The following is a 202,849-nucleotide window of genomic DNA, read 5'->3' on the forward strand; positions in this document are numbered from 1 at the left end:
CCGCCTGCCCGAACGTTTTCTTTCCGAATCACACGTTTCCTTGGGCAGTCGGATCATACTTCGCCTGACTCTTGGATCATACGACAGAACGATCCTTCACCTGTATCTGGAGTATGGCCTGACGCAGGCCGGGGCTCTCCATCTCATGAGTCCGGTTCTTGTGGAAACCCTCGTCGATCACGCGGCGGGAAACCTCCGGGTTCTCAACAATAATATTGCGGCGGAACTCTTGCTCAGCGGTTTGGCAATATCAATGAAAGTCCCAGAGGCTCGGTGAAACGGAGGCGGGTTCTGCTTAGGAGCAACCCGCCAAGGGATAGCCGGATGGGCGATGAATAGTCGTCGTAAAAAAGGGGGATCCATAGTTCGGGCTGCCTCTGTTTATTCCATCGGTCGCGCTAACGCTATAGCTGGCATAGAAACCTTTAATTGACTTCGTGTCCTACCCATAAAACTTCGCCAATCATGCTGAAGTTTCCTGTGTCAACGATGTATGGTGGATAAAGTAGCGAATTTTCACTTGTCACAATTAATGCAGTTCCTTGGAGCGATAGCCTTTTAACCTTGACAGTATGATTTTCACGAAACGCATATGCTTTACCATCAACAATGTCGGTGATGTTATTTTTTGATAAATTAACCAGGACAACATCTCCATTATATAAAAATGGTTTCATTGAATTACCTATGACCTCAAATAGTGCCATTTGATCAGGATTTCCATACTTCATCAGGAAGTTTTTGTGGAACATCATGTCTGATTCAACAAGGTCTGTATCTGGAAAAGAACCTTGATCGACTGGTAGCTGTGCTGCAAATTTGGGAACAGAAATAAAATTTGCTGTGTTCTGTGGAATTGCATAACCAGGTCGATTTGTTTTGGTGCCTGATAATTTTGAGGACGAAGTGGCGTCACTAATTGATTCGGAAAGTTCTTGTTTTGTAGAATTCACAAACGGTGGATAAAATTGCTCGGGAGAACCCCCTCTGAGTATCCATTGACCAAGCTCTAACAGCTTTTCATAATTCCAACCAAGTTGATCTGCAATCCTTCTTCGCGTAGCTTCACTTCCTTGTCTTCTTCCTTTTATATAATTATTCAGGGTAGTTGGTCCAATATTGAGCTTTTTGGCTATCGCGTTTTGCTTTATTCCCTTGGTGGATAAGATATGCATGGTTGCGATGCTGAAAATTTCGATTATGTCAGATTTGTTATTTTCCATTTGCACATTATACACATTCTGCTAATAAAAATAAACAACCAATATGAATATTTTTATTTACATTATATCCACAATATGTGTATATATGCCTCTATACCTTATTATTTGTACAATATATGTGGATTAATTGGTTTGATGTTTACGTTGTGTGGAATATTTTTGGCATGTCCCCGCATGATAAGTGATCTGCGGCTGGGGCGACGATTGCTTTCGAAAACAAAGGCTAAAGATTTGTCACTAAAAATACAAATACCGTTTGAGACGTTAGCGTTATCAACTGGAGAGTCACTTTATCAACGGCTTGCACAAGCATATTTGAAGTCGCATTACACCCAGAGCGAGGATGAAGCATGAATGGAATACCCGGAGTGCAGCAGTATCTTGGGAGTGGAAAACGAGTGGTGCTAAAGCTGATGTCTGATGGGATGCCACGAATAAAAATTAATAGCCAGACAGTTTTGTTTCGATCCTCGAAGGATGATGAGTTTTTAAATAAATATAAAGAGATACCGGATCCTAAGTTGATCGATCGGTTGATGGAACTCAGGTAGTCGAAATGTGTTCTGTTAACTCAAATAATCAGAACATCTGGCCACTGGCACAGTCCTGGGTGAGTTCCAACCGGGTGTTGATATGGTGCATCGCCGCACCATATTATCGGTATATGTCGTGCGATTCACGTGATTTGGCGGCAGAGGCCCAACTTGCCGTGTATCAGGTCATCTCGGTCTTAATCGATCAGAACAAGGATCTGTCCCTCACGAGCCGATATTTCCGTATTGTCTTTCGTACCAGATGTATCCAATTAGCAGCCGGTGTTGCCTTGGTAAACGAACAAGCGGCAACAGTGGCTTTTCAAAAAGAACAATCTCCTGACCTACATCGATCTTCTGAGCTGGATGAGGCCGTCATATCCGAGGCATTGTCGGCATTAACAGGTCGACAACGATTGGTTTCTCTGTGGATCCTTTCTCAGCCAAGACCAGTCAACTTTAACATGATTGCCAATCATTTTGGCATTCATATCCAATCGGCCAGGAGAATTTTATCTCATGCTATCAAAAGAATAGAGGGCTATGGAAATCAAAGAATATGCGAAGACCTCTAAAATTCCGTTGAAAACACTCCAGTGGATGAAAAGGTCAAAAAAAATCGGCGATCCTCTCCAGGATAACGATGTGATCGGTTTGCAATTGCTGGAAAACCTTTGGGGATTGCATGAATTTCTGAGACCGCAGTTGCGTCAGAAAAACATAAAATATCGCAAAGCACTCATCGAGACCTGTGATCTGGAAACAAAATGGGAACGCTATGCGTTTTCAAGGTTCATGAACCTGCAGCCGGATAAACGTCTTTTTATGAAAAATCTGATTGCGGAAATTGAATTAACCTTCCGGTTTAAGATGTCAAATTTTGACCATAGAAAACTGTACCGGGTACGAAAAAGAGTCCATAGAGCCAAAGAAAGACAAGTGCAAAAAAAGCTCAGTGAACAGAAAAATGAGGGCATGAAAATGTCCAATAACGACCTCGAAAAAAGCGTATCAGCAAGTGCAAAACGACCATGAGAAAAGTGCGACAAAACATAATCTAAGAAAAAGAAACGGTAGTTTCTTTGATGCGACAGAAATGATGATTCAAGCCAGAAAACAAATTCCAAAAAACATCCTCATTGCAGGAGTGTTTTTCCTGTTCATCAGTTCGATTTGTAGTCCAGTCAGTGGTCCGAACTATGTTCCGATCAGTAGTCTTTTTTGTCGTTCGGCTTGGGGGCTTGACATCCGGCAGGATTTTTTCAGCTACTCACCTGCCATAAATACATCAGTACAAATTCCCACCCATCAAACCTTCATCATTGCCGGGCGACGATCTTTTAATCCTGAATATCCTGAACCGAAAAGCCGTCCGTTCCCCGTGGTCTATTTCGATCTGGGCAGCGCACGGTTATCCCGGGATGCCGGCAACAAGCTGCTGATGGATTTGCGAAAATGCTGTGCCGCCTCTCCTCTGCATCTCACCGGCTATACCTGTTCGATTGGAAGTGAAAAGCAGAATCTGCAACTGTCCAGGAATCGAGCCGAGGCGGTTGCTGCCATGCTTCGAAGAAATGGTTTCAAGGTGGCTTCGGTAAAAGGAGAAGGGGAAGGAAAGGGGCTCATTGACGGAAACACCCCGGAAAGCAACAGAAGGGTAGAGATAAAACCAACAAAAAACTAAACAGCACAACCTCGTGCAACAACACAACAAAAGGAAAAGTGATCATGAAAAAAGTAACTCTTTTTTCCATCTTAACCGTTTTACTGCTCCAGGCAGTCAATGGTTTGGCCATGACAACCCCGGCGGCAGGTTCGTTTGCCTATGACCTGTACGATATAGCCGTAACGCAGATTTTGCTTGGCCCGATTGGATTTGTCGCTGGGGTTGCCTCGATGGCATTTGCTGCCATCCTTGCCATCCGGCAGATGATTCTTCCGGCGGCGGGCGTTGTCCTTGGGGGTGCATTCCTGCTTTCCGCTGATACCGTTGTGCAGTCTATCGGCGCAGTAATCATGTAACGATGGAATAATAGCCATGGTCGCCAGAAAGTTTCCGCAATATCTGTCTAAACCTTTTCAAGTACTGTGGTTTGAAGTCGACGAGCTGGTCTTGTTCCTCTTCTTTCTCACCCTGGCATTGCTCTACGGCAAGTTAATGTGGCTGATCTTCCTGGTCTTTCAATATTCCTACACCAAAACCAAACGCTCTCAGCCACGGGGATTCTTGAAGCATGTCCTGTATGTCTTTGGCCTGATCAAGATGAACAACTATCCCGACTATTTTCAGCAGGAGTTTCACGAGTGAAAGCAGATATCTTCGTACAAAAATCCAGTAATTTATTCGTTGAAAACCGACTGCTCAAGTTTGCTGTCGGAGTAATGGCCGTCGCCGTCTGCTGCAACTCTCTCATGGTGTATCGGGCGGTAAAATATCAACGTGTCGTGCTGATTCCACCCGCCATGACCGGCACGATAGAGTTTGTCCAGGGCAAGCCCACCGAGACGTACATCAAGGATATGAGCAGAAAGATAGTCAACCTGGCAACGACCTACTCCCCAGCCACGGCAAGAGGGCAGTTTGATGATCTGCTCTCTTTGTACACGGCTGAAGCCTACCCCGAAGCCTCAAAAAGCTGGTACTCCCTGGCGGGTCGTATTGAAGAATCCCAGGTCAGTTCGACATTTTACCTGGAGAAAATAACTCTGGGCGAAGGCAGGATCGAAATGTTCGGCAATCTCGCCCAGTTCGCCGGCGACACAAAACTGGAAAAGGCAGCCAAAACCTATGTGGTCGCCTATCGCATCCGTGATGGCCGCTTTGAGATCAGCGAGTTCAAGGAGAAGAATCCCCGAGCGGATATCGCCGAACGAAAAGCCGAAGCGGAAAGGGAAGCGACGCTGCAGAAAAGGGCGGAGGAAAAAATAAAGATGGAGAGGCAAGTGGAGATGGAAAGGAAATGAAGAAAATCTTACGCATAAGCCTGTGCATGTTCCTGGCTGGATCCTCGGTGCAAGCAGAAGAAGCACCGTTTCTACCGGCTGATCTGCAAAACCAGGCCACTGTTCTTCCACAAGCCGAGCAGTCAACGCCTATAAATGAGCCCAAACCCCTAAAACCCTCGACTATGACCCCTGACCCTTTTGATAACCCCACGTCAGTCAACTTCATTACTCCTGAAATGCCGACCAGTGTGCAGCTGTCCAATCGTGACATCAACCGGATTGTCTGTTCCGGGCCGATGAGTGATTTGATTTTCTCGGAAGAAAAGGGCCTCACCGGTCATTTCTCCGGCAATAATGCCTTCATTAAATTCAAGGCCGAGGAGGTAGGCGGGGGGCTCACCTATGCCGAGACGCCCAGTGAGCTCTTTATTGTCTGCAATGGCGCTGTTTATACCCTGATTGTCGAACCTCGGGAAATCTCATCGGTCACCCTGCAGCTGGCCGCACCGGCAAAGGATGTTTTAAAAAAGAATATCGACCAATACAAAAACATGCCCTTGGAAAAACAGGTCCTGCAGATCATCAGGGAAGGGTATGAAGGCGGTTATCCATCCAGCTACAGGGTGTCAAATGCACATACCCTGGTTCCCCTTTGTGATGATCTCAGCGTCAACCTGATGCAGACGGTGGATGTGGAAGGGGTAGGGCTACGGTTAAAGCAATTCAAGGTGGCCTCCACAAGGAATGAGACACTGGAGCTGCAGGAGAAAACCTTTCTGTCACTGGGAATCAGCGAGTCCATCCTGGCCGTGGCAATAGAGGATCAAGTGCTGAACACCGGCGAGGCAACCAGGGTGTTTGTCGTTGAAAAACGGGAGCAAGCGCGATGACCTTGAAAGAAAAGTTCAACAACCTCACACCGCATAACAAAAAGGTTTTCGCCTGGTCGGTAGTCGGTTTCATTGTTCTGGCAATCGCGGTTACCGGATACAATTCCCGCGCGAAAAAAAAGGTCGATGTTGCCGGAACTGAAAAAAACAGGACCATTTACCTCGATCCGGACATGATTGAAAAGACCATGCTGAAAGAACAGGGGCGGCAGATAGAGGCCTTGAAAAAAGGCATGAGCGATCTGACAAAAAGCCAGACCGATTTTCTGGCTCTTGTAGAAAAGAAAAATAGAGATGCCGAAAACAGACAATTAGTCATCCCCACGCCTGAACAACTCTCCCAGGGAAAACCTCTTCCTGAACAAGTACTCGATGAAAATGGCCTGCCTGTCTATCGCAAAAGTCAACCGTCTCCAGGTAGTCGTAATCTGGGGCCGTCACCCCAAGGCACCGGTCGTGGAAACCAGAAGCAGGAAAAGAAGATCGTCGGCAAGATTTCCGTGATTTCCAATCAGACGGCAGCACTTCCCCAGGATGATGCTAAAAAAAAAGGTCGGACGGTCTATCTCCCACCTTCCTTTATGGAGGCGAGTCTGTTGACCGGTTTCGATGCTGCTACTTCGAGCGGCGCCAAGGGGGGCAACTCCGAACCTCTTTTGCTCCGTATCCAGACCCCGGCAGTACTGCCAAATGACATCAAGGCCAACCTGTCCGGCTGTTTCGTCATTGCCGAGGCCGTAGGCCGGTTGGACAAGGAACGGGCCGATGTCCGTCTGGTCTCCTTGTCCTGTCTGTCCAATGAAGGCAGTGCCGTTATCGATACGCCGATCAAGGGCTTTGTCACTGATTCCGACTCCAAGGTCGGCCTCTCCGGACGAGTGGTTTCCCGGATGGGCGCGGCAACCGCCAGGGCGATCATAGCCGGTTTTTTCGGCGGGACCGGCGAAGCGTTAAAAGCTGCGGCCACTACGACCTCCTCATCGGTATTGGGCACAACCAACTCGGTTGAAGCGTCGCAGATCGGTAAATACGCCGTCGGTGGTGGGCTGTCAGAGGGAGCGAACACCCTGCAGGATTTTTACATGGATTTAGCAAAGCAGACGACACCGGTAATCGAAGTTGCCGCGACCAAGAAAATTACGGTCATTGTCTCGGAAGGAAAAGATCTGGAGATTAAAGACTATACAAGAGACGAATCGTTATGAGATCACCAAATGCCATTTCATCATTATTGCTGTTGTTGTCCCTTTTTCTGCTCTCCGGTTGTGGCGGGGTGGGAAGAGTCGTCAATCCCTATGAGGAAGATTTCAAATGCCGCACGAGAGACGATGCCGGCAAGTGCATTTCCACGCCATCCGCTTACCAAGAGGCCAGATTCTCCAACGCTGATAATGCAAGCGAGACAAATTGCACGAACGCCAATGGCGACACTACCCCCTGTCCACCGGATTCTTCGCATTATTCCAATATTCACCGGCTCACCGCGCAAAACAGCCGTTACAAAACACTCACGGCACTTCTTGCGGAACCGGAAAAGCCGATGCTGGAACCACCCAAAATTATGCGGGTACTGATGCTGCCGTACAAGGGAGAAAACGACGAACTGTTTATGACGCGCTATGTCTATGTGAAACTCAAAGAATCTGGGTGGGTGCTGACAGATATAAGTGAAAAGGCAAGGGCTCTACAATGATAGACTTTTTCCAGCGGCTTCTCTACGGCAACACAGAATATCTGAAACATAGTGACATTGCCAAGTTGACCAGGCGGCAACCTTTTTCCGCCTTCCTGAACTATGTCGCCTATGATCAGGAACATGAAATCTACGTCAACCAGGACAGCACCTTCGGGATGATATGGGAGTGTTCTCCGCTTACCTACGCCGGGGAAAAGGCCATGAACTCCCTTGAAGGTATTTTCAGGACGGGGATGCCCCATGACACAATCATTCAGTTTATTTTGCACGCTGATTCGCACATAGAGCCGATCATAGAGCAGTATCGACAGAGTCGAACCAGGACGGAATCAATAATTGTCACCAATACCGAAAGGGTTACAGAGTTTTTACTCGAAGGAAAAAACGGCCTGGAGGCGTGCAGCTTTATTCCAGTGAGAAATTTCCGGCTGTTTGTCGCGGTCAAAGTCCCCGGCGATGCCTCCGGTATGCCAAAGCCCGGCGAGTTGGGTGATAAAAAGAAGATTGCAGCCTTACTCGATATCAAGCGGCAGATCAACGAGACATTGCGAGCGGCCCAGCTTTTTCCGAGAAATCTGCCGCCAGGTAACCTGATGGAATGGTTGCGGCGCCTGCTCAATACCTACCCCAAGGATTATCCGGAGCATAACTTCAATTCCTATAGCCCCGACATCCCCATTCTAAAACAGATTATCAACGCGGATACCGTGATTAAAGAGGGGAGCGATTATATTCAGGCTGGAGATAAATACTGGTGTTGCACGACCCCCAAGAGCTTTCCCAAAGAAGTTGACCCGATGCAGACCAACTCCCTGTTTGGCGGCATCTGGGGCATTGTCTCGGATGCCGATCAGATCAAGACTGATTTCCTCTATTGCTTCAATATCGTCTTTCAGAAGGGGATAGACGTAACAATCCACGCAAAAACCAATCTGATGCTCAATCAGAAAGGGGTCGGTTCCTTATCGACTCTGCTGCACCGCAAGCAAGCGGAACACGTCGAGGCCGCTGATGATCTGGAACATGGCGTCAAATTCCTGAAAATCATTCCGGTTTTCTGGGTGTTTTCACACGATGTGGAAAATGCCCGGGATTCATGTACCAGGGTTAGACGGTTGTGGGAGAATAACGGCTATGTGATGCAGCGGGACAATATGGTTCTGAAGATCCTGTTTATCTCTTCTTTTCCGCTTTGTCTTTACGCAGACGGCAAGAACATAGAAAATCTGGAGCGTGATTTTACCGCATCGGTGCCTTCAATCACCCCATTGCTGCCGGTTCAGGGCGATTTCGTCGGCTCCGGCGGTATCCCGAATCTGATCTTCACCGGCCGGAAAGGGCAGCTCATTTCGCTGGATTTTTTCGCGAAAGGGGCAACAAACTTCAATTGTTTTTGCTGCGCCACATCCGGATCCGGTAAATCGTTTCTGGTCAACTTCATAGCCTTTAATTATAACGCCTGCGGTTCCCTGATCCGTATCATTGATATCGGCGGTTCCTACAAAAAAATGGCGGATATGCTTGGGGCAAGGTATCTGGATTTCAGTCCTGATTCAGATATCTGCCTTAATCCCTTCACCAATATTATCGAGCCGGAAGAAGAATTATCGGCGATCGCAACCGTCTTTGCGCAAATGGCCTACGCCAACTCGAAAACAGGGTGTGAGGATATAGAGGAAATCAATTTATTTTATTGGGCGGTAAACTGGGCCTGGCATCAAAAAGGACAAGACGCCGATGCCGATACAGTCTGGGAATTCATGAAACTCTTCCCCACCGGCCCCGGTATGGAACAATATAACGAGAATACACAGTTGATCGAGAAAGCGAGAAAATTAGGCTTTCTCCTGATGAACTTCACCTCCTATGGTTTTTACGGCAAGTTCTTCTGCGGCCCCAGCACCTTTGATATTCGTCATGATGAATTCGTGGTCCTCGAGTTGGAGAACCTGAAGGTAAAGCCTGATCTCTACAAGGTAGTCACCATGCTCATAATCAATGCCGTTACCCAGGATCTGTATCTCTCGGATCGGTCACGGCATCGGCTGATTATTTTCGATGAAGCATGGCAGTTTCTTGATAAGTCCTCAATGCTTGCCCCGGTTGTCAATGAGGGCTACCGCCGGGCGAGGAAATATTCCGGCAGCTTCATGATTATCACCCAGTCCATTCTTGATCTGGACCAATTCGGGGAAGTGGGCACTGTCATCAAAGACAATTCGGCCTTCAAAATCTTTCTCGAATCGCCCTCTTTTGACAAGGCGAAAGATCTGAAGCTGATTGATTACGATGAGTTTTCTATGAAGCTTCTGAAAAGTATCAAATCCAACCCGCCGTACTATTCGGAAATCTTCTTTGACACGCCCTTTGGCATTGGTCCGGCTCGTTTGATAGTAAACGATTACGCCTATTTTATTTACACCTCCAAGGCCTCTGAGATCGCTATGATCGAAGAGCGGGTTTTATCCGGCATGACCTATCATGAGGCCATCCTGGAAATGGTCGAGTTGCGGAAAAATGGACAACTGTAAGGTTTTTGTACTCATTATCATTGTCATTTTTTGCCTTCTGCCGGTCTCTTTCGCTTGTGGCAAGAATCTTGGCAGCATCGGCAAGACCTATCCCATAGTGGAGCCGGACCTGGTTGAAGAGATCAAGGCGAGTATTGACTTTGAAAAGCTTGCAAAAGTCATGGCAGAGCATAGACAGAGCTACCAGGCAAAAGACATCCATGCCTTGTCTACAGCCAAGAGAGATCGGACATTTTTCGTCGATATGACCTACACCCTGGATCATGACATCGTAAATGAAAATGGAGAGATCATGTACCCGCGAGGGCTTACCTGGAATCCTCTGGATTATGTCTCTTTGCCTGATGGATTGGTGGTCATCAACAGCGAGGACGAAAAGCAAGTGGAGTGGTTTCTTAAGTCCTCTTATCACAAGAATCATCAGATGAAATTACTGATTTCCGCAGGATTCGCCGCTCCCCTGATGAAGCAATTAGACAGACCCGTCTTTTATCTGACCAAAACCATAGCTGATCGTCTGCAACTGGCCGCCTCTCCTTGCGTGATTAGCCAGAAGGGCAAAAAGATGATGGTGCAGGAGATAAAGATTGATGAATAGATTGATTAAAAACTTCCTGCTGGTCTCAGTGCTTTGTTTTTCAGTCTGGCCAGTCTCCCCAGCCTCTGCCGGCATTAAATCAGGCGATATGTGGAACCCCGTGAAGGATATAAACTGGGATGATGTGGACTTTAAGTTTTTAGGGATTTGTATCTGCCCCAGACCGCCGCCGGTTTTTTACGAGACAGGTGAGATTTATGAGTACTGGGACCCGTCTCTCTTTATCGATACGGTCTCTGTGGCAAACTATTCTCCGTTTATGGGGACCGGTGGAGACGCCACAGGTTCAATTGATGATTTTTTAGGCGGAAAGAACAAATCCTCGGATGCTCTCTCCATTGCCGATGAATCAACCTTCTTCCAGGCACATGCCTTTATCTTTTCGATGATCGACGGCAGCCTTTGTGAAAATGACGATGTAGGAGGGTGGTGGACTGAATTTGATGCAATGTGGCAAAACGACGAGCTCGCAGTCACTATCACTCCCGAAGCCGGACTCTTTGCCAATAAAGCCATGCAGCTGCTGTGCATGAGCGATGCGGCGGCCGTCAATGTAGGTTTTCCGCTCGACGCGATGCCCTGGTGTATCGGCAGCAGCGGGTCAACCTATCCGGTAAGCGGCCATGTGGACAACGACAATATTGTTCAGGCCGCAAATACAGCGGCGTCACGGCTGATTTTCAAACTGAACCGTCTGTTCATGCTGTGTGATCCGGCGGCGATCTGTGGCTGTGAGTATACGCCGATCTGGACCAAGAGCCATTACAAGATGCACACGGCCAGGCCCGATATCCGGTCCACTTACCCCATTGGCAAAGCCGCCAAGTTCTATGATTCCGGTCTTAATCCACCCTTTATGGGAGCAAAGGGGTCAAATGACGAATTTCTCTGGGTGGTATTCAGAAAGGTCCTCTGCTGCACGTGTTGCGAATGATATGCGAAGACAAATTTCTCTCCTCATGCTGGCCGGAGTGGTTGTCGGCTTATCTGCCCTATCCGCTTTATCGGCATTATCAGAATCACCTTCAGATCAAGACAATGCATGCCCTTGTTCCGACAAGGCTGTCCCTTTTTTACCAGCGGCTCTTCTGGAAAAGGCCAGGGAACAGGCTGTAATTGACGGTGATGCAACCAGAAAAGTCATGGATACGGCCAGAGAGCTGGCTAAGACCATGACTCTTGCTGAAAATATCCATAAAGAGGCAGGAATACAAGCAGCCCAAAAGTCCAATGCCGATTTCAGGAAGCCCGAATTTCAGCGGAAAATGGCAGCTGAGCTCACCAGGCAGACAGATTTGTTTCTGCCTGAAAACGGGAGAGCCAAACAACAGGAACAGGCGGAAAAAGGCATTTTTACCGAGACCGAAAAAGTGTACCTCTTTTTGTCCAGTTCCATCCCGGAGGCGTCGTTTCAGGGGTACATGGCCTCTCTTGAAGACGTACCCGAGATTGTGCCGGTCATGAGGGGCATGGTAGGCGGTCTGAACAGAGAGCACAGGGAAGAAAGGGTGCAATGGTGGAGCAAGGTTCTGCAAAAAGATACCGCCTGCGAAAAGAGACCGGAAAAGCCATGTGAGCTGATTAAACCAACAATTCCCATCAAGCCCGCACTCTTTAAGCAGTACAGCGTCACCGAAGTTCCAGCCCTGATCTACGATCGAGGCGACATGTTTTTTCATATTCAAGGCGATGTGGGCCTTGTCAGCCTCTTGGAAAAAGTTAATCAGGAGGCCAAAAGCCCAGGAGTCACAGCCGTTATAACCAAAATCAGAGGAAGCCGATGAGTCAGTTTGAATTAATAAGGCCCTTGCGCTCAGAGCACGATGTCAAAGCCCTGATTCACAGCGGGGATCTTGCCATTATCGGACCACACGCGGTGGCGGTGTATCTGGTAATCAATGCCGAGAAAACATTTCCGACAGTGAAGGTGCTTTGTAAAAAAAGTGGGATTTCCGACAAGCCGGTGCGCCGTTCCTTGGCGGTACTTGAGGAATACGGCTACATAGGCAAAAAAGCGACAAAACAGGCCCGTGGCTGTTCGGCTTTCCCTTTAGGCCTGAAGCAGGTACGGCTCACCAATGAAAATCAAATCTGAGTCATTTAGCGCATCTTCTGGATGCTGAACCGTTGTTAGAAATAACATGGCCGAACTCATGGTAGGGAACGGCACTCAATTCAGTCCCCCCTTGAGGGGGATAAGGATCCGTAACGAAATGGAAATAAATGGCCAATATTTCGTAACGGCTCCTAAGAAGAACCGCTATGGCCAAAAGTAAATCACTGCAAATGCTACCAGATAATCTCGAAGAACAGCAAATTCCGAATTTACCCGCGCATACCAATATTGAGCATGTGGCGCCAAACAGTTGTCTGCAATCGGCTCTGTTTGGACTGATAGAAAAAGGAACCCGGAAATACTTAAAACAACAGCAAGTCGCTTCATTGAATGGCGTGGAAATATGGTACACCGGCGAGCAGCTCGATCAGAGCGATCTCGATGTTTTTCTTCACGCAATTCATTTAACGGCCGACGAAAAAAATATCCTGCCGGGAAATGTCGTACGCTTTTCCATGAATGGTTTTCTGGCTGCCACCGGAAAGACCGTTGGCGGTTCCGGTGAAAAATGGCTGATGAGTGTCATTGATCGTTTGGCTGCCAATATGGTGTATATCGAGGTCCCTGATTCATATACGGGAAAGCGGCAAATGTACGGCGGCTCGTTAATACGGGATTTTTTCTACGATTATAAAACGCAAACCTATTCACTGCGCTTAAACAGTAGTTTAGGCGCACTGTTTGAGCGGGGATGGACCTCTGTGCAATGGGAACAGCGGGTATCCTTATCCAACAATTTATCAAAATGGTTACATGGATTTTACAATAGCATGCAAACCATTTTCCCTATGCAGGTGTCTAAATTACTGGAATTGAGTGGTTCAAGTTGCGGTAGGTTAAGTGATTTCAGAAGAGCCTTACGCCGTTCTCTGGATAATCTTGTGGAAGTTGGAGCTATACAATCCTGGACAATAGATCACGAGGACAAGATTCATATCGTTCGTTTTCAGACTAAAAAAGTCACGGAAAAACCGGTTTAGAGCATGGCATAGCGCTAGCAAAAGGCATGGCATAGCGGTCGCAAAAGGCATGGCATAACGGTCGTAACGGGTATGGCATAGCGGTCGCAAGTGGTATGACATAGTGGTCTCAAAGGTATGGCATAGCGCTCGCAAAGGCATGGCATAGCGCTCGCAAAGGCATGGCATAGCGGTCGCAAAGGCATGGCATAGCGGTCGCAAGGGTATGGCATAGCGCTCGCAAGGTATGGCATAGCGCTCGCAGTGAGTATGGCATAACGCTCGCACGACTATGGCATAGCGCTCGCAAAATTATTTTTTTGACCATCAAAAAAGAGCGATAAAACAACACGATATTTGACGGAGAAAAATTAGCAAAAGCTTTTAAAAGATTATTAAAAAGAAAAGAAGAAGACATGACCCAAGAAAGAGCAAAAACTCCTGGGGAAGAAACCCCAAAAACAACTCCCGGCTATCTGGAAATAATTGTCATGACCATTCTGATCGTTGGTGGTGCGATCTGGGGATACGATCAGTTTCTTGCCCAGAAGATTTTGACCTTTGACCTCAAGGGTTATCTGCACGGGCAAACGGCTTTGATAAAAGCAGGTGAAATGACGGAGGAGCAGTTCAAATCGAACTTGGACCAGACAGAAGCACTTCTCGATGCAAAAGCTAAAAAGAGACGGCACGTGATACTTTTGAAAGATGTGGTGATGCGAAATGGTAACGAGATTTCTCATGAGTAGCCGGTTGGTTGGGTTTTTCTTTGGTTTGACGCGCTGGGAAAAGACCGTGGCAATGGTTTTTCTCGCTGCCGTGCTGCTGGGGTCGTTCCTGCCGGGACGGCTCATTGTTGCCCTCAGCGATTCACTCGACCATCGGCTTTTTTTCATGACGGGCTTTAACCGGGATAAAATCAAAAATGGCGATTATCTCGTTTTTCAAGGGGACAAAGAAGAAGTCGAAAAACATGCCAAGCCTATGCTGAACAAAAAACTGGGTAAGCTGATAAAAAAAGTTGGCTGCGCTCCAGGTCAAGTGCTCACCCGTGATGTCCAGGGCCAATTCTTCTGCCAGGGTGTTTTTGTCGGTAAGGCGTTGGCAGCTGATACTCGCAAGCGGCCTTTACCTCAATTTCAATTTTCAGGGGTTGTGCCCAAAGAAAACTTCTTCATGATCGGCACCAACCCCCGCAGCTACGACAGCAAATATTTTGGATTTGTTGATGCAGGCAAAATTCTTCATAAGGCACTACCGCTGTGGTAACCGGTTTTGGTAGAGGGGTTGCCAGAAGGATTATCGGCAGAGGAATTATCGGCGCCTGGCTGTGTTGCTGGCTTCTGGTCATGACCATGACGACAAAGACCATGGCCGAAGAGGTTCCTGTGTCGGGACCGGCTTTCTATGAAACCGCCAAAGAAGGTTGGTTCTGGTATCACGACCCGCCTCCAGAAGTACCGGAGGAATCTGACATCCTCGACAATTCAACCATAACACGAGAGGCCGGGCCAAAGGTATTCGAGACCAGAAACCCGTCGATGGACAACTACACCATCAACGACATCTGGAATTTACATCCGGACGAATTTCAAGGGCTGTTGAATGGAGTGCAGAAAAAAGCGGTACAAACGCCGAATGAGAAGAACATTCTGGAATATCTCATCATGCAGGATGTCGCTCGCCGGAAAGCCCTGGCCTATGCCAATGCCACAAAATTCGTCACTCAAAAATACAGCGATAAATTCAATATCAATCAGGTGTATCCGACAACGACACCAGGTATATCGGCCAGGGTACAGGAGCAACAAAAGGAAATATCCAGCACCATTCTGGCTGCTCGCGAAAATCATGCCTTGCTCTTTTTTGTCAGCCAGGGTTGTGGATTCTGTGACAGGCAAGCGGCAATCCTCACCTATTTCGTGGAAAAATACGGCTGGCAGATCAAGCCCATTGATATCGGCCGGCACACCACTGTGGCGGCGCGGTTTAACATCACTACCACTCCAACCCTGGTGCTCATCAAAGACGGAACAGAACAATCCATGCCGATATCAGTCGGGGTAGTGGCCTTATCCGAACTGGAGCGAAAACTCTATCAGGCCATCCGCTATCTGGGCGGGGAAACGAATATAGATACCTTCCAGACCTATGATTATCAAAAAGGCGGCGCCCTTGACCCTGGTGCAATTTTAGAGATCGAAGAACAGCCCTGGAGGGAGAGATAATGAAAAAGATAATCTTCGCTTTATACGTGAGTTTGTTATGTCCAATTTCAGTCCAAGTTGCAGAAGCCGGTTGGGTGGATGATTGGTTGCAACAGAGCAACACAACGCAGACCGGCTATTTTCAGGGACAACAGCGGGGATATTATTCCGCAGGGAGTTTTTCCGGTCGCTGGAAAAGTACCGCCGATTATCCGGTTACTCTCGAAATGCCGAAAGTAAAGAGCGGCTGCGGCGGTATTGACGTGTTTATGGGCGGTTTCTCGTTTATGGACACCGATTATCTGGTGGATAAGCTCCAGGCCATCTTGTCAAATGCCGCCGGGGTGGCCTTTGATCTGGGACTGAAAACCCTCTGTGAACAATGCTCCAACACGATCAAAAACTTTGAGGCGCTTTCCGACGCGCTCAACCAGATGCAGATAGACGAATGTTCAGCAGGGAAGTCGTTGGTCGGCATTGTCGCTGACGAAAATGGTTTTCATTCCGGAGAAGAAATGAAGGAGCGACTCGGTACCGCAGTCAAGGAAAACAAATTAGTCAGCGGGGTATCGGACATGTGGACAAACCTGACCACGGCGGAACAGGCAAGCGGTGGTGCTGTTACATCTGGTGATGTATCCGCTGTCACCTCGGGCTGTAATGCGGATGTGCTGGATTTGTTTTTAAACGGCGACTCGATGCTCGCTAATGTCGGAGGGAAAATGTCGATACCTGGGGCGCACATCGATCTTATTCGCGGTCTGGTCGGTGATCTGAAATTATCGGGACCGGCTGAGGCATACAAAATTTCCTACATGCCGCCCTGTTCGGAAAACAATACCGATTCGCTCAGATCCGTTGCCATTGGTGATATTTACACCAAAAGCTCTACCGGCACGTGTTTGCAGGTGACAGACGGCAACAGGGATATGGGCGTGTATGTGAAAACGCAGTTGAGCAGCATTGCCGACAAATTACGCAGCAAAGGCACATTCACACCGGCAGAGATAGCCTTTATGGACTCCAGTCCGCTGTCTCCCTTGCCTATTCTCAAAAGTGCCGTCGGCACCAGGACGGAAGGTGCGACGTTAAGCGGCCTGGCCGATATAACCGCCGCTGCTTACAGCCTGCAGATGATCTCCGATTTGTATATTCGGGCGGAAATGATTGCCAGAAAAGCCCGAGAAGTTCTGGAGAAAAAGGCTTCAGGATCAAGTGGCAGTCCAGATACCTGTGCCGCTGTTATTTTCGCGGAAAATGCCGGCCAGGACCTTTCTCTCATGCTGGAGAAAATCCAACAGTTAAAAGAAGGGGCGAAAACCAGTTATATCGCCTCGACAGCAGAGATGAATGCCATTCTCAGCTATCTCGAACGGATGCAGGACCTTGAAAGCCGGATGAACCAGGAGGTTACCCGTCGGTTCGGTAAAGATGTCGTCTCAAGGATTCAATAGCATTGAACCAGGGGAACTTGCACGAAAAGAGTTTTTTCGGGTTCAAAAAATGCCATCAAAGGAGAATGAAATTATGAAAAAAACAATCTGTCTTTTTTTAACGTGTGCATGCACGGTGCCCGTCTTCAGTTATGCGGCAAACCCGAATTTTCAGGAAGGGCAAACGACATCTCCCCAGATGCGGCAGTATTTTGAAGGTCGAAAAGCGGAATATACTCAGTACCTGGCTGATTTAGCAACATACAACCAGGCTGTTGCCTATCAACAGGCATGGGACAGACAAACAAATCAAGAGGATAAGGCACAGCAAGAGACCCAGGCAAACCTGCAGGCTGCTATAAATCAAACAGCACAAGAGTGCGCACAATACACAGACCCAGCGGAGCAGCAGGCATGTCGGCAAACCGTGACGGACATGCAAACCCGGATGTTCGATCAAGCCGCGCAATATGAAGAGTACCGACAAGACCGGCTAAGATCGAGGCCGGTTGTCGGCCCAAAACCGACCTTTCACGACAATACCGCCGAACTCGCCAAGGCGTACATTTTTGATGAAAATGAGGTGCTGAAGGAGAAGGTTCATATCGTTGGCGCAAGAAATATGAAAGATGAACGAGGAAGAAGCATCAACAACGAGGGAGATGTCAGGGCCTACTATGAACGTCAATACGGTGGGAGATAACGGCTTGGCCATGAAAAGAACTCCTCGTAATTTCCCCGTCGTTTTGTGTCTGGTATTTCTGGCCGCAACCTTCTCTGTCACTCCGGCCTCTGCCATGGATATGGAATACTATACCTACGGCGGTTTTGGTCCGATTACCCAGGCCTTCACCCGACTGGCTCTGATATTCAATGACGCTGGATATATAGGCTTGTTTGCCGTGGTGGCGGTTATGGGTTTTCTTGCAGGGGCTGTTTCCTGGCTTGTTCAGGTATCCAATGGCGGGAGAGCCACTCCGCTCATCTGGACGGTACCAATTTTCTTTGGGATACTGCTCTACTTTGGTCTCTTTGTGCCCAAGGGAAATATCACCGTTTATGACCCAACGCTCAATAGATTTCAGACTATTGGTGGAATCCCTGATGCGGTTGTCTTTACTGCCGGTGTACTCAACAAAATCGAAAGAGGGCTGGTTGACATTATCGATACGGCCTCCGCTCCCGATTCGGAATATTCCAGAGGCGCCGGTGGCAGAGGTTTCAAGACCCTGGAGTCGGTGAGAAACTCATACATCAAGGATAACCACCTCAGAACAAGTCTGATCCGCTATACCAAGGATTGTGTGACTTTTGAACTGATGCGGCCTGGAACCACCTTATCCCTTGATACTCTTCGCAACGAAACCACCGATTTCTTGACGGAACTTGCCAAGGCTGTACATCCATCAATCTATACGGTGTACTATGATTCGACGGAACCGGCCGGTGTAACGAAAACCTGCACCGAAGCATGGAACCTTCTCCTGCCGATTTTTCAAAATCCCACGAATTATGAGGAAGCGCTGAGGAAGACCTGCGGCAAGGCGGCTTTTGATTCCAACAATGCTCTTGAATATGCTACCTGCACTGACCTTATCACCAGCACTTTGAGATTCACCACGGGAAATACAGTCGTACCGGAGAAGCTCATCCAGCAACGACAGATCTCAGAAATTCTGTATACTTTCTACTATCAGGATGATGTGGAAACCGCCATGCTCATGGAGGCAAACCGGAAGATCACCTCGCAAGGCTGGGGCGTTGGTATTGCCATGAACGAATGGATACCGATTATCAAGGCGATCATGACTGCCATTGCCATTGGCATGATTCCGTTCCTGGCCTTATTTCTGCCGACCCCCGTCGTCGGCAAGGCCCTTTCAGCCATGTTCGGTTTTTTCTGTTTTCTGACCATCTGGGGCATAACTGATGCGGTGGTGCATACTGCGGCTATGGATTACGCACAATACGCCTTTGAAGAGATGCGCCAGTCGTCTTTAGGTGTCTATTCGATGGCCGCTTTTCCTTCATTATCTGAAAAGATGCTGAGCATGTTCGGTATTATCCGCTCGTCGGGGATCATGCTGGCAAGTCTCTTCACCATGATGCTGATTAAATTTGGTGGTCATGCCCTGGCAATGATGGCCGGCAGCTTGAGTAGTTCGGTAAGCAGAGCAGGTGGCGCAGCCGGGGCCTTGATGACGCCGGAAGGCACCTCGGCAGCCATGAGCCAGCAGCTGAAAGCATCAGGGAATTTGGAGGGTATGCCGCAACATAGGTTTTCCAACATGGCTTCGGCAGAGGCTTTCAATAGTGTCCATAGTCCGGTTGGTGGATACAATTCCTCTATGAACGCCAGGAACGCTTTGGCACAATCAGGGCAAATTCCACAAGGGACATCGGATGCCGACTATGCAGAGATGAAGCATAGCTTTAACCAACAGGCTGGAACAGCAGCCGGTCAAGCATCGGTTTCTCTTGGCCCAGACGGACAAGCGACCCAGGGCAAAACGAATGCCGTCATGCCAAGTGGTTCTACAATGGCCGGGACAACCTTTGGGGGTGGTGGACCAGGTGTACAGAATCTCAACGGCGCATGGGGCAAAGGGAGTTTTGAATCTGACGGTCGTGGCGGCACCAATCTCACCTCTGCCAGTGTAAATGGGATGTCTCCTATGGCTCTTGCAGAACAGAACGCACATATCAATACCGAAAAGGCAGCTCATGCCCTTGGTACCAATGAGAGTTGGGACAAGATGAGGAGCCAGCTGCAAACTGATGGTCTTATCAGTGCCGAATCTCGTGCCTATGGTGATAAGCTGAGTAATTCTCTAGCCTCTGGTTGGGACAGAGCTATGCAGGATAAATCCGGTTTCGTCCGTGGCCTGAGTAAAGAGCAACAGGAAAGCCTTTCTGGTGCTGCAGGTGCAAGTATCGCGGTGCAGGCATTTGGATTAGGGTTTAAAGGAGGGACAGAATATAAAATGACAGGAATCGGAAAGGATGGCACACAATTGTCTTTTACGATTGATGAAAGTACTGCGAAAAAATTCAGTAACACTCAAAGTCAAATCCATGAAAGAGCTATCGCCGAAACCTTTGGTAATAGCAAAGGGCTTCAATTTGCTACAAATTTGGCAAATAAGATCGGTGCGACTGAAGCAGCTTCATATATGCAAGAGGCCAGCAACATGACCCGTACAACGGAAACTACAGGGGCCGATGCAACAACCGCCTTTGTTGGTTGGTATGCAAATGATCGCTACGGTTCAAGTAGCCCTGAAAATATCGACAAAGCAGGTGCCGCCCTGAATCACATGGCTACAGGCGGAGCGGCCGGCATGAATCAATTACACGACCATCAACAAAGATTCCTCAATAGTGGTAATTACACTTGGGGTGACGGAGAAGCACAGGCGAATAGTGCCATTGATGCTAACAGAGCTGAGGTCGGCGGAGGAATGGCAAATGTCCAGGAACAGGTCATGCCAGGGGCAGATTCAGCGATTGGCCGGACTGAAAATATTACTCCAGATGATTTTAGCGGCCATCCTGCTGATAATCATACTTCTTTCGGATCACCAATAGAAAGCGGCCAAAAGACTCTCGATGATGCGGATGCTATGAGGAATCAACATGAAAACAGAACACACCAATTTAATGATGGCACGGAAAAAGTAGTGGAGCCATTTATAGGAAATCGAATAGCAAGATCAATTCACAATGCAGATCAAAAAATCAAAATGCAACTGGCCGCAAGAAAAGCAGCAGGAAAACCACCTCTGGAAGGTGATTAACTGCAAAAACAACATTCGGTTGAAAGGGAGAGGATGCAGTGGATCGTAAATGACACTACAATATTGTTCTATTTATTCCATTGCTCAAGCTGGCTACGCATTTCCTCAGCTAATGTAGGGGTACGTTCCCCAATATTTTTCTCATCCCCAGATAAGACATTAATCGTCAAATAAATAACGAAAAACACCATAACTGCTTTGAAAAAATAGGAAATCCCGGTTAAAGCAGAATTGTATCTCCGCCTTTGAAACTCAACATAATTGGGAGCTTCGAACCAATTCTCTTCTGGAGGAAATATATCCTTGGTAATCGGCTCGACCAATTTGTCGATCATATTAAAAAGACCCATGACTTATTCTCCTTACTATTGCTGAAAACAGACAAAGGAACCGACACCATTACAGCCAGGACAGAAAATCACCAATAAAATACTACAACTCCTTCTATGGTGAAATAAGTATGACAAAAAAAAGTATTTGTCAATACCGCTGAAATTCCATTGAAATAACCCAAAAACAGGCAAATAGATTCATCAAGACCATTATGGACTTGAACAGCATGCAACAAGAAAAAGCGGCCACTTCTGACGAGTTTTTTTGAAGTCGATTCTCAATGGCTGCTAATTTTCATTGAAAATTCAGCTCTTCCCTGCTCAAACCACGTTCGGTCGTTGGTCTCCAATCGTCGAAACACAATATAATGGGAGGAATTGAAGTTTCTGATCAGGTAATTTATTGCTTGTGCCGCTATACAGTACCAATCCTTGCGGACAATTCTGATACTTTTCAAGCATAAGGTGCAGACTTCGTAAACTTCCACTTGGTCCTGATTTAACCTCTACCGGGTAAATCTTCCCTTGCCGAACAACGAGAAAATCTACCTCGGCACTACTGCCACGACTCTCCCGTGCCCAATAAAATAACTCTGAACTATGCCAGGCCAGGAGTTCCTGGGCAACGAATTGTTCCGCAAGTTTGCCACGGTACATTGCCAGCAGGTTTTCCTGCTGCAGTTCCAGCTCAACCGGCACCTGACAGAGTTTCTGCATCAAACCTATGTCGAGCAAGGATGCCTTGAATTTTTTGGGATTGGCTGTTGCGCCTAAGGGCAAGCCACTTGGGTCGCAGGCCGGAATTTTATGAATCACCTTCGCTTTGGCCAGCAGGTCAAACGCCTTGCGATTCATTTGGCTTGAATGCCCATCATTTAAACGGGTATATTTTAATTGCTCGCCAATACTTTTTGCCACGCCCAAAAAAACTGCGTCCAGGCAGGTCGGATTAATATGGGGAGTATATTTGGAAAAATCATCGCGATACGAGTCCAGAATTTCTGATTGGACTTGAAAGGTTTCAACCATGGAACCAGAGTCACGATAGGTCTTGACACATTCAGGCATGCCGCCGACAAAGAAATAGTTCCGCAATTCCTTGAGAATGATTTCCTGGATAGACCCGGCAACGTCATCCGGCTGATTGAGAGTATATTCAGCCATCTGTTCTTTGCCCGTTGCCAGAAGATATTCATAAAATGTCATCGGATGCAGATACAGATACTGAACGCGACCAACAGGAATGGATATTTCGCCGAAGGCAAACTCCAACAATGAACCGGCTGCTATAACATGGAGTTCCGGCATCTCTTCATAAAAGTAGCGTAACGCCATTAATGCACGCGGACAAGCCTGGATCTCATCAAAGAAAAGAAGCGTCTGGCCGGCTATGATTCGACCGGTTGCCAATTCCAGGTGGTTCAGTATCGATCGAGGCTCAAGATTCTCGCCGAAAAGAGGGTGGAGGTCGCGACGCTTTTCCAGATCTATTTTGACAAAACTCTTGAATTGTTTCGCCAGAACATTCTCGACAAGCCACGTTTTCCCAACCTGGCGCGCCCCACGAATTATAAGAGGCTTACGACGCGGCGAATCTTTCCAGCCTGCAATCTGTTTTTCCGCCAATCGTTGCACGCACTATTCTCCTTTGTTGCAGATGTGTTAGTACAGAGTGTACAACACAACCGTATATTACTGCCGTGAAGATGAAATTCAATGGTTATTAGACTATTTAAAAGTAATAAGTCAAGGTTATTTATTTTCTTGTTGCTAGAAAAGCACAACCAACTGTCCAGACTGTCAATACACAAAACCATCGCTGTTTGGAAGTTATTGACAAGTTGAGCTCCTAGATTGTAATCATATCTGACAGGCAACCTTGTGATATTGGTTTGAGTAATCAATAGTAATAACAGATAATAGGTGGTATCGGTATAGCGAAAAGTAATTGCATGGGACACTGCCATGTCGTGGTGGTAGCATTATTATTACGGTCATGTCATTGAGTGCTGTGAAAACAAAGGATGTCCCTCAAAATTTCAAGAAGGTAGTTTACCTAGCTATTTATAGATAACAAGAGGGCAAAAGAAGATCTTTAATGGCTAAGGTAAAAATTTCATGGAGTCTTGATACACATTCAAGATTAATGAAGCATATCAATGCGGTTCCAAATGGTCTTGCTTGTCAATGTAATGGTCCTGGCTGTGGAACAAAATTAATCGCAAGAAAAAAGGGTCCAGACAGGAAATGTCATTTGCGGACATAAAATTGGAATTAAGTCGTTTATGCGACTGTATTTGAGTGTTTGCAAAATCCGTCTATGTGTCCGGCAACCATAAACCCGATTAACAAGCTGTGTCGAAGCCGATACCAAAATCGGCTATGAGGTCAGCTCCACCCGTCACTTTTAAAAGCCGCCGCAGCTCCTCGCCCTAACCTAAATCAGCGCCGATATCCTCGCACTGGGACAGGGGACAGAGGGATTGCTGAGCGAAATTACTGGAGTAAAATCGAAACTATGTCGACGCAACGCTACTCAGTCACCCCGCATCCCATTGAAACTCTGCTCACCTGGGTTAAGTCTGGCGAGATTGCGATCCCTGAAATTCAGCGCCCATTCGTTTGGGAGCCTACTAAGGTCCGCAATCTTCTCGACTCGCTCTACCATGGCTATCCTGTCGGTTACCTCATCGCTTGGCGTAATCCTACGGTGAAACTCAAGGATGGCACCCCTTCTGCCGGTAAGCGGATCCTCATCGATGGTCAGCAACGGGTCACCGCCTTGATGGCCGGGTTGCTTGGGCGCGAGGTCCTGACTAAGGATTACGAGACCATTCGTATCCGCATTGCCTTCCACCCTCAGACGGAAAAATTTGAAGTCGCCAACCCGGCCATCCGCAAAGATGGGGCATGGATTGAAGATGTGGCTGCGGTCTTCGCTCCCGATGCTGATCTGATAGACCTGACCGAGGAGTATGTTGCCAAGAACACCGCCTCCGACCGGAAAAAAGTTGGTAAGGTCCTGCAGAAACTTGGCAAGATAATCAACAACCATGTCGGCCTGATCGAACTCGCCGAAGACCTTGACATCGAGACTGTAACTGAGATTTTCATCCGAGTGAATTCCGCCGGCGCCGAACTGTCGCAAGCTGACTTTGCCATGTCAAAGATTGCCGCCAATGAAACTTATGGCGGCAACATGCTGCGCAAAGCTATTGATTATTTCTGCCATCTGGCTGTTGCGCCCGAGTTTCTTGGCCGCATCGAAAAGGGAGACAAAGCATTTGCAGCCTCCGAGTTCTTGCCGCAAATGCGCTGGCTAAAAGATGTCAACGATGACATCTACGATCCCACCTATACCGACATGCTGCGGGTAGCCTTCACTGCGGAATTTGGCCGAGGCAAACTGGCGGATCTGGTGGCGCTACTCTCTGGCCGCAACTTCGAAACCCGGCAATATGAAGATGCTATTGCTGAGGCCTCGTTCGCCCGCCTCAAGCAGGGTATTCTTCATTTCATCAGCAAAACCCATTTCGATCGTTTTACAATGATTCTGCGGTCGGCGGGTTTTGTCACCAGCGACTTGATAGGCGGCAAAAATGCTGTTAATTTTGCTTATATCCTTTACCTGCGCGGCCGAGCCGAGAATGTGCCCGCCGCCGATCTCGAACAGCTGGTGCGGCGCTGGTATGCGCTCTCAATTCTCCGTGGCCGCTACACTGCCAGCCCGGAAACAGCCTTCGACTTCGATATCCGACAGATCGAGGGTAGGGGCTTGGTGCCTTACACTGCTTCGGTGATAGAGACGGAACTGCCCGAAAGCTATTGGACCGGCATGCTACCCCAGCTCATGGACACCTCATCCGGTCAGAGTCCCTACTTTCTCGCCTACAAAGCTGCACAGGTGAAATTGACTGACAAGGGATTTCTTTCGCGTGACATCAACGTCTTAGACCTAATGCTGAACCGCAGCGATGTGCACCATGTCTTTCCGCGCAATCATCTCAAAAGCCAGGGGCTTACTCGCGGCCGATACAATCAGATTGCCAACTTTGTGCTTGCCCAAAGCGAGATCAACATTGCCATTGGCGCAAAAGCCCCGGAGATCTATTTTAAAGAACTGGCCGAACAGTGTGCCGGTGGCGCAAAGAAATACGGCGGTATTACGGAACGTGAAGAGATGCGTGCCAACCTTAGGATGAGTTGCCTGCCGGAATCCCTCCTTGATGGAGTTATCCCTGCCTACGACGACTTTCTTCAGCAACGGCGTAAACTCATGGCCTTGAAAATCAAAGACTGGTTTGAAATCCTATGATGCCTTATCGAAACAACAACAGCAACCGGTTCGTAACATCCAGACCAATGGTAGATAGACTGTCCAGGGGAATTAGCAGCTAGCGATGATTGAGAGGCTCAATCCATTGACGTGAAGCGGACAGCAAAACGCATAAACGAAAACGGATGGTAATTTTTAAGATCTTATTGATTGGGCCGATTTGAGAAGTTGCTCAATCTCATTTGGTGAAAATTTATTATCAATAATAAAATGAATGAGATTCATAGCTTCAGGTTGGTCATGGAGGAAATCAACGATCTCCGGGTCGGTAGAGGACGACAATCGGAACAGAACATCTGGGTCAGCGGCTAACAATTTAGCCAGTACCTTAATAATTTCAGGGCGTGGCGGGCGTTCTTTGCCTCTCTCGATTCGGCTAAGGTAGGCTGGGGATATCCCAACCTTAACCGCAGTTTCGCGTAGCCCTAGATCTTGTGCGACTCTTAGTTCGCGTATAGTTTCACCAAAATTCTTCATCAACTTTATATAACTCACTGTTTAGTGTTACGCAACACAAAATTTACTTGGTAATATTTGCTGAAGTTTGGTATTTTCTAACGTAGCATTGCTCAGTGTTTGGAGAATTCCTTTTATTCAGGTGCTAAAACCTTTGGCGGACAACTGCCCATAAAGGAGAGGCGGCATGCAAAATGATGAAGTCTTAAAAATTAGAAATGTAGCTGCCTTGCTCAAAGTCGGTGAAAAAACGATCTACACCATGGCTCAGTCCGGTGAACTGCCTGCCTTCAAGGTGAGAGGGCAATGGCGATTCTCCCGCAAAGATATTGATATGTGGATCGAACAGCAGAAACACGCAACCAAGAATGTCAGCGAGTAAAGCCAGAAATGAGCTTTACCTGGTGAATGGAGTTTTTTTATGAGCAAACAAAAGGATTCTCCGGCCGAGAACACCATTCCGGCGGGATACACTCTCGACTACGTCTCCGGAAATCAAGTTAAGGAAACAAAGAAAGAGCTGGTTCGGCAACGGATTGTCCGTGCCCTGATCCACGAATATGGCTTTTCTCCCGAAGACATGGTGAATGATTTCGCAATTGGCGGGCGTAAGAAGGTGGATGTCGCAATCTTCCACCACGGTAAGGACCACACCATCGAGAATCTTGGCCGGGCAGTACTCTGCCGCCCTGAACCGAATGTCGGCAAACACGCCGCACGTATCCGGGATTTCGAGCAGGCCGCCGACGACTTGGATGACTTGGAAAGCATTATGCGCGATATAGAGGCCATCAAGTATGGTCTCTGGACCAACGGCCTTGAATTTTTCTTCCTTGAAAAAGAGCAGAAGCGTTTTGAGACCAAGTGCAACCCTATCGGCGACTGGCCCATGGCCGAAGAGTCCGTCGGCACCAAGGAGGTCATCTCCGACGCCCATACTCGTGTTGCCGACCAAGAGATGTTGAAAATCACCTTTCGCCGCTGCCACAATTACATCCATGGCAACGAAGGAATGCCCAAGGATGCTGCTTTCTGGCAATTCCTCTATCTTATTTTCTGCAAGATGCATGATGAAAACCTCCGGGCCAAGCAGCGCCAAGCCTGGAAATGCCGATTTTGGGCTGGCCCCAAGGAACAATTTGAAATCGAGGGTCGCAAGGCGATCCGTAAACGCATTGAGGAGCTCTTCGCCGAGGTCAAAAAACAGTTCAAGAACATCTTCCGGGGTAACGAAGAAATTTCGCTTTCGGACAGAGCTCTGGCCTTTATCGTTTCCGAACTGGCAAAGTATGACTTTACCCGTACGGATGTCGACGCCAAGGGAGTGGCTTACCAAGAATTGGTCGGCGTCAACCTGCGGGGCGACCGGGGCCAGTATTTTACACCGCGGGGCGTGGTGAAGTTGGTCGTAGAAATGCTTGCGCCCAAGGAAAATGAAACGCTCCTGGATCCAGCATGCGGGACCGGGGGCTTCCTCGTCGCCACCCTTGGTTACATGCTGAAGAAGTTCCGGGAAGAACAAGAGACGCAGCCCGGGAACGAGAACACCAGCGAATTTCTGACCGTCCACGAGCGTCTGAAAGAATATGCGGCGACCAACACTTTCGGTGCTGATTTTGATCAGTTTCTTATTCGTGCCTCCCAGATGAACATGGTCCTTGCCGGTGATGGCCGCGGCCACATTTACAACATCAATTCCCTTGAATTCCCTCTTGGCCATCTCGACGATCTGCAAATAGCTAAAAAAGAAATTCCGCTGGGCTCAGTCGATATCATCGCAACCAATCCGCCGTTTGGTTCGGACATCCCGATCACCGATAAGCATATTCTCGAACAATACGAGCTGGCGCATAGTTGGGAACGTGATGATGAGGGGGGATTTCGAAACACTGGAAGAATGCAAGGCAGTGTTTCCCCAGAAATTCTTTTTGTTGAACGCTGCATACGATGGATCAAGCCTGGAACTGGACGTTTGGGTATTGTTTTACCAGACGGCCTACTCGGCAATCCCGCAGCCGAATATATCCGATGGTGGATAATGCGAGAAACGCAAGTCCTTGCCTCCATCGATTTGCCGGTGGAAGCCTTTATTGCCGAGGCCAACGTCAACATCCTTACCAGCTTGCTCTTCCTGCGTCGCAAGAGCGATGAAGAAAAGAAGCGTGAAGCCCTGGGCGGCGTTGAGGAATACCCGGTCTTCATGGCCGTAGCCGACAAGGTTGGCTTTGACCGCCGTGGCAACAAACTCTACAAGCGCACGCCGGACGGCGAGGAGATTGTCGAGCCGCGCACCTCTGTTGAACGTATCCGCATCAGCGGACGTTTTGTGGAACGGACCCTGACCCGCAGTGAAAAAATTGAGGACAATGATCTGCCGGTCATCGCTGAGAAGTACCGCGCATTTCTCAAGGAGCAAAACGGATGAGCGTACCGGTTTTGTATCACGAAGGGAGGTTCCCTCCCAAAGAACTTAATTGGGCGCAGCTTGTGCCGCTGATTGGACCTGCCAACGCAGCAGTGGCACGGTATGACGGGATATTGGCTGCCATTCCCAATGTGAATGTGTTGTTAAGCCCGTTGACCACCCAAGAGGCTGTGTTGTCATCACGTATTGAAGGTACCCAGGCCACCATGGGTGAGGTACTGGAATACGAGGCCAAGGGTGAAACGGACGAACCTACATCAGCGAAAGAGGCCGACATATGGGAGATACTCAATTATCGAAAGGCGATGCGGTATGCCACTGAACATCTGAACACGTTGCCTTTATGTCAACGCATCATTCTTGAGTGCCACAAAATTTTATTAAACAGCGTCCGTGGCCACGGCAAGGCTCCTGGTCAATACCGCAAAATTCCCAACTGGATTGGCCCAAAGGGCTGTCCCATTGAAAAGGCCCGCTATGTTCCCCTCAGCGCAGAAAAATTACCTGCGGCCATGTCTTGCTGGGAGAAGTACCTTCATGAGGAAGCGCCGGATCGACTGGTGCAGTTAGCCTTGATTCATGCGGAATTCGAAGCCCTGCATCCTTTTCTGGATGGCAACGGACGACTGGGCCGTATGTTGATTCCGCTCTACCTGAACCAAGCTGGGCTTATCAAACAACCAGTCTTTTATATCAGTGCCTATCTGGAAAGCCACCGGGATGAATACTATGAAAGACTTCTGGCTATCTCACGTGATGATGACTGGGACGGATGGTGTGCCTTTTTTCTGAAGGTGATCCGCATCCAGGCGGAAGAGAATCTTGACAAGGCTCAGAAAATACTGGGACTTTACAATGAGATGAAGCCGCAATTCACTGAATTGACACATTCCCAGTATGCCATTCATGCTTTGGATTGGATATTTGAGAGACCCATTTTTAAAAGCTCGGATTTTGTCCGTTCCGCGAATATACCCAAACCCACCGCCCAACGAATACTGGCCGTTCTCAAAAATGAAGGCGTTCTCCAAGAACTCCAGTCCGGAAGCGGCAGACGCGCTGCCATCTTGACCTATCCCGGACTTCTGAACATCGCCGAGGGATACCATGCGTTTTGAGTATCGTGAATTCACCACAAACTACCTTGTGTCTCACGGAATGGAAATAATGATGCGCAATATAGTTTGTAGTGATTCGGTGAGACACAGCGAAAAAGCAGTCGAGGGAATGACTACTATTACCAGTACAGAAATTGGAGAGGGTGCTGCAGAGGATAGCGGTTCAGATATTTTTTTTATCAATATCGTTGTTAGCAACAAAGAAAGCGTGTCGTACAACAGGCTGCTGATGCAGAAGATGTTGCACCAGCTCATTGAGAGTTACGACTTTGACCAGGTTGATCTAAAAGTGAATTTCACTCCCCAGTTCACAGGGCATGGTCATAATACTCAGCAAATTCCTCGAAACTGGTGAGATATCAGAATGATCATTAGAACAATACCCAGCACGTGGATCATAGAGGAAGAGCATCGACTGGATTGCGGTCCATTTGTAAAGGGGAGCGTAGAGGCTCGAAAAAAAATCGAGCGTATGCTTTGTCGTAAAGACAAACTGGTTGAGCTTACCAAAGGTGGAATTGAAGGAATGTATCATGTAGGGCAAGACAAAATCGTCTGGGCTGATGATACTATCCATGGAATGCCTTTTCTCCGAAGTTCAGACATTCTTAAGACTGATTTATCAAATCAGCCATGCATTTCTAGGAAGCAAGTGGCTAACAACCACCTCTTCCAATGTCCTCCTGGATCGACCCTGATTACGAGATCGGGCACTATTGGCCGCATGGCCTTTATGCGGACAGATATGGTTGACACCGCGATATCGCAGGATGTCCTTAAAATTATACCTGATGAACAAAAAATACGGCAAGGATATCTATATGCGTTCTTGACTTCGAAGTTTGGAGTTCCCCTCATTACTGGGGGGACCTTTGGTTCGATCATAGTTCACATTGAAGCGGAGAATATAGCCAGTCTTCCCGTTCCACGCTTCTCGAATGAATATGAAAAAAGCATTCACGACAAGGTTCAGAAGGCCGCAGAAAACCGAGTTCTTGCAACCGAACTCATCAAGAATGCAATTCAACTTGTTTACACCAAACTCAAGATTCCCGTACCAAGGGCCTTTCGCGGAGCAAGCTCGCCATCCTTAACCGTCCAGCCATCAAAATCACTTCTAGTTCGGATGGATGCTTTTTATTACAGCGAGTTGAACTCGTTTGCGCGTTCTATTTTCGATAAGGCCGGAGTTCTTCTAGGGAAAAAGAAACTTATGGATACAGCTCAGGTTTTTATCCCTACCATATTTAAGCGCCAATATGCGGACGACCCTAAATATGGTTACCCCTACTTTACTGGAAAGGAGATATACGAAATCACTCCTACGACAGACCTATATCTCAAGAAAGACATAGTTGAACAAAATAACCTTATGCTCAAGAGAGGCATGATTCTTGTCCAGGATTCCGGGCAAGTAACAGGATTAATAGGTCGTCCCGTCCATGTGAGCAGTCATCTAAATGGTGTTGCTTGCACAAACAATATGGTTCGAATACAGGCGCACAATGCTGACGACAATGGTTATATCTTTGCGTTGCTGTCAACTGAGTATGGCACTAGGCTTCTTAAACGGGAGGCCGCTGGATCTAGTATCCCACACCTAGATGCAGGACGAATTCGCAATCTTGAGATTCCTTGGCCGGAACAAGGAATTCGAAGTCAAATTGGTGCTGGTGTGTGGGAGGCATTGGATCTGCGCGATGCTGCAATAAATCTTGAATATGAGGCTCGTACTCTCATTGAAAAGACCATTGAAGAGGTAGGTAGCTAATGGCAAAGGTCATACCCATCGGGCAACCCGTGAACGACGCCGAACGCCAGGCCATAGGTTTCCTTCGGGATCATCTGCCCGAGGGCTGGCTAATCTTCCATAACTGCGAGATGCGCCAGGGTGAGGAGGTATTCGAAATCGACATCGCCATCCTCGCGCCTCACGCGGTTTACCTGGTGGATGTCAAAGGTACGCGCGGGAATATCGATGTGTATGGCTCCAAGTGGTATCCCGAGGGGCGACAACCGTTCCACTCCCCATTGGCCAAGCTGCGCAGCCACGCCAAGACCATGGCAACCATCATCCGTGAGAGCAACACCGGCCTGATCGAGTTGCGCAAAGTCCATGTGCATGCCACGGTGCTGCTCACCGCCGACAATACCACTCTCTTTGACCAGGCGGGCATCGACGGACCGGACGTGACCGATTTCAAGCACTGCCTGAAATACTTCCGCGACCAAAGCCGCATCCCCGCCAACCGTCTGAACAATATCAACCGCTTCCACTCCCAGATCGCAAAAGCCATCACCGGTAACGCCAAGCCTAAAAGTGCGGCCCTAGTGTTCCGTGACTGGCAGGTGGAAGAGAAGCTGGGTGGTACCGACCGCTATACCGAATACCGTGCCAAACACAATCTCCTGGGCAAGAGCGGCGGCCTGGCCCGTTTGCGGGTGTATCAGGCCGATCCTTATCAAGATGAAACGACTCGCAAGGAAGAGTTCAAAAAAATCAGCAACGCCTACCGTGCCGTGGCGCACATGCCGGCCCACGCCAATGTGCTGGCGGTGAAGGATCTCTTCGTCAATGACGACGAAGATAAAGTGGTGTTGGTCACCGAGGATCTGCCCGGCCAGGCCCTGCGGTTGCACATCAATAAGGTATCCCTGGCACTCACCTTTGATCAGAAGCTGCAGGTGATGCGAGACGTACTCTCGGCTCTGGATCATGCCCACCGTCACGAAGTGATCCATCGTAATCTGACCCCGGACGCCATCTTGGTGACCAAGGGCGGCCAAGCGCGGGTTACCGGTTTCGACTTTGCCAGGGTGGGCAAGAATCGCAGCAAAGAAAGTACCATCGCCGGACAAATCGTTGAGGATATCGATACAACCTATCGGCCTCCGGAGTTGGTAAAGTCAGAAGTGGAATCAATACCACAAGAAGCGAGTATTGCTTCAGATTTGTATTCGCTCGGGCTCATTCTTTACGAGCTGTTGACCGGCGAACGGGCCTTTGAAAACGTCGACCAGATGATAGAGGCCGACGGCAGGTTTCCGATGAAGCCATCGGAGCACAAACCGGATCTGCCCAAGGGAATCGATGAATGGCTGCAGAAATTCTGCGAGTTCGATCCGGAAGATCGCCACATCAGCGCGGCCATTGCCCGCAAGGCTCTTGACAACGTTATACTGCCTGAAGCTAAGAATGGGTCCGCTCTGGATGTCAGTAACCAGGACCATTTATTGCTAGAGCCTCCCGACAACCTGACCGACCTGCCGCAGGACTTCATTCTGGCGGATCGTTTCCGTATTCAGAAGAAGCTGGGCAGCGGCGGGTTCGCCGTTACCTATAAAGTTTTCGATGCATTTGATGATAGAACTTATGTGCTCAAGCTGGTGGTCAGAGACCGCAGAAGCACCTTCGATCGCTTCATCAGGGAGTATAAATTACTCAAGAATACACCCAAGCATCCCAATGTTGTCGATACTGTTTATGCATACCGATTAGCCGATATGAAGCAAACGCCGTTTATTGTCTTTGAATATGTTGATGGCCTCGATGTTTCGGATCTCATCGATAATGAAGCCCTTTCTTTGGAAGATTCGGTTTGCATCGTCCGCGAAACAGCCGAGGGGCTTGTTCATCTGCATACGCACGGTGTTTACCATCAAGACGTCAAGCCTTCCAACCTGCTCTGGACCGACAAGGGCGTTCGCATCATCGACTTCAACGTCGCGGTCACCGAGCACGATGAGGTCCAGGGCAGTGGTGGTACACGCCGTTATCTACCGCCGGACTACGATTATTCAAGCGAGCCGGATGCTTCGGATCGGATGGATCGTGACCTCTATGCCCTGGGTATTTCCTTTTACGAATGCCTCACCGGCAAATACCCGTTTGACGAGCCGACGCCGCCCATCAAGACCCAGCCAAAGGACCCCAAGCAATTCAAAGGATGTGCCGAACTGAGCACCTCGTTGGTCAACGTGCTGGTGAAGATGATTGCCCCTGAGCGTAAGAATCGCTTTGCCTCGGTGGCGGAATTCCTGAAGGCCCTGGCCGAGGTGAAGCGTTTCCGCTCGGTGCTTACCACCGGTGAAATTGGAACCGGTCCAAAGGTAGTGGCCAAGCTGGGCTTCGAGCCGACCAAACCAAATACCAATCCTTTCGTGACGCATCTGCTTACCCTTTACAGCCAGAGCCAGGTGTCCAACGCTGGGACTCGCGGTCTGGACGAGATTGGCAAAGCCACCTATGTGCCAACTTATCTGGACAGGAGGCTCCAACCTGCTTTGTTCAAAGGCGAGTTCCGTCTGGTAATCATCAGCGGCAACGCCGGTGACGGCAAAACGGCTTTCATCCAGCAGTTCGAGGCCTTTGCCGAGACCAAGGGTGCACAGGTGCAGCGCGGCGCAAATGGTGCCTTCTTTCAGCTCAAGGATCACACATACCAGAGCAACTATGACGGCAGCCAGGATGAAGGCGACGAGGGTAACGACGCTGTGTTGCAGAAGTTCTTCGGCCCCTTCGCGGGCAAAGACGCCTCTGCCTTTCCTGCGAACCAGACCCGCCTGATTGCCATTAACGAGGGCCGTTTGGTCGATTTCTTCCTGGAGCATGAGGAGGAATTCCCCCTACTTTCAAAACAGATTCAGCAAGGGCTGGCGGGCAGCGCCCCCGAGAATGGCGTGGTGGTGATTAATCTCAATCTGCGCTCGGTGGTTGCCGCACCAGAGGAAGACCAGACCTCGATTTTGGAGCGTTTGATTCCCCTCATGTGCCAACAGGTATACTGGCAGGCCTGCGAGAAATGCGACCTCAAAGGCAAGTGCTACGCCTACCACAACGCCAGGACCTTCCAAGACCCTGTTGCCGGACCGAAGGTGATAGAGCGCCTGAAGTTGCTTTACACCATTACCCATCTGCGAGGGCGGTTGCATATCACCATGCGCGATCTGCGCTCGGCCCTGGCTTTCATGCTGGTGGGGACCCGCGACTGTGACGGCATTCACCAGCTCTACCAAAACGGTGGTGAAGAAAACCAGAACCGGATTCTGGATGGATTTTATTTCAACTCCTGGCTGGGTGGCAGTGAAGACTCAAACGACCGCCTTATTTCACTCCTCAGGGAGATTGATGTGGCCGAAGTCAGTAATCCGGATTTGGACCGTGAATTGGGTTTCCTGGATCCGAAGTCCAAGGCCATGAGCCGGTTTTCATTTGCCGAACGAGCAAGATACGATGACGATCTTGCCCTGGCGCTGTTCCGCAACCTGCCACGAGATTATTCATCGAAGAACCGTGCGCGGTTGATCAGCAAGCACCGAAATTACCTTTCCCACATGCGCCGCCGCCATTTTTTTGAGCGCCGCGATATTGGCTGGAAGGAGATGCTGCCCTATGGGAGCATCGATCATTTCCTCACCGCCATTGAAAACGCTGGTGTGAAAAATCCAAATGATATTACAACAGTCCTGCAGGCAATCAACCGAGGGGAAGGCCTGAGCGATCCGGCACGTCTTGGCAATCAGTTGGCGCTGCGGGTGCGCCGGGTGGATAAGGGCACTATCCAGAGTTACCGGTTGTTCGATGGAAAGCACTTCACGCTCCGTACCGAGCAGGAAACGGCGGCCCATCCCTTTCTGGAATGTTTGTCTCAGGCGCTCGTTCTCCTGTATGACTCCAGTGATGGCTACAAGGCGAGCCTGCGGATCAATCTCGATATTTACGAGATGCTGATGCGGTTGAACAACGGATATCGGCCAAGCATTGAGGAAGAAGAAGGTTTCTGCCTCAGTCTGGCTGTTTTTAAAAATGTTCTTTCGGCTGCCCCATACCAGGAGGTGCTCCTGACTGAAAGCGGGTATCGTTTTTATCAGATTGATCGAATGGATAATGGTGTTCTGCAACTCACTGTTTCGGAAAAAGGAGCTGAATACCATGTCAATTAAAGGTAGAGACAAAGAGTTCAGGATTCCAAAAGTCAGTTACTTGGATTTTAAACACACGGAGATGGATCGTGTCTTAACGATGCTGTTTCCCCGACTGAAATATGATGGTTATGGAAGTCGGCGCCCTCCGCGAGGTAAAGACCTTTCTATTGATGAATTTTTAGAGGATTTTCTCGACCATCCGGAGTGGTTTTCTGGATTTGGGCAACATCCTGATATCATTCGTAAGTGGATCGAAACCGATCTCATGGATCTGGTGAACCGCGGCAAGGCCAATCAGGCCGTTGCGGCACCGCGACCGTTGCACGGCAACACATACAAATTCCGCAATGCCAAGCACACTCGCGACTATGGCGCTGCTGAACATATTTATTGGATGCTGTTCTACGCCCGCAAGGGTAAGGGGCAAGCAGCCCGTGATGCATTGAGGCGATTCTTTTTCCCCGGCATTGACCTGGTCACCGACCGCTACGATCCCAGCGCATCCGTGGACGTGGAGACCCAGGCAATCTTGCGGTTGGATCACCAGGTTACTCAGGACATGAAGGACTCCAAGGAGCCTGCTCGGTTCCATCCGCTATGTATCGGCCAGGCCGATATTATGGCTGACGATATTCTGCGCCTGCTGGCCTATGAGCCTTATATTCCTCGCTCGGTGCTGGTGGATTACCTGAAGACGCTGTTGGCCTTCCACCTGGCGTTGTATCACCTGAAACTGCTGCAGATACTGCCCAAGCTGGTCAAGCAGCGCTCCGGCAATGACCTCTGCGAGATCAAGGAATGTCCTATCAACCCCGGACTCGACAATGCGCTCGAGGGATGTCCTTTTCGGAACTCGCTGGTTGTGGACATGGGTGATGTGAATAATCCCCACATGGCTGAGCTGGCACGAAAATCCACTGACCGCATGTACCGTCAGATACCCGCTTTTGTGCAGGCAAACTTCGTCGTGAAAAAACTTGATGAGATGGCGGAATACCTGTGCAAGAAAACCGGCAAGCTCGCGCCCCCAGCAAGCGGGGTGTTCTCGATCGGCGATCTGGTTTCGCTGTTGAAACTAGAACACGATGCTGATCGACAAGCCTACTTCAAATTTCGCCTGGCCAGCCTGATTGAAGAATCGACGGCGGGCAATGAGGATGTGGATCCGGAGATCCGGGGAGTGACCTCAATGGGATTGGAAGAGTTCGAATCGTTCATCGAGATACTGATGGCTTACCGGGGTAAGTATCACCGGCAGTACATCACCGAATGTTTGGATTCCCTTCTCCTGAAAAATAAAGAAAACGGCTTGTTAGCGCAGCCGCGCGCGAAAGGCAGCCCGCGCCGTTTTGTCCTGGGCAGCAAACTACTCGAAGTGCTCTTACAGGTAGCTGTCCTCACCCAGACCGGTGGGCGTTTTGTAACCCGTGAAGTCAGGATTGAAGAGCTGTTGGCCTTCTTGAGAAATCGCTATGGCCTTCACATCGACCGCCTCCCAGAGGGCAGCCAAATTAATAGCAGCATCCTTGACAAACGGGCGCTTCGCCTGAACCTTGAGGCGTTTAAGCGCCGTCTGCGTGAAATTGGCTTCTATGAGGATCTGTCGGACGCCTACGTGACCCAAAAGGTATCACCGCGCTATGCAATTGATTCGCGCCATCCCGGACGCTCACCCCTGCGGGGCGATCTTCGATCGTCCCAATCGGCATCCATGCCAAATGGTGAGATATGTAATGGAAAAGATAAAAACGGGAGGCACGCATGAGTAACGCGTTCACCAAGCTATCCCAAGACAAACTGAACGCGGCAGTTGCTGATTTACTCTGCCCACGCATCGAAGCGATTCTCTGTGATCGCGGCCCGGGCCACTGTATGCGGGTCACCGACCTCGATGATGAGGTTATGGAATCGGTTTGTAAAGAGCTTCGCCGAACCCGTCCTGATGGCAACATCTTTATCCTGGGCAGCCACGATCAGGAAGATCTGCCTTATAGGGTCACATCCACCAAACTGGTCGAACTACGAAACCCTGATGCGAATGGTAAGCTGCGCCAACCGCTGTTGGTCTTTATTCCTACTTCACTGCGAACCAGCGCCGAAGATTCGTTTGGCGTGGCCACCTTTGAAGAGATTGCCTTCACTGGGATCTATGAAGATCTGATCGTTTCCCTCATTGATCGACTGCCTGCCACTTTGATTGGTCATGTTCGTAATCTTTTCGGAATCCTTTCAGAAGAGAAATGGCTGTTTGCTGATGATGTTGCCCGTGTGCGATATCTGCTGACTGCACTTTCGAATGGCATTGATGGCGAGACCCTGGGGGCCAGTCTGTATGAGTTGATACTGATCCCGGATTTCAAACTCTTTGCTGACCCCGGAATAGTTAATGGGAAGATCATGCGAAACCTGAATAGCGTCCGTAACCTTATGATTTCGCACAAATCAGTCCGCGGACGAATCGCCGAACTTTGCCTGAATGACAAGGCTATCGAATTCTGTCTATGCGCTTTTTTTGAGAAATATGAAGTTCAGGAGCCAGAGGTTTGGACACCGGCCATCGCTATAGAGAAGAGTTGGTGGACTATCTCTTTTGATAAGTGGAAATTTCAGGAAGAGCTTTCTTTAGATAAAGTCCTGTTGACTGTAATGGAAACCGATCTGCCCATGGTGCTGGAGGATGAAACCGACAACCAGCTGACTGGACTCATGGGGCAGCAGGTACTGGTGCCCAACGACCGTCGGAAGATGAACGTAGTCTTTGCAGTCAATCCACATCCGAACAAGGTCAGCGGCCTTGACCATTTTACGGTGCAGATCATTTCGCAGAATGACGGACCTGTTGGCAAGTCCAAGAAGGTCAAACCCTGGGCACTTAACCGCCTGCAATGCACAACCAACCTCGCCAAGCTCAACAAATTCGAGTTTGAAGAAGGGTGGCATTTTATAAGGGTTCTTCCCTGGACGGCTGACGGAGATCCAATACCCCTGGAATCAGATTCCGGGTCGGAAACGGCCAAGCACACCTATGAGAGCGAGCCGTTCTATGTTCTTCCGGGTGGAAATTTAGAGGAAGACCCACCACAGCGGGCAATACCGATAGAGCAAAGTCTCGAACATGCCTTTTTTCGGTTGCAGCTCACGGCGCTCGGCGATGAACGTGATCCTGCGGATGTTGCTGTGACCGGTGTCTCGTGGGCTGAAGGTGGGCGTTCGAAAAAGGCATCCCGCCAGGAAATCCTGTTGGCAAAGTTCGGACGAGAAGGCGCAGTTCAGATCCCACTGTCGCGAATGCTGAAAACCATCGAACAAAGGATACTGTCCGAGCCTAAACATCTCTCGGGATGGCGGATGCAAATCAATTTGGATACGGCAGAAATCCCTTCAGAGACTGGCCTGGTTCTTCCGTCATCGGCGGCTATGGCGTCTTTCCTTGCTACTCGCGAAGAATTATTTGCTATTGTTCGCAAGGATACCGCTGAACTGATCATGCAGGGACTCTCCTTTCGGGATGCCCAGAAGGAATGTCTGGCTTACGCAGAGGCCTATCTTGATCTGGTTCGCAGACTCATGCGGCAAGCCGAAACGACCTCGGGCGCTGAGCGGCAACAGCATTTACAAGCCCTGCGTAATGTCCTGGCCATCGATTCCATTCATGTTGTTTTGACCGATTTCCGTGGAAGGCATCGCGAGGCAGTACTGGTTTCGCCAACGCATCCGCTCCGTGCATTGTGGCTGGCAAGTTGGGTGGAACTTGGTAAGGACTGGATCGAAAAGATTAAGTCTGGTGGAAAAGATCATATTCCCCAGGTCCGGTCGGCGCTTTTAGACGGGTTGGTCCCCTCAGCTTATCCGGTAGCCATTCCCGTCGAAGATGGACGCATTTTTACTCCTGTCGAGAACCTGAATCCATTTTGGGCGCTTTACGCTCCCACCACGGAAGGAAATTCTCGAGGTCTGATGGCTGAGATCTGCTCCGCGCTCGGTTTGAACGAGCCCTCCGCTGCAGGCTTTGACATTTCCGGCAAGGTGATCGCAGACAAAATAGAGCGTTACCTGTCTCAGCATCCTTACGTCCGCGAATTGTCCTTGAACATCTTTAACCCTGGGGCTGGTGCCGTGATCGCAGATGCTTTGCTAACCTTACAGCAGAAGCATCTGCACGCTGACTTGCGCTATGACATTCGCCTGTTCTCTTCGGATCCGGACTCCCCTGTTTTGGGGGAATCTTTAGAGTTGATGGTTCGCCCGGGAGGAACAATTAATGAGGCTGCAGATGCCTTTGCAATCTCTACCGGCAGCCATCTCTTTTCAAAGTTGAATCTGGCTAAACATGCGTTGTCAGAGTTTCATACCAACGCCAAGGAATATCCAGCGCACATCAGTGTTCTGCTGGATGTTTTCCCAGCGGCGGAGCTATCCATCGCAGAGAAACCTCTGGGGATGACTCCTCTGCATGGGTTGGTGCAAGATTTTGATACCGAGTTTATAGATGATGAATCAGGAACGTACTGGAACAAGTGCCCGGTTGTGGGTTATTCTTTCAATTCGGATTCCCAATCTGCCTGCTTTGATCTTCTTTCTTCTATAAGCCGTCACCTGTGCTTTGCGATATCTTCGGTGGCCACATCGGGAGCTAGCTTCAAGGCCGTGCCGGTTGTGACACTTGGACTGGACGTCGCACAACGTGAATTGATCTATGAGGTTCACCAGGTCAGCGATTGGGTGTTCACCATTGACAGGAATATGGGGATTGAGTTTTTCGATCATGGTGGGAGGAAGAACAGGCCAGATTATCTGATTGATTATGTTCCAGGAGCCAGCTCACAGGCCACCCACAATCTGATTATATCTTCGAGATCAAGTGACGAGCTCAAGGCCATGTTAAAGCCGGTCCTTTTACGTCATGGGTTGTCAGCGGACGGTGAGCAGTCCGTACAAATACTAGCCCATCTGCGTTCTCTCTCCGGCCAACTTGCTTTGAAACTGATTTCCGCTTCTACACAGCAAGATGAGGCACTTGGTTTGGCTTTGGCCAGATTGTACCTTGAATACCAGGGTGCCTTGAATAATCAGATTATTGTTCCCTTAGATGCACATACGGATCTTTACCGGTCCAGCGGAGGTGCTGAGGAGTTGAGTGACGCCGTCAGCCTTCAACGCACCGATCTGGCACTATTCGATCTCGACTTAGCTGAAAGAACCGTCACCTGCAATCTGGTAGAGGTCAAATGTTATCAGCAGAATATGACTTTCGCTGATTTCAATAGGCTCAAGCAAGATATCTCTTCTCAGATCAATCAAAGTGAGCGAATTCTCCAGCGGCACTTTGACCCGGCACTTAAAAAACCGGATCGGCCGGACAGACCGCTAAAGAGCCGAGATTTTTCCCAAATTCTCCGTTTTTACCTTGAGCGATCTCTGCGTTATGGAATTTTTGATGTATTGGCTGCACAAGAAGCGCGAGGCCTATTGGAGTCTATCGAGAAAGGCTATTCACTTCAGTTTAGGCGTTGCGCGCTGATCTTTGATTTTTACAAAAACGGTACTGAGGCCCCTGATAATGAGGTTGGCATTGAATTCCATCGCATCGGCAAGGATCTCATTCATGCTTTATTGGATAATTGCCACAGACCAGTTTTTGCTGAGAATGAAGAAGAGCCTGCGACCCATTCTCTCAGTGAGCAGTTCATTCCGAGTGTTCCCAAGCTCGCAAAAGCAGGTTTTCTCCCACCCAAGCGGGAACGGTCTACGTCATGGACCGTGGATGGCCTGTGGGATGATCGCGTAGAAGATATAAAGAAAGTTCCTGAAGCCAAAGCTGCAGGTGAAATGCCACCAATGGCTGATAACTTAAAATCTGATAAGCAGGTTGAGTCGGATACTGCTGTGCAGAAGGCGAAGGTTTTGACTCGTCCAGCGGAAGATAAAGGAGAGGGTCAGCAAGTTGCAGTTGTAGGATCAGAGACACTGGCTGTGATCGAAGATAAAAAACCTAAAGAGGCCGTGACGACACAGGTCTCAGTCGGCGATGTCAGCTACGACATCATGCTTGGCGTTAATGGCGATTCGCCACAGTACGGATTACTTGGAGAAGCATCCGGAAGAAAGATCGCCCTGGACCTCAATCATACCCACACCATCAGCCTTTTTGGTGTTCAAGGGGGTGGCAAAAGCTACACATTGGGAACAGTGATTGAGATGTCTTTGATGCCGATTGAACATATCAATGTACTTCCAAGTCCGTTGGCCACCGTAATTTTCCACTATAGTCCGACTCAGGACTACGCGCCTGAGTTTACATCTATGATTCAGCCGAACACGGTCGATGAAGAGATTCGCATTCTGCGTGAGCGATATAAAGCAAATCCGGTAGCGTTGAAAGATGTGATGATACTAACTCCCTCCAACAAGGTTTCCGAGAGAAGAGCAGAATACCCTGACATTGAAGTCCGGTCTATTGCATTCTCAGCGTCTGAACTGAAGGCCGCCCACTGGAAATTCCTGATGGGAGCGATCGGCAGCCAGAGCATGTACATGCGGCAGATCAATCTCATCATGCGAGGCCTTAGAGACAATCTGACGTTAGATGCCATTCGTGACGGGATCACAAATTCTAGTCTATCTGATCACCTGAAGGATCTGGCCCAGACACGCCTGCTTTTCGCGAGCGAGTATGTTGATGACAGCCAACATCTTCAGGATTTGATTCGCCCGGGACGGTTGATCATCGTCGATTTGCGAGATGAATTTATTGAAAAAGACGAGGCTCTCGGACTGTTTGTGGTGATGTTGCAAATCTTTTCCGAGGCAACCTACCTCGGTAAGGCATTCAACAAGCTGGTAGTGTTTGACGAGGCACACAAATATATTGAGAACGATGACCTTGTGTCCGGCCTGGTAGAGGTTGTTCGCGAGATGCGACACAAAGGGACCAGCATTATGGTAGCCTCCCAAGATCCGCCGTCAGTTCCGGTTTCATTGATCGAACTGTCATCACAGATCATCATGCATAAGTTTAACTCTCCGGCCTGGCTCAAGCATATCCAAAAAGCCAATGCCGCCCTCGGAGACTTGACTTCCGAAAAAATGAATCATCTCGGCACAGGCGAAGCCTATGTCTGGTCGAGCAAGGCCTCGGACGATTCTTTCACTCGGGGGGCTGTAAAGATCAAGTGCCGTCCTCGTATTACTCAGCATGGCGGGAGTACTAAAACTGCTGTGAAATAATGCGTTGTGAGCAGGGCGTAGATTTATGGACTCTTGTTGAGTGAGGCTTACTTATACTCTTAATTTAACAAAACCATTTATCAGAATTGGATTTTTGCGGGGATAAAAGTGAATCTACCTCCACTCCACGTACTTTGGAAATAGTGTGCCACGAGGCTACACGAAAGATGAGGGTAGGTCCCTCGGAGTCGAGCAAATAGAAAACACTAACCTGTACCTTTAGCAGACAGCCAGATCCATGGCATTTTCGAAACGACTAAGCTGTTTGAAATTGTTTATTTTTCTCAAATCTAGCGGGCGGTAGCCCTGGCTGCTGCTCTGCATGACGTTGGCGATGAAAAGAGATGATATAACATTACTTGAACAGGTACTAATATGTCCGCAGTGCATAATAAGTGTGATGGGAGATCATGCCGGTGAAGGCGTTGACGCGATCTTCCATAGAAAAGTTGCCGATATAAAGCGAACAGAAAAGACCTTCTGGGTTATAAAGTCGTCAAAAGCCCGACCCGCGCAAGTACAGTCGCTCTGCAAGAAGACACCTGCATACACTATATTCGTTGAGCCAGCGACCAGGGGTGGCGCTCGTCCTACTACAAGAGAGGACGCAGCCAAGGAGTATTCCGAAAATGGACAGGTGTGGCATCGACTCCCGGAAGGTATTGGCCCGGTCACTGGGAAGATAGATGCCAGTGCAGCAGCTCTTGTTTTTGACATGATGACGACAGTGGTCAATGGAACACTCGATCTGTGGGACTACGGAGACTTCTCAGACATACAAAAGCCTCTAAAATTCATGCTTGGTTGTTCTACGTTTTGTGCCATCCGAAAGAAAATGACACCACATCCCGAACGAATGATATCGCGCTATCGTGGAATTCTCGCAGTAGCGCGACTCGCGGAACCTTACTGTGTGTGGCTTCGATGAATCGCTAACGAGTCGTTAGAAGCCAATCACTGGGAAACCCGGTTCTGCCTGAACTCTTTGTTGAAACTGGAGACTGACATTGCCAAACTATGAGATGATATTCGGCGTTTCTGAAGCAGCCCGTCTTATCGATGTAGATAGAGACCTTATCAAGAAATGGGCTTATCTCTTTCGTGATTACTTAAAAGCTCCAGCTAACCCGCCGAAAGGAACTCCTCGCCAATTCTGCGCTGATGATTTGCGCGTACTCGCATACGTTTCCATATATTGGGAAGATGATCCCGATATTGAAGCAATAAGATGCGGCCTTGATAGCGAAGATCATTTTGAAGACCTATACAATAACTTTATGACCACAGTTACGCCTCTCTTTAGAGACCCCCCTGAAGAGCTTGATGAAAATTGGCGGCACGGAACCATCATCGGTGGCTGGGCGGATTTTGGAGATACGTTTGCTCTTGCTGATTCATACAAGCTTGCCGGGGATATGCTTGTTGACGCAGCTCTTTCCAGGGACGAAGCCTTTGAGTTTATATGCCCTGTCATCTATAATTACAGACATGCTACGGAACTCTACATGAAAGCTACTGTTCCATTGAGAAAAAAGAACCATAACTTGCTATTGTTATTACAGGGATTCAAAGAGTTGCTAAAATCGGAATTTAACACCCAGCTTCCTGGCTGGTTCGAAAACGCTATTCTGGCCTTCAATGACTTCGACCCTAACGAGACTACCTTCAGATACGGTGGTTTTACCGGTTTTTCTCAATGCGGAGAAGTATGGGTCGATATAGTGCACATGAAGTCTTTAATGGGATGGCTGGCTGAATCATTTCAGAATATCAGGCGACACCGAGGGATGATTTAACCACAACACGCACCGGCTCGGCAGTGTGAGATGGCATAAAATGAATAATTGGAATATCCCTGATTGGTTAGAACGAGAGGTCAAGGGCCGAGATAGTAGTTGCGTCTACTGTGGTATTGAATTTGGGTCCTCCAAGGAGACGAGAAAGTCGAAAGTGACCTGGGAACACATCGTTAACGACGCCAGAATAATTAATCAGGAAAACATCGCTAGATGCTGCGTTTCTTGCAATTCGAGTAAAGGCAACAAGGAACTATCCGAATGACTAGAATTCGATTATTGCAAGAAACGCGGAGTTCATGCATCTATACATTTGTATAGCACAATATACATACAAATCTATATCGTTTCCCGTAACGCTTTCAACAGCCTTTCACCTGTTGCACTAGCTCCCAACACAATCAAGGCACGAATTGCAGCAGTTTCACTGATGTGCCGGTGACTCTCTTTGTTCATCGTCGCGGTAATCTCTTTAAGCCGGACAATATCATCGTCATAGAGTCGGTATGCCTTCAACGATGGTTTTTTTCTTGATGGCACCAAATCGAGACGTTCTTTGGAATCAACTTTTGACTCAGCTGTTTGAGCCAGCTTGGATTGTCCGGTAATTTTTTTAGTTGCCATATCGCAGAATCTCCTCGGTAAGTTCTTTGAAATCTTCGGCACCGTAAGATCTTGGATCAAAAACCATCACAGGTTCATTGTTCATTTGCGCTTGGTTAATGGCTTCATTTCTACGGATCACGGTTTTTAACAGATTTTCTTTATACGGTTCCAACTGTTCTTCGACAAATACATTGGAGAGCTTGTTGCGGGAGTCACGACCATTTCTCAAAATCATATATTTAAAGTCGCTGGATTCTTTCACATCCTCGATCGACCGAAAAAGATCGGCAATACCATCCAAGGAATACCGTCCGTAAATAGTCGGGATCAAAATCATGTCGGAGGTATAGATGGCATTTATCGTGAGGACGTTAACTGTTGGTGGACAGTCGATGATGATGAAATCGAAATCCTTTTCGATTTTTTTCAAATGATTATGGAGAAGCTTTTCCCGGTGGATTTTCGTTGTGATCTGCTCGGCAGTTATGGCCAGATGGATATTGGAAGGAATAAGAAAAAGATTTTCAACTTGCTCTTCATTTTCACCGAGCACCGCTTGACGAATAACATTGTCAATTTTAAACGATTTGTTCGACAACAGCTCATTGACTGTTTGGTCTCTGGGAATGTCCGTGCAGAAGATAACAGAGCTGTGTGCCTGGGGATCCATATCGATGAGAAGCGTCTTCTTTCCCGACAACGACAGACAATAGGCCATGTTTGTGGAAATCGTTGATTTCCCAGCACCGCCTTTCTGGTTGAGTATTATTATTTTCATCGTGTTTTCCTGTAGTAAAGAGCAATATGTATGTCGACTTATATATATTATTTGTCATCAATTTATACAGCTAAACATACAACTAAATAGTTATAGAATATGTTTAATATATATTCATATCTTTGTATAGCACAAAAGATATAATAAACATCCAAAAAAAAAGCCGTCCCCTGAAGGAGACGGCTGTGGTTACATTGTTATGCGGCAATCGACATGGATTTCAATTCCGCCATCTTTTCAGTCAAAACCCAAAGAGCCTGGTTCAGCTTGATATTGCGATCAAGGGCTTTTACCGCTCTGGTAGTGACTTTTCGAGGGCCATTTTCTCCATGGATTTTGCCTTTTACTCCGCCTTTGATGATATTCTCCTGGACTTTATTGAATGTTGTCCACAGACTATCGCTGCCATCGGCAAACCGGCGCTGTGTCAACAACTGTTCCGGAGATATAGGCGCGTTATCCATATCCTCATAGAGCAGCCGGTGAGCTGCTGCAGCATAGGCGATCTGCTCGTCGTAGCCCAGCTGGATGCCTTTCAAATAATCCATCTGGTCGTTGATGACAGTTGCAGCAGCGGTGATCTTATCAGCTGATGCAACGAAATCATTTTGGTTAAATCCGACATGCCGATGGGTGAAGTTGGCAAAATCCGAGGCGATCATCAAACCGTTGTTACAAACCAAACGCCATTATGTTGAGAGATATAAAATGGTGAGAGATTGAGAACGTTTTTTTGAATTCAACAAGTTGGTTGGTAAAGGAAAAAAAACTCTCACCATTTTCTTTTCTGAATAAATGGTCATCCTTGCAAAACAAGAAGCAAAATTAATTAATTTCTAAACAAGGAGGATGATTATGTCAGAAAATGAAGACATCAATGGGGCCATATTGGCCATCATGGAATCTATGAGAATGCAGGGAAGCTCGCTAAGCACTCTCAAAAGTTACAAAAACGTATACAACGTATTCAAACGATATTTATCGACCCACTGCATTTCCAAAATTGATGAAAACGTCTGTTGCGAGTACGTGTACGTTAAAACTGGCCAGAGGTTTGAGAGCTTCGAGTGTGTTATATCAAGTGCTAGTGTCAACTATCATGTGCGGCCATTGCGACGATTACTGCGTTATCTGCAAGATGGACAATTTCACTCTGATGTTCGAAAAACGAAACCGACCTTTGTCTGCCCGGCATGTTTCAAATCAGAATATGACTCTTTCTGTGGGGAGTTGACTTATCACGGCTACAAAGAAGCAACGATAGAATCAATTACCCCAAGAGTGCGGTTCTTGATAACGTACTTGGCAGCGCAAGAAGTTAGCTCATCAGCCGATATTACCATCCGGCATATAGAGGATTATTTACAAACGTTAGATAAGAAAGCTACCTCATATGTTGGTCTTTTCTTGGATACATTTAGATCTTTTTTCTCGTTGTTATATGAACGGGGATATATCGTAGACGATTTGGCATCCAAGCTTCCAAAAGTTCGTATTCCCCACAATGCTTCAATCCCATATGTCTGGTCAAAAGACGATATCAAAAGGCTGCTTTGTGCAATAGACCGTGCCGACCCTAAAGGCAAGAGAGACTACGCAATATTTCTGATAGCCATCCGGCTGGGTCTCAGGATTGGAGACATCAGAAACCTTAAAAAATCGTCGATAGACTGGAATCGGAAAACAATAAATCTGATAATGACTAAAACAGGTCAGCCGATTGAATTACCGTTATTAAAGGATATCGGCTGGGCCATCATCGATTACCTGCAGAATGGTCGTCCCGTTACAAATAGTGAGCGCTTATTTGTGAGGCACAGACCACCTTTCAACGCATTTGGTGATCGTAACAACTTCCACAAAGAGCTCCATCGATATATTCTTAAAGCCGGTCTGAACGTGCCTGGAGGTCTGCGGCATGGGATGCACTCGTTGAGAAGCACATTGGCGGGAAACATGCTTGAAATTAAATCACCGCTGCCCATCATTTCGGAAGTACTGGGACATCAGTCCGTCAACACTACAAGCAGATACCTCAAGATAGACATTGAAGGGCTTCGCAAATGCGCCCTTGATCCGGAGGAGGTGTTTGCAAATGAAAACATTCTATAAATGGAAAAGCGGGATTGCAGAAGCCGCTCAGAACTACATTACACTCAAGCGTCAGTGCGGAATGAAATATGGAGTCCAGGAACGTTACCTGCGTCAATTCGACACATTTCACTACAACAATGGCTTTGAAGGAATCACTCTGACAAAAGAAATGGTAAACGATTTTATCTATGACCACAATGAACGCCCAGTGTCACACCACAACAAAGAAGTACTGATGCGGGACTTCGCAATATACCTGGCTGACAGAGGCCACCATGTATATGTGGCAAAAGTTAAAACGCAGCTTATACGTCGAAAATTTATTCCCCACATCTGCACGGATGACGAAATCCGCCGGCTGTTCAGAGCCATAGACAATTATCCGCAGGCTCGGAGATCCTACAGGAATACGGTTGATCCAGTGCTGTTCAGATTCTTGTACGGTACAGGCGTACGGATTTCCGAGGCAGTGAACCTTGTTCTCAATGATATAAACGTAGAATCCGGAATCGTCACAATCCGCGCTGCAAAAAACATGAAAGATCGATTGCTTCCCATGGCTGATAGCCTGACAAGACGTATTATCATTTTTGTGAACGGATTCCATCGATACAGTGATAACAAAATGTGGCTTTTCCCGAGTTTAAACAATGGAAAAATTGGGCGAATGGACAAGACCACAGCATATACACATTTCAGAGATTATTTGCTTATGGCCGACATTCCTCATACCGCTGTAGGCCCTAGAGTCCACAGTCTGCGCCATGGATTTGCCGTCAAATGCCTTAAAAAGTGGGTTTTGGATGGAAACGACCTAACTGTCTTGTTGCCATATCTGTCTGCGTACATGGGGCATTCGAATTTCCGCGCCACTCAATATTATCTGCGATTGACATCCGATCTGTACCCTGAGATCGTGCGACGGGTTGAAGCCGAATTTGGATATGTTGTGCCGGAAGGAGGGGTAATTTATGATGAAAGCTGATTTACCATATTACCTCACAAAATTCCTTGGCAAATATCTGCACGGCGAAAAAAATGTCAGCCACCATACTATTCAGTCTTATTCCATCACTTTTAAGCTGCTGCTTTTCTTCTTCGAACAGACCAAATCGATTACTCCTGAGCGCCTGTCCATGGAAAACTTGAGCCATGACACAATCGTTGATTTTTTGAACTGGATCGAATCCACACGGAACTGCACGGTAGCGACCAGAAACCAGCGGCTGGTGGCAATTCGCTCATTTGTAAGGTTTGTACAAAAACAGTCTCCCGAAAATTTGTTCGAGTTTCAGAAGATACTGAATGTTCCTGATAAAAAGTGCGTAAAAAGAGTCGTGTCGTTTCTCACCGGTGAGGAAATGAAAATACTACTGTCAATGCCTGATCCCTCAACCAGAAAGGGACTCCGGGATATGGTACTGATGGCCGTATTATACGACAGCGCTGCAAGGGTTCAAGAGATCATTGATTTGAAAGTTAGCGATCTACGCTTGAATAAGCTTGCTGTGATTATCTTGCATGGTAAAGGTCAAAAGATTCGCCATGTTCCAATCACGGAGAAAACAAAGAATCTCTTGGAATCGCATTTACGTTGCAGTTCCACCAACAACGGCGTCAGCAGCGGCGAGCAGTATGTGTTTGTGAATCAGAGGAAACAGCAGCTTACACGCTGGGGTGTATCCTACATTATTGAAAAATATGTCGGTTTAGCAAGCTTGTGCAATGAATTCGACGTGCGTTTTCCTATCACGCCACATGTGTTCCGCCATAGCAAAAGCGTTCATTTACTTCAATCCGGTGTCAATTTGATCTACATCAGGGACTTCCTTGGACATAGCGATTGTAGCACCACCCAAATTTATGCCAAGGCGGATACGGAGATGAGGAGAAAAGCACTGGAGGCGGCATATGTTGACATCCTGCCGACAAGTGAACTCCCGGATTGGTCCGATGATAATAACCTGATGGACTTCCTTATTTCACTTGGCCGTTAATGATAAAATGGTGAGAGAATCGATGAGTGAAGCCATTGTTTGGCTGGTTTGCTGTCGTCTCTCACCATTTTATATCTCTCAACATAATGGCGTAAATGGGGAGCTCCTCATTTTCGCCAAATGGAAGCAATCAGCTTGAAGGAACTGCCCAGGTCGTGAGAATTATAGAGAACCAGGTCAACTCGCTCATCTTTTATATTCATTTGCAAGTTTTCATTTCGGGTGAAACGAATGCAATGCTTTTGAAATCCTTCCTTATCCTGGATACGGGTGCGGCTCTGTTCCGCCTTGATCGGAAACCAGCCGGCATCACGCAGCAGGTCAACCGCATCCAAGGTTGGAACGAAGGTGTAACGGCTGGATACTTTATCTACAGGCTCGGTTGCACCAGCAGCGGAAGCGTGTTGAACGATCAGGTCATTGGTCATGAAAGTAGGTGCGGTCATGGTCGTGTCTCCTTTGAGATTGGAAAAAAAGAGGGACAAGACCCCCGTCAGGGAAGTTTTGTCCCTGATAGGTTGACTACTTATTGAGTGTGGCTTGGTTTTACAAAGTTTTATCTGTTTTCATAATCTACATCTTCAGACCAAGAGGTGCGGAAGGCTTGCCGTTTATAGACGGGTGCAGACTGACATTATTTCCATCAGTCATGCCTTGCTGGTAGGCATTGCCATCAACACGACTGGCTCTTGACGTTGTTGTTTTTAAACGTGGAAAAAGCCGACTAACCCGCTGGTCAACTGCTTTATCTTTAATCACCATCAATGCGGTACCGGTCATCCCGAAGGCATTACGAGCATCAGTCGGGGCAGTGTTCTGCTTCAGACGTTCTAATCGTTGGATGATCGTATTAATCATTCCCAGGCGATAGCTGTTATGCAGGGATTTACCGTGAATTCTGGTAAAACCCTTTGCACTGTTGACATATGCCTGACTCATTCGCTTAATGGTAGCGCGCAGTCGTTCAAACAGATCAGTGATAATGATCAAATCTGTCTGGCCAGCCACAAAAGTAAAACTCCAACCGTTGCTGTTTCTGGTACGGATTGCCCGGCCATTAAAGGTTTTGGCAATGAAGTTTCCCAGGGAGGCTTCCCATGTCTGGCAAGTCCTGGTCAGTCCACATACCTCGGCGGAACCAACATGAGCGCCACTGCCGTCAAGAGCTACATCAGCAACGGACAGATTATGTTCACGCATCAGCTCCTCGGCCTTCTTCATGGCAAGGGCGGATTCGTTTTCGTTATCACTTGCAGACAGAGCAAGTAATTTCTGGAGTTTATTGATTATTTTCTGATCTATCATCATCTTGTTTCCTTGTGAGATGGAAAATCAACAGGCAAGACTTCCCCATAGGGGGTTGTTTTGCCCCCTGGATTGGTATTGCTTGATATTGGGTTGACATCGCTAGCGCGGATTTACCCTAAAACTGAATACCTAAATCCGCCAAGGATGTTATCTCGTCCCCGACGATTATATGGTCCAGCACTCTAACATCGATAATCTGCAGGATATTTTTCAATTTTCGCGTCAACTCAATATCTGGTTGCGATGGATCAGCGTTACCTGAAGGGTGGTTGTGAGCGAGGATAACCTTTGCCGCATTGAGCCGCAGGCTTTCCTTAACCACTGCGCGAGGGTAAACTGTTGTCGCATCAATAGTCCCCTGGAACATTTCTTTCCATGCCAGAATGCAGTTTTTGGTGTCCAGAAATAGACAACAAAAGACCTCATGTTGGTAGGAAAATATTTTTGAGGCTATTGCTTCCTTTGCGGTCTGTGAACTGCCGATAAATTCAGTTCCTCTTTTCAGTGTGGAGCGAGTACGGCTGCGGGCCTCTTTGATAATATCGCGGGTTGTCGCGGTGACGTACTGTCCTTGTTCGTCTTGGATAAAGAGTTTCATGACCTATCTCCTCCTTTGAAGAATGATAGAGGGATAAGATGTTACCAAAGACAGAGTGGTTCTTTTGCTCCTGATGGTTTGATTGCCACGGGTTTCTGCGGCAGAAAGCTTCTTTTGCAGGCGTTCTATTTCATTTGCAGCCAGAAAAAGCAGGATGCAATGCCCGAGGTTGTTTTTGTCGGTTCTTTTTGCGGTAGCCCGCATGTTTCTCACTAAATTGACAATCATGGTCTTGTCTCCTTGGCGTGAATAAAAAGAGGGGACAAGACTTCCCAGTCAGGGAGGTTTTGTCCCTGATGGGTTGATTTATGTTTGGCTGTTCTTGAGCCCGACGACTTACCTGTTGTCAGTGTGATCGGTCGGGTCAGTCTGGTGTGTCTGGTCAGTCTGGTCAGAGATGGTCTCAAAGAGATAGACCGGCTGATGATGTTTCCATATCTCTCGTAACAGAGCGACGGGATCATTACCTTTTACTATTCTCTGCAACCTTTCGATCTCGGTTGCTGCCTGTCTGAGCATTTCCCTCAAAGACCAAGGACAAGTACCTCCAGTGTCAGCAGTGTCCGCATAGGCGCGCAACTGCGCAGGCAATTCAATCCTGATCGGCTTTTCCGTAACATCGACTTCTAATGGTTCAGCCATCATTTCGATTTCTGACGTATGCATAAGTTTTCCTCCATAGTAAAAAGGAACAAAACTTCCCAAAAATAAAAAGGGGATTGTCTTGCCCCTTTATGGGTCGGGTAAATGGGTTATGCAGCTTGTCGTATTTCAGCCAGGACAAAATGTCTGCATTGTTCCGGCCTATAAATACGGATCGGTTTGTCGTTGATTGCACCGCAACCTTGTCTGTCGTACCAACCTATCTTTCTGCCGGACCAGAAAACAAATCCGTCTTTCAGATCGAAGCGGTTGTTGTCGACATAAGCGATGGCTCCGGCTTTTTTGACATACACAGTTCCGCGAACAACATACTTTTCTGTGATCGTCGCTGTACTGCCGGCAGTCGTACTCATGGTGGTTGTGGTGGTAATGGTGACGTCCTGGTCATCGTCCATGGACAGATTACTGAGCAACTCACGCTGCCGGTATCTGGTCCATGCTTCACTCATATCATTGACCGCAACCTTGCCGGTCAAGGCCTTGGCCAGTTCATACATCATGCTGTTTTCCGATTCAGATAATGCGGCGAGCCCTTTATCTGATAACTCGCCCTCTACGGCGAGCGATGTCTCCATCTTTTGCGCCATAAGCGCCAGAGCTTTTTCCTGCATGGTTTTTGAATAGGCCATGAAAAATACCCGTACCGGCAGGTCTTGCCCGATACGCCACGACCTTCGGCTGGCTTGTCTGAGCGTGAAGACTGAATAACCACATTGAAAAAAGATGATTGTTGGAAACTCCAGGAGATCGAGCCCGGTTTTCACTAAATTGGGATTGCTGATAAGGCAATGGTACAAGCCCGTCTGAACCTGCTTTTTGAGCCAATCTTCCCGATGCTCCGGCTTTACGGTTTGACTGCGAAGGACCAGCGGTTTGATGTCATTCTTCTGAAGTTTTTCCTCTAAGACAGGAATCAGATCCCGGGTGCCGGTATGTTCGAGAAAGATCGCTACCTTTCTCCCTTGCTTCTTTTCAGCCGCTATAATCTCCAGCAGCTTTTCTTCTTTGGGCAACAGGTCAATTTCCAAGCCGGGTGCCGAGGCAACGACTGTCTCTCTCCCTGCAATCTCCAGGGTGATTTCCTCCTCATTCCGGCATCCATCGGGATAGGCCAGTAAGGATTGAATCATTTTGCCCATAAGCCGCATATCACCACGCGCTAATGCCGCACTGGTGGCGTCTATGAGATCATGGGAGAGTTGGGCATATTCCGGTTGTTGTTGGTCGGGTTCCAATGCTACTGGAACGATGATTTCTTCGTATTCCGGCAATGCATCATTGACATCGGCCAGACGAACAAAGGTCGAATGCTCAAGCAGCAGATCAGGCAGTAACAGGGGTGATATTCCCGGGGCTTCCTTGACCCTTGACTTTCCGAGCTTTCGGCCGATACTGGCAACATTGAGACTGACATTGACATCCTTGCTGTCATAGGTGCGTTGCACAACGCCGTAGCGTTCCGCAAAATGCATTGACCTGCCATACTCAAAGCCACCTGCCTTCATCTGACGAGGGAACATACGCCAGAGCAGATAAAAAAGATTCGAACTATAGCCGCCCATCAAAGTGCCGCTGAGTGCCAGCACCTTTTTTGAGCGAGCGATAAGACAGGACATTGCCTGACCTTGGGCAGTACCGCCACCCTTGAGTTCATGCACCTCGTCGAGTATCAGGAGATCGAAAAAGTTCCTGGTGGGAAAATACCGCTTGATAAACTCGGCCTTGGCATAGCGGCGGGCTTTAGTTCCATCCGCCATCCACATCGGGGCCTTGCAATGTTCGCACGGTATACATTTGTTGTTCTCGTTATCGGTTGTTATCTGCCTACCGCATTCAGGACAACATTGCCTGCCAAGAATCGCGATCCGCTGGGGAACACGCTGGAAATGCAATTTAGCCCGTTCTTTGCCCATGACCCAAATCTCCATGCCAACAGGTTGTGTTGACGTGAGCTTATTCGCGATGAGCAGATCGAGGCTTTTCCCGTTGAGGTTGATGCAGTTGCATCCGGGGATGGTATCGTGTGCTTCCCGTATCCATTTCTTGACCAGGTGGCCGGGACATTGAATAAGGATGCGTTTATGTGTTTTAGGAATCAGATGGGCAACGGCTAAACTTACAAAAGTTTTACCCGTTCCCATCTCCCCAACCAGGAAGGCTGCCTTGTGATCTTCCTTGAAAAAAGATTTGGCTACCGGCAAAATGCCTTTTCTGGTTTGCGACTCGAACGGTTTGCGCGGTAATTGCTGTAACTTGTTCCTGGCCTGTGCGTCCCAATCATCTTCTGCTTTCAGTGAATAGACAGGATTCATGTTCTGCATGACTTGATCTTTGAGCATATCGCCCCATTCATCAAGAAACTCGGCCAGTTTGACGGTTTTTTGTTCGTCAATGACTGGTTCGACAATATCGGTGATAGCCGCCATAATTCTCCTTTTTACTGTTTGAACAGGGGGAGAATATGGCCCCTTGAGGGGAAATATTCTCCCCCGGTCTGGGTTAGGTTGTCGGATTGGTAGACTCCTTGCAGCTATTGTAGCTCTCCGGTCTTGATTGCTTCCAGCACACGCGATTCCAAGATCTCATCGCCTGGGATAGTTACAAGATACGCTTCCTGAAAAGCCTCGTCGCCGAAGCTAAAAAGTTTTTCAGGGCATATCGTTTTCTCCCAGAGCCACTCTTGCCATTGTGGTTTGAGCGGAATGGTCGTTGCTTTATCAACACGGCGGAAGGCTCGTTCCTGCACGGTAGGCAGATCAGGGCCAAAGACAGTTGCATGAAGAGAAGATTCGTTGAATCCTGTTGCAACCAGCACCTTGTTGACGACCTCACCGATCTTGCGGGTGCGGCAGGTGCGGATTGAGCCGGAAAAATGAAGGTCGGCTGACTCGTCATTATTGTCGGACACCCGGCAAACAGCATCGCCGCTATAAATAAGCGCAGACATGGCCTTTACATGGGAAGGCGAACCGATAAGGCTCAACAAACAGCCTTGGTATTCCCAGTCTGACCTTCTTACAATCAGGGCGTTGGCATAACAGACGAATCCGACACATTTTATGATGAGGTATGGTGTTGTCATGTGATTTCTCCTTGAGGTAATTGCAGGTAATGCCTAAAACGGGAGAAATCCCCTATGCGGGAGGTTTCTCCCGTAAGGGTTGGATGAAAATGGATGAGGATTACTGCACGGTAATCAATGCAGCAGTTTGCATGTCAATGACTTTGACGGTTGGGATGTACTGGTCCTTGGTGGTGATCGAACCGCCGCCGGTCTCGTTTTCATGAACCTGGACAATCGTCTCGATTTTTTTGATAACACCTTTAATAACCAACTGCCGGCCATCTTTTTCTATGGCTCCATTCATGTATCCTCCTGCCAGCATAAGAGCCAGGTGGCCGTTTGCAAGCGAGGTCAATGGACGGATAATATTGTTTTTGGTGGGGATAAGTTCTTGCAAAACATCTTGCAGGATCCCGGCCTTGTTGATCACTGGAATTGCTTCGAGTGGATCGAGACGATCGATACGAAAGTCTACCGGCTTGTCAGCTTTCGGAATAACGATTGGGGCCATGGTTTCCAGGGGCCATACTTCGCTTTGAAATTCCGCAGGTAGCATGCCGGCCAATTCTTCCAGATGTTGCTGGGTTGCCTTGGCTGTTCCTTCTGTTACCGCTATTTTCTTCTCGCCAAAGACTATGCACTGCTTGAAAGAGTGAAAATCTTCGTCTGGAAACCCCACTACCTGCAGCTTGAAATTCCGGGCCAGTGTCCTGGCGCAATGTTTCAGCACATAATAGGGGATAACAAAAACGACAATGCCGCCAATCTGCAATGTCCGGATATAAGAGCGCAAAAACTGATGCTCCAGTCTTCTCTCTAATGTATCGTCTGCATTGATCGCGGTATCGTAGGGCGGGTTGAGATAGAGCAAGCCGAAGGATTGAGTGGATACTCTTGCCTCGGTAAGTGCATCACCCCATACTGCCTTGAAGAGCTGTGATTTAGCTTTCGTGGCTCGCTGGTGATCAAGCTCGACGCCATAGGTAATGGTGTCGGGGCTTGCCAGTTGGGACAGCGTGTTGCCGTACCCGCAGCAAGGGTCTAATGCTCGTGCGCCTTTTTCAAAAGAAATTTTTGTTTTCAGCAGAGCTACAACACTATCCGGTGTGGGATAGAAACCTGCTTTTGCTTGAGATGCGAGTCGTGCCATGTCTTGTTTCCTTCTCGGTTGAAATAAAAAAGGGCAAGACACTCCCGGCAGGGGATGTTTTGCCCCTGGTGGGTAGGTTGGTTGTTTTTCTAAGTCACTAAAATGGAACTTCCGTGTCCGGCGCTGGTGGGTTATCGACATTATTTCCATGAGTCGCGTTTCCATGAGCAGCCGGCGAAGCAGTTTCCTTATCAACGTTTTTACCACCAAGCATTTCCATGCTCTTGGCAATAATTTCAGTGGTATAACGGGTAATACCGTTCTCATCCCACTTTCTGGTTTGCAATTTGCCTTCAATATAGACTTTCGAGCCTTTCTTGAGGTGATCTCCGCAAATTTCGGCCAATCCTTTCCAGGCGACAATTCTGTGCCAGTCGGTATGCTCCTGTTGTACTCCGTCCGCATCTTTCCACTTTTCAGTAGTAGCGACAGAAAAAGTTGCCACAGTAGCACCTTTCTGGGTGTAACGAATTTCCGGGTCATTGCCTAAGTTGCCGATTACCATTGCTTTGTTCATGTTGTTCTCCTTTATGGGTGGTTGGTTTATGCCGCTTTTTGGTTTCTTGGGATTGTCATTTTAGCGGTTTTAATATCCAGGAATGAATACGAGCTTGATTCTTGAAATTCTTCCATCGAATGTCCCATCTCCGCCAAAAATGCCGTTAAGCGTCCGGTATCGGTATGTTGCCGTGAGCGAACTGCTTTAGAAAGGATGGTGTTGTTGACTTTGATGGCATGTCCGGCCTGATTCACTATTGACAGTAAATTGGCCTTCATGGGTTCAATCTTTTTGTCCAACACCTTGCCCTGTTCCAGCAAAGATCGTAATTCGGTGACACAGTCTTCCAGATCTGGAACTTCTTTGGCTGCAAACCTGGGACAGGTGGTCAAGTTAGTACAATATCCGCACAGCGGGCTGGGTTCGGTTGGTGGATTTTTCGGGTGGCCGAGTATCATGAACTGATAATCCGTCCAGATGGATGCCGCCCTGTCTTTCAATCCTTGGTACAAAATCTCGTCTGGCGCATAACCGTTGAAAAAACCAATATCACCGCTTCCTAAATCAATGGCCAGAACCGCACCTTTGATCTGGTAATCAGGAAATTGTTCTTTTAACGCGCCCATCTGCATGTAAAGTTGCGATTCCCAGGAGCTATACGGCCCGTCAGGGATACCACTAACCGATTTGACTTCGAGTACGGCTTTTAGTTTCGGTGCATTGAACACAAAATCAATGTGGCACCTGATGGGAGTATTCCCGCCGGCAATAGCCTCAACCTGTCGGTCGAAATTAGTATAACCGGCAGCGGTCATCGCGTTTGCGACAATATCTTCGGCCATGTGTCCTCTTTGGAAACGGAGCAAGGTGGCCAGGTCATGTTCAGCGGGATGTAAGCGGTCGAGAATTACTTTTCGCGGGCAGTATCCAATATCAGATGCGCCAAGGTAGCTGTTTCGGTCACCCAGAGTGGTCAGGGTGTGCTGGTTGGCAAATTTTTGTAACCCGGTAAGCAGTGTGTTTTTGATATCCATGATGTTCCTCCAGAAAAATGAAAAAATTTGCGGGAGAACACACGGATTTCCCTTGAGGGAAAAGTGTTGCTCCCTCGTTGGGTGAGTAAAACGTGGTAAACAGGCTATGTTAGAGTCAGTCCTAATGGGTTTAAAGATTAATGGGTTGTCAGATCTTTGTACCAGTTTTTCTGCTCCTTATTCCATTTGAATCCTACCGCTTTCAGTAACTCCTTCTTATCAAAGACTTTGCCCATTGCTATGACAATACTGTCATGATGTTGATAGGTGATACCGTCAATCTTGGGCAGGGAAGCAGAATCGGCAGGTTCTGATGGTAGGGTCGGTTGAGACTGGTTAGTTGATGGTAGTGTTGGTTGCGTCATTTCAGGTTTTGGTGGAAGAAGTGGTTGAGATTGCGGGGTGCTTTTCGGTAAAGATTGTCTCGATGGAGCTTGTGGACTGCGTGAATTGTAAACATTCTCGAGTAAGCCTCGATAGGAATCTTGTCCGATAGAGCAAAGGGAGAGACATTTCTGCAGTGCATCGGTAATCGCTCCTTTCTGAGCATCGCCTACATTGCCTTTCACTATGTTCATCTGTCCTTTGTGTGACCCCTTGCAAAACCATTCGTCGGTATCGATTTTCAAAAATAACTTTACCTCCGCGACAGCCTGATTTTCAAAAATCTCTTCCTTAATCAGTTCATAACGCCAGTTTTCCGGTTTTATGATTTGATTTACTGCGTCAAATACATATTGCGGTCGATATCCATAGCGAATTTGACCACCAAAGTCGATTTTCTGTACCGCAGCACGACCAAAACTCCTGATCAATTCGTTGATTTCGTGTATCTTTTCTGTGAGTGTTGACATGGTTTTTCTCCTTTAATCTTGAAGATTGTGGGAGAAGGCAACTATGCCCATGGAGGGAGAGTTGTTTTTCTCCCGTTGATGGGGTAGGGGGTGCTTTATTGCTGGGTGCTATGTGCTATGAGCTATGTGCAATGTGGGGAATCAACAACAAAAGAAATCAAAGGAATTCATCCACAAAAAAGAGGTTCGCAAACGCGATTAAACTTTTCCTGTATGGGATTTGTCCGGACGGATTTGTCTTGTTGATGGAAAAAAAGGGGGGGCCATATGCAAAATCATCCAAAAAAGAGGTTCACAAATGTGATTAAACTTTTCTTGCAGATTTCATATGGCGGGTACAAAAATCACTGGGTCATTCATCGAAATATATCATGAAGCCTCAGTTATTTTCCCGGAAGGGATTACTTAATTGAATTAAGTGGAGTTATGCTCCAAATAAATATCCTTTTTTGCAAGAAATCAAGAAAATTATTTTTCACGGTACATTGTGGAGGAGATTTCACTTTTCCCACATAAAAAAAACAGCAGAAAATGAAAATAATTACTCAAAAAAGCATACATGGCCGGAAAGAGATAGTAGGAGGGGAAAATAACATCCGGCAGCTATGCAGACGCAATATAACGCAATCATCAATTCCTTCGTCGATAAATATGGCCTCAGCCGAGGTCAGGTTGTCGCCGAGATCGAGAAGACTTTTTCGACTATGCTGTCTCGCTGGTATGGGGCAGGGACTGTTGTCCTGTTTGGCGACGGCTACCTGCAGGCACTGCACTATGCCAAGCAGTCAGGTATTCCTGTGCAAAATCAGCTTGATTTTCTGTCCATGCGCGGCTGGAATACTCTTCAGAGGGCACTGGACCGGAATTTTACCAGGATTGCCTGCCTGCATGAAGTGACTCGCTATAAACAGTTGGAACATGAGCTGCGCTGGGGGGATATCATCCGTAAAAACAGTGATGGGTTTCTGGTGGAGATTGAGATTGAAAAAGGCCAGGCAATCATTGCCGAGTGTCCGCTGAATCGTGTCGGCATGCATGAACAACAGACATTGGCCGTTGGTCAAAGACGGGCATTTCATCTGCGACGGGTTGACTCTGTAAAAATGGGCGGGAGCACACGGGTCCAGGTGATCGTTGATCGTGTATCAAAGAATCTGGTGACCGCTTTGTTAAGAGAACAGCTCGGCACTGCCACGGATATAACGCTGTATTGCGCCAAACGGTATGTCGGCCATAAGAGTTTTGTTCAAGCCGGCGGATTTTTGCCAAAACAGGCAATCTTGACCGTATCCCGGGAATTGCGGGAGCATATTCAGGTTACGGTAGGAAAGATTGCAGTGGGTAAGAAATCTTGATCTGGAGAAAACAGTCCAAAAAACCAAATGCTGCGCCCTATACCCGGATAGGGGACGGCTTTCATCTGGATCATCCGGACAAGATACTACCGCTTGGCTTCCCGGATAATGACCGCAAAGGGCATTTCTGGTGCTTCGGGACAACCAGGGTGGGAAAAACCCGCACCATGGAAGGAATCATCGAGCAGGACATTCGAAAAGGCTATTCAGTGGTCGTCATCGACCCCAAGGGTGACAACGAACTTTTCTCGAAAATTGTTCAGGTGGCCTTCGATACCCGCAGGCAGGAGGATTTGATACTGCTCACCCCTGTCTTTCCCCAATACAGCGCGGTTTTTAATCCTCTCTCGCATTATTATATGGTCGAGGAAATAGTGGCCCATATTACCGCCGGTGTCGCGGTGGGCAGGGAGCCTTATTTCTTCTCTGTTGCCTACGAAATCAGCCTGGTGGTGGTCCAGGCTTTGATCCTGCTGGCGAGAGCCAATAATAGAAAACCGGATTTCAATCTCAACGATGTCAAAAACAATATCAGTCATGCGGATCTGGAGAAGCTGAAAGAAAAAATCGAAGGTATCAACTCCCCACAGGCCCGGCAGCTTGCGCTGAACCTGCGAAGAATCATCGCTTCGACCGCCGACTACCATTCCAAGGTCGCCTCCTCGCTGCGGGTGGCACTGACGGAATTAACCAGTGGTAATGTCGGACAGATTCTTGGCCAGGCGAGCGAAAACCGTTTCATCAAACGCCTGGAGCAAGACAAAGGCGTTATTCTTATTGTCCAGCTGGGCTCCTTACTCACCAAACGGGCGGCTTATACCGCCGGGAAGGTCATTGCCTCGAACATCCAGGCCTTTGTCGGTCGCAGGTTTTCCAGTGATAAAAAGATATCTCCGTCTCTGGCCCTGCATATCGACGAGGCCCAGTCCGTTCTCTATGACGGGATCGAGGAGCTGTTTGCCAAGGCCGGTGGCGCGGGTGTCTATATCCACGGCTATTGTCAGTCGGTGAGCCAGCTCTATGCCGAGATTGGCCAAGATCGAGCCAATACCATCCTCGATAACTGCAATACCAAATTGTTTATGCGGGTGCCGGATGCCAAGACCGCCACTTATATCTCAGATCATCTTGGTGAAAAACGGGTCTTTAGCCCGGTTATCTCTGTCGGTGGCGGGTTGGCTATTCGGGAGACCGAGGATGTACGGGTTAAGCACACAGAAGTGTTGAACCTGGCTCCCCGTCAGTTCTTCATGACGACCTATTCAGGAATTTACCGGGGCATCACCGCAGAGGTTGCCACGGCTGAGCTCAAGGTGATTTTTCCCGAAATCAGACCACAATGGGATGATTATCAAGAAGACCGGTCAGGTGAAGAGGGGAGGGAAGGGGGATGACCTCCATAGAGATCAATACCATCCTTGGCCTGGGAATAACGTTTTTTGCCGGCACAATATGGCTGCTTCTTGGCAGGTCGGAGAAAAAACCTGCTGCCGCCAAAAAGGAGGTGCTGTTGCAGGACCTGTCTCAGTTGTGGATTAAAAACGGTGAGGTCAATATCGCTGATCTGGCGCCAATCTGGCGAGATGATCCGGTAGAGCAGGCAATCGATGTGGTATGCATCGAATTCCAGAGTGCGCGGATACAGGAATTCTACAAAAAGCATATTCTGCCGTTACATCATGCACCCCAGCAACAGGCGGTTTGCCGTGATCTTTTGTCTTTGTTGGATACGGAAGGTAACTGTCCATCCGTCGTCAATGTCAGTCGTGATGTGGAAGCCACCTGGGATTCCAACACCTACACCCTGCTTGGTCAAACGAACTTGCTCGATCATTGCCTGAATGTGGCGGAGCAGGCGGTTCGGCTGCTGCGGGAAGCCGATACCGGTTATCTTATACCGGATACCATCATTGCCGCCTTGTCCCATGATCTGGGGAAACTGCCCTCCATCCGGGGGCATCTCTATAGCCTGGGCGAACATCCCTTAGCCGCCGGTCGGATTCTGGTCGGTCTTCAATCGTTTAAGGAACTTCATCAGCAAGAGGCAATCCTCCAGGCGGTAAAACTCCACCACAAACAGCCTCAAGATTTTTTGGGCAAGACCTTGAAACGGGCGGATCAACTTGCCCGGCAACAAGAGCTGGAGCAGGCCCAGGAGCGACTCCAGCCCTTAGAGAAACCTCCCCAGTGGCACAACCAAGCACAGGCGCAAGAGGGTATATTTGAAGAAAAGCCGGAGACAAAAAAGAAGACTCCGGCCCCAAGGCTCATCAACCTGTCCTGGCTGAACACCCATGACTTCCTGCAGGACATGGTGCCTTATATCAATAAACTTGAAGGGCGAAGGTTCCGGGCTTTTTCCATGCCGAATGGTGTGGTCTACTTTATGCCAAAGATACTGGAGCTGATCGCCAGAAAACAGGCGGAAAAAGCGGGGGTGCTGGATGTCGTCTCCATGGATGAAAAAGCAATGCGCGAGGTATTGTTGTCCATCGTCCATCAGCTCAGACAGGTGAATGTCATAGAGGGTGGCCTGTTGCAAGACCAATATTTTGGCGCATATTTTACCGTGACCATGAAATCAGGCACAACCATGAACGGCTATTACACGCCCTGTCATGCAGAGGCGTTTGGTTCTATAGCCGTTATGGAAGATGCTAAATCCGGCATCCTCCTGGACCTGGTATCTGTTGCAGTGGTGCACGGAGATAAACAGGCATGAGCAACAGCATAAACAGCAGTGGCTTTAGCGGCTATAAGGGCGGCAGTCCCGGCAGTAGTAACAGCGGCGGTGGCGTTTCTGGCAGTGTTGGCGGTGCTGGTAGAGGTGGCTCCTATAGCCCGAATGCCACATTTATCAATACAGACAATCGGCAATATGTAAAGCCACGGAGTATCATTAATGTCATCTCCGATATTCAGCATTATTGCATGGCTGAAAAATTAGGTAACGCCTTGCCTGCGGAATATTTGACACTGGAAAACTCTCTGGGATTTTTTAGTGTCGGGGCGAAAAGTGGTCTGACGGAAGGGCTCTTCCTCCTTTTGCTTTTGCCGGCGGTTGAATTTTATCTGCTTCCTTTTGTCCTCAAATCACCAAGTTTATTTGTAAAAATCATGTTCGGCTCTTTTCCTTTTCTGCCGGTCATCGCCAACACCTTTCTGTGCGCTTATATCAGCCAATACTATGTCGGTATAGTTACCCGCAAGGCCATCAATGCTTTTTTCACCGGCAGGATGCTCGTGCTGGTCGCTAAAAGTTTCATGATCTATGTTTTCTACACCTTGCTTATCGGCTTGAGCACCCCGGAAAGGGTCTGGCAAGTGGCGCAATATTCCAGCCAAAATGCCGAGGCAATCTATTATGGCTATATGACCATGCTGCCCAATATCATGCCGATAGCCACTCGTTGCTCTCTGTTTATCCTGATCGCCGCCATTTTGCCTTACGGATCTGTCTTTTTAATGGATATGTGGCGGAGAAGTAAAATCAAACGCAACCATGCCAGGATTACTGGTAAATCTTAAAATAATTCGATTAATCTATTCAACTTAAGGGAGAGGAAATTGGAGACAGAGATAAAGAATACACCGGATGAAAAAAGGAGACCTACCAAGGAAGAGATTCTGGAGAAGAAAATCTCCATGGTCAAGGAGCGTGGCTCAAGGGTCATGAGAATCAACTCACCGATGGGCAGCATCATGTTCAATGTCCTGCGGCAATTTGATCAGGCGTATGCACATTTCAAGGGGCAGTTGGGAGAACCAGGGGGGATTTCCCATGAAAAAGGAGCTGAACTGATGGATGAGGCGCGAAAGATAACTATCGCTTTCTCTGAGTTCACCGGCCAGTTGAGCAGGCAGGTCAGGTTTAAGTATTTTGTGCCTGAGGAGCTTCAGGAGATGCGGCAAGTTACAGACAGAAAGAAAGATGAATCCTCGGCGAACTGAGCATAACTACACAGATATCTTTTACTTTTTCCATTTTTAGAATATGATTGTCGAGGGTGGTATAAAAAAAATCTCAGCAACTGAAAGAGGAATCAATGACACTTACCAAAGCAGATCTCGTCCAGCAGATTTATCAAAACCATGAAAGTTTTACCAAAGCTCAGGCAGCTGAAGCGGTAGAATCGTTTCTTCGTTTGTCCAAAAACGCTCTTGTCGGTGGATCAGATCTCCTTTTGAGCGGATTTGGAAAGTTTAATGTCAGGGATAAAAAACCCCGCCGAGGACGCAATCCTCAGACCGGTGATGACCTCACGCTGGATGCGAGACGGGTCGTAACCTTTAAACCATCCGGCACGTTAAGGGATAAGGTAAATAAGGGATAAGGTGAACGGTTCCTGAAATCACTAAAACACCTATTAAAGTTTTGCAAACGGGGTTGACTGTCTTGAACAACCTGGATCAGCAGGTAATTGAAACGGCAGCAAGAAAATTCATCATGTTGTAGTGTCGGGTGTATTAAAAAGCTAGGCTAATGCTTTTTTGCTCTGTCTATTACTTCTTTTCGATTTGAATAACAATTTTCGCCTGGATGGAGTAAAAAAATATTTTTCATCCTTGACGAAATGATTGGACATTATTGTTATTTGGTTATACTAAAATATTTTTTATGCATATGATCAAATTACAATAATTAAAGAGGACTATAGATGGACGATTTCTTAAGAATTATCACGCATGCCCGGCGTCTTAAAAGTGCGCTGAATGAATTGGGTGTTGAACAATTAGAAGAAGTTAAAATCAAGCTGCAGAAAATTATAGACGATCGAATTGCCGAAGAAAAGGCAGCGCAGGCCGAGAACGCGGTGAGAAATGAGAAAATACTCGAGATTCGTAAATTGTTAAGGCAAGAAGGCATTGATCCAGGCGAATTGCTTGACGGCTTTTCGGAGAAACCGGGGAGGCAAGCAATGCGTCAGCCAAAATATGAGATCTGGAATGAAACTGGGGATCATATTACCTGGACCGGTCAGGGGCGGATGCCTAATATTTTTAAGGCCCGTATAGAAACAGGCGAATCTCTCGATACCTTTCTCATTGATCAGTAATACTGCAAAGTAGGAAAGTAAATAAATGATATGAGGACCGTAGAATCTGATTGCTGTCCAATATAGCTTAAATTAAGGCTATTTTAACTTTTATGATCTGAGTCGGCAGTCGGCAGTCGGCAATAGGCAATAGGCAGTATCTTCCGGGACAAAAGATTTCGCCCTCTCCTGAAGATTGACAGATATCTTAATTACCAGAACATCAATTTTCTCTAAGATTTGTTCTGGTAAGCTTCAGTTGGAAACATAATCGTCCGGTTCCCATTGCTCCTGAATGCTTCTTTCATGTTGTTCAGGTGGTAGATCGGCTTCGGGGCTTCCACAGTCACCACCCTTTTTTCTGGTTTTGCTACCAGCGGTTTTCGCTGCGCTACAACCCCTGCCAATAAATTACAAGGGCCATGTTCCCGGTTCGATCCTGCCTTGCAACTACAACATGGCAACTATCCTGAAAGCACTTCTTATTCTATTGCCCGTTTCGATCTAAAAAAATACGTTGTGGAATTTTGTTGATGCCACCTTAAAACTTTCAAAGGCTGTTAAGTCCCCACATGGACAAGCTTTCAGAAAGTTTGTAAAGTCATTTTTAACAGCCTGTACGCACGATTAAAGATATATTTATATGTCAAATGTTATTAAATGATATCATTAAATAATATTTAATGTTTTAAAGCGTCATATTTTTTTACGATCGGAATTACGCCAAAGTAAAGCGGGCTTGCAAAGGCTAAATAAAGGGCAAAAAGCTCCTCCTGAACTCGCCAAAGCTACCGAAGGGGTGCCCCTTGAACCTACCTGCAGGAGAAAAAGAGAGAAACATTTTCTCTCATGTGTTCTTGCCTACACTTTAACTGCACTTGACCAGTAATTGCCAAAGTTCAACGTGTGTTTATTTGAGTTCAAAAAATATAATTAAAAATTAAATAAAGTAATTTGTCTGTTGTAAAAAAATTATGACATTATATATTAAATAATGATATTTAATATATTAATATATTTTTTGCAAAAACCAAAAGGGGCGATATGATTATCACCATAGGGAACAGTAAAGGTGGCGTTGGCAAAAGCACTATTGCTTGTAATCTTGCGAGTATGGCCGCAAAGGAAAACAAAAAGGTCTTGTTGGTTGACGCTGACCCTCAAGCGTCGAGCCTGAATTTTAGGTCGATTCGGGAAGCCGATGACATAAAAGCAACGGCAATTACAACCCCGACGCTTCATAAAGACCTGAAGGAATTTACTAATTTTGATTTGATAATAATTGATTCTGGGGGGCGTGATTCGGTTATTTTCAGGTCGTCTATTTTGGCAGCAGACATACTCATTATTCCGGTTTTACCCTCTGTCTATGATATTTGGGCAACCTCAGATACTCTTGAAATTGTACAAGAAGCGAAGATTTTTAATGAGAAATTGATAACTCGATTTTTGCTTAATATGGTCATGGCCAACACCATTATGGCGCGTGAAGCTCTCCAAGCTTTGGAAGAAAAGAAAGAAATACCGATTTTAAAAAGTCAGTTAGGCGCAAGAAGCTCTTTTAAGAACGGTATAATATCCGGGCAGGGAGTCATTGAACACGCACCCAAATCGAAAGCAGCTTCTGAGCTTGCAGCCTGCTATCACGAGATAATGCAGTTAGGAGATTTTTAACCATGGCTATACCAAAACCTAAAAAATCAGCCGATGATTTTATAAAAGGTGCTGTGGCTACAAAGGCAGAAACCGAACTCAAAGGACAGGGAAGAGGGCGCCCCGTTGGGCCCAAAAAAGGAGCGTTGCCTGTTAGATTACCTTATGATCTTCTTGAAACGATACGAGAGAATTCGGCTGGAAACCTATCCTATTTCACTGAAAAGGTTTTCCGGGACTATTTTGCAAGAAACAACATTGACATTAAAAAATAATATTTAATATTTTTTGATGTATTTTAATGTCATATTATTGGAGAGATTAGTGATTGATGCTCACTTTTTTGCACGAAGAGAAGCAGAAAATTTCTTGAATTGAGACACCGATCTGCTGTCAAAATCGAATATAGCTATGTTGACTTCGAGATCTCACTCGACAGCATCTTCCGGGTCAAATGAATCTACCCTCTCCCGAAGAGATTCTGAAATTTTCTTCAGACTATATAAGGCAGATTGTCGCTATGTCCGATAGTTGATACGAAAGTAGTATCAACGCCGATGATGGTCAGAAATGGAGCAATTGTCTCGACTGGTTTTCTGGAACATCTCGGATGGGTGGTACGATAAAAGTTGATAGGTATCTGGGCCAATTAGAACCAGAACTTACAGTATAAACCTCTCGTTGCTGTTCTGTTACACTGATGAGAGGTGTTCTTTGGTAAGCTCTACTTTACAGTTGCTCCATTTTCGATTAATTATTAATGCTTTACAGAATCTACCCAATCAGGAATAAGGTTAACCTGATTGGCATTGCTATCATTTAATATTGGCAGGGTAAATCTCGAATGCAAGATTGAACAATAGTCAGTAAGTATTTTGCACGATGTCTGACACCGCACATATCTATTCGAAATAACAGTGATAAGGCAAAATAAAGCAAAGAGGTAACCAGCAGATAAATAGATCGGTTTCTGATAAGTTACTTATTAGGGTGGTTCATACCAATGAAACCATAAACAGAAGAAGTGAGAAGAGTCTGTAATAAGAGGCCAGTGTTGTCCTTTACGGATAAAGTTGTCAAAAAATGAAATGTAGCAAAGAATACATCCGCCTTCATCAGAATCAGTTAATTCAGCCGTGAAGTTAAATTTAAAAGCAAAGGTTGAAGTATGTTTCTAAAAAAATAGCTGAGGAAAACTGTTTTCTTCAGGAGACGGATGAGTTGGGTTACATTAGTTTTTCTCACAAAGTCGTCGAATCTCGTTTATGCCTTCATCGCTGTCAATACGTAACAATTCATAAAAATGATGCGAGCCTAAAACGACAACGCCTATCGTCATAAGCCAAATCCCGACATAATAGAAGTTTGGTGCAACTAGCTTACAACACATCAAAGCAAAACTCATGGCGCAAAGCCCCAAACCTAAAATCTGCGCTTTATCCATGAATAAACCAGCATGCCTGGTGCGATGTTCTTCATCACTTGCCGGATATTCAAACCACACTCTATTCCAGGCCAAGGCGAAAAGCACAGTGATAGTTGCGCCCCAGGCCATGTATACTGGAAACAGATACATCGACATGGGTAATGGCAAGATAGCAGGGATGGCGGCGGTGGCGGCAGCGGGTGGATGATCCGCATCAAAAATCTGCATGAGGACCGCAGCAAAAAGAACCGCCAGGCCAAGTTTCAAAGAAACGGCGAAGTCCGTTCCACCGGCAAGGAAATCTCCGGCCAAGACACCAGCCAGACCACCTATTGAAGCGACAAAATGACCGACAATGACAGATTTTGGGCGGGCGACACGTAAATATACACAGGTGGAATTGATAAAGCAGGTGGCAGCCAAAGGTGGAAAAAGCACCGCAATTCCAGTTGTTTTTGATAGAATTCCAATGATTGTTAGCAATAGACCGCCTCCTAAGGACCCCCAAACGAGACGTGACAAGGATATAACACCGGGACGATAGACGTCTCGCTGAAATTCCCTGCGCTTGATGGAGCAAAGTCGAATTTGTACTGAATTCAGTTTCTTCTGCACGCTCTTTCCCCTGTCAAATCCATTTTGTCCAAGACGTCGGCCCAGACGAAATCCGGACCGACGTGACGCCACTCTTTTGGTCTATTTCCAGCCAAGTTTTTTTCTTGCTTCCTTGAAATCCGAGATAATCATATTTGCCATTTTTACCGGGTCAGGGTTTACATTCATGCAAGAGCCCAGAATCGCTCTCGTACCACCATACAAAAAGTCTTTTACTTTTTTTGATCCTTCGACCGGCGCATGGACACAATGATACGAGTCAAAGCCGAGCATGCGAAAAGCAAGCGCTGCACCCACGCCTTTTTCGTTCGACCATTCCGGAGTGACTTCGGCAAACGGCATGTCTTTGATCGGATGACCAACCAGTCCGGCAATTGTCGCAAATGTACCTACTGCATGGGCATTATCGATACACTCGCCGAAATGCCATGCCGGGGGCATATTGGAACCAAGAAATTCCCTGAGACTGGTCCCGCATTTTTCCTGCCCTTTGACTGAACAGTAGCCAAGTTTTGCCATGGGGAAGGCAGCGCAACCGTTGGTGAAAATAAGGATATTGTTTTTCAGCAGGATATCCGCGACATCGACAATGGCCTTTTCGTACACAATTCTGGTATTGGTGCATCCGGCCATATTAATGATTCCGAGAATCCTTCCTTCCTTTAAGGCATCAGCAATAGGCTGGACCGTGCCTCCGTAGTATTCGGTGAGGTACTCGAGGCCGAATCCCACTTCCGCCTCAATTTCATGAGAAGGTATATGCCTTTTCACATCCCGGCGATTGGTAAAACTCTCTATTGCCCGGGTAACAATTTTTTCTGCCAGTTCTGGAAGCTTATTCAGATCGGAGAGATCCCGCTTATACCCAATATGTTCAGCGCCAGGCAGTCTATTTGACTCGTTGGTGGTAACAACGACTGTTTTATAGCAGTCGGCAACATCCATAATTCCCGGAAAAACCTCTTGAATATCGGCGAGCCAAAGATCGAGCGCTCCGGTTGCCACAACCAGTTCGGAGCCATTGGCGTTTGAGAGAGGAATGACACCCCCGAGACGGTACAATGTTGACAGGCCGGAACAGCAGATTCCATAAAACTGAATTCCTTTAGCCCCTGCATCCTCTGCCATTTTAACAAACTTCTCTGTCCTCGCTGCTTTTATGACTTCTGTGGCAAGCATGGGGGCATGGCCGTGAATGGCGATGTTGACGTGATCTTTTGTCAGCGCTCCAAGGTTCGCCTTGGTGGTATTGCGTCCCGGAACACCATAAAGACAGTCGCCGGCGATGGAGCCACCCACAACACTATTCATGGAGAAGGTAAGGCCCAGACGCAGGAACTGATCCATGGCTTTACGCCAGTCACCCTGCGTACCCACCGTGGTTGCATGCAAAGCCTCAAAAACCTCATGATAAGAACTGATGGGCATTATCCCAAGTTCCTCCCAGACTTTTTGCCGCTCAGGTGGGGCAATAGCACTAAGCGTTCGATGCGGACCGGGCACCGTACGGCTCATATCTTCCAGCAGGATATCAGCAATCTCGCCAGCCAGTGTTTCAACTGTTTTACCTTCAGTTTCAAGTCCAAATGCCGCCGCAACTTCCATCACCTTTTCTTTGCCGATAATAGGAAGGTCAACTTCACCGGCTGCAGCTTTTTTCAACGTCAGCATGACCTCACGAGCACGAGCCCCATGGGCGGCGACGCCGCCAGCGGCAGCTCGAACCATATTGCGCGCGACAATAAGATCTGCATTGGCACCACATGTTCCTCGAGGGGATTTTTCAGTAATTTTGCATGGTCCAAGCGAGCAAACTTTGCAGCAAATGCCAGCCAGGCCAAAGGTACAATGCGGCTTCTGTTTGTCAAAACGATCAAAGCAATTTTCAAGACCATTGCTTTCCATATAGGCAAGCATTTCCCTAACTGCAGGATCGGGAGCATGCTCCATAACTTCTTTTTTGCTGGCGAAAGACTTACGATACTCTTTGATCGCGGTCAGGTAATCGGTAAAACCGTTATCATGATGGTGGTGATCGTGATGGTGGTGATCGTGTGAATGACGTGAATCTTCCATGGACGCTGCTCCTTTTTAGTTTGCATTTGAAAAAATTTTTGAATACGGGGCAGTCCCGCACCAAAAGTTTCCCCCTAATTCCAAGACATAACCGGCCAGAGTTAGATTTTCCGCTGACATACATTTCCACAGTTGCCGGCGATAGCCCGATGATTAAGTGGTTACAAAAACGTCAACCATGGTAACGCAAACATTGTGCCAAGTAGTAGACTTTGGGCTATCCAACAGTAATCACACGCTATTTTCAATACTATTCCGTCAAATATTCAACGGCATTTCGTCAACAACGGAATACCGTTGTCAAAACAACGCAATTCCGTGTCGTTTTCCAAGGTATCAGGCAACAATTGGCAGGGTTAAGAGTGAAATAAACGTCGAATAGAGAATGGCAAGCCCAATACTTTCAGGGTTGACCCGATATTGCATGGCCAGGACAAAAGGCATGGCACCGCATGGGCCTGCTGCGGTTAGCATCAATGTGTCGCGCAAGACAGGCTGGAAGCCGTTTAGGTGGGAGACGCAAATCCAGACTACCGCCGGAAAAACAACTATTTTGAGAAAAGTGATACAGAGAGCAGCGTGATCCGGCTTCTTTGCACAGGACGATGCCAAAATAATTCCCAGACAGAAGAGAGAGGCAGGCGCTGCCGCCTTACCGACAAAAGAGGCATAGGTGTGTATTCCTTCATGAAGAGGAATGCCGAGAAGGTTGACCAGAAGACCGAGAGTTATTGCTACCAATACAGGGTTACACAGCAAATGTTTGACGATATTCAAAACAGATGAATGGCGATAATGGGCAATTTCCAGTCCTGTTATCATGCCGCCAAAAATCACCGAGGTATCAATGACAATTATCACAGTGATTAAAGCCACCGCCTTTTCACCATAGATAATTGCCGCAATTGGCAAGATAAAAAAGGCATGGTTGACAAAGCAAGCCGTCATCCCCAGTAAAAGTGATTCGGCCAGACTCCGCTTGAAAAAACACCGCGATAAGAGCGTTCCGAAAATAAAAACCGTCAGCTCGGAGAGAAAATAGAGAAGAGGAATTTTCCAGTCAATAATTGAAAAATCTGCTTCACAAACGAGATTGAAGATAAGGGCCGGCATCGCCGCATAAAAGACAAACCTGTTGATCGCCTCAGCCGCAGATACGTCGAACAACGAAAATCTGGCCAGGACAATTCCCACAAACATGATCGAAAAAATAGGAAAAATAGGATTGAGAAATGTCTCAAGAATGATATGCATAAAATTTCAGTGTTGTATCGATGAGTTTCTTTGCTGAGGCTTGCCAATGCCAAGGAAGGGTAAAATTCAGGTACGATCACCTTGCAGTGACCCGGCCGTCGGACCACTGCAAGGGTTTTGTTCATCAATCTTTTTTCGCTTTGCGAAAAAGTATCAAAGGACAGTTCTTGCAAATATCAGCGCCGGGAAAGCCGTCACCGGGACGGGTTATGGATGCGCTGCCCAGTTCTTCTTTGCGCTGGAGCAGTCTCTCGACGACATGCTCCAGGTGATCTCCAGGAAGAATGAAATTAATCTCACCTCTTTCGGTTTTACCAGCATTGTAGGAACCGGAACAGGCCGGTAACATGTTCGCCAGATTTTCATTGTGAACGTAGACATTGCCGCCGCAGGCAGAAGAGTTGATAGTAATGTTCGATTTCATCGGATGTACACCAGACACGGCCATCCAATCTACAGCGAGATGATACGCCTGCATGTTATCGCAATAGAAATGTACTGTATCGGCAAGAAATTTGGCATCACCCAGCGGTGCGACAGCAACCCCGATAAGCCCTTGCCCCAGGCGCGGTTTCGAAAGAATAGCTTTTTCCGCCCATTCATCGCCTGTCACATATTTACGATGGCTTTTAATTTCGTTTTCGTCGATATCTTTCCAGCCGAAGCAATATGCCGCATTGCTGCAGCCGAGACTCGCTTGTTCAGCATAGACGATCTGGCCTTTCATACGGGCGGCAATCTCCCATTGGCAAAACGTCATCGGTTTTACCGGTTCATAATATTCATGGTGTTTCTTGAAGTGTTCAACCTCTGCCGGGTTAAAAAAGAATTTTACTGCTATGGGGAAATGGTAGAGCCTGATTTCCTCCATTAAGGTGTGTTGCATTTCTTTGTAACTGAGAGCCATCGTTCTTTCCTTTTGTTAAGTTTTGGAATCCAGCCGAAAAGGTTCGGCTGGATAGATTTACTACGTTATTCGCATGGCTCATTGTGCAAAAAACGTTCCTCTTGTTTTCTTCCTGTTTGACTTGTTTGTATGGATTGGGCTCTTTAATCTAGAACGGAAAACAAGATACTAAGCTGTAAGGTGTTACATATTATGACTTTTTTAGTCAGTCGACGGGACGCCGCAGGTTCATTTTTTTCATTCTGGTTGCAAGCGTTGTGGGCCTGATACCGAGAAGCGCTGCTGCCCCATCACTGCCATAAACCTTCCAGTTACATTGTTTGAGCGCGGCACTGATATTTTGCCGTTGCAGGTCAAGCATCTCTTTCTCGGACAGAACTGCTACTGTTCTCTCAACATCTTCAGGTATGGCCGTCTGATATAGTTCTTCGATACCAAGGTTTACCTTTGTCTCTGATGTTTCCGGGAGCCGTAACCTTAGAGGGCCGGAATGGGCGTAAATGGCGGCCTGCTCGACAATATTTCGCAATTCTCGAACATTTCCGGGCCAGTCATAGCTTTGCAGTTGTGATAGTTGTTGTCCGGTAAATCGCTGTTCTGAACGATTCATATCTTTTAAGGCCATTTTCAGAAAGTGGTTGGCCAGGGGAATGATATCTTCCTTGCGCTCTCTCAGCGGTGGAACTCTGATGGGAAAAACGTTTAAGCGAAAATAGAGGTCTTCGCGAAATCGTTTTGCCTTCACTTCTTCCTGCAAATCTTTGTTGGTTGCCGCGATGATCCGGGCATCGGTCTTCTTCGTATGATTTTCTCCAACCCGCTCGTACTCCCTCTCCTGTAGCACACGAAGCAGTTTGCTTTGATGTTCCAGAGGAATTTCGCCAAGTTCATCAAGAAAAAGAGTTCCACCGTCCGCCGCACCAAATCTGCCGATCCGGTCGCTGAGCGCCCCGGTAAATGATCCTTTGACATGACCAAAGAATTCACTTTCGAAGAGGTCTTTTGGGATTGAGGCACAATTGACCTTGATCAGAGGTTTATCCCTGCGCAAACTGCGATGATGAATTTCCCGAGCCACAAGTTCCTTGCCTGTTCCCGATTCTCCCAGGATCAACACACTCGCATTAGTGGGCGCAACCACGTCAATTTGGTTAAGAACCTGATGTAATAAACTACTTTGACCGACAAAACCGCCCATGGAGGCAACATCGAAAAGTTCTTCCCTGAGATAGGTATTCTCCAATTCCAGTTTATTTTTAAGCTGCTCAATCTCCTCAAAAGCCAGGGCATTTGCCAAGGCCGCTGCGGCATGATCAGCAATTACCCTGAGCACATTGAGGGAATCATGGGTCAGGCAGAGCTTTGTGAAGACCGCCAGAACCCCGAGGATCTTTCCCTGAAAAACCAATGGCTGGCCAACAAACCCTTGGATCTGTTCGCGATTTGCCCAGTCAACATCGGCAATCCATTTTGATTCTTTGCTAATCCGCTCTACAATAACCGGTTTACCGGTAGCGGCAATATGCCCGACTTTTCTGGCTCCCAAAGGAAATCTGCTATGCTGGCCGTGAAGATTGTTCCACTGGATATTTGTATCGCTGTTTGAACGTCCGGCACTGGCCACCAGATGCAGGCAATTCTTGCGATCCCGGCACTCCGATTTAACATGACACGCATCACAGATATCGCCTGGACGTAAAACCCAGATCCTGGCAAGAGCAACGTTGGAGAACTTCGCAAGCCGGGCTACGACAACGTCAAACAGATTACTTGTCGTTCGCTGCTTGGCCATATCCAAGAGAAGCTGGTGCACTGCCTCATTGCTGAAAATAAAAGTAGTTTTATCGATCATATCAAGTATTTGCAGGTGTTGGACAAATAGAGTTCATTAAGTAGAGAGGCCATCGATTTCATATTATCTTCACTGCAAGATAAACGGTATTCCGTTGTAACACAACTCAGCATTCCGTTGAAAACGATATTACGTTGCTTCTTTTCATTCCTCATTGCCCAAATGACGTTGTAGTTTTCCACCACACTTTTCCCTGCGCTTTCAACGTATAGGGTGGATTCAGACATACACAACAGTGAGGCATGTTCCTTGCTAATAAAGGAGCAAGAGGATTTTTTCAACAAAACCAACACCGCTTGAGCGGTTTCATTTTAATTTTTTTTGGAGGTTCACATCATGAGCAAAAACATTAGTCAGGTTATTACCGATGAAGTCACCGGAATACAATTCATACCGATAGTAGGTGGTGATTTCATTATGGGAAGTCCCAAAACAGAAAAAGGCCGACAGCCAGAGGAAGGCCCCCAACACAACGTTCATATTGCTGCTTTCCACATGGCCTGTTTTGAAGTGACGCAGGAACAGTACATGAAAATAATGGGGGAAAATCCGAGTGATATTATTGGCGAAAACTGCCCTGTAGATGGCGTAAGCTGGGACGATGCTCAGGAATTCATAAAGAAACTGAACGTAATTAACAATACGCAGTACAGGTTGCCAAGTGAGGCTGAATGGGAATATGCCTGCCGTGCCAACACCAGTACCCGCTTTTTTTTCGGGGATGACATCAATGTAGAACAAGTGAACTATGGCGGGAAAGTTTCATGCCGAAATTCTCCCGTAGGCATCCATCCTCCGAACGGATTTGGTCTTTACGATATGCATGGCAATGTCTTTGAGTGGTGCAAAGACACCTGGCACGGCACTTATGAAGGATCGCCAGTGGACGGTATCGCGTGGATAGATGAAAGCACCGTCGAAAAGGTCTATCGAGGCGGAGCATGGAATGCAAGTGCGCATTTCTGCAGATCAGCATTTCGTTACCATAGGCCAAAAACTTCTTCGTACTACAATATTGGTTTCCGCCTTGCATTTTGATGCAGACGACGAATCAGCTAGAAGTTCTGAGGTCGTTTGGATTTCCATCTGGTTTTATCGTTTTCTTAGGCGACCTTTTTAGCAGTTTTTCCACTTAGTCGCTTGTTCAATTTTGGGTACCATTTTACTCTCTAATGGTCATTGATTTGTGACTCGTTAACTTCGATGACGTTGCCAAGTTCATTTATATAGCGTTTTTTTCTTGGTAGCCTTTACCTCTGGTTGGTAGTTTCTTTAACGAGTACTAATGAACCATGTTGAGGTTACCACTTCATTTTAGATGTGCGAAAAACACTATACGTTATCTCATGAAGATTAAACCCGAAAATAAAGATGATCACGATGTGATCTCTGAAATAACTCTCGCTGCGTTTAAGGATTATCCATTCGGCCAACAGATTGAACATCTGATCATCGACGAGCTAAGAGAGGCCAATGCCCTAACGGTTTCTTTGGTAGCTTTAATCAACGATCAGGTGATAGGGCATATTGCCATCTCACCTGTGAGTATATCCGATGGTACCCGTGATTGGTATGGCTTAGGTCCGGTTTCAGTATTGCCTGAATTTCAGGGACAGGGTATTGGCAGTAAGCTTATCAAAACAGCCTTATCCCATATAAAAAATAGAATTGGAGGTTGTGGCTGTGTCCTCGTGGGGCCACCTAATTTTTTCTTCATGTTCAGCTTTGCTAATTATCCACAGCTGCTCCACGAGGATATTTCTCAAGAGCTGTTCCTTTCGCTGCCATTCACGAAAAATGTGCCAAGCGGGATTGTTAAATTTCACCCTGCTTTTATGCAGTTGCCAGAAGTTGAAAAGGATATCGTTGCCGATTTTATCATCAACTACGTCATTGCTGGAGTGAGGGCAAACCTCAAAAAGCCAACGATTCAAAGGTTGATCGAAAAAGGAATTTTGATGGAAACATCGGGCAACAAAGTGATGCTGAGGCCTGCAATTCTTGCTAAATATGATCCGTATTTGGCTAAAGTTACTCAATTTAGATTATCTGAACTAAGCCGTGTCCACAAAAACCCATTCATGATGGCGATTAAACGCTAAGGGGAGATGCGCCATGATGCCAATTGGATTAACTGAATTCTATTCTGAAACCGGTGAATAGTGGGGTCACATTGTTAAAGACGATCTCAAAACAACAATGAACATAGGAATCAGCGGCCTGGCACTGATGTGGTAAACAAACAGGAAGAATCTGGTCAATATAGCATTTATCATACCGCCGAAGGCTAAAGCTTATGATCCTGAGTTCATAGAATTATTTCAGGGAATGTTCAAGGGATAACATGTTACCTTTGATAGGGGATATGCCAAGCTTAGCTGCAAAACGAAGCATTAACGATATAGACGACTAATTGGAAAAAAGAACAACTGCATCAGTTACGGTCGTCCTGATCATCCCTGTGGTGCTGCTAAATCCGACAGTCTCCTAGCTGTGCCAGTTGATACTGCCATATCAAATGTTTTGCAATCCTTACTCCCCAACTTATTATATTTACTGGTCATATGAAATCTTGCTGCCTCCAAAACCTAACATAAAAACGCAATTTTAGAATAAAGATTATCCATGAAGAGGTTGCAGCAACAAGTTGTAAACTCACCTGAGCCTTAAATTTACCTGTTCTTTGGGTATCTATACTTTGCAGTTGCTCTATTTGTGATCAATTCTCAGTGCTCAACCGGAACTACCCTTTCAGGAATAAGGTCAAGTACAGGTCAATCTATCGTTGCTAAGCTTGCCAATATAAATGTTTACAGGGAAGTAGCCATCTTGTCCCCCATGACAACGAGTCCTTCTCTTCATTATTCGATACCGAGAGTGACCATTCCATAGAAGGTTTCCTTGGCTGCTATGCGTTTCCCGCTCGTCATCTATGTTTTACTTGGAAAAATCGATCAATATATCACAGTAGGTTTCCAAAGCTTTCCTCATTGTTTCCTGATCCTTGTCTGTGGGGGCTCCCTGCCATTCATGATGACCTATAATATCCCAGCCGGATTTTTCAGTTTTTATCTCAAAATCCCTTTGGGCACCACCACTCCAGCCGAAAGAACCAAAACGAAATACCTTTTTGTTGGTAACTTTTTTAACCATTAATTCATCAATGGTATGGGCCATTGGAGGAAACATTTTATATTCATAGGTTGGCATACCGAAAATCAAACCGGACGATTTCCAGGCGCTGGCGAGGATATAGCCAATATCGTCTCCGGGGACTTGGAAGACATGCAAAGGTATACCTCTTTTTCGAAGTACCTCAATGACCAGGTGCAGGACCTGTTTCGTGTTGCCATACATGCTGCTCCAGACAACAGTCACTTCTCTTTCCGCAGGACCTTTGCTGTATTTGGCATAGCGATCGTATTGATCTATGATGACGGCAGGATTATCCCGCCAAATTATACCATGGGCAGGACAGATCATCTTTATCTCCAGTCCTTTTAACTTTTCTAACCCTTTTAAGACAAAAGTTGAGAAGGTGGCCACGATGTTAGCGTAATAACGAAGAGCTTCGGTCTCATAGAATTGATGTTTTTCCTGTGAAATCTGATCGTCGAAAATTGCATCTTCATCAATACTGCCGTAGGACCCGAATGCATCACAGGAGAAGAGAATCCCCCTCTTCCGTTCATAGGTCATCATGGTTTCAGGCCAGTGGATATTCGGGGTATCGAAAAATTGAAGTTCATAATCCCCAGTTTCAATTACCATCCCATCAGTGATAGCAATTGCCCGCTCAGCCGGCACTCCGGCAAAGGCCTGCAACAAAGGAATGGCTTTTTTCGTACAATAAACAACGGCTTTTTGGTTCTCTTTACAAAATTCCCGGAGCCAACCCGAATGATCTGGTTCCATATGATTGAGGACAATGATATCGATATCTTTTATACCCAAGGTCAGCCCTTCCATCTGCTGGGTTATTTCCGTAGGAAAATCAAAAATATTCTGAGTCAGGTCAATGAGGATATTTTTCTCCCCTTTTATCAGATAGCCGTTAATTGAAATACCATCCGGGATGGGCCAAATTCCTTCAAACAGATAGCTTTTATCTTCAATGTTTACCGAAAATCGGTAAATGTCATCAATAACCTTTTTAATCTTCATCGCTTTGTTGCTCCTTGTAGTTACTTGGACGAAATATCTCGTTTCAGGATGGAAACGCTTTTACACGCATATCGCCACTTTCGAGAAAACGCTGATGCATGAAAAATACCTTTTCCAGGATATGCGGCTCATGTCCACCACGCTCCCGGACCGCACGCTGGTAATAGTCCCACAACTGATCCCGAAAATCTGGGTGGGCACATTTTTTAATGATTTGTTCCGCCACTTGGCGTGGGGTCAACGGACGGGTATCTACTAGACCGTATTCAGTTACCACAACATCCACCGAGTGCTCGGAGTGGTCAACGTGTGAGACCATGGGAACAATGGCTGAAATTAATCCACCCTTGGCCGTAGACGGGGTCACAATCATAGACACTGCTCCGTTTCTTAAAAAATCACCTGACCCACCTATGCCGTTCATTAATTGGGTGCCCATGACGTGCGTGGAGTTGACCTGGCCGTAAATATCAACTTCGATGGCCGTGTTGATGGCAATGACTCCGAGGCGGCGAATCACTTCCGGTGCATTGGAAATCTCCACTGGTCGTAACACGACTTTATCCCGATAGCGGTCTATATCATTGAGGAATCGTTCTCGTGCCTTTTCAGATAGTGTCAGGGCCGAGCCGGAAGCAGCCCGAACTTTACCGAGGTCGATAAGGTCCAAAACACTGTCTTGCAGGACCTCCGAGTAAATATCGATGGAGTGGAAGTTGTTGTCCTTGAGGAATCCGGACAAAACAGCGTTGGCGACATCACCGACCCCTGCCTGCCAGGGAAGGGACGACGGCATACGGTCTTTTTTTATTTCATGGTGCACAAAGTCGAGAATGTATTCGGCGATTCGGCTGGCGGCGGCATTCGGCGGCGTGAAAATTGGACAATGATCTTGCTCGGTACTGAACAGGATAGCGACCACCCGATCCGGATCCATTGCGATAAAAGGTTTTCCGATCCGATCAACTGTGCGGTAAATGGGAATCGGCATACGATAAGGGGGATCCTCCGGGATGAAAATGTCATGAATCCCTTCGAGTTTTGGCGAATTTGCCGAAATCTCAATAATAATCTTGTTGGCCTTCTGCACATACGTAGGCGTGTTGCCAACAGACATAGTGGGAATTAAATGGCCCTGTTCGGTAATAGCCGCCGCCTCCACCACAGCAACGTCACACTGTCCCCATTGTCCCGCCCTCACTTTAGCTGACAATTGAGAAAGATGATCATCCTTAAAGGCTATTTTGCCCAGATTGATTTTCTCTCGCATGAACTTATCGCTCATGTAAGGTCTACGCCAGGCAACAAGATCGGCACGGGCTAATTTCCCATCAACCATGTCACCAGTAGATGCCCCAGCGAACAAATTAATTTTAAAATCTTCGCCGTTCTCCGACCGCCTCACCAGCTCTCTGGGAATTAATTTAGGATATCCAGCGGTAAAGCCGGAAATAAACAGGTTCGTACCATCTTGAATGTGTTCGGCTGCAGTGGCCGGATCGTTAATTTTATCCTGCAACGGTTTATACCGCACTCGATCAGCTAACATGCCATGATCTCCTTCTCGTTTCCTTTGCTGCACAAAACCATACTCAGCATGTAATAGGACGAATCAAACCAAACCACGAGTCGTGGTCACGCCCAATGAATCGTATATCTGACGAGTCGCATTTGATCTGTTGAGGGTATACAGATGCACCCCTCTGGTATTATGATCTATGAGGTCACGTACCTGCTCGGTGGCCCAGTGGGTTCCTACTTTGGCCTGATACTCTTCATTTTCTGCACGATACATGGATTTGATGAGACGCGCCGGAAAACGAGTACCTGCGGAAACTTCGGCCATCCGCTGCATGAGCTTCACTGAGGTAATTGGAGCAATGCCCGCCACGATAGGTACCCGAATACCGGCCAGTTCGCAGCGTTCACAGAAATCATAAAATTCGTTGTTATCAAAAAAGAGTTGGGTGCAGATATAGTCAGCGCCGGCATCAACCTTCGCCTTCAGGTAATCTATCTCTTGCAGTCGATTAGGCGTTTCAGGATGTCCTTCCGGGAATCCCGCCACGCCGATCCCCATTTGCGGATAATGCTTACGGATAAATTCCACCATCTCGAACGCATATTTGAAACCACCGTCAACAGGCTCGAAAGGACCCTGTCCTTTAGGAGGATCGCCGCGCAAGGCGAGAATATTCTCAACTCCACTGGCTACATAGGTATCTAGAATTGACTGAATTTCATCCCGAGTCGAGCCAACGCAGGTTAAATGAGAAACTACAGTCAAATCGGTCTCCTTTTGAATACGCAATATTAGCTCATGGGTCAAATCACGGGTTGAACCACCGGCACCATAGGTAACACTCACATACCCCAACTCCAGAGGCGAAAGATCGCTGATTGTGGCGAAGAGCTGGTCAGCTGACTCTTTACTTTTGGGTGGAAAGAGCTCATAGCTAAAGGCAATTGGATTTTGCTCAAATATTTTTGAAATATGCACTGCGGTTCTCCTTGTAGAAAAAGTTTCCTGCGGGGGGCGAAACTCTCGTCTCAAATCGCCTGCCGCAAAATTGTTTACATTATATTGTTATAGATCCGTCATTTTTTTTATTACATTTTGTACATCTTTGAAGTCGCCATTCATGTCAGCCATGTATTTAGGCCGATACGCACATCCAGCTGCCAGGTTGTCAGTTTCTTTATTGGGCAGGATGAGGATGAGATTATTTTCTATCAGTTGTGAGCCATACTCTGACAAATTGGCAAGTTCCAGTTGGTCTTCTACCAGCAACACAATAATGTCACAAAAAGACATTGGTCTTGCTGTTGAGAATAAAGCATCTTTTAAAGTGTGACATGTGGCTGTCATTTCCCTGGCGTAGACTTCTGCAACGGTAGCTTGAAGTTTTGGACCATGCTTACTGTTTTTTTTGAAATAAAGAATCATTGCTTTTGCCGTTATAAAATACGTCCATATAAACGAATGCGTACCACTCTGGTAGTGTACCTTTCGCTATAAACATCCAATAATTGTGCCCAAAAGTTGTTTTTTGCCTAAGTTGCTGTAATTATATAAACTATTTTTTCATTAAAGGCTTGCAAAGGTGGAGAGCAAAGGAATGTTCACTGTTACCGAACAAAGCCGTTCACTGTAAGTGGACACTGTCCGTTTATAGTGAACGTATGGTGAATGTTTCTTTGAGGGAATCGGGGGAATTTAATTGTTTTTTCTGGATATATTGTGTTTTTTCAATAGGTTGTAAAGACGTGTTCTGCCTATGTCAGCGATGGAACATGCTTCCTTTATCTTTCCGTGGGTTATCGCCATTAACTGAAGAAGATAAGACTTTTCAACTTCATCTAGAGCCGCATCACGATAATGACGCAATGTCGGCAGGGTGGTTGTGGAGGACGGCTGAACCTTCTCTTGAATCTCAGATATCTGAGGTTCGACTGTATCTATGGATTTACGAATGGCTTGAATACGGATGTTTTCCGCAAGATGTTTTGCAAACAGTATTGATTCACTTCCTGCGGCATGGAATGAATCCTCAATAGCATGCATGAATTCTCTAATATTTCCTGGCCAGTTATATGCCTTGAGTGTGTCCAGATAGTCGGGTGAAAAACCTTTTGATTCTTTGTTGTACTTTTCCGCCAGTTTTCTCATGTAGTGCATCATCAATATTTCAATATCTTCAATTCTCTCCCTGAGAGGTGGTAACATAATGACTTGGGAATGCAGCCTGAAGTAGAGATCCTCACGGAACTGACCATCTTTTACCATCTTTTTGAGATCTTTGTGGGTTGCGGCGATTAAACGGAAATCACTGAACACCTCGTTGATCGATCCAACGGGCATGAATTTTTTTTCTTGGAGAACGCGTAAAAGAGTTTTCTGCAGATTCGGGTCAAGATCACCAATCTCGTCAAGGAACAAACTTCCGCCGTCGGCGAGTTTGATCAGACCTGTTGTTCTTCTGTCAGCACCGGTAAAAGCTCCTTTTTCGTGACCAAACAAGGTGTCGGCGATAAGATTATCCGGCAAGGTGGAGCAATCAACTGTCACCAACCTGTTTCCTGACCGGCAACTGTTGGCATGCAAAGCCCTGGCAAACACCTCTTTCCCTGTGCCTGTTTCTCCAGTGAAAAGGACATTGCTTTCATTTTCCGCAGCACGCGCGAGTTGCTCGAGGCATTGACTTAACTGAGGACTGTTGCCGATTAATTCATGGCGTTTAAGTATCGAGAGAGACTTGGGGGCTTTTCGGTAGTTCTCTCGGTACTCCAGAACTCTTTTTATAGGGAGAAGTATTTCCTTGGGAGAGAGAGGCTTCTGTATGTAATCCCAGGCACCATTTTTTACAGCTAATTCAGCACCACTTTTAGTTCCTACCCCAGTGATAATTATTACCTCGGGAGGATCACTCATCTCCTTAATTTGTTTTAAGGTATCAAGGCCATTGCCATCAGGCATATTCACATCGAGAAAAACAACATCAAAATGACCTGTGCGAACTTTGTTCAGGCCATCAACGAGTTCATGGCAATATTCGGCATGGTGATGAATTCTCTCTATCATCTGCTGCAACATGGTACAGGTTGTCAGATGATCATCGATGATAAGGACATTTCCCATTAGGTCTTCTTTCTCAATTCTGAACTTGCTCCAATACGTCAGCAAGTTCTTCGAATTTGTATGGTTTGTTAACTATTTGCGTAATTCCTGCTGTCTTTATTTTTTCTCGGCTCAGGGTGTGGAGAAAACCTGTACAAAGAATTATAGGAATATCCGGGCGAAGTGCCCGCACCCGAGCAGCGAGCTCCAGTCCATTCATTTCAGGCATGGTCAGATCTGTAATGACAATATCATAGAGAGATGGTGATTGTTCAAAAGCTGCCACAGCTTCAATGCTGGATTGTTGCGCCGTAATTGTAAAGCCAAGCCTCTCAAGAAATTTTGTTCCACAATCTAATTGTTGAAGCTCGTCGTCAACGAGGAGAATATGGCCATGGCCACCCATAGTAGATACTTTTACTCTATCATCCTGTTCCAGAGGCTGCTCCGTGCTTTGCGGGAGCAGTATCCGAAAACATGTTCCATGACCTAATCGACTTTCAACGTCAATATGGCCATTATGGCTTTTTACGATGCCATGGACAAGAGACAATCCAAAGCCGGTTCCTTCTCCTGGTTGTTTGGTTGTAAAATATGGTTCAAAAATATTGTCCATAACTTCCGGTGAGATACCGGGGCCTGTGTCAATAATCTCAAGCGCCAGCATTCTTTTTGCTTTCGCCCCATTGTTTGATGAAAGCTGTAGCTCATCGGACTCCACCTCTGTTATTTGTAGCGTGAGCGTTCCACCGACCTTTGCCATGGCTTGGATGGCATTGGTGCAAAGGTTGGTAATGACTTGATGAATCTTTGTTGAATCCGCAAGAACGCTATCAGCAGGAGTGTCAAACTTTGTTTCTAAAGTAATATTGTGCGGCAAGGTAATCCGGATGAGCTGAAGAGCCTCGCGGGCTATTTTTGTTATGGATGTGGGATGCAAATCAAGATCATCCTGCCTGCTGAACGTGAGAATTTGTTTTACTAAGTCACGCGCACGGTAGGAGGCTTGTAGGATCTCCCTGATGTTATAACGAATATCGTCCATATCGTTAATTTCAAATATTTCAATAAGTTCAGCATAACCAATTATCCCACTGAGTATATTATTGAAATCATGCGCAACCCCTCCGGCAAGAGACCCTATTGCTTCCATTTTTTGGGACTTGCGTAGCTGCTCTTCGAGTCTTTGTTGTTGATTAAGGGTTTCGACCTTTTTGGTAATATCTCGAATAACCTCAAGGTGCCCAATCAAGTCGCCATTTTTATCATGCATATCATTGCCATGCGTTTCACCAACGAGCAAGGCACCATCTTTGCACCTATAATGCAGGACTGCCTCGGTCCAAACCGGATTGACATGAAAATGATCCGTTTCGTCTGCGTACAATATTGAGATATGTTTGCCGGTAAGCTCTTCTGCAGTATAACCAAATCTTTTGATTAGAGCTGGGTTAACCTGCGTGATGATACCAGAAGAGTCGGTTATTACAACACTGTCTGGAATAGAATTGAGAATAGATTGATAGAAAACATTCTGAAGATCAAGAGATGCTATTTTTTCTTTCAGTTCCGGGAAGTAGCTTTTTCGAATAGACTTGCCACCGAGCCCAACTATTTTATTAACATTATTTTCCCAGGAAATTTTCCCCTCAGAGCGCCTTTTCATAAATATCCTCAATATCTCGAAGGGTTGGGCGTTTCGGATTGGTCAACATGCAGGGGTCGGCGAGGGCTTTCTTGGCGAGAACAGGGATGTCAGCGTGGGATACCCCTTGTTTTGCAAGAGTACCGCTTACTCCGACACTCTCCCTGAACATTCTCAAGGCCTTGGCAGTGGCAGCACATTTCTCCTGAGCCGTACCTTTTTGCACTGCGGCACCAAAGACCTGCCCTATCCGATCATACCTTTTCGGGGCTGAATCATAGTTGTAGGCAATGACATGCTCCAATAAAAGCCCGTTACATTCTCCATGGGAAAACTCGTAGAATCCTCCAAGGCTGTGCGCCATGGCGTGGACAGCTCCAAGGCTGGCATTGGAAAAAGCAAGACCTGCCTGTAGAGAGGCCAACATGATCTTTTCACGAATGAAATGATTTGATAAGTCATCCAGAATCAGTGGCAAGTACTTTTGTATAAGTCGAATGGCCTCAAAAGCATGAAGATCCGTCAGTGCAGAGCTGGCAATAGAGACATAGGCCTCGATGGCATGAACAAGAGCATCGAGTCCTGTACTGACGGTCAGATGGTGGCCCATAGTTATTGTTGTGAGCGGATCAATAAGGGCTACATCGGGGACCATGCTTTTGCTGATCACTGCAATTTTAATACGCTCTGCCGGATTGTTGATAATTGCAAACTGGGAAACGTCGGCAGCACTTCCAGCCGTTGTAGGAATACATATTAAAGGCGGGCCCGGGACGTCAACATTATCGACACCTTCAAACTCAAGAATATGCCGTCTGTTAGTGGAAACGATTCCAATCGCTTTGGCACAATCCATAGGACTGCCGCCGCCAAGAGCGACAATCACATCGCAGCCCGAGTCTTTATATTGTCGGGCACCTTCCATTACCTCGGTATCACGAGGGTTTTCATGGAGACTGGAAAATACTGAAAAAACAATTCCGACGTCAATGAACATGGAAGTGACTCTGTTAAGCCAACCTGCATCGATAATACCTTGATCAGTTACAATAAAAACCCGACTGGCATTGAAATTCAAAACATATTGGGGTAACAGCTCTATGGCTCCTTCTCCAAAAATTATTTCCGGAGAAACAAATTTTCGTATTGGTAAAATCATACTCAATCCCCTCCGTCTAACTCTAGCTGAGCAAGACCATACTTTTAAGAATTTTCAAATTCTTAAATTATTACCAATTTACTCGATTAGAATATTTATTTCATGAACAACACCTGCTTATCCGGTGATGAACGTCTTATGGCAAACCGATCTTACATTGTAATGATGAAACCTACATATTTGCTAAGACTCAACATCAAACTATGGGCGTTTTCGATATTTATAGAGGGGGTAATAAAAAAAGAAAGACACAAATCCAGAGAGGATTGTCCCCTCATAGAGCCAAAAGGTTGGCGTGACACCAGAAGAACTATTGCCAATATTAGAGAACAGTTTAGATGGGTGTTAAAATCACCGGTTGAATTGATAATACACTCGTTAATACTGCCCTTTCGAAGATTTAAATATTATCCCAGCCCGCCAACTTGAGGTTTCTACTGTGAATCAGAGCGACAAGACCTCATAAAACCTAACAACAAAAAAGTAATCTGAGGTTATACCTTATCCATGAATCTCTTTACCTCAGGCGTGAGTGGGAATACCTGAGTTTATTCCTGTAATGTCACCGGGATCATGTTAAAAAAATTGTCACAAATGGAGCATTTTGAAATCTAAAATAATCCAGAAAATATTTGCAGGTCACTTCGACATAAGAGTCAGGCAACGTGGTTGATAGTAACTGAGTGCTAGTACCTTCATCAATTACCGTAATAAACTGGAGAATAGTATCAACGCCGACGATGGTCAGAAATGGAGCATTTGTTTCGGTGGATTATCTGAAAGCATCTCGGATGGGTGGCACGATAAGAGTTGATAGGAATTTGGGATCACGAGAACCAGAACTTACAGGAAGAAAATCAAGTGCAGGACGAGGGAGAATATCGATACCTTCTCTTTGGTAAGCTACAGTCTGCTGTTACTCCATTTTTGTACAACTCCATTGAAATAGGTAGGTCTATACTCACAGGAATAGTGTAAATTTGCAGATTTACTTGAATGGTTCAGGTTGCCAGAAGACACATCATTACGCTAGGATTGAATCATCTCATCTATACCAAAGAATCCTGTTTAAATGAGTATTTCAAGTTTTTCCTGTCTCATAGTACATAAAAATGGTTCTGTGGATTGAACAACATGTTTTGGTATCCATTATTTTCGACCTACTTCAGTTGCGATTGAGGGACTTTTATGAAACGTTTTTACATAGTAATCTGCCTGTTGCTGGTGAATATCCTCATATATTCATTGTCACCAGCCGACTCTGCACAATCACGAACAATCCGTATCGCAGCCTTCAATTTTTATCCGACACTTTTTCAGGCCAAAGATGGTTCAGTGCAAGGCTTTTATGTAGACTTCCTTAAAGAGATCGCAAAACGCGAAGACTGGAATATAGAATATGTCTACGGAAATTGGTCAGATGGCCTTGCTCGTATAAAATCAGGAGAAGTTGATCTACTCACCAATGTTGCATTTACCAATGAACGTGGTCAGTTCCTAGATTACAGCAAAGTCCCGCTGCTCACCGTTTGGGCGGAACTTTATGTCAAAGGTGGTTCATCTATAGACAGCATTAAAGGAGTGAAAGGTAAGAAAGTTGCTCTCATGAAGGGTGATTTTAATGCTGCCAACTTCAAAAATCTTGTGGAAAAGTTGGAGATACCTTGCACCTATGTTGAACTCGGTGATTTTGAAGAAGTGTTCAAAGCAATTTCCTCCAATGAGGTAGATGCAGGTGTTGTTAACAATACTTTTGGAGCTGCCAAACAGCGTGAGTACGGAGTTCAATCTTCGGGGGTAGTATTCAACCCCTTTGACATATACTTTACCGCAGCAAAAGGCAAGAACACCCAAGTTCTGGTAACCCTTGACAAGTATCTTGCCGAATGGCGTAAGGTGGAAGACTCTCCTTATCATCAGGCCCGCGAAAGATGGTCCCACAAAAGCGTATCAATCATGAAAGTTACACCGGCATCGATACGCCAAATAATCATATTTTTCATCCTTACATCTTGCATCGCCATAGCTTTTGTCTTTGTTCTACGCATTCAGGTCAGAAGGAAAACTGCAGCACTCAAACAACAGATCGAAATACGTGCCGAGGCTGAGGAAAGGTTCCTGCTTGCAATGAAGGCTTCTAGAGATGGTTTGTTCGACTGGAACCTTGAAACCAACGAGATTTATTACTCCCCGGCATGGAAAAAAATGCTCGGATATGAGGATCATGAACTTCCCAATGATTTTTCCGTTTGGGAAAATACTACTGATCCTGAGGATGTGAAAAAATCGTGGGAACTACAGCAGAAGCTGATTTCGAAGAAAATCGATCGATTTGTAGTCGAATTTAAAATGAAACATAAAGATGGCCATAGGGTTGATATTCTCTCGCGGGCAGAGGCTTTTTTCAACGATAGCGGCCAAGCAATAAGAATTGTTGGTACTCATACAAATATCAGTGATCGCAAACGGGCCGAGGAGGAACTACGTGAAAGCGAGGAACGAAATCGACAAATCCTTCATTCTTCTATTGATGGTTTCTGGCGAGTAGACAGCCAAGCTCGTCTGATTGAAGTCAACGATGCTTATTGCCGCATGAGCGGCTATAGCCGTGAAGAGTTATTGACTATGGCTGTCCAAGATGTAGAGGCTTTGGAAACAGCCGAAGCCGTCGCTGCAAGGATCAAACGCATCATCACAAACGGCTCTGATCGCTTCACAACCAGTCACCGTCGAAAGGATGGACGTATATTTGAAGTTGAAGCAAGTATACAATACAGGTCTGGTAAAGATGGAGGAGAATTTGTAGTCTTTCTACGTGATGTCACCGAAAAAAAACTCCTGGAGTCGCAACTTCTTCAGGCCCAGAAACTCGAGGCCATTGGCACTCTCGCCGGGGGGATTGCCCATGACTTTAACAATATTCTTGGAGCAATAATCGGCTATTCGGAAATGGTTCGGGATGATCTGGCTCCTGAATCGCCATGTATCCACGGCATCAATCAGGTTTTAAAAGCCAGCCATCGGGCCAAGGACCTGGTCAAACAGATACTTGCATTCAGCCGTCATGTTGAAGACCAGAAAAGGCCTATGCATCCGGCAGTGATCGTCAAGGAAGCCATTTCCCTGCTGCGTTCTTCCTTACCGATGACCATTACCATCGAGCAGGATATCGATCCAGATGCAGGAAGCGTTCTGGCCGATCCGACCCAGTTTCACCAGATTGTCATGAACCTGTGTACTAATGCCTTCCAAGCTATGGAGGTTAAGGGAGGCACGCTCACTATTTCCTTGCAGAAAATAATTCTTTCTCAGGAAGATCTTGCCATGGAACCGGATCTACAACCAGGGAGCTTTGTGCAACTGTTAATCAAAGATACCGGCGAAGGGATTCCTCTTGAGACCAGGGAAAGGATCTTCGACCCCTTCTTTACAACAAAAGAGGTGGGCAAAGGGACCGGCCTTGGTCTTTCCATGGTCTATAGCATTGTCAAGAGTTCAGGAGGATCGATCATCTGCGATAGCCGGCTCGGGGAAGGCTCCGAGTTTCGGATCATCCTGCCGGCGCTGGAGGATCAAGTAGTTGAGGAAAGCGGATCAACGGAACTCCCCCCCCACGGTAAGGAACATATTCTGTTCATCGACGATGAAGAGATGTTGGCGGAGTTGGGTCAAGCCGTGCTTAAACGATTGGGCTACGAAGTGACCACCAGAAGAAACAGCCTGGATGCTTTGACGACATTTCAGAATCAACCGGATGCCTTTGATATGATCATTACTGATCAGACCATGCCTGGGATGACCGGTGTCGATCTTGCACGGCGTATTCTACAAATACACCCTCGGATGCCGATCATTCTCTGCACCGGATACAGCAGCCAGGTCAGCGAAGAAACGGCCAAGGCTGCCGGCATCAAAGGGTTTGCCTTTAAGCCGATGACCCAAAAAGATATTGCCGAGCTGATCAGGAAAATTTTGGATGAGCAAAAGCAGTAATTGGCCGGGTCGCCGGAACAGGTCGAGTGAAAACAAATTCAACCAGTACAAAGGAAAATCTTGGAAAAACCTGGTTTTTTGGTTGAAATTGTTTGTCGGAGTAAGCGGAATACTGCCAGAGCGAAGTTGTAACCCTTGAATTTGTAATCTGAATTTATCTTTATACTGTTCTCAAAAAAATCAGTCGGTTTCGTAATCCTAACAGCAAAAATGCAATTTCAGATGAGAACTTATCCATGAGAAGGTGAGGTGTCCTTAAACCTAGAAACCATAAACTTCTACCTGTAAATGTCACCGGGATAATGCTAATGGAATTGTCCCAAATGGAGCATTTTAAAATCCAAAAGAATCCAGAAAATATTTGCAGGTCACTTTGACATAAGCGTCAGGCAACGAGGTTGATAGTAACTGATTCTCAGTTATCGCGCCCGAAACAACAACACTATTGCCCAGTTTACGTTGAAGATTAGCACTGCCAACGCAAACCAATTAGTTGATTCGCCTGGTGAGGGTGTTTTCTGAAAATCGTATAAATATTGACAATATACCAATATCACTACCAGAAAGGAGCAATGGGCTCTCTTATAAATTTAAAAGTATCGCAGAAGAAATGGTTTTATAATTGAGCTTTTTGGATTCTGACTTTTCCTGACCCTCACAACCGCCTAGCTCGTTTGAATATTTCATATCCAATCCGGCCAGCAGTTACTCAGACCTTGAAACGATCTGTGACGTCCTGCATCTGCGATGTTAACCTGTTAAGATTCTCCGCGCTCTGGCGCACCATATTGCTATTGTTGCTCAGTTCTTGTGAGGAATGACTGACTTCAGCAATATCTTGAGCTACTTCACCGGAAACCTCAGATACCTGGGAAACGTTATTTGCCACTTCCTGGATGCCAACGGAAGCTTGTTCGATATTTTCGGCGATAGCATTAGTCGTGGCTGTCTGATTTTCTACGGCGGAGGCAATGGAGTCAACAATGGTGTTCACCTCGTTGATGACTCGAAGTATCTCCTGGATTTCGGTCACAGTCTTGCCGGTTGAGTTCTGGATACCCTGAATTTTAGTGTTGATTTCTACAGTGGCTCCGGCAGTCTGTCTGGCCAGTTCCTTGATCTCGTTGGCCACTACCGCAAATCCTTTACCTGCTTCCCCTGCCCGTGCGGCCTCAATAGTGGCGTTTAAGGCCAAAAGGTTGGTTTGTTCAGAGATCTCGGTGATGGTTTCGGTCACTCTACCAATTTCCTGAGCGGCATCCCCCAAGGCGCTGATCAGCTCATAGGAACTCTGGGTTCGGATAACAGCCTCACCGGTCATTTTTCGGGCATTTTTGGTGTTATTGGCAATTTCCTTGCCGGCGGCGGCAATAGAACCAGTGGACTCGGCAACCGAGCTGACGTTGACGGCAGCCTCTTCCACTGCCGCAGCCACGCTGTTCATGTTGATGCTCATCTCTTCGGCGGCGGCGGCAACACCGTTGGACCTGTTCTGGATGTTGGTAGTAGCCCCGCTCATCTTTTCGGCCAGGGTTGCCAGTTCCTGTCCAGAATGGTTGAGGGTCACTCCGCTGTCCTGGATCTGTTTGATCATCCCGCCCAACGTGCTGAGCAGTTTGTCGATGCCGCGCCCCAGGACCCCGATCTCATCTTTGGCCGTGAATCCCATGCGTTTGGTCAGATCACCTTCACCTTCAGCAAGATCAAGGGCAACGTTGGTTGCCTTGTTCAAACCTTTGATCAAGCTCAGGGATGTTTTCAGCATGAGTATAATACTGGCTGTGAGAATGACAACAAAGCTGACCAGTATCACTGTCAGTTTTGTCTGCATAACTTTGACCTGCACTGTGGCAGTTTGAATAATATTTTTTGCGAGCTCGTCATCTACGGTCTTAAGAAGGTTGATCTTGTCGGTGATGGTTTTAAACCAGAATTCTGGGTCAACGCCAAAGATCTTGGAGCTGTCGAGGCCAACGGTCAAAGCTACTTGTCGCATACGCTCCACCCCATCCACAGCAGTTCCCTGAACAGTGGTTTCATATATTTTCTGAGAGTCTGGTGTTGCTTCGGAACGAAAAGCGGCGAGATAGTTCTCTTGGGCGGCCAATAGTTGTTGAAAACGGTTATAAGTCTCGGTGGTGAATGAACCCTTGCTGAAAACGGCACTCATAGTTGCCCGCTCTATCCCAGCCCGCTCCTTACTTTGTAGAAAATTGACATAGGCAAAGAGTTGAGTAGTTATGCGAGGGTTATTACTGCGATGACTGGTAGCGGAAATCGTATTAAGGAGTGTTTCGATAAGAGCAGTGTAATAGCTGACTGCTTCTTTGGCTTCTATCTGTTGGCTGGTGATCTTTTGCCGGGTTGTAGAAAGCGTATTAAGGATGGTGTCAACCTGACGGGTTTTATCAGACAACGCCGCTCCGGCGGGTTGTTCCTGAAGTGTCTTAAGGGATTTCTTATAGTTGAGCGCCTTTTCGTTTGTAGCTGTGTGCTGGGTACTAAGGATATCCCCAAATTTCAGACCTCTGCTGGCTAGAAAGCCGGAAGAGGCACCACGTTCCTTTTGCAGCTCGTGAACCAGCAGGCTGATCTGTCCGCTGAACTCAACCATGGTAATGATGTTCTTATCCGAGCGGAGCTGAGTATAGGTGGTAGCCAAATTTATGCAGGAGGTGACGAGATAGCCGCACATGGGGAGCAGGACAATAAGCGCGATTTTGCTTTTGATAGAAAGATTTTGCAGGAGGCGTTTCATTCGGTTTTTCCTTGTTAATATTTTATGATCGCATGGGGGGAATAGCTGGCGATATTCAGTCCAATGTTTTGCTGCTTATCGATATCATAATAAATTCTTGCGGGAAAGTGAAATTATGGATCTTTACTATGATTTAATGATTCTATGTATTTTTTGATTAGCTGAATATCATGGAAAAAGTTTTTACAATATTTGTTGTAGTGTGTCAGCTTATTCCTGATCATTTTCATCTCGATTTTTTCATAAAAACATGCCCAAAATGGAGCAATTCAAAAACCTAGATTCTTTCAGGTTGTCATTGCTGGTCACTTCAGATCGAGTGTCAGGCAGAGTGCCAGATAGTAACTGAAACACGACACGATTTGTCGAATCGCTACCCGCACTGCTAAGAAAGTACTATCAACGCCGAAGATGGTCAAAAATGGAGCATTTTCTCGGTTGATTCTGGAATTATCAACAATTCAGAGTGCTGCATTTGCAGCTGGTTTTCTGGAGATGATTTTGATTTTTACCTCGAACCCATCGCATGGTCCGATGTTCTTGAAAGATAGGAATCTTCAACTACCCAACTGCCAACCATACACCCACAACCATCATCAAGCAACCAGCAACCCTGTTCAACAATCGAACATTGCTCTTTTGGTTGAGAAGATATCGCAATGTCTTCCCACCACTTGCGTATATGAACATACAGCAAAATTCGATAACAAGAATCACTGTTAACATGGTCATCATCTGTGGAGTCAATGGGTATTGAGGGTTAATGAAAGGTGGCAAAAGAGAAATCATGAATGCCCACCCCTTGGGATTCGCGATGGCAGTCACAAATCCCTGGAGAGCAAGACCACGGCGACTGACATCCTGTATATCAGCGCTATTAACAGTGATAGCCATTTTGCCCTTTGAAAGCCATAACTGTATTCCCAGATATAAAAGGTATGCACCACCAACATATTTAAAAATTTGAAACACTGCCGGGTAATTCAACATTATGGAGGCCACCCCCACAACGGCAGCAACACATACCAACCCTACCCCAAGCAGTTCTCCCCACATCATCCAAAACGTACGCCTTACTCCCAAGGTCATCCCTAAGGTCATAGAAAGCGTCATACACATTCCCGGGGTAGCTGAAACGAAAAAGAATGTTGAAACAAATATGACAAGGCTTGAGGTTTCTATTTCAGGGATCATGTGTGTGTCATTCTCAATTAACAATAAATATTTAAACAGGAACGTTTTTGCATACATCTCGCCATGTGTTGCTCCTGTACGCCGATTAGCCAGCACCTTTCTTAGCAATCCAACATTAACAGTTGATTGTTACTCATTGCACCTTTACAGGATTATTTTATATACACTTTCTGATCTACTTGTACATCCAGTTACTACCGTTTTGGGCTAACACCCTATCCTTAAGTGTCAGGCACCGTGGTCGATTCTAACTGATATAGCGAGCACTAAATTACTCTAGCGCTCAATCTTTTGCCGACCTTGCTCAAATCTAAGATAATTACAGAAAAAAACCGGAGATAAACAAACCCTTACGAGGTTAACTAATCAAAATCGATAGGAGCTATATGAGTTTCGATCGCTGTTGAGGTCGAATATAGGTACACGCCAAATCTGACCCTACCCGCCAACGCCCACCAGGCAAGGCTTTTCGGCTAGGCGTGTTCCACAAGCCGTAACCCCAGGCATGAAAGTAGCCGATACCGAGCACTTTACTGACCATTCATTCCGAATCAACTCAGTCATTCATCACTTCCGCCAACACCGCCTGCAGTTCCACCATCTGATATGGCTTGTGCAAAAAGGCCTGCGGACGCTCGGGATGATCGCCTATCAGCACCTGCGCTTCATCGTGGCCGCTGCAGAGGATCACCGGGATATTAGGTGAAAGCTTGCGCAGGGACGCCAGAGTCTCCCAGCCATTCATGCGGGGCATAGTCACGTCTGAAACAACGCAGTGGATCTCATTTTGATGCCGGGCAAACATCTCCATCGCCTCAAAACCATCTTTTGCTGCAAGTACCGTATAGCCAAGGCGCATGATCATGGTCGTTGCCATATCTCGGGTCATTTCCTCATCTTCAATGAGCAGCACCGTGATGCTCCCTTCTCTTGCCGAAATTGGCGCAGTTTTGTCGAGTTGCTGCGGAATTTCTCCTGCTGACAGTGGTAGAAACACTCGGAAGGTCGTCCCCTGGTCTCCGGTTGCCACCGTGATAACACCGTCATGCGCCCTTACAATCCCTAAAACCACCGGTAGACCAAGACCTCTACCGGTGAACTTGGTGGAAAAAAACGGGTCAAAAATTTTATCGATGGCCTCCTTCGCAATGCCGCAGCCGTTGTCCGTTATCTCCAGGCAGGCATAGTCTGGATTCTCCGCTTGCCAGTCGGCGGGATACCTGTGTACTTCCGAAATATCCGTTTGACAAACGGTTTTAACGGCCAGACTGATTGTTCCCTGATTATTGTCTATGGCCTCTCGGGCATTGGTGATGAGGTGGGCCAGCATCTGCTCTATTTGATTGGCGTTAGCTTTGACGACAGGGCCATGGGATGGAAAGTTGACCTTAAGAAGAAGACCATGTGGGTTTTTCGCTCGAAGCAGTGGCAGACTCCGGCGGCAGGATTCGGACAGGTCCAGCGGTACTTGTATGCCAGTTGTTTGTCCGAGGTAGGTGAGCATCAGGCCGCTCACCTGCGCCGCCTTGAGGGCTCCCTGCATGGCATTTGTAAGTATTGTTATGGGTTTTGCATCCCGTGGCAGATCCTCAATGGCCATGTCCAGATTGCCGATCACGACACCAAGCTGGTTGTTGAAGATATGGGCAATGGCACCGGCCATACGCCCCAGGCTCTCAGCCTTCTGGGCTTGAGTGAGTTGGGCTCGGAGTTTCTTCCGTTCCGTCTCAGCCTGCTTGCGCATGGTGATGTCCTGCCCGATGGCCAAAAGACCGACAGTACGGCCTTCTTTGTCCTTAAGAGTTTTGTCGTTCCACTCCACAAGAATCCTTCGGCCGTCTTTGGCGATGATCGGATTCACGTTGCCACTCGTATGGATATCATTAACGGCTTTTTCGAAAAGGGGTTTGATGGTACGACTGGTTTCCGGTGTCAAAAACGTCTCGAACCAGTCCTTACCTTTGACCTCATCCAAAGCATAGCCGACCAGTTTCTCCATGTAGGGGTTGAAACGGATAATGCGCCCCTGGGCGTCCAAGACCAAAATGATTGCCTGGGCGGTTTCAATCAGGCTTTCGGAAAAGTCGCGTTGCTCTCTTAATGCTTCCTCCGCCCGCTTGCGCTCGGTGATGTCGATCATGACGGACAGAAAGCACTCACGCCCCTGGCTGCGAATGACTTCTCCAGAAAAGAGGCCGTCGCGAAGCATGCCGTCTTTTCGCAGAACCTGAAGCTCGTAGTTCGCGATGCGGCGCTTCGCGAGCATGATTTCGGCCACGGTGTTTTGGGCCTTGGGGTCCGCGATCAGACCCAGTTCCACGCTTGACTTGCCGATGACCTCTTCCCGCGTGTATCCTATTGTTTCGAGAAAGGCGTCGTTGACCTCTATCAATTGCCGGTCGGGAACCGAGGAAAGGGCCATGGGGGAGGGATTGGTGAAAAAAATTCGTTCGAAGCGTTGTTGGGCTTCCTGCTGGGCACTGAGGTCCTTGCAGATGCCGAAGACGCAATCCTGTCCACTCCATTGCCCGAACCAGACGCGGGTTTCGACGGGAATTAACGTTCCGTCTTTCGCTGCCAGTGGCAAGGGGCAATGTTTTTGTTCGCCTCGAATCATAGCGGTGAAGATCCTCTCAGCTTCCGAGCGGTCTTCAGGCTGGTGCCAGTCGAGCAGATGCATGCCCTCTAGATCGTCCTCTGAGTAGCCAAGTTTATCTCGTGCCGCCTGGTTCGTAAAGAGTATGCGTCCCTCAGGCGTGGCGACAGCCATGATGTCCGTCACTGTTTCAAAGAACAAGCGGAAGTTCGCTTCGCTTTCCTTGAGGGCTGCTTCAGCCCGTTTCCGCTCGGTGATGTCCCGGCTGATGCCGAAGATACCCACCAATCTTCCATCGGCATCAAACAACGGCCATTTGTTGGTCTGGACATAACCTATTTCGCCCTTTTCGTCGTAGTACGGATCGACCTTGCCCAGCAGGGGCTTACCTTCAGAGAAGACCGGTTCTTCCTCATCTTCATAAATTTTCGCGGTGTCAGGCGGAAAGATCTCTCGGTCGTGCTTACCCACCATATCTCGCCAATTGCGATGGCCGGTGATGCTAGCCAACGTCTGGCTACAAAAGCGAATACGGCTATCGAGGTCCTTGAAGTAAACAAAGTCGGTGGTCTGATCAAGGAACGCTTCAAAATCGCGACTGAAGGCCTGCAGCTTGGCGTCTGCCTCCTTACGGGCGGTAATATCGTGGATAATCGAAAGGAGTAATCTCTGGTTCTGAAGTGTTGTCGGACTGGAATGCACCTGTACGTCACGAATCTGCCCATCTGCCAGCTTATGCTGAAACTCGAAGATGTTAATCTGCTTGTTGAATGCACCTGCCATTTTTTCAGCAATTTCTGTCGGTGACAAGACATTCAATTGATGGATGTTCATCTGAAGCAGGTTATCCAGAGGGAACCCGTAAAATTGAGCGGCGGCCTGATTGGCTAAAACAATCCGACCTGTGTTGGGATCAACGAGCAGCATCACCGCGCTGTGATCCTCGAACATTCCTCGAAACAGAGCTTCACTTTCGATCAATGCTTTCTCAGCCCGCTTGTGCTCGGTAATGTCTCGAACGATGATGACAATTCCTTGACAGACATTGTTGTCATTAAGAACAGGGGCCTTAGTAGTACTTACATATCGGGTGCCGTCGTAAGCAGAAACTGTTTCTTCGAAATTTGCAGATTGGCCGCTTTCAAGAATAAATTTATCATTATTTCTGTATTTTTCAGCCAGTTCATAAGGGAAAACATCAAAATCGGTCTTTCCAATAATCTCGCTCTGAGCCTTGCCTATCATTTTGCAAAAGGCTGGGTTTACTAATCGGAAAATAAAATTCTGGTCTTTAAAGACAATAACATCTTGAGTGAAATGGATAATGGAATTAGTAAAATCCATCGATTCACGGAGAGCGTCCTCCACAAGCTTTCGCTCGGTGATATCCCGCAAAATTGCATTAACTCCCGAAGGCGAGCCTTGGTCGTTCGTGTTACGGCTTACCGTAATTTCCACAGGTATGCGCCGGCCATCGGTAGTCAGCCGTTCGGACTCATAACCAGCCACCGCTCCTGTATCCAGGACGTGGCGCATTATTTCGGTCTGTTCCTTCAGGAGGTCTTCCGGGCAGAAGCGCATGACGGGCGAACCAAGGGCTTCTTCAGCTGCACATCCAAAAAGTTTTTCCGCGCCGGGGTTGAACACCGTGATCATGCTGTCCAGATTAACAGCCAAGACTGCATCTCTGGTGGTGGACACCACGGCGGCGTATTTTTGGGCGAGGGTTTCCCGTTGCTTTTCGGCTCGGATGCGGTCGCTGATGTCACTCAGCACCACACGACATAAAGGAGCACCGTCATCAGCCCGGATGACTGTTTCCTTCAAATGCGCCCAGATGTAGTCACCACCCGGTTTGACCAGCCGGAGATCACATTTCTGGAGGGTGGCCGTCTCCAAAAGCTGCTTGTGGTGCAGGGAGTAGATGTGCTGGTCATCACTGTGGATGAAGCGGGAGAGCGGTTGCGTCGCCAGTTCACTTCGAGACAATCCCAGCAGAGTGGCGGCGGTGAGGTTGGCCTCTATGATCAATCCGTGCTCAGACAAGGTGCAATAGCCCACCGGGGCCTGGTCATAAAGGTCGAAATAGCGCGATCGTCCTGCTTCGATTTGGGCCTGTGCCCGGCGCAGTTCCTCTTTCTGCATCTCCAGTTCGATCTGGTGCACCCGCAGTTCGTGGAGTATCTGCTGGATTTCTTCGGTGGACATCGCATGGATTTCTTCCAGCGACAAAGCAGGTTTTTCTAAGGCCATCTCTTCGGCCTGTCTGCGCAGTTCGCTTGCTTGAAAGCTCATATCATCTTTGCCAGTCATAATTGTCCTTATTTCGTCTCAAATGTCTTCTGTTCTTTGAACCGCTCTGTGGAGGTCAACATATTTCCAATATATCATAACCAATGAAGTAAAAACCAGATAGAAGATATTTTAAGAATAATTGCGAGCCTTCCCCGCGTTTGAGAGGCATCAAGGTGTCACGTGACAGTCACGTGACAGTCACGTTTCGATGTCACGTGACGTCACGCAGGAGAACAGACAAGACAAGAGTAGAGAAGAAAAGAACAGAACAGAACAGAACAAGTCGGATTTTTGTTGACCGAAACCCAACAAGCCGAGGTTTCCGATAGTGATTTGTCCGGTTTTGAAAAAGGACACAGTCTTGGACAGCTGCTGTCTGCTGCTACTTATCAGTCAATTTTTTCTTGTCAGTGAGTTCTGTTTAAAGGTATTCACCTCAGAGAACGGGAGCGTTGAAATGGTAGTGCCTTCAGCAACCATTTACCGACACTCCGGTCAAGCTGCCAGGTTTTTTGATCAGTGAGGGGAGGGGAGATCTGTTAATATGCCGCCCTCTTCGTAAAAGAAGTAACCAAAGATCACGAGAAAATCGTCTGATGAAAGTTGTAATTGCCGAAAAGCCATCCGTGGCCCGCGATATTGCAAAGGTTCTCAATATTACCGCCAAAAAGAAAGGGTATATCGAGGGCCGCGGTTGTGCGGTCACCTGGGCCATCGGGCATCTGGTAACCCTTCAGGAGCCTGGCGAATATGATCCGGCGCTCAAGCGTTGGTCGCTTGACACCCTCCCTTTTGTGCCTGACGAATTCAAGCTCACCCTGATAAAAAACGATGGCGTCGCAGGGCAGTTCCAGCTGATCAAAACCTTATGCGAACAGGCTGAGGAAATTGTCTGCGCCACTGATGCCGGCCGGGAAGGAGAGCTGATCTTTCGTTATATTCTGGCGCTGTGCCACTGCGAAGATAAACCAATCCGTCGCCTCTGGCTCAACTCGCTGACCCCCGAGGCCATCCAGGCAGCGTTCAAGGACCTCAGAGACGGCCACGATTACGACGCGCTCTATGCCGCCGCCCGCTGCCGCAGCGAGTCCGACTGGATTGTCGGTCTCAACGCCACTCGCTACTACACCGTTCGGCACGGTCAGATCGGCGGCAACGATCGCGTCCTCTGGAGTATAGGCCGGGTGCAGACGCCGGTGCTGGCTATGATCGTCGAACGTGATGATACCATTCTTCAGTTCCGTCCCCAGTCGTTCTGGGAGCTCATCACCCGCTACCGCGAGGTGGTGTTCAAGTACAGTGGCCAGCGTTTCGAGCAACCGGAGAAGGCCCAGACCCTGCTCGACAAGATAACCGGCCAGCCCTTTGTTATTACCGGCATTGCCGGGAAAGAGAGCAAGGAGCAACCGCCGCAGCTCTTCGATCTCACCACCCTGCAGCGCGAGGTCAACAAGCAGCGCGGCCTGTCGGCGGCCGCCACCCTTGCCGCCGCCCAAAAATTGTATGAGGCAAAATTCATTACCTATCCGCGTACGGATTCACGGTACCTGAGCAAAGATCTGAAACCGCGCGTTGCCAAGATCATGGAACAACTCAAGGACATGCGGGCTGAACAGATCGCACCGCTCAACCTCGCCAAGCTTCCGTTCACCACCCGAATCATCGACGACACCAAGGTGACCGACCATCACGCCATCATCCCCACAGGCGTCAGGCCGCGCACCCTGGGCGCTCATGACCAGCTCGTCTATGATGCAATCACCACCCAGTTCATCGCCGCCTTCTATCCCGTCTGCGTCAAACATGTGACCACGGTTGACGGCGTCAGTGAGCAGGTAAAATTTCAGGCCAAAGGGACCCAGCTTATTGAGCCGGGTTGGACCATTCTCTTCCCGAAAAAGAAGGTGAGTCAGGACGCTGCCGACGACCAGGCCTTGCCCGCCTTTACCAAAGGGGAAACCGGAGCGCATGAGCCATCCCTGCGCGAAGGCAAGACCAAGCCTCCCAGTCACTTCACCGAAAACTCGCTGCTCGGCGCCATGGAGGCCGCCGGCAAGTTTGTCGAAGACGACGCCCTGCGTGAGGCGCTTAAAGAAAGGGGCATCGGCACACCAGCCACCCGCGCTGCCATCATCGAAACCCTGCTCCGCCGCAACTATATCCAGCGCGAGAAAAAACAACTGCGCTGCACCGACATGGGCCGCACTCTGATCGCCCTTATCCAGGACCCGCTACTCAAATCGCCGGAGATGACTGGGGAATGGGAGGAGAAACTGAAAAAAATTGAGCGCAGCCAACTCGATCCCGATATCTTCATGGCCGGAATTAGCGACTATATCCGCACCCTGATTGAGCACAGCTCCACCCGGCGGCTTGATCCCGCACGCTGGGGCAGCTGCCCAATCTGCGGCAAAGAGGTAATCAAAGGGAAACGTGCCTACGGCTGCTCCGGCTGGGCAGAAGGTTGTCCCTTTGTCCTTGAAGCAGAGTGCAGAGGAGTCACGCTTGTGCCCAGGCAGATTCAGGCCCTGCTGCAACTGCGCGTCCTGCCGCAGCCGATCAGGATTGAGAACGAGCCGCGCATCCTCATCCTTTCCACCCAAGGTTTGATTATGGACCTGCGGCTGCCCTCCGCCGACCGGCAAAAACACATCGTCAAGAAAGATCGTCCCGCCAGGTCCTAGGCCGGGAAGAAGCAATAGTCGGCGGGAGCTGATAGTAAGGGATCGATTGTCGGCATGGTTGCCCAAGCAGTGATTGGGCGGTGTCTTGAAATTCCACTGTGGTCTGAAAAGAGTAGTTCCTGAGCACTAAAAAACTAACAATGGATTCATTGATGAATATCACCATTAAAGAAAAAGGAGAAACAATGCTGAACACCAAGCCGGTAACAACGGGCTTGTTTCACCATCAAAACCACCTGTGGTTATGGCCAGAGCTCCAACTTGAGCGGATTTACCAGGGGCGACGGTGGCAAATGAAAGATCTCTGCCGGAGCTGTAGTCCGGAGGGGGCGTTTAACACCTGATCAATGGAAAGCTTGCCTTGAGAATAAAACTCTCTTCTTGAACTTCTTCAGTGCGGGGAATAATACGGGGAATGAAATTTTGAACAATAAAAAAGGGACTCAGAAAATACCTGAATCCCTTGAATTTACTTGGTAGCGGGGACAGGATTTGAACCTGTGACCTTCGGGTTATGAGCCCGACGAGCTACCAGACTGCTCCACCCCGCGATAAGTTTGGGCACTATACACCCTTCAAAACAATTGTCAATGGCTGAGTTACCTGTACCTGCTTTCGTCTTACTCAGTCCGGAGTCATTGTTGTAAAATATCAGTAAAACAATAACGGCACGAAAGTGGTCATCAAGAGCACGGAGACCAGCAGCAGGAGCATGGGCAGGATCTGTTTGCTCAGACTTTCAAGGCTTTCTCCTGTTATTGAGCTTGCAACGTAAAGGTTGATGGCAACAGGTGGTGTAATCATTCCGATAGCAAGCCCCATGACAATAACGATTCCAAAATGAATGAGATTGATGCCAAGTTGCTCGACAATCGGAAGAAATACGGGCGTCAGGATAATAAGTGCCGACGCCGTCTCCATGAATATTCCGGCAATGAGGACAACCACATTGATCAGCAGTAAAATCAGCAGAGGATTTTCTGTGAACGATAGTAAAAAATGGGCAATATCAGAGGGGATAGACCAATTGGCCAGGACCCAGCTGAAAATTTGGGATGTGGCAATAAGGAACATGATCATTGCCATGGTAATTCCTGAATTGACGATCACCTCATAGAGTTGTTTCAGGTTAATGTCACGGTACACAAAAAGAGCGACGAAAATCGCATAGTCTACTGCAATTACTGCCGATTCAGAAGGGGTGAAGAAGCCAGAAAAAATGCCTCCAAGAATTATGACTGGTGTCAGTAAACCGAAAAATGCGATTTTAAAATGGGCAAAAATATTTCTCAGACTGAATTTTCCACCAATAGGATAATTCTTTTTCTTGGCAACATAGACTGAATATAACATCAGTATGCCACCCATGAGTACCCCGGGAAGAAAACCGTTGAGAAAAAGCTGGGCCACGGAAACGTCGGCGATAATCGCGTATAAAATCATCGGAACACTCGGAGGGATGATAACTCCGATGGTGCCTGAGGCTGCTATCAGGGCTGCGGCAAAGGGAACCTGATAGCCCTTTTGTTTCATCTCGGGGATAAGTGGTGTACCAATGGCAGCCGTCGTGGCAGCGGAGGACCCTGAGATGGCTGCAAAAAACATTGAACCAAGCACTGCAACCAGAGCCAGCCCTCCTCGAATCCAGCCAACGCAGGCATCAGCAAAGTCAACCAGTCGTTTTGATACATTTCCTTTAGCGAGCAGGTCTCCTGCGAGAATAAAAAAGGGTATCGCTATCATCGGAAAAGAATCTGTTCCGACAAACATTCGCTGGGGCAGCAGGACCAGATTCAGATCGTTGAGAGCCAAAACAACCAGAGATGAAAAGCCTATGGCAAGGGCTATGGGCATGCCCGTCAAAATAAGGGCAAACAATGAGAAAAAAAGTATCCAGCCCATTTTATATCTCCACTTGAGGTTCAGTCCGCCATATGTCACTGATCTGACTGAGCAGATGGACGGACATGACGGAAAAACAGATTGGAATAATCATATAAACATAGCGCATTTTAATCCCCATGGCCGGTGATACCTGGAAGAGCTGTATGTTAAAAAGATTGATGCTATACCGGATTGTAATGAAGAAAAAAATGGCCATCAGGAGACAGGAGAGTGTTCCCAACAGTTTTTTCGGTGTATCTGGCAGGAGATCTACGGCAAAGGTGACCGCAATATGGGCCCCTTTTTTAAAAGCAACACTTGTGCCGATGAAACTGCTCCAGACGAGAAGATACCGGGATAATTCTTCACTCCAGCTGAGGGCTGTAAAAAATACACGAAAAATGATCTGGGCGGTAATCAGGATAATCATTGCCATGAGCGTTAAAAATAAGGCAAAACGGAAAACGGTGTCGATTTGATCACTCGTCTTTTTAAGGTATTGGCAAATGGTGTTCATAGAGAAATATGGGTTTTCGGGAAGCGTGAGGATGCAAAATGCAGCCATATTGTGAGTACAGGAGAAAGGTCCTCATGCTGCCATGAAAGACAGATGAGGACTTACTGTTTATTTGCCGAGTTCTGCTTTAATTGCATCGAGGTACTTGCCGAATTTTTCTCCGTATTTGGTGTATACAGGGACTACAGCATTTTGAAACGGGGTGAGATCAGGCTCTGAGATGGTCATCCCCAGTTCCTTGATGGCAGCCAGTTGCTCTGCTTCCTGCTCCATATTCCAGTTTCGTTCATGCTGTGCTGCGGCCTGGGCACTTTCCTGAAAGAGTTTTTGGCTTTTTTCATCGAGAGAAGCGTATAAGTTCTGACCCATTACAAATACAGCAGGTGCATATGTGTGTCTGGTAAACGACATGAATTTTTGGGTTTCAGCAAGCTTGAAGGAATAGATAACATTAACAGGGTTTTCCTGACCATCTATTGTGCCTTGCTGCATTGCAGTAAGGGCTTCCGTCCATGCCATAGGAACGGCATTTGCCCCAAGGGCCTTGAAAGTATCAATATATACAGGGTTTTCCATTACTCGAATTTTCAGGCCTTTAAGATCCGCAGGGCTGAGTACCTCGCGTTTTGAGTTGGTCAGATTACGAAAACCACGCTCAGCATAGGCAAGACCCTTCAAGCCGACTTTACTGAGGTTGCCGAGAAGCTCCTGACCGATGGAGCCATCCATTATTTTGTAGGCCTCTTCATTTGAGGTGAAGAGAAAGGGAAGTTCCAATACTGCAATTTCAGGGGAAAAATTACTCACGGGACCATTGGTGATGATTCCCATATCAATAGTGCCGAACTGCATGCCTTCAAGTAAGGTACGTTCATCACCGAGCTCAGCGTTTGGATGGATCTCAATGGTGTAGTCTGAGCCGGCTTCCACCAGTTCCTTAAATTTGAGGGCGGCGATATGAAAGCCGTCTTTTTCATTTACCACATGGGAGAGTTTTATAACTTTACCTGCGGCCAGGGTGCTTGTGCTTGTCATGACAGAAAACAGACAAAAAAAGATAAATGCGCTGCATAATTGTGCGATTTTCACGATGATTCTCCTCTTAATTGATAGTGCTATTGTTTGGTGAAGGTGAAATAATTTTCGTTTTAATAATAAATGCTTCCAATGGCCATTTGTTTCCCTCCAGGCAGGAGTTATCCTAGCGTTTTCTCCGGGCTGGCGCAATGAATTTCAACGTCGAAAGTATCTCGTTGCTACTGGCTATTTTGCAAATGAGATTCTAAATATCTGACAGATTTGTTCGGTTATGACAGAGCTGTCTGCAGGCTGGTCGGGAGGATGATGAATTATCTGGAAAGCTTAATTTTACAGGGTGAAAAGAAGGGAATTACCTTGACGTGGCCAAACTGTATTTCATACAATTAATCACAAGCCTGTTAATTTTTACTCAAAAAGTAATTTTATGTTCGACACAGTTTCGAACACTGTTTTGGGTACCATAAGTAAAACTCTAATCCTGGGTGAGACTTTTTTATGAATAGACATTCGATTGCTTTTCGATTGATTCTTGGTGGTTTTCTCGCTGTAATTATACCTTTGGCGATAGTTGGGGTTATTTCAACGCAAAAAGCCTCAACTGCACTCAAGCAGCAGGCAATGATAACAATGCAGGCTGGCGCCGAGGATGTGGCTCGTCTGGTTGATACTGTTCTCTCTGAAGAAAAAAAGGTAGCAAATGCCTATGCCGTCAATACCCAGATCATTGAGGTTGGCATGCTGGTGAGGGAACAGAGACCCGACAGTTCGACAGAACAGGTACAGAAGTTACGCATGTCCATGAAAGAGATATATGCCCAGCTGGGTAATCAATATCTTGGAATATTTGTAACGGATCCCGCAGGAAAACTCTATACGGGAGAGCGGTTAGATGGTTCGGAATATACAGGCTCCGATGTTTCCTCCAGAGATTATTTTATGACGGCCAAAGAAACCGGGAAGGCTGCCGTGAGTGATCTGGTTGTCTCTCAATCTACAGGTGAGATGATTTTGGTGGTTTGTGCCCCAATTTTTTCTGAAGCCAAAGAATTCCTGGGCATTTTGGGTCTGCCGATTAACGCCTCTGCCCTCACTGATATTGTCAACAGAAGAAAAGTGGGCAATACAGGCTATGCGTTTATGGTCAATGAGAAAGGGATTGTTATAGCCCATCCAAAGGCTGAACATCTGCTGAAGTTAGATATCACGAAATTACAAGGTATGGAGTCGATTTCCCGGAATATGGTGGCCGGGAACACGGGTGTGGAGCCATACGTCTTTCAGGATGTGGATAAGATCGCAGGTTTCGCCCCCGTTCCTGTGAAAGGCTGGAGTGTTGGCCTGACGCAAAATACCAAAGAGTTGCTTGAAACTTCGCGGGCAATTCGAAACAGTATTCTCCTGGTGACGCTGATAACTCTTCTGGTGGTTGGAGTAGCGATATATTTTGCGGCCAGAAGTATCGTCGGACCAATCAATAGAGCCGTGGCGAACATCAAAGATATTGCTCAGGGTGAGGGTGATCTGACGAAAAGACTGCCCGCTACCAGCAAAGATGAAATAGGAGAATTATCCCGCTGGTTTAATACCTTCGTTGAAAAACTCCAGGGAATAATAAAAGAACTCACTGACGGCACGGGAATGGTCGACGAGTCGGCCCGCTCTCTTGCCCTGATTTCAAGAGGTGTCTCTCAAAGTGCCAGCGAAACCTCCAGGCGCTCCGAGAGTGTCGCAACCTCTGCAGAAGAAATGACCGTCAGCTTAAATAGTGTTGCAGCAGGTATGGAGGAGTCAACAACAAATATCTCCATGGTTGCCAGTGCCGCAGAGGAGATGAGTGCCACAATTGCAGAGATTGCTCAAAATTCTGAGATGGCGCATACTATCTCAGAAGAAGCCGTTGGCAAGGCGAAGTCAACTTCTGCCAAAATTAACGACTTACATACAGCCGCCCAGGCGATCAACAAGGTGACAGAGACTATCACAGAGATATCGGAGCAGACCAATCTGCTGGCACTTAATGCAACTATCGAGGCCGCCCGGGCAGGAGATGCCGGCAAAGGTTTTGCCGTTGTTGCTAATGAAATTAAGGAATTGGCTAAGCAGACAGCTGCTGCAACCCAGAATATCAAAAAGCAGATTGGCGAGGTGCAGGAAACCACCGAAGAGACCACAGAAGAGATTGATCAGATCTCGTCCGTTATTAACCGTGTGAACGAAATTGTTGCCACAATTTCGGCCGCAGTCACCCAGCAGTCTGCAGCAACCGATGAAATAGCCATTAATATATCCCAGGCATCCCAGGGGCTGATTGAGGTCAATGAAAATGTTAACCAGATATCATCTGTGGCGGGTACAATAGCGGGGGATATCTCCAGCGTGAATCATGCCTCCACTGAAATTTCTGAGAGCAGCAATGAGGTGAACCGTAGCGTTGAGTCCCTGCATCAGTTAGCAGAACATCTCAAATCCATTGTAAATAATTTCAAAGTATAACCTGCTTAGAACCGCCAGTACCGGGGGATGGAGTAAAAGCCGCCCGATCAGCACCTCGCTGATCAGGCGGCTTTTTTTTGAATATCGATTTCCGCATTGTTTTTTACAAAGGTTCATCACTCTGCATCTTGTCAAAAACAGGAGAGCCTGTTACATATACTGGTATCGCTAGGGGTGCTTCTTGCTGAGAGGATACTATCCAACCCTTGGAACCTGATCCGGATAATATCGGCGAAGGAAAGCGGCTTGAATGTAAAAAACACTGAATCTACCTGTAGAATTATCTGTTTAAGCCGCTTTTCCATTTGATGGGAAAGCGGCTTTTTTATTGTCGGAATGGAGGTGTCATGGAGATTTATATCAATGGGAAGCCAGAAGAGACAGGACCGTCGAACATTCATCAACTTGTGGATAAAAAAGGGTTGAAGGCGGACTCACTCGTGGTGGAACTTAATCGTCAAATTATTAAACAGACACAGTGGCATGAAGTCCATTTACAGGATGGAGACCGATTGGAGCTACTGAGTTTTGTTGGAGGAGGATGAACACGTGGAGGATAATGTATTGAACCTTGGTGGGGTGAGCTTTGGGAGCCGCTTATTTACCGGGACAGGAAAATTCAGTTCAAATCAGTTGATTCCACACATGCTTGCTGCGAGCGGATCACAGATGATTACGGTTGCCCTTCGCCGGATTGATCTCTCTTCTCCCACCGAAAACATACTTGCGTATATTCCTGATAATGTGACACTTCTGCCCAACACTTCAGGGGCGAGGAGCGCTGACGAAGCGGTTCGGGTGGCGCGTATTGCAAGGGAAGCAGGCTGTGGCAATTTTATAAAGATAGAGGTTATCACCGACATGAAATACCTCATGCCGGATAACCTTGAAACGCTTAAGGCAACGGAACTCCTGGCCAAAGAAGGTTTTATCGTTCTTCCTTATGTTCTGCCTGACCTTCCTCTTGCCAAACGACTCGAAGCGGCGGGGGCGGCAGCCGTCATGCCCCTTGGTGCTCCGATTGGGACAAACCGGGGGCTTGAGACAAAGGCTATGATTGCTCTTCTCATCGAGAATTGTAACGTTCCGATAATCGTTGATGCAGGGATTGGTCGCCCATCCCAGGCCGCCGAAGCTATGGAGATGGGAGCGGATGCCGTTCTGGTAAATACAGCCATTGCAACCGCCACCGACCCTGTGGCCATGGGAGAGGCCTTTGCTCTGGCGGTCAGAGCTGGAAGGATGGCATATCTCGCTGAAGTGGCGGGTGAAAGCCCACTGGCAAGGGCGTCATCTCCTTTGACAGGATTTCTGAACTGAAGACTTTAACCCAGTGGGTTGCAGTGAAAAGATTTTTAATAAAGAGGTGGTCCTTTGTCATTTTATAATATAATCGAAAAACATCAGGATTTTAACTTCAGAGAATTTTTTAAACAAGTTACGGCAACAGATATTGAACGGGTTCTGCTCAAAGAAAAATTGACCAGCCTTGACTTCCTGACCCTTCTCAGCGAAAAGGCTGCCGAATATCTGGAGCCCATGGCCCAAAAAGCCCAGCGGCTGACTGTTCAATATTTCGGTCGTACAATTCAGCTCTTTATTCCCCTTTATATATCCAATTATTGCTCTAATGAATGCATCTATTGTGGTTTTAATCTGAAAAATGGTATCAAGCGACGCAAGTTAAGCATCAAGGAGATTGAGGTTGAGGCACAGGCTATAGCCCAAACCGGGGTACAGCATCTGTTACTTCTGACCGGTGAGGCCCAGCAGGTGACACCAGTCTCCTATCTTGTTGAGGCCGTGGAATGCCTGAAAAGATACTTCGCCTCTGTTTCCATTGAAATCTTTCCAATGGAGACAGAGGAGTACCTTACCCTCAAACATGCGGGGGTAGATGGTCTCACCCTGTTCCAGGAAGTCTATGATCAGAATATCTACAAAACGGTACATCTTGCAGGGCGGAAAAGTGATTATCTCTATCGGCTGAACAGTCCGGAGAGGGGGGCGCAGGCCGGCTTTCGCAACGTCAATCTTGGAAGTTTGCTTGGCCTGGCTGAACCGCGGAGTGAGGTGTTTTTTACCGGCTTGCATGGGCGATATTTAGAAGATACCTATCCCCAGACAGAAGTGGCCTTTTCCTTGCCTCGCTTTAATCCCGCCGAAGGTGATTTCAGTCCGTCGTTTTACGTGGATGACAAAACCTTTGTTCAGTTTCTCTGTGCATTTCGACTGTTTCTGCCAAGAGCTGGAATCACTGTTTCAACACGAGAGTCCGCTTCGTTTCGGGATAATCTCATAGGCCTGGGGGTAACCCGTTTTTCTGCGGGTTCCTGCACCGGTGTTGGAGGTTACGCAAGCCATGACAGCTCTGAAACCCCGCAATTTGAGATCACCGATCAGCGTAGTGTCGAAGAGGTGACCAGAGCCGTTGTCGCCCATGGGTATCAGCCGGTGTATAAAGACTGGGATCGTATCCAATGAGAGTGGCAATAGCCGGTGTTGGTGGAATCGGTTCAAATGTTGCGGTTCATCTGGTTCGGAGCGGGATCAAACGCCTGACAATCGCAGATTATGACCGGGTGGAAATCTCCAATCTCAACCGCCAGTTCTATTTTCGGGATCAGGTGGGAAAACTGAAAGTCGAGATGCTGAGAGAAAATCTGCTGCGCATTGATTCCGAGCTTGATATTGAGGTGATCGCAACACCTTTGGACCGTTCAAATATCTTTCAGATTTTTGCGGGTTGCGGTCTTATCGTGGAAGGATTTGACAGGAGTGAAGACAAGAAAATGCTGCTTGAATCCTTTGCAGGAGATGACAGATCTGTCGTCTCAGCAAGTGGAATAGCGGGATCAGAACTGGAGAATATTTCCTGCCGCAGACTGGGCAACTGTTTTATTGTCGGCGATTTCACAAGCGATATCAAACAAGCAGGCCTGTATGCCCATAAGGTCGTGGCAGTCGCGGCTTTTATGTCAGATGTCATATTAAGAGAGTGTGGTCATTATGCTGGATAAGAAAGTGAGCCCTAAAAGACCGTTGCAGGAAGGAATTTATGGTATTACCGCAGAGTGTTTCTCAAAAGGCAGGTCCAATCTTCAGGTCGTGGAAGAGATGATCCGGGGTGGAGTTACAACCGTCCAGTACCGTGAAAAAAAACATAAAAAGCATGTTGGAGAGATGTTGGTCGAGTGTCAGCAGATACGAGAACTGACGCGCAAACATGGGGTCACATTTATCATTAATGACCATGTTGATCTGGCTCTTTTAGTCGATGCTGACGGGGTGCATGTCGGCCAGGAAGACCTGCCCGTTGCAGCGGTACGACAGCTGATTGGAGATGATAAAATAATAGGATTGTCGACCCATTCTCCTGAGCAGGCAAGACAGGCGGTTACGGCAGGAGCTGATTACATCGGAGTTGGCCCGATTTTTACGACCAATACCAAGGAGGATGTCTGCGATGCCGTGGGACTTGAGTACTTAGAGTATGTTGCAGCACAGTCTCCTCTGCCCTTTGTTGCCATCGGTGGGATCAAGGAGCATAACATGGAGGATGTTGTAGACCGTGGTGCGAAAACCATCTGTCTGGTGACCGAGATTGTGGCAAGCGACGATATCTATTCTACGGTTATGAAACTGCGCAGTTACCTGCCCTGAAATGTAAAAAACAAACCCAACGGAACCTGCCTCATGGTACCCCATCAAGGATGGGGTCTCCAATACTCCGTCAATACATCCCACCAGATTCCAGCCAGCTCAACAGGAGCTGGAGTCCCAATGTCTTCAATGACTATCAACACATTGTTTCTTCTTTTTTTGACGGCTCCAAGAGTAACTTTCACTGCGTGAAAGCAGTATTAGAATTTCCTTCAGATCTCCGTCAAATAAAAACCGTGTCCGTTCAATACCTGCCAAACTTTTCCCTTTCGTTTTAAGCCTTCTGCAAAAATTATAAAATCAATACTGTTTCGTGTGTCAAAATGACCCTGGCCCCTCAGGGGCTTCCTAGGTTTTTTGTCAGTGTGAGTCATATAAAGTCATTTTTAAGAAAAAAAGACAAGGGGATACGGGATAGAGGTAATTTTCTAACGTAAATTTTGAGGCGTCGCTGGGCGTTTCCCTGACGCTTGATGCAATCATTATATCACTCCAATTTCAATAGAGAAGGTGCGTTGAAATGAAGGCAATTCCCGTAGAACAATCCGTAGGAACCGTCCTCTGTCATGATATTACCAGGATAGTGGTTGGTGAATCAAAAGGACCTGCTTTCAGGCGGGGGCATGTCGTCACAGACGGTGACATTCAGACCCTTCTGGATATCGGCAAGGCCAATATTTATGTGTTTGACCCAAAGGACGGTTATGTCCATGAAGATGATGCTGCATTTCGCTTAGCGGGTGCCGCAGCCGGAAAAAATATCACTTTCACTGGACCCAGTGAAGGAAAGGTTACACTTGAAGCCAGTATAGACGGTCTCCTGTCCATCAATACCGATGCGTTAACAGATATGAACTGTATCAAGGATGTGACCTTTGCCACGATCCATAATTTACAGTTTGTGAAAAAAGGCAGAGCCCTGGCTGGCACAAGAGTTATTCCTCTGGCCGTACCTGAAGAGATCCTCTTTGAGGTTGAAAGCCTGTGTGAAAAGAGCGGGCCGGTTATAGAGGTGAAACCGCTCAAGGCTGCCCGGGTTGGGGTGGTTACCACCGGGAGTGAGGTGTATACCGGGCGAATCAAAGATGGTTTTGGGCCTGTCCTCAAAAGAAAATTCGCCGAACTGGGCTCAACTGTTGCCAACCAGGTTTTTGTCTCAGATGAAATTGATATGACTGTTTCGGCAATTCATTCTTTTGTGGAGCAGGGAGTTGATCTTATTGCGGTTACCGGAGGGATGAGTGTTGATCCCGACGATCAGACACCTTCGGCAATCAGGGCGACCAGTGCCGAGGTGATCAGCTATGGCGCACCGACCTACCCCGGAGCCATGTTTATGCTGGCCTATCTTGCGGGGATTCCCGTGGTTGGTTTGCCTGGCTGCGTTATGTATCACAAGGCCAGTATCTTTGATCTGGTTGTGCCCCGTATTCTTGCGGGTGAAAAGTTGAGTCGCAGAGATATCGTCGCCTTTGGCCACGGTGGTTTTTGCGAAGGATGTGAAACATGCCGATACCCGGTTTGTGGGTTCGGGAAAATATGAACAGCGCAATATGCGTAATTGAAGTGAAAAATAGTATTTTGGAGGAACAGGCATGATCAAAAAGCAACTTGTTGTAAATGGCGTCACCCGCAACGTGCTGGCGAACGCCGAGGACGCTCTGTCGACTGTCATTCGCAATAACCTCGGTCTCACCGGCACCAAAGTGGGTTGTAACGAAGGGCAGTGTGGGGCATGTAGTCTCATCGTTGACGGTAAAGTGGTTCGCTCCTGTGCCTTGAAGATAAGGCGCGTTAAAGATGGGGCCAGGATTACCACTATCGAAGGTATCGGTACACCAGACAACCTGCATCCAATTCAGATGGCCTGGATGGCACATGGTGGCGCCCAGTGTGGTTTCTGTTCTCCGGGCTTTATCGTCTCTGTTAAAGGTCTGCTTGACACCAACCCCAGCCCAACCCGTGAAGAAGTACGTGAATGGTTCAACAAACATCGTAATGCGTGTCGCTGCACCGGTTACAAACAGCTTGTAGACGCCACCATGGATGCCGCAAAAGTTCTCCGCGGTGAAATGAGCATGGATGATCTTGCTTTCAAAATTCCAGAAGACGGCCGCATCTGGGGAACGAATTATCCACGTCCATCAGCCATTGCCAAAGTGACCGGTACCTGTGACTATGGTGCGGATCTTGGTCTGAAAATGCCAGAAGAAACCCTTAAATGTGCTCTGGTACAAGCTGAGGTTTCCCATGCTAAAATTAAATCCATCGATACTGCAGAAGCCGGTCTCATGCCAGGCGTTGTGAAAATCGTTACCGCAAAAGACATCAAAGGCAAAAACCGTATCACCGGCCTGATCACCTTCCCAACCAACAAAGGTGATGGCTGGGATCGTCCAATCCTTTGTGATGAGAAGGTCTTCCAGTATGGAGATGCTCTTGCCATCGTCTGTGCAGCAACAGAAGCGCAGGCAAAAGCTGCTGCAGCCAAGGTAAAAGTTGAGCTGGAACCACTGCCTGAGTACATGAGTGCACCGGCTGCCATGGCTGAAGATGCCATTGAGATTCATCCTGGTACTCCAAACGTCTATTTCACCCAGAAAATTGCCAAAGGTGGCGAGACCGCACCAATTTTTGAATCAGCAGACCTCGTCGTTGAAGGTGATTATTTTACCACCCGTCAGCCCCATATGCCAATCGAGCCAGATGTCGGTTTTGCCTATATGAATGACGAGGGCAAGCTGGTTATCCACTCCAAATCCATCGGTCTGCACCTGCATCTCTACATGATTGCTCCAGGCCTCGGTATTGAGCCTGAAAACATCGTAATGGTGCAAAACCCAGCCGGTGGTACTTTTGGTTACAAGTTCAGCCCAACCATGGAGGCCCTTGTCGGTGCCGCCTGTCTTGCAACCGGTAAGCCTGTATATCTCGGTTACGACTGGTATCAGCAGCAGACATATACCGGTAAACGTTCACCACAGTTTACCACCGTTCGTATGGCCGCAGATAAAGAAGGTAATCTCCTTGGCATGGAATCGGATTGGACAGTGGATCATGGACCATATTCGGAGTTTGGTGATCTGTTGACTCTTCGTGGTGCTCAGTTTATCGGTGCTGGTTACAATATCGATCATATCCGTGGTGAAGGCCGCACCGTTTGTACCAATCACGCATGGGGATCTGCATTCCGCGGATACGGCGGACCTGAAGCCGAGTTCCCATCTGAGGTATTAATGGACGAACTTGCCGAAAAACTTGGTATGGATCCATTTGAGCTCCGTTATAAGAACGTTTACCGCAAGGGCTCAACGACTCCAAGTGGCCAGGATCCAGAGGTGTATTCATTACCTGAGATGATGGATAAAATCCGTCCTAAGTATGAAGCGGCCAAAAAGAGAGCGGTTGCTGAATCTACCGATGCTGTCAAGCGTGGAGTCGGTCTTGCTATCGCTGTATATGGTTCCGGTCTTGACGGTCCTGACAATGCAGAAGCTGACGTAGCGCTCAACCCTGATGGAACGGTAACCGCATACAGCTGCTGGGAAGATCACGGTCAGGGAGCTGATATGGGTACACTGGGTACGGCCCATGAGGCACTTCGTCCATTGAAGCTTGCTCCTGAGCAGATCAAACTGGTGATGAATGACACCAGCCAGGCACCAAATGCCGGGCCTGCAGGTGGTAGTCGTTCACAGGTTATGGTTGGTCAGGCCATTAAAAATGCCTGTGAGCAACTTCTCGAAGGTATGAAAAAAGAAGATGGCAGCTTCCGTACCTACGATGAGATGGTGGCTGACAAGCGTGAACTCCGTTATTACGGTAAATTTACAGCTCCTGCAAAAGAGTGTGATGCAAATGGACAGGGTAGCCCGTTCTGCTGCTATATGTATGGTGTGTTCATGGCCGAAGTAGCGGTTGAGCTTGCCACAGGCAAAACCACCGTTGAGAAGATGACCATGGTGGCCGACGTTGGTAAGGTCAACAACTTCCTCGTTGTTAATGGCCAGATTTATGGTGGCCTGGCACAGGGTATTGGTTATGCTCTTACTGAGGACTATGAAGACATTAAGAAGCACTCCACGATGGTCGGTGCAGGCTTCCCATACGCAAAAATGATCCCCGATGATATGGAGATTATCTATGTAGAAAGCCCACGTCCTGATGGTCCTTTTGGTGCATCTGGTGTCGGTGAGGTTCCAATTTGCGGACCGGCTCCTGCGGTTATCAATGCCATCTACAATGCTTGTGGTGTACGAATCAAAGTACTCCCAGCTCTGCCTGAAAAAGTTCTTGCAGGGCTGAACAAATAAATAAGGGCGGCATGACAACCTCCGGATGCTTTCTGCGTCCGGAGGTTTTTTGTTTTTAAGTCGGTGAACTCTTTTTAAGAGGCGTTTGTACCCGGAAAGAGTTTGACGAAGGTGGATATCCATCTACTTTTTAGGTTGAGATGTACTGGAAGTAAGGAGTCATTATGGAGCAGAAGGACCTTCGCGAGTGGGAAGCACGCTGTATCCAGGAAGAGCCACCTGCCTGTCGGGCCGGTTGTCCTCTTGGACTTGATGCGAAAGGCTTTGTCCTGGCAGTAAGAGATGATAATCTGCCAGGGGCACGTGCCATTCTGGAAAAGAGCATGCCTTTGGCTGGCCTTGTGGCACGTATGTGCGAGGCGCCATGCGAGCAATATTGTCTTCGTCAAAGCCTGGGCGGCTCCGTTGCTATTGGTTTACTGGAGCGGATGTGCATTAATGCTGTTCCAGCGAAAACGAAATTCCTGCGTCTGCCGCCACGGCCCAAAAAAGTTGCGGTGATTGGTGCAGGGCCAAGCAGTCTGACCGTGGCCTTTGATCTGGCCAAAAAAGGCCATCCTGTAACTCTATTTCATCTACCCGGTGGCCCTGGGAGCTGGCTTTGCAAGGTTCCAGAGCTTGTTTTAAGCGAAGGCGTCCTCGAAGAAGAACTGCAGCGACTGGCTGGCTTAGGGGTTAACTTTTGTCAGGTATCGGTGCTGGGAGAGGCGCTCTGGACTCAGGATGAATTTGCTGCTTTTTATATTGGTCAGGACGACGAGTATGTCGAAGGTGATCTGCTCAAACTAGGTGTACCTGACAGTATCACCTTCTCCCTTGAGACAGAGAGACTGTTTACCGGTGGTTTGAGTGTTGAAAATCACAAGTACCGTTTTATTACAGATGTTTCACAAGGGCGGGAGGCCGCCGTATCAATTGACAGATTTTTGCAGGGCGCATCGCTTACCGCAGCACGGGTTGATCTGCGTCATGGTAAAACCAATCTCTATACTTCTCTTGATGGCCTGCAGCGTGAAGAGGTTGTTGTCCCGGCTGATGGCTTAGGCTATACAAAGCAAGAGGCCATAAAAGAGGCCGCCCGCTGTATTAACTGTGAGTGTCTTGAATGTGTGAAACGTTGTGTTTATCTCAAAGAATTTGGTGCATATCCAAAAACATACGCCAGAAGAGTCTATAACAACTCCGCCATCGTCAAAGGAAATCATCAGGCTAATAAGTTTATTAACAGCTGCTCTCTTTGTGGTCAGTGTGAGACTGTTTGTCCAAATGATTTTTCTGTGGCAACGCTCTGCCTTGATGCCCGCAGGACCATGGTGCAGGAAGATCGTATGCCCGGATCGGCCCACTGGTTTGCTCTGGAAGAAATGCGCTCGGCCAGAACAGAAGGAGCCCTGATCCGCCACGCCCCCGGTAAAGATTTCAGTACCTCCCTGTTTTATCCCGGCTGTCAGCTTGCAGGTATCAGGCCTCAGCAGACCCTGCGCTTATACGGCTATCTGCAGGAACTCGATCCGGCAACAGGTCTTTGGCTTGATTGTTGTGGCGCGCCTGGCCACTGGGCGGGAAGAGTGCAGGAGTTTGACGAAATCATGAAAGAGCTGGAAGAGAAATGGCATGAAATGGGAGAACCTCTGGTGCTCACCGGCTGCTCGACCTGTCTGCAGATGTTCAGGGAGCATCTGCCGCAGATAAACGTTGAGTCCGTCTGGGTTCTACTTGCCGAAAAGCCGCCAGAATCAGCAAAGGCCTGTGCTCCAATGGCCCTGTCGGATCCTTGTACCTCGCGCCATGACAGCAAAACCCAAAACGCCGTGCGGGCGATGATGGAAAAAATTGGCCAGTCCCTGACGCCTCTGCCAATGTCCGGCGAGTTGACCGAGTGCTGCGGTTTTGGCGGGCTTATGCAGAACAGTAATCCTGATCTTGCAAAAAAAGTTACTGCAGCCAGGGTTACCCAGACCTCAAGTGATATTCTGACCTATTGTGCCATGTGCAGGGACCAGCTGGCAAGAACAGGAAAGCCGGTGGCGCATGTCCTGGACATTTTATTTCAGGATGTTGCCCACCCGGCAAGCGAGGCTTCACCTTCAATTTCAGAGAGAAGAAAAAACAGACGACAGCTCAAAAGTCAGGTTCTGAGCAAATATCATGGTGAACAGCCAAAGGCCACAGAGGACTGGGAGGCCATAGCGCTTACCATGAGTCCGGAGGTTGCTGAAATACTGGAGGAGCGAAGAATACTTGAGGATGATATCCGCAAGGTTCTTTTTCACGTGCAGCAACAGGGCAAGGTTTTTGTCCATGGAGAGAGTGGGCGGAAGATCGCCTCGGCCAGACTTGGCCAGGTGACGTTTTGGCTCCAATATACCGAGACTGACGGCAGTTTCATGGTTGAAAGCTGCTGGTCCCACCGGATGATAATTGCAGGAGGTAGTGCATGAATTTGAGTTTCTTACCCCCGGATATGAACTGGACCTGTGAGCCCTGTGGTGAAAAGCTGCAGCCGGGAATAGTAGAACTGCAATATGTGGGCAGTGTCTTCAAGGTAGAATTGCCTGTCTGTCCCAAATGCGGTAAGGCACTTATCTCGGAAGATCTGGCCATTGGGCGGATGTTGGAGGTTGAGCTGCTTTTGGAAGACAAATGAAACCACTCTATCTCAGTCAGCCTGTGACAGATGGTCTGGGTACCTGTCTGCGACCCGGAGGTGAAGTCCTGACCAGACGGGCCATGGAGTATCTTGACCAGGAGAAAAAGGCAAGGATACTCGATGCGGGCTGTGGTAGAGGTGGAGCCTTATCTCTGTTGTCCTCCTGGGGGGTAAGTGTCCTCGGTCTGGATATTAATCCTGTACTTTTAACTGAGGCAAAAAATACTGGCGGGCAGGTCGCGCAGGCTGATCTTGCACAACTGCCTCTTGCAAATGCCAGTATCGATACTGTTTTTTGTGAGTGCGTCTGGAATCTGACCCAAAAAGAACAGGTCCTCAGGGAATTTTACCGGGTGCTTTGCCCGGCTGGTTTTCTGGTACTAAGCGATATTTACTTTCGCCGTCAGGGTGTTGGGAGCAGGGAGTGGCCCATCCAGTCCTGTTTTTCCTCTGCGACTGATCTTGAATCGGTCCGGGCTATGGTGGCTGGAAGCGGTTTTGAAATCATACTGCTGGAAGATCATCACCAACTCTTTAAACAGACCGCCGCCGAGTTTGTCTTTGCCCACGGCTCACTGCAGGGTTTCTGGCAGGCTGTAACGGGAGATACTGAGATTGCAGATCGTATCTGTCAGGCGTCAGCTGCGACGAGACCATCACTTTTTCTGCTTATTGCAAAACGGAGTGAACAATGAATGAATATGATCTTGATATACTACGACTGGCCAGTGCCGGCTATTGCTGCTCGCAGATTGTGGTGCAACTGGCCCTGGAACTCCAGGGTGCAGAAAATCCTGGCCTGGTAAGAGCAATGTCCGGTTTGTGTCATGGTTTTCCTGTACCGGATGGAACCTGCGGGGCCATCACCGGTGCTGCCTGTCTTCTTGCCTATTATGGAGGCAAGGGGCGGGTCGATGATGAGGAGAGTGATCGACTTCCCCTCATGCTATCTGAGCTATCCGACTGGTTTAAAGAGTATGCCACAAGCCGTTTTTCCGGGATCAACTGCTCTGATATTGTTGACGGGGGCACCATTAATACCTCGATTTGTGGCGGTCTGGTCTCCGAGTGCTATGGTAAGGCGATGACCATCCTTGTGGAAAATGGTTTTGATCCTGGAACAAGCAATGACTGAGATTTTAGGAAATATTAACAGCGTCTGTCCTGAATGTCTTGCCCAAATTGCAGGTCACCTTGTGCGGCGTGGAGACGAGATTGTCCTTGAAAAAATCTGTTTTGAGCATGGCGCTTTTGCCACCACGGTGTGGCGGGGGAGCCCGGCCTTTGAATCATGGTTTCGCCCTAAATTACCCTTCTTTGGTGGTGAACGCCAGCAGGCAGGCAAGGGATGTCCGTACGATTGCGGTTTGTGCCAGAATCATAGCCAGCGAACCTGTACTGCACTGGTTGAGATAACCTCAAGGTGCAACCTGCAGTGCCCGGTGTGTTTTGCCGATAGCGGTGGAACGGAGCCTGATCCCGATATCGAGACCCTGACCCGGATGTTTGCCCAGATAGTTGCCCGGACCGGTGGCTGTAACCTGCAGCTCTCAGGAGGGGAGCCGACGGTCAGAAAGGATCTGCCGCTCATCGTCCGGCTGGCAAGATTGGCAGGCATCGATTTTGTTCAGCTCAATACCAATGGTCTTGTGCTCTCCACTGATCCGGATTTATCCTTTGAATTAAAAGAAGCAGGACTTTCCTCTGTCTTTTTGCAATTTGACGGCACCGATAATCAGGTTTTTACAGCCCTTCGCGGGCGACCGCTTTTGGAAGCAAAATGTGTGGCCATCGAAAATCTCAGCCGGGCAGGGATTGGCATTGTCCTGGTGCCAACGATTACAGCCGGAGTGAATACTTCTCAGCTCTGGGATATTGTCCGCTTTGGTCTGGATCGTCTGCCCCATGTGCGGGGGGTGCATTTTCAACCGATGAGCTACTTCGGTCGCTTCCCCGATGAATTTGTTCCCAACCATGTGACCTTACCGGAAATTATGAGCGGCCTGCACTCCCAGAGCAGGGGATTATTGAAAGTGGCGGATTTTCGTCCTCCAGGCTGTGAACATGCCCTCTGCTCTTTTTCGGCAAAGTATCTGCTGGGCGAAGACGGACATCTGATGAGGCTCGGTAGCGATAAATGTGACTGCACACCGATTTCCGCCGAAAAAGGAGCGCTCACCTCCATTGGGGTAACGGCGCGTCAGTGGGGATCTGTAGCGGAGTTCCTTCCAATGGCTCAACATCCACCAGAAGATGAACTCGGAAAATTTATCCACCGTGCCAGGACCCATACATTCTCTGTCTCGGCCATGGCTTTTCAGGACTGCTGGAGTTTAAATCTCGAACGTCTGCAGGGCTGCTGTATTCATGTGGCGCAACCCGATGGCAGGCTGATACCATTTTGCAGTTTTAATCTGACGGCCAGAAATGGCAGATCTCTGCATCGGCCTCAACTGCGGCAGAAAATTATAGCTACATGAGGATTGATGTCAGACGCGGCTCGAACAACAGTTGATGGATTAGTGGCAACCAGGCTGCAGCTCTTATCGCCGTTTACCAGAAAAGAGTTGGAGCAGGTCCAGATGGAAAGGTTGCGTCAAACGGTCGCCCACGTTTTACGTAATAGTCCGTTATACACCAAACGCCTTTCAGGGCTTAAAATTGAATCTCTTCGTGGTCGCATAGATCTGGAGGAAATACCTTTTCTCACCAGCGAAGACATCATAGAGTCAGGTCACCTGCTCCACTGTGTTTCACAGAGCGAGGTTGTGCGTATTATCACCATGCATACCTCTGGCAGTACAGGCCGGCCGAAACGTTTTTCCTTTACCGCAGCGGATCTTGACGCGACCCTGGATTTTTTTTATCACGGTATGAGAACCCTGGTGGACAGAAGTGACAGGGTGCTGGTGTTGCTTCCTTTTGAAGCTGAGGCTAGCGTGGGTGATCTCCTTATCAGGGCGCTGATGGAGAACGGAATTTATACAGCAGGGCTCTGGCCTCCACCTGCCCCCACCCATCTTGCTAAACATCTACACCGCAATCAGATCTCCTCGGTTGTAGGACTTCCCCAGCAACTTCTGGCCTTGTCAGAAGACATTGAATATGGGCAGCTCAAATCAATGCTGCTCTGCTCGGATTATGCACCCCAGGCTCTTCGACGGCGTATTGAACAGAATGCGGGATGCACAACCTACCTTCATTACGGCGCCACGGAATCAGGCCTTGGTGGTGCGGTTGAGTGCGCTGTTCATAGAGGTCTGCATATCCGTGAATCGGAGCTTCTCATTGAAATTGTTGATCCTGTAACGGGAAAGCAGCTTCCTGACGGGGTTGCAGGAGAAGTGGTTCTCACCACCCTTGGTCGTCAGGCAATGCCCCTTATTCGTTATCGTACGGGTGACATCGCATGTCTTGATCGCAGGCCTTGTCAATGCGGTGGAGTCACTGCGCGGTTATCGGTTATATATGGGCGTTTACAGGGCTGTCCTCTTGCCGACGGTTCCAGGTTATACAGCCAGACCATAGATGATATTCTTTTTACGGTGCCTGGATTGCTTGACTATCGGCTGACTTTAGTGAATAAAGGGACGGATAGAATAGGCGTTGAGTATATAGCGGCGAGCGGAGCGATTGATGTCGCAACCCAGATGAAGAGGTTACTTCAGGAAATTCCTGATATTTATAGGGCTATGGGAACCGGAGCCCTCCTGTTTGATGCTTTTCAGCAGGTTGACCGTTTTGCTCCCACACATACAGTCAAACGAACTATTCTTGATTTACGTTTAAAAGGAGAAGTGTAATGCAGCATGTTCTTAATAGTCTTATTTCAGCCCTGGAAAATGGCGAATCTGTAGTGCTTGGCGCAATAGTACGCAGTTCAGGTTCCGCGCCGAGAACGTCTGGGGCCAGGATGCTGGTACGTGCTGATCAGACACTGGTTGGGACCATTGGTGGTGGTGCTTTGGAAGGCGGCTGCCAGGCAAAGGCCAAAGAACTTTTATCGAATTCTTCAAAAGATAGTTTTGTTGAACTTGACTTTGATCTTACCGATAAAACCGCCGCAGCCGAAGGCATGGTTTGTGGAGGTAAAGTCTCAGTTTTACTGCAAAAAATTACACCGGAAGCTCTCGCGCAGTTTAGCTCGCTTCGCGAAACATTTGCCAGGGGCCAGTACCCCGTTGTCGTTACCAAGTTGCCCCGCAATGGCAACCTGCCGGAGATCTCTTTTTTAAATGCGTCTATACCGTGTAATCTTCCTGTTCAGCTTAGGGAGGAAATATTACGGAAAAACAGGCGGGCGAATTTTCTCGCAGACCATGAAGAAGATCACTACTTTGTAGAGCCGTTAATACACCCGGGAACGGTATATCTGGTGGGGGCAGGTCATGTTGCCCTGGCAACGGCTCATCTGGCCGCTTTTACCGGATTTGAGGTTGTGGTAATGGACGACCGGGAAGAATTTGCAAATGCCAGGAGATATCCGGAGGCAAAAGAGGTTATCGTTCTTGAGGATTTCCATAACTGTCTGCCCGAGCTGGGCCCTGAGGCCTTTGTGGTGATTGTGACGAGGGGGCATCTCCATGACAAGGAAGTTCTGGCCCAGGCACTCAGGACAGATGCAGGTTATATTGGTATGATAGGTTCGAGTAAAAAACGGAAAGGAGTCTACGCCGCACTCATGGCAGAAGGATTTACTGAGACTGATCTTGAGCGGGTGTACAGTCCCATAGGTCTTTCTATTGGAGGCGATACACCCGAAGAAATTGGTCTGAGTATCGTGGCTGAAATGGTTAAGATCAGGGCAGGGATGAAGGTGTGAAAACCGGGGCAGTTATTTTAGCGGGAGGCTACTCTTCCCGCATGAACGGCTTTAAACCATTGATGCAGCTTGGTAAAAAAAGCCTGTTGGAGCACTCCGTACGCTTTTTTAAGAGGGGAGGGGTGGACAAGCTTGTGATCGTCACCGGTCACCGAAAAGATGAGGTCAAAGCCGAGGCCGCCCGTCTTGGTGTTCGAAGTATTTATAACAAAGATTATGACAAAGGGATGTATTCGTCTGTTTGCGCCGGAGTAAAACAGATGAAGGGAGTGAAAGCCTTTTTTATTCTGCCGGTCGACATCCCTCTCATTCGCCCCTCAACCTTGAAAACCTTAAGAGGAAAGGCCCGTTTAAAAGGAGTCGTTTATCCTTCTTTTGACGGTGAGCGTGGCCATCCACCCCTCATCTCCTCGGCCTTGATTCCGGCTATATTAAAGTTTGATGGGAGTGGTGGTTTAAAAGCCTTGCTGGAAAAATATCCAGGAACCGATATTCCTGTCTGGGATCAGGGGATTTTACTTGATGCAGACACCCCGGAGGATTTTCAGGTTCTTGAAAATCGTCTGTTGCAAATGGATGTGGGAAGTCGTGCCGAAGTCATGGCCCTGGCTGAGCTGGTTATGAAGAAAAGAGGCTGCGAACACGGCGTTATGGTGGCCGAGACCGCAAGTGTCATTGGCAGGGAACTGAACGATAGAGGCTATAGACTTGACCTGGACCTCCTGTTCAATAGCGCTCTGCTTCATGATATTGCTAAGGGCGAGGCTCAGCATGAGGCAAGAGGTGCGGAAATGCTCAAAAAGCTTGGACTGAAGCAATTATCTGAAATTGTTGCCGCCCACCGCGATGTGACGGTTCCGGCATCGGGCAAGGTGCAGGAAAAAGAACTGGTTTGTCTTGCCGATAAGCTGGTGCGTGGCACAGAGAAAATGCCAATAGAACAGCGTTTTGAAGAAAAACTCCTCCTGTATGCCAAGGATCCTCAAGCCTGTAAGGCAATACGGAAAAGGCTGGCAAACGCCAAAGGCCTTGAAAAAATTGTAGTGGAGTCCATCGGTCGCCCTCTGGCAGAGTTACTTGATAGCAAACAGGTTGCTCGGTGAAAACAATTTATCTCATTCGCCACGGCGAGATAGCAGCCACTTCTCCACGAAGATTCATTGGTCAAACCAACCTGCCTTTGACGGTAAAAGGTAGAGAGCAGGTTACTCTACTGGGTAAATATCTCTCGACCTGTGGAGTTGAAAACATCGTCTGCAGCCCCCTGTTGCGCTGTCAGGAAAGCGGACAGATCATCGCCGGAGCTTCCGGGCTTTCAATTGAGACCGAAGACAATCTGTCTGAAATCAATCTCGGAGTCTGGGAGGGTCTGACTGTGGATGAGGTCAAAAAGAGATATCCAGGTGCCTATGAGCAGCGGGGTGAAGATCTGGCGGGGTATCGTCCCACAGATGGAGAAAGCTTTCACGATCTTCTTGAGCGTGTCTGGCCTGCATTTCTGCAGATCGTAGAGGCCAGTTCGTCAACTACCGCAGTTATTGCCCACGCAGGTGTCAACCGCGTTCTTCTTTGTCATATCCTCGGTATGCCTCTTACCCGAATGTTTACCTTTGAGCAGTCCTATGCCCATTACAACGTTGTTTCCGCAGATAAAACTCACCTGAAACTTAAGGCTCTCAACTGCAGCCCCTGACAAAAGGACTCTCCAGCCTTTACTCATAAAAAAGCACAAGTCCGGGTGAAAAACTGGATTTCAACCAGGATTATATGACGCTCAAAAATCAATTCTAAATAAAAATCATACAACGAACAAATAAGGATTCTTTCATTATTGGAAAAAGGTAACAGATGAGAGCACATTATTTACAGCATGTATTTTTTGAGGGGCTTGGCAGCATTGAGTTATGGCTTACAGATGCCGGTTATGAACTGTCTGCAACGCGCCTCTATGAATCAGCCGGATTCCCAGCGCCTGCCGAAATTGACCTGCTTGTAATTATGGGTGGCCCGATGAGTGTCAATGATGAGGCCCAGTTTCCATGGCTTGTGGCGGAGAAAAACTTTATCCGTGAGGTTATTGATTCAGGAAAACCTGTCCTTGGAATCTGTTTGGGGGCTCAACTTATTGCAAGCGCCATGGGCGGCAACGTATATAAAAACAGCGTCAAGGAAATTGGCTGGTTTCCTGTACAATCTTGCCTGGAAACAGACAAAAAAGAGTTTGTCTTTCCTGAGACTGTTGAAGTGTTTCACTGGCATGGCGAAACATTTGATCTGCCACCAGGAGCAACGTGCCTCGCCAGCAGTGCAGGGTGCAAAAACCAGGCATTTCAGATGGGCAATTCGGTCATCGGGCTTCAGTTCCATCTCGAAACAACTCCGCAGTCTGCGGAGGCCATAGTTGCCCATTGCCGCGATGAGTTAGTTGAGGGGCAGTATATTCAGACAAAAGAAGAAATACTGGCCGCTACAGCTGTGCAATACGATTCCATCAACAGGCTTATGGCAGATGTCCTGAAATATTTGCACCGGTGATCCCTGGGCTCTGGCGAAAAAATGCATCTGATGCGGGGGGCCTTGTCATCAATGGGGAGTTGTAGACCCAGTCAGTATCTGTTTGGCCGAAAAAGAAAACAGTGAAAGTAGAACGGCTCCCAGTAAGTACCAGCTTAAGAGTAAAAAGAGACCTTGTCCTGAAATTCCCCTATCTATCAAAATGCCAAAAAGAATGGGTGAGGCAGCTGTGCTGAGGACAGCAAGTGAGGAGACAAGCGCTCGAATGGCACCAAGATGTTTCGTTCCATACACCTCAGCCCAGAGGCTATTAATAATCGGGCTTGCTGAGCCGATGGAGGCGCCAAGCAGGAGCATCAGAACATAGGCCACGTGTGGTCCTGGTGCAAGGGCACAGGCGGTAAGGCCCATTAACATTGGTACTGGGCAAAATTTAAACAATTGAACCCCACTAAAGCGGTCAACCAGTGCACCTACATACATTGAAGCGAGCCAGTGCGCCATGCCATAGACGACAAAACATCTTGCAAAGAGTGCAGGTGTCCAGCCCATTTCGGGCAGAATAAACGCCTGGTGAACAAAGATACCTGTCACGATAAAAGGTGCAGCCAGTATTGCTGGAAGTGTCAGCCAGAATCGCAAATCTTTGAGCAGCGTTCTTCTTGAGCCCTGCGTCTTTGGAGATGGAGACGTTTTGCGTGCATTTGTTGGGATGCTCTCCCTGTATTTTTCCTGTCGGCTCTGTCTCAGCAGCCAGAGAGTAGTGGGCAGATAAATGAGAGGTATTGAAAGTCCGATGACAAGCCAGCTTTTCTGCCAGCCAAAAGCTGCAATTATCATCAGGGCAAACGATGGAAGGAGGATTTCACCTACAGGAACACCGATACTTGCAACGCTTACAGCCTTGCCACGGTGGACGGAGAACTCTCTTGCCATGGTTGTAATAGCGGTATGGGGGAGGAGGCCCTGACCGAAAAATCTGAGCATAAACAGACAGACAATCAGGCCTGTAAGGGTGCTTATCTGTGAGAGAATCAGGGTGGCTGCAAAGAGGCCAGCGGCGCAGAATGTTACAAACCAGCGGAGCGGGAATCTATCGACCCCAGCTCCCATCCACATGAGAAGCAGACCGCTTGCAAGGGTTGCAGTGGAGTATGCAGAGCCGTATTCGGTTGCTGAAAGATGAAGCGTCTCCTGAAAACTGGCCCCATACCAGCTGATGAAAAACGATTGACCGAAATTGCCCCAGAAAACCGAAATCATACCAAACAGCAGGAGTGGCCAGGAGCGCCTGATAAAACGAAAATAGTCGTGGAACATCTCTTTGGTCTGACCTCTTTAAATTATTGTGCTGCCTTTTGCTGGTACAACGGTATCATGATGGTTTCCTGTCAAAAATGATAAGCCTTGATGGATGATAAGAACGAGATAATTATAACTGAGAGAAAGTAGGAATTGTTCATAAATCTGCTCCTTGCAGTAGCTTTCAAATTCTGCATAATATAAGATGAGTGTCAATTGATAGCAGTTTTTTCGCACGGTTAAGGTGTTACTTCGAGTGTGATGTGATGGTAACTGAGTATTCGGATTTATTTATACACTTGTTGGCTGGGAAGTTTTATGAAGAAAAGACAATGTACTTATTATCTACTGGATTTTAAAAAGATTTCATCTTTTATCCTGCTCTTTCTTTTTTTTCTTATCTTGTTTTGTTCGACCGCATCTGCCGGGAAAACCGACTCCAAATTCCATATCCTGCTCTTTAATTCCTATCACAAAGGGTATCTGTGGAGCGATGAGATCACCCGAGGCGTTGAGGAAAACCTTACGAAAGATGGAGTGGTGCTTCATGTGGAATATATGGACACCAAAAGGCATTTTGATGAGGGCTATCTCTCACTGCTCAGTCAGCTTTTGCTCTTAAAGCATGCCAAATGTCAATATGATGTTGTCATCGTTTCCGACAATAGCGCCTTTGAATTCATCAAAAATCGTGGCCAGGCAATCTTTGGAAATACACCCATTATTTTCTGTGGTCTGAACTATCTGACCGAAGGGGATCTCAAAGGAATGGTCCAGGTCTCCGGAGTCAATGAAGAGGCGGATCTTGAGGGGAATATTAATTTAATACAACGCCTTCACCCACAGCGTCATAACCTTGTTGTTGTCACGGACAATACGATTACAGGTCACAAAATACAGCAGGAAGTTGGCCGGATACAGCAGAGTTTAGGCCATGATAGCGTGGGGATTGAACTTGTCTATGATGTTACGATTACTGAACTGAAAGAAAAACTCAGAAGTTTAGATAACAATACCAGCCTCCTTTTTACCTTCTTTTCCCGAGACCGTAATGGAGTCTTCCTTGAGTACGATGAAAGCATAGCCACAGTTGTTGAAAACACAGATGTCCCTATATACGTCAGTTGGAAGTTTAGTCTGCGGGATGGCGTAGTGGGCGGCTACCTGACAGACGGGTATGGTCAGGGACAGGAGGCTGCAGAGAAAGTAAATCTGATTCTGGCTGGAACTCCGGTTTCCGAAATCCCCATTACCTGGAAAAGTCCCAATCGTTTTTGTTTGGAATATGCCCTATTGAAAAAGTTTAATGTCGACTTTAACCGCATCCCTGAAGATGCAGAGATCCTCCACTCACCACCTACTTTTGTGCAGGAATACAGGGAGCAGATCATTAAGGTTGGGATTATTATCGGTGTTCTGATACTGCTGGTGTTTGCCCTTGCTTATGGGCTTATCCGCTCTACGCGGGCAGAGGAAACCCTGCGCAGGGCTGAAAATTTTATCTCAAATATCATAGATTCCATGCCGTCGGTATTAGTGGGTGTTGATGTAGAAGGCAGGGTTACCCACTGGAACAGCCGCGCCAGAACGGCGACCGGTCTCTCGGGTCTTCAAGTCATTGGGCAACCGCTTGAACAGGCTTTCCCTCGTTTGTCCACAGAGATGGCTCAGGTTCAGGAAGCCATGCGCACCCGGGAGGTTGTATTGCAACCCAGGCAGGCCCATAGGGTAGATAATGAAACCTGTTATGAAGATGTGACGGTCTACCCACTGGTCTCAAACGGTATTGAAGGTGCTGTCATCCGTCTCGATGATGTAACAGAAAAAGTACGACTTGAAGAGATGATGGTGCAGAGCGAAAAAATGCTGTCGGTTGGAGGGCTTGCGGCAGGGATGGCCCATGAGATTAATAATCCGCTTGCCGGGATGATCCAGACCGCAAATGTGATGCGGGATCGATTGAGTAACAGAGAGATGCCTGCAAATATTCGTGCAGCAGAAGCATCAGGAATCCCCATGTCAGCGATCTATTCCTATATGGAGGCAAGAGGGATTCCAAAGATGCTGGATCGTATTTGTGAGTCAGGGGCACGTGCAGCTGAAATTGTTACCAATATGCTCCAGTTTGCAAGAAAAAACAGCAGCACTGTCTCCAGTCACGATCTTGTCTCACTTATGGACCAGTGTCTGGAGCTTGCAGGTAGCGACTATGATCTGAAAAAACATTTCGATTTTCGCCAGATCAAGATTGTTAAAAAATACCAGAAGGACCTTCCGCTGATCCCCTGTGAAAAGAGTAAAATTCAACAGGTTATACTCAATATTCTTAGAAACGGCGCTGAAGCAATGCAGACCAACCCAGACCAGACGGATAAAGAGCATTGTTTTACAATAGAAATCAACCAGAGAGATCCCGGCTGGATACGGTTAGAGATTGCAGATAATGGCCCGGGTATGGATGAAGCGACCAGAAAGCGGGTTTTTGAACCTTTTTTTACCACGAAACCGGTGGATATGGGGACCGGTCTGGGCCTCAGTGTCTCCTATTTTATAATTACCGAAAATCACAATGGCAGAATGAATGTGGAATCGACCGTGGGAGAGGGAGCCCGGTTTACCATTGAACTTCGTGTGGGGGGCAAAAACATATGACAGCGGTTATGCCTACAGTTCTCATTTTAGATGATGATGACGCCGTACGAGAGAGTTTACTTTACTATTTTGAAGATCTGGGCTGGGGCGTACACGGGGCGGGCACTGCGGAAGAGGCACTTGTGGTAGCCCGGCAGATAAATCCGGCAGGTGTAGTCGTAGATATCCGGCTACCGGGGATGGATGGCTGCAGTTTTATTCTTGAACTGGAGAAAACACACCCACATGTGGCGTGCGTCATCTGTACCGGATCTCCGGAGTATCAGCCCCCGGATTATGTACTGATCCGTCCCCAGGTGTTTGCTAAGATCTTTAGTAAACCCGTTTCTGATTTAGGTGAGCTAGCAGAATCTATGCGACAGCATATTATGAATTGTAATGTAAAGGCGATACATGATTGATGAAAGATTGACAACCATTCTGCTGGTGGATGACGAAGAGGTGCTGCGGGAGTCCGTTTCTGATTTTCTAGAAGACCGGGATTACAGAGTTATTACCGCTGAAAATGGCTTTGCGGCTCTGGAAATTTTTAAAAAAGAGAAGCCCGACCTGGTCCTCACCGACCTGCGGATGCCCCAGATGGACGGTCTGGAGCTGTTAAAAAAGATCGGAAAAATTGCCCCGGAAATACCCCTGATCGTTGTTTCCGGAACCGGGCGGATAAGCGACACCGTACAGGCACTGCAGCTTGGCGCCTGGGATTATATTCTAAAACCCGTGCAGGATATGAATATCATTATCCATGCCGTGGAAAGGTGTTTGGAAAGGGCTGATCTGCAACTCCAGAATAAGCGGTATCAGCAGGACCTGGAGGCACTGGTATGGGAACGAACAGGAGAACTGCAAAAGGCAAATTCTCATCTTGCTGCTATTAATGCACGGCTGAAAAAGGTTTTGCAGACGACCAAAAATGTCTCTGTCTGCACCGATGTCGTCAGGTTTGGCTCTGTTCTGCTTGAAGAGTTTGCAGAACATATGGCGGCCAGTGGAGGGAGTCTCTTTTTGTGCGAAAAGGATGGAATGCGCCTTATTCATAGCCTTGAGACGGAACATGTACCATCTTTTCTCCCATTTCCTTTAAAGGAAGGGTCTATACTTCAGCAGGTTATGGACAGGAGAAAACCTTTACTGAATCCCGAGATAAGCCTGGATACAACGATAGTTACCAGTGGCTGGCAAGGGTATCAAAATGGTTCTGTGCTGATCTTTCCCCTGCAGGCAGACAACGGAGAAGTTATCGGTGTTTTAACGCTGCACAATAAGACCTTTCCACCCTTTGTGGAACAGGACCTTGAAATCGGTACAATTCTCGCCTCCTATAGTTGTGAGACCCTCAGGGCGATTTACGCTACAGAAAACCTTCGAACCAGCGAGTCGAGATTCCGCGACCTGGCTGAGATGCTGCCGGAAGGAGTCATTGAAACCGACCTGGATTTCAAGGTGAACTATGTCAACGTAAAGGCTGTTGAGTTGTTTGGCTACTCTGAGTTTGAGTTCCTGTCCGGATTCAACATCCTGGATCTCATTGAAAAGAAACAGCGAAACATCGCCCGGGCAGCTTTGATACAGCAGTTTCCGGGGGATGGAGAAAATGCTTTTGAATATCAGGCGCTTCGAAAGTCAGGAGAGTCTTTCCCGATACTTTTTCACTGTGCGGTGGTCAAAGAGAATGGGACCCCCGTTGGGTATCGAACTGTCATTGTCGATATCTCGATCATCAAAGAGGCAGATCGAGAAAGATCACGATTGGAAGAGCAGTACCACCAGGCTCAAAAGGTCGAATCCATAGGACGTTTGGCCGGCGGGGTTGCCCATGACCTCAATAACCTGCTCACACCGGTTCTTGGCTACAGCCAGCTCATATATAACGAAACACCTGAGGGGAATAAGCACAAAGATTACCTGGAACAGATAATACGGGCCAGCGAAAGAGCCAGGGATCTCGTAGGACAGCTCCTTGCATTTAGCCGCAAACAGACGCTTCAGTATCAGCCGCTCAATATTAACACTGTCATAGAAAGGTTTAGTAAGCTCTTGAGGCGTACTATTCGTGAAGATATTGAGCTGATTTTTGATCTGCAGGATGATATCCAGACCGTGGAAGCGGATATTGGCCAAATAGAGCAGGTTTTGATGAATCTCTGTGTCAATGCCTCTGATGCCATGCCAAACGGTGGTCAGCTGTTTTTTTCAACATCGATGATCGATTATCATGAAGAGATGAGTGGTTATGGCCTGGACGCCTCAAGAAAGCATTTGCTCCTGACGGTCCGGGACACAGGCTGTGGAATGGACAGTGAGCTGATGAGCCATATTTTCGAGCCGTTTTTCTCTACAAAAGGTGATAAGGGGACGGGGCTGGGCCTTGCTACAGTCTACGGTATTGTCTCCCAGCATGGTGGTTACACAAAGGTTGAGAGTGAACCGGGCCAGGGAACCACGTTTAAGATTTTTCTTCCTGTGGTGGAAACGGCCAGCAATGAGGCTCAGGGTGTTGTAGAGCAACTGAAAAATCTCAACGGAACAGAAGATATTATCCTTGTTGAAGATGATACGGCTGTAAAAGAGATGGTAGCGGAATTTCTTGGCGGACTTGGCTATAGGATTGTCGCCGTGGAAAATGGTCAGGAAGCCCTGAAAATGCTTGAAAAAGAAAAATTTGACATCCTTCTGACAGATGTAATTTTACCAGGGCTTAACGGCAAAGAGCTGTATCTGTATGCCAGAAATCTCCACCCGGAACTCAAGGTGCTCTATATGTCGGGTTATGCCAATGAAATCATGGGCGAAGGTGGTGTGTTAAACGATGATGTTGCCTTTATTCAAAAGCCCTTTTCTATCAATGCACTTGCTGCCAAGCTCCGCACTGTTCTAGATCAGTAGACACTGTGCCCATCGTCAAGCTATTGTAAGGACCTGCCGATACCCTCTTTCCAGTCTTCAAAGGAGTGGCCAAAGGAAAGCATCCTGGGTTCTTTTTTGCTAAAGAGAGAGGCTACAGCCCTGCAGCGCGTAGATAGTTTTCCCCGGTTTGTCCCTATTTCTTGCTTCATCTTTTGTAAAAGTGTAACTCTGTTTTCTGATGCGTTACGATAAACCTGTCCGCTTATTTGATTACAGAGGCACGGACAGATGCGAGAAATGACTATTTGTTGAGGGAAACACATGACGAACACAGTACATTTGGCAGACAGAGTGGGAAAATTAGGGGTGGAAACTGCCTTTCTTGTCGCTGCAAAGGCCGCAGCCCACGCCGCACGAGGAAACAGGGTCTACCCCTTCCATTTAGGGGATATGAATCTGCCAACACCTGGCAATATTATCGAAGCTGCATATTTGGCGATGCGGGAAGGGAAAAATGGCTATACCCCCAATGCCGGAATTCCACAGTTGCGTGAAGCACTTGCTACAGAATTTAACACCACAAGAAAAACCAGCTACTCGCTCGATAATGTCGCAGTTCAGCCGGGAGGCAAACCGGTAATTTCTAAATTTCTGCTTGCTCTTATGAACCCTGGCGATGAGGTCTTATACCCCAATCCGGGTTTTCCAATTTATGAATCCCAGATTCGATTTCATGGTGGGGTCGCTGTCCCATATCCGATTCTCCCAGGCGAGAAGAACTTTTCCTTTGACCTTGATGCAATGGAGGCAGCCATTACGGATCGAACCAGGCTCCTCATTGTCAACGATCTGCATAATCCAACGAGCGCGGAATGCAGCGCCGAAGATCGCAGAAAAATTGCAGAGATTGCAGTTAGACACAACCTGCAGGTATTGCTCGACGAGGCATATTTTGATGTACGGTATGAGGGGGAATCAGTCTCTCTTATTCAGGAAAAAGGGATGGTCGAACGCAGTGTGATTCTCCATACCTTTTCAAAAAAATATGCCATGACCGGCTGGAGAGTAGGGGCGGCACTTGGGCCAAAGGAAATCATTGATGTCATCGCAAAGCTCAACGTCAACGATGAGTCCTGCACCAGCCATAGCAATCAGTATGCCGCCTGTGAGGCGCTTCAGGGGGACCAGGCCGGGGCCAGGGAAATTCTGAGCACGCTTCGGAAAAGACGTGATCTGACCGTTGAGCTGCTCAACGATATAGAAGGGGTAAAATGCTACAGCCCCGGTGCAACATTTTATCTCTATCCGGATGTGACAGAGGCTATGGCAAAGGCAGGATACAGTGATTATCAGCCATTTTTAGACGCAGTTCTTGCCAATACCGGGGTCTCTATTTGTGCCCGGACACATTTTGGCACGGCCCATCCAGGAGAAGAGCGGAAGTATCTCCGTTTTGCCTATTCAGGGATTGACGCCCGAGATATAGAAGCGGGTCTTGGAAAGCTGAAAGTTTTTTTAGAAAAATAAGGTGTAAAAAAAGACCTGTCCCCCTTGTTTTGTAAAAGTCACAAGGAGGACAGGTCTTTTTGTGTTGTGCTGACTTTAGGCTGCTTCTGTAAATTTTTCTACACGAACAGCACAGGATTTATACTCCGGAGTTCCTGCAATAGGGCAGCGGTGTTCTGAGGTTAAATCATTGGTAAGAGCGCTTTGGTGATGAAAGGTCATAAAAACATTGCCTTTCTGGGAGCGGTTTGTAACTTTTGCCCGCACCTTGACCTCGCCTCGCCGTGATGAAACCTTCACCCAGTTCCGATCCTTGATACCCAGCAGTTCCGCATCTTCTGGGGATATTTCAACCCGTTCAGCGGGGACGATCACATCAATTCCTTTTGATCTGCGTGTCATGGAGCCATTGTTGTAGTGTTCCCTGATTCGCCCGGTGATAAGGACCAGAGGATAGCTTTCATCGGCCACTTCGCCTGAACCGATATGATCTAATGCCATAAAGGATGCAAGCCCGCTGCTTTTGGCAAACAGGTCGGTGAAGAGCGTGGTCGTGCCGGGATGGTTTTTATCGGGGCAGGGCCACTGGATGCCACCTTTTTCGAGTCGCTCATAGCTGATACCACCATAAATCGGTACCAAAGAGGCTATCTCGTCCATAATGGCCGCCGGATTTTTATAGTCCATGGGGTAACCCATGAGGGTCGAGATCTTACAGAGGACCTCCCATTCGGCCATTCCGGCAAGAGGTTCAATGGCCTTGCGTACACGCTGGATCCGTCTTTCCCCGTTGGTAAAGGTGCCATCTTTTTCGGCAAAGCTCGCGCCAGGCAAAATGACGTCTGCAAAACGGGTGGTCTCGGTGTGAAAGAGTTCCTGAACAACGAGGAAATCAACGGATTCAAGAGCCTTTCTCACGTGATAGAGATCGGGGTCCGTCTGGGCAGGATCTTCGCCGAGAATGAAAATCCCTTTAAACGTTCCCTTGACGCATTCATCAAGCATTTCAACGGATTTGAGACCAGGTTCCTTCTTGATTGTCACATTCCAGGCATCGCCGAATTTTTTCCGGACTTTTTCATCCATTACCGACTGATATCCGGGAAGCGTGGCAGGGAGCGGACCGAGATCCGTGGCTCCCTGGACGTTATTTTGACCCCGAAGTGCCATTATCCCTGTGGACGGACGTCCAATCTGGCCGCATACGAGCGCCAGGTTGGCGATGGCCATGGCATTTTCAGTACCTGTTCTGTGTTCGGTGACTCCCAGGCCATAGACGATCATTGCTTTGTCTGCCTGGGAATACATTCTGGCGGCTTCAATTATCTTATCTCGGGATACCCCGGTGAGCTGTTCAACGCGGTCAAAGTCATATTCCTGCACTTTTTCCCGAAGTTCATCGAGGTTTTCGGTACGGGCGGCAATAAATTCCTTGTTCTCCCAGCCGTTATCTAAAATAACCTTGATAAGGCCGTTGAGCAGCGCAATGTTGCTGCCTGGTTTGAGATTCATCCAGACATCAGCGCGCTCCGCCATCCAGGTCTTACGAGGATCGGTTACGATGAGCTTGGCTCCGTTTCGAAGCGCTTTTTTCAAATGCAGCGAGACGATAGGATGCGCTTCGGTTGGATTGGAACCGAAAAGAAAAATAGTATCAATTTCTGGCATCTGTGTGAGAGAGTTTGTTGCAGCGCCAGCACCTAAGCTTGTGGACAGACCGGCCACGGTTGGAGCGTGTCAGACCCGGGCACAGTTGTCGACGTTGTTCGTCCCCACCGCGGTTCGTATCCATTTCGCCAGGATATAGTTTTCTTCGTTGGTGCATCTTGAGGAGGAAAAACCACCAACAGTATCTGGACCATGTTCCTTGATGATCTGCTTGAATTGACTGGCAACAAGTTCCAGGGCCTCATCCCAGGAAGCCTCTCTAAACCCATCACCTTCTTTTATTAAGGGGGTGGTTATCCTGTCCTTACTGTGGATGAAGTCATAGCCGTAACGTCCTTTGATGCAAAGGTTTCCCTGGTTGACCGGGGCGTTATAATCCGATTCGACTCCGATTACCTTGCCGTCTTTGACCATTAAAAAGAAGTTGCATCCGGTGCCGCAATAGGCGCAGGTTGTTTTGACTTTTTCGACTTCAGCTGACCTTCCCAGCCCACGACTTTTTCTGTTCGTGAGAGCGCCTGTTGGACATGCAGAGACACACTGTCCACAAAATTCACAGTTCTGCAAAGATCTCGGCTTGGAAAAAGCCGTGTCTGGCATCGCTGTAAAACCTCTGCTGGTCATGTCAATTGTTCCTGCCATGACAACTTCGTTACAGATCCTGGTACAACGTCCACAGACTATGCATTTGTTGGGTTCAAAGGTGATAAATGGATTATCTTCTTTGATGGGCAGGGCCCATTTTTCTCCGGGGAATCTGTCAAGAGATGCACCATAGAGATAGGCCATTTCTTGTAGATCACAATTACCAGAAGCCTCACAGCACATACAGTCATTTGGGTGATTGGAGAGGAGAAGCTCGATTATTGTTTTACGCAGGCGAGTAAGACGGGGGCTCTCGGTGGTGACAACCATGTTTTCGGTTGCAGGTGTTGTACAGGATGTGAGCGGTTTTGGTACACCTGCCACTTCCACGATACAGAGCCGACAGGCACCATAGGGTTGCAATCGCTCATCGTGGCACATTGTCGGCACGTATATCTCATGTTCTCGACACACCTCAAGGACTGTTTGACCTCGAAGAAAATGGACCTCCCGTCCATTTATCTTCATATTCAGTTTTTGATCCATACTCAAGATCTCCAGATAAAAGTTGAAACCACAAGAATCAGAGTTCGGTGAACAGAGATATTCGAGCCACCGACGGGAAATATATTTATGGTCAACATATCTACCACGAAATATTCTAATGTGCAATTGTTGCATATTAAATTAATGAGCGATATTAGACATCTCCTCACGTGAGATAAGCTGGGAGGTTTCCTTTTGGACAGCAGTTCTGCATGGTGCATGAAGCTGGGGATATTTACACTGGACTCTTGGCGGCAGATGGAATATTTTGCAGGATTCTGCCAAGGGATGTCTCTTGAGTTTTAAAACGGTTCATCCACCTTGTAAATAATCACCCGAAATAAATAATATGAATGTTTTTGTTCTTTCCACCGGCCGATGTGGAAGTGTCACTTTTGACAAGGCCTGTTGCCATATCTCAAATTACAGTTCTGCTCACGAATCGAGGGCGAGAATCCTTGGAGACGGTCATTTTGAATATCCCGCAAATCATATTGAAATCGATAACCGGTTGAGCTGGTTTCTTGGACGGCTTGATAAGGTTTACGGGCAGGATGCCTTTTATGTGCATTTGACAAGAGATATGGAGCGTGTTGCCAACAGCTATAAAAAACGATTCGGTTCCGGCATAATCCGGGGTTACGCTAAGGGTATGATGATGGGGCGCCACCCCAAGTCAGTTGCAAAAGAACTTTGCCTGGATTACTGCAAAACAGTCAACAGTAACATAGAACTGTTCTTAAAAGATAAGCCCCTGAAAATGGACTTTGCTCTGGAAAATGCAGAAAATGACTTTAGCCAGTTTTGGCAGCGCATTGCAGCAGAAGGTGACTTTCAAGGTGCACTTGCTGAATGGAAAGTGAGTCATAATAGCTCCCCCGATGGTTTTTCCCTGTTTAAACTCTTTTCCAAAAACGAGTAAGAGAAAAAAAGCTCGATGTTGCTGAGTTATGCCATTTTTTTTCGGTTGCATTGAGTCTCTCATCAGTCCTATTACCAACCTGGGTATCAGGGCAGGACGGCCAGCTTTTTTTATCCTGCATGTTCTTGTAAAAAAACTGCACGCAGATAACAGTCGAATTGTGATCATCCGGTTGTCTGAAGTGGATGTGGCAAACAAAAGGTTAAAATTTTATGGAGAGGTTGTTTTTTTCTTTAGCTCTTATCTCAATCGGCCTGGCTGTTGGCTACCTGCTTCAGATTGTTGAGAGGCGCGGGGTTGTTACCTTGCCTGTGTCTGCTGCTGTTCTTCGTAAAACGCTCCAGAAGATTGGTTTGTTGTTTTTTATGCCCATATCTTTTCTAGGAGCAGTCTGGGTGGTTCCATTTGGAGATATGCGGGTCGCTTATCTTCCTGTGGTTGGAGTATGTGCGCTGACTTCTGGTGGTCTTCTGGGGCTTGTTCTTGCTCGCCTTACAAAACAGACCTTTAAGCAGACCGGGGTCCTTTTCTGTTGCGGTTCCTTCACCAACATCGGTGCCATTGGTGGCCTTGTCTGTTTTATGTTTCTTGGGGAGGCCGGATTTGCCCTGGTTGCACTGTATAAAATGTTTGAAGAGATTGTCTACTATACGGTCGGCTTTCCCATTGCAAGATTTTACAGTGGTGGGGTAAGTGGACAACGCTCGGTGGGGGCACGAATCCTTGGTGTTGTAAAAGATCCTTTTGTCTTTACGGCCCTCAGCGCCTTTTCGACAGGACTTGCGCTTAATCTGTTCCAGGTTCCGAGACCCCATGGGTTTGAAATGATAACAGCAATCTTTATACCAGTAGGAACCTTTGTTCTTATCGTTTCTATCGGTATGGGCATGCGTTTTTCACGGTTGAGGAAATACCTGGTCGTATCTGGTGGTATCTGCCTCATTAAGTTTCTTGTGGTTCCGCTTATAGCCTGTTCTCTTGCCTATCTCCTTGATCTGCATCTGGTTGCAGATGGTCTTCCCTTTAAGGTTGTTCTTATTTTAAGTTCAATGCCGGTGGCTTTTAATGCACTCGTTGCCTCTTCAATTTATGATCTTGATCTGGATATGGCCAATAGTTGCTGGTTGATTTCCACCGGTAGTCTGGTCATCGTCATGCCATGGCTTTATTTTCTTCTCCAGTCTGTCTTCTAAAGAGAGCCAGGCAATATCGTTTGAGCTTTTTATTCTTTTTGGTCGGTTGTCATTTCTTTTGTTGATTGTCGAGGACAAGAGGAGTAGCATGACTGTGTCATAATGACCCGTTGAGGCACGAGGGGTTTTCTGTTAACATTTTGATACTAATAGATAAATACTGGTGGAACGCGATTTGCTATACAGGGTGTAGCGTTACTGTCTTCAATGCGGTTTATGAGAGAAGTTTCCTTATGAAAATCTGGACAATTGGTTCTTTAATGGTGGAAAAAAATGGATGTAACGAAATTTGCGATTCCTGAAATTATTTTTGGACGGGGGAGTCTGAACCATGCGGGACAGTGTGCTCTCAGATTAGGTGCTAAAAAGGTCTTTCTGGTCAGTGATTCTGGCATTGAAGAGGCGGGATGGGTCCAGCGCCTGATGGATATTCTAAAACGAGAAGGCATTGAGTGGATCTACTATCCCGGAGTAACCTCCAACCCCAGGGACTTTCAGGTTGAGCAGGGTGCGGAGTTTTACACAAAAAATAATGCTGATGTTATCATTGCAATTGGAGGCGGGAGCGCTCTTGATACGGCAAAGGGGATTGCCATCATCGCCAGTAATGGCGGTAAAATCAGGGATTACGAGGGGGCAAACCGGGTACATCGGCCATTGCCGCCTATGGTACTTATTACCACCACCGCAGGCTCCGGGTCTGACATTTCACAGTTCTGCATTATCACGGATGTGGAGCGTGCTGTTAAGATGTCCATTATCACCCGGACTCTGGTGCCGAATATCTCCATTGTCGATCCTCTGATACTCAGAACCAAGAGTGAAACCCAGATCATCCAGTCGGCGGTCGATGCCCTGGCCCATGCCATTGAATCCTATACCTCAACGATTGCCTCCTCTCTTACGGAGATGCATTCACTGAAAGCCATAGATCTTATTATTCGAAATCTTCCCCATGCGGTTCAGACAAGGTCGCTGGACTCTCTTGAACAGCTGAGCATGGCCTCGGTTTCGGCCTCGATGGCCTTTAGCAATGCAAGCCTTGGCGCGGAACACGCCCTTGCCCATTCCCTGGGCGGGCATTTTGACATGCGTCATGGAGTTATTCATCCAATTCTGCTCACCGCTGTTATGCGCTATAATCTTGATTGGGCGGAAGAAAAATTTGGTAATATCGGCCGGGTTATTCTCAACAAAGATTTAGGCTCTGTCCGGGATAATGCTGTGGAGGGTATCGAAAAGCTTGATGAATTTTTTGCTCAACTCGATGTGCCTCTCAGGCTGCGTGATGAGATTGGGGAAGATGACAAACATTTTCTGGAACCCATCTGTCGAATGGCGGTAAACGACGCCTGTAATCTCACCAACCCCAGGCCCGCATCCTGGCGAGAGCTTATGGCAGTTTGTGAAGAGGCCTGGTAATGAAATCTATAGCTTCACTTGAAGATTTAATCGGCATTGAACACTGCAAGGTCGGTTTTTATCAGGAACTCCAGCAGAAAGTTGAGCAGCTTAAAACCTCCCACGATGAACTGGAGAAAAAGCGTCAGGAAATCCAGGCGGTACTGGATGGGATTACTGACCTGATGCTGGTTCTCTCCGATGACCTGAAAATTCAACGGGTCAATCACGTCTTTACCGATTGGTTTCCAGGCATAGATCCCATAGGAAGGTACTGTTATCAGGTTTTTCGTGGCCAGAATTCCAGATGTACCGATTGTCCGGCGCTTCGTTCTCTTGATCTGAATGAAATCGTTAAAGATTACTGTATTTATAAAGTTAACGGTCAGTATCGTCATTTCGATATCATTGCTTCACCTTTAAAGACAGGAGCCACCGGAGAGCGCAATGTCCTGCTTTTTAAAAGGGATGTCACGCGGGACAAAGAGCTGCAGGCGCAGTTTAATCAGGCCGAAAAAATGGCAACGGTGGGGGCACTTGCTGCCGGTGTTGCCCATGAAATTAATAACCCCCTTGCGGCGATCAGTGGTTTTGCCGAAGGCTTGCAGCGGCGGATCAAAAAAATTAAAGATAAGGTGGAGCCTGATCTCTTTGAGGATTTTTCTGAGTATACCGAAACAATTATAAAAGAGTGTTACCGTTGCAGGGATATTGTCCAGACCCTCCTCACCTTTAGTCGTCCGATGGCCTCTCCCCTTGGTCCTGTTGACATAAACAAGTGTGTCAGTGATACTCTTTTCATCTTAAAACATCACTTCAAAGAGCAGCGTGGAGTTACGTTAAAAACGGAGTTTTCTGCCAGACTTCCTATGATTATGGGGGACGAATCACAGCTCAAACAGGTGATTATCAATCTTTTCAGTAACGCCTTTGATGCTACGAAAGAAGGTGGCGTCATTGCCGTCAGCACAAGAAAAACGGCAGGTGAGGGGGTCGAACTGATTGTAGAAGATAACGGTTGCGGGATTCCCGCAGATCACCTGGATAAGTTGTTTGAACCTTTTTTCACAACGAAAAGGGTAGGTCAGGGGGTCGGAATTGGTCTGTCCACCTGCTACGCTATTGTTAATAAACACGGTGGTGAGATCAACGTGACAAGTCAGGAAGGGCAGGGATCTGTATTTAAAGTATGTATTCCTGGGATAGGGCTATAATGGAAGGTGAAAAGTGTACGATCCTTGTTATCGATGATGAGCAATCTATCAGGCGGATACTGGAAAAAGAGCTGGTAACCGCTGAGAGAGAAGTCCTTACTGCAGCCGATGGAAAAACAGCACTGTCAATTCTCAAGAGTCATTGGGTCGATGTTATAATTATGGATCTGCGTCTTCCGGATGTGGAGAACCTGGAACTGCTGATAGAAGTAAAAGAATCTGTGGCCTACGTTGAAGTGATTATGATTACCGGCCACGGTGATGTCGATAGTGCGGTTGAAGCCATGAAATACGGGGCCTACGATTTTATCCAGAAACCTTTTAACCTGGAAAGGTTGGAACTGGTGATTGAGAAAGCCCATCAGAGGGTGTTAATGGCCAGGGAAAACTCGATTCTGCGGCATAAGCGGGACAATAACAAGCAGCAGGTCCAGTTTATCGGCAAATCTGAAGCCATTCAGGGCATAAAATTTCTCATCAACAAGGTTGCTCCTGCAACCATTCCGGTACTTATTACCGGAGATTCGGGAGCGGGCAAGGATGTTGTCGCAAGAATGATTCATCAGCGGTCCTCCTGTTCCGGGCGCGAGCTTATCATTAAGAACTGTGCATCTCTGCAAAAAGAACTTGCCAGAAGTGAGCTGTTTGGTCATGCGAAGGGCTCGTTTACCGGTGCGACGGATTCCCGGGAAGGACTTATGTCATATGCCCATGAGAGTACCTTGTTTCTTGATGAGATCGGTGAGCTTTCCCTGGAAGTGCAGGCATCTCTTTTGAGAGTTCTGGAATCTCAGAGTTACAGACGTGTTGGTGAAAAACAGGAGAGAAAAGCAAAGGTGAGATTGCTCTTTGCAACCAATAGAAACCTTGCCGAAGAGGTGGAGGCTGGTCGTTTTAACGAAGCGTTTTTTCACAGGATCAATGCATTTAATATTGAAATTCCTCCCTTAAAAGACCGTAAGGAAGATTTGCCCCTGCTGGTTGACTATTTCCTCATGCGTCTGAGCCCGGATAACAGCACCTATAAGATAGTTGACCGGGCGATGAATTGTATTTTACGCTATACCTGGCCTGGAAATATCAGGGAATTACGTAATGTTATTGAGCGTTCCATCATCCTTGCTGAAAACAACATTATTACGGAACGCTGTTTGCCGCGTGAACTTGTGTCCGCAGCGGAAGAGTCCCACGCAGCCCTCTCCCTGGAACTGGTCGAGAAAAAGCATATTCTCAAGATGCTTCAGTTTTTTGATGGCAACAGGCAGAAAACAGCCGAGATTCTTGGTATCAGCAGGAAAACCCTGTATCGAAAGCTGGCCCAGTATAGTCTTTAATCCGCCGGACGTTTTTCTTCCTCCCTTTCGGCTGCCACTCTCTCCCGGCAGCCAGTCTTTTTACAACGCAGTGAAATACAAAGCGCTTTGGCCAGAACAGAATGTTATGTCGAGGGACATTTTGTCTCATTAGAGATCTGATGTGTTTCATTTTGACCCATCTGCTCTGAAACACCTGTTTCATAACGGTTAGCCGACCCAAGTGCCAGGGACTGTGCGAGTAAATGATGGGACCTGTGCGCCAAGTAGTGGGACATTATGACCGAGTCGGTAATGATCTGTTGGGGTAAGTAGCTGTAAATTCGTGTTTAAATAAGATGGCATAACAATTGCTTTAGTAGATACGTGTTAGACAAATAACTACACCGAAGATGGTTTGATTGACGAAGATGTACTACTAAACCCTAATTCAACGAAGGAAGGTATTATTATGGCGATTCGAGAAGAAGTCTACGGGTATTTCATTCCTAGTGTTACTCTGATTGGTATTGGTGCTGCAAAACAAATCCCTGAAAAAATAAAAGCCCTGGGTGGAACCAAGCCTTTGATCGTTACAGATAAAGGTATCACCGGAGCTGGAATCACCAAAGAGATTACTGATCTGCTCGATGGTGCTGGAATGAAATATGTTGTGTATGATGAGACCATTCCTAACCCAACAGACATTAATGTGGCTCATGGTGTTGAGGCATATAAGAAAAATTCTTGTGACAGTCTTATTACTCTTGGTGGTGGTAGCTCTCATGACTGTGGTAAAGGTGTTGGGCTTGTTGTTGCAAATGGTGGTAAAATTCAAGACTATGAAGGTGTTGATCAGTCCACCAATCCAATGCCTCCATACGTTGCAGTAAACACAACTGCTGGTACTGCCTCAGAAATGACACGTTTCTGTATTATCACTGATACCGCAAGAAAAGTGAAGATGGCCATCGTTGACTGGCGTTGTACCCCTGGTATAGCTCTTGATGATCCACTCCTCATGCTGGGAATGCCACCTGCACTTACCGCAGCGACCGGTATGGACGCCCTGACCCATGCTGTAGAGGCATATGTATCTACCATCGCAACTCCAATGACCGATTCAGCTGCTGAAAAAGCGATTGAACTCATTGCCAAGCATCTGCGTCCTGCAGTAGCAAATGGACAAGACATCGCTGCCCGTGAAGGTATGTGTTTTGCTCAGTACCTTGCCGGTATGGCATTTAATAATGCAAGTCTTGGTCATGTCCATGCAATGGCGCATCAGCTTGGTGGTTTTTATGACCTGCCACATGGCGAATGTAATGCTATTTTACTGCCTCATGTTTGCCAGTTTAACCTGATTGCGAAGGTTGATCGTTTTGTTAAGATTGCTCAACTCATGGGTGAGAATACAGAAGGTTTGTCTCCAAGAGAAGCAGCTGAACTTGCTATTACAGCTATTAAGCAGCTTTCTACAGATGTTGGCATTCCTTCAGGACTCGTTGCTCTTGGTGAGAAGTATGGTAAGAAAGTTGATGCGAAAGACATCGACACTATGACTGTAAATGCACAAAAAGATGCTTGTGGTATGACTAATCCTCGTGCAGTAAGTGATGCTCAGGTAAAAGAGATTTATACTGCTGCTCTTTAATGCATCTGTTGTATAGCTTTAACGTGTGTTGATTCGTTGCGTTGTTCGGGGGTTCAGGTGGTCTGAACCCCCTTTTTTTGTTCTCTTCTTTTTTTCCGACAATTTCTCACCTGTCTTTATTTCCAGTTGCGGGGTTCTGAATCCCTCGTCACATGAAAAGTGATTTGCTGGGCGTGGCCCGTTTTACTTCAAATAACAGCCGAATGTTTTTGTCCCCTGGCACCGACGTGTCGCTTTATTGATGGAGAAGAAACTATAAATTTACCTCTGTAAAAGATGGTGGTAGAGTAATCTTCCTTATTGGGCATGTTACTGTTGATTGCAGTTCTTGCCGCACCGCTTCAATGATTTTGCAGAGGGTCAGACAATGGAAGAGTTATTTGCCAGGCGTATCCAGGGGGTACCCAGGTCTTTTATACGGGAGATATTAAAAGCCTCACTCAATCCCGAAGTGATCTCGTTTGCCGGTGGATTGCCTAACCCTGCTTTTTTCCCGGTCCGTGAAATTGAGGCCGCGACAACAGAGGTGTTTCGTAAGTATGGGCCAAGTGTGCTGCAGTACAGCAATTCAGAGGGTGAACTGGAACTTCGGGAGTTTATTTCTCAACGATACAAAATGAAGAAAGGACTCAATATCCCTGCGGAAAACATTATCATTACCAATGGTTCGCAGCAGGGTATTGACCTTCTTGCCAAGGTATTTTTAAACAGTGGAGATTCTGTACTGATTGAAGAGCCTGGTTATCTGGGTGCGATTCAATCTCTATCTCTTTACCAACCGGTTTTTCGTCCTGTTCCAGTGGCTGCTACCGGTATGGATGTTGACGTTCTGGACCGGAACAGTACAGACGGCCAGACGAAAATGCTCTATACGGTTCCCACCTTCCAGAATCCTTCGGGGATCACCTATACCGATGAAAATCGTGAGGCAATTGCAGCAGTTGCAAGAAAAAACAAGTTCATCCTCATTGAAGATGACCCTTACGGGGAACTGCGTTTTTCAGGGGTTCACGCCCAGTCTTTTTCTGCATTTCTGCCGGAGCAAACTGTTCTTCTTGGCTCTTTTTCAAAGATTGTCGCACCGGGGTTTCGTCTGGGCTGGCTCGCTGCCCCGACCTGGATCATAGAAAAAATGATCGTGGCGAAACAGGCGGCAGACCTGCACACCTCAAGTTTTACTCAGAAGATAATTCTAGAATTTTTACAATCCAACAACCTCGATCAGCATATTTCCAGAATCACGGACGTTTACGGTCGTCAATGCCGGGCAATGACTGTTGCAATCGACCGATTATTCCCAAAAGAAATAGAGATAACATCTCCAGAAGGCGGCATGTTCCTCTGGGGAAAACTTCCGGAGGGGAGGTGCTCCATGACGCTTTTTCATGAGGCGGTCAAAGAGCGGGTGGTCTTTGTTCCGGGGGATCCTTTTTACACTGAAAAGGGCAGCAAAAACACGTTCAGGCTTAATTTTTCCTGTGTGGATCCGGTGGCAATTGAGGAAGGGGTTACAAGAATGTCTGCGGCCATTGCCCGTTTTCTGTAAAAAAACAATGTTTTAGAGCATGGTTTTCCGGTTGTGATCCGGCTCAAGGCTCTTTCTCACTGCATCTGCAAGAGCCTTGAGGGAAAAAGGTTTTTGCAGAAAATGGAGGCCTTCATTTAGAATCCCCTGGTGGGCTATGATATCTGCAGTATATCCGGACATAAAAAGGCAGCCTATCTGTGGATGCAGCTCGAAAATATGCTGGGCCAGGTCTCGGCCGTTCATTTTTGGCATGATCACATCGGTGATGACAAGATCAATTGTATCACCGTATTGTCTGACGTATTCGATCGCCTCCTCGGGGCTGTTCGCCGGAAATACTGTGTAACCCAATTCCTTAAGCATCTGTTTGCTCACTTTGAGAAGTTCGGGTTCGTCTTCCACCAGGAGAATGGATTCGGTGCCGTGAAGTATATGAGGGTTCGTTTCGCTAACAGGGCTATGCGCATCATTGCCCTGATACCTTGGCAGGTAGATTTTAAAGGTAGCTCCTTGATTCACCTCACTGTAAATATTGATAAAACCATTATTCTGTTTAACAATTCCGTACACCGTGGCAAGGCCGAGGCCTGTACCTTTATGTCTGGCTTTGGTGGTAAAAAACGGTTCAAAGATTTGCTGTTGTGTTTCTTTATCCATGCCGCAACCATCATCGCTCACGGACAAACAGACATAGTCCCCCGGCAGGTAGTCGGTCATATTGGTGTAATACGCCTCATCCAGTGTACAGTTGTCGGTTCTAATAATTATTTTACCAATTCCGTCTATTGCATCACGGGCGTTGACACAGAGGTTTGTGAGAATCTGAACCAGCTGGTCCGGATCAATTTTGACCTTCCACAGGTCGGGCTTGGGGATCTGGGTCAGCTCAATGCCTTCACTGATAATGCGGCGCAACATGCTAAGGGTTTCTTCCAGGGTCATGTTGATGTCGACGACCTGGGGCGCAATGGCCTGTTTTCTGGCAAAGGCAAGCAATTGGCGGGTGAGATTTGCTGAGTGTCCTGCCGCTTTTTTTATATCGACGAAAAAATCATAAAATGGATCTGACGGGGCCATTTTTAACAGAGCAATTTCAGATTTGCCTATGATCACAGAGAGGATGTTGTTGAAATCGTGGGCGACTCCTCCGGCCAGTTTTCCAACGGCCTCAAGTTTTTGCGCCTGTACCAGTTGGTTCTGAAGTCGTGTGCGCTCCTGTTCCGACTCGATACGGTGGTTAATATCACTAACTAAAGATTCGATCCGTAGCGGAGTGCCCTCGCTGTCCCGGATGAGACGAATGTCTATGGAGACCCAGAAGGTCTTGCCCCTGCGATTTTTGAGTTCAACTTCAATGCCTTGCAGTTTGTCTTTTTCAAAGAGCTGTTGAATAATTCTGAGACGGTCTTCAGGGTCTGCATAGATGTCTGTCTTAACGTCCTCAGTGTTCTCGATAAGATTTTCAAGGGAATCATACCCAAGCATCTGGATGAAGGCAGGGTTGGCGTTTAATATCTTGCCTTCCATGCTGACCTGCACAATACCAAGGAGTGAGTTTCTAAAAATACTCTTGTAGTTATTTTCGCTTGCCGCCAGTTCGGAAATTGATGTTTTGAGGCTTGCTGTCATACTGTTAAATGCTTGTGACAACTGACCAATTTCATCCCGGCTTTGTACCTTTAGAGCCGCAAGTTCAAGGTTACCTGCGGATATTTCCTGGGCGTGTTGGGATAGTTTGTTTAGCGGCCGGGTGAGCCTGCCCATTGCAACCATGATTGCAAGACCAACGAGGATGGAGAAAAATACCGTTATTGCCAGAAGGAACTTCACCATCCTGATTGCCGGAGCGAGCATCTCCACTTCGGGGAGAACGGTTGCGACTGACCAGCCTGCAATTGGTATGGGACTGTAGAGAACAACCAGATTCCGTCCCTTTTCATTGTATGTATATGTCCCGGGGGTACCGGAAATCATCCGAATTCCCAGGGTTTTGATCTGCTGGTCTTCGGCCTCTGTGATTTTTGATTTCATAACCAGACTGGAATCAGGATGGTAAATATAGGTCCCATCACTGGCGATAATAAAACCGTATCCGGTCTTGCCCGCTTGTAGCTCCTTGGTAATCTTCTGGATGTATTCCAGGGAGATACCGGCACCAATAAGCCCTTGGGGATTGCCGTTTTCATCGTGGATTGGGGACACGATGAACATTGTGGGTACACCGGTTGTCCTGGAAATGAGGGGGGGCGTAATCTGGGTTGGGCCGCCATTCATTATCGATTGAAAATAGTTTCGATTGAAAATGTTCCCTTTAAATATTCCGTAGCCATTTTTTTTCGGGACGACTGTGTGGTACTCTCCCTCGCTGTTTGCCGCGTAGATGTCTTTGAATATATCTGGAAATTTTTTATGCAGGGCTTTATGGCGCTGAAGGTTCTGGTAGTCGAGAATTGCAAAATTCTTGTTTATTTTTTTGGCTGCCGGGGTTGAGGCTATGGTTTCCGGCTCCAGCATAAGCGTTGATATCCATCGGTTGATACTCTCAGCGCTTTTGCTGACCGAAGCCATCATGCTGGAAGTGAGTTCTTCCTCGATGACACTCTTAAGAAACCAATAGGCACCAGCAGTGATCAAGATCAGCCCGGCCAAAATGATTGGCATCACAAGCAGGAGCAGTTTGGCGCGTAGAGAGAGAATTTTAATGAACATTTTTCTTTTAGGTACAACATTTTTATGTGCTTAAGTCGCTGTGCACGAGACTGGTTTGCCTCCCTTAACGTTGCTGTAATAAGGAGATTGTTGAATTTTTGGCCAATTAGTATGGTTTGGGGAGATGGTTGTGTGAAAATATCTTCTAAGATAAGTCCAGATTCCGTTACTCGGCGTGCTCCTGCTGGTAGGTTTCAACCATCGTCCAACTCTTGGGTGAAAGTTGTAATTGTCCAAGGTGCTTTTTTCTGGAGCAGACGGCCTGCATCCCCTGGGTATAGATACCATTTGTCTGTAAAATTTTATCTATAAAAAACTATTTAAGCAAATCTTAGGCGATTAAAAATCAGCATCTAACTATGCGATGTATCGTCTGTGTTCGGTTTCAGGGTAACTGCAGACTTATATATGCGTTACTGGGCGCTACAATGAAAAGAGAATATTGAGACGTTATATATTTACCGAATCTTTGTTGTCGGTGGTGCTGAAAGTTATTATCCTAACGGAATGGTTCTGTATTAATGGAGGAGAACCGCAGGCGTAATGTAATAATATGGTGTAAATATTATTTGGGGAGGGTAAACGGATGAGCTTGCTGAAAGAATTTAAAGAATTTGCGGTAAAAGGAAATGTTGTTGATATGGCGGTTGGTCTGATAATAGGAGCAGCCTTTGGTAAAATTGTCTCATCTGCAGTGGCCGATGTTATTATGCCGCCGATTGGTGTACTCCTGGGCGGGGTGGATTTCACCAACCTTGCCTTCACAGTAAAGGCAGCCACAGCAGAGGTGCCCGCAGTACTGATTAATTACGGAAAGTTCATTCAGACTGTTATCGACTTTACAATCATTGCTTTCACTATCTTCATTGTTATCAAGGCAATCAATAAGCTTAAACGTCAGGAAGAAGAAGTGCCCGAGGCGCCACCGGAGCCTTCGGCTGAGGAGATGCTCCTGACTGAAATCCGTGATTTGTTAAAAGAACGAAAATAGTCAGTTTATAGGATGTTTTGCTTTCCAGCCTCGAAAACGTACATCTTTTCTGAGAGCTGGTAAGCAATCAAAATAATCTCACCAGAGAATTTATCATTTTACTTTTTTCACCTTCTGTGGCTGGTAGAATATATTATATGCCATTTGTATCGTTTCATTTTATTTGATAACATTCTCTCAATGCATGGCTTCAATTCTTACCAAACCAATGTAGGGCTACAGAGTCCCTGTCTTTTTTTAATTGTACAAGAAGATAGCGATGTTGCAAAAAACGAAGATGCACATCATCGCTATTATTCCGTTGTAGATGTCTGCCCTCTTCCAAAAGAGGACAGACCAGGCGGATTGCAAATGCAGGATTTGATATTTAGAAATTTCTGTTAGAGGCAGGGTATGGCAAAACTCACGACCAAACTGGTTGTTACTATTGGGGCTGCTGCAATATTTTTTTCCGGTTTTCTGTTTCACCAGATATACAACTACACCCAGTTGAAGGTGAAGGAACTTGTTCAACAGCAGGCGTCGCTGGTCCTTGAGCTTGATCTTGCAGTCCGGGAGTATGTGGCTACGAAGATCAGGCCTGATATGTTCCAGAATGAGGGGTCTGAGCAGATCATTCCTAAAACGATATCAACGTCATGTGTCGCGTGGTCTGTTTTCGATGATATCCAGAATGAATTTCCTGATTTAGTCATCAAACTCTCCACCGAAAACCCGAGAAATCTCAAGAATAAGGCAGGGCCCGAAGAACGAGAGCTTATCCGAAAATTTACAGACAATCCTGGCATGAAACGATGGCAGGGAGAAATAACCCTTGATGGTAAGCCTTATCTTGCAATAGTCAGCCCACTGCGGATGCAGCAATCCTGTCTGCTTTGCCATGGGGACCCCGCTGACGCCCCGGCTGTACTTATTGATCGGTATGGTTCTGTTGCAGGGTTTCACATGCCGGTAGACAAGATAGCAGGGCTTGACACGGTGGCAATCCCTATGGCGCGTATTATAGAAATGTTCAGGGACCAGTTCCTTTCAGCGACGGCTGTAGGTATTGTCGGGCTGCTTGGTTTTCTGCTGTCCATTGCTCTTATAGTAAAAGGGCTCATTATAAATCGCCTGAAACATATCGTGAGTAACCTGCAGGATGCTGCAGGACACCCGGACTACCACACCATACAACATATCGACATCAAAGGTGATGATGAGATTGCTGAGATAGCCACAGGCTACAACGCCCTTACCAAAAAACTCAGTGGGCTGTATGTCTCTTTGGAAGACCAGGTGGCGCAAAGAACTGCTGATCTTGAGGAAAAAAATATTGAGCTGAAAAATGAAGTTGCCAACCGGGTGAGTATTCAGGCGTCTCTTGAAAACAGGGAGGCAACCCTGAATGCCATATTTCGTGCGGTTCCAACCGGTATCGGCATGCTTTCTGATCGTGTGTTTATGCAGGTCAATGAGAAACTATGTTCAATGCTTGGATATAGCCCCGAGGAGCTTCTTGGGAGAAGTGCAAGGATGCTGTATGTGGATGAAGAGGAGTACCAAAGGGTTGGTAGAACCAAGTATGAACAGATAAAAAAACATGGTACAGGATCTGTTGAAACGGTATGGAGTTGCAAAGATGGCCGTCTAATTGATGTGTTGTTGAGTTCTACACCTGTCGTGCAAACCGATCTTGCAAAGGGAGTCACTTTCACGGCTCTGGACATTACTTCACAGAAATTAGCGGCAGAAGAAAAGAAATACCTTGAACAAAAACTGATACGTTCCCAAAAAATGGAAGCTTTGGGCCTGCTGGCCGGAGGTGTGGCCCATGATCTCAATAACGTTCTTTCCGGGATTGTGAGTTACCCTGAGCTTATTCTGATGGAGCTGCCCAAAGACAGCCCTTTGTATAAATCCATAGGCGTTATTCAAGAATCGGGACAAAAAGCCGAGGCCATTGTGCAGGATCTTCTCACTCTTGCAAGAAGAGGGGTGACCCGTACTGAAGTCTTAAATCTTAATACAGTTCTCAAAAGCTATATTAATTCACCGGAGCATGAAAATATCCACCGCAATTTTCCAGAAATAGAGGTCGTGGTGCGCTATGACGCTGCGTTGCTGAACATTTCAGGTTCTTCCGTTCATTTAAGAAAAACCATCATGAATCTGGTGATCAATGCGGCGGAGGCAATTGACGAAAGGGGTAAAATTGAAATTACCACAGAAAACAGATATGTAGACAGGCCGATTAAGGGCTATGAAGAGGTTGTCGCAGGAGACTATATTGTTTTAAGTGTCAGGGATAATGGCATTGGCATCGCTGAGGCAGACCTGCAACATATTTTTGAACCGTTTTATACCAAAAAAATTATGGGAAGAAGTGGGACTGGTCTCGGCATGTCCGTGGTCTGGGGGACGGTACAGGACCATTCAGGGTATATCAATATAACGAGTGCTCCCGAGAAAGGGACGATCTTTGAACTGTTCTTTCCTGTGAGCCGGGACAAAGAACAGAGAGAGGCACTGAAGATCGAGCTGAATGATTATCTTGGCAATAATGAACAGATTCTCATTGTAGATGATGATGCAACACAGCGGCAGATCGGCTCGGCAATGCTGAGAAAGCTGGGCTACAGGGTTGCGTGTGTTTCCGGTGGAGAAGAAGCTGTCGAATATCTGAAAAACCATTCTGTTTCACTTGTCATTCTCGATATGATTATGGATCCTGGCATCGACGGTCTGGAGACTTACAGGCGAATAGTTCAGATTCGTCCAGGTCAAAAGACTCTGATTGCCAGTGGCTTTTCAGAGAGTGATCGTCTTAAGGAGGCACAACATCTTGGTGCCGGTGAATATGTTAAAAAACCATACAGCCTTGAACGTATCGGCATGGCAGTAAAGAATGGTCTGAGGAAATAAGGCTGGAGATTCCATTCTCAGGTAAGAGGTGCTTTTATTTTGCCTTCTTTCGTCTCTTTTTTAAGAATATTGGTCAGGCAGAGCTTACCTGCAAGAGATGCGAGAAGGATGATAAACATTCCTGAAATTACCTGGCCGGATATCTTCTGGCCATGGACGAGAGCCACCAGCAGAACGGCCAGAGGTGGGGTCAGATAGCTTAAAAACCCTATAATTACCATATTTCCACCTGTAATGGCTCTGTTCCAGAGGAAAAAAGAAAGTCCCAGCGGGATACAGCCAAGATACATCGCAGAGAGCAGGGCGCTGACTCGTGGAGCTTCATGGGGCATTGTCAAAAGAAAAAGTCCTGCTGAGGCTATTGCCGTTAGTATGGTAAAGCCTGTCATTGGTTCAATTCTCAGCCTGAACAGGGGAAGGCCCACTGAAAAAACTGACCAGATAATCCCGCAGGTAAGCGCCAGCAGGTAGCCTTGCATGTAGTTGGATTCAAATGACAACTCCTTGCCACCACCGATGACCAGAACCGCCCCGGCAAATCCGACAAGGGCTGCGAGAAGAATAGAGGGTGCCATCCGGCGTAACTGCAGGATAGAAGATAAAACCACTATCCATAGTGACCAGGTGGTGGCGAGAATGGCGCCTTCAGCAAGAGGAGCCCTCTCGAGTGCAAGGTAATAAATATAGTGGTAGAAAAAGATACCGGCAAAACCAAAGAGAGAGACCGTAAAACGGGGAAACCTGACAGTGAAGGTCTTGTTGATAAGTAGATCCTGAACAAAGAGATAAATCGCTGCAGTTGAAAAACTGTAAAACATCAGTTCCGGTGTGGAGAGTTGATTCAGCCCTGATCCTGTGGCAGCAGGCAGGCTTGCCCAGCATAATATTGCGCCTAAGGCGTAAAGATAATGTTTCATATATCGAATATTCCTCATGATTGTTTTTGTCTGACGATTAAGCGACAAGAGTATTGTAAAAAAACAGGGCTGTCTTGAATAAAATTGACATCAGAAGGTAATGCCTATTGGGAAAGAACAAACAGCCCCGTGAAGGGGCTGTGCGTTGTATGGTGGGGGGATGTAATCAATAGTCGGGGCGGTGAAAGGTACACTTGCACTTCCTGTTATCCAGCTAACGCATGTCCGTTATCAGTAAAAGAGCTGTGGTTCTTTTCTTTGCTGGCAGTTGAGGTGAAGGGCGCCAGCTTTTTCCTGCATCGGGGTGTTTTTTAGAGAAATGCATTCTACTGGACAGTTCTTGATACAGGCGCAGCAGAAAATACAGAGTTCTGCATTAATCTGTATCTGATCGGTCAGACTTATAGCTCCGGAGGGGCAAACGGAGATACACTCTTCACACTGGGTACATTCATCCGTATCAACTGTCGGGGTGAAGGGCAGGTTTTTCATCCCTTCTTTATAAGGGGTGTCGCCCGGGACCTTAAGATCTGCAGGTGTGGCGCTGGCCAGCAACTGCTGCATCGTTTTCTGTCCAAATTCTTTTGCGATTTTGAGATCATTATCGTCAGGACGTCCCTGTGCTATCGGGGTTTTTGCCGATGAAAAGGAATGTTCACCGATAAAGGCCGAGGCAGCGACGACTGAAAATGATTGTGCCTCTGCGAGATCTTTGAGTTCGATGAGGGCATCCTCGAATTCGCGGTTGCCGTAGGTCACAACAATTATTGCAGGAGAGTTGCTGCCTGAAAATTGTTGAAGACGTTCTTTGGCAAGTTGTGCGACCCTGCCAGCGTACACCGGGACCGCAATTATGGTCAGTTCATTGCCTGCAAAGACCTTCGGCTTGGAGTGTTTTGGCAGTGTAAGGTCTATGTGCTCAATCTGGCAGGATTGACCGGCACCTTTAGCTATGGCCTGTACTATTTTTTTTGAAGTTCCGGTGGGAGAAAAAAACAGGGTTGTGATCTTTGCAATGTTCATATGTTGCTCCTGTGACGTTGTTTGTATATGCTCAAAATGAAGCAGTTTTCACAGTAGCCCTGTCGGTCAATTATTTCAATCTATATTGGCCTGATTGCTGCAAATTGTATTTGTTTTTTGTTGTACATGCTTTTGCGTCTTGCGAACAGTGGCATACGTTCACATTATTTGTCTGATTCGGATTTCTATTGCCTTACTGAGGTATGGAATGCTGAACAGTTTTTGAAAAAAATCTTTTACAAGATACAACAATGTTTTGGAGGCAAAAATGTCTGGGAAAAAATTATTGATGCTGGTTGGCGATTACGTTGAAGATTATGAAGTGATGGTTCCATTTCAGGCCTTGTCCATGCTGGGATACCAGGTGGATGCAGTGTGTCCGGATAAAAAAGCCGGAGAGTTTGTGCGGACCTCAATCCATGATTTCGAGGGGGATCAGACCTACAGCGAAAAACGGGGACATAATTTTACTCTGACCGCTGATTTTGAAGCTGTGGATACGGGGAACTATATTGGTCTGGTCATTCCTGGCGGGCGTGCTCCAGAATATCTGCGTTTAAATGCCAAGGTCCTTGAAATTGTAAAACAGTTTGCCGCAGCAGAAAAACCGATTGCAGCAATCTGCCATGGGGCGCAACTGCTCTCCGCAGCCGGTGTTCTCACGGGCAGGGAGTGTTCCGCCTACCCGGCCTGTGCTCCGGAAGTGGGTTTGGCTGGTGGAACCTATGTGGCCGTTGAAATGAATGAAAGCCATGTCCAGGGGAATCTGGTTACTGCACCGGCCTGGCCGGCGCATCCGGCATGGCTTGCTGCCTTTGTTGAAAAACTAGGGGCAAAGATAGAAATATGATGGCCTTGTAGAAAAGGCCGAGATACATCCTTGTCGGTTTTAAACGGTGATTTGACAATACATATGTATTGTCAAATCGTCGTTTATAACAATTGCTTTGGTTATGTTGCGAGATTAGTTATGTCGCGTCTTTTCTTCTCTGTTTTTCTTCCCGCTTTTTAAAGTTGTAAACTTTTGTCAGGGGCCATCTGTACGGGCAGGATGACTTTGTGAAGGTGTTACCAGAAGTTGGGCTCAGTGTAATGTTGTCATAGCCTTCCAAGCCGCTCGGTGATTTCCAGCCGCAGTCCCTGAGGCCTGTCCGTTGTGATGGAATCCACGCCGAGTTCGATATATCGAAGCGCCTCGTCAGCATTATTGACCGTCCAGACATGGAACTCCAGCCCCGCCTGTCTGATTGAATCGACAAACCAACGGTCAATGAGAGGCCCGCTGCCAAGATCAAGACCATCTGCGCCGCTTGCGACGGCCCTGGCTATAATTTTCTGTAAATAATTTTTAGCAGGAAGATTCCAGATCTGTGGCTTGAGACTGTGGAGTAGGTAGGCAGTGAGCCAGGGGTTACGCTGTTTTGCCCGCTGGATAATCTCCTCACTAAAGGAGATGAGGCAAAGCTGGCTGAGATTGATACTGCTTCGCTGAGCTGCGAGTAACATCGCATCGATTATTTTGGGCGTATTCTGTTTGATCTCAACGTACAGCTTCATGCCCGCTGGAAGTTCATTTAGAATTTCAGTGAGTTCGGGGATTGGGGTGCCCCGATATGCTGTAGATTTCCACAATCCCACATCAATATGTTCCAGCTCTTTCAATCGTGAAGTCCTGATGTCCATGACCGGTTGGTGTGGTGCCGTTCTTTTCGTGGTGGGATCGTGGATGCAGACAATCTGGTCATCAGCTGTGAGCCAGAAATCGCCTTCGACACTGTCGGCTCCCTCAAGAAAGGCCCGTCTGTATGCGGGCAGGGTGTTTTCCGGGGCAACATGAGATGCACCCCGATGGGCCACTAGAGGTGGAATTATCTTTGTCATGGCGGATTTTTGCTCTGGTTTTGTCATGGTGTACAATAATGGGCTCTGAATTTAGAGAATGACATATAATCATATGTAGCATGTTTCTTACATATGAATGGGTAAAATTTCTCTTGTTCTCATTATTTTTTTCAATAAAGAAAAGGGAGTACCGTTATTTTTTGTGCTCTTATTTTTGCAAAAACACAGTATATGTGTAATTGTTGAGTTACATATGTATGAAAGTGGAAGAAATGGTACCGAGGCAAGGAAACAGTATGGCAAGTGAAGAATCACAACTGCAGTCCCGGGTAGCCTGGTCGTATTATAACGAAGGGCAAACCCAGGCTGAGATCGCCCAGAAGTATAGGGTTACCCGGGCAAAGGTAAATAAGATCCTCCAGGAATGCAGGGCAAATGGCCTCGTTCAGATAATCATTAATTCCGATGAGGCGAGTTGTGCAGAGGTTGAGGGATTGCTGGAAAAACGATTTGGCCTGATGAAGGCAATCGTTGTGCCAACACCTGCCAAAGAGTCACATCTTCACGCAGCTATTGGAGAAACAGCCGGGGCCTATGTATCAAAACATCTTCGTGATGGTCAGGGCCTTGGCATAGGCTGGGGAAAGACGCTTCGGGCAAGCCTTGAGGGGGTGGTGCAACGACCTGCCGGTATGGTTTCCATTGTCTCTCTCTTTGGTGGTCTGCCACGCAGTGAAACCACAAACCCGTATGATGTCGCAGCGGTTTTTTCCAGAAGACTCAACGTTTCAAAATGTTATTATATTGCAGCGCCCATGTATGTGACCTCTGAGCAGGTGCGCAAGATTCTCATGTCTCAGCCGATGTTTGAACATATCTTTGAAAAAGCAACAGAAGTGGATATGGCACTGATTGGAGCCGGAGACCTGACCCAGCTTTCAACAAATGTTCTGCTCGGAGCGCTGACAGATAAAGAATGGAAATCCCTTCTTGACGCCAATTCGGTCGGGGAGGTGTTCGGATATTTTCTTGATAAAAGTGGTCAGCCCATTGATCACCCCATTAACAGACGCTTTATGGGGGCAGATCTCAGCTCTCTCAAGCAGATTCCCATAAAGATTGTCGCAAGCGGTGGGATTCAAAAAGTGTCAATTATTAAGGCGGTTCTGGAGGGAGGTTATGCAGATATACTGGTGACAGATGAGGTCACCGCCTGGGCCGTATATAGCAGTTAATATTTATTTTTATGAGAAAAAATCTCGGTCCGCTTTGTTGTTGAAGGACCATACCTTGCCTTCGATTTTTTGAAGAGGGGAGCTGTACGGGCAAAATGACTTTGGACGCAATTATTAAAAATGCAGCATAAAAAATTGAACAGATAACAATGCAGAATAAAAACGGAACAACCATCAAAGCTGTATTTTGGGACATAGATGGAACCCTTATCGACAGTGAAGAACTCCACTACCAGGTTATTGCTGACTGGTGCGAAGATTATGGCTATGCTTTAAAGCCTGCAGACAATGATGCTCTTTTGGGAAAATCCATGGCTGAAAAATGGTATATTCTAAAAGAGAGATACGATTTTCAGTCCGATGAGCTGCGATTCCGGCAGGAGTGTGCAGACAGGTACTGCAAGGCTGTACATAAGGATTTGCAGCGGGAAGAACCCACGGAAATTTTTAAGGCTATTTCCAGAACCCCGGTTCGTCAGGCCTGTGTTTCAAATGGGGACATGGTCGTTGTGCAGGCGAATCTCAAAGTTCTGGGACTGTCCGAAATGGTTGTGTTTTCCATATCGGGTGACGATGTGAAAAAGGGGAAACCTGATCCTGAACCATATCTTGCAGCAGCAGCCAGGCTCGGTGTTGAACCCTCTGAATGTCTTGTGGTAGAGGATTCAGTGGTTGGTGTTGCCGCAGGAATTGCGGCTGGAATGACTGTGGTTGCCTGGCCGGAGAAAAATACTCCGAGGGAAAACTACAGTGCAACCGACTACTTTGTCAGCAGTGCTGCTGAATTTCCCACAGATCTTCTGCCCCTTGGATAATACCCTCTGTACCCCGGGGAGACTTCCTGTACGCTCAGTAAACCTTTAAAATTTAAACTTTAATTGTTGTGTAGATGTCTAAAAAAACTTCTCAGATATTTTTTGATAAAAACGATTATCAGCTTCTCCAGATAGTAAACGATGTCCTGGATAGAGGTAAAGAGTCCCGCACGCTTCGTTCCTTACTTCTTGAACATCTGCATCCTCACGGGATTAAAGAAATGGCTGCTGCCCGTGGACTGCGGATTGCCTATGCTATTGTCGGACTGCTTGGGTCCTTTGAGAAAGGACAGGCGGGGGACAGGCTTAAGGCGCTTCGCTCCCTGCGTGATGAGGTTTTTCTCTCTTCCCAGACCTTTTATCAAAAGAATACGGCGAGGGTACTTCTACAGATAATGAAGGAGCTGGTGCGCTGTCGGAATAATAAGCTGCGCCAGCTGAAACTTGCCCATGATTTTCGTATGGTTTCAACAGGAAATCCTCTGCTGGTAAGAAAAGAACTGGCCAAATACCATCTCATCGAGATGCCTGAGGATTGGAACCAGATTGCCTTTGATGACCATGTTCATGACGCCAATACCAAAGGACGTAAATCTCCGACCCATCTGGTGATGGATGCCTGGATCAAAGGTATACGTTATCTCACTGTGGTTTATTACAATTATGTCCGACCGGAAGTGATAGAAGAGCTTATTGAAGCAAGTACAATTCTTGACGTAAAGGTTCAGGTCGGAATAGAGATTTCCACCAGGTTCCGTGAGAAGTACGCACGTTTTACCTGGGAGCCTCACGGTTTTAATGACAACAGCTCTTTTTTGAAATTTCTGGGGGAAGACGCGGTCATTACCCTGATGAAGGAAGGGCGGGAGGTCTCTCAGTACCAGCAGAAATATGTGTTCGATATTTTAGAGGTATTTAATAATCGACACCGCCTGACTATCAACGAAGAGTGTGGACTCTCTCTCGGGCATCTTGATCGCAAGGCTTTTGTCGCTTTTGTGGGTACGGGGCAGCCTTCTGTTCTGCACCTGGCACGGTTTATCCACAACACCATGGTTGCAGCCTTTACTGCCGGGGCGAACAAGGGCGATGAAAATGGTACTCATCCTGAGGCCGGAGGGGAAGAGGTAAAGAAAAGTGCAAAAGCGCAGATTTTCGGGGTGGATGCCATTATCAACCGGTTCCTTTTGCCCATCCATAATCCTGAGGTACACGATCCTACTGTTCCCCAGGATGGAGTTGAGCTTCCGCATTTGCTGCAATGCGGGCTGAGTGATATTTTAAAACGTTTGCTCTCTCTTCATTCGAGTTCAAAATTCACCCTTAATCTGAGCAATCTTTCCATACAGGACACCCTTGAACTCATCTATATGGGCAAGGGAATGATTACCCATGTGGAGTCCTACAATCTTAAAAATGCAACCCACGGTATGAGCTCCGGCGTTACCGTCGGCAGTGGTAAAAAGCTGGGAGAAGCTGTTGATCTCAAAAGTCCAAAAGATCATTACAGACTGGTTGGTGAACTGCAAAAAGCTCTCAATGATGACAATGTTATCAGTCTCAAAAGAGTGATTCGGGCCATTCTCTGGGATCATGAGGAGCAACAGCTTCGCATGAAGGCAGAGATAAAAAGACTGACCGAAAGTGGGAAAAAAAACCAGCTTCTTGAAGAAGAAATCTCCCGGATGCAGACAAGAAAGCTTAGCCTTATTGATATCTTGTATGACCTGGAAACCTTTCATACCTTTTACAAGAAGAGAACCCTTCGCTCGCGTATAGGATCGGGGTCAACAGGTCAGGCAGAACATCAGTACGGAATGGGACTGGTTGTTCTGGATACTCTTCCCGCAAGAGCCCGTAAGGCCTTTCGCGAAGCGACTGAACATCAGGACAGGCTCGTTATTCCGGTGAGCGCACTGCTGACAAAAAACACTCATACCCGTCAATATACAGGCAACTCTTTTGCGGATAGAAGTTTTGTCCAACGGTTCTGCCCGATAAAAACTTCCTGCACCAGGCAATGGCTGGACTGGACTCTTGATGGATACGAGGTGCATGAACGGGAGACAGGAAATATCGCAACCCTGGGTGGTTTACACAGGAATAATGATATTGCAGAGCTCTGTAGTGGTACAGACCAGCAGGAGAGAATAGGAGAGTGGTGGAAGTACCTCAATACCAATCTGAAAAATGTACTCAAGGTTCTCTTGGGTTTTATACCGGCATTTCTAACCTTTAGCCTTACAAAAGACTGGTGGGTGCTCGCCTATCTGGGTGCTTTTATCTGGTTTGGTATTACAGGATCCCGTAATATCATTCAATCGGTACTTGGAGGAGGAGGATTACGCCGTTCACCTCTTTTGCCCTGGAACTCATTGATCAGCTGGAGCCGGATTTCTGATTCTCTGCTCTATACCGGTTTTTCGGTACCTCTTTTGGATTTTATTGTGAAGACGGTCCTGTTGGATAATACCTTTAATGTGACGACCAGTACCAACCCGATTTTACTTTATTCGGTGATGGGCCTTGCCAATGGAATCTACATCTCAAGTCATAATGCTATTCGTGGCCTGCCTAAAGGGGCTACCGTTGGCAATTTTTTTCGCTCAATTCTGGCTATTCCCATGGCCATTCTGCTCAATTCTCTGATAGGTGCCTTGCTAGGTGTACTGGGCGTACCGGACGTTGCCGGCGCCCTGCAGAAGTGGGCGGCAATTATTTCTAAATTTGCTTCTGACTGTGTGGCGGCGGTGATCGAAGGTATTGCTGACCGACAAATCAACATCCGGGCACGGCTTGCGGCATATAAGACAAAAATTTCCCAGGTATTTAATGTGTTTTCCCGTTTGGATCTTCTCTTTCCTGAAGAAGATGTCCTGGAGATGCTGCAATCCCCTAAAATTATGATGAAGACCCTCGGTAATGAAGCGGATGATCTGGAAAGGCTCACCATCGTCAACGCGCTTGATCTCATGTATTTCTGGATGTATCAGCCAAGAGCAAGAAAAGCATTGTCCACCCTGGTGCAGGATATGTCAGAGGAAGAGTGGCTCATTTTTTACAGGTCGCAACTGGTCTTAAAACGACATAAAGAGATCAGTCAGGTGTTTGTCGATGGTCTGGTAGGTAAATATTTTTCCAAGGCGTTGTCCTTCTATCTCGATCAATCTCAACTGTATCTGAGGGATTTGAAAGTTCTCGGGGAACGTCGGAAGAAAAACCGCAGACAGCTGCAATAATAGCAAAACGATTGGCTGACTGTACGCTGTGATTGGGTGCTTGGCCTAAAAGCACCCAATACAGACAGGAGGTAGTTCCTGTAAAAAGAGTTCCCGCCTTGACCTTTTATTTTTTTCTCCATACAATTGAATTACTACAATGTGGCACTGAAATATTCAGGTGCACATCAGAGATAGAAGAAAAGTAGAGGAGATCCCTTCGATGACAAATAATTCAAAAAATAGCCAGATAGTTGATATATCCGAGTTGGCCTTCAATAGAGATAAAAAAAATGCCGGCGAAGAACTCACGCAATATTTCGTTCAAAAAAACAGACAGGAAAAAGCCTGGCAGATTACAAGTGCGTTTAAACACAGTCTTAGAAAAAATATTTTTTCTAAAACTGAGGCTCATACTCTGGTAGAGTTTCTTGCCAGGAAATTTGACATTCGAAGAGCTGCGGTTCAGTATCCCCAGGCCGGAGACTCTCAAACTGTCAGGGGGGCAAACAACAATATAAGTCCGTTCAAAAGGAAAAAGAGCAACGATAACGATATCTTTCACCAACTCTTTATTCGCCTGCAGAATGCAGTTCAGGAAAATCTGCTGGACTATAACGGAGCCCGTGTGCTGGCCAAAGAAGTTGTTACCTGCTATCCAACCAGTAAAGACAGACTGAGATAATCACAAGGTGGTGTAAGGGACACTTCAGTTTTTTTCACCACCTGATCCCTCCTCTTGTTCTCCGTCGTAAGCCGCGGCAACATGCTGAATAGTTCTCCAGTCCAGTCCTAAAAAATCACAGGCCTTTCGGTCCACTTCCCATGGGTTATAGCCTGCAATAATTCTCCCAACCGGGGGGGAACATCTGGGGCCTCCCAGATGGTACTCGGCCATTCCGATACTGCAATCCATGATAGAGAGATCCGGAGTCAGGTAGGTATTCAGGTCGATGATTGCTTGTTGCATTCTGTGATGAAAGGCAGCTTTCTTCCATGATCCGGAGTTTCCGGAATAGTGCTGGGGAGGGACGAAACCCATCATGTTTTTCAATGTTCCTGTTATTTTTGCAAGAGAATGGGCTTTTAACACAGGTATAGAGATGATGTAGTGGGAAAAAGCGATTTCCGGCAAATACATTTCACGAAATATTTTACATGTGTCATCTTTTTTTAACAGCAGAGTGGTGTGATTAAGATCAATCAGAGGAATGTCATGTTTTTCAGCAAGAGCACGGTAACCGAGGATCTCAAAGGCTTCTGAGGTTTCGAGGTGTGGATCACCGCAACCTTCAGCGATGACAATGTTGGCTGAAGAGTGTTTTTTGATGTACTCAATAACGGCCTCGCAGCAATGAACAGATGTTGTGATTGGAGGGGCTGCGCTGTTTATTACATTTGGCTTGAGTAGAATTGCCGTTTGTTTTTTGAGGTGCCTGGGGGCATCGATACTGTCGAGCGCACTGTCAATTGCAGAGGAGTACGAGGTGAATTCTACATTCACAAAATCCATTATTACTCCTTATTACTGACGGTATTGTTTCTTGTCTGCTGGTTACGGCGCAGGCCGCTGTAAATTTTCTGTTACAAGAACCTGAAATGAAACCGAAAATTTGGAGATTTGTTAAATTACGTGAAGACGACCTTGAAAAGGCACAAAAAATATTTGTAGAAATATGCCTTTCACTCAATGAACTCTATCAGGAAAGCCTCTGGAAAACTCATCATGCCATCGCTGCATCTGATACAAATACGGTAAAAGAAGAAAGCCCGCAGGTCATGGCTGATCTTTCAACTGCTGGAACATGAACTGATGCTCCTTTCCAGATTCCACTGCATAATATATTCCAGACAGACTCTTTAGACAACAGCTGACGGACGAAGCCCGACATCGATAAAAGATGTCGGGTACTTGCCGTAGAGAAGTGAGAGCCTTGTATTTATCTTGCTACTGGGTGACCGTGATGGTGTCCACCGTGTTTAAACAATTCGCCAACTTTATGTAAAAATTGACCGGCTATCATGAGAAGTTGTTCATCATGTAAATGATGACATTTTCTTCCGAGCAGATCAAGCTCCTCAAGGCTTACTTCTTTTCCTTCCTGTACTATGTTACTGTCGTTTTTGTTGAAATTGTTTTTGTTCATGGCGATCTCCTATCGATTATCGATAATTTTTTTATAAAGACAGCCTCAATCCCTTTAAATAACCTGCGTTACTTCTTACGGCAAATTTTGAAAACAAATGAATTTTAATTTTTCTCCCTGAAGGAAATTTTAAACCATTGCGTCATAACTTCGGCAAACGAGGGTCATTCCGGGCCAAAATAGTTGATTGAAAATCAATCAAACAGCCCAGTGTACTCTTCAGATTTATTCAGGCTTGCTGTAATCTTCCGGTAATGTTCCGCTAAAAACCGTGCTGCATTTTCACGATGCCCTCTTTTAAGCGATGCAACGATTGGTGGATGCAGTGCATAGAGTTCATCAAGTGGCATTGATGTTTCCACCAGAGTTAACATAACCTGGAGGTGGATTCGCAGGGAATCCCAAATGACCAGCATGTTGTTGTTGCCGGAAAATTTTACGATCGTCCTGTGAAAGAGATTGTCGGCCATGCTAAAGGCTTTGATATCGTTTTCGAGCATTGCCATGCGCATTGCTTCAACCTGTCTGTCAAGTTCTGCTGCAAGTTCTTCGATTGCTATATTTGCAAGGAGCAGGCAGTGTCCTTCTAGTGCCTCACGGACCTGATGGGCTTCTTCCATTTCTTTGCTACTGAAGGTTTTCACCAGCGCTCCTACGTGGGGGATGTGCTGAACATAACCAAGGGCCTGGAGACTGCGGATGGCTTCACGAACAGGGGCCTGACTTGTGCCGAATTCTTCCGCGATCTGCAATTCTTTTAATCTGTCTCCCGGACAAAGAGCACCATTCACAATTCTTTCTATAAGAATTGATTTGATCTGCTCCGTCAGGCTTTGTCGTTGTATTATTTTTTTTCCCACGCTTTCTCCTTTATCTATTATCGATAATATGGTGGAGTTCACTTTTTGTCAACTCGTTTTGGAAGCTATTTATTGCTATTCATGTGAGGAGAAAGTCACCTTCTCCAAAGTGAGTCAAGGCTAGCAGAAAGCTCGCAGAACAATGTAGACTCCAAGGAGAAACATGAAGATGAAGAAAAATTGTTTAAAGAGTGTGTCCGAAATTCTGTTGCGAATACGCACACCGATAAACATGCCGATATAGGCGGGGATAAAGGCCAGAGCAGAAAGGACAATGAGTTCTTGTGTGAGCAACTGCTGTTTCTGCAGGGCAAAAGCGAGGGTGGTGCTAGAGGTGAGAAAGAGCAGCCCCATGGTCTGAACGAGCATGTGGCGACCGATATCAAGGCTCTGCAGATAGAGAACTCCCGGGATAACAGACGAGCCTGTCATCCCAGTGAGCAGGCCGTTGATTGCACCAAATAGCGGAGACATCCAAGGCTCCGCGGCTCCTGGGTGAGGGAGGTTTTTCATGCGGAGCCCAAAAGCCGAGTAGACCAAAAGTATGCCGCCGAGAAGTCCGGACAGGAGGGTTACATCGGTACTTGCCAGAAGGGCTGCCCCAAGCCAGATTGTTGCAAAGGTGGAGAGTAAAAATGTCCAGCTTCTTTTCAGAACACTTCTGAGGTGGCCTCCGAGCAGTCCTTGTTGAAGGTTGGTGAGGATTGAAGGAAGCAGGATGATTGCCATTCCTTCCCGGATACCGATGGTTGCAGTGAGAAGTGCAAGGGCAATTGTTGGCAGACCTGTTCCTATCACCCCTTTAACAATACCACCAAGAAAAAATGCAAAAATGAGCAGAGTGAAGGTTTCTGTCGTCCAGTCAGGTGTCATAGCTTGCGTGTGGTCCTTAATATACTTGGATAATGTATTTTCTTGAGCTTATTGATACCAGCTAATGGTGTTGTGTTCTATAAAATATTGTAAATGATAAAAGAAGGATGAACGGTATTGGTCGCAATTGTCTGCCTGCTGGACACTGGCAGTAAAGGAGGGTTCTGGGCTTGATTAAAAAGGCCAGATGTGGACTGCAGATTGTTTATTTCAAACAGGCTTTGGGTCTTGATGGGAAATAATCTTTTAGGATCTCATAGGTTAGCGAGCAGGTAACGGAGATTGGTATAGGCAGGTCTCTGTTTCCAGGACGCGGTGAACCATCCATAAGGTGGGTAGGAAATTTATACGAGGTGCGATGTGGTTTTTCTTACCGGATATCGCCAGCGGAAAAACCTTCCCGGGTCGTTTCCTCGGTTGTTGACTCATTCCAGATACTGACAGGACTGCTCTGGAACGGGGTCTCGTAAAACAATACATTCCTGATTTCAGCGCAGATAAAAACGATAAATATCAACACAAAATAATGGATAACCTGGCTCATGATTTCCTCCTTTGGCTGACTCCTGGCATTAGCGCTAATTTCTCTTGATAGGTGAGAGCGAAACTGATAATGCACAAAAGAGTGAAAATCATCTCCCTACAATTATATGGCTCTGAAATAGGAAAGTCCAGTTTGCCATGGTTTTTCGCAAAAGCCCCTTACCTTTTCCAGGGAGGATGGTAAGGGGCGATTAAGGCGGATGGACAAGGAATCCTTACGAGTTAAAGCGTCGTTCCCAGTCGTACTCCCGTGCAGTAACCTCGTCTTCCATTCTGCGGATTCTTCTGTCGAGATCGCTGAACTTTTTTTTCAGTCTGTGGGCGGCACTTTTGGGGGAGTGGACATAGCTGTCGTAAAATTCCCTCTCTTCTTCTGAGGTTATCGGTTTGACCGGTTTGGGTTTCATGAAAAATGCGGCCACGAGATAGACTCCGATGACCGGCCAGAATCCGCTGAATATAAAGAAAACAACCATAGCCATACGTATCCAGAAGAGGGACAGGTCAAAATATTCAGATATCCCTTTACATACGCCGAGAAAGACACCGTCCCTGGCCCGGTAGATGCCCCCTTGTCTGTCGTAATATTTATTCATTGGTGTCCTTCCTTTTCCTTGTTGTCCATAAGGATTGTTTCGAGTGATTCAATTCGTTTTTCCATTCTGTTTAAGCTCTGATATATCTCCTGGATGGTCCTGGCTTCTTCCGGGTCGCCTGCTCCTGTGGAACTGTTTCTACTTCTGGTTTTGAGGACAATCAGAATTGTTCCACAGATCAGTGCTGCCAGGGCAACTATGGAACCAAAGACAATTGAGACAATGATTATGTTGAGCATAGTGATGCACTCCAGATGTGCTGAGTAGTAAAAAGCTATACTGCTTCCTCATTTTTCCCGTATTGAGCGGCCTTGATGCCTGCGAGCTCCTTCTCAATTTCATCGTCCAGGACGAGTTCGTCAAATTCATCGGTTACTGAAGGCTTTTTGGGGATATTGACAAGATCTGCCTCTGCTTCCATTTGCTCAATTCTGCTTTCGAGCTTGTCAAATCGAGCCATAGTGTCGGCACTGTCACTGCGCCTGATTTCTTCATGGGCACGTTTTTTACCACTTGCTCTTTTGTGCCGCTGCACGAGAAGTCGTTTTTTCTCTTTTGCGCTTTTCAGCTTTTCTTCAAGTTCAACAATATCTTTGTGATACTGCGCAAGAAGGTCTTTATAGCTGAGCAGTTCATTTTCCAGGGACTCGGCACTATCACTTAGACGACGCTTTTCAATGAGCGCCTCACGGGCCAGGTTGTCTCTGCCTTTCTCCACGGCAAGGGCTGCCCTCTGGGTCCAGAGGCTGATTTTTTCTTTGAGATTTTCAAGATTACGTTCAAGTTTTTTTCGTCCTGCTATGACACCTGCACAGGAGGATTTGAGTTCTATGAGGGTATCTTCCATCTCATGGATCATGAGTTTAATCATTTTTTCTGGATCTTCGGCCTTGTCGAGCATGGAGTTGATGTTTGAGCTGACAATATCTCTAAATCGTGTGAAAATTCCCATTGTAATTCTCCTGAATTAGTATCTTAGGTGGATGTTTAAGGGCGTGCACAAACTTGTTTTCCAAACACTTTGTTTCTCTGTTTGTCAGTGGTGGTAAAGCAGAAAGTGTGCCCAGGAGAGTGAAAAAATAAAAGTCCGTAAAAACCGTGTGTTGGTGACTTGTTCTTTTGTGTGATGCTGGTTATTTTCACCAGTAAGTGGTTTTTGAGACCTGGATTTGGCTAAATATCTGGAGGTGTGTCGTGGCGCAAAGGAGTAAGGAAGCTATAGGTCAGTCGGAGTCTTTTTTGGAATTTCAGGAGCGCCTGTCGAAGGTCGCCCCTGTTCATCGCCCCGTTCTTCTTTTGGGGGAACGAGGGACAGGCAAGGAGCTCGCAGCAAAAAGGCTGCATTTCTTATCAAAAAGATGGGAAGGGCCATTTATTACGCTAAATTGTGCAACTCTTTCCCCACATCTCATTGAATCCGAACTTTTTGGCCATGAAAAAGGCGCGTTTACCGGGGCGGACAGGAAGAGTACGGGACGGTTTGAGCTGGCCGATGGTGGCACCCTGTTTCTTGATGAAATTGGCTCGATCCCTCTTGAGGCCCAGGAAAAAATATTACGGGTTGTTGAGTACGGATTTTTTGAGAGAGTAGGTGGCGAAAAACCGGTTGAGGTTGACGTCAGAATTGTTTGTGCGACCAATGCAGATCTTGTCGCAATGGCTGAAAAGGAACAGTTTAAAAGAGACCTGCTCGACCGGCTCTCCTTTGAGGTTTTGTTTCTACCTCCTCTGAGAAATCGAGGAGAAGATGTGATGTTGCTTGCGCACTATTTTGGTTCAAGAATGGCCTATGAACTGGGACGCAGGGAGATGGTCTCTTTTACCAACGAGACAATCCGCCAACTCGAGCACTATAGCTGGCCCGGTAATATTCGTGAGTTAAAAAACGTTGTGGAGCGTGCCGTCTATCAGGCAGAGGGAAGTGTTATTTCCTCTGTCGTTTTCGATCCTTTTATCTCTCCTTATGCAGGTTCGCCATTGAAAAATTGTGACAATGCAAACCAGTCTGAAGAGCTGCGGCAGGTGAGAACTGAAGGGGGGCAGACGATGGACGAATTCCCGTCACTTGAGACCGCCGTCCGCGCGCTGGAAGTTTCAATGATACAAAAAGCCCTGGAGCGGCACCGTCATAACCGGACAAAAGCCGCGACCTCTTTAGGGCTGAGCTACGACCAACTCCGGGGTAAGATCCGTAAATATGGTGAAGAAATGTTTTAATTGTTTCCAGTGGGGTATTTCGTCATGACATCCGGAAATGTTTGTTCGCATAAAAAAACAGTTAGTCTTTTTCTTTCATGAGTTGATATACTTTTTCCCTCATTTCTACTACAGGCGGCTCGATTCCCGTCCAGAGCTTAAAGGCCGCGACTCCCTGATAGATTAACATACCGAGCCCTGCAACAGTGAGACATCCTTTCTCTTTTGCCACCTGTAAGAGCTTTGTCTCCCTGGGGTTGTAGACGATGTCTGCTACAATCAGTTCTTTTTGTAAAAATGAAGGATCGATGGGCAGGGCATCAATGTCGGGATGCATACCAATACTGGTGCTGTTGACGAGGATGTGACAACTCCCAAGAGCCTCTTTCTGGAAATGTATTTCACTTCCCACCGCTTCAGCGCAATGGCGTATTTTTTCATTTATCTCTGAGACCAGGCTTTGGGCTTTTTCTTGTGTTCTGTTGTAGAGAAAGATGTGTTCGGCTCCTTTAAAAGCCAGTGTCATACTAATAGCCCGGGCAGCACCACCTGCGCCGATGATGAAAAATCGTTTTCCAGCAACGGATATGTTCGCCTCTTCTTCAAGTGATTGGATAAAACCTTCTCCGTCGGTGTTAAACCCCTTTGATTTGCCATTTTCCATACAGATGGTGTTGACCGCACCAATGGTTGCAGCAATTGGGTCTATTGCATCAAGGAAATCCATGATGCCAATTTTATGAGGAATGGTGACATTAAGTCCCCCCACATTCATTTTAGAAAGGCCCTTAAATACGGTTCCCAGGTCTTCTGCTGACACCTCCACCGGGAAATAACAGCAATCCATAGAAAGCTTTTCAAAGGCGAGATTATGCATCGGAGGTGAAATGGTGTGCCCAAGCGGGTTGCCAAGAAGAACGTATAACTTGGTTTTTGTGGTCAGATCTCTCATAATGTTCAGCGGGAAGAGTGGTGTTCAAAATTATGCGAAAAAAACAGGTGATATATTTGCACAATTTTACTTACCAGAATATGTTTACGGAGCCAAGAAAAACCACCTGCAGACCCTTACCTGGTTTTTTTGTGCGCAATTTTTTTTAATAGTATGTTACATCGTGATTCCAGAAGAAAAACGATTTGTGGTTGATGCTTTTTTATCCTGAATATTTATTATGGCTGTTTCTATGTCTCTACTTAGCATTGGTGTTGCTTTTCTGGTTCTCCTTGTTGTCGCTCTCACCTGGTTTTTTATCTACTATTATGCAAATCCGGTACTCGATGCGCCTGATGGTATCGCTAAAGTGGTTGGCAATTGCGGGGACACGATGGAGATTGCCCTGAAGTTTAAAGACGGTCATGTTGCAGCGACCCAGAGTTGGACCAATGGTTGCTCCTTTAGTAAGCACTGCGTCGAAGCTGCAGCCTTACTTGCAAAGAATAAAACCGTTGATGAGCTGAAAAAAATCAACATGATATCCATTATGGACGTGACAGGGACCTTACCTGAAACGCATCTACATTGCGCCCAGCTTGCCGAAATAACCCTGCAGAGATGTGTTGAAAACTATCTGGAAGGCGGCACGAAAGCTGGTGGCACAATGTCGTAATTGAAAATCATTATCGTTTACGGTATCTTTTCTCAATTCCTGAGAAAGTTGGATAGTTGAGAGAAGGGCCTTTGAATTCCATTCGTGAAAACAGCAAATGATTTTTAACGCTATGGTTACGATTTTTTAATGTTGAGGAGGGAGTATGAACTACCCTGTCTGGTATCTGCCGGAAACCGGCGGTGGAATTTTAATAGCTTTGATTGCCGTTTTGCATGTCTTTGTCTCTCATTTTGCTGTGGGAGGGGGCTTGTATCTTATTTATGCCGAGAAAAAAGGATTAGCAGAAAACAGCCCGGCAATCCTCGGTTTTGTTAAAAAGCATGCACGGTTTTTCCTGCTTCTTACCATGGTGTTCGGTTCAATCACCGGGGTTGGTATCTGGTTTATTATAGCCCTGGTCAATCCGGCGGCCACATCTCTTTTGATTCACAATTTCGTCTTTGGCTGGGCGGCTGAATGGGTTTTCTTTGTCGTTGAAATCGCTGCGGCTTTTGTTTATTTCTATACCTTTGGGCGTATGGATTCCGCCACCCATATAAAAGTGGGCTGGATCTATTTTATTGCCGCCTGGATGTCTCTTTTTCTGATAAATGGCATCATAGGGGTGATGCTGACGCCTGGGATGTGGGCTGAAAACATGGATTTCTGGGTTGGTTTCTTCAATCCCAGCTTTTTCCCGTCTCTTTTTTTTCGCACCTTTATTGCTGTGATGATTGCAGCCTGCTACGGATATTACAGCGCCTCATTTGAAAAAGACCAGGACGTGCGCGAGAGTATGACCCGGTTTTCTGCAAAGTGGGCAATAGTGTCGATGGTCTTGATGATTCCATCAGCGCTCTGGTATCTGGCTGCACTTCCAGAGGCGGCGCACAACATGGTGATGGGTAAATCGCCCACCATTGCAGGAATGTTGCCCTGGGGACTTATCGGGCTGGTTGGAGTTCTTGTCATTATGCTGGCGGGAGGAATCTATCGACCTCGTTTTAACAGTAAGCCCGTGGCAGTTGTCTCACTTTTCTGTGCGCTTGCGGTTATGGGCACTTTCGAGTGGATAAGAGAGGCGGCCCGGCGACCCTATGTCATCAATGAAGTGATGTATTCCAACAGTATCCTGAAAAAAGACGCCGAACAGCTTAACACTGACGGTTACCTGCAGACGGCTCTCTGGGTTGAAAACAAGGCGGTGGGTACTGATAATATACTTGCCGCAGGGGAAGAGCTTTTTATCCACCAGTGTTATGCCTGTCACACCGTTAATGGCTTCAATAACGATATCGTCAAGGCAAGCCAGAATATGAGTTTTCGGGCACTCACCAAATATATTGACCAGATTCATCAGAAACGCTATTTCATGCCTCCTTTTATGGGCACTGACCAAGAAGCGAAGGCACTCGCTGCCTATATAGCAGGAAGTCTGCTTGGAAAAGAAATTGCGGAGGATTCTGTCACAACACAAGGGGCTTTTGCGGGGGCAGCAGTATTTGAAGAACACTGTTCTGCCTGTCATGTTGCAGAAGATCTTGCCCCGGCTTTTGACGGTGTAGCGTTCGAAGAAATTTCCCTTATGCTTGGAACACTCAATGAGCTTTCAGATGAAATGGAGCCTTTTGCTGGAAGCGATGAAGAAAAAGAAATGTTGACGGGCTATCTTGATTCTTTAAACAACCCCGATGACTCCCAAGGTATTTCTGAGACACCTCAGATGGGCGGAGAGCTGGTTTTTGAAGATCATTGTTCCGCCTGTCATGTTGCAGAAGATCTTGCTCCGGCTTTTGACGGTGTAGCGTCCGATGAAATTTTGGTAATGCTTGGAACACTCAATGAGCTTTCAGATGAAATGGAACCTTTTTCTGGAAGTGATGAAGAAAAAGAAATGTTGACGGGCTATCTTGATTCTTTAAACAACCCCGATGAGTCTCAAGATACCTCTGAAACGGTCGAGGTGAGTGGAGAGTTGCTTTTTGAAGATCATTGTTCTTCCTGTCACGAGATTCAGGCAATGGGCAAAATTATGACAGGTCAGGGAAAAACCGAAATCTTCACCATGCTTGGTAAGCTCAATGAGCTTTCAGATGAAATGGAGCCGTTTTCTGGCACTGCAACAGAGCAGGAGATTCTTGCGGAATATTTAGAAAACTTGAAGAGGGGAGGGCAATAATGGATCAGTTCATTGTTCCACAAGCGGATCTGATACCTGTGAGCTGGGGCTGGTTACAGTTTTTGTTGCTCCTGACCTTTCCTCTCCACCTGCTTGCTATGAATGCTATGGTTGGGGGCCTGGCCATCGGAATCATCCAGCATATAAAGGGTGGAGATGTTCAGAAAAAACTGGCACACCGGATTGCGGTGGCACTTCCACTGGTTATCGCTTTTGTTGTTAACTTTGGCGTGGCGCCGCTTCTGTTTCTCCAGGTTCTCTACGGCCAGTTTGTCTATTCCAGTGCTGTGCTAATGGGGATTTTCTGGATTCTTATTATCCCTATCTTAATCGTTGGTTACTACGGGGCGTATCTCTATGATTTTAAATTTAAAAGTCTTGGGGGATTTGGGCCTGTTATCGCCATCTGTGTCTTTATTTTTCTCCTTGTGATTGCGTTTTTCTTTTCGAACAATATGCTGCTGATGAGTTTGCCGGAACGTTTTACAGAGTATTTCAGTCAAAAAAACGGAACTCAGCTCGTTACCGACCATGCGACCTTCTGGCCCAGATATCTCCATATGGTCTGTGGGGCGTTGGCTGTAGGTGGCCTTTTTGTTGGTTTGCTTGGGCGGTTCAGAAAAGATGAAGACCCTGAACTCGCAAGACATAGCGAGCGACTGGGAATGAAGGTGTTTTTTGTTTTAACCCTCGTCAATGTAGTTATCGGATTCTGGTATTTGTTTTCTCTACCCAAAGAGCAGATGATGCTTTTTATGGGGAAGAATCTTGGTGCGACCCTCGTCTTGCTTATTGCATTCCTGGCCGTTGCAGGTGCACTTGCTGTTTCCTATACGAAAAAGCTCTGGCTTGCATTTTTCCATGCAGTCCTTCTTGTGGTGTTGATGACCTTTATCCGGAGTTGGCTCAGAAGCGGCTATCTCAGTGATTATTTCACCCTTGATCAACTGCAGCTGATGCCGCAGTATTCGCCGTTTCTCATGTTTCTTCTGACCTTGGTGGCAGGTCTTATCTGCATTGCCTGGTTGCTCAAAAAGACTGCAGAGGTCTTTGCATCCGAGGGGAATTAACAACATGTTTTTGTCGATTCTGGCTGTAAAATACCTTCAGCATTGAGACAAGCCTTCAGTATCTTTTGAGACTGGAGGCTTGTCTTCCCTTGTTGTAACCCTCCCTGTGGTAATCTTCTCTTTACCTTTTTTTATGCACAATAGTTGTCACCTCAAGTAGTGGAGCCTGACATTTATTCATCAATGAAGCAATTGTACTATTTTTAGTTTGAATACTTGTTCTGGTAAGATAACATACAGTTGGTTCATCTCTGACGGAAATAACTGTCTGCTTGAGCGGCCAAAGGGGGCCACGGCCGCAACTTAAAATGATATCGCCAGTATAGCTCGATGTGGATCTTTTAAATATTACAGGAGAAGTGTAAATGAAGCCGAAGATCTTAACCACTTGTTTTGTTGTGTTGTGCCTGGTAATGGTGCTTCCCATTGTATCATTTGGGGTGGGCGGTGAGGGTCAGGTGGAACTGTTGTCGAATCAGCCGGTTGAAAATGGGGCTGCCGTAGAGCCTGAAACAATCGTTCCCCGCAAACGATTTTTATCGAAATGGCTCCATCTTTTAGACGGTGAGGAGGAGGGTGAGCTGCACAAAAGCAGTGTTCTTGCCTTTGCTCCCAAGGTTCCTGGGGATTTGGCCCGGGTGATAAATATTGCCGGTGGAGAAAAAGGTTTTCGGGGTGTTTTTCTTGTCCTGATCAAGGTTTTCGCGGCTCTTGTGTTAGGAGGACTGGTCAATTATCTGCTTAAAAAAATGTTTAAGGTTCGTTTGCAGGCTGTAAGACATCTTGCCCCCCCTGACGGTAAGGGTGCTTCGAAGTTTGTCGCAGGGCTTCTGCGCAGTCTTCCTGAATATGCTTCATTATTTCTTTTTGCCGTTGTTGCTACTCTGATTTTTCTTCTTCTGGCACAGGGGATGTCCATTGAAGGCCGGATGATCTATCAGCTTATTCTGGGTATTATCGTGATGTATAGAGTATTTCACCTCCTCGGTGTACTGATCTTTTCACCCCACGACAAGAGTGTTCGACTCGCCAACCTCAATGACTCACTTGTCAAACCCTTGTATCTCGCGTTTACAATAATATTGACCGTTTTGGGCTCGGTTCTTCTGCTGGGTTACTGTTGTAAAGAGTTGGGCGCAAGACCTCAGACAGTATCGTGGATTGCCATTGTTCTTGGAACGGTTGTGCTGCTCATTGTTGCAGGCGTTGTTCTATTTCTGCGTAAACCGGTTTCGGATTACCTCTTAAAAGGGTCGCAGGCTGGACCGGTTAGCTGGATGCAACAACAGGGAGCACTGTTCTGGCATTTACCGGCACTGCTCTATATTGCCATTGTCTGGTTCATCTGGGTGGGGCAGGAGACTACAGGGACCGTTATGCGTAATGGCTCTTTTGTGGTCAGTGTCCTTGTCGTTCCTCTGTATTTTGTCCTCAGTTATTTCGCACGGATCTTGATTGAAGCTGTGGTTGTCTCTTTAGAACTCGGCAAGTTAGGTGCACGAGATGACAACGATGAGGATGAATTTCCCGAGGAAGAGGCGATTGATAAAAACAGTATCATTTCAAAGCGTGTCCATTCGGTTTTTCGTTTCTTCCTGATTTTTCTCCTTTTTGCATGGGTTTGTAGTCTGTGGGGTTATAACTTCCCTTTTGCGACCCAGGCCATGAAGGCCCTCTTTGAATCGCTGGTAACTGTTGCTCTCGCTCTTGTCTGTTGGCGATATGCCTCTACCTATATCGAAGCTAAAATGGTAGATACCGTTGCTGAAGTGAGCCCTGAACAGCAGGATATTGACGATGAATTCGGTGGTGCGTCACCACGGGGTCGGAGCCATACCCTGCTGCCACTTGTGCGCAAGGTGATTGGCTCGACCCTGGTCGTGATGGTTGGCTTGATTGTGGTCTCTTCACTTGGAGTAAATATTGGCCCCTTGCTTGCGGGTGCAGGGGTTCTGGGTCTTGCTGTCGGATTTGGTGCCCAAAAACTGGTTTCAGATATCCTTTCCGGGTTCTTTTTTCTGCTCGATGATGCCTTTCGTGTGGGTGAGTATATTCAGGCGGGTAAAATAAAGGGTACGGTTGAGTCGATAACTCTTCGAAATGTACTCCTCAGGCATCACCTTGGCATGCTGCAAGTTGTTCCCCATAGCGATCTCGGTGCTGTGACCAACTATATGAGAGGCGGGATTGTCATAAAATTCCCCCTTGAATTCCCGTATGATACTGATATCGATAAGGTGCGGAAAATAATCAAAAAGGTCGGCCAGGAGATGTTGGTTGATGAAGAGCTGGGTGATGGCTTCATTCAGCCGCTAAAATCCCAGGGAGTTAATGAAATTACAAATTCTGTTATGGTCATCCGGGTTAAATTCACGGCCAAACCTGGTAAACAGTTTCTCATTAAACGTGAGGCATTTCGCCGTATCACGGAAGCCTTGGGTGCAAAAGATATCCACTATGCCCACCGCAAAGTAATTGTCGATTTCCCTTCAGATTCAACTGATCTGGCCTACGACCAACAGTTGAAAAGAAAGGCTCTTGAGGCTGGTGCCGCATCAGTTGTTATCGAAGAGTCCCTGGCCCCCAAAGAAGAAGAGCCAAAGGAGTAGTTTTTTCTTTAGGTCTTACATGATAAAAAAATGGTGGGATGTTCGAAGAAAGACACAGGGTTGGGCTACTTTGCAGCAAGAGACATTTGTTCTGCCGTTTGCCCTGAATCGCAACGGGTGGTTTCCTGTGGCCCTTTTTTTTAAAGGATGGTGAGCGGTTTCAAGGAAGTCATGGCATTGTAATTGTCATTGTTTTGCCACCGTACAGGTGTACAGAGTCATGGGCGCGAAGGGTGACTTCCTTGATGTCTATAGGTATCTTTACATGGGAGAGACTGCGGGTAAAGGGTTGTTCGGCTACATGAGGGTGGTGCAGAGTCCGGGTTGCAAGAAGATTGCCGTTCTGGTCCCTGATCTCCCAGCTGTCGGCGTAGTGGTCCCAGCCCTCATCTGCGTGGTACACCGTCACTTCAAAATTAAAGGTTCCGTCGCTTTGTTTTGTCACTTTTACATCGGTGATATCTGCCTTTCCGGCATAGAGGCTTGCTGGCAGGAATAATACAAGAAGAAGGAGAAGGTGTAATATGCAGTTCATGGTTTTTCCCTGGCTGGTCGTGCAAATGTGCAAATAATCGGCTGGATACTTGTCCGATTTTTTTTTTGATATCACTGCCATCCTACACCACAAATTAATGGACAAAATTTACTAAGGTGTGGTGTTCGCCGTCGAGTTCCTGATTTATAATATTATGAATTTTCTCCCAGTCACCGCCTGCAAGGCCGGCTCCAATTTTCGGGTAAGCTATACGTTTTCCAGCAAATTCTTTCTTTATTCTTTTAAAAAGCTGCTGAACTGCCGAGTAATCGACGAGAGGTGGCGTACCAGAGTATTGGAATTGGGTATATCCGTTAACAATGGTTATGGGGTGATCATTTTCTATTACGCTGGCTGATGAAAAGTAGCCGAGCTTGTTTCTGTCTCCCTTGGTGGTTAAAAGATCTGCTGCATAGGCTTCGGGGAACTGAAGTTGTATAGCATGAGCGATTCCTGCGGACATTGTGCAAAAGCAGTTACATCCATGGACAATCACGTCAAATTCGCCCTGTATTGCAAGGGCGATGAGGTCCCCGTCGATCGTTCGGTTTTGAGTCAATCCCACTTTATTTATCCTTTTTAAGAGGTGTGTCGTATAGTTTGACTAACTCCTCAAGAGTTTCGTAGCTTTGAGCCCCGGTGAGTTTATGGTGCCCCATAATAAAGGTTGGTACCGCAGTGATCTGTTTGAACCTTGACTCAGCCCAGTCAAAATCGACCTTCTCTGCATAACTTCTGGTCATGAGAACTTCTTGGGCTTTTCCCTTGTTGAGTCCTGATTTCTCTGCAAGACGTAAGAGTTCAGGGATTTTAGCGAGATTAATACCATCTGCAAAGTAGGCATGAAAAGCGTTCAGGTGAAAAGTGTCACCTTGCCCTTGATCCTCAGCCCACAGTCCAAGCTCCTGAGCCAGTCGGGTGTTGTAGGTCATGGTTCTGGCATTAAACGGTAAGTCGAGACTTTTCGCTGTTTTTTGCAGCTCAGCCACCATGATGCTGATTCTCTCTGTTGTCGTGTTGAACATATCACTCAGTAAGATACCTTCCTCAGGAGTCTCGGGATGGAGCGGAAAGGTTCGCCACTTTACCGTCAGATTAAATTTTTTCTGCAGTTTTTCAATACGCCCGGTAATGAAGTAACAGTAGGGTCAGATATAATCTGAAAATATTTCCAGTACCTTGGTTTCTGTCATGGTCTATCCATTATAATTATTTTACAATCGTCAGCGCCTGCTGGCCCTATTTCTGAACAGCTTCAATTGCTTGCAATCACCTCACAGTTATTACAACGGTGAAGGTGATGCCTTGACTATGGGCTCGGCGGGTTAAAGAAAAGTAACGCCTGTCTCCCTGCAACAACACTAAGTCTGCAATGGCTGGATATCAATATGCCGGGTTATATAAGAACTTGGCTCGAGGCAGAGCAGAAGGGGAAAACTGGAGATTGTCGAGGCGTTATTGGGTGATTTTGTTGTACCTGGTGAGGATGCGATCAAGGGCATTGGCAAAAGTCTGCAGGTCTTTTTTATTCAGCGGGGGTGGCCCGCCTGTGTCCATGCCGTTTGCCCGGAGGTTGTCCATAAAATCACGCATGCTCAGGCGATCGGCAATATTTTCTTTGGTATAGAGCTGTCCTCTGGGATTTAGAGCCTGACAGCCTTTTTCAATGACTTCTGCTGCAAGTGGGATATCACTGGTGATCACAAGGTCGTGTTGTTCTAGCCGTTCAACGATGTAATGGTCGGCAACGTCATCGCCTGAGGGGACGACGAGGGTGCTAATGAGCTTTGAGGGTGGAGTGCGTATTGGTCTGTTTGCAACGAGTGTAACCTCTGTTTTTGTCCTTTCGGCGGCGCGAAAGAGTATTTCTTTTGCGCCTGCAGGACAGGCATCCGCGTCCACCCAGATTATTATTCTTCGCATATATGCACAGAAAAAAACCTCCCGATAGTATCGCACCAACATCAGGTACAATGTCCGGGAGGTTTAAGGAGCTGATCTGAGGCCAAAAAGCGAGAAGCTATTCTTCGTAGCCTTTGCCGTTACAGGTAGGACAGGTTTGGTCTGGAGTGCATTGCATGTCATCTGCGCCGTCGCCTGAGCCACTCCACTCTGAGCTGGTCTCACAAACACCTTCTATGATTTTTTTGCCTTGACATGTTGGGCATGGTGGACGATTTTCTACGGTCATCTAATTCTCCTTTAACATGGGTATGGGTTGGTTGCTACAATATACTCTTTAAGGTTTTTCTTCCTCAATATAGTCTTTTAGTTTTTTGAGCAACGAGTCAGGAAGTTCCCGGTTATACATAAATGCCTCGGCTTCCTCGCCGCTGATTTGCTCTTTAATTTCGAGAGGGAGCGAACGAAGTACAGCTACTCTTTGGGGATCCGGTTTTTCTTTTTTTTCACTGTCCATTATGTACCCTCTTGTTTCTCATAACTACCGTTTTAAATTTTGGCGGAAAGTTACTTCGCCTATGCGTATAAATTGTATGTTCTTAGTGGTTCTGTCAACAGTAATGATAGTATTTTTTGAAAAACCAGAGGAAATCAGCCATTATCCCACAAAGCGATCATCGGAGCGTTTTTGTGCCACGGATTCAGCAGAGGCTTTCATCCAACCGGAACGGCTATGCTGTACCGCGTCAAAGGATGCTATGTACGGTTTCACATCAAGCAATGGAGTGCCGTCAAGTATGTCGATACCTTTGACGGTTATCAGGTTTTTTTCTACCCCAATAAGCTCGACAATGGATAAGCCTATGTGATTAGGACGTAAAGGCGATCTTGTGGAAAAGACCCCACGGGGGGTTGTGTCCATAAACGGGACAACTGTAAGGGCAGTTCTTGCAGCTTTGTGGAAATGATACAGCAGGTAAATGTGACTAAAACCATCCAGATCGGCAAGGCCTTCTATATATTCCTGCTGGATTTCTACCGATCCGACGACGTCTTTTGCCCCTTTTGGCTGGATAGGCATATCTTCGAGAGTGGTGAAGGGCGAATGTATTGTGCCAATGGTGAGCATGATCTTCCTCTGAAAGTAAGGGTTACAGGGGCTTCTATTGTATAACTTTTGATGCTAAGCCCCAATATCTATTGTCTAATCTATGGTATCTCATTAGTATCACATTATAAACAATCAAACAATCAGGTCATTAAAGAGAGTGGACAATGGAAGCAGGGATTGCTCGTTACCTGTTAAAGGAAAACCTGTTGAACAATATTAGAGAGTTAAAGTATATAAAAAGGTGTCACTTCCTGAGGTGGTTGCTTTTGAGGACTTGGATTGTCCGCTTTATACTGTTTTTTAAACAAACTGGAATTTTAAACTGGTGGGCCGGATGACTATGGAGACAGAATGTTTCAATGGCGCAGGGGAGGAGCGAGGTAAAATTCAGCAGATCCTGTTGGCATTTTTTATCTGTGGTGTGGCATGTTTATGCTACTATCTCTTTATCGTCAATACAGCTCGTGTTGATGTGGAGCTTGGAGTCACTCAGAAAAGTAACTTCGCACTGTACTGGGCGGCTGAGGGGCAGAGCTATTCGGAAGGACGAGCGGTGTCCATACCTGTTCATCCAGGAAAAACCCACTATTCCTTTTATCTGACGAATATCTCGAAGGTGAATACACTAAGGGTAGATACCCATAGCTATGTTGGTGCGGCGACTCTACAACGTCTGGTGATACAGCAGGAAGGGTATGAACCTACAATTCTTGCCAATTCCGAAGGTTTTAAAAGATTATTGCCACTTCAACAGATAGAGTCTTCAGAGACAGGCGACGATGGTTTGAGGCTTATATCTACAGGCAGTGATCCCAATTTTGAGTTTACACTTACACCGCATTATCTGGGGATAGACAAGGTGTGGCTTTTTGTCCGCTTGCTTGTAATCTCGGTCCTCTTTTTTGTAATTTCCTATTGTTGTTCTCCACTTGTAAGTGGTCTTAACATCGTTCCCGTGCTTCTTTTTGGAGTGTGGCTTTTTATTATTACCATGGCCGGGATCAGTAAGGAAAATGTTCATCCTGACGAGTATGTGCATATTGCGGCCACTCATTACTATGCCGATCACTGGCTTCCACCCGAGATTGAAGATCCGGATATCCGTTATACCTACAGTGTTTATGGGGTTTCCCGTCTTAACCGGGGGGAGATTTATTATGTTTTCGCGGGTAAAGCATACCAGTTTCTCCATATCTTTCAGATGCCAGCAACATTTGCCTACAGATTTTTTAACGTTGCTCTTTTCGGGGTGATTTTCCTGTTGTCAATTCGCAGCGTCTCTGCCCGCATAGCCGCTCTGCCCATTCTTGTCAGCTCTCAGGTATGGTACGTTTTTTCTTATTGTAATTCAGACGCCTTTGCCCTTTTTGTGGCATTTCTGGCGAGTTGGCAGCTGATTGATTCTTCTAGCCTTCTGCATCGCTATCTTAAAGGTTGCGGGGGAGGACTTCGGCTGGTGGCGCTTGTTGTCCTGCCCTTTATTCTCGGGATGCTTTTTCTGCTAAAGATGAATTATTACCCATTCTTAGGACTCTTCTATCTTGTTTTATTCGTAAAAATTCTTTTTACAGAAGAGTATTACTGGGAGAAAAAAGATGCATTTACGCGCCTTATCCTTATATCTATTCTTGGCTTGGGATTTCTGGGGGTACGAATTGTAGCGGACCATGCGATAAATGGTATGGACAGAAGCGCAAAAATTGAGCAGCTTCGTGAGACACTGGCCGATGTCAAATATAAACGGACCTCTCCCCTTGAGGAGATGGGACCTACTATGTATCTAAAAGATAAGGGTGCTACGTTCAAAGATTTACTTTCTCGCTATCATTGGGATATTAAATCGTTCGCTTCGAGCTTCGGGGTGTTTGGTTATACTGACATCGTGAGCCCGCATCACTACTATACCATGGTCAAATGGGCGGGTACTGCACTGGTTGCCTACATTCTTTTGTTGAGTTTTTTAAGGGGAGGGCTGGTTGGTGCCGGAATTACCATTGTTGTTTGCGCTCTGTCGGTACTTTTAATCCTTGCTGGAATGTACCATTGCTGGGTTTTTGATTTTCAGCCCCAGGGTCGGTATTTTTTCCCTATTCTTCCAATGTTTGCAGTCGTGTTGGGCAGTAATCTCAAGGCCTTTGATGGCGGAATTTTAGTCTTTTTTGTGAGCGTAATGTGCATCCTTGGCTTGTATAGTTTTATGTTCCAGGGACTTCTCAGAATTCCTAAGATTCCTTTTTAATCGTTGTATTTTCATAAAAACAATAATGTGTAATGAAGAAATTAAACCAGATAAATAGAGTTTTAGCCCTTGCAGTTTGTCTTATGTGTTTAGTCTGTGCAGATGGGAAACCTGTTTTTGCTTTGGAGCTGCAAGGTTGGATTGGTCAGCATTCCAGGCTGGTATGGGTACAGGATCAGGGGGACGGTTCGGACACTTTTGGCCAGGGTAAAAACCTGGCTCTCTATGGTTATGACTCACTGGATGGAAAAGGCGAACGACAGCTCGTTAAAGGTGTGGGCAACTTCTTCAAACCTCTTTTTACTCCAGATGGAACGCAGGTTATCTATAGCGACCGGCGGGCACGTGAGATGTATCTTCTGGATTGGGAGTCAGGTAAAGTTGAAAAGCTTGGTTCAGGTGTTGCCGTGGCGGTGTGGGAGGGAGCTGAGACCGGCTTCTTTTTAAAAAGCAAACCTCTGTGGGTTTATTATTTTTCAGGAAGACAACCGGAAAACAAATATGGCACAGCGCAACCGCTATACCGGTTTCCACTTGGGAGTCCAAAGAAAAAAGAGCTGGTCTGGGATAAAACAAATATGGCCTGGTCCAATGTGCAACTCTCACGAGACGGAGAGATCCTGGGAGGGCTTTTTCCCTGGCCCCATGGAGGTATCTTGCAGACGGATTCAAAGGCCTTTACCCGTCTTGGCAGAGGCTGCTGGACCTCTCTGAGTCCTGATAATTCCAAGCTGTTATGGATTTTTGACGGGCTGCACCGGAATGTACAGATCCATGATATAAGAAGTTCAGAAAGCTGGAAGGTAAATATCAATAGCGCCCCTGGCATTGGAGGCTTTGAAGTATACCATCCAAGGTGGTCCAATCATCCCAGGTATTTTGTCATGACCGGACCCTACGAAAAAGGTGACGGGGGCAACCGCATTGGTGGTGGTGGAGATAAGGTTGAGGTTTATGTCGGTCGATTGGATGAAAATGCTCGTGCTGTGGAAGACTGGTTGAAAATAACCAGGAACAGTCGTGCTGATTTCTACCCTGATCTGTGGGTGGAAGGAGGTGGAGCGGCATCATTAAAGGATGCATTGCCCAGGGTTTCTGAGGTAACCCCACTTTTAAAGTGGCCTGAAGATGATAAGAGCCTGATATATGTGTGGGAAGATATGATGGCTGCCAATCAGCTGCCGGCAAACAGTCCCATTGGGTTTTATCAGTGTAATCTCAATTTGCGAGGCCGAGCACTGTTTACCCGTGATCTTGGCTTCAATGCGACCGGAGGTTGGGGGGAGACAGGGGACGCTGGTGAGAAAATTGGTCAAGCTTTGCTGACATCAAAACAGGCGGGCGTTGAGCTCTTAATCACCCCTGAAAAAGCTCAGGATGCGAGGTTTTTCTCTCTACAGAGTAAAGAGAAAAAAGGCCTTTCTTTCATTCAAGAGAATGGCACACTGATCGTCGAAAATAGTCCGGCTAATGGGGAGATACAGCGGCTGGAATGGCCAGCGATTTTTATTGCCGGCAAACCAGTACATCTTGCGTTGGGTCTTAAGGCCGGGCAGGCGGAACTGTTTAAAAATGGTAAGAGCCTTGGAACCAAGGCCTTTACTTTTGATTTTGTAAATAATCCAATCGGTGTCATGACCTTAGGCGATGCGGCAGGGGTTTGGGCCGGTGTTCTCTCTCAAGTTGCCGTCTACGACCAGCCTTTGGCCGCCGAGCAGGTACAAAAGCATAGCCAATACTCTTTTGCCAAAGAGAGCAGTAAGCAACCTGTTGAAACTCTGGTGCTCGATGCCGAACTGTTGGAAACAACCGATATCCCATCACCAGATGCTATTGGTGCGTACAGCAGGGCTCTGGTGGTAAACAGCTATGCGGTCAAAAAGGTTATTGCAGGAACCTATAGTGAGGAGAAGGTGGTGCTTGCCGAGTGGGCTGTTCTGGACCGTCAAATCGTTAAAAATTACCAAGATAGCGGTGGAATTGAACGTCTTGTCCTTGAAAAATTTGATGATCACCCTGAGTTGGAAGGTGAACGGCAGATGATGGATATCTTTGAACCTGATCTTACCATGTACTACCGAGTAAAGTAGTACCTTTCAGAATATTATGAAGTTTCCCTTTGTTTCCTGGTTTATACCTGAAAATATTCTGTCCCAAGTGAGTTCTGCTGGCTTATTTCCCGATTACTGGGATGAGCGGGTATTGATACATAACATGGTCTTCCCATAACGTTTCGTTACTATGGTTTTTTCTTCTCATATATTTCTTTTTTACTTCCTGCCTGCAAGTTTGCTGCTCTATTACAGTATGCCAAAGAGGGCGAAGAATGTACTTTTGACGTGCGTAAGTTATATTTTTTACGGTTGGTCAAATCCGCTTTTCACAGTTCTGATGTTTGGTTCGACGTTAGTGGATTATGTATGTGGCCTGGTTATTGGTACTGCTTCCGATGACAAGGCAAGTCGTCGCAAAATTGCTCTGTTTGTATCAATCGTCTCAAACTTGTCACTGCTGGGGTTTTTCAAATATACAGGCTTTGTTCTTGAGAGTTATAACCAGCTCTTTGTCCTTCTGGGAGTGGATGGGGCAGAGCCTGTACATGTCTTGAAGTTCCTTCTCCCGCTTGGCATAAGTTTTTATACATTCCAGTCCATGAGCTACACCATTGATGTGTATCGCCGCGATGGTAAGCATATTCGGAGTTTTCTTGATTTTGCTTGCTTTGTTTCAATGTTCCCCCAACTTGTTGCAGGACCAATTATCCGGTTTCAGGAAGTTGCTGAACAACTGGCTTCACGGGTCCATTCCCTGGAAAAGTTTTCCAGGGGAGTGGCTTTTTTTTCCATGGGTATGGCTAAAAAAGTACTTCTTGCAAACTCCTGCGGTAAGATTGCCGATATGGCCTTTGCCTCGGGGCATCTTTCTGTTGTGGACAGCTGGTACGGAATTGTCGCCTATAGTTTTCAGATTTATTTCGATTTCAGTGGCTACTCGGATATGGCTATAGGACTCGGCCTGATGTTTGGCTTTGTGTTTGCCAAAAATTTTGATTCTCCGTATATCTCGGCATCCATCACCGAGTTTTGGCGCAGGTGGCATATTTCGCTTTCCACCTGGTTGCGGGAGTATCTCTATATCCCCTTAGGCGGGAATCGAAATGGTGCGACAAGGACTGCGATAAATCTTGCCATCGTTATGCTTCTTGGTGGCTTGTGGCATGGAGCTTCCTGGAATTTTGTCATCTGGGGCGGGATTCATGGACTGCTTCTTGGTTCTGAGAGGATGCTCGGGAAAAAACCATTTTATCATGCTTTGCCCAAAATATTGAGAATTGCAACAACCTTTATTCTGGTCCTCATAGCCTGGGTGTTTTTCAGAGCGGAAACCTTTAGCCTGGCTCTTAGCTATCTGGGATCAATGTTTGGTCTTATTGCCGTCCCTGAATCATCGAGAATACTTGGTGGTCTTCTTTACACTCCCTACCACCTGCTGGCGATGGGGATTGCTGCCGTGGTGGTCTGGAGAATGCCGCAGACCTGGGATTACACCAAACGGCTTACAGCAGTTAAGGTAGCGAGCATAGTGCTTCTCTTTATTGTTTCTGTCGCTGTGTTGAGTATGCAGTCGTATAATCCATTTATATACTTTAACTTTTGATAGCATATCGCATGGGAAAAATTAAACTCAGCAGAGAAGCTCGTGCCTATCAGGAAATTGGCTTCACCTTGATCTCAAGGCGGCTTTCGCAGATCTTGTCCTTCTTTTTTATCCTGACAATTTTTCTGGTCCCCCTCGTTCAGTATGTTGTGGGCAAGCATGAGGGGAAGGCGCTCCATATTTTACTGGAAAATACAGAAAATCAGAAAAATTCTTCACTTTTTGAGCAGATAAAGGGAAAAAACACACAGTTTCTCCAGATGCTTGATACTCTTGAGCTTGAGGTGGAAGAAGAAAGTTTTTTACGATCCTTTTTCTTACCTCCGCTGCAATCGTTTTTTTTGACAGTACTTGGTCAGGGAAATGAGAAGGTTGTCGCAGGTAAAGAGGGTTGGTTATTTTATCGTCCGGACATCGACAGTCTGACAGGGCCAGCCTTTCTCGATAAGACCCAGCAACAAATGCGCTATGAGGGCCATGAGCTGTGGGAAAAACCGGTCCAGCCGGATCCTGTAGCGGCAATTGTAGACTTTAACAGACAACTGCGTGAAAGAGGTATTCAGTTGATTCTGGTGCCGGCTCCTGTAAAACCGTCCATTCACCCGGAAAAAATCTCAGGTTATCATTTTACTGCACCACCTGCAAACCGCGACTGGGATGCTTTTTTACGAGAATTGCAAGACAACGATATTGCTGTATTCAACAGCCGTCCTCTTCTGTATAGCTACGCGAAAAAAGATGGTGCGGCTTTTCTTGCAACGGATACCCACTGGCTCCCCGGTGCGTTGGATATGGTAGCCAGGTCTCTTGCAGCAAAAATTCAGAAAGACTTTCCAGACATTGAATCTTCTACAGCCTACTCTTTGCAGCAACAGTCGGTAACTGCGGAAGGTGATGTGGCGAAAATGCTCACCTTGCCTGTTACATACTCTAAAATGGAGCAAACTGTTGATATTGAACAGGTGGTCAACAGCGACAACGAATTATGGCAGCCTCAAACCGATGCGGAGATTCTTCTTCTGGGAGACTCTTTTACCAACATCTATTCGACCATAGGTCTGGGCTGGGGGCGTAGTGCGGGGTTTGCTGAACATCTCAGCTATCATTTGCAACAGCCTCTGGATTTACTTTCCAGAAATGACAGTGGCGCATATGTTACCCGGGAAATGCTTGGTGCCGAACTGGCACGAGGTCGAGACCGTCTTGCCGGCAAGAAGCTTGTTATCTGGGAGTTCGCGGAGCGGGAGCTGAGTCATGGCGACTGGAAAATAATTGATCTTACCCTTGGCTCTCCTGTCGATAATGGTTTTTTTACCGCCGAGGTGGGCGAAAAGGTTCAGGTCTCCGGAGTTGTCGCCGCGGTGTCGAGATCTCCTCGTCCCGGCTCTGTACCTTATCGTGATAATATAGTAACCTTGCATCTTGTTGACCTGACTGGTGATAAAGATGGCTTGGAAGGTGCACAGGCTTTGGTGTATGCTTTTGGTATGCAGGATAACAACTTGACTGAGATAGCAAATATTCGTCCGGGAGATCGTGTTTCAATAACTCTCTCCTCCTGGGATGAGGTCGAAAATGAATATGGAAGCTACCGACGCAGTCCGTTGGATGATGAAATGATGGAACTGGAACTGCCAAACTGGGGAACTATCAAAAATGATTAAAAAAGCCACGATATCAACATTGTTAATTGTTTTATTTGGAGCAGGATTACTCGCAGCAAATCCGATGCTGAGAGCGATCTGCAGCGAACTTGTCGCAGCAAATGAAGGTAAAAGTGCTGTTGCCGGTGCCGATGGCTGGATGTTTCTGAGCGAGGAACTTGTCCATGTCAGTCTGGGGCGCTTCTGGGGAGATGATGCTGCCAAAGTGTCACGAACCAAAAAGAAAGAATATGCAGACCCGCTGGCTGAAATTGTTACATACAATAAGGCCTTGGAGGACAAGGGTATCACCTTGTATCTCATGCCTGTCCCGCCAAAGGCGCTGGTCTATCCGGATAAACTAAAAGCAGGAGTGATACCGGGTGGTGTTGAAGAGGAGCGGGCACTCTATACAGAGTTTTACCGATTACTTGGTGAAAATGGGGTGAAGACCATAGATCTTCTTCCTCTTCTTGTTAAGAAGAGCGAGACAGAAGATGTGTACTGTAAAACCGACACCCATTTTTCCGGAAAAGGGCTTGCTCTTTTTGCATCCGAGGCGGCAAAGGTTATCAAAGCTCAGCCGTGGTATGCTGCTGTACCAAAAGAGACTTACTCCACAAAAGAACAGATAGTTACGATCAAGGGAGATCTCAGTCAAATGCTTAAGGTTGAGGCTCCAGAAGAAGTGTCATTGTCGCTTGTGAGCGTAAAAGAATCAGGGGAACAGGTTTTAAGTGATGAGAAGAGTCCTGTCATTTTGATGGGGGACAGCCACACCCTTGTGTTTAGTGCAGGTGGTGATTTGCATGCCAAAGGAGCAGGACTTTTTGATCACCTCTCTGCAGAGTTGGGATTTCCTCTTGATTTACTTGGCGTTCGTGGCTCCGGCGTTACTCCCGCAAGGATTAATCTGTTCCAGCGGTCGAAAAAAGATCCTGGGTATCTTGCAGGGAAAAAGGTGCTTATCTGGTGTTTTACTGCAAGGGAATTCACTGGTACGGGAGGATGGCGTTCGATTCCTGTTGCAGGCAAAAAGTAATTCAGATCGGTTGATGATGTACTATACAATGCCCCACTTGGTGGGGTGTTGTTTTTGCGCATTGCCAATCAAGCAAAAGGTTTGTGGGTTTCATATGCTACCGCAGTCCATAAGAGTCGAAAAAAGATTTGCTCCTTATCTTATATTCTAACCCCGATAAACGGGATAAGTACCTTTAAGAAATTCATTCATAAAAAGCAATGAATTTAATATTACTGAAATACTGATTGTTGCAATAGCAGCTGAGCAGCCAACAAAAGCAAGAAACGAAAAGCCGTTCTACAGAACTGTAGAACGGCTTAAGGTAAGATTCTTCCGGGAATCCGGTCTGAACAGTTTGAACCTATTTTCTCTTACGGGTAAATCCAGCAAGCCCAGCAAGGCCTATTCCAAATAAGAGAATGGTGGTGGGTTCTGGAACAGGCGCAATATCATCTGATAAAACGGACATGCGTAACGGTGTTGTTTGGCTATCGTTGTAGAGATCAAAGTTCCATGAATCAAGACCTCCAACTACGTCCAGATGCCAATTTGAGTTGAATCCAGTATTAAAAGAAGAATCGGTATACATTTGTTGATTTGTGTCTTCCTTATCGTAGAAATACCCCCATATATCTGTATCAAAATCTTGAAAAAAATTATCACTTAAGTCATCGTCAAGAATTGAGGCAGTAGTAACCTGACGTACCCCCTCATCTTCTCTAAAATGAACCCAAGTCATTGCACTACGTTCATCACCCTGCTGGAATATCTTGAAGGTTTCTCCGTCTTCAATGAGGCCGTTTTCATTAATATCAAAAAACATACCAAATGAAGCCTCGTGTTTTCCTGACAGGTTATCTTCTAAAATCATATTAAAAGAACTGGAGAACCCTCCTCCAACTCCATCGGTTCCGGTCCAGTACATTGGGGTGGCAGAGACATTCCCGGCAAATAAGGTGATCCCTGCAAGAGCACCTACTGCAGCAGTTAGCAATTGCTTCTTCATTTATTTCTCCTATAACAGTTTATATATTGTACGCGTTACTGGTTTTGAATAAGCAAGACTTGTACCATACGGATAAAAAGCGTCGTGTTCTTAGTGGTCTTCTACGGTCCCAGGATATAAGAACGGCCGTATAGCGTTATCTTTTCGATGTTTTATTTGTGCAAGTGCTGCCTGTCACTACTATGAAAAATTCTTTTCAGGTGATCATTAGAGGGTATTTAAGTTAGGGAAACTAAATATTTACTGTTCCAATAAGAACAGTTCTCTGGAAAAAACGTTCGTATTTGTGGAAATGGGTTGAGATGTGAAATGCAGATTTCGCATTTTCGGAAACGGTTCGAGAAGTAAGATTCAAACATTATCACCAAAACCAAACCTCGAAAAAGGCGATTATTTTCAAATCAAATAAAAAATCGGCCATAGTTGAGGAAATATAAGGGACATTTCTCTACTGTAAGTTTCAAAAGATTACTGTAGTTATATCAATAAAATCGGGAAATTATTAATATTGAGAAGTCACTACCGTCAATTACGTAAATGGGTTGTCGAGGCCTTCAAACTCATTTTTGATGTTCAGAATATAGCGTTAGAAAAGGAAATGATTTTATTTTGAGCCCCATTAATAAGGTTTCCTTTTTTCCGGATTCTGGTTCGGTGTAAGTCAGGTAGAATTATTTGAACACATTATTGTGAGCTAAGTAATAACTGCTAAGGAACCATCTTATAAAGGAATACTCAGACATCGATGATGTTAGAGTGTCCTGGTATGATAGGAAAAGATTCTATTTTGTGGTTTTAAACATTTCTGCCTAAACTTTATGTGTGACTTGCAGTTTCTCTCAGTCCGGCTCACAAAATCCTAAAGCACTTTTTTGGCCAACCCTGGAAACATAGAATTTTTCGGTTGCTGACTTTCTGATATTGCCGATAGAAAAACTCTACCTGCTGAAGAAGACGGCAACCACAGGCAAATCTAATGGTATAAAAGAATCACTTGTTTTTGATCTTAGGGCCATCTGTTTCTTATCGTACCTTTACTTGGTGGCATGTAATTTCTAATCTATTTTATCTTGCATGCTTTCTTAGATTCGCCTGACATATAAAAACCTTTATGGTATCGTTTGTAATTGATCAAAATCATCTGGTGGGATTTAATTGTATTGTTGTTTAGATGTCAGTCGCTATTTATTGCTCAATTGGAAATATTTATATGAAGAAAAAACTTCTCATCATTGAAGACGAAAAGTCGGTGGCCAAACAACTCCGCTGGGGTCTGGATAAAGAGTACGATATCACTATTGCAGGCGATGCACAGCAGGCACGACCATATCTTTCTTCTGGTGCATTTCCTGTCGTTACCCTCGATCTTGGTCTGCCTCCTTCTCCTGATACTCCAGAGCAGGGATTTGCTCTCTTAAAAGAAATCTCCGGTATGGGGCATCACATACAGGTGATTGTTATTACCGGCAATGCGGAAGAAGAGAATGCGATCAAGGCAATCGGCAATGGTGCTGCTGATTTTTACGCTAAACCTATCGATCTGAAAATTCTCAAGATAATTCTCGAGAGAACCTACAGAATTTATGAGCTGGAAGAAGCCAATCGCATGTTGTTGTCCCAAAGCAGTAATACCGGGTCGCTCTGTGGTATGATCGGCGTTTCTCCACCAATGGTTGCAATGTTTGAACGCCTTAAAAGGGCGAGTCAAACGGACTATCCTGTGCTTATTACAGGCAGTACAGGTACGGGTAAAGAGATGGCGGCAAAAGCGCTTCATACTCTTAGTACGAGAGCAGCCAAGCCCCTTATCATTATTAACTGCGGCGCAATTCCCGAAAATCTTATAGAGAGTGAATTGTTTGGACATGAGAAGGGTGCTTTCACCGGGGCACTCAATCGCCAGATTGGGAAGTTTGAACAGGCAGAAGGTGGAACGATTTTTCTCGATGAGATAGGAGAATTGCCTCTGCAGTTACAGGTTAAGCTGCTCAGAGTTATCCAGGAATCAACAATCGACAGGCTTGGTGGAAATAAAACAATCACCGTGGATGTGCGCATTGTTGCAGCGACGAATGTTGATCTGGAACAGGCAGCAAAGGACAAAATATTTCGTGAGGATCTGCTCTACCGCCTTAACGTGGTTCCCTTGAGGGTCCCTGATCTTAAAGAAAGACCGGAAGATGTACTCATACTGGCCCACTCTTTTCTCCAGGAAGAGGCCCGTAATCTGAGTAGAGGTCAAGTCTCTTTTTCACCGGAATCCTTGAGTGCCATGTCTGGTTACCATTGGCCAGGAAATGTACGTGAACTGCAGAATCGAATTCGCCGGGCTCTTGGGACAACAGGTGACAATCTGCTTCAACCAATTGACCTTGAACTGGAAGTTGCATCCCATGCCCTGCAAGAAGAAAAACTACTCACTCTCAAAGAAGCGCGTGAGATTGCCGAAAAAAAGGCTGTCCAGCAAGCTTTAGGAGTAAGCGGCAATAATATCAGTCAGGCCGCCAAACTTCTTGAGATCAGCCGGCCTACTCTCCATGATTTACTCAAAAAATTTGGAATGGGTAATTACTGATTCAATGTGGTTTTATACATTTTGAATAGCTTTTGCTGTCAAAAAAACCGACAGTTGTTCAGGTGAGCCAAAACTTCTGCTTGTGAGATATTACGATCACTATGGTAGCCTTTTTTTATACACTCAATATTCTACTTCTTCTTTCTGGTTTGTTAACCATTTGCACCAAAACTGGTGAGAGACGCTATTCCTTGGCCCTCGTTCAGTCTCTTTTCGCTCTACCATTACTTGCCGGCGAGTATTGTTATCTGGCGTATCATCTTGAAGTAGAAGTTACCAACGTAATACTTTTTTCAGAGATCGTCTTTGGCCTCATCTGGCTCTCTATGAACCTGCATTTGCACCGTGCGGCTACCGATACCCGGTATAATTCAAAATTACATTGCATCATAGAAATGCTGGTTGCTGCTGGAGTAGTTGCAGCGACTCTATTTTTCCTGAATCTGACTTTTCCGGCCATAATATCAGTCGATCTTTTTTCCTTTTCCAGCTATGGATTTGTCTATGTGTCAGCTGTTTTTCTGCTGATAGTTGTGCTCTATGGTTGCTGGCGGCTGGAACAGTTCTGGCGGCGTTTAAGCAGAGTAATGCGATGGGAATATAAATTTTTTGTAGTAGGTAGTTTCCTCATCTCTGGTTCACTGGCCTGGTCAAGTTCCTATCGACTTAGCTACCTGACCGTTTTTTCAAAACATCTCCTTCTCCTGGCTATTCTTTTAGTATTAGGCTGGGCAATGATGGTGTATGCAGTAGTCCATCACAGGCTCCTCAACCGGAAAATCTTTGTCTCCCGCAAGGTCGTAAATGCCTTTGTTATTCCATCCCTGCTCGCGACCTATTTGTTAGGTTTTGGGCTCGTCTTGCTTATTATGAGAACGTTGGGGCAGGAAATGTCATTTGTTTTGACATGGTTGCTTGTCGCTCTTGGCTTGGTAGCCACGGGCCTGTTTGCATTTTCAGGGAAAATACGACGCCGGGTCCAGTTTTATATCAGTACACACTTCTATAACAATAAGTATGAATACAGAGATGAATGGTTGGCGTTGTCACAGGAACTCCAAGGTGCATCAAACGAAAACGAGGTAGTACAAGCGCTGCGTGAAGTACTTGCAGAGAGCCTTTATACGACTGATATTTTTATCTGGTTAGGAGGTTCAGGTTCATCACAGGACTACAAGCTTGTTTCTTTCCCTGCGAGCTATGAGGGCGTCAATCATGATAACGTTCTTTCTTTCCATGACCCTCTGATTGAGTATCTCAAATCTTATCCATATTTTCACCTGGAAGAAAAAGAGCCCGAAACAGACTGGCAGGAGGTACTGCAGAGCAAAAAACCTTGGTTATATTCTTTTAATATCACTCTCCTTGCTCCTATCTCGATCGGCAACCAGCTTGTCGGCCTGATCGGCCTTGGCCCTGAGTATACAGGCGGAAGGTATAGCTATGATGATTTTGACCTGCTTGCAGCACTTGGTAGTCAGACCGCCTCGGCCCTATTGGCAATTCGTATGGCAGAAGAACTCGCTCTAGCAAGAGAACAACAGGCCTGGAACAGGTTGTCAGCCTTTGTTCTCCATGACATCAAGAATGCTGCCACCATGCTCTCCCTGCTGCAGGAAAACGCACCAGAGCATATCCATGAACCTGAATTTCAACAGGACATGCTGGAGCTTGTTGATGATTCATTGAAAAGAATGGCTCGGGTAGAACAGCGTTTGCAAACGTTAAAAGACGAAATCACTCCAGAACTCAAGAGAATCAACCTGTGGAAGGTTCTAGACGGTTGTTGCTGTCGATTAGAAGCCCAGCTTCCTACGCTCGAGGTAAAGTTCGAAAATAAAGATGACATAGAAGTAATAAGTGATCCAGTGCTTCTGTGTTCTATCCTGGAAAACCTGCTGCTGAATTCCAAGCAGGCGTCAAGAAAGGACACCATTGTAAAGATAAAAATCACAACTGATGAAAATTCAGGTCAGGTATTTGTAGAACTAAGCGACAATGGGCCTGGAATCCCAGGTGACTTATTGCCGGATGCGTTATTTGAGCCTTTCAAAACCAGCAAAGAAGGGGGGAGTGGTATAGGTTTGTGGCAGGTAAAGAAGATGATAACTTCATTGGGTGGGAATGTCTCAGCTAAAAATAATCCTGAAGGTGGGGCTTGTTTTGTTCTTGTATTGCCTCAAAATATAGATGTCGTATAACTCAAGTTGATCTTCTGTATACTTCCCTTCGATGACCAATTTTTATAACCCAAACCGTTAATTCCAGATCTTGTATCGAGTAAACAATACGATATGTTCCTTGTCGTATGCGATACCTTTCCTGACCAGTAAGTTTCTCACTGCCAATCGGTCGAGGATCATCCTGTAGATTTTGAATTTTATCTAAAATTTTAAGGAGGATATTCTTTGGGATACCTGTAAAGTCTTTCTCGACAGACTTCTTAAAGAAGACCTTATATTGTCCCATTTTTCTGTAGTTTTTTCAGCATCTTGTCATAACTAACAAGAGCTTCATCTTTCCTTTCTTCAAAGACAGTTAGATCCTCAGCATCTTCCGACAAAGATTCCCTAACAGACTGGTTCACAAGGTCAGTAATTGAACGAGAAGTTTCAAGTGCTTTTAATTTTAATGCCTTGTGTAATTCTGGGTCGAAATAGATTGTTGCTCTTTTCATTTGTGTTGCCATAACAATTACCTCCTTCTTCTTAGCGTTTATGACATAATAACATCACAACGCTATGACGTCAATTTGAAAACAAAAACATTACACCTAACTATTGCAATCGCCAAGGCGGGAGTCTGTGTCACCTACCGGGGGTGGAATCATAGATTTGCTGTTTCCGCCTTTCCGTCAATAGATAAAGATTTTCCTTTTATCCGGAGATATTTGATTGAGGTTGATTCAGGTATGGAGACAAAGAGGTGGTAAATTGCTTAAAACACAATTGAAGAATTATTTTAAATATGACTTATGTGTCTGTGTTGTTGTGTTACTTTGTGGGTGGGTTACGGTTTGGATTAAGTTAAGCTGTTGTAGTGATGTCGTCCTGGCATGAATGATGCGAAAAGATGCTAAAGCTTGGAGATGAATAAAGATAAGATTTGAGGAGAACTGTCTCATTACTTCTGATTTTGTTGCGTTGAGATTGGTAAGATTTAAACTCAGAGAGAGAAGATACAAAATGAATAAGAAACTCTTAGTTAGTGTGGTCGCTGGTGTTAGCCTGATGGCAGGAAATGCGCAAGCTTTATTTCGTTGGATGACGGCAATGACGGTGTTGATGTCAGAACGATCGTAGACCAGGGAGATGGTGATGCAAATGGTCTGCCAGGGATGGTGCAATTCAACCAATCAGTTGGAGGATGGCTTTCAAATGTTACTATTGGAACATCGTATCCAAGCTTGGGGACATTTACAAACCCACAATTAGATCTATTTTCGCTGACATTGAGCACGCTAGGTACAGGTGGTACTATCGCTGTTTCTGTATATGATGAGTATGCTAGTTTTGGAAATTTGGATAGCGGTATAAGTGGTTTTATTGCCAGCATTGGTGGTACCTCTGCAGGAACTGTCGATTTTATGGCAAATATTAATGGTGTTGATCTTGATATAGACTGGGGTGAATTTACTCACTCATGGTACGGTTTTTCAGGGGCCATTGGTATGGATTTGTCAGATTATTCTTTTGCAGACGCTGATACTTGGGATATGACTTTAACGGCGGTGGTGCAACACAATGGGGCTGGGATTACCACGTTAGGTGCGAATATTGCTCCAGTACCAGAACCTGCCACAATATTGCTTTTTGGTGCGGGATTAGTCGGACTGGCAGGATTTACTCGTAGAAAAAAAGTACAGAAGTAATCTTGATATTGTTATATACAAAGTATGTTCTGCTGCTCTTCTGAGTAAAAACAGCCGATTTGCAATTTGCAGATCGGCTGTTTTTTTGTTTGCCCGGCATGGCGGGCAACCCCAGCCAGCGTGAAGCTGGCGTCACCCCGATCAGGGGGAAGACAATCCGAATCGCAAGGGCGTTGCTGGTAACGGGGAGGTCTGAAGGAAGCGATAGGAAGTGAGCAGTACATAGCGTAAGCAAACCTGATTCGGCGTTGCGGGAGGGTAAGTGTCCAAAATAGCACGAAGCCCGATACCTGATCAGTCCCGTAATGTGTTTGAGGATGCGATTGCCCACAGGGAGTTCGCCTTAACCGGGGAAGCCTTGCATTGTTCCTGTAAGTCAATGTAGTAGCTGGGATAGGGAGGTTCAAGAGGTAGCTCAAGGCCGACCGAAGCGATGTGAGGTGGCAGATGATTCCGTAGTGTGCGCTGGGCAGCGCATTGATCAGGAGGGTTAAAGTCCCTCCGGCGCTCGGATAAGGGGCGCTGTATCCAAAGGCGGGAGTAATGTCTCGCTGGCCACCGCCGAATTATAGGTGGTGGAGGGCAGGGTGTCCATCGTGAGGTGGAATCCGAAGGGTTTGAGGAGAAACACCGGGCCGTAATCGAAGGGGCGACCCTACAGATGAACCGGTCGGCCAAAGATGGGGCAAGGTCGAGCCTGCACTATGGAGGCGAAGGCGTTCTTATCCACCCATCGAACCAAGGTGTGTGCGGATGGCACGGTGTGGAAGATCTATGCGTGACCCCAGGAGGGCTCATAGGATTCTCAGGTGGCGCTGAGATAAGTGATCTTATAAGTGAAAGCGAAATGGAAAGCGATGTTCTATGAGTCGTCGGACGACTGAATAGTACCTTAAGCCTTGCGAAAGCAGGGTGACCGCATTGTGCGGCAGCAGAGTGAGTTGGGGAAGGCAGTCGGCAAAGGTGGTTGGACAAAGACAGTTAACCGATGAGTAAGGTGTATGGCAAGGATAAGTTCCCTAAGTGAAAAACCCCTAGGCGATAGACCGAGGAGATTGGTGCACTGGCTAAATCCGACAGGAGAGCAGAAGTTCCACTCGTTAGTGGATAAGGTGTACAAGCTGAAAAACTTGGAGTTAGCTTGGGAAAAAGTAAAACGCAACCGAGGGTCTGGTGGTGTAGACGGGCAAAGTATTGATGATTTTGCGAGCGACCTGGAAGGGAACCTCAAGAGGTTACACGATGAGTTGCGCACTAGGACTTACCGACCGCAGCCGGTAAAGCGACAGTTGATTCCCAAGAGTGGACAGCCAGGGAAGTTTCGGCCGCTTGGCATACCAACTATCTATGATAGGGTGTGTCAGCAGGCGTTGCTAAACCGGCTGGAGCCTATCTTTGAACCGGTATTTGATGAAGCCAGTTTTGGGTATCGGCGAGGAAGATCAGCAAAAGATGCATTGCGTAAGATCTGGCTTGAGGTGGAGCAAGGCCATGAGTGGGTAGTGGATGCCGATCTGAGAGATTTTTTCGGATCAGCGGATCATGGGAAGTTGTTGGTGCTGCTCAATCAACAGGTAGCTGATGGACGTGTATTGGCGTTACTTGAGTCGATCATGAAAGTTGGTTACTTGGAAGAGGGTAAAATCTACCAAGCGCCAAAAGGGGTTCCCCAAGGTGGGGTGATCTCGCCATTGATCAGCAATGTTCTTTTAACTCCGTTTGATCGGGAGATGCGCCGAAAGGGGTATCGATTGACTCGGTACGCAGATGATTGGCTGGTGACATGTCGTAGTCGGGCCGAAGCAGAATCGGTGCTGGCATTCGCCACCAAATTGCTGGAAAAGCTGGGTGTGGAGCTGAACGAGGATAAAACTCGAATCGTACATGTACGAAAGGGATTTGAGTTTCTCGGGTATAAGATCAAGAGAGGGTCTCGACCTTTGGGTCTGCCAGCTCACAAGATTAAAAGTGGTACCGTTCAGGGATCGCTATACGCCTATCCTCGACAGAAATCCATCGACCACTTCAAAGAGCAAATCAGAAAGCGTACTAGCCGAAAGGCACCTGTAACAACAGGGCAGCTAATTGCAGAGATCAATCCGGTCATCCGAGGCTGGGGCAACTACTACAAGAAAGCCCATGTCAGAAAGTTATTCAACCGACTTGACCGTTGGGTCAGGAGGCGGATCTGGTCGCATCGCTACAAACGTTGGCGCAATGCTGGCTGGAAAAAACTCCCTGAATCGAAGTTGCACGGCGAGTTAGGGCTTGTGAGTCTCATCAGACTAATACCTTCTTTGAACTGGCGCACTAGTGCAGCCTTTGTGAAAGCTGGATGCTGGAAAACGGCACGTCCAGTTTGAGCGGCGGACGGAGGCGAGCCTTTAAATAGGCGCCTCCTCCGACCCGACAGTGTTGAAGTCCCGGCCTGTGAAAGCTGGTAACAGTGTGGAGGGTAAAACCGGGATGACTGGACGGCCTGTTCGTCTGGAGCTGATATGTGCCCAAAGCCGTGTCGGTTGCGAAGGGATGAAGTTTATTTGAAGGTTTTTAGAAACTTGGCAACACATACAGTCTGGACATAAGTTGCCCGACGGGGCGAGGCGCGTTATCGGCGGTACACCGTGACAGGAACACTGCTGATTCTGGCTGTCCACTGGAGTAGCAAGAGCACCCACTGTACATTGCCTTATGGCTAGAAGGCAGCAGGACTGCTGTGAAGACCCAATGATTGTATGCAAAGCAGGCAGAAGAAAACGCAGGACAAGAGAATGGTCAAAGTCTGGTACAGTCTGTATAGCAGGATGTTAAACAGGAGTAATCTTGTCAAAGCATTCTCAAAGGTAAAATCTTCAAATGGAGCTGGCGGCATAGACGGTCAGAGCATTAAAGACTTTGCTGAATCGCTAACCAGCAACATAGACCAAATTTTGACGGAATTACAGGAGAAGAGTTACCAGCCTCAGCCGGTGCGTCGGGTTGAAATACCCAAAGCGTCAGGAGGAGTAAGGTTGCTTGGCATTCCTGCAGTCCGTGACCGTGTAGTTCAGCAATCTCTGCTAGATATTCTCCAGCCTATATTTGATCCAGAGTTTCATCCGTCAAGCTATGGTTATCGTCCTGGTCGCAGTTGTCACCATGCGATAACGAAAGCGACAATGTTTATCCGTGAGTACCAGCGAAAATGGGTTGTTAATATGGAACTGTCCAAATGTTTTGATACTTTGGATCATGGTTTAATTATCGCCTCCTTTAGCAAGCGGGTAAAAGATGGGAGTATTCTGGATTTACTGGAGAAGTTTTTGAAAAGCGGAGTTATGGTAGGGGATGAATGGCAGGCCAGCAAGATAGGTAGTCCACAAGGAGGCGTTATTAGTCCTCTGATTGCCAACGTTTATCTTGACTCTTTCGATCAATTTATGAAAGGGCGCGGGCACCGAATAGTCCGCTATGCGGATGATATTCTGATCCTCTGTCAGTCGAAGATCGCGGCAACAAATGCACTTGCCAAAGCAAGCAGTTATCTGGAAGAAGATTTGCTCCTCACCGTAAACCGTGAAAAGACTCATATCACCCACAGTTGGAAAGGTGTTAAGTTTCTTGGAGTAGTGATACACTCCAATTATACGCAAATCCAAAAGGGAAAGATAAAGTCATTCAAGGAGAAAGTGAAAGCAATGACCCGGCGAACCGTCCCGGTTAACCTGGATACGATCATAGACGATCTCAATCCAATATTAAGAGGGTTTGCTCTCTACTATCGGATAGCTAATTGTAGCGGATTGATGCGGAAGTTGTCGTCGTGGATACGTAGGCGTTTGCGAGCCATTCAGTTGAAATTGTGGAAAAAGCCACAGCGGCTTCACCGCAGGTTGAGACAGCTTGGCTATACTGGTGAGTTTGATTTCATTCGCATGAACTCCTGGGCAAACGCAGGCTGTCCGTTGAGCCATTATGCGATTCCCAATGATTGTTTGCATAAAGATCACTGGCTCTTTGATATCGGCGCTGTAAAAACCGGAATTTCTGTTTCAATATGAAGGAAAATAAACAGGAGCCGTATACGAGGTCCGTACGTACGGTTCTGTGAGAGGGATGAGGCGAGCTTAATTAACTTGCCTCACCCTACTCGATGGTGGGCTCTTTTTATCTATCTTTCATATGGTGAAGTAACATTCTAGTATTACATGTAAAAAATTAAAGATAGCCTTTTGAGAATATTTTGACATACGTTGTCTACTGTCTTCTGTTCGACAATTTCACCCAAGCGTGAGATGGTTTCTAGATGTACTCAGCAACTCTCAACTAATGATCTGCCCTCTCAAACGTTCGAAAAAAAGTTCCTGATATCCGAACCAGTGTCATGTCTCCTTGAAACGTTAGGTTGAAAAATTATGGTTAATAAAAACGGAGAAGACTATGCCAAAATCAAGTTCCGGTTTTTACCCACTCAAGATGAGCGAGACGAACTTGAAGCCATTATTGTAAAAGTGAGTCAAATTCCAGAATGTACTCAATGTGCTGATTCTTCTTAAAACGCAAAATAAAGACGGATATCAGTTCAGATGAATTTGAACAATCGAGTAGAAGAAAACAGCCTAAGAAAAGTGCCCAATTTTTCGTGACACGTCATAAAGATAGATATTATTCGTTGTAGATTTTTAACCCTTAACGGCTCGTTCAATTTTTAAAAATCACTTCTGAAGTCTTGCAATATCGGGACAAAACAGCTAGGGTGAATTTGTTAATCACATCTGCTTCGTTCAGGCTTTTTGTTGTTAGGGATTTTTAAGAAAGGGGTAAATTATCTCCTGATATTGAATGAGCTTTGGATTTATGTGTTACCATCATAAGTAGCTGAATGATATTGCTTTACCCATCTTTTGTATATACTAAAAAAGTGTGGTTGTTGCCGGAGAAAACTCATCTATATATCGCAACAATGACAGGTGTCTATGACCATCCTCGAAAAATAGCAGGCAATGAATATAACTATGCTCATTTAGGTCGTAGACTTTGTCATTTAGCAAGAGTAGTATTTTGATAAACTTTTTGTATATATTGTATTTTTGATCAACGCTTCACCACACTTGTTCTGACATGTAATGTTATCCTCTATGGAGTTCATGTGAAAAATAATATATCAAGTAAAACTATTCTTTTCTCGTCTTTTAAAAAAGCATTCTCCACAAAGTCGTTTAAATTTCTTGTGATTTCTTGGTTAGCTTTCTTATTTAATTGTGATGGTTTGATGGCTACTCCTTTGAGACTTCATGAGAATGACGGCCAGAGAGATACAATTTTAGAAAAATCATTAAGAGATTATGGAGATTTTGATGTTGTTGATAAATCATTTGGTAGCGATCTGGATGTTGAACTATACGGAAAAAATTTTGGTTTTGTCCTTAATTATATCGATCATCTTGATTCAGAAAAAAAACAGCAGCCTAAGATAATCTATTTAAAAATTCGTGCGCTTATAGGAATGGGGCAATTAGCTGATGCACAAAGGGAGTTTCATGCTCTAAATTCCTTGCCAAATGTATCTGTTAAATATTACGAAAATATTGCAAACGATTTTTTGAGAATTAAGAAGGGCACTGCGGTGATGGCTGTTTGTCAAGCTGGATTACAAAGAGACATTCATTCAAGCAAATTGCTGTTCATGATGGGACTGGCATACAACTTAACTGGAAAGACTCAAACTGCTATATATTACTTTGATGGGGCGTTGGCTTCATTGAATACAGATTCTGAATTATACTTAAAAGCAAAAATAGCAAAGGAAAAAGCGGTTTCATACTATAAACTAAACGAGTATGAAAAAGCAAAAAACTCCCTTTCTGGCTTTGAAACATCAAATACTAACGAAGGTCTTCAGTTAATCATTGATGCTAAATATAATATGTCCAAAGGCGACAATAAAAAAGCTATTGTTTTACTTAATAAAACTGACAGTACACCACAATATTTAGAGGCAAAATTACTGATTGCCCAGATGTATATTCTAGAGGCCCGTACGCAAGAATCGATAGAGCTGCTTAATGGACTGGAATCAAATTTTAATCTGATTACCACTAATCTTCAGCTAATTTTTGGGTAGGACGCTATTTGTCCTACCAGTTATGGGATAATACCTCTAAATTCAAAAGGAGGTCACCCATGGCTAAAAATAAAGTTCAATTTCAAAAAGGTTTAAGTGTAGGAGCATTTCTTTCAATGTACGGTACAGAGAAACAATGTTACGAAGCTCTTTTTCGTATACGATGGCCAGAAGGATACATCTGTCCTGAATGT

General features: G+C 46.8%; 166 protein-coding genes, 1 tRNA gene, 1 pseudogene and 1 riboswitch (1 of these 169 cut by a window edge). Of the genes and pseudogenes, 106 read left to right on the forward strand and 62 right to left on the reverse strand.

Features of this window, described 5'->3' with window-relative positions; all coding sequences use genetic code 11:
• On the forward strand, positions 1-277 hold the 3' portion of the coding sequence (locus FCL48_RS01020) for a general secretion pathway protein A (RefSeq protein ID WP_136870376.1). The gene continues 92 nt to the left of window position 1, outside the view; the window shows 277 of its 369 coding nt (coding positions 93-369); its start codon lies off the left edge, out of view; its stop codon occupies positions 275-277.
• 148 nt (positions 278-425) lie between these two features.
• Here the strand turns inward: FCL48_RS01020 and FCL48_RS01025 are convergent, their stop codons facing one another.
• Positions 426-1,223 (reverse strand): LexA family transcriptional regulator, encoded by a 798-nt coding sequence (locus FCL48_RS01025; RefSeq protein WP_136870377.1) that lies wholly within the window; start codon positions 1,221-1,223, stop codon positions 426-428.
• Positions 1,224-1,573: 350 nt separating this feature from the next.
• Between FCL48_RS01025 and FCL48_RS01030 the strand changes: the two genes are divergently transcribed.
• From FCL48_RS01030 to FCL48_RS01135, 22 genes are all read left to right on the forward strand, one after another.
• Entirely contained in the window at positions 1,574-1,774 is a 201-nt protein-coding gene (locus FCL48_RS01030; RefSeq protein ID WP_136870378.1) for a hypothetical protein, read from the forward strand.
• Between the two features lie 5 nt (positions 1,775-1,779).
• Positions 1,780-2,331 carry a sigma-70 family RNA polymerase sigma factor gene (locus FCL48_RS01035; protein ID WP_136870379.1) on the forward strand — a complete coding sequence of 184 codons (552 nt, stop codon included), beginning with the start codon at positions 1,780-1,782 and terminating at the stop codon, positions 2,329-2,331.
• Positions 2,300-2,791, forward strand: a complete 492-nt coding sequence (locus FCL48_RS01040; RefSeq protein WP_136870380.1) for a hypothetical protein — start codon at positions 2,300-2,302, stop codon at positions 2,789-2,791. Before FCL48_RS01035 ends, FCL48_RS01040 begins: the two co-directional genes overlap by 32 nt.
• 61 nt (positions 2,792-2,852) lie before the next feature.
• Positions 2,853-3,440 (forward strand): OmpA family protein, encoded by a 588-nt coding sequence (locus tag FCL48_RS01045; RefSeq protein ID WP_136870381.1) that lies wholly within the window; start codon positions 2,853-2,855, stop codon positions 3,438-3,440.
• Positions 3,441-3,484: 44 nt separating this feature from the next.
• The gene (locus FCL48_RS01050) at positions 3,485-3,778 is read left to right on the forward strand and encodes a hypothetical protein (protein WP_136870382.1); all 294 of its coding nucleotides are present in this window, start codon (positions 3,485-3,487) and stop codon (positions 3,776-3,778) included.
• A 16-nt stretch (positions 3,779-3,794) separates the two neighbouring features.
• Positions 3,795-4,064 (forward strand): type IV conjugative transfer system protein TraL, encoded by a 270-nt coding sequence (traL, locus tag FCL48_RS01055; RefSeq protein WP_136870383.1) that lies wholly within the window; start codon positions 3,795-3,797, stop codon positions 4,062-4,064.
• Positions 4,061-4,720, forward strand: a complete 660-nt coding sequence (locus tag FCL48_RS01060) for a type IV conjugative transfer system protein TraE (RefSeq protein ID WP_169309021.1) — start codon at positions 4,061-4,063, stop codon at positions 4,718-4,720. Before traL ends, FCL48_RS01060 begins: the two co-directional genes overlap by 4 nt.
• Positions 4,717-5,592 (forward strand): type-F conjugative transfer system secretin TraK, encoded by an 876-nt coding sequence (locus FCL48_RS01065; RefSeq protein WP_136870385.1) that lies wholly within the window; start codon positions 4,717-4,719, stop codon positions 5,590-5,592. Before FCL48_RS01060 ends, FCL48_RS01065 begins: the two co-directional genes overlap by 4 nt.
• Entirely contained in the window at positions 5,589-6,797 is a 1,209-nt protein-coding gene (locus FCL48_RS01070) for a TraB/VirB10 family protein (RefSeq protein WP_136870386.1), read from the forward strand. Before FCL48_RS01065 ends, FCL48_RS01070 begins: the two co-directional genes overlap by 4 nt.
• On the forward strand, positions 6,794-7,285 hold the full coding sequence (traV, locus tag FCL48_RS01075) for a type IV conjugative transfer system lipoprotein TraV (protein WP_136870387.1): 492 nt from the start codon (positions 6,794-6,796) through the stop codon (positions 7,283-7,285). The genes FCL48_RS01070 and traV overlap by 4 nt, the downstream gene beginning before the upstream one ends.
• Entirely contained in the window at positions 7,282-9,819 is a 2,538-nt protein-coding gene (locus FCL48_RS01080) for a TraC family protein (RefSeq protein WP_136870388.1), read from the forward strand. The genes traV and FCL48_RS01080 overlap by 4 nt, the downstream gene beginning before the upstream one ends.
• Positions 9,806-10,417, forward strand: a complete 612-nt coding sequence (locus tag FCL48_RS01085) for a hypothetical protein (protein WP_136870389.1) — start codon at positions 9,806-9,808, stop codon at positions 10,415-10,417. Before FCL48_RS01080 ends, FCL48_RS01085 begins: the two co-directional genes overlap by 14 nt.
• Complete coding sequence (locus FCL48_RS01090; RefSeq protein WP_136870390.1) at positions 10,410-11,351, forward strand: TraU family protein; 942 nt, start codon at positions 10,410-10,412, stop codon at positions 11,349-11,351. Before FCL48_RS01085 ends, FCL48_RS01090 begins: the two co-directional genes overlap by 8 nt.
• A gap of 1 nt (position 11,352) precedes the next feature.
• Positions 11,353-12,201, forward strand: a complete 849-nt coding sequence (locus tag FCL48_RS01095) for a TrbC family F-type conjugative pilus assembly protein (RefSeq protein ID WP_169309022.1) — start codon at positions 11,353-11,355, stop codon at positions 12,199-12,201.
• Complete coding sequence (locus FCL48_RS01100; protein ID WP_136870392.1) at positions 12,198-12,512, forward strand: helix-turn-helix domain-containing protein; 315 nt, start codon at positions 12,198-12,200, stop codon at positions 12,510-12,512. The genes FCL48_RS01095 and FCL48_RS01100 overlap by 4 nt, the downstream gene beginning before the upstream one ends.
• A 167-nt stretch (positions 12,513-12,679) precedes the next feature.
• Complete coding sequence (trfA, locus tag FCL48_RS01105; RefSeq protein ID WP_136870393.1) at positions 12,680-13,513, forward strand: plasmid replication initiator TrfA; 834 nt, start codon at positions 12,680-12,682, stop codon at positions 13,511-13,513.
• A 395-nt stretch (positions 13,514-13,908) separates the two neighbouring features.
• Entirely contained in the window at positions 13,909-14,241 is a 333-nt protein-coding gene (locus tag FCL48_RS01110) for a hypothetical protein (RefSeq protein ID WP_136870394.1), read from the forward strand.
• Complete coding sequence (locus FCL48_RS01115; protein ID WP_256374261.1) at positions 14,234-14,761, forward strand: S26 family signal peptidase; 528 nt, start codon at positions 14,234-14,236, stop codon at positions 14,759-14,761. Before FCL48_RS01110 ends, FCL48_RS01115 begins: the two co-directional genes overlap by 8 nt.
• Positions 14,755-15,720, forward strand: a complete 966-nt coding sequence (locus FCL48_RS01120; RefSeq protein ID WP_136870396.1) for a conjugal transfer protein TraF — start codon at positions 14,755-14,757, stop codon at positions 15,718-15,720. Before FCL48_RS01115 ends, FCL48_RS01120 begins: the two co-directional genes overlap by 7 nt.
• On the forward strand, positions 15,720-17,153 hold the full coding sequence (locus tag FCL48_RS01125) for a conjugal transfer protein TraH (protein WP_136870397.1): 1,434 nt from the start codon (positions 15,720-15,722) through the stop codon (positions 17,151-17,153). Before FCL48_RS01120 ends, FCL48_RS01125 begins: the two co-directional genes overlap by 1 nt.
• 73 nt (positions 17,154-17,226) lie before the next feature.
• The gene (locus FCL48_RS01130; protein WP_136870398.1) at positions 17,227-17,835 is read left to right on the forward strand and encodes a hypothetical protein; all 609 of its coding nucleotides are present in this window, start codon (positions 17,227-17,229) and stop codon (positions 17,833-17,835) included.
• Entirely contained in the window at positions 17,762-20,929 is a 3,168-nt protein-coding gene (locus FCL48_RS01135; RefSeq protein ID WP_136870399.1) for a conjugal transfer protein TraG N-terminal domain-containing protein, read from the forward strand. Before FCL48_RS01130 ends, FCL48_RS01135 begins: the two co-directional genes overlap by 74 nt.
• 68 nt (positions 20,930-20,997) lie before the next feature.
• Here FCL48_RS01135 and FCL48_RS01140 read toward each other — a convergent pair whose 3' ends face one another.
• Together FCL48_RS01140 and FCL48_RS01145 are read right to left on the reverse strand one after the other, a co-directional pair.
• Positions 20,998-21,279, reverse strand: a complete 282-nt coding sequence (locus FCL48_RS01140) for a hypothetical protein (protein ID WP_136870400.1) — start codon at positions 21,277-21,279, stop codon at positions 20,998-21,000.
• Positions 21,280-21,582: 303 nt separating this feature from the next.
• Entirely contained in the window at positions 21,583-22,896 is a 1,314-nt protein-coding gene (locus FCL48_RS01145) for an ATP-binding protein (protein ID WP_136870401.1), read from the reverse strand.
• A gap of 883 nt (positions 22,897-23,779) precedes the next feature.
• On the opposite strand from FCL48_RS01145, the gene FCL48_RS01150 reads away from it, so the two are divergent.
• The gene (locus tag FCL48_RS01150) at positions 23,780-25,576 is read left to right on the forward strand and encodes a DUF262 domain-containing protein (RefSeq protein WP_136870402.1); all 1,797 of its coding nucleotides are present in this window, start codon (positions 23,780-23,782) and stop codon (positions 25,574-25,576) included.
• Positions 25,577-25,732: 156 nt separating this feature from the next.
• Here FCL48_RS01150 and FCL48_RS01155 read toward each other — a convergent pair whose 3' ends face one another.
• Positions 25,733-26,074: a helix-turn-helix domain-containing protein gene (locus tag FCL48_RS01155; RefSeq protein WP_136870403.1), complete on the reverse strand. Its 342-nt coding sequence runs from the start codon at positions 26,072-26,074 to the stop codon at positions 25,733-25,735.
• Between the two features lie 166 nt (positions 26,075-26,240).
• Between FCL48_RS01155 and FCL48_RS01160 the strand changes: the two genes are divergently transcribed.
• From FCL48_RS01160 to FCL48_RS01205, 10 genes are all read left to right on the forward strand, one after another.
• The gene (locus FCL48_RS01160; RefSeq protein ID WP_136870404.1) at positions 26,241-26,435 is read left to right on the forward strand and encodes a helix-turn-helix domain-containing protein; all 195 of its coding nucleotides are present in this window, start codon (positions 26,241-26,243) and stop codon (positions 26,433-26,435) included.
• Positions 26,436-26,474: 39 nt separating this feature from the next.
• Positions 26,475-28,478, forward strand: a complete 2,004-nt coding sequence (locus tag FCL48_RS01165; RefSeq protein ID WP_136870405.1) for an N-6 DNA methylase — start codon at positions 26,475-26,477, stop codon at positions 28,476-28,478.
• On the forward strand, positions 28,475-29,596 hold the full coding sequence (locus tag FCL48_RS01170; RefSeq protein ID WP_136870406.1) for a Fic family protein: 1,122 nt from the start codon (positions 28,475-28,477) through the stop codon (positions 29,594-29,596). The genes FCL48_RS01165 and FCL48_RS01170 overlap by 4 nt, the downstream gene beginning before the upstream one ends.
• Positions 29,586-29,951, forward strand: coding sequence for a hypothetical protein (locus FCL48_RS01175; protein WP_136870407.1), 366 nt, complete (start codon positions 29,586-29,588; stop codon positions 29,949-29,951). The genes FCL48_RS01170 and FCL48_RS01175 overlap by 11 nt, the downstream gene beginning before the upstream one ends.
• 9 nt (positions 29,952-29,960) lie before the next feature.
• Complete coding sequence (locus FCL48_RS01180; protein WP_136870408.1) at positions 29,961-31,367, forward strand: restriction endonuclease subunit S; 1,407 nt, start codon at positions 29,961-29,963, stop codon at positions 31,365-31,367.
• Positions 31,367-35,539 (forward strand): protein kinase, encoded by a 4,173-nt coding sequence (locus FCL48_RS01185; RefSeq protein ID WP_136870409.1) that lies wholly within the window; start codon positions 31,367-31,369, stop codon positions 35,537-35,539. The genes FCL48_RS01180 and FCL48_RS01185 overlap by 1 nt, the downstream gene beginning before the upstream one ends.
• A complete protein-coding gene (locus FCL48_RS01190) occupies positions 35,529-37,286 on the forward strand; it encodes a hypothetical protein (RefSeq protein WP_205747608.1) in 1,758 nt (585 codons plus the stop codon). The genes FCL48_RS01185 and FCL48_RS01190 overlap by 11 nt, the downstream gene beginning before the upstream one ends.
• On the forward strand, positions 37,283-42,748 hold the full coding sequence (locus tag FCL48_RS01195) for an ATP-binding protein (RefSeq protein WP_136870410.1): 5,466 nt from the start codon (positions 37,283-37,285) through the stop codon (positions 42,746-42,748). The genes FCL48_RS01190 and FCL48_RS01195 overlap by 4 nt, the downstream gene beginning before the upstream one ends.
• A 397-nt stretch (positions 42,749-43,145) precedes the next feature.
• On the forward strand, positions 43,146-43,676 hold the full coding sequence (locus FCL48_RS01200; RefSeq protein WP_136870411.1) for a hypothetical protein: 531 nt from the start codon (positions 43,146-43,148) through the stop codon (positions 43,674-43,676).
• 79 nt (positions 43,677-43,755) lie between these two features.
• Complete coding sequence (locus tag FCL48_RS01205) at positions 43,756-44,544, forward strand: hypothetical protein (protein WP_136870412.1); 789 nt, start codon at positions 43,756-43,758, stop codon at positions 44,542-44,544.
• Between the two features lie 339 nt (positions 44,545-44,883).
• On the opposite strand, the gene FCL48_RS01215 is transcribed toward FCL48_RS01205, so the two are convergent.
• The 3 genes from FCL48_RS01215 to FCL48_RS01225 form a co-directional block, all read right to left on the reverse strand.
• Positions 44,884-45,168, reverse strand: a complete 285-nt coding sequence (locus FCL48_RS01215) for a hypothetical protein (protein WP_136870413.1) — start codon at positions 45,166-45,168, stop codon at positions 44,884-44,886.
• Positions 45,158-45,928 carry a ParA family protein gene (locus FCL48_RS01220; protein WP_136870414.1) on the reverse strand — a complete coding sequence of 257 codons (771 nt, stop codon included), beginning with the start codon at positions 45,926-45,928 and terminating at the stop codon, positions 45,158-45,160. Before FCL48_RS01220 ends, FCL48_RS01215 begins: the two co-directional genes overlap by 11 nt.
• A gap of 197 nt (positions 45,929-46,125) precedes the next feature.
• Positions 46,126-46,611, reverse strand: a complete 486-nt coding sequence (locus FCL48_RS01225) for a DUF932 domain-containing protein (protein ID WP_256374262.1) — start codon at positions 46,609-46,611, stop codon at positions 46,126-46,128.
• Positions 46,612-46,783: 172 nt separating this feature from the next.
• Between FCL48_RS01225 and FCL48_RS01230 the strand changes: the two genes are divergently transcribed.
• Genes FCL48_RS01230 through FCL48_RS01240 form a run of 3 tightly spaced genes read left to right on the forward strand, consistent with a single transcriptional unit; the run spans position 46,784 to position 50,019 of the window.
• Positions 46,784-48,040, forward strand: a complete 1,257-nt coding sequence (locus FCL48_RS01230) for a site-specific integrase (protein WP_169309024.1) — start codon at positions 46,784-46,786, stop codon at positions 48,038-48,040.
• Positions 48,024-49,007: a tyrosine-type recombinase/integrase gene (locus FCL48_RS01235; protein WP_136870417.1), complete on the forward strand. Its 984-nt coding sequence runs from the start codon at positions 48,024-48,026 to the stop codon at positions 49,005-49,007. The genes FCL48_RS01230 and FCL48_RS01235 overlap by 17 nt, the downstream gene beginning before the upstream one ends.
• On the forward strand, positions 48,994-50,019 hold the full coding sequence (locus FCL48_RS01240; RefSeq protein ID WP_136870418.1) for a tyrosine-type recombinase/integrase: 1,026 nt from the start codon (positions 48,994-48,996) through the stop codon (positions 50,017-50,019). The genes FCL48_RS01235 and FCL48_RS01240 overlap by 14 nt, the downstream gene beginning before the upstream one ends.
• 107 nt (positions 50,020-50,126) lie before the next feature.
• Here FCL48_RS01240 and FCL48_RS01245 read toward each other — a convergent pair whose 3' ends face one another.
• The 11 genes from FCL48_RS01245 to FCL48_RS01295 form a co-directional block, all read right to left on the reverse strand.
• On the reverse strand, positions 50,127-50,465 hold the full coding sequence (locus tag FCL48_RS01245; RefSeq protein WP_136870419.1) for a DUF932 domain-containing protein: 339 nt from the start codon (positions 50,463-50,465) through the stop codon (positions 50,127-50,129).
• Between the two features lie 127 nt (positions 50,466-50,592).
• On the reverse strand, positions 50,593-51,327 hold the full coding sequence (locus FCL48_RS01250) for a DUF2786 domain-containing protein (protein ID WP_136870420.1): 735 nt from the start codon (positions 51,325-51,327) through the stop codon (positions 50,593-50,595).
• A gap of 115 nt (positions 51,328-51,442) precedes the next feature.
• Positions 51,443-51,925: a RadC family protein gene (locus FCL48_RS01255; RefSeq protein ID WP_136870421.1), complete on the reverse strand. Its 483-nt coding sequence runs from the start codon at positions 51,923-51,925 to the stop codon at positions 51,443-51,445.
• Between the two features lie 3 nt (positions 51,926-51,928).
• Positions 51,929-52,153 carry a hypothetical protein gene (locus FCL48_RS01260; RefSeq protein ID WP_136870422.1) on the reverse strand — a complete coding sequence of 75 codons (225 nt, stop codon included), beginning with the start codon at positions 52,151-52,153 and terminating at the stop codon, positions 51,929-51,931.
• Between the two features lie 108 nt (positions 52,154-52,261).
• Positions 52,262-52,591 carry a hypothetical protein gene (locus FCL48_RS01265; protein WP_136870423.1) on the reverse strand — a complete coding sequence of 110 codons (330 nt, stop codon included), beginning with the start codon at positions 52,589-52,591 and terminating at the stop codon, positions 52,262-52,264.
• Positions 52,592-52,677: 86 nt separating this feature from the next.
• Positions 52,678-55,014, reverse strand: coding sequence for a helicase-related protein (locus tag FCL48_RS01270; RefSeq protein ID WP_136870424.1), 2,337 nt, complete (start codon positions 55,012-55,014; stop codon positions 52,678-52,680).
• Between the two features lie 104 nt (positions 55,015-55,118).
• Positions 55,119-55,670 carry a hypothetical protein gene (locus tag FCL48_RS01275; RefSeq protein ID WP_136870425.1) on the reverse strand — a complete coding sequence of 184 codons (552 nt, stop codon included), beginning with the start codon at positions 55,668-55,670 and terminating at the stop codon, positions 55,119-55,121.
• Between the two features lie 100 nt (positions 55,671-55,770).
• Positions 55,771-56,802: a DUF6094 domain-containing protein gene (locus FCL48_RS01280; protein WP_136870426.1), complete on the reverse strand. Its 1,032-nt coding sequence runs from the start codon at positions 56,800-56,802 to the stop codon at positions 55,771-55,773.
• A 97-nt stretch (positions 56,803-56,899) separates the two neighbouring features.
• Positions 56,900-57,319 carry a single-stranded DNA-binding protein gene (locus FCL48_RS01285; RefSeq protein ID WP_136870427.1) on the reverse strand — a complete coding sequence of 140 codons (420 nt, stop codon included), beginning with the start codon at positions 57,317-57,319 and terminating at the stop codon, positions 56,900-56,902.
• A gap of 26 nt (positions 57,320-57,345) precedes the next feature.
• Positions 57,346-58,335, reverse strand: coding sequence for a hypothetical protein (locus FCL48_RS01290; RefSeq protein ID WP_136870428.1), 990 nt, complete (start codon positions 58,333-58,335; stop codon positions 57,346-57,348).
• 137 nt (positions 58,336-58,472) lie between these two features.
• Entirely contained in the window at positions 58,473-59,189 is a 717-nt protein-coding gene (locus tag FCL48_RS01295) for a hypothetical protein (RefSeq protein WP_136870429.1), read from the reverse strand.
• Positions 59,190-59,794: 605 nt separating this feature from the next.
• Here FCL48_RS01295 and FCL48_RS01300 point away from each other — a divergent pair.
• From FCL48_RS01300 to FCL48_RS01340, 9 genes are all read left to right on the forward strand, one after another.
• On the forward strand, positions 59,795-60,544 hold the full coding sequence (locus FCL48_RS01300; protein ID WP_136870430.1) for a hypothetical protein: 750 nt from the start codon (positions 59,795-59,797) through the stop codon (positions 60,542-60,544).
• Entirely contained in the window at positions 60,541-61,938 is a 1,398-nt protein-coding gene (locus tag FCL48_RS01305; protein WP_240744701.1) for a type IV secretory system conjugative DNA transfer family protein, read from the forward strand. Before FCL48_RS01300 ends, FCL48_RS01305 begins: the two co-directional genes overlap by 4 nt.
• Positions 61,935-63,266 carry an HD domain-containing protein gene (locus tag FCL48_RS01310; protein WP_136870431.1) on the forward strand — a complete coding sequence of 444 codons (1,332 nt, stop codon included), beginning with the start codon at positions 61,935-61,937 and terminating at the stop codon, positions 63,264-63,266. The genes FCL48_RS01305 and FCL48_RS01310 overlap by 4 nt, the downstream gene beginning before the upstream one ends.
• Positions 63,263-64,072: a hypothetical protein gene (locus tag FCL48_RS01315; RefSeq protein WP_136870432.1), complete on the forward strand. Its 810-nt coding sequence runs from the start codon at positions 63,263-63,265 to the stop codon at positions 64,070-64,072. The genes FCL48_RS01310 and FCL48_RS01315 overlap by 4 nt, the downstream gene beginning before the upstream one ends.
• A gap of 39 nt (positions 64,073-64,111) precedes the next feature.
• Positions 64,112-64,495 (forward strand): recombinase, encoded by a 384-nt coding sequence (locus tag FCL48_RS01320; RefSeq protein ID WP_240744702.1) that lies wholly within the window; start codon positions 64,112-64,114, stop codon positions 64,493-64,495.
• 95 nt (positions 64,496-64,590) lie between these two features.
• Positions 64,591-64,878: an integration host factor subunit alpha gene (locus tag FCL48_RS01325; RefSeq protein WP_136870433.1), complete on the forward strand. Its 288-nt coding sequence runs from the start codon at positions 64,591-64,593 to the stop codon at positions 64,876-64,878.
• Positions 64,879-65,202: 324 nt separating this feature from the next.
• Positions 65,203-65,601 (forward strand): H-NS family nucleoid-associated regulatory protein, encoded by a 399-nt coding sequence (locus FCL48_RS01330; RefSeq protein WP_136870434.1) that lies wholly within the window; start codon positions 65,203-65,205, stop codon positions 65,599-65,601.
• 1,023 nt (positions 65,602-66,624) lie between these two features.
• On the forward strand, positions 66,625-67,254 hold the full coding sequence (parA, locus tag FCL48_RS01335; protein ID WP_136870435.1) for a ParA family partition ATPase: 630 nt from the start codon (positions 66,625-66,627) through the stop codon (positions 67,252-67,254).
• A gap of 2 nt (positions 67,255-67,256) precedes the next feature.
• Entirely contained in the window at positions 67,257-67,508 is a 252-nt protein-coding gene (locus FCL48_RS01340) for a hypothetical protein (RefSeq protein WP_136870436.1), read from the forward strand.
• A 956-nt stretch (positions 67,509-68,464) separates the two neighbouring features.
• On the opposite strand, the gene FCL48_RS01345 is transcribed toward FCL48_RS01340, so the two are convergent.
• The 5 genes from FCL48_RS01345 to FCL48_RS01365 all read right to left on the reverse strand — a co-directional run bounded on the left by FCL48_RS01345 (position 68,465) and on the right by FCL48_RS01365 (position 75,363).
• Positions 68,465-69,142, reverse strand: a complete 678-nt coding sequence (locus FCL48_RS01345) for an HPP family protein (protein ID WP_205747609.1) — start codon at positions 69,140-69,142, stop codon at positions 68,465-68,467.
• Between the two features lie 213 nt (positions 69,143-69,355).
• Entirely contained in the window at positions 69,356-71,350 is a 1,995-nt protein-coding gene (locus tag FCL48_RS01350) for a carbon monoxide dehydrogenase (RefSeq protein WP_136870438.1), read from the reverse strand.
• A gap of 336 nt (positions 71,351-71,686) precedes the next feature.
• The gene (locus FCL48_RS01355) at positions 71,687-72,604 is read right to left on the reverse strand and encodes an AEC family transporter (RefSeq protein ID WP_136870439.1); all 918 of its coding nucleotides are present in this window, start codon (positions 72,602-72,604) and stop codon (positions 71,687-71,689) included.
• 124 nt (positions 72,605-72,728) lie between these two features.
• Positions 72,729-73,511 (reverse strand): DUF169 domain-containing protein, encoded by a 783-nt coding sequence (locus FCL48_RS01360; RefSeq protein ID WP_136870440.1) that lies wholly within the window; start codon positions 73,509-73,511, stop codon positions 72,729-72,731.
• Positions 73,512-73,716: 205 nt separating this feature from the next.
• Entirely contained in the window at positions 73,717-75,363 is a 1,647-nt protein-coding gene (locus tag FCL48_RS01365; protein WP_136870441.1) for a sigma-54-dependent Fis family transcriptional regulator, read from the reverse strand.
• A gap of 336 nt (positions 75,364-75,699) precedes the next feature.
• On the opposite strand from FCL48_RS01365, the gene FCL48_RS01370 reads away from it, so the two are divergent.
• The gene (locus tag FCL48_RS01370; RefSeq protein ID WP_136870442.1) at positions 75,700-76,401 is read left to right on the forward strand and encodes a formylglycine-generating enzyme family protein; all 702 of its coding nucleotides are present in this window, start codon (positions 75,700-75,702) and stop codon (positions 76,399-76,401) included.
• A gap of 308 nt (positions 76,402-76,709) precedes the next feature.
• A complete protein-coding gene (locus tag FCL48_RS01375; protein WP_136870443.1) occupies positions 76,710-77,465 on the forward strand; it encodes a GNAT family N-acetyltransferase in 756 nt (251 codons plus the stop codon).
• 835 nt (positions 77,466-78,300) lie between these two features.
• Here FCL48_RS01375 and FCL48_RS01380 read toward each other — a convergent pair.
• From FCL48_RS01380 to ercA, 7 genes are all read right to left on the reverse strand, one after another.
• Positions 78,301-79,527 (reverse strand): FprA family A-type flavoprotein, encoded by a 1,227-nt coding sequence (locus FCL48_RS01380; RefSeq protein ID WP_136870444.1) that lies wholly within the window; start codon positions 79,525-79,527, stop codon positions 78,301-78,303.
• A 43-nt stretch (positions 79,528-79,570) separates the two neighbouring features.
• Positions 79,571-81,076, reverse strand: a complete 1,506-nt coding sequence (locus FCL48_RS01385) for a succinate CoA transferase (protein WP_136870445.1) — start codon at positions 81,074-81,076, stop codon at positions 79,571-79,573.
• A gap of 63 nt (positions 81,077-81,139) precedes the next feature.
• Entirely contained in the window at positions 81,140-82,027 is an 888-nt protein-coding gene (metF, locus tag FCL48_RS01390) for a methylenetetrahydrofolate reductase [NAD(P)H] (protein ID WP_136870541.1), read from the reverse strand.
• Positions 82,028-82,114: 87 nt separating this feature from the next.
• On the reverse strand, positions 82,115-82,474 hold the full coding sequence (locus FCL48_RS01395; RefSeq protein WP_136870446.1) for a hypothetical protein: 360 nt from the start codon (positions 82,472-82,474) through the stop codon (positions 82,115-82,117).
• A 270-nt stretch (positions 82,475-82,744) separates the two neighbouring features.
• The gene (locus FCL48_RS01400; protein WP_136870447.1) at positions 82,745-84,166 is read right to left on the reverse strand and encodes a sigma-54 dependent transcriptional regulator; all 1,422 of its coding nucleotides are present in this window, start codon (positions 84,164-84,166) and stop codon (positions 82,745-82,747) included.
• Positions 84,167-84,179: 13 nt separating this feature from the next.
• The gene (locus tag FCL48_RS01405; protein WP_136870448.1) at positions 84,180-85,811 is read right to left on the reverse strand and encodes an ATP-binding protein; all 1,632 of its coding nucleotides are present in this window, start codon (positions 85,809-85,811) and stop codon (positions 84,180-84,182) included.
• Positions 85,795-86,949, reverse strand: coding sequence for an alcohol dehydrogenase-like regulatory protein ErcA (gene ercA / locus FCL48_RS01410; RefSeq protein WP_136870449.1), 1,155 nt, complete (start codon positions 86,947-86,949; stop codon positions 85,795-85,797). Before ercA ends, FCL48_RS01405 begins: the two co-directional genes overlap by 17 nt.
• A 1,188-nt stretch (positions 86,950-88,137) precedes the next feature.
• Between ercA and FCL48_RS01415 the strand changes: the two genes are divergently transcribed.
• Positions 88,138-90,942, forward strand: a complete 2,805-nt coding sequence (locus FCL48_RS01415; protein WP_136870450.1) for a PAS domain S-box protein — start codon at positions 88,138-88,140, stop codon at positions 90,940-90,942.
• A 709-nt stretch (positions 90,943-91,651) separates the two neighbouring features.
• On the opposite strand, the gene FCL48_RS01420 is transcribed toward FCL48_RS01415, so the two are convergent.
• The 3 genes from FCL48_RS01420 to FCL48_RS01430 all read right to left on the reverse strand — a co-directional run bounded on the left by FCL48_RS01420 (position 91,652) and on the right by FCL48_RS01430 (position 99,803).
• Positions 91,652-93,700, reverse strand: coding sequence for a methyl-accepting chemotaxis protein (locus tag FCL48_RS01420; RefSeq protein WP_136870451.1), 2,049 nt, complete (start codon positions 93,698-93,700; stop codon positions 91,652-91,654).
• Between the two features lie 561 nt (positions 93,701-94,261).
• The gene (locus FCL48_RS01425) at positions 94,262-94,894 is read right to left on the reverse strand and encodes a LysE family translocator (protein ID WP_136870542.1); all 633 of its coding nucleotides are present in this window, start codon (positions 94,892-94,894) and stop codon (positions 94,262-94,264) included.
• Positions 94,895-95,450: 556 nt separating this feature from the next.
• Positions 95,451-99,803: a PAS domain S-box protein gene (locus FCL48_RS01430; RefSeq protein WP_136870452.1), complete on the reverse strand. Its 4,353-nt coding sequence runs from the start codon at positions 99,801-99,803 to the stop codon at positions 95,451-95,453.
• Between the two features lie 578 nt (positions 99,804-100,381).
• Here FCL48_RS01430 and FCL48_RS01435 point away from each other — a divergent pair.
• Both FCL48_RS01435 and FCL48_RS01440 read left to right on the forward strand, forming a co-directional pair.
• Positions 100,382-102,469, forward strand: a complete 2,088-nt coding sequence (locus FCL48_RS01435; protein ID WP_136870453.1) for a DNA topoisomerase 3 — start codon at positions 100,382-100,384, stop codon at positions 102,467-102,469.
• Positions 102,470-102,621: 152 nt separating this feature from the next.
• On the forward strand, positions 102,622-102,813 hold the full coding sequence (locus FCL48_RS01440; RefSeq protein ID WP_136870454.1) for a hypothetical protein: 192 nt from the start codon (positions 102,622-102,624) through the stop codon (positions 102,811-102,813).
• Positions 102,814-102,943: 130 nt separating this feature from the next.
• Here the strand turns inward: FCL48_RS01440 and FCL48_RS01445 are convergent.
• From FCL48_RS01445 to FCL48_RS01460, 4 genes are all read right to left on the reverse strand, one after another.
• Positions 102,944-103,020: transfer RNA gene (locus FCL48_RS01445), tRNA-Met, on the reverse strand.
• A 100-nt stretch (positions 103,021-103,120) separates the two neighbouring features.
• Positions 103,121-104,371, reverse strand: a complete 1,251-nt coding sequence (locus FCL48_RS01450) for a TRAP transporter large permease (RefSeq protein ID WP_136870455.1) — start codon at positions 104,369-104,371, stop codon at positions 103,121-103,123.
• A gap of 1 nt (position 104,372) precedes the next feature.
• Positions 104,373-104,918, reverse strand: coding sequence for a TRAP transporter small permease (locus FCL48_RS01455; protein WP_136870456.1), 546 nt, complete (start codon positions 104,916-104,918; stop codon positions 104,373-104,375).
• Between the two features lie 60 nt (positions 104,919-104,978).
• A complete protein-coding gene (locus FCL48_RS01460) occupies positions 104,979-105,905 on the reverse strand; it encodes a TRAP transporter substrate-binding protein (protein WP_136870543.1) in 927 nt (308 codons plus the stop codon).
• A gap of 501 nt (positions 105,906-106,406) precedes the next feature.
• On the opposite strand from FCL48_RS01460, the gene FCL48_RS01465 reads away from it, so the two are divergent.
• The 18 genes from FCL48_RS01465 (at position 106,407) to FCL48_RS01550 (ending at position 126,387) form a co-directional block, all read left to right on the forward strand.
• Positions 106,407-108,404, forward strand: coding sequence for a methyl-accepting chemotaxis protein (locus FCL48_RS01465; protein ID WP_136870457.1), 1,998 nt, complete (start codon positions 106,407-106,409; stop codon positions 108,402-108,404).
• Positions 108,405-108,564: 160 nt separating this feature from the next.
• A riboswitch (TPP riboswitch) is annotated at positions 108,565-108,661 on the forward strand.
• Between the two features lie 90 nt (positions 108,662-108,751).
• Entirely contained in the window at positions 108,752-108,949 is a 198-nt protein-coding gene (thiS, locus tag FCL48_RS01470; RefSeq protein WP_136870458.1) for a sulfur carrier protein ThiS, read from the forward strand.
• Positions 108,950-108,953: 4 nt separating this feature from the next.
• Positions 108,954-109,724, forward strand: a complete 771-nt coding sequence (locus tag FCL48_RS01475; protein WP_136870459.1) for a thiazole synthase — start codon at positions 108,954-108,956, stop codon at positions 109,722-109,724.
• Positions 109,725-109,778: 54 nt separating this feature from the next.
• Positions 109,779-110,888 (forward strand): 2-iminoacetate synthase ThiH, encoded by a 1,110-nt coding sequence (thiH, locus tag FCL48_RS01480; RefSeq protein ID WP_136870460.1) that lies wholly within the window; start codon positions 109,779-109,781, stop codon positions 110,886-110,888.
• Positions 110,885-111,424, forward strand: coding sequence for a sulfur carrier protein ThiS adenylyltransferase ThiF (thiF, locus tag FCL48_RS01485; protein WP_136870461.1), 540 nt, complete (start codon positions 110,885-110,887; stop codon positions 111,422-111,424). Before thiH ends, thiF begins: the two co-directional genes overlap by 4 nt.
• A complete protein-coding gene (gene thiE / locus FCL48_RS01490; RefSeq protein WP_136870462.1) occupies positions 111,414-112,067 on the forward strand; it encodes a thiamine phosphate synthase in 654 nt (217 codons plus the stop codon). Before thiF ends, thiE begins: the two co-directional genes overlap by 11 nt.
• Positions 112,068-112,587: 520 nt before the next feature.
• Entirely contained in the window at positions 112,588-113,610 is a 1,023-nt protein-coding gene (locus FCL48_RS01495) for a molybdopterin-binding protein (protein ID WP_136870463.1), read from the forward strand.
• Between the two features lie 52 nt (positions 113,611-113,662).
• Complete coding sequence (locus FCL48_RS01500) at positions 113,663-116,380, forward strand: molybdopterin-dependent aldehyde oxidoreductase (protein WP_136870464.1); 2,718 nt, start codon at positions 113,663-113,665, stop codon at positions 116,378-116,380.
• Positions 116,381-116,544: 164 nt separating this feature from the next.
• Positions 116,545-118,821: a pyridine nucleotide-disulfide oxidoreductase/dicluster-binding protein gene (locus FCL48_RS01505; RefSeq protein WP_136870465.1), complete on the forward strand. Its 2,277-nt coding sequence runs from the start codon at positions 116,545-116,547 to the stop codon at positions 118,819-118,821.
• Positions 118,818-119,027 (forward strand): DVU_1557 family redox protein, encoded by a 210-nt coding sequence (locus FCL48_RS01510; RefSeq protein WP_136870466.1) that lies wholly within the window; start codon positions 118,818-118,820, stop codon positions 119,025-119,027. The genes FCL48_RS01505 and FCL48_RS01510 overlap by 4 nt, the downstream gene beginning before the upstream one ends.
• A complete protein-coding gene (gene trsM / locus FCL48_RS01515) occupies positions 119,024-119,725 on the forward strand; it encodes a DVU_1556 family methyltransferase (protein ID WP_136870467.1) in 702 nt (233 codons plus the stop codon). Before FCL48_RS01510 ends, trsM begins: the two co-directional genes overlap by 4 nt.
• The gene (locus FCL48_RS01520; RefSeq protein ID WP_136870468.1) at positions 119,722-120,165 is read left to right on the forward strand and encodes a DVU_1555 family C-GCAxxG-C-C protein; all 444 of its coding nucleotides are present in this window, start codon (positions 119,722-119,724) and stop codon (positions 120,163-120,165) included. The genes trsM and FCL48_RS01520 overlap by 4 nt, the downstream gene beginning before the upstream one ends.
• Positions 120,158-121,510, forward strand: coding sequence for a radical SAM (seleno)protein TrsS (gene trsS / locus FCL48_RS01525; protein WP_136870469.1), 1,353 nt, complete (start codon positions 120,158-120,160; stop codon positions 121,508-121,510). The genes FCL48_RS01520 and trsS overlap by 8 nt, the downstream gene beginning before the upstream one ends.
• 6 nt (positions 121,511-121,516) lie before the next feature.
• Positions 121,517-122,833, forward strand: a complete 1,317-nt coding sequence (locus FCL48_RS01530; RefSeq protein WP_136870470.1) for a DVU_1553 family AMP-dependent CoA ligase — start codon at positions 121,517-121,519, stop codon at positions 122,831-122,833.
• Positions 122,833-123,852 (forward strand): XdhC family aldehyde oxidoreductase maturation factor, encoded by a 1,020-nt coding sequence (locus tag FCL48_RS01535; protein ID WP_136870471.1) that lies wholly within the window; start codon positions 122,833-122,835, stop codon positions 123,850-123,852. Before FCL48_RS01530 ends, FCL48_RS01535 begins: the two co-directional genes overlap by 1 nt.
• Complete coding sequence (locus FCL48_RS01540) at positions 123,849-124,955, forward strand: DVU_1551 family NTP transferase (RefSeq protein ID WP_136870472.1); 1,107 nt, start codon at positions 123,849-123,851, stop codon at positions 124,953-124,955. The genes FCL48_RS01535 and FCL48_RS01540 overlap by 4 nt, the downstream gene beginning before the upstream one ends.
• Positions 124,952-125,545, forward strand: a complete 594-nt coding sequence (locus FCL48_RS01545) for a histidine phosphatase family protein (protein ID WP_136870473.1) — start codon at positions 124,952-124,954, stop codon at positions 125,543-125,545. The genes FCL48_RS01540 and FCL48_RS01545 overlap by 4 nt, the downstream gene beginning before the upstream one ends.
• A 155-nt stretch (positions 125,546-125,700) precedes the next feature.
• A complete protein-coding gene (locus FCL48_RS01550) occupies positions 125,701-126,387 on the forward strand; it encodes a type 1 glutamine amidotransferase (RefSeq protein ID WP_136870474.1) in 687 nt (228 codons plus the stop codon).
• A gap of 48 nt (positions 126,388-126,435) precedes the next feature.
• Here the strand turns inward: FCL48_RS01550 and FCL48_RS01555 are convergent, their stop codons facing one another.
• Complete coding sequence (locus tag FCL48_RS01555) at positions 126,436-127,686, reverse strand: MFS transporter (RefSeq protein ID WP_136870475.1); 1,251 nt, start codon at positions 127,684-127,686, stop codon at positions 126,436-126,438.
• Positions 127,687-127,986: 300 nt separating this feature from the next.
• Here FCL48_RS01555 and FCL48_RS01560 point away from each other — a divergent pair, with 300 nt between their 5' ends.
• From FCL48_RS01560 to FCL48_RS01575, 4 genes are all read left to right on the forward strand, one after another.
• On the forward strand, positions 127,987-130,320 hold the full coding sequence (locus FCL48_RS01560) for an ABC transporter substrate binding protein (protein ID WP_136870476.1): 2,334 nt from the start codon (positions 127,987-127,989) through the stop codon (positions 130,318-130,320).
• 8 nt (positions 130,321-130,328) lie between these two features.
• Positions 130,329-130,721: a response regulator gene (locus FCL48_RS01565; protein ID WP_169309026.1), complete on the forward strand. Its 393-nt coding sequence runs from the start codon at positions 130,329-130,331 to the stop codon at positions 130,719-130,721.
• Positions 130,714-133,203, forward strand: a complete 2,490-nt coding sequence (locus FCL48_RS01570; protein ID WP_136870478.1) for a response regulator — start codon at positions 130,714-130,716, stop codon at positions 133,201-133,203. The genes FCL48_RS01565 and FCL48_RS01570 overlap by 8 nt, the downstream gene beginning before the upstream one ends.
• A gap of 282 nt (positions 133,204-133,485) precedes the next feature.
• Entirely contained in the window at positions 133,486-134,691 is a 1,206-nt protein-coding gene (locus FCL48_RS01575; protein WP_136870479.1) for a pyridoxal phosphate-dependent aminotransferase, read from the forward strand.
• A gap of 75 nt (positions 134,692-134,766) precedes the next feature.
• Here FCL48_RS01575 and fdhF read toward each other — a convergent pair whose 3' ends face one another.
• Positions 134,767-137,469, reverse strand: coding sequence for a formate dehydrogenase subunit alpha (gene fdhF / locus FCL48_RS25340; protein WP_136870480.1), 2,703 nt, complete (start codon positions 137,467-137,469; stop codon positions 134,767-134,769).
• A 349-nt stretch (positions 137,470-137,818) separates the two neighbouring features.
• On the opposite strand from fdhF, the gene FCL48_RS01585 reads away from it, so the two are divergent.
• The 7 genes from FCL48_RS01585 (at position 137,819) to FCL48_RS01615 (ending at position 146,691) form a co-directional block, all read left to right on the forward strand.
• Positions 137,819-138,391: a hypothetical protein gene (locus FCL48_RS01585; protein WP_136870481.1), complete on the forward strand. Its 573-nt coding sequence runs from the start codon at positions 137,819-137,821 to the stop codon at positions 138,389-138,391.
• A gap of 212 nt (positions 138,392-138,603) precedes the next feature.
• A complete protein-coding gene (locus FCL48_RS01590; RefSeq protein WP_136870482.1) occupies positions 138,604-139,584 on the forward strand; it encodes an AEC family transporter in 981 nt (326 codons plus the stop codon).
• Positions 139,585-139,857: 273 nt separating this feature from the next.
• Positions 139,858-141,006, forward strand: a complete 1,149-nt coding sequence (locus FCL48_RS01595) for an iron-containing alcohol dehydrogenase (protein ID WP_136870483.1) — start codon at positions 139,858-139,860, stop codon at positions 141,004-141,006.
• Entirely contained in the window at positions 141,006-142,199 is a 1,194-nt protein-coding gene (locus FCL48_RS01600; protein ID WP_136870484.1) for a nitrogen regulation protein NR(II), read from the forward strand. The genes FCL48_RS01595 and FCL48_RS01600 overlap by 1 nt, the downstream gene beginning before the upstream one ends.
• Complete coding sequence (locus FCL48_RS01605) at positions 142,199-143,533, forward strand: sigma-54 dependent transcriptional regulator (RefSeq protein WP_136870485.1); 1,335 nt, start codon at positions 142,199-142,201, stop codon at positions 143,531-143,533. The genes FCL48_RS01600 and FCL48_RS01605 overlap by 1 nt, the downstream gene beginning before the upstream one ends.
• Positions 143,534-143,963: 430 nt before the next feature.
• Positions 143,964-145,145 carry an iron-containing alcohol dehydrogenase gene (locus tag FCL48_RS01610; RefSeq protein ID WP_136870544.1) on the forward strand — a complete coding sequence of 394 codons (1,182 nt, stop codon included), beginning with the start codon at positions 143,964-143,966 and terminating at the stop codon, positions 145,143-145,145.
• Between the two features lie 367 nt (positions 145,146-145,512).
• On the forward strand, positions 145,513-146,691 hold the full coding sequence (locus FCL48_RS01615) for a PLP-dependent aminotransferase family protein (RefSeq protein ID WP_136870486.1): 1,179 nt from the start codon (positions 145,513-145,515) through the stop codon (positions 146,689-146,691).
• Positions 146,692-146,703: 12 nt separating this feature from the next.
• Here FCL48_RS01615 and FCL48_RS01620 read toward each other — a convergent pair whose 3' ends face one another.
• Positions 146,704-149,382 (reverse strand): cache domain-containing protein, encoded by a 2,679-nt coding sequence (locus FCL48_RS01620; RefSeq protein ID WP_136870487.1) that lies wholly within the window; start codon positions 149,380-149,382, stop codon positions 146,704-146,706.
• A gap of 586 nt (positions 149,383-149,968) precedes the next feature.
• Here FCL48_RS01620 and mscL point away from each other — a divergent pair.
• Together mscL and FCL48_RS01630 are read left to right on the forward strand one after the other, a co-directional pair.
• Entirely contained in the window at positions 149,969-150,373 is a 405-nt protein-coding gene (mscL, locus tag FCL48_RS01625) for a large-conductance mechanosensitive channel protein MscL (protein WP_136870488.1), read from the forward strand.
• A gap of 393 nt (positions 150,374-150,766) precedes the next feature.
• Positions 150,767-153,277: a DUF3365 domain-containing protein gene (locus FCL48_RS01630; protein WP_136870489.1), complete on the forward strand. Its 2,511-nt coding sequence runs from the start codon at positions 150,767-150,769 to the stop codon at positions 153,275-153,277.
• A gap of 17 nt (positions 153,278-153,294) precedes the next feature.
• Here FCL48_RS01630 and FCL48_RS01635 read toward each other — a convergent pair whose 3' ends face one another.
• On the reverse strand, positions 153,295-154,194 hold the full coding sequence (locus FCL48_RS01635) for a DMT family transporter (RefSeq protein WP_136870490.1): 900 nt from the start codon (positions 154,192-154,194) through the stop codon (positions 153,295-153,297).
• 231 nt (positions 154,195-154,425) lie between these two features.
• Positions 154,426-155,217 (reverse strand): 4Fe-4S binding protein, encoded by a 792-nt coding sequence (locus FCL48_RS01640; protein ID WP_136870491.1) that lies wholly within the window; start codon positions 155,215-155,217, stop codon positions 154,426-154,428.
• Positions 155,218-155,485: 268 nt separating this feature from the next.
• Here FCL48_RS01640 and FCL48_RS01645 point away from each other — a divergent pair, with 268 nt between their 5' ends.
• Positions 155,486-156,067 carry a DJ-1/PfpI family protein gene (locus tag FCL48_RS01645; protein ID WP_136870492.1) on the forward strand — a complete coding sequence of 194 codons (582 nt, stop codon included), beginning with the start codon at positions 155,486-155,488 and terminating at the stop codon, positions 156,065-156,067.
• Positions 156,068-156,315: 248 nt separating this feature from the next.
• Here FCL48_RS01645 and FCL48_RS01650 read toward each other — a convergent pair whose 3' ends face one another.
• On the reverse strand, positions 156,316-157,098 hold the full coding sequence (locus FCL48_RS01650; RefSeq protein ID WP_169309027.1) for a glycerophosphodiester phosphodiesterase family protein: 783 nt from the start codon (positions 157,096-157,098) through the stop codon (positions 156,316-156,318).
• Positions 157,099-157,355: 257 nt separating this feature from the next.
• Here FCL48_RS01650 and FCL48_RS01655 point away from each other — a divergent pair, with 257 nt between their 5' ends.
• The 4 genes from FCL48_RS01655 to FCL48_RS01670 all read left to right on the forward strand — a co-directional run bounded on the left by FCL48_RS01655 (position 157,356) and on the right by FCL48_RS01670 (position 163,012).
• Positions 157,356-158,294 carry a sugar-binding transcriptional regulator gene (locus FCL48_RS01655; protein WP_169309028.1) on the forward strand — a complete coding sequence of 313 codons (939 nt, stop codon included), beginning with the start codon at positions 157,356-157,358 and terminating at the stop codon, positions 158,292-158,294.
• A gap of 149 nt (positions 158,295-158,443) precedes the next feature.
• A complete protein-coding gene (locus FCL48_RS01660) occupies positions 158,444-159,109 on the forward strand; it encodes an HAD family phosphatase (RefSeq protein ID WP_136870495.1) in 666 nt (221 codons plus the stop codon).
• Positions 159,110-159,183: 74 nt separating this feature from the next.
• The gene (locus FCL48_RS01665; RefSeq protein WP_136870496.1) at positions 159,184-162,348 is read left to right on the forward strand and encodes a hypothetical protein; all 3,165 of its coding nucleotides are present in this window, start codon (positions 159,184-159,186) and stop codon (positions 162,346-162,348) included.
• Positions 162,349-162,550: 202 nt separating this feature from the next.
• On the forward strand, positions 162,551-163,012 hold the full coding sequence (locus FCL48_RS01670; RefSeq protein WP_136870497.1) for a hypothetical protein: 462 nt from the start codon (positions 162,551-162,553) through the stop codon (positions 163,010-163,012).
• A gap of 24 nt (positions 163,013-163,036) precedes the next feature.
• Here FCL48_RS01670 and FCL48_RS01675 read toward each other — a convergent pair whose 3' ends face one another.
• Positions 163,037-163,840: a DUF362 domain-containing protein gene (locus tag FCL48_RS01675; RefSeq protein ID WP_136870498.1), complete on the reverse strand. Its 804-nt coding sequence runs from the start codon at positions 163,838-163,840 to the stop codon at positions 163,037-163,039.
• 86 nt (positions 163,841-163,926) lie between these two features.
• Between FCL48_RS01675 and FCL48_RS01680 the strand changes: the two genes are divergently transcribed.
• Positions 163,927-164,136, forward strand: a complete 210-nt coding sequence (locus FCL48_RS01680) for a hypothetical protein (RefSeq protein ID WP_136870499.1) — start codon at positions 163,927-163,929, stop codon at positions 164,134-164,136.
• A gap of 131 nt (positions 164,137-164,267) precedes the next feature.
• Here the strand turns inward: FCL48_RS01680 and FCL48_RS01685 are convergent, their stop codons facing one another.
• The 7 genes from FCL48_RS01685 to pspA form a co-directional block, all read right to left on the reverse strand.
• Entirely contained in the window at positions 164,268-164,474 is a 207-nt protein-coding gene (locus tag FCL48_RS01685; protein ID WP_136870500.1) for a hypothetical protein, read from the reverse strand.
• 194 nt (positions 164,475-164,668) lie between these two features.
• Positions 164,669-165,334, reverse strand: a complete 666-nt coding sequence (locus tag FCL48_RS01690) for a GntR family transcriptional regulator (RefSeq protein WP_169309029.1) — start codon at positions 165,332-165,334, stop codon at positions 164,669-164,671.
• Positions 165,335-165,454: 120 nt separating this feature from the next.
• Positions 165,455-166,207, reverse strand: a complete 753-nt coding sequence (locus FCL48_RS01695) for a sulfite exporter TauE/SafE family protein (RefSeq protein WP_136870502.1) — start codon at positions 166,205-166,207, stop codon at positions 165,455-165,457.
• Between the two features lie 370 nt (positions 166,208-166,577).
• Positions 166,578-166,751 (reverse strand): hypothetical protein, encoded by a 174-nt coding sequence (locus tag FCL48_RS24890; protein WP_169309030.1) that lies wholly within the window; start codon positions 166,749-166,751, stop codon positions 166,578-166,580.
• A gap of 214 nt (positions 166,752-166,965) precedes the next feature.
• Complete coding sequence (gene pspC / locus FCL48_RS01700; RefSeq protein WP_136870503.1) at positions 166,966-167,346, reverse strand: envelope stress response membrane protein PspC; 381 nt, start codon at positions 167,344-167,346, stop codon at positions 166,966-166,968.
• Positions 167,343-167,585: a hypothetical protein gene (locus FCL48_RS01705; RefSeq protein ID WP_136870504.1), complete on the reverse strand. Its 243-nt coding sequence runs from the start codon at positions 167,583-167,585 to the stop codon at positions 167,343-167,345. Before FCL48_RS01705 ends, pspC begins: the two co-directional genes overlap by 4 nt.
• 35 nt (positions 167,586-167,620) lie before the next feature.
• Positions 167,621-168,298 carry a phage shock protein PspA gene (pspA, locus tag FCL48_RS01710; RefSeq protein ID WP_136870505.1) on the reverse strand — a complete coding sequence of 226 codons (678 nt, stop codon included), beginning with the start codon at positions 168,296-168,298 and terminating at the stop codon, positions 167,621-167,623.
• A 242-nt stretch (positions 168,299-168,540) separates the two neighbouring features.
• Between pspA and pspF the strand changes: the two genes are divergently transcribed.
• Positions 168,541-169,563 (forward strand): phage shock protein operon transcriptional activator, encoded by a 1,023-nt coding sequence (pspF, locus tag FCL48_RS01715; protein WP_136870506.1) that lies wholly within the window; start codon positions 168,541-168,543, stop codon positions 169,561-169,563.
• Positions 169,564-169,624: 61 nt separating this feature from the next.
• Here the strand turns inward: pspF and aroE are convergent, their stop codons facing one another.
• Entirely contained in the window at positions 169,625-170,494 is an 870-nt protein-coding gene (gene aroE / locus FCL48_RS01720; RefSeq protein ID WP_136870507.1) for a shikimate dehydrogenase, read from the reverse strand.
• Between the two features lie 232 nt (positions 170,495-170,726).
• Between aroE and FCL48_RS01725 the strand changes: the two genes are divergently transcribed.
• The 4 genes from FCL48_RS01725 to FCL48_RS01740 all read left to right on the forward strand — a co-directional run bounded on the left by FCL48_RS01725 (position 170,727) and on the right by FCL48_RS01740 (position 176,989).
• Complete coding sequence (locus FCL48_RS01725) at positions 170,727-171,149, forward strand: iron-sulfur cluster assembly scaffold protein (RefSeq protein ID WP_169309031.1); 423 nt, start codon at positions 170,727-170,729, stop codon at positions 171,147-171,149.
• A gap of 145 nt (positions 171,150-171,294) precedes the next feature.
• On the forward strand, positions 171,295-173,310 hold the full coding sequence (locus FCL48_RS01730) for a c-type cytochrome (protein WP_136870509.1): 2,016 nt from the start codon (positions 171,295-171,297) through the stop codon (positions 173,308-173,310).
• Positions 173,310-174,380, forward strand: coding sequence for a hypothetical protein (locus tag FCL48_RS01735; RefSeq protein ID WP_136870510.1), 1,071 nt, complete (start codon positions 173,310-173,312; stop codon positions 174,378-174,380). Before FCL48_RS01730 ends, FCL48_RS01735 begins: the two co-directional genes overlap by 1 nt.
• A 365-nt stretch (positions 174,381-174,745) precedes the next feature.
• Positions 174,746-176,989, forward strand: a complete 2,244-nt coding sequence (locus FCL48_RS01740; RefSeq protein ID WP_136870511.1) for a mechanosensitive ion channel family protein — start codon at positions 174,746-174,748, stop codon at positions 176,987-176,989.
• A 169-nt stretch (positions 176,990-177,158) separates the two neighbouring features.
• On the opposite strand, the gene FCL48_RS01745 is transcribed toward FCL48_RS01740, so the two are convergent.
• From FCL48_RS01745 to tsaA, 7 genes and pseudogenes are all read right to left on the reverse strand, one after another.
• Positions 177,159-177,524, reverse strand: coding sequence for a hypothetical protein (locus FCL48_RS01745; protein WP_136870512.1), 366 nt, complete (start codon positions 177,522-177,524; stop codon positions 177,159-177,161).
• 94 nt (positions 177,525-177,618) lie between these two features.
• Complete coding sequence (locus FCL48_RS01750; RefSeq protein WP_240744705.1) at positions 177,619-178,089, reverse strand: macro domain-containing protein; 471 nt, start codon at positions 178,087-178,089, stop codon at positions 177,619-177,621.
• A 1-nt stretch (position 178,090) separates the two neighbouring features.
• Positions 178,091-178,660: pseudogene (locus FCL48_RS01755) on the reverse strand (DsbA family protein); the annotation flags it as partial.
• Positions 178,661-178,979: 319 nt separating this feature from the next.
• Positions 178,980-179,438, reverse strand: coding sequence for a YaiI/YqxD family protein (locus FCL48_RS01760; RefSeq protein WP_136870546.1), 459 nt, complete (start codon positions 179,436-179,438; stop codon positions 178,980-178,982).
• 106 nt (positions 179,439-179,544) lie between these two features.
• Positions 179,545-179,715, reverse strand: a complete 171-nt coding sequence (locus FCL48_RS01765; protein WP_136870514.1) for an ankyrin — start codon at positions 179,713-179,715, stop codon at positions 179,545-179,547.
• Between the two features lie 48 nt (positions 179,716-179,763).
• Positions 179,764-179,943: a hypothetical protein gene (locus tag FCL48_RS01770; RefSeq protein ID WP_136870515.1), complete on the reverse strand. Its 180-nt coding sequence runs from the start codon at positions 179,941-179,943 to the stop codon at positions 179,764-179,766.
• A 141-nt stretch (positions 179,944-180,084) separates the two neighbouring features.
• Complete coding sequence (tsaA, locus tag FCL48_RS01775) at positions 180,085-180,555, reverse strand: tRNA (N6-threonylcarbamoyladenosine(37)-N6)-methyltransferase TrmO (RefSeq protein ID WP_136870516.1); 471 nt, start codon at positions 180,553-180,555, stop codon at positions 180,085-180,087.
• 316 nt (positions 180,556-180,871) lie between these two features.
• Here tsaA and FCL48_RS01780 point away from each other — a divergent pair, with 316 nt between their 5' ends.
• The 5 genes from FCL48_RS01780 (at position 180,872) to FCL48_RS01800 (ending at position 189,118) form a co-directional block, all read left to right on the forward strand.
• A complete protein-coding gene (locus tag FCL48_RS01780) occupies positions 180,872-182,776 on the forward strand; it encodes a hypothetical protein (protein ID WP_136870517.1) in 1,905 nt (634 codons plus the stop codon).
• 83 nt (positions 182,777-182,859) lie between these two features.
• Positions 182,860-184,866: a LamG-like jellyroll fold domain-containing protein gene (locus tag FCL48_RS01785; protein ID WP_169309032.1), complete on the forward strand. Its 2,007-nt coding sequence runs from the start codon at positions 182,860-182,862 to the stop codon at positions 184,864-184,866.
• Between the two features lie 301 nt (positions 184,867-185,167).
• Positions 185,168-186,433, forward strand: a complete 1,266-nt coding sequence (locus FCL48_RS01790; RefSeq protein WP_205747613.1) for an MBOAT family protein — start codon at positions 185,168-185,170, stop codon at positions 186,431-186,433.
• Between the two features lie 11 nt (positions 186,434-186,444).
• On the forward strand, positions 186,445-188,097 hold the full coding sequence (locus FCL48_RS01795; protein WP_136870520.1) for a hypothetical protein: 1,653 nt from the start codon (positions 186,445-186,447) through the stop codon (positions 188,095-188,097).
• Entirely contained in the window at positions 188,090-189,118 is a 1,029-nt protein-coding gene (locus FCL48_RS01800; RefSeq protein WP_136870521.1) for a hypothetical protein, read from the forward strand. Before FCL48_RS01795 ends, FCL48_RS01800 begins: the two co-directional genes overlap by 8 nt.
• Before the next feature lie 343 nt (positions 189,119-189,461).
• Here the strand turns inward: FCL48_RS01800 and FCL48_RS01805 are convergent, their stop codons facing one another.
• Positions 189,462-190,106 carry a PEP-CTERM sorting domain-containing protein gene (locus FCL48_RS01805; RefSeq protein WP_136870522.1) on the reverse strand — a complete coding sequence of 215 codons (645 nt, stop codon included), beginning with the start codon at positions 190,104-190,106 and terminating at the stop codon, positions 189,462-189,464.
• 1,210 nt (positions 190,107-191,316) lie between these two features.
• Here FCL48_RS01805 and prsR point away from each other — a divergent pair.
• Positions 191,317-192,681, forward strand: coding sequence for a PEP-CTERM-box response regulator transcription factor (gene prsR, locus FCL48_RS01810; protein WP_169309033.1), 1,365 nt, complete (start codon positions 191,317-191,319; stop codon positions 192,679-192,681).
• Positions 192,682-192,782: 101 nt separating this feature from the next.
• Positions 192,783-194,882: an XrtA/PEP-CTERM system histidine kinase PrsK gene (gene prsK, locus FCL48_RS01815; protein WP_136870524.1), complete on the forward strand. Its 2,100-nt coding sequence runs from the start codon at positions 192,783-192,785 to the stop codon at positions 194,880-194,882.
• A gap of 1 nt (position 194,883) precedes the next feature.
• On the opposite strand, the gene FCL48_RS25810 is transcribed toward prsK, so the two are convergent.
• Together FCL48_RS25810 and FCL48_RS01825 are read right to left on the reverse strand one after the other, a co-directional pair.
• A complete protein-coding gene (locus tag FCL48_RS25810) occupies positions 194,884-195,150 on the reverse strand; it encodes a type II toxin-antitoxin system RelE/ParE family toxin (protein ID WP_136870525.1) in 267 nt (88 codons plus the stop codon).
• Positions 195,137-195,370 carry a CopG family transcriptional regulator gene (locus FCL48_RS01825; protein ID WP_136870526.1) on the reverse strand — a complete coding sequence of 78 codons (234 nt, stop codon included), beginning with the start codon at positions 195,368-195,370 and terminating at the stop codon, positions 195,137-195,139. Before FCL48_RS01825 ends, FCL48_RS25810 begins: the two co-directional genes overlap by 14 nt.
• A gap of 570 nt (positions 195,371-195,940) precedes the next feature.
• Here FCL48_RS01825 and FCL48_RS01830 point away from each other — a divergent pair.
• The 6 genes from FCL48_RS01830 to FCL48_RS01855 all read left to right on the forward strand — a co-directional run.
• Positions 195,941-196,552 (forward strand): PEP-CTERM sorting domain-containing protein, encoded by a 612-nt coding sequence (locus tag FCL48_RS01830; RefSeq protein WP_136870527.1) that lies wholly within the window; start codon positions 195,941-195,943, stop codon positions 196,550-196,552.
• A gap of 601 nt (positions 196,553-197,153) precedes the next feature.
• Positions 197,154-197,420 (forward strand): hypothetical protein, encoded by a 267-nt coding sequence (locus FCL48_RS01835; protein ID WP_136870528.1) that lies wholly within the window; start codon positions 197,154-197,156, stop codon positions 197,418-197,420.
• Positions 197,421-197,610: 190 nt separating this feature from the next.
• Positions 197,611-198,915, forward strand: a complete 1,305-nt coding sequence (gene ltrA, locus FCL48_RS01840) for a group II intron reverse transcriptase/maturase (protein ID WP_205747614.1) — start codon at positions 197,611-197,613, stop codon at positions 198,913-198,915.
• Between the two features lie 408 nt (positions 198,916-199,323).
• Complete coding sequence (ltrA, locus tag FCL48_RS01845; RefSeq protein ID WP_136870530.1) at positions 199,324-200,592, forward strand: group II intron reverse transcriptase/maturase; 1,269 nt, start codon at positions 199,324-199,326, stop codon at positions 200,590-200,592.
• Positions 200,593-201,680: 1,088 nt separating this feature from the next.
• Entirely contained in the window at positions 201,681-202,655 is a 975-nt protein-coding gene (locus tag FCL48_RS01850) for a lipopolysaccharide assembly protein LapB (RefSeq protein WP_136870531.1), read from the forward strand.
• A 59-nt stretch (positions 202,656-202,714) separates the two neighbouring features.
• A partial coding sequence (locus FCL48_RS01855; protein WP_136870532.1) for a transposase occupies positions 202,715-202,849 on the forward strand: 135 nt, incomplete at its 3' end.

This window comes from Desulforhopalus sp. IMCC35007, from assembly GCF_005116575.1.
Taxonomy (GTDB): domain Bacteria; phylum Desulfobacterota; class Desulfobulbia; order Desulfobulbales; family Desulfocapsaceae; genus Desulforhopalus_A.

Coding starts and splice junctions, on each gene's coding strand:
- FCL48_RS01730 (WP_136870509.1), top strand. CDS start 171,295: ATGAACTACCCTGTCTGGTATCTGCCGGAAACCGGCGGTGGAATTTTA.
- FCL48_RS01190 (WP_205747608.1), top strand. CDS start 35,529: ATGTCAATTAAAGGTAGAGACAAAGAGTTCAGGATTCCAAAAGTCAGT.
- thiS (WP_136870458.1), top strand. CDS start 108,752: ATGGAGATTTATATCAATGGGAAGCCAGAAGAGACAGGACCGTCGAAC.
- FCL48_RS01175 (WP_136870407.1), top strand. CDS start 29,586: ATGCGTTTTGAGTATCGTGAATTCACCACAAACTACCTTGTGTCTCAC.
- FCL48_RS01070 (WP_136870386.1), top strand. CDS start 5,589: ATGACCTTGAAAGAAAAGTTCAACAACCTCACACCGCATAACAAAAAG.
- FCL48_RS01370 (WP_136870442.1), top strand. CDS start 75,700: ATGAGCAAAAACATTAGTCAGGTTATTACCGATGAAGTCACCGGAATA.
- FCL48_RS01170 (WP_136870406.1), top strand. CDS start 28,475: ATGAGCGTACCGGTTTTGTATCACGAAGGGAGGTTCCCTCCCAAAGAA.
- FCL48_RS01080 (WP_136870388.1), top strand. CDS start 7,282: ATGATAGACTTTTTCCAGCGGCTTCTCTACGGCAACACAGAATATCTG.
- FCL48_RS01765 (WP_136870514.1), bottom strand. CDS start 179,715: ATGACCGTAGAAAATCGTCCACCATGCCCAACATGTCAAGGCAAAAAA.
- FCL48_RS01500 (WP_136870464.1), top strand. CDS start 113,663: ATGATCAAAAAGCAACTTGTTGTAAATGGCGTCACCCGCAACGTGCTG.
- tsaA (WP_136870516.1), bottom strand. CDS start 180,555: ATGCTCACCATTGGCACAATACATTCGCCCTTCACCACTCTCGAAGAT.
- FCL48_RS01455 (WP_136870456.1), bottom strand. CDS start 104,918: ATGGCTGCATTTTGCATCCTCACGCTTCCCGAAAACCCATATTTCTCT.
- FCL48_RS01805 (WP_136870522.1), bottom strand. CDS start 190,106: ATGAAGAAGCAATTGCTAACTGCTGCAGTAGGTGCTCTTGCAGGGATC.
- FCL48_RS01430 (WP_136870452.1), bottom strand. CDS start 99,803: ATGACTGGCAAAGATGATATGAGCTTTCAAGCAAGCGAACTGCGCAGA.
- FCL48_RS01800 (WP_136870521.1), top strand. CDS start 188,090: ATGATTAAAAAAGCCACGATATCAACATTGTTAATTGTTTTATTTGGA.
- traL (WP_136870383.1), top strand. CDS start 3,795: ATGGTCGCCAGAAAGTTTCCGCAATATCTGTCTAAACCTTTTCAAGTA.
- FCL48_RS01035 (WP_136870379.1), top strand. CDS start 1,780: ATGTGTTCTGTTAACTCAAATAATCAGAACATCTGGCCACTGGCACAG.
- FCL48_RS01435 (WP_136870453.1), top strand. CDS start 100,382: ATGAAAGTTGTAATTGCCGAAAAGCCATCCGTGGCCCGCGATATTGCA.
- FCL48_RS01460 (WP_136870543.1), bottom strand. CDS start 105,905: ATGACAAGCACAAGCACCCTGGCCGCAGGTAAAGTTATAAAACTCTCC.
- FCL48_RS01275 (WP_136870425.1), bottom strand. CDS start 55,670: ATGACAACACCATACCTCATCATAAAATGTGTCGGATTCGTCTGTTAT.
- FCL48_RS01295 (WP_136870429.1), bottom strand. CDS start 59,189: ATGTCAACACTCACAGAAAAGATACACGAAATCAACGAATTGATCAGG.
- FCL48_RS01685 (WP_136870500.1), bottom strand. CDS start 164,474: ATGAACAAAAACAATTTCAACAAAAACGACAGTAACATAGTACAGGAA.
- FCL48_RS01045 (WP_136870381.1), top strand. CDS start 2,853: ATGATGATTCAAGCCAGAAAACAAATTCCAAAAAACATCCTCATTGCA.
- FCL48_RS01415 (WP_136870450.1), top strand. CDS start 88,138: ATGAAACGTTTTTACATAGTAATCTGCCTGTTGCTGGTGAATATCCTC.
- trsM (WP_136870467.1), top strand. CDS start 119,024: ATGAAACCACTCTATCTCAGTCAGCCTGTGACAGATGGTCTGGGTACC.
- FCL48_RS01535 (WP_136870471.1), top strand. CDS start 122,833: ATGCAGCATGTTCTTAATAGTCTTATTTCAGCCCTGGAAAATGGCGAA.
- FCL48_RS01680 (WP_136870499.1), top strand. CDS start 163,927: ATGAAACCGAAAATTTGGAGATTTGTTAAATTACGTGAAGACGACCTT.
- trfA (WP_136870393.1), top strand. CDS start 12,680: ATGGCCAAAAGTAAATCACTGCAAATGCTACCAGATAATCTCGAAGAA.
- FCL48_RS01280 (WP_136870426.1), bottom strand. CDS start 56,802: ATGGCACGACTCGCATCTCAAGCAAAAGCAGGTTTCTATCCCACACCG.
- thiF (WP_136870461.1), top strand. CDS start 110,885: ATGAGAGTGGCAATAGCCGGTGTTGGTGGAATCGGTTCAAATGTTGCG.
- FCL48_RS01040 (WP_136870380.1), top strand. CDS start 2,300: ATGGAAATCAAAGAATATGCGAAGACCTCTAAAATTCCGTTGAAAACA.
- FCL48_RS01735 (WP_136870510.1), top strand. CDS start 173,310: ATGGATCAGTTCATTGTTCCACAAGCGGATCTGATACCTGTGAGCTGG.
- FCL48_RS01140 (WP_136870400.1), bottom strand. CDS start 21,279: ATGGGTCTTTTTAATATGATCGACAAATTGGTCGAGCCGATTACCAAG.
- FCL48_RS01300 (WP_136870430.1), top strand. CDS start 59,795: ATGCAGACGCAATATAACGCAATCATCAATTCCTTCGTCGATAAATAT.
- FCL48_RS01605 (WP_136870485.1), top strand. CDS start 142,199: ATGGAAGGTGAAAAGTGTACGATCCTTGTTATCGATGATGAGCAATCT.
- FCL48_RS01565 (WP_169309026.1), top strand. CDS start 130,329: ATGCCTACAGTTCTCATTTTAGATGATGATGACGCCGTACGAGAGAGT.
- FCL48_RS01630 (WP_136870489.1), top strand. CDS start 150,767: ATGGCAAAACTCACGACCAAACTGGTTGTTACTATTGGGGCTGCTGCA.
- FCL48_RS01160 (WP_136870404.1), top strand. CDS start 26,241: ATGCAAAATGATGAAGTCTTAAAAATTAGAAATGTAGCTGCCTTGCTC.
- FCL48_RS01285 (WP_136870427.1), bottom strand. CDS start 57,319: ATGAACAAAGCAATGGTAATCGGCAACTTAGGCAATGACCCGGAAATT.
- FCL48_RS01030 (WP_136870378.1), top strand. CDS start 1,574: ATGAATGGAATACCCGGAGTGCAGCAGTATCTTGGGAGTGGAAAACGA.
- FCL48_RS01270 (WP_136870424.1), bottom strand. CDS start 55,014: ATGGCGGCTATCACCGATATTGTCGAACCAGTCATTGACGAACAAAAA.
- FCL48_RS01310 (WP_136870431.1), top strand. CDS start 61,935: ATGACCTCCATAGAGATCAATACCATCCTTGGCCTGGGAATAACGTTT.
- pspC (WP_136870503.1), bottom strand. CDS start 167,346: ATGAATAAATATTACGACAGACAAGGGGGCATCTACCGGGCCAGGGAC.
- FCL48_RS01165 (WP_136870405.1), top strand. CDS start 26,475: ATGAGCAAACAAAAGGATTCTCCGGCCGAGAACACCATTCCGGCGGGA.
- FCL48_RS01620 (WP_136870487.1), bottom strand. CDS start 149,382: ATGTTCATTAAAATTCTCTCTCTACGCGCCAAACTGCTCCTGCTTGTG.
- FCL48_RS01645 (WP_136870492.1), top strand. CDS start 155,486: ATGTCTGGGAAAAAATTATTGATGCTGGTTGGCGATTACGTTGAAGAT.
- FCL48_RS01150 (WP_136870402.1), top strand. CDS start 23,780: ATGTCGACGCAACGCTACTCAGTCACCCCGCATCCCATTGAAACTCTG.
- FCL48_RS01450 (WP_136870455.1), bottom strand. CDS start 104,371: ATGGGCTGGATACTTTTTTTCTCATTGTTTGCCCTTATTTTGACGGGC.
- FCL48_RS01265 (WP_136870423.1), bottom strand. CDS start 52,591: ATGCATACGTCAGAAATCGAAATGATGGCTGAACCATTAGAAGTCGAT.
- FCL48_RS01550 (WP_136870474.1), top strand. CDS start 125,701: ATGAGAGCACATTATTTACAGCATGTATTTTTTGAGGGGCTTGGCAGC.
- thiE (WP_136870462.1), top strand. CDS start 111,414: ATGCTGGATAAGAAAGTGAGCCCTAAAAGACCGTTGCAGGAAGGAATT.
- FCL48_RS01330 (WP_136870434.1), top strand. CDS start 65,203: ATGGACGATTTCTTAAGAATTATCACGCATGCCCGGCGTCTTAAAAGT.
- FCL48_RS01420 (WP_136870451.1), bottom strand. CDS start 93,700: ATGAAACGCCTCCTGCAAAATCTTTCTATCAAAAGCAAAATCGCGCTT.
- FCL48_RS01795 (WP_136870520.1), top strand. CDS start 186,445: ATGGGAAAAATTAAACTCAGCAGAGAAGCTCGTGCCTATCAGGAAATT.
- FCL48_RS01065 (WP_136870385.1), top strand. CDS start 4,717: ATGAAGAAAATCTTACGCATAAGCCTGTGCATGTTCCTGGCTGGATCC.
- FCL48_RS01230 (WP_169309024.1), top strand. CDS start 46,784: ATGTCAGAAAATGAAGACATCAATGGGGCCATATTGGCCATCATGGAA.
- FCL48_RS01050 (WP_136870382.1), top strand. CDS start 3,485: ATGAAAAAAGTAACTCTTTTTTCCATCTTAACCGTTTTACTGCTCCAG.
- FCL48_RS01495 (WP_136870463.1), top strand. CDS start 112,588: ATGAAGGCAATTCCCGTAGAACAATCCGTAGGAACCGTCCTCTGTCAT.
- FCL48_RS01260 (WP_136870422.1), bottom strand. CDS start 52,153: ATGATTGTCAATTTAGTGAGAAACATGCGGGCTACCGCAAAAAGAACC.
- FCL48_RS24890 (WP_169309030.1), bottom strand. CDS start 166,751: ATGAGCCAGGTTATCCATTATTTTGTGTTGATATTTATCGTTTTTATC.
- FCL48_RS01670 (WP_136870497.1), top strand. CDS start 162,551: ATGACAAATAATTCAAAAAATAGCCAGATAGTTGATATATCCGAGTTG.
- FCL48_RS01650 (WP_169309027.1), bottom strand. CDS start 157,098: ATGACAAAGATAATTCCACCTCTAGTGGCCCATCGGGGTGCATCTCAT.
- FCL48_RS01675 (WP_136870498.1), bottom strand. CDS start 163,840: ATGGATTTTGTGAATGTAGAATTCACCTCGTACTCCTCTGCAATTGAC.
- FCL48_RS01790 (WP_205747613.1), top strand. CDS start 185,168: ATGTTTGGTTCGACGTTAGTGGATTATGTATGTGGCCTGGTTATTGGT.
- FCL48_RS01745 (WP_136870512.1), bottom strand. CDS start 177,524: ATGAACTGCATATTACACCTTCTCCTTCTTCTTGTATTATTCCTGCCA.
- prsK (WP_136870524.1), top strand. CDS start 192,783: ATGGTAGCCTTTTTTTATACACTCAATATTCTACTTCTTCTTTCTGGT.
- FCL48_RS01090 (WP_136870390.1), top strand. CDS start 10,410: ATGAATAGATTGATTAAAAACTTCCTGCTGGTCTCAGTGCTTTGTTTT.
- FCL48_RS01660 (WP_136870495.1), top strand. CDS start 158,444: ATGCAGAATAAAAACGGAACAACCATCAAAGCTGTATTTTGGGACATA.
- FCL48_RS01590 (WP_136870482.1), top strand. CDS start 138,604: ATGGAGAGGTTGTTTTTTTCTTTAGCTCTTATCTCAATCGGCCTGGCT.
- pspA (WP_136870505.1), bottom strand. CDS start 168,298: ATGGGAATTTTCACACGATTTAGAGATATTGTCAGCTCAAACATCAAC.
- FCL48_RS01665 (WP_136870496.1), top strand. CDS start 159,184: ATGTCTAAAAAAACTTCTCAGATATTTTTTGATAAAAACGATTATCAG.
- FCL48_RS01235 (WP_136870417.1), top strand. CDS start 48,024: ATGAAAACATTCTATAAATGGAAAAGCGGGATTGCAGAAGCCGCTCAG.
- FCL48_RS01585 (WP_136870481.1), top strand. CDS start 137,819: ATGAATGTTTTTGTTCTTTCCACCGGCCGATGTGGAAGTGTCACTTTT.
- FCL48_RS01290 (WP_136870428.1), bottom strand. CDS start 58,335: ATGGATATCAAAAACACACTGCTTACCGGGTTACAAAAATTTGCCAAC.
- FCL48_RS01385 (WP_136870445.1), bottom strand. CDS start 81,076: ATGTTAGCTGATCGAGTGCGGTATAAACCGTTGCAGGATAAAATTAAC.
- FCL48_RS01215 (WP_136870413.1), bottom strand. CDS start 45,168: ATGGCAACTAAAAAAATTACCGGACAATCCAAGCTGGCTCAAACAGCT.
- FCL48_RS01245 (WP_136870419.1), bottom strand. CDS start 50,465: ATGACCGCACCTACTTTCATGACCAATGACCTGATCGTTCAACACGCT.
- FCL48_RS01180 (WP_136870408.1), top strand. CDS start 29,961: ATGATCATTAGAACAATACCCAGCACGTGGATCATAGAGGAAGAGCAT.
- FCL48_RS01705 (WP_136870504.1), bottom strand. CDS start 167,585: ATGCTCAACATAATCATTGTCTCAATTGTCTTTGGTTCCATAGTTGCC.
- FCL48_RS01135 (WP_136870399.1), top strand. CDS start 17,762: ATGAACGAGGAAGAAGCATCAACAACGAGGGAGATGTCAGGGCCTACT.
- FCL48_RS01130 (WP_136870398.1), top strand. CDS start 17,227: ATGAAAAAAACAATCTGTCTTTTTTTAACGTGTGCATGCACGGTGCCC.
- FCL48_RS01085 (WP_136870389.1), top strand. CDS start 9,806: ATGGACAACTGTAAGGTTTTTGTACTCATTATCATTGTCATTTTTTGC.
- FCL48_RS01510 (WP_136870466.1), top strand. CDS start 118,818: ATGAATTTGAGTTTCTTACCCCCGGATATGAACTGGACCTGTGAGCCC.
- FCL48_RS01770 (WP_136870515.1), bottom strand. CDS start 179,943: ATGGACAGTGAAAAAAAAGAAAAACCGGATCCCCAAAGAGTAGCTGTA.
- FCL48_RS01220 (WP_136870414.1), bottom strand. CDS start 45,928: ATGAAAATAATAATACTCAACCAGAAAGGCGGTGCTGGGAAATCAACG.
- FCL48_RS01740 (WP_136870511.1), top strand. CDS start 174,746: ATGAAGCCGAAGATCTTAACCACTTGTTTTGTTGTGTTGTGCCTGGTA.
- FCL48_RS01350 (WP_136870438.1), bottom strand. CDS start 71,350: ATGGAAGATTCACGTCATTCACACGATCACCACCATCACGATCACCAC.
- aroE (WP_136870507.1), bottom strand. CDS start 170,494: ATGAGAGATCTGACCACAAAAACCAAGTTATACGTTCTTCTTGGCAAC.
- FCL48_RS01240 (WP_136870418.1), top strand. CDS start 48,994: ATGATGAAAGCTGATTTACCATATTACCTCACAAAATTCCTTGGCAAA.
- FCL48_RS01365 (WP_136870441.1), bottom strand. CDS start 75,363: ATGATCGATAAAACTACTTTTATTTTCAGCAATGAGGCAGTGCACCAG.
- FCL48_RS01825 (WP_136870526.1), bottom strand. CDS start 195,370: ATGGCAACACAAATGAAAAGAGCAACAATCTATTTCGACCCAGAATTA.
- FCL48_RS01185 (WP_136870409.1), top strand. CDS start 31,367: ATGGCAAAGGTCATACCCATCGGGCAACCCGTGAACGACGCCGAACGC.
- FCL48_RS01155 (WP_136870403.1), bottom strand. CDS start 26,074: ATGAAGAATTTTGGTGAAACTATACGCGAACTAAGAGTCGCACAAGAT.
- FCL48_RS01615 (WP_136870486.1), top strand. CDS start 145,513: ATGGAAGAGTTATTTGCCAGGCGTATCCAGGGGGTACCCAGGTCTTTT.
- FCL48_RS01375 (WP_136870443.1), top strand. CDS start 76,710: ATGAAGATTAAACCCGAAAATAAAGATGATCACGATGTGATCTCTGAA.
- FCL48_RS01725 (WP_169309031.1), top strand. CDS start 170,727: ATGTCTCTACTTAGCATTGGTGTTGCTTTTCTGGTTCTCCTTGTTGTC.
- FCL48_RS01395 (WP_136870446.1), bottom strand. CDS start 82,474: ATGATTCTTTATTTCAAAAAAAACAGTAAGCATGGTCCAAAACTTCAA.
- FCL48_RS01400 (WP_136870447.1), bottom strand. CDS start 84,166: ATGGGAAATGTCCTTATCATCGATGATCATCTGACAACCTGTACCATG.
- FCL48_RS01530 (WP_136870470.1), top strand. CDS start 121,517: ATGTCAGACGCGGCTCGAACAACAGTTGATGGATTAGTGGCAACCAGG.
- FCL48_RS01360 (WP_136870440.1), bottom strand. CDS start 73,511: ATGGCTCTCAGTTACAAAGAAATGCAACACACCTTAATGGAGGAAATC.
- FCL48_RS01465 (WP_136870457.1), top strand. CDS start 106,407: ATGAATAGACATTCGATTGCTTTTCGATTGATTCTTGGTGGTTTTCTC.
- FCL48_RS01595 (WP_136870483.1), top strand. CDS start 139,858: ATGGATGTAACGAAATTTGCGATTCCTGAAATTATTTTTGGACGGGGG.
- FCL48_RS01340 (WP_136870436.1), top strand. CDS start 67,257: ATGGCTATACCAAAACCTAAAAAATCAGCCGATGATTTTATAAAAGGT.
- FCL48_RS01255 (WP_136870421.1), bottom strand. CDS start 51,925: ATGAAACTCTTTATCCAAGACGAACAAGGACAGTACGTCACCGCGACA.
- FCL48_RS01425 (WP_136870542.1), bottom strand. CDS start 94,894: ATGATCCCTGAAATAGAAACCTCAAGCCTTGTCATATTTGTTTCAACA.
- FCL48_RS01695 (WP_136870502.1), bottom strand. CDS start 166,207: ATGACACCTGACTGGACGACAGAAACCTTCACTCTGCTCATTTTTGCA.
- FCL48_RS01570 (WP_136870478.1), top strand. CDS start 130,714: ATGATTGATGAAAGATTGACAACCATTCTGCTGGTGGATGACGAAGAG.
- traV (WP_136870387.1), top strand. CDS start 6,794: ATGAGATCACCAAATGCCATTTCATCATTATTGCTGTTGTTGTCCCTT.
- FCL48_RS01440 (WP_136870454.1), top strand. CDS start 102,622: ATGAATATCACCATTAAAGAAAAAGGAGAAACAATGCTGAACACCAAG.
- FCL48_RS01195 (WP_136870410.1), top strand. CDS start 37,283: ATGAGTAACGCGTTCACCAAGCTATCCCAAGACAAACTGAACGCGGCA.
- FCL48_RS01250 (WP_136870420.1), bottom strand. CDS start 51,327: ATGATGATAGATCAGAAAATAATCAATAAACTCCAGAAATTACTTGCT.
- FCL48_RS01520 (WP_136870468.1), top strand. CDS start 119,722: ATGAATGAATATGATCTTGATATACTACGACTGGCCAGTGCCGGCTAT.
- FCL48_RS01100 (WP_136870392.1), top strand. CDS start 12,198: ATGAGTCAGTTTGAATTAATAAGGCCCTTGCGCTCAGAGCACGATGTC.
- FCL48_RS01780 (WP_136870517.1), top strand. CDS start 180,872: ATGACTATGGAGACAGAATGTTTCAATGGCGCAGGGGAGGAGCGAGGT.
- FCL48_RS01560 (WP_136870476.1), top strand. CDS start 127,987: ATGAAGAAAAGACAATGTACTTATTATCTACTGGATTTTAAAAAGATT.
- prsR (WP_169309033.1), top strand. CDS start 191,317: ATGAAGAAAAAACTTCTCATCATTGAAGACGAAAAGTCGGTGGCCAAA.
- FCL48_RS01355 (WP_136870439.1), bottom strand. CDS start 72,604: ATGCATATCATTCTTGAGACATTTCTCAATCCTATTTTTCCTATTTTT.
- FCL48_RS01380 (WP_136870444.1), bottom strand. CDS start 79,527: ATGAAGATTAAAAAGGTTATTGATGACATTTACCGATTTTCGGTAAAC.
- FCL48_RS01610 (WP_136870544.1), top strand. CDS start 143,964: ATGGCGATTCGAGAAGAAGTCTACGGGTATTTCATTCCTAGTGTTACT.
- FCL48_RS01600 (WP_136870484.1), top strand. CDS start 141,006: ATGAAATCTATAGCTTCACTTGAAGATTTAATCGGCATTGAACACTGC.
- trsS (WP_136870469.1), top strand. CDS start 120,158: ATGACTGAGATTTTAGGAAATATTAACAGCGTCTGTCCTGAATGTCTT.
- FCL48_RS01125 (WP_136870397.1), top strand. CDS start 15,720: ATGAAAAAGATAATCTTCGCTTTATACGTGAGTTTGTTATGTCCAATT.
- FCL48_RS01405 (WP_136870448.1), bottom strand. CDS start 85,811: ATGAAAAGGCGCTCTGAGGGGAAAATTTCCTGGGAAAATAATGTTAAT.
- FCL48_RS01095 (WP_169309022.1), top strand. CDS start 11,353: ATGCGAAGACAAATTTCTCTCCTCATGCTGGCCGGAGTGGTTGTCGGC.
- FCL48_RS01025 (WP_136870377.1), bottom strand. CDS start 1,223: ATGGAAAATAACAAATCTGACATAATCGAAATTTTCAGCATCGCAACC.
- FCL48_RS01325 (WP_136870433.1), top strand. CDS start 64,591: ATGACACTTACCAAAGCAGATCTCGTCCAGCAGATTTATCAAAACCAT.
- FCL48_RS01785 (WP_169309032.1), top strand. CDS start 182,860: ATGTGTTTAGTCTGTGCAGATGGGAAACCTGTTTTTGCTTTGGAGCTG.
- FCL48_RS01110 (WP_136870394.1), top strand. CDS start 13,909: ATGACCCAAGAAAGAGCAAAAACTCCTGGGGAAGAAACCCCAAAAACA.
- FCL48_RS01555 (WP_136870475.1), bottom strand. CDS start 127,686: ATGTTCCACGACTATTTTCGTTTTATCAGGCGCTCCTGGCCACTCCTG.
- FCL48_RS01505 (WP_136870465.1), top strand. CDS start 116,545: ATGGAGCAGAAGGACCTTCGCGAGTGGGAAGCACGCTGTATCCAGGAA.
- parA (WP_136870435.1), top strand. CDS start 66,625: ATGATTATCACCATAGGGAACAGTAAAGGTGGCGTTGGCAAAAGCACT.
- FCL48_RS01575 (WP_136870479.1), top strand. CDS start 133,486: ATGACGAACACAGTACATTTGGCAGACAGAGTGGGAAAATTAGGGGTG.
- ercA (WP_136870449.1), bottom strand. CDS start 86,949: ATGATTTTACCAATACGAAAATTTGTTTCTCCGGAAATAATTTTTGGA.
- FCL48_RS01635 (WP_136870490.1), bottom strand. CDS start 154,194: ATGAAACATTATCTTTACGCCTTAGGCGCAATATTATGCTGGGCAAGC.
- FCL48_RS01115 (WP_256374261.1), top strand. CDS start 14,234: ATGAGTAGCCGGTTGGTTGGGTTTTTCTTTGGTTTGACGCGCTGGGAA.
- ltrA (WP_136870530.1), top strand. CDS start 199,324: ATGGTCAAAGTCTGGTACAGTCTGTATAGCAGGATGTTAAACAGGAGT.
- FCL48_RS25810 (WP_136870525.1), bottom strand. CDS start 195,150: ATGGGACAATATAAGGTCTTCTTTAAGAAGTCTGTCGAGAAAGACTTT.
- mscL (WP_136870488.1), top strand. CDS start 149,969: ATGAGCTTGCTGAAAGAATTTAAAGAATTTGCGGTAAAAGGAAATGTT.
- FCL48_RS01655 (WP_169309028.1), top strand. CDS start 157,356: ATGGCAAGTGAAGAATCACAACTGCAGTCCCGGGTAGCCTGGTCGTAT.
- FCL48_RS01315 (WP_136870432.1), top strand. CDS start 63,263: ATGAGCAACAGCATAAACAGCAGTGGCTTTAGCGGCTATAAGGGCGGC.
- FCL48_RS01640 (WP_136870491.1), bottom strand. CDS start 155,217: ATGAACATTGCAAAGATCACAACCCTGTTTTTTTCTCCCACCGGAACT.